206 protein-coding genes, 2 tRNA genes and 2 pseudogenes (1 of these 210 running past the window's edge) are annotated in these 230446 nt (G+C 65.4%); 101 read left to right on the top strand and 109 right to left on the bottom strand.

Going from position 1 to position 230446, the window contains the following annotated elements:
• Window positions 1–26 precede the first annotated feature (26 nt).
• The 3 genes from C7401_RS05230 to C7401_RS05220 all read right to left on the bottom strand — a co-directional run bounded on the left by C7401_RS05230 (window position 27) and on the right by C7401_RS05220 (window position 3752).
• Entirely contained in the window at window positions 27–338 is a 312-nt protein-coding gene (locus C7401_RS05230; RefSeq protein ID WP_258396884.1) for a Fe-Mn family superoxide dismutase, read from the bottom strand.
• Window positions 339–403: 65 nt separating this feature from the next.
• Window positions 404–2692, bottom strand: coding sequence for a S8 family peptidase (locus C7401_RS05225; RefSeq protein WP_112170264.1), 2289 nt, complete (start codon window positions 2690–2692; stop codon window positions 404–406).
• Window positions 2693–2747: 55 nt separating this feature from the next.
• Window positions 2748–3752, bottom strand: a complete 1005-nt coding sequence (locus C7401_RS05220; protein WP_112170263.1) for an AAA family ATPase — start codon at window positions 3750–3752, stop codon at window positions 2748–2750.
• Window positions 3753–4335: 583 nt separating this feature from the next.
• Here C7401_RS05220 and C7401_RS05215 point away from each other — a divergent pair.
• On the top strand, window positions 4336–5109 hold the full coding sequence (locus C7401_RS05215; RefSeq protein ID WP_112170262.1) for a DUF4365 domain-containing protein: 774 nt from the start codon (window positions 4336–4338) through the stop codon (window positions 5107–5109).
• A 146-nt stretch (window positions 5110–5255) separates the two neighbouring features.
• Here the strand turns inward: C7401_RS05215 and C7401_RS05210 are convergent.
• From C7401_RS05210 to C7401_RS05200, 5 genes and pseudogenes are all read right to left on the bottom strand, one after another.
• A pseudogene (locus C7401_RS05210) lies at window positions 5256–6108 on the bottom strand (transposase).
• A gap of 279 nt (window positions 6109–6387) precedes the next feature.
• Window positions 6388–6636 carry a helix-turn-helix domain-containing protein gene (locus C7401_RS44255; RefSeq protein WP_146757882.1) on the bottom strand — a complete coding sequence of 83 codons (249 nt, stop codon included), beginning with the start codon at window positions 6634–6636 and terminating at the stop codon, window positions 6388–6390.
• Entirely contained in the window at window positions 6614–8434 is a 1821-nt protein-coding gene (locus tag C7401_RS05205; protein WP_112170261.1) for a tyrosine-type recombinase/integrase, read from the bottom strand. Before C7401_RS05205 ends, C7401_RS44255 begins: the two co-directional genes overlap by 23 nt.
• Before the next feature lie 8 nt (window positions 8435–8442).
• Complete coding sequence (locus tag C7401_RS44250; protein WP_146757881.1) at window positions 8443–10092, bottom strand: hypothetical protein; 1650 nt, start codon at window positions 10090–10092, stop codon at window positions 8443–8445.
• The gene (locus C7401_RS05200; protein ID WP_112170260.1) at window positions 10089–11339 is read right to left on the bottom strand and encodes a tyrosine-type recombinase/integrase; all 1251 of its coding nucleotides are present in this window, start codon (window positions 11337–11339) and stop codon (window positions 10089–10091) included. Before C7401_RS05200 ends, C7401_RS44250 begins: the two co-directional genes overlap by 4 nt.
• 76 nt (window positions 11340–11415) lie before the next feature.
• On the opposite strand from C7401_RS05200, the pseudogene C7401_RS05195 reads away from it, so the two are divergent.
• Window positions 11416–12015 (top strand): annotated as a pseudogene (locus C7401_RS05195) (ATP-binding protein); the annotation flags it as partial.
• 436 nt (window positions 12016–12451) lie between these two features.
• Here the strand turns inward: C7401_RS05195 and C7401_RS05190 are convergent.
• Entirely contained in the window at window positions 12452–13048 is a 597-nt protein-coding gene (locus C7401_RS05190; protein ID WP_258396883.1) for a hypothetical protein, read from the bottom strand.
• Between the two features lie 148 nt (window positions 13049–13196).
• On the opposite strand from C7401_RS05190, the gene C7401_RS05185 reads away from it, so the two are divergent.
• Window positions 13197–13730 carry a TlpA disulfide reductase family protein gene (locus tag C7401_RS05185; RefSeq protein WP_112170258.1) on the top strand — a complete coding sequence of 178 codons (534 nt, stop codon included), beginning with the start codon at window positions 13197–13199 and terminating at the stop codon, window positions 13728–13730.
• Between the two features lie 103 nt (window positions 13731–13833).
• Here C7401_RS05185 and C7401_RS05180 read toward each other — a convergent pair whose 3' ends face one another.
• The 9 genes from C7401_RS05180 to C7401_RS05140 all read right to left on the bottom strand — a co-directional run bounded on the left by C7401_RS05180 (window position 13834) and on the right by C7401_RS05140 (window position 24307).
• On the bottom strand, window positions 13834–15183 hold the full coding sequence (locus tag C7401_RS05180) for a sigma-54-dependent transcriptional regulator (protein ID WP_112170257.1): 1350 nt from the start codon (window positions 15181–15183) through the stop codon (window positions 13834–13836).
• Window positions 15184–15215: 32 nt separating this feature from the next.
• Window positions 15216–17141, bottom strand: a complete 1926-nt coding sequence (locus C7401_RS05175) for a sensor histidine kinase (RefSeq protein ID WP_112170256.1) — start codon at window positions 17139–17141, stop codon at window positions 15216–15218.
• Between the two features lie 214 nt (window positions 17142–17355).
• Complete coding sequence (locus C7401_RS05170; RefSeq protein ID WP_112170255.1) at window positions 17356–18642, bottom strand: dicarboxylate/amino acid:cation symporter; 1287 nt, start codon at window positions 18640–18642, stop codon at window positions 17356–17358.
• A 299-nt stretch (window positions 18643–18941) separates the two neighbouring features.
• Window positions 18942–19823, bottom strand: coding sequence for an ABC transporter permease subunit (locus C7401_RS05165; protein WP_112170254.1), 882 nt, complete (start codon window positions 19821–19823; stop codon window positions 18942–18944).
• Complete coding sequence (locus tag C7401_RS05160) at window positions 19820–20617, bottom strand: taurine ABC transporter ATP-binding protein (RefSeq protein ID WP_112170253.1); 798 nt, start codon at window positions 20615–20617, stop codon at window positions 19820–19822. Before C7401_RS05160 ends, C7401_RS05165 begins: the two co-directional genes overlap by 4 nt.
• A gap of 16 nt (window positions 20618–20633) precedes the next feature.
• A complete protein-coding gene (tauA, locus tag C7401_RS05155; protein WP_112170252.1) occupies window positions 20634–21686 on the bottom strand; it encodes a taurine ABC transporter substrate-binding protein in 1053 nt (350 codons plus the stop codon).
• A 266-nt stretch (window positions 21687–21952) separates the two neighbouring features.
• A complete protein-coding gene (gene lipA / locus C7401_RS05150) occupies window positions 21953–22966 on the bottom strand; it encodes a lipoyl synthase (protein WP_112170251.1) in 1014 nt (337 codons plus the stop codon).
• A gap of 13 nt (window positions 22967–22979) precedes the next feature.
• On the bottom strand, window positions 22980–23840 hold the full coding sequence (lipB, locus tag C7401_RS05145; protein WP_112170250.1) for a lipoyl(octanoyl) transferase LipB: 861 nt from the start codon (window positions 23838–23840) through the stop codon (window positions 22980–22982).
• Between the two features lie 140 nt (window positions 23841–23980).
• The gene (locus C7401_RS05140; protein WP_112170249.1) at window positions 23981–24307 is read right to left on the bottom strand and encodes a DUF2917 domain-containing protein; all 327 of its coding nucleotides are present in this window, start codon (window positions 24305–24307) and stop codon (window positions 23981–23983) included.
• Window positions 24308–24408: 101 nt separating this feature from the next.
• Between C7401_RS05140 and C7401_RS05135 the strand changes: the two genes are divergently transcribed.
• Window positions 24409–25386 carry a transcriptional regulator GcvA gene (locus tag C7401_RS05135; protein WP_112170248.1) on the top strand — a complete coding sequence of 326 codons (978 nt, stop codon included), beginning with the start codon at window positions 24409–24411 and terminating at the stop codon, window positions 25384–25386.
• A gap of 106 nt (window positions 25387–25492) precedes the next feature.
• On the opposite strand, the gene C7401_RS05130 is transcribed toward C7401_RS05135, so the two are convergent.
• The 10 genes from C7401_RS05130 to C7401_RS05085 all read right to left on the bottom strand — a co-directional run bounded on the left by C7401_RS05130 (window position 25493) and on the right by C7401_RS05085 (window position 34824).
• Window positions 25493–25795, bottom strand: coding sequence for a DUF493 family protein (locus C7401_RS05130; RefSeq protein WP_112170307.1), 303 nt, complete (start codon window positions 25793–25795; stop codon window positions 25493–25495).
• Window positions 25796–25797: 2 nt separating this feature from the next.
• Window positions 25798–26790: a D-amino acid aminotransferase gene (locus C7401_RS05125; RefSeq protein WP_112170247.1), complete on the bottom strand. Its 993-nt coding sequence runs from the start codon at window positions 26788–26790 to the stop codon at window positions 25798–25800.
• Window positions 26790–28094: a D-alanyl-D-alanine carboxypeptidase family protein gene (locus tag C7401_RS05120; RefSeq protein ID WP_181565490.1), complete on the bottom strand. Its 1305-nt coding sequence runs from the start codon at window positions 28092–28094 to the stop codon at window positions 26790–26792. Before C7401_RS05120 ends, C7401_RS05125 begins: the two co-directional genes overlap by 1 nt.
• 316 nt (window positions 28095–28410) lie before the next feature.
• A complete protein-coding gene (locus tag C7401_RS05115; RefSeq protein WP_112170246.1) occupies window positions 28411–29043 on the bottom strand; it encodes an alpha/beta hydrolase in 633 nt (210 codons plus the stop codon).
• 77 nt (window positions 29044–29120) lie between these two features.
• On the bottom strand, window positions 29121–29447 hold the full coding sequence (locus C7401_RS05110) for a (2Fe-2S) ferredoxin domain-containing protein (protein WP_112170245.1): 327 nt from the start codon (window positions 29445–29447) through the stop codon (window positions 29121–29123).
• A gap of 149 nt (window positions 29448–29596) precedes the next feature.
• Window positions 29597–30937, bottom strand: a complete 1341-nt coding sequence (locus tag C7401_RS05105) for a VanZ family protein (protein ID WP_258396881.1) — start codon at window positions 30935–30937, stop codon at window positions 29597–29599.
• A gap of 69 nt (window positions 30938–31006) precedes the next feature.
• Window positions 31007–31675, bottom strand: a complete 669-nt coding sequence (locus C7401_RS05100) for an ABC-type transport auxiliary lipoprotein family protein (RefSeq protein ID WP_258396879.1) — start codon at window positions 31673–31675, stop codon at window positions 31007–31009.
• A 47-nt stretch (window positions 31676–31722) separates the two neighbouring features.
• A complete protein-coding gene (locus C7401_RS05095; protein WP_112170243.1) occupies window positions 31723–32700 on the bottom strand; it encodes an MlaD family protein in 978 nt (325 codons plus the stop codon).
• A 49-nt stretch (window positions 32701–32749) separates the two neighbouring features.
• The gene (locus C7401_RS05090) at window positions 32750–33631 is read right to left on the bottom strand and encodes an ABC transporter ATP-binding protein (RefSeq protein ID WP_372460516.1); all 882 of its coding nucleotides are present in this window, start codon (window positions 33629–33631) and stop codon (window positions 32750–32752) included.
• A 59-nt stretch (window positions 33632–33690) separates the two neighbouring features.
• A complete protein-coding gene (locus C7401_RS05085; RefSeq protein WP_112170242.1) occupies window positions 33691–34824 on the bottom strand; it encodes an MlaE family ABC transporter permease in 1134 nt (377 codons plus the stop codon).
• 352 nt (window positions 34825–35176) lie between these two features.
• Here C7401_RS05085 and C7401_RS05080 point away from each other — a divergent pair, with 352 nt between their 5' ends.
• From C7401_RS05080 to C7401_RS05070, 3 genes are read left to right on the top strand one after another with little or no spacing between them, the layout of a single operon-like run.
• Entirely contained in the window at window positions 35177–36088 is a 912-nt protein-coding gene (locus C7401_RS05080; protein WP_112170241.1) for a biotin--[acetyl-CoA-carboxylase] ligase, read from the top strand.
• On the top strand, window positions 36085–36873 hold the full coding sequence (locus C7401_RS05075) for a type III pantothenate kinase (protein ID WP_112170240.1): 789 nt from the start codon (window positions 36085–36087) through the stop codon (window positions 36871–36873). Before C7401_RS05080 ends, C7401_RS05075 begins: the two co-directional genes overlap by 4 nt.
• Before the next feature lie 52 nt (window positions 36874–36925).
• Window positions 36926–37165 carry a hypothetical protein gene (locus tag C7401_RS05070; RefSeq protein WP_112170239.1) on the top strand — a complete coding sequence of 80 codons (240 nt, stop codon included), beginning with the start codon at window positions 36926–36928 and terminating at the stop codon, window positions 37163–37165.
• A gap of 62 nt (window positions 37166–37227) precedes the next feature.
• On the opposite strand, the gene rfaE2 is transcribed toward C7401_RS05070, so the two are convergent.
• From rfaE2 to C7401_RS05035, 7 genes are all read right to left on the bottom strand, one after another.
• Window positions 37228–37719, bottom strand: coding sequence for a D-glycero-beta-D-manno-heptose 1-phosphate adenylyltransferase (gene rfaE2, locus C7401_RS05065; protein WP_112170238.1), 492 nt, complete (start codon window positions 37717–37719; stop codon window positions 37228–37230).
• A gap of 175 nt (window positions 37720–37894) precedes the next feature.
• Window positions 37895–38764 (bottom strand): ferritin family protein, encoded by an 870-nt coding sequence (locus tag C7401_RS05060; protein WP_112170237.1) that lies wholly within the window; start codon window positions 38762–38764, stop codon window positions 37895–37897.
• A 565-nt stretch (window positions 38765–39329) separates the two neighbouring features.
• Window positions 39330–40535 (bottom strand): patatin-like phospholipase family protein, encoded by a 1206-nt coding sequence (locus tag C7401_RS05055; RefSeq protein ID WP_112170236.1) that lies wholly within the window; start codon window positions 40533–40535, stop codon window positions 39330–39332.
• Window positions 40536–40594: 59 nt separating this feature from the next.
• Window positions 40595–41353: a PhaM family polyhydroxyalkanoate granule multifunctional regulatory protein gene (locus tag C7401_RS05050; RefSeq protein ID WP_112170235.1), complete on the bottom strand. Its 759-nt coding sequence runs from the start codon at window positions 41351–41353 to the stop codon at window positions 40595–40597.
• Between the two features lie 159 nt (window positions 41354–41512).
• On the bottom strand, window positions 41513–42337 hold the full coding sequence (locus tag C7401_RS05045) for an enoyl-CoA hydratase/isomerase family protein (RefSeq protein WP_112170234.1): 825 nt from the start codon (window positions 42335–42337) through the stop codon (window positions 41513–41515).
• A gap of 47 nt (window positions 42338–42384) precedes the next feature.
• Complete coding sequence (locus C7401_RS05040; RefSeq protein ID WP_258396878.1) at window positions 42385–43551, bottom strand: ABC transporter substrate-binding protein; 1167 nt, start codon at window positions 43549–43551, stop codon at window positions 42385–42387.
• A 183-nt stretch (window positions 43552–43734) separates the two neighbouring features.
• A complete protein-coding gene (locus tag C7401_RS05035) occupies window positions 43735–44727 on the bottom strand; it encodes a fumarylacetoacetate hydrolase family protein (RefSeq protein WP_112170232.1) in 993 nt (330 codons plus the stop codon).
• A 106-nt stretch (window positions 44728–44833) separates the two neighbouring features.
• Here C7401_RS05035 and C7401_RS05030 point away from each other — a divergent pair, with 106 nt between their 5' ends.
• From C7401_RS05030 to C7401_RS05000, 7 genes are all read left to right on the top strand, one after another.
• Window positions 44834–45757 carry an IclR family transcriptional regulator gene (locus C7401_RS05030; RefSeq protein WP_112170231.1) on the top strand — a complete coding sequence of 308 codons (924 nt, stop codon included), beginning with the start codon at window positions 44834–44836 and terminating at the stop codon, window positions 45755–45757.
• A gap of 157 nt (window positions 45758–45914) precedes the next feature.
• Window positions 45915–47420 carry a DUF3108 domain-containing protein gene (locus C7401_RS05025; RefSeq protein ID WP_112170230.1) on the top strand — a complete coding sequence of 502 codons (1506 nt, stop codon included), beginning with the start codon at window positions 45915–45917 and terminating at the stop codon, window positions 47418–47420.
• Between the two features lie 421 nt (window positions 47421–47841).
• Window positions 47842–48630 carry a 3-oxoadipate enol-lactonase gene (pcaD, locus tag C7401_RS05020; RefSeq protein ID WP_112170229.1) on the top strand — a complete coding sequence of 263 codons (789 nt, stop codon included), beginning with the start codon at window positions 47842–47844 and terminating at the stop codon, window positions 48628–48630.
• A 173-nt stretch (window positions 48631–48803) separates the two neighbouring features.
• Window positions 48804–49061 (top strand): BTH_I0359 family protein, encoded by a 258-nt coding sequence (locus C7401_RS05015; protein ID WP_112170228.1) that lies wholly within the window; start codon window positions 48804–48806, stop codon window positions 49059–49061.
• A gap of 223 nt (window positions 49062–49284) precedes the next feature.
• Entirely contained in the window at window positions 49285–50364 is a 1080-nt protein-coding gene (locus C7401_RS05010; protein WP_112170227.1) for a homocysteine S-methyltransferase family protein, read from the top strand.
• A gap of 77 nt (window positions 50365–50441) precedes the next feature.
• A complete protein-coding gene (metH, locus tag C7401_RS05005) occupies window positions 50442–53159 on the top strand; it encodes a methionine synthase (RefSeq protein WP_112170226.1) in 2718 nt (905 codons plus the stop codon).
• A 231-nt stretch (window positions 53160–53390) separates the two neighbouring features.
• On the top strand, window positions 53391–53594 hold the full coding sequence (locus C7401_RS05000; RefSeq protein WP_112170225.1) for an acid-shock protein: 204 nt from the start codon (window positions 53391–53393) through the stop codon (window positions 53592–53594).
• A gap of 112 nt (window positions 53595–53706) precedes the next feature.
• On the opposite strand, the gene C7401_RS04995 is transcribed toward C7401_RS05000, so the two are convergent.
• On the bottom strand, window positions 53707–54033 hold the full coding sequence (locus C7401_RS04995; RefSeq protein ID WP_112170224.1) for a DUF1840 domain-containing protein: 327 nt from the start codon (window positions 54031–54033) through the stop codon (window positions 53707–53709).
• 321 nt (window positions 54034–54354) lie between these two features.
• On the opposite strand from C7401_RS04995, the gene argS reads away from it, so the two are divergent.
• From argS to C7401_RS04970, 5 genes are all read left to right on the top strand, one after another.
• The gene (gene argS / locus C7401_RS04990; protein WP_112170223.1) at window positions 54355–56139 is read left to right on the top strand and encodes an arginine--tRNA ligase; all 1785 of its coding nucleotides are present in this window, start codon (window positions 54355–54357) and stop codon (window positions 56137–56139) included.
• A 140-nt stretch (window positions 56140–56279) separates the two neighbouring features.
• Window positions 56280–57143: an SPOR domain-containing protein gene (locus C7401_RS04985; RefSeq protein WP_112170222.1), complete on the top strand. Its 864-nt coding sequence runs from the start codon at window positions 56280–56282 to the stop codon at window positions 57141–57143.
• 160 nt (window positions 57144–57303) lie between these two features.
• Window positions 57304–57957 (top strand): thiol:disulfide interchange protein DsbA/DsbL, encoded by a 654-nt coding sequence (locus tag C7401_RS04980; protein WP_112170221.1) that lies wholly within the window; start codon window positions 57304–57306, stop codon window positions 57955–57957.
• Window positions 57957–58739, top strand: coding sequence for an SDR family oxidoreductase (locus C7401_RS04975; RefSeq protein WP_112170220.1), 783 nt, complete (start codon window positions 57957–57959; stop codon window positions 58737–58739). The genes C7401_RS04980 and C7401_RS04975 overlap by 1 nt, the downstream gene beginning before the upstream one ends.
• A 230-nt stretch (window positions 58740–58969) precedes the next feature.
• Entirely contained in the window at window positions 58970–60598 is a 1629-nt protein-coding gene (locus tag C7401_RS04970) for an ABC transporter substrate-binding protein (protein ID WP_112170219.1), read from the top strand.
• Between the two features lie 112 nt (window positions 60599–60710).
• On the opposite strand, the gene C7401_RS04965 is transcribed toward C7401_RS04970, so the two are convergent.
• Window positions 60711–61736 (bottom strand): WaaZ-like lipopolysaccharide core biosynthesis protein, encoded by a 1026-nt coding sequence (locus tag C7401_RS04965; protein WP_112170218.1) that lies wholly within the window; start codon window positions 61734–61736, stop codon window positions 60711–60713.
• A gap of 388 nt (window positions 61737–62124) precedes the next feature.
• Here C7401_RS04965 and C7401_RS04960 point away from each other — a divergent pair, with 388 nt between their 5' ends.
• Window positions 62125–62430 carry a hypothetical protein gene (locus C7401_RS04960; RefSeq protein WP_112170217.1) on the top strand — a complete coding sequence of 102 codons (306 nt, stop codon included), beginning with the start codon at window positions 62125–62127 and terminating at the stop codon, window positions 62428–62430.
• A gap of 82 nt (window positions 62431–62512) precedes the next feature.
• Here C7401_RS04960 and C7401_RS04955 read toward each other — a convergent pair whose 3' ends face one another.
• The 3 genes from C7401_RS04955 to C7401_RS04945 form a co-directional block, all read right to left on the bottom strand.
• The gene (locus C7401_RS04955) at window positions 62513–63532 is read right to left on the bottom strand and encodes a sulfate ABC transporter substrate-binding protein (protein ID WP_112170216.1); all 1020 of its coding nucleotides are present in this window, start codon (window positions 63530–63532) and stop codon (window positions 62513–62515) included.
• A gap of 171 nt (window positions 63533–63703) precedes the next feature.
• Complete coding sequence (gene fabI / locus C7401_RS04950; RefSeq protein WP_112170215.1) at window positions 63704–64483, bottom strand: enoyl-ACP reductase FabI; 780 nt, start codon at window positions 64481–64483, stop codon at window positions 63704–63706.
• 161 nt (window positions 64484–64644) lie between these two features.
• Window positions 64645–67383 carry a DUF3141 domain-containing protein gene (locus C7401_RS04945; protein WP_309251985.1) on the bottom strand — a complete coding sequence of 913 codons (2739 nt, stop codon included), beginning with the start codon at window positions 67381–67383 and terminating at the stop codon, window positions 64645–64647.
• 465 nt (window positions 67384–67848) lie between these two features.
• Here C7401_RS04945 and C7401_RS04940 point away from each other — a divergent pair, with 465 nt between their 5' ends.
• From C7401_RS04940 to C7401_RS04925, 4 genes are all read left to right on the top strand, one after another.
• A complete protein-coding gene (locus C7401_RS04940) occupies window positions 67849–68790 on the top strand; it encodes a bifunctional enoyl-CoA hydratase/phosphate acetyltransferase (protein ID WP_112170214.1) in 942 nt (313 codons plus the stop codon).
• Window positions 68787–70043 carry an acetate/propionate family kinase gene (locus tag C7401_RS04935; protein WP_258396877.1) on the top strand — a complete coding sequence of 419 codons (1257 nt, stop codon included), beginning with the start codon at window positions 68787–68789 and terminating at the stop codon, window positions 70041–70043. The genes C7401_RS04940 and C7401_RS04935 overlap by 4 nt, the downstream gene beginning before the upstream one ends.
• A gap of 104 nt (window positions 70044–70147) precedes the next feature.
• Window positions 70148–70417 carry a CopG family ribbon-helix-helix protein gene (locus C7401_RS04930; RefSeq protein WP_112170213.1) on the top strand — a complete coding sequence of 90 codons (270 nt, stop codon included), beginning with the start codon at window positions 70148–70150 and terminating at the stop codon, window positions 70415–70417.
• Entirely contained in the window at window positions 70414–70737 is a 324-nt protein-coding gene (locus C7401_RS04925; RefSeq protein ID WP_112170212.1) for a type II toxin-antitoxin system RelE/ParE family toxin, read from the top strand. Before C7401_RS04930 ends, C7401_RS04925 begins: the two co-directional genes overlap by 4 nt.
• 7 nt (window positions 70738–70744) lie before the next feature.
• Here C7401_RS04925 and C7401_RS04920 read toward each other — a convergent pair whose 3' ends face one another.
• A complete protein-coding gene (locus tag C7401_RS04920; protein WP_112170211.1) occupies window positions 70745–71380 on the bottom strand; it encodes an RBBP9/YdeN family alpha/beta hydrolase in 636 nt (211 codons plus the stop codon).
• A gap of 286 nt (window positions 71381–71666) precedes the next feature.
• Between C7401_RS04920 and C7401_RS04915 the strand changes: the two genes are divergently transcribed.
• From C7401_RS04915 to C7401_RS04890, 6 genes are all read left to right on the top strand, one after another.
• Window positions 71667–72614, top strand: coding sequence for a 2-hydroxyacid dehydrogenase (locus tag C7401_RS04915; protein WP_112170301.1), 948 nt, complete (start codon window positions 71667–71669; stop codon window positions 72612–72614).
• A gap of 66 nt (window positions 72615–72680) precedes the next feature.
• Entirely contained in the window at window positions 72681–73604 is a 924-nt protein-coding gene (locus C7401_RS04910; RefSeq protein WP_112170210.1) for a hydroxymethylglutaryl-CoA lyase, read from the top strand.
• Window positions 73605–73644: 40 nt separating this feature from the next.
• On the top strand, window positions 73645–74151 hold the full coding sequence (locus tag C7401_RS04905; protein WP_112170209.1) for a YbaK/EbsC family protein: 507 nt from the start codon (window positions 73645–73647) through the stop codon (window positions 74149–74151).
• A 71-nt stretch (window positions 74152–74222) separates the two neighbouring features.
• Window positions 74223–74402, top strand: coding sequence for a DUF1289 domain-containing protein (locus C7401_RS04900; protein WP_244314732.1), 180 nt, complete (start codon window positions 74223–74225; stop codon window positions 74400–74402).
• Window positions 74399–74860, top strand: a complete 462-nt coding sequence (locus C7401_RS04895; RefSeq protein WP_112170207.1) for a MaoC family dehydratase — start codon at window positions 74399–74401, stop codon at window positions 74858–74860. Before C7401_RS04900 ends, C7401_RS04895 begins: the two co-directional genes overlap by 4 nt.
• On the top strand, window positions 74857–75879 hold the full coding sequence (locus tag C7401_RS04890) for an MBL fold metallo-hydrolase (protein ID WP_112170206.1): 1023 nt from the start codon (window positions 74857–74859) through the stop codon (window positions 75877–75879). Before C7401_RS04895 ends, C7401_RS04890 begins: the two co-directional genes overlap by 4 nt.
• Window positions 75880–76054: 175 nt before the next feature.
• On the opposite strand, the gene C7401_RS04885 is transcribed toward C7401_RS04890, so the two are convergent.
• Window positions 76055–77365, bottom strand: coding sequence for a DUF445 domain-containing protein (locus tag C7401_RS04885; protein WP_112170205.1), 1311 nt, complete (start codon window positions 77363–77365; stop codon window positions 76055–76057).
• Window positions 77366–77479: 114 nt separating this feature from the next.
• On the bottom strand, window positions 77480–78388 hold the full coding sequence (locus tag C7401_RS04880) for a DMT family transporter (RefSeq protein ID WP_112170204.1): 909 nt from the start codon (window positions 78386–78388) through the stop codon (window positions 77480–77482).
• 159 nt (window positions 78389–78547) lie between these two features.
• Here C7401_RS04880 and C7401_RS04875 point away from each other — a divergent pair, with 159 nt between their 5' ends.
• Complete coding sequence (locus C7401_RS04875) at window positions 78548–79027, top strand: Lrp/AsnC family transcriptional regulator (RefSeq protein WP_112170203.1); 480 nt, start codon at window positions 78548–78550, stop codon at window positions 79025–79027.
• Between the two features lie 38 nt (window positions 79028–79065).
• Here C7401_RS04875 and C7401_RS04870 read toward each other — a convergent pair whose 3' ends face one another.
• Window positions 79066–79959, bottom strand: coding sequence for an alpha/beta fold hydrolase (locus tag C7401_RS04870; RefSeq protein ID WP_112170202.1), 894 nt, complete (start codon window positions 79957–79959; stop codon window positions 79066–79068).
• A gap of 287 nt (window positions 79960–80246) precedes the next feature.
• Between C7401_RS04870 and C7401_RS04865 the strand changes: the two genes are divergently transcribed.
• Window positions 80247–81212, top strand: a complete 966-nt coding sequence (locus C7401_RS04865; protein ID WP_112170201.1) for an NAD(P)H-dependent flavin oxidoreductase — start codon at window positions 80247–80249, stop codon at window positions 81210–81212.
• A gap of 27 nt (window positions 81213–81239) precedes the next feature.
• On the opposite strand, the gene C7401_RS04860 is transcribed toward C7401_RS04865, so the two are convergent.
• From C7401_RS04860 to C7401_RS04850, 3 genes are all read right to left on the bottom strand, one after another.
• Window positions 81240–82223: a LysR family transcriptional regulator gene (locus C7401_RS04860; protein ID WP_112170200.1), complete on the bottom strand. Its 984-nt coding sequence runs from the start codon at window positions 82221–82223 to the stop codon at window positions 81240–81242.
• A 182-nt stretch (window positions 82224–82405) separates the two neighbouring features.
• Entirely contained in the window at window positions 82406–83503 is a 1098-nt protein-coding gene (locus C7401_RS04855) for a porin (RefSeq protein ID WP_112170199.1), read from the bottom strand.
• 610 nt (window positions 83504–84113) lie between these two features.
• Window positions 84114–84602, bottom strand: coding sequence for a hypothetical protein (locus C7401_RS04850; RefSeq protein ID WP_244314719.1), 489 nt, complete (start codon window positions 84600–84602; stop codon window positions 84114–84116).
• Window positions 84603–85301: 699 nt separating this feature from the next.
• Here C7401_RS04850 and C7401_RS04845 point away from each other — a divergent pair.
• Together C7401_RS04845 and C7401_RS04840 are read left to right on the top strand one after the other, a co-directional pair.
• Window positions 85302–86348 carry a bile acid:sodium symporter family protein gene (locus tag C7401_RS04845; RefSeq protein ID WP_112170197.1) on the top strand — a complete coding sequence of 349 codons (1047 nt, stop codon included), beginning with the start codon at window positions 85302–85304 and terminating at the stop codon, window positions 86346–86348.
• A gap of 253 nt (window positions 86349–86601) precedes the next feature.
• Window positions 86602–88467, top strand: coding sequence for an EAL domain-containing protein (locus tag C7401_RS04840; RefSeq protein ID WP_112170196.1), 1866 nt, complete (start codon window positions 86602–86604; stop codon window positions 88465–88467).
• 107 nt (window positions 88468–88574) lie between these two features.
• Here C7401_RS04840 and C7401_RS04835 read toward each other — a convergent pair whose 3' ends face one another.
• Window positions 88575–88730, bottom strand: a complete 156-nt coding sequence (locus C7401_RS04835; RefSeq protein ID WP_112170195.1) for a DUF3309 family protein — start codon at window positions 88728–88730, stop codon at window positions 88575–88577.
• Between the two features lie 230 nt (window positions 88731–88960).
• Between C7401_RS04835 and C7401_RS04830 the strand changes: the two genes are divergently transcribed.
• The 7 genes from C7401_RS04830 (at window position 88961) to C7401_RS04800 (ending at window position 98345) form a co-directional block, all read left to right on the top strand.
• Window positions 88961–90061 (top strand): LacI family DNA-binding transcriptional regulator, encoded by a 1101-nt coding sequence (locus C7401_RS04830; protein WP_112170194.1) that lies wholly within the window; start codon window positions 88961–88963, stop codon window positions 90059–90061.
• A gap of 89 nt (window positions 90062–90150) precedes the next feature.
• Window positions 90151–91494, top strand: a complete 1344-nt coding sequence (locus tag C7401_RS04825; RefSeq protein ID WP_373864422.1) for an AGE family epimerase/isomerase — start codon at window positions 90151–90153, stop codon at window positions 91492–91494.
• Window positions 91495–91498: 4 nt separating this feature from the next.
• The gene (locus C7401_RS04820) at window positions 91499–92482 is read left to right on the top strand and encodes a carbohydrate kinase family protein (protein WP_112170193.1); all 984 of its coding nucleotides are present in this window, start codon (window positions 91499–91501) and stop codon (window positions 92480–92482) included.
• Window positions 92483–92702: 220 nt separating this feature from the next.
• The gene (locus C7401_RS04815; RefSeq protein WP_091993821.1) at window positions 92703–92924 is read left to right on the top strand and encodes a hypothetical protein; all 222 of its coding nucleotides are present in this window, start codon (window positions 92703–92705) and stop codon (window positions 92922–92924) included.
• A 51-nt stretch (window positions 92925–92975) separates the two neighbouring features.
• Window positions 92976–93221: a hypothetical protein gene (locus C7401_RS04810; RefSeq protein ID WP_112170192.1), complete on the top strand. Its 246-nt coding sequence runs from the start codon at window positions 92976–92978 to the stop codon at window positions 93219–93221.
• A 357-nt stretch (window positions 93222–93578) separates the two neighbouring features.
• A complete protein-coding gene (locus C7401_RS04805; RefSeq protein ID WP_112170300.1) occupies window positions 93579–94508 on the top strand; it encodes an ion channel in 930 nt (309 codons plus the stop codon).
• 210 nt (window positions 94509–94718) lie between these two features.
• Complete coding sequence (locus C7401_RS04800) at window positions 94719–98345, top strand: indolepyruvate ferredoxin oxidoreductase family protein (protein ID WP_112170191.1); 3627 nt, start codon at window positions 94719–94721, stop codon at window positions 98343–98345.
• Between the two features lie 55 nt (window positions 98346–98400).
• Here C7401_RS04800 and C7401_RS04795 read toward each other — a convergent pair whose 3' ends face one another.
• Together C7401_RS04795 and C7401_RS04790 are read right to left on the bottom strand one after the other, a co-directional pair.
• Window positions 98401–99102, bottom strand: a complete 702-nt coding sequence (locus C7401_RS04795) for a copper homeostasis protein CutC (protein WP_112170190.1) — start codon at window positions 99100–99102, stop codon at window positions 98401–98403.
• 49 nt (window positions 99103–99151) lie between these two features.
• Window positions 99152–100417, bottom strand: coding sequence for an EAL domain-containing protein (locus C7401_RS04790; RefSeq protein ID WP_112170189.1), 1266 nt, complete (start codon window positions 100415–100417; stop codon window positions 99152–99154).
• 589 nt (window positions 100418–101006) lie between these two features.
• On the opposite strand from C7401_RS04790, the gene C7401_RS04780 reads away from it, so the two are divergent.
• Entirely contained in the window at window positions 101007–102671 is a 1665-nt protein-coding gene (locus C7401_RS04780) for a Na+/H+ antiporter (protein WP_112170187.1), read from the top strand.
• Between the two features lie 19 nt (window positions 102672–102690).
• Here the strand turns inward: C7401_RS04780 and C7401_RS04775 are convergent, their stop codons facing one another.
• The 6 genes from C7401_RS04775 to C7401_RS04750 form a co-directional block, all read right to left on the bottom strand.
• Window positions 102691–103995, bottom strand: coding sequence for a solute carrier family 23 protein (locus tag C7401_RS04775; RefSeq protein ID WP_112170186.1), 1305 nt, complete (start codon window positions 103993–103995; stop codon window positions 102691–102693).
• Window positions 103996–104405: 410 nt separating this feature from the next.
• Window positions 104406–105023, bottom strand: coding sequence for a DUF2239 family protein (locus tag C7401_RS04770; protein ID WP_112170185.1), 618 nt, complete (start codon window positions 105021–105023; stop codon window positions 104406–104408).
• A 102-nt stretch (window positions 105024–105125) separates the two neighbouring features.
• The gene (locus C7401_RS04765) at window positions 105126–106628 is read right to left on the bottom strand and encodes a sensor domain-containing diguanylate cyclase (protein ID WP_112170184.1); all 1503 of its coding nucleotides are present in this window, start codon (window positions 106626–106628) and stop codon (window positions 105126–105128) included.
• 282 nt (window positions 106629–106910) lie between these two features.
• Entirely contained in the window at window positions 106911–107690 is a 780-nt protein-coding gene (locus tag C7401_RS04760) for an HvfC/BufC family peptide modification chaperone (protein WP_112170183.1), read from the bottom strand.
• The gene (gene bufB / locus C7401_RS04755; RefSeq protein ID WP_112170182.1) at window positions 107687–108535 is read right to left on the bottom strand and encodes an MNIO family bufferin maturase; all 849 of its coding nucleotides are present in this window, start codon (window positions 108533–108535) and stop codon (window positions 107687–107689) included. The genes C7401_RS04760 and bufB overlap by 4 nt, the downstream gene beginning before the upstream one ends.
• Before the next feature lie 40 nt (window positions 108536–108575).
• The gene (locus tag C7401_RS04750) at window positions 108576–108830 is read right to left on the bottom strand and encodes a BufA1 family periplasmic bufferin-type metallophore (RefSeq protein ID WP_112170181.1); all 255 of its coding nucleotides are present in this window, start codon (window positions 108828–108830) and stop codon (window positions 108576–108578) included.
• Window positions 108831–109084: 254 nt separating this feature from the next.
• Here C7401_RS04750 and C7401_RS04745 point away from each other — a divergent pair, with 254 nt between their 5' ends.
• The gene (locus C7401_RS04745) at window positions 109085–109393 is read left to right on the top strand and encodes a DUF4148 domain-containing protein (RefSeq protein WP_112170180.1); all 309 of its coding nucleotides are present in this window, start codon (window positions 109085–109087) and stop codon (window positions 109391–109393) included.
• A 286-nt stretch (window positions 109394–109679) separates the two neighbouring features.
• Here C7401_RS04745 and C7401_RS04740 read toward each other — a convergent pair whose 3' ends face one another.
• The gene (locus C7401_RS04740) at window positions 109680–109973 is read right to left on the bottom strand and encodes a hypothetical protein (protein ID WP_112170179.1); all 294 of its coding nucleotides are present in this window, start codon (window positions 109971–109973) and stop codon (window positions 109680–109682) included.
• Window positions 109974–110125: 152 nt separating this feature from the next.
• On the opposite strand from C7401_RS04740, the gene C7401_RS04735 reads away from it, so the two are divergent.
• Window positions 110126–110572, top strand: coding sequence for an SRPBCC family protein (locus C7401_RS04735; RefSeq protein WP_112170178.1), 447 nt, complete (start codon window positions 110126–110128; stop codon window positions 110570–110572).
• A gap of 132 nt (window positions 110573–110704) precedes the next feature.
• Here the strand turns inward: C7401_RS04735 and C7401_RS04730 are convergent, their stop codons facing one another.
• On the bottom strand, window positions 110705–110929 hold the full coding sequence (locus C7401_RS04730) for a SymE family type I addiction module toxin (protein WP_112170177.1): 225 nt from the start codon (window positions 110927–110929) through the stop codon (window positions 110705–110707).
• Window positions 110930–111462: 533 nt separating this feature from the next.
• A complete protein-coding gene (locus C7401_RS04725; protein WP_112170176.1) occupies window positions 111463–113901 on the bottom strand; it encodes a BsuBI/PstI family type II restriction endonuclease in 2439 nt (812 codons plus the stop codon).
• A 777-nt stretch (window positions 113902–114678) separates the two neighbouring features.
• On the opposite strand from C7401_RS04725, the gene C7401_RS04720 reads away from it, so the two are divergent.
• Window positions 114679–117165, top strand: coding sequence for a DNA phosphorothioation-associated putative methyltransferase (locus C7401_RS04720; protein WP_220092806.1), 2487 nt, complete (start codon window positions 114679–114681; stop codon window positions 117163–117165).
• 211 nt (window positions 117166–117376) lie between these two features.
• Here C7401_RS04720 and C7401_RS04715 read toward each other — a convergent pair whose 3' ends face one another.
• From C7401_RS04715 to C7401_RS04675, 9 genes are all read right to left on the bottom strand, one after another.
• Window positions 117377–118921 carry an FtsK/SpoIIIE domain-containing protein gene (locus tag C7401_RS04715; protein WP_112170174.1) on the bottom strand — a complete coding sequence of 515 codons (1545 nt, stop codon included), beginning with the start codon at window positions 118919–118921 and terminating at the stop codon, window positions 117377–117379.
• Window positions 118918–120990, bottom strand: coding sequence for a DNA sulfur modification protein DndD (gene dndD, locus C7401_RS04710; RefSeq protein ID WP_112170173.1), 2073 nt, complete (start codon window positions 120988–120990; stop codon window positions 118918–118920). Before dndD ends, C7401_RS04715 begins: the two co-directional genes overlap by 4 nt.
• A 12-nt stretch (window positions 120991–121002) precedes the next feature.
• On the bottom strand, window positions 121003–121215 hold the full coding sequence (locus C7401_RS46070) for a DNA modification system-associated small protein (protein ID WP_112170172.1): 213 nt from the start codon (window positions 121213–121215) through the stop codon (window positions 121003–121005).
• Window positions 121205–122344, bottom strand: coding sequence for a DNA phosphorothioation system sulfurtransferase DndC (gene dndC, locus C7401_RS04700; RefSeq protein ID WP_112170171.1), 1140 nt, complete (start codon window positions 122342–122344; stop codon window positions 121205–121207). Before dndC ends, C7401_RS46070 begins: the two co-directional genes overlap by 11 nt.
• Window positions 122345–122847: 503 nt before the next feature.
• Window positions 122848–122923, bottom strand: a tRNA-Ala gene (locus tag C7401_RS04695).
• A 67-nt stretch (window positions 122924–122990) separates the two neighbouring features.
• Window positions 122991–123341 carry a c-type cytochrome gene (locus tag C7401_RS04690; protein ID WP_112170170.1) on the bottom strand — a complete coding sequence of 117 codons (351 nt, stop codon included), beginning with the start codon at window positions 123339–123341 and terminating at the stop codon, window positions 122991–122993.
• A complete protein-coding gene (locus C7401_RS04685; RefSeq protein WP_112170169.1) occupies window positions 123341–124123 on the bottom strand; it encodes a BON domain-containing protein in 783 nt (260 codons plus the stop codon). The genes C7401_RS04690 and C7401_RS04685 overlap by 1 nt, the downstream gene beginning before the upstream one ends.
• A gap of 28 nt (window positions 124124–124151) precedes the next feature.
• Entirely contained in the window at window positions 124152–124739 is a 588-nt protein-coding gene (locus tag C7401_RS04680; protein WP_112170168.1) for a phosphoheptose isomerase, read from the bottom strand.
• 108 nt (window positions 124740–124847) lie between these two features.
• Window positions 124848–125405 (bottom strand): YraN family protein, encoded by a 558-nt coding sequence (locus C7401_RS04675; RefSeq protein ID WP_112170167.1) that lies wholly within the window; start codon window positions 125403–125405, stop codon window positions 124848–124850.
• Here C7401_RS04675 and rsmI point away from each other — a divergent pair.
• Window positions 125404–126306 (top strand): 16S rRNA (cytidine(1402)-2'-O)-methyltransferase, encoded by a 903-nt coding sequence (rsmI, locus tag C7401_RS04670; protein WP_112170166.1) that lies wholly within the window; start codon window positions 125404–125406, stop codon window positions 126304–126306. The two genes, C7401_RS04675 and rsmI, sit on opposite strands and share 2 nt — an antisense overlap.
• 171 nt (window positions 126307–126477) lie before the next feature.
• Here rsmI and C7401_RS04665 read toward each other — a convergent pair whose 3' ends face one another.
• A complete protein-coding gene (locus C7401_RS04665; protein ID WP_112170165.1) occupies window positions 126478–127074 on the bottom strand; it encodes a septal ring lytic transglycosylase RlpA family protein in 597 nt (198 codons plus the stop codon).
• Window positions 127075–127828: 754 nt separating this feature from the next.
• Here C7401_RS04665 and C7401_RS04660 point away from each other — a divergent pair.
• The 3 genes from C7401_RS04660 (at window position 127829) to C7401_RS04650 (ending at window position 129668) form a co-directional block, all read left to right on the top strand.
• Window positions 127829–128473, top strand: a complete 645-nt coding sequence (locus C7401_RS04660; protein WP_112170164.1) for an MBL fold metallo-hydrolase — start codon at window positions 127829–127831, stop codon at window positions 128471–128473.
• A gap of 14 nt (window positions 128474–128487) precedes the next feature.
• The gene (locus C7401_RS04655) at window positions 128488–129120 is read left to right on the top strand and encodes a 3'-5' exonuclease family protein (RefSeq protein WP_112170163.1); all 633 of its coding nucleotides are present in this window, start codon (window positions 128488–128490) and stop codon (window positions 129118–129120) included.
• Window positions 129121–129197: 77 nt separating this feature from the next.
• Window positions 129198–129668 carry an Lrp/AsnC family transcriptional regulator gene (locus tag C7401_RS04650; RefSeq protein WP_174479506.1) on the top strand — a complete coding sequence of 157 codons (471 nt, stop codon included), beginning with the start codon at window positions 129198–129200 and terminating at the stop codon, window positions 129666–129668.
• A 56-nt stretch (window positions 129669–129724) separates the two neighbouring features.
• Here C7401_RS04650 and C7401_RS04645 read toward each other — a convergent pair whose 3' ends face one another.
• From C7401_RS04645 to C7401_RS04635, 3 genes are all read right to left on the bottom strand, one after another.
• Window positions 129725–130906 (bottom strand): cation diffusion facilitator family transporter, encoded by a 1182-nt coding sequence (locus C7401_RS04645; RefSeq protein ID WP_112170162.1) that lies wholly within the window; start codon window positions 130904–130906, stop codon window positions 129725–129727.
• Between the two features lie 293 nt (window positions 130907–131199).
• Complete coding sequence (locus tag C7401_RS04640; RefSeq protein WP_112170161.1) at window positions 131200–131508, bottom strand: H-NS histone family protein; 309 nt, start codon at window positions 131506–131508, stop codon at window positions 131200–131202.
• A 401-nt stretch (window positions 131509–131909) separates the two neighbouring features.
• Complete coding sequence (locus C7401_RS04635) at window positions 131910–132578, bottom strand: HugZ family pyridoxamine 5'-phosphate oxidase (protein ID WP_112170160.1); 669 nt, start codon at window positions 132576–132578, stop codon at window positions 131910–131912.
• 181 nt (window positions 132579–132759) lie between these two features.
• On the opposite strand from C7401_RS04635, the gene C7401_RS04630 reads away from it, so the two are divergent.
• On the top strand, window positions 132760–133980 hold the full coding sequence (locus C7401_RS04630) for an MFS transporter (RefSeq protein WP_112170159.1): 1221 nt from the start codon (window positions 132760–132762) through the stop codon (window positions 133978–133980).
• Window positions 133981–134074: 94 nt separating this feature from the next.
• On the opposite strand, the gene C7401_RS04625 is transcribed toward C7401_RS04630, so the two are convergent.
• The gene (locus tag C7401_RS04625) at window positions 134075–135220 is read right to left on the bottom strand and encodes a branched-chain amino acid ABC transporter substrate-binding protein (RefSeq protein WP_112170158.1); all 1146 of its coding nucleotides are present in this window, start codon (window positions 135218–135220) and stop codon (window positions 134075–134077) included.
• 839 nt (window positions 135221–136059) lie between these two features.
• Here C7401_RS04625 and C7401_RS04620 point away from each other — a divergent pair.
• Window positions 136060–136758: a dienelactone hydrolase family protein gene (locus C7401_RS04620; protein ID WP_112170299.1), complete on the top strand. Its 699-nt coding sequence runs from the start codon at window positions 136060–136062 to the stop codon at window positions 136756–136758.
• A gap of 145 nt (window positions 136759–136903) precedes the next feature.
• Entirely contained in the window at window positions 136904–138418 is a 1515-nt protein-coding gene (locus C7401_RS04615; protein ID WP_112170157.1) for an amidase, read from the top strand.
• Window positions 138419–138465: 47 nt separating this feature from the next.
• Here the strand turns inward: C7401_RS04615 and C7401_RS04610 are convergent, their stop codons facing one another.
• The 3 genes from C7401_RS04610 to C7401_RS04600 form a co-directional block, all read right to left on the bottom strand.
• Window positions 138466–138777 (bottom strand): high-potential iron-sulfur protein, encoded by a 312-nt coding sequence (locus C7401_RS04610; protein ID WP_112170156.1) that lies wholly within the window; start codon window positions 138775–138777, stop codon window positions 138466–138468.
• Window positions 138778–139003: 226 nt separating this feature from the next.
• On the bottom strand, window positions 139004–140110 hold the full coding sequence (locus tag C7401_RS04605) for an NAD(P)/FAD-dependent oxidoreductase (protein WP_112170155.1): 1107 nt from the start codon (window positions 140108–140110) through the stop codon (window positions 139004–139006).
• A 220-nt stretch (window positions 140111–140330) separates the two neighbouring features.
• Window positions 140331–141110: an FkbM family methyltransferase gene (locus C7401_RS04600; protein ID WP_181565488.1), complete on the bottom strand. Its 780-nt coding sequence runs from the start codon at window positions 141108–141110 to the stop codon at window positions 140331–140333.
• Between the two features lie 546 nt (window positions 141111–141656).
• Between C7401_RS04600 and C7401_RS04595 the strand changes: the two genes are divergently transcribed.
• From C7401_RS04595 to C7401_RS04530, 14 genes are all read left to right on the top strand, one after another.
• Window positions 141657–142145, top strand: coding sequence for a hypothetical protein (locus tag C7401_RS04595; protein WP_258396892.1), 489 nt, complete (start codon window positions 141657–141659; stop codon window positions 142143–142145).
• A gap of 32 nt (window positions 142146–142177) precedes the next feature.
• Complete coding sequence (locus tag C7401_RS04590; protein ID WP_112170153.1) at window positions 142178–142978, top strand: endonuclease/exonuclease/phosphatase family protein; 801 nt, start codon at window positions 142178–142180, stop codon at window positions 142976–142978.
• A 142-nt stretch (window positions 142979–143120) separates the two neighbouring features.
• The gene (locus C7401_RS04585; RefSeq protein WP_112170152.1) at window positions 143121–143765 is read left to right on the top strand and encodes a LysE family translocator; all 645 of its coding nucleotides are present in this window, start codon (window positions 143121–143123) and stop codon (window positions 143763–143765) included.
• A gap of 623 nt (window positions 143766–144388) precedes the next feature.
• Entirely contained in the window at window positions 144389–145159 is a 771-nt protein-coding gene (locus C7401_RS04580) for a ferredoxin--NADP reductase (protein WP_112170151.1), read from the top strand.
• Window positions 145160–145562: 403 nt separating this feature from the next.
• Window positions 145563–146609: a sensor histidine kinase gene (locus tag C7401_RS04575; RefSeq protein ID WP_112170150.1), complete on the top strand. Its 1047-nt coding sequence runs from the start codon at window positions 145563–145565 to the stop codon at window positions 146607–146609.
• Window positions 146606–147262 (top strand): response regulator transcription factor RqpR, encoded by a 657-nt coding sequence (gene rqpR / locus C7401_RS04570; protein ID WP_112170149.1) that lies wholly within the window; start codon window positions 146606–146608, stop codon window positions 147260–147262. The genes C7401_RS04575 and rqpR overlap by 4 nt, the downstream gene beginning before the upstream one ends.
• A 298-nt stretch (window positions 147263–147560) precedes the next feature.
• Window positions 147561–148982 carry a branched-chain amino acid transporter BcaP gene (gene bcaP / locus C7401_RS04565; RefSeq protein WP_112170148.1) on the top strand — a complete coding sequence of 474 codons (1422 nt, stop codon included), beginning with the start codon at window positions 147561–147563 and terminating at the stop codon, window positions 148980–148982.
• A gap of 461 nt (window positions 148983–149443) precedes the next feature.
• Window positions 149444–149932: a (2Fe-2S)-binding protein gene (locus C7401_RS04560; RefSeq protein ID WP_112170147.1), complete on the top strand. Its 489-nt coding sequence runs from the start codon at window positions 149444–149446 to the stop codon at window positions 149930–149932.
• A 14-nt stretch (window positions 149933–149946) separates the two neighbouring features.
• Window positions 149947–152337 (top strand): xanthine dehydrogenase family protein molybdopterin-binding subunit, encoded by a 2391-nt coding sequence (locus C7401_RS04555; protein ID WP_112170146.1) that lies wholly within the window; start codon window positions 149947–149949, stop codon window positions 152335–152337.
• A gap of 13 nt (window positions 152338–152350) precedes the next feature.
• Window positions 152351–153148 (top strand): FAD binding domain-containing protein, encoded by a 798-nt coding sequence (locus C7401_RS04550; protein WP_112170145.1) that lies wholly within the window; start codon window positions 152351–152353, stop codon window positions 153146–153148.
• An 83-nt stretch (window positions 153149–153231) separates the two neighbouring features.
• Entirely contained in the window at window positions 153232–154119 is an 888-nt protein-coding gene (locus tag C7401_RS04545) for an AAA family ATPase (protein ID WP_112170144.1), read from the top strand.
• A gap of 5 nt (window positions 154120–154124) precedes the next feature.
• On the top strand, window positions 154125–155423 hold the full coding sequence (locus C7401_RS04540) for a vWA domain-containing protein (protein WP_112170143.1): 1299 nt from the start codon (window positions 154125–154127) through the stop codon (window positions 155421–155423).
• Complete coding sequence (locus C7401_RS04535; protein ID WP_112170142.1) at window positions 155414–156001, top strand: SRPBCC family protein; 588 nt, start codon at window positions 155414–155416, stop codon at window positions 155999–156001. The genes C7401_RS04540 and C7401_RS04535 overlap by 10 nt, the downstream gene beginning before the upstream one ends.
• A complete protein-coding gene (locus tag C7401_RS04530; protein WP_112170141.1) occupies window positions 155974–156996 on the top strand; it encodes an XdhC family protein in 1023 nt (340 codons plus the stop codon). Before C7401_RS04535 ends, C7401_RS04530 begins: the two co-directional genes overlap by 28 nt.
• A gap of 16 nt (window positions 156997–157012) precedes the next feature.
• Here C7401_RS04530 and C7401_RS04525 read toward each other — a convergent pair whose 3' ends face one another.
• From C7401_RS04525 to C7401_RS04515, 3 genes are all read right to left on the bottom strand, one after another.
• Window positions 157013–158446 (bottom strand): HdeD family acid-resistance protein, encoded by a 1434-nt coding sequence (locus C7401_RS04525; RefSeq protein ID WP_258396871.1) that lies wholly within the window; start codon window positions 158444–158446, stop codon window positions 157013–157015.
• Between the two features lie 157 nt (window positions 158447–158603).
• Window positions 158604–158732 (bottom strand): MFS transporter small subunit, encoded by a 129-nt coding sequence (locus C7401_RS04520; protein WP_112170140.1) that lies wholly within the window; start codon window positions 158730–158732, stop codon window positions 158604–158606.
• A 13-nt stretch (window positions 158733–158745) separates the two neighbouring features.
• A complete protein-coding gene (locus C7401_RS04515; RefSeq protein WP_112170139.1) occupies window positions 158746–160146 on the bottom strand; it encodes an L-lactate MFS transporter in 1401 nt (466 codons plus the stop codon).
• A 471-nt stretch (window positions 160147–160617) separates the two neighbouring features.
• Between C7401_RS04515 and C7401_RS04510 the strand changes: the two genes are divergently transcribed.
• The gene (locus C7401_RS04510; protein ID WP_373864417.1) at window positions 160618–162576 is read left to right on the top strand and encodes a DUF3857 domain-containing transglutaminase family protein; all 1959 of its coding nucleotides are present in this window, start codon (window positions 160618–160620) and stop codon (window positions 162574–162576) included.
• Window positions 162577–162591: 15 nt separating this feature from the next.
• Here C7401_RS04510 and C7401_RS04505 read toward each other — a convergent pair whose 3' ends face one another.
• Window positions 162592–163635 (bottom strand): serine/threonine protein kinase, encoded by a 1044-nt coding sequence (locus C7401_RS04505; RefSeq protein ID WP_112170138.1) that lies wholly within the window; start codon window positions 163633–163635, stop codon window positions 162592–162594.
• A gap of 94 nt (window positions 163636–163729) precedes the next feature.
• On the bottom strand, window positions 163730–163942 hold the full coding sequence (locus C7401_RS04500) for a hypothetical protein (RefSeq protein ID WP_112170137.1): 213 nt from the start codon (window positions 163940–163942) through the stop codon (window positions 163730–163732).
• A 540-nt stretch (window positions 163943–164482) separates the two neighbouring features.
• On the opposite strand from C7401_RS04500, the gene C7401_RS04495 reads away from it, so the two are divergent.
• From C7401_RS04495 to C7401_RS04475, 5 genes are all read left to right on the top strand, one after another.
• A complete protein-coding gene (locus tag C7401_RS04495) occupies window positions 164483–167665 on the top strand; it encodes an efflux RND transporter permease subunit (protein ID WP_112170136.1) in 3183 nt (1060 codons plus the stop codon).
• A gap of 10 nt (window positions 167666–167675) precedes the next feature.
• Complete coding sequence (locus C7401_RS04490; RefSeq protein WP_112170135.1) at window positions 167676–168956, top strand: efflux RND transporter periplasmic adaptor subunit; 1281 nt, start codon at window positions 167676–167678, stop codon at window positions 168954–168956.
• Window positions 168956–170488, top strand: a complete 1533-nt coding sequence (locus C7401_RS04485; RefSeq protein ID WP_373864421.1) for an efflux transporter outer membrane subunit — start codon at window positions 168956–168958, stop codon at window positions 170486–170488. The genes C7401_RS04490 and C7401_RS04485 overlap by 1 nt, the downstream gene beginning before the upstream one ends.
• Window positions 170489–170610: 122 nt before the next feature.
• A complete protein-coding gene (locus tag C7401_RS04480; protein ID WP_224045260.1) occupies window positions 170611–171852 on the top strand; it encodes an MFS transporter in 1242 nt (413 codons plus the stop codon).
• A 356-nt stretch (window positions 171853–172208) separates the two neighbouring features.
• Window positions 172209–172394 carry a hypothetical protein gene (locus C7401_RS04475; RefSeq protein ID WP_028203177.1) on the top strand — a complete coding sequence of 62 codons (186 nt, stop codon included), beginning with the start codon at window positions 172209–172211 and terminating at the stop codon, window positions 172392–172394.
• A 13-nt stretch (window positions 172395–172407) separates the two neighbouring features.
• On the opposite strand, the gene C7401_RS45460 is transcribed toward C7401_RS04475, so the two are convergent.
• The 3 genes from C7401_RS45460 to mgrA all read right to left on the bottom strand — a co-directional run bounded on the left by C7401_RS45460 (window position 172408) and on the right by mgrA (window position 174762).
• Window positions 172408–172533, bottom strand: a complete 126-nt coding sequence (locus C7401_RS45460) for a hypothetical protein (RefSeq protein ID WP_258396869.1) — start codon at window positions 172531–172533, stop codon at window positions 172408–172410.
• A gap of 22 nt (window positions 172534–172555) precedes the next feature.
• The gene (locus C7401_RS04470) at window positions 172556–173566 is read right to left on the bottom strand and encodes a fatty acid desaturase (protein ID WP_258396868.1); all 1011 of its coding nucleotides are present in this window, start codon (window positions 173564–173566) and stop codon (window positions 172556–172558) included.
• Between the two features lie 152 nt (window positions 173567–173718).
• The gene (gene mgrA / locus C7401_RS04465; RefSeq protein ID WP_112170132.1) at window positions 173719–174762 is read right to left on the bottom strand and encodes an L-glyceraldehyde 3-phosphate reductase; all 1044 of its coding nucleotides are present in this window, start codon (window positions 174760–174762) and stop codon (window positions 173719–173721) included.
• Window positions 174763–174995: 233 nt separating this feature from the next.
• Between mgrA and C7401_RS04460 the strand changes: the two genes are divergently transcribed.
• The gene (locus C7401_RS04460; protein ID WP_112170131.1) at window positions 174996–175202 is read left to right on the top strand and encodes a DUF3185 family protein; all 207 of its coding nucleotides are present in this window, start codon (window positions 174996–174998) and stop codon (window positions 175200–175202) included.
• 71 nt (window positions 175203–175273) lie between these two features.
• Here C7401_RS04460 and C7401_RS04455 read toward each other — a convergent pair whose 3' ends face one another.
• Together C7401_RS04455 and C7401_RS44840 are read right to left on the bottom strand one after the other, a co-directional pair.
• On the bottom strand, window positions 175274–176035 hold the full coding sequence (locus C7401_RS04455; protein ID WP_112170130.1) for a phytanoyl-CoA dioxygenase family protein: 762 nt from the start codon (window positions 176033–176035) through the stop codon (window positions 175274–175276).
• Window positions 176036–176198: 163 nt separating this feature from the next.
• A complete protein-coding gene (locus C7401_RS44840) occupies window positions 176199–176564 on the bottom strand; it encodes a hypothetical protein (protein WP_181565497.1) in 366 nt (121 codons plus the stop codon).
• Here C7401_RS44840 and C7401_RS04445 point away from each other — a divergent pair.
• Window positions 176541–176909: a hypothetical protein gene (locus C7401_RS04445; RefSeq protein ID WP_112170128.1), complete on the top strand. Its 369-nt coding sequence runs from the start codon at window positions 176541–176543 to the stop codon at window positions 176907–176909. The two genes, C7401_RS44840 and C7401_RS04445, sit on opposite strands and share 24 nt — an antisense overlap.
• A gap of 161 nt (window positions 176910–177070) precedes the next feature.
• Here the strand turns inward: C7401_RS04445 and metK are convergent, their stop codons facing one another.
• Window positions 177071–178258, bottom strand: coding sequence for a methionine adenosyltransferase (metK, locus tag C7401_RS04440; protein ID WP_112170127.1), 1188 nt, complete (start codon window positions 178256–178258; stop codon window positions 177071–177073).
• Window positions 178259–178529: 271 nt separating this feature from the next.
• Here metK and C7401_RS04435 point away from each other — a divergent pair, with 271 nt between their 5' ends.
• From C7401_RS04435 to hslU, 9 genes are all read left to right on the top strand, one after another.
• Window positions 178530–179417 (top strand): lipid A biosynthesis lauroyl acyltransferase, encoded by an 888-nt coding sequence (locus tag C7401_RS04435; protein WP_112170126.1) that lies wholly within the window; start codon window positions 178530–178532, stop codon window positions 179415–179417.
• 82 nt (window positions 179418–179499) lie between these two features.
• Window positions 179500–180366 (top strand): diaminopimelate epimerase, encoded by an 867-nt coding sequence (gene dapF, locus C7401_RS04430; RefSeq protein WP_112170125.1) that lies wholly within the window; start codon window positions 179500–179502, stop codon window positions 180364–180366.
• A gap of 136 nt (window positions 180367–180502) precedes the next feature.
• Window positions 180503–181186: a DUF484 family protein gene (locus tag C7401_RS04425; protein WP_112170124.1), complete on the top strand. Its 684-nt coding sequence runs from the start codon at window positions 180503–180505 to the stop codon at window positions 181184–181186.
• 63 nt (window positions 181187–181249) lie between these two features.
• Window positions 181250–182152, top strand: coding sequence for a tyrosine recombinase XerC (xerC, locus tag C7401_RS04420; RefSeq protein ID WP_244314731.1), 903 nt, complete (start codon window positions 181250–181252; stop codon window positions 182150–182152).
• Between the two features lie 66 nt (window positions 182153–182218).
• A complete protein-coding gene (locus tag C7401_RS04415; RefSeq protein ID WP_112170122.1) occupies window positions 182219–183433 on the top strand; it encodes a class I SAM-dependent rRNA methyltransferase in 1215 nt (404 codons plus the stop codon).
• A 265-nt stretch (window positions 183434–183698) separates the two neighbouring features.
• Window positions 183699–184796: a CobW family GTP-binding protein gene (locus C7401_RS04410; protein WP_181565496.1), complete on the top strand. Its 1098-nt coding sequence runs from the start codon at window positions 183699–183701 to the stop codon at window positions 184794–184796.
• Window positions 184797–185349: 553 nt separating this feature from the next.
• On the top strand, window positions 185350–185769 hold the full coding sequence (dksA, locus tag C7401_RS04405; RefSeq protein WP_112170121.1) for an RNA polymerase-binding protein DksA: 420 nt from the start codon (window positions 185350–185352) through the stop codon (window positions 185767–185769).
• Between the two features lie 386 nt (window positions 185770–186155).
• On the top strand, window positions 186156–186692 hold the full coding sequence (hslV, locus tag C7401_RS04400) for an ATP-dependent protease subunit HslV (RefSeq protein ID WP_112170120.1): 537 nt from the start codon (window positions 186156–186158) through the stop codon (window positions 186690–186692).
• 28 nt (window positions 186693–186720) lie between these two features.
• A complete protein-coding gene (gene hslU / locus C7401_RS04395; RefSeq protein WP_112170119.1) occupies window positions 186721–188070 on the top strand; it encodes an ATP-dependent protease ATPase subunit HslU in 1350 nt (449 codons plus the stop codon).
• 73 nt (window positions 188071–188143) lie between these two features.
• Here the strand turns inward: hslU and C7401_RS04390 are convergent, their stop codons facing one another.
• Window positions 188144–188686, bottom strand: a complete 543-nt coding sequence (locus tag C7401_RS04390; protein WP_112170118.1) for a response regulator transcription factor — start codon at window positions 188684–188686, stop codon at window positions 188144–188146.
• 18 nt (window positions 188687–188704) lie between these two features.
• A complete protein-coding gene (locus C7401_RS04385) occupies window positions 188705–190120 on the bottom strand; it encodes an ATP-binding protein (RefSeq protein ID WP_112170117.1) in 1416 nt (471 codons plus the stop codon).
• Between the two features lie 210 nt (window positions 190121–190330).
• Between C7401_RS04385 and C7401_RS04380 the strand changes: the two genes are divergently transcribed.
• Entirely contained in the window at window positions 190331–191902 is a 1572-nt protein-coding gene (locus C7401_RS04380) for a hypothetical protein (RefSeq protein WP_309251983.1), read from the top strand.
• Here C7401_RS04380 and C7401_RS04375 read toward each other — a convergent pair.
• Window positions 191892–192128 carry a cysteine-rich CWC family protein gene (locus C7401_RS04375; protein ID WP_112170115.1) on the bottom strand — a complete coding sequence of 79 codons (237 nt, stop codon included), beginning with the start codon at window positions 192126–192128 and terminating at the stop codon, window positions 191892–191894. The two genes, C7401_RS04380 and C7401_RS04375, sit on opposite strands and share 11 nt — an antisense overlap.
• A gap of 322 nt (window positions 192129–192450) precedes the next feature.
• Here C7401_RS04375 and argB point away from each other — a divergent pair, with 322 nt between their 5' ends.
• The 8 genes from argB to C7401_RS04335 all read left to right on the top strand — a co-directional run bounded on the left by argB (window position 192451) and on the right by C7401_RS04335 (window position 200255).
• The gene (gene argB / locus C7401_RS04370; protein ID WP_112170114.1) at window positions 192451–193350 is read left to right on the top strand and encodes an acetylglutamate kinase; all 900 of its coding nucleotides are present in this window, start codon (window positions 192451–192453) and stop codon (window positions 193348–193350) included.
• Between the two features lie 52 nt (window positions 193351–193402).
• A complete protein-coding gene (locus C7401_RS04365) occupies window positions 193403–194128 on the top strand; it encodes a pyrimidine 5'-nucleotidase (RefSeq protein WP_112170113.1) in 726 nt (241 codons plus the stop codon).
• 60 nt (window positions 194129–194188) lie between these two features.
• The gene (gene slmA / locus C7401_RS04360; protein WP_112170112.1) at window positions 194189–194875 is read left to right on the top strand and encodes a nucleoid occlusion factor SlmA; all 687 of its coding nucleotides are present in this window, start codon (window positions 194189–194191) and stop codon (window positions 194873–194875) included.
• 118 nt (window positions 194876–194993) lie between these two features.
• Window positions 194994–195575 (top strand): HdeD family acid-resistance protein, encoded by a 582-nt coding sequence (locus C7401_RS04355; protein WP_112170111.1) that lies wholly within the window; start codon window positions 194994–194996, stop codon window positions 195573–195575.
• A 311-nt stretch (window positions 195576–195886) separates the two neighbouring features.
• The gene (gene metX / locus C7401_RS04350; protein ID WP_112170110.1) at window positions 195887–197032 is read left to right on the top strand and encodes a homoserine O-succinyltransferase MetX; all 1146 of its coding nucleotides are present in this window, start codon (window positions 195887–195889) and stop codon (window positions 197030–197032) included.
• Complete coding sequence (gene metW, locus C7401_RS04345; RefSeq protein ID WP_112170109.1) at window positions 197029–197637, top strand: methionine biosynthesis protein MetW; 609 nt, start codon at window positions 197029–197031, stop codon at window positions 197635–197637. The genes metX and metW overlap by 4 nt, the downstream gene beginning before the upstream one ends.
• 81 nt (window positions 197638–197718) lie before the next feature.
• Window positions 197719–199125 carry an AmpG family muropeptide MFS transporter gene (locus C7401_RS04340; RefSeq protein WP_112170108.1) on the top strand — a complete coding sequence of 469 codons (1407 nt, stop codon included), beginning with the start codon at window positions 197719–197721 and terminating at the stop codon, window positions 199123–199125.
• A 17-nt stretch (window positions 199126–199142) separates the two neighbouring features.
• Window positions 199143–200255, top strand: a complete 1113-nt coding sequence (locus C7401_RS04335; RefSeq protein WP_258396865.1) for a M48 family metallopeptidase — start codon at window positions 199143–199145, stop codon at window positions 200253–200255.
• A 30-nt stretch (window positions 200256–200285) separates the two neighbouring features.
• Here C7401_RS04335 and C7401_RS04330 read toward each other — a convergent pair whose 3' ends face one another.
• The 5 genes from C7401_RS04330 to gatC all read right to left on the bottom strand — a co-directional run bounded on the left by C7401_RS04330 (window position 200286) and on the right by gatC (window position 205593).
• Complete coding sequence (locus C7401_RS04330; protein WP_112170107.1) at window positions 200286–201065, bottom strand: exodeoxyribonuclease III; 780 nt, start codon at window positions 201063–201065, stop codon at window positions 200286–200288.
• A gap of 79 nt (window positions 201066–201144) precedes the next feature.
• Window positions 201145–201981, bottom strand: a complete 837-nt coding sequence (locus C7401_RS04325; RefSeq protein ID WP_112170106.1) for a PPK2 family polyphosphate kinase — start codon at window positions 201979–201981, stop codon at window positions 201145–201147.
• A gap of 151 nt (window positions 201982–202132) precedes the next feature.
• Entirely contained in the window at window positions 202133–203608 is a 1476-nt protein-coding gene (gatB, locus tag C7401_RS04320; protein WP_112170105.1) for an Asp-tRNA(Asn)/Glu-tRNA(Gln) amidotransferase subunit GatB, read from the bottom strand.
• 3 nt (window positions 203609–203611) lie between these two features.
• Entirely contained in the window at window positions 203612–205108 is a 1497-nt protein-coding gene (gatA, locus tag C7401_RS04315; protein ID WP_112170104.1) for an Asp-tRNA(Asn)/Glu-tRNA(Gln) amidotransferase subunit GatA, read from the bottom strand.
• Window positions 205109–205293: 185 nt separating this feature from the next.
• Window positions 205294–205593, bottom strand: a complete 300-nt coding sequence (gatC, locus tag C7401_RS04310) for an Asp-tRNA(Asn)/Glu-tRNA(Gln) amidotransferase subunit GatC (protein WP_112170103.1) — start codon at window positions 205591–205593, stop codon at window positions 205294–205296.
• A gap of 435 nt (window positions 205594–206028) precedes the next feature.
• On the opposite strand from gatC, the gene C7401_RS04305 reads away from it, so the two are divergent.
• The 5 genes from C7401_RS04305 (at window position 206029) to rodA (ending at window position 212604) form a co-directional block, all read left to right on the top strand.
• Window positions 206029–207072 (top strand): rod shape-determining protein, encoded by a 1044-nt coding sequence (locus tag C7401_RS04305; protein ID WP_004189550.1) that lies wholly within the window; start codon window positions 206029–206031, stop codon window positions 207070–207072.
• A 167-nt stretch (window positions 207073–207239) separates the two neighbouring features.
• Window positions 207240–208379 (top strand): rod shape-determining protein MreC, encoded by a 1140-nt coding sequence (mreC, locus tag C7401_RS04300; protein ID WP_112170102.1) that lies wholly within the window; start codon window positions 207240–207242, stop codon window positions 208377–208379.
• Entirely contained in the window at window positions 208379–208891 is a 513-nt protein-coding gene (gene mreD, locus C7401_RS04295; protein WP_112170101.1) for a rod shape-determining protein MreD, read from the top strand. Before mreC ends, mreD begins: the two co-directional genes overlap by 1 nt.
• A 101-nt stretch (window positions 208892–208992) precedes the next feature.
• The gene (gene mrdA, locus C7401_RS04290) at window positions 208993–211428 is read left to right on the top strand and encodes a penicillin-binding protein 2 (protein WP_112170100.1); all 2436 of its coding nucleotides are present in this window, start codon (window positions 208993–208995) and stop codon (window positions 211426–211428) included.
• A 9-nt stretch (window positions 211429–211437) separates the two neighbouring features.
• On the top strand, window positions 211438–212604 hold the full coding sequence (gene rodA, locus C7401_RS04285) for a rod shape-determining protein RodA (protein ID WP_112170099.1): 1167 nt from the start codon (window positions 211438–211440) through the stop codon (window positions 212602–212604).
• 115 nt (window positions 212605–212719) lie between these two features.
• Here rodA and C7401_RS04280 read toward each other — a convergent pair whose 3' ends face one another.
• The 10 genes from C7401_RS04280 to rsmB form a co-directional block, all read right to left on the bottom strand.
• Window positions 212720–213469 carry a tetratricopeptide repeat protein gene (locus C7401_RS04280; RefSeq protein ID WP_112170098.1) on the bottom strand — a complete coding sequence of 250 codons (750 nt, stop codon included), beginning with the start codon at window positions 213467–213469 and terminating at the stop codon, window positions 212720–212722.
• Window positions 213466–214248 (bottom strand): HpcH/HpaI aldolase family protein, encoded by a 783-nt coding sequence (locus tag C7401_RS04275; protein WP_112170097.1) that lies wholly within the window; start codon window positions 214246–214248, stop codon window positions 213466–213468. The genes C7401_RS04280 and C7401_RS04275 overlap by 4 nt, the downstream gene beginning before the upstream one ends.
• A 219-nt stretch (window positions 214249–214467) precedes the next feature.
• Window positions 214468–214911, bottom strand: coding sequence for a 6-carboxytetrahydropterin synthase QueD (gene queD / locus C7401_RS04270; RefSeq protein ID WP_112170294.1), 444 nt, complete (start codon window positions 214909–214911; stop codon window positions 214468–214470).
• A 31-nt stretch (window positions 214912–214942) separates the two neighbouring features.
• On the bottom strand, window positions 214943–215575 hold the full coding sequence (gene queE / locus C7401_RS04265) for a 7-carboxy-7-deazaguanine synthase (RefSeq protein ID WP_112170096.1): 633 nt from the start codon (window positions 215573–215575) through the stop codon (window positions 214943–214945).
• Window positions 215576–215653: 78 nt separating this feature from the next.
• Entirely contained in the window at window positions 215654–216385 is a 732-nt protein-coding gene (gene queC, locus C7401_RS04260) for a 7-cyano-7-deazaguanine synthase QueC (RefSeq protein ID WP_112170095.1), read from the bottom strand.
• A gap of 308 nt (window positions 216386–216693) precedes the next feature.
• Window positions 216694–216769 (bottom strand) — tRNA-Phe (locus C7401_RS04255).
• Between the two features lie 105 nt (window positions 216770–216874).
• Window positions 216875–217579 (bottom strand): response regulator transcription factor EsaR, encoded by a 705-nt coding sequence (gene esaR / locus C7401_RS04250; RefSeq protein ID WP_112170094.1) that lies wholly within the window; start codon window positions 217577–217579, stop codon window positions 216875–216877.
• Window positions 217580–220012, bottom strand: coding sequence for a sensor histidine kinase (locus tag C7401_RS04245; protein WP_112170093.1), 2433 nt, complete (start codon window positions 220010–220012; stop codon window positions 217580–217582).
• Window positions 220002–220595, bottom strand: a complete 594-nt coding sequence (locus tag C7401_RS04240; protein WP_112170092.1) for a DUF4390 domain-containing protein — start codon at window positions 220593–220595, stop codon at window positions 220002–220004. Before C7401_RS04240 ends, C7401_RS04245 begins: the two co-directional genes overlap by 11 nt.
• Window positions 220592–222127: a 16S rRNA (cytosine(967)-C(5))-methyltransferase RsmB gene (gene rsmB / locus C7401_RS04235; protein WP_112170091.1), complete on the bottom strand. Its 1536-nt coding sequence runs from the start codon at window positions 222125–222127 to the stop codon at window positions 220592–220594. The genes C7401_RS04240 and rsmB overlap by 4 nt, the downstream gene beginning before the upstream one ends.
• 239 nt (window positions 222128–222366) lie before the next feature.
• Here rsmB and C7401_RS04230 point away from each other — a divergent pair, with 239 nt between their 5' ends.
• Window positions 222367–223521 carry a hypothetical protein gene (locus tag C7401_RS04230; protein ID WP_146757880.1) on the top strand — a complete coding sequence of 385 codons (1155 nt, stop codon included), beginning with the start codon at window positions 222367–222369 and terminating at the stop codon, window positions 223519–223521.
• Between the two features lie 69 nt (window positions 223522–223590).
• Here the strand turns inward: C7401_RS04230 and htpX are convergent, their stop codons facing one another.
• The 4 genes from htpX to def all read right to left on the bottom strand — a co-directional run bounded on the left by htpX (window position 223591) and on the right by def (window position 226917).
• Complete coding sequence (gene htpX / locus C7401_RS04225) at window positions 223591–224442, bottom strand: zinc metalloprotease HtpX (RefSeq protein WP_112170089.1); 852 nt, start codon at window positions 224440–224442, stop codon at window positions 223591–223593.
• Between the two features lie 130 nt (window positions 224443–224572).
• Window positions 224573–225214: a LysE family translocator gene (locus C7401_RS04220; RefSeq protein WP_112170088.1), complete on the bottom strand. Its 642-nt coding sequence runs from the start codon at window positions 225212–225214 to the stop codon at window positions 224573–224575.
• Window positions 225215–225314: 100 nt separating this feature from the next.
• On the bottom strand, window positions 225315–226307 hold the full coding sequence (fmt, locus tag C7401_RS04215; RefSeq protein WP_112170087.1) for a methionyl-tRNA formyltransferase: 993 nt from the start codon (window positions 226305–226307) through the stop codon (window positions 225315–225317).
• Window positions 226308–226413: 106 nt separating this feature from the next.
• Window positions 226414–226917, bottom strand: a complete 504-nt coding sequence (gene def, locus C7401_RS04210; protein ID WP_112170086.1) for a peptide deformylase — start codon at window positions 226915–226917, stop codon at window positions 226414–226416.
• A gap of 270 nt (window positions 226918–227187) precedes the next feature.
• On the opposite strand from def, the gene dprA reads away from it, so the two are divergent.
• The 3 genes from dprA to C7401_RS04195 form a co-directional block, all read left to right on the top strand.
• Window positions 227188–228417 carry a DNA-processing protein DprA gene (dprA, locus tag C7401_RS04205; RefSeq protein WP_112170085.1) on the top strand — a complete coding sequence of 410 codons (1230 nt, stop codon included), beginning with the start codon at window positions 227188–227190 and terminating at the stop codon, window positions 228415–228417.
• Window positions 228418–228513: 96 nt separating this feature from the next.
• Window positions 228514–228891: a thioredoxin family protein gene (locus tag C7401_RS04200; RefSeq protein WP_112170084.1), complete on the top strand. Its 378-nt coding sequence runs from the start codon at window positions 228514–228516 to the stop codon at window positions 228889–228891.
• A 268-nt stretch (window positions 228892–229159) separates the two neighbouring features.
• A protein-coding gene (locus tag C7401_RS04195) for a DNA topoisomerase III (RefSeq protein ID WP_112170083.1) crosses the window boundary here: on the top strand, window positions 229160–230446 show its 5' portion. 1365 nt of this gene lie beyond the right edge of the window; 1287 of the gene's 2652 nt are visible here — the first part of the coding sequence; it begins with the start codon at window positions 229160–229162; its stop codon lies off the right edge, out of view.

Below are 230446 nucleotides of genomic sequence, written 5' to 3'. Positions count from 1 at the left end.
GAATCGCCTCGGCCGATGGCGAATGTTCAGATCGAGGAACGCCGAAGTGTTCCAATTGACCTTACTGGCTGGCGAGATTCAAAAGCAGGCCCGTCGTTGACATACTCATTGCGGCGGTTCTGATACTTCAGGTCGTAGGCATGCTCAAAGACGTCGACGACCAGGATCGGCTGGATGCCCCATGCCGTGAGCTTCTGGTGGTTCTCGCACTGGAGGATCATGAGCTTTCCGGACGCCGGGAGATAGCCGACGACACCACTTGAGCCTACCTCACGGGCCCGGGCAAGGTCTGCCCGCCCGGGCCGCAGACGATCGTTCCGCGCACCATGCAGATCCATTCGCCATAACTACGTTAGAGCGCGAGCGAGTCCCGTACGCACGAAGTTCGATTCGAGTCGAAGGATTAGCGCACATTTCGCGCACGCTGCTGAGCGCGTTGTCGCAGTCGCTGGCGCACCTGAAGGTATATGTTTGCATCAGGATTCGTCAGATCCCTGAACGTCACTGCCAGAGAGTATGGTTCGGCAAGGTTAGGTTCTGGGTTCCATGGCTCATCTTTTCTGGTGACAACGATGAACAATTTACGCGCAGTGGAGGCTTTGTAAGTCCACGTTGCGCACTGCAAGGTTCCCTTTGATCGACTCGTCGCCGTGATGTTCGCGAATCCGGATTCAGCGAGTTTGCGGGCCGCAGCTACGCGATTTGTGTTGAACCACCCTGTGACCTGCTCAAGGCTTTCTGCCTCGACAACATTGAAGCTGAGTTTCACCGCGCGATATGCAATACGCGTAGTTCTCACCGATGGGCAATACGCCAGGCCGACCGAAATCTCCCTAGGGCGTCTGCGTCCACTCCAGAAATCATCGGGGAGCGCCAGTTCGTAAAAATGGTGGTGATCAAGGGCAATCGCATCACTGCCAAGAAGTGTCACTGCATTGTCTTCGGACTCGAACAAATGGCGGCTTTGCACACTTCCGTAGCCAGCGAGCGCAAGCTTCTTTTCATCATCGTCTACAAGAACATCGGTCTCACCTGGGATGCGCGCATGTGCGCCGAGAAGGGCACGTAACGTGTTGGACGAGGCGTCAGGCGCCACGCGAAGTAGCGACGCCGCAAGATGCGCTACCTGAGGAGCAGCGAAGCTTGTCCCGGAATCGTCGTCGAAGAGCCGCCCATCAGCAAAATGCCGGGAAGTGGAGACCACGCCCAGCCTTTGAGCCGATAGCCGTCCACTGCGATGCTGCCAGGCCATGTTTCCTCCTTCGGCAACGAGGTCAGGCTTGATCGCCCCGTTGACCGAAGGGCCGATGCGCGTGAAGGGGCTTGGCTGATTACGCCGCGCGAGTGGCGTAGTCTCAATTTGCTGCGGGAATCTCTGAGCTTGATGATCCAGCTCGAAATGGGCAAGGCCACCAATGGTGAGGGCATTCAATGATGGCGCCGGATCCAGCAACCTAAACGTTTCATTGTTTAAGTAAGCCGGGAAAGTCTCAAGGGCGTCGTCCGGGATATCTGCCTGGTTGCCTGTCGGTACAACAAAAAGAACGTCGAGTTCACGCGAGAGTCGATCAAGGGTGTAGGCCAACCCTCGCACATGCCTTCCGTCGTAAACCTTATTTGCGTCCCCATAGGAGAGACAAAAGACCTTGCAACCATAGTGATCATGGAAGTAGCCGACAGCGTCTTCCACTGCCTTCTCTACGAACCGGGTTTGATCCTGACCATCATTCGCAAATACTTTGCCGGCAAAGAGCCTAAGTTGAGGCGAAAACTGATCTGGCAGACGGTCGAAAACGCGACCATACAGCGCGAGACCAGCAACTCGTGTGCCGTGTCCATCGAGATCAGCGGCATCCTCGCCGGCCACCATGAAGTTCTGGGTGTCACCTACTGCAGGCGCGATCAGTGGATGGCCAGCAGCAAGCCCTGTATCAAGTACGCATATGCCGGGCGCATCATCGGGTGGCGGATCGATATGCGGAAGTGAATTGATATCGAGACGAAGTCTCTCCAGTCCAAACCCGAAACTCGGAGGCAAATCAACGAGGCGGACATCACGATACCCTAGCAGGATGGGTAAGGTCAGGGCTGAGACCCTGACTTTGAAGAGGATCAAACTCTCCCTATCCAGGGTATCAAGTAGCTCGATACCGCTTCTCTGCAGCAGCGCCTGAAAGGTGGCCATCATTCGTTGCCGCTCATCCCTGCGATCAAGCGGCCACAATTCGACGTCAACGATCGAAGAGTTATCGTCAGGAAGCCCCAATTGGCCCAGTGCTGCGCCGGTACGATCAGCAGGCAACCACGAATCGAAACTGTTAATAGCGAGCAGCAAATTCGCATGAGTGACGTGGCCGTCGCGCGCAAGGCTCGTCAACTTCACGTCGACCTGTCTTAGCGCTTCATCCGTACTGAATAGAAGCGCGATCGAATTACCCTCCTGGCTCACGACCGTGAGGCCAGGGATTGCCTCAAGAGACTCCGGGCGAAAGCCACCAATAACGTTGACCTGCAGAAGTCTACGGTTATCGAAGCCCTCCTGGACCGGCGTCGCAGTTACCGCGGTAAGGCTGCGCTTAAGTTGGACTCCGTGTTGCCTCACGTCGGTTGGTTTCGGGAAACCGGGAAACGATCTCTTTTTTCTGAAATTGATTGGCTCGTCTCGTACTACCCGCAGATGCTCGTACGCCATAGCCCCCTCGCGATATTCTGGTCTTTGGATATGCGCGTAAGGATGCGTAAAAAATCTACTTCGCGCAACGTTTAGATGTAGGTGATTGCCGATTTTCCCGACGCAATGCAGACTCAAGATGAGCCAGTTCAAGGAATTCTCTGCCTTGAAGAATCATTTCCTTGATCGCCCTGCGAAGCACACGTTCGATATCCGCATGCGACATCCCCTTGAACTTCGACACTATTGCGCTTTCCGACGCCTCAAAGTTGCGACGTACTCCACTCAATTTGCTTTGCAAGAGCTTTCCGATCTGCGCCGCATCAGGGTTTGAAAACTTTACGGTTTCGTCAAACCGTCGCCAGATCGCCGAATCGAGCAGGTTCTCATGATTTGTCGCTGCGACGATCAGGCTCTTCCCGCGATAATCGTCGATCATCTGGAGAACCGCATTGACTACTCGCCGCAGTTCACCATGATCACCGTCCCCGCTACGCTCCTTGGCTAACGCATCGAATTCGTCAAATAGCGCCACGAGCGGCTGTGACGAGATGAAGTCGAAGACCTTGCGGAGGTTCGCAGCGGTTTCGCCAAGGTAGGACGAGATAACGGCATCGAGTCGGACGATCGCTAACGGAAGGTTAAGCTCCATCGCGACGACTTCTGCGGCTAGCGTTTTGCCGCATCCCGGTGGACCAAAAAAAAGCAGCTTCCTTGCTGGCTCGAGACCATATCCTTCGAGCGCCGCCTGACGGTTGTGCTCAAGCAGCACCTGCTCAATCGAAGTTTTAACGTCCCGACTGACCACCAGATCTTCAAGCTGACGCGAAGGCTGACGAACCTCAACGAGGTCAATACCGCGCTCTTTGTCCGACGGGACAGCTTTCGTCAGATGCAAGAGAGAAAGCGAGGGGACGGGGGTCGGCCGACCGTACAAAAGCTTCTCGAGGTCATTTGCGAGCAGATGATGTTGCTTGTCACGTTCCTCGGCAATGACGGCTTCGGATGCGCGCCTGAACGCATCCTGATCGCCATCCACGCCGGCGCGCACCAGCTGTCGCAGTAATTTTCCGTTCGCCATATCTGAGGCCAGCCGAGATCGCCTCGCCGGCGATCAAAAATATGTGTATACGTACAGTAGTATAATTGATGGCTCCCTGCCTGCCCAGGAAAAGCATCTATCAACAGTAGAGCGCATGTTGCCAGGAAGCGTAGTCTGTTGTCCACTCCAGCAAATGCGATCAACTCATCATCTCACGCACTAAAAGGGAACAATCGCGGCCACGCACGAAGATGCCTGCATGGAACGACCTGTGAGCGAACAGTGCTCTGACACCGCTTCCGCCGCCCTGCTTTGTTTGCCCCTCGGCTGGCGCGCCAGTTAGCCATCAAACGACGCCTCGCTCGCAAATCCTCGTTTCGATAGGAATTGCGACCGAGTGCTCATTTTGTGCGCGGCCGGCCATTGTTGCCGTGGTCCCCTTTACTACCGGCGCGACCACCAGCGACGCTCGCCCTCGAGGTACTCGCGTCACATCGACCCTTTGCTTCCCGGATAACACATCGCCTGAACCAAACCTACGCGCCCAACCTGCCGGCCCTGTATATCAGTACAATTTAAAAGCAGCATCAAAAACCTGAACTAGAACTACTACCATAAGACCATGTACTACACAACAAAGAATGCCAATGGTGATGCGGGTGAGTATTTTTTTGCATACAAAATAGCGAATGAACTTAAATGGCCGTGCAGATTAACGGGCGTCGATATCGGAATTGATGCCCAGATTGAGGTGATGATCGACAACGACGCCGATCCCATAGGAAAAATTAGCACCGGTCAATTCATCGCATTTCAGATCAAAGCTACGAGTCAAGAAGAAAAAGATTGCATCTACGTCGACCCGAAACATATCAAGTATTGGAAAGATTTGGAAATTCCGGTGTATGTTGTTCTTGTGGACCTATCTAAACCGGAAATGTATGTCCATTACGTCGATCCGGCGAGGACATATCGGCACACAAAAAAACGAGGCCAATCGTGCATTGAATTCAATCTGGACGAAGATGTCTTTTCCAGTCGCACCGTTGTTGATTTTCGTGAAAAAGCTGGTCAATCAGCGACCGCACTCATTGATGAGAAGCTGCAAACCATCCGTGACGGCGTAGAGGGCGCAGAGAAACAAATTAACGATATTCCGGTCGGTAACAATGGAGTCAAGAACCCAACCGGCAAAGACATATGTCATCTCGTCGACACTAAGCTAAATATTCTTGAAGCACTAAACGAAGTCAAATCAATATCCAAGGTATTCTCTATCAAAAAAGACGAAGTAGATGGAGTCGAGATCGTCGCCAGAGAATGCGCATCTGAAATACAAAATATCGTGACATATTACAACTCGATTAATGGTACTTTTTTTAAAATCGAGGAATGATTGAAGAACTTGCGGCGCGAATGAAAATCCGCAGAGCCGATCGCAATCCTGCAACTATTGAAGCCTGCTGGAAACGCCTATAGTGTTCAAAAAGAATGCAGGCCAGATAGTCGGCCCTGAACAATTCGGTTTTCGTGCGACCAGCGCTACGCCGGCACGTCGGCGGTGCAGCAATTGAACAGGGCAGCGAGAATGAAGACACAAAGAAGCCGCAGCTTCCTCAGGATCATCCTGAGGTTGTGACCGGCGCCGCACAGAACCGCGTGCATCGCATCGCCGAGCGCGCCTTTGAGCCAGTTGCGACCAAGTTTTCCGTCTGTCTTCATGTGACCGATGGCGGCCTCGATTGCGCTGCGCCGCCTGATCATCGCTCGTAGTCCGCGTGTGATGCCACGCCGCAACCCCGGGTGATAGATCTTCACGCCATCGACGGCCACACCCTTGTAGCCGCGATCGACGATGGCGACTTCTGGCGTGTCGTCGCACAGGATTGCTGCCTGCTCCAGCGCTTCAGCCAGCGTGTGGGTGTGCGATCGCCTTCTCCATAACGGTCGTATCGACAATCACGCGCTTGACGCTCGAGGCCTTGATCACGCCAGCGCGCTTTGCTGCTTCGATCGTCTCGGCGAGCAATTCTTCAACACCGGCTTCGCCCAGTCGTTTGCGCCAGCGCGTCAGGCTCGACGGATCGATTGGCGGCTCGGTCTGCAGATACGTCTCGCCCGTAAAGACCTGCCAGTAGGGGTTCTCAACCCATTGCCAGACGACCTCTTCGTCGGAGAGATCAAAAGCGCGTTGCAGGTAGAGCAGTCCCGCAATCAGGCGCGGCGAACTCGCCGGTCGGCCTTTGCCCGACACGAAGCTCCCGGTCATTGATGCGCCCAATCGCTCCCAGTCGATCAGGTCGGCCAAACGTATCAACGGATGATTCAGGTTGATCTGTTCGCGCAGCGGTTGGCGGAAGAAATCTCCCTCCGTCACAGGCGTCTTCGGACCCATCCGCACCTCGTCGAAAAATGCAGGATTCTCGCGTTAATGTGCTAGGTTCCTGTAAAACTCACAACACCATTTCGGCCTCAAAGCTCTGCCGAACAAGGAGCTCCGAGTTGTTCAGGGTCGACCAGATAGCCGCGTCGCGTACTAATTCAACCATGAAGGTTGGCGTCCGGTACGTCTATTTTTTTCTTCTAGAGGAATACTGCTGCAATCTCGCGCGAAGGGATCTAACTTCCAGTTGTAGTTCGAGACACAGATAAAGGAGAGCTTTATTTTCTTGCTTCAATTTTCGCAATGTATCGTCTTTTTTTTAGCCCTTAAATTTCCTGAGGACTGGTGTCTAGCGCTATTGATATAGGGAAACAGTTCATCGATCAATGGGCGATGATTGGCATAAAGGTTCGCTCGACTTACATTCGCCTCCCGACACACCTCGCTGATGGATAGTTTTTTCGTCGGATCGGCACTTAACCGAGCGAACACGACGGCACGAACACTTTGCTCAACGCTAAGCTTCGCTGTCTTTTCCATGATCAAATTCCAGTTCCTTGGCCGCAGTTACTGTTTGAGCGTTTAGACCTCGAAGTACCGTGGCAGTATTTCGCAGCCGCTCACCGACAATCTTAATTGTCTGCGGACCCAAATGACGGTTCTTGAGAAAATTCTCATCTCGGGTCATTCGCACTTCCCACCAAGGGCGGTGGCGCTCAGTTGCGGCAAAGTTGCCACATCTGGAGCATATGTCCGCGGATCGATTGACCTCGTTTGGTCCTCTGTCATCACCGCCACAAAGCGAAAGTGCGCGGCTGTAGACACAGTATCCCCAGTTGCAGGGAGCGAGCTGTATCCCTTGAGCAATTAGCTTTTCCACCAGGAATTTAAGTCCTTTCTTCCCCCGGAATTTGGCCTTTTCCTTCAGGGATTTCATCGCGGCACCGGCTTTTCCCGCCACGTTATTGGTCCGTATCAGATCGGTCAATGCCCGCTCAAGATCTTTCCGAGACTCTTCGTTCAATAACGTCCGCAGTTCTATATCGCTACCGCCGTACGAGCCGTCCGTAACTGCTTTATACACGTGTCCGTAGTGGTACGCGAGGGCCTCAAGGCCGCTCTTGTCTCGCGACGTAACAAATCTCGCAAACGTCTTCCGGGCGACGTGCGGATGCACGCGCTCACGGAGATATGTCTTGCGAAACTTCCCGCGCGCAAACGCGACCATACAGTTGGCAACCTCGCCCCGTGCGATTCTGATCCCTCTACTCTTTCCCAGAGCCGCAATGCGGTTCGATCCCGCCAGAATCAGAGCGCGACTCTTGAAGCTTTTTCTCGCGGCGGCATAAGTATCTTCAAAATACTTTACTGCTTTCAAAACGTCATCATTGACGATCCACTTTCTGGACTTCCCCCCTTTTTTTGCAGCGACGCCGTGCAGTCTCGCGACGTCTACTCCATCTTTCGTAGTTTCATGCTTGACACACCCCATATCGAGCCTCGCCAGTTCGGCGACGCGCATCCCCACGAGGAACAAAATAATGATGTAGGAGGCCCCGTCCATCTCCCTGTACGCTTTTTGGAGCACCTTCCAAGTCTGATGCGTTTCAAGTTTTAAATCCCGGCATAACGCCTCAAACTCGGGTTCAGACTGTATAGATTTGTAGAATTGGCCGATCCTGTATTTTTGATGACTGCCAGTAAGACCGCGCAGTGCGAGTTTCCACCTACGCTGAGTGATTGACACAAGATAGTCACCGTGAACATTCAGGAAATTTATCGCGTCGCCAAGCAACGGTTTGGCAACCGTTTCGTCAAGGGCTCGCCACGAAGAAGGGGACCGTAATGGCCTCGCCTGTGCTGCGACATCAAGCGTGGCGGGACTCACGCGCAATGCTCCAAGATAGAGCGTTCGAAGTTCCCACATTTCTTGTAGCACTTTCACACGATTGTAGAGTGTGAACTGCGTCACGGGTCCGTCTCCGCTTTCAAGAACGGCACAGCGCTCGATGTAATCAGCCAGATCTTGACCGGTTAGAGATGAAAACCGCCAGATGCCTCTTTCGGTCATCCACCTGATTAATCGTCGAATTTCGAAGGTCCAATTTATCACCGTGTTATGTGAGATGTGACCACCTCGTACTTGGCGAGGCTGCTCGATCAAGGCGTCGAATAGCCCTTTGACGCTTTGCAGTAAGTAGGTGCGTTGATGCCTCGTGCCTCCATGAGCAGGCAGAAAAGTCCGCCAGGAGATCCGCGCTGTCTCTCCTTCGTATAGTGGAGAGACATCGAGTTCCCAGTAGTGCTGGGTTTTCTTCAAAATCACCGAACTGGACATTGATCAACTTACTCCAAAAAAGGTACGAGTCTTCGCGACACGAGACCTCTCGCGATTCGAACGACTCCTTCACTGATCGACGGAAAAATCTCTGAAACAAGAATCACCCGGGTGGGTTCGTAGAGAAGCTCATATCTTTCCCACCATCCCTCGCTTATTGACCTTATACGGGCATCTTCGAGTGCATCGAGAGATTCGAGAAGATGCGCGACAACGGAGGGATCATCAACCAGAACCAGAGCCCCTGGACACGTCACACATCCCGTAAAGAAGGTGCACACTTCACCCACCTTCGCCCCGGGAGCGAGGCCGCCCAAGATGTCCTTGCAGGCAAATCCAAAAAGGGTTTCGCCCTGAGTTTTGGGGTGCTGCCTCGCTTTCACTGGCGGCTTGCGGTTTGTTGATATCGATTCTTGTGCGACGCGGACGAACTCGCCCTGGAACCGCCTGATAGTCAAGTCGTAGTGGTCACCAAGATGCTCGGGGTCACAATAGATTGTCGTTGTTTCCGAGCTGGCATGGTTCAATCTCCTCCGAGGGACCTCAATGGAGCGTCCTTCCTTGTAGGAGAGAACAGCGCCGGAGCCTCGTAAATTCTTCAGCTGAAACGGCGGGAGATTGTGACGCTTGATGAAATCTGCCAGCGCGTCATTAAGAGTCGATTTGTTGGGGACACGTATTGTTCGGAACTTTGGAGACATACACACGAAAAGACTATTCCTGTCGGACGGAATCGCGTCCGCGACTAACTCTCCGTTCAACTCCATCAGCCTTCTAGCAAGACTCGGAGCACTCCACTTTCGCCCGACCGGAAACTCCGCATGCTGCTCCTTGCGGCTTCGATTTTTCAGCCAAGTAATGCACTCCAGATCCGCGCGAAGCGGATGAGGTACAACGCAATCACGCTGGGCGGAAGGCAGCTCTCCTGCGTTGGCGCTGGTTTGAATCAAAATAGCAAGGTAAAAGGGAAATACCTGCTCCCAATTTACCCAGAGCAATTTCCCCATCGCACCCTCCCCGCCCCACTTATGAATAAACGGTCTAAGATGAGGCAGCGATGCTCTAATCTGCTCCTGACGTGGGAAAAATCCATTCCCTAAATCTAGGAGTATCTTGATGTTGGCGTGAGCCAACTCATCTTCTTCCGCTAGATTCTCGCCTGTGCGCAATGCACGCCCTCGAGCAACGGCTATTTCGGCAATTTCTATGTCATCGTAACAAGCACGCAGAATTTTCTTCAGTGTCTCAGGATCGACAATTTCACGTACGCCATCCCATTGCGCCCGAATTCTCGGGATAACAAGGGAGAGCTTCGGCGAGAGGATCTCCGGCACGTTCCTCTGACACCATTTCAATAATTTAACGACCATAGTCAAATTCTGCTGCGCGCTAGACCCCAAACGCGAATTGTCGAGCCAAACTGAAAAAATATGACCCGATCGAGCAGGAAGCTTTGGTTCGCCCGCATATCCCGATGCAATTAGACTTTCCGCGAAAATCTCCAAAGCGTGAAATACTCTTTGTTGCGTATCGAGCGCGGTATGTCCAAAGCTGGCAATCAATGCCCGTTTTAAGGCATCACAGATTCTTGTGTGGAGATTCAACTTATTAAAATCTCTTTTTAGTGCGCCATCGCCTTGTTCTTTTTTTGCATTCATAACGTAGCTCCGTACAAGAAATCTAGTGCTGCAATCGCATCTCCTCCAGATATCTCATATGCCTGGAGATAAATTTCAGTAGTTACGACGTTTGAATGACTCAGGAGGATTTGAAGCACCTTCAGAGAGTTCAGTTGCACGCCGTCATTGACTCTTCGTTCGAGAAATTTCAAGACATGTACAGCGAACGTATGGCGCAAATGATGAAGCGTGGCTCTGCTGCCGATAATCTTTGCGCTTTTTTTGAAAGCTCTCGTAAAAGTTTGACGCGACATACGCCGACCATGCGCGTTGAGAAAAAGCGCATTTTCATGACCGCTCTGTGCCACCCGCCTCTCTGTGAGAACAAACCAGTTTGTCTCTTCGAGCAACGTCGATGGAACATATACGTTAACTTCCTTGCCACCTTTTCTCAGCATGATCAATTGCATCATGCCCGCAGATTGGCTCTCGATTTGTTCTGGAGTAGGAAGGTCACTGATTCGCAGATCGCAAATTTCAAATCTCCGAAACCCACAAGCGACGCTCCATTTCAGCATCAACTTGTAAGGCATCGGGGTGATTGCGAAGAGCCTGCGAATCTCTTCTTCACCTAGTGAGACAGGGAGTTTCTTGATTACTCGCGGCGTAGCAATTCGCTGTAGGCGCGAAAACCGGTGCCGAGAGTTCCGTGAAAGCGGATGCCAGCGGTTATTTGGGTCAGCTGTGCACAAATATTTCCCGAGACTCGACGGCATTGTGTTTCTGCGTTGACCCCACTCATGAAATATTGCAGGTACAACAACGCGTTGGTTGACCGTCGCACTGGCGTATTTGGAGTCTGATCCAGCTATTTTTTCGTGAGAGACCTTCGCGCGATACACGCCGATTGTCTCCTCGGTCACGTCATGTAGCGTAATGGCGCTGTCATCCACATACTTCAGCCAAGGCAAAAGAGCTTCGGCATAGGTGCGCACTGTGTCTCCCGTGACCGACCTGCTCGCCAAAGCAGTGTCGGCCAAAAATAGGGTAGGTAAAAGGACTATTCTTCCACTGTTGTCGACAATTACAGCGATCAAAGGAAGCTCAAACAGGCGGGGTTGAAAGTCGATGAGCGCGAAATCTTCGTCAGGCAACGATGAATCGGAATCGAGGCGCCGGATATCCTCATAACAATCACTGATGGCCTTAACGGCGCTCTTAACGCCCTCGAAGTCTTTTCTAGGGTGGATGTAGACAATTCGATATTTATTAGGGCCGGGTTTCATTCCGCCTCCAATCGCTCACCGCAATCATAGTTTTTATGAATGGGCGCGAAAACAGACAGACAAAAAGTTACACCTAATGCCCGAGTTCGACCGTCACGTGCTCGAAACGCTGCGCGAGCCGCTCGAAGTGGGCTCGATCACGATTTCGCGAGCCGCCTGGCAAACCGACTTCCCCGCCGCATGCCAGCTCGTCGCCGCGATGAACCCTTGTCCGTGCGGCTGGCGCGGCGACCCGGCCGGGCGCTGCCGCTGCACGCCCGAAAGCGCCGCGCGCTACCTGCGCAAACTCTCGGGGCCCCTGCTGGACCGCATCGACATCCAGATCGAGATTCCCGCCCTGCCGCCCGCCGAACTGGCCGCTCGCGCCAGCGCGAACGCGGAGCCGAGCGCCGTCATCGCCGCTCGCGTGCAGGCGGCGCGCGCACGCCAGCTCGAACGCCAGGGCAAGCCCAATCGCGAATTGAGCGGCCGCGAAACCGACGCGGTCTGCCGCCTCGACGCCGCAGGAGAAACGCTGCTGCGCGAGGCGGGCGAGCGCTTCGGCTGGTCGGCGCGCGCGCACTACCGGGTGCTGAAGGTCGCCCGCACGATTGCCGATCTCGCGGGCGCGCCCATGCCAGGCGCCGCGCATGTGGCCGAGGCCGTGCAGTACCGGCGCGTGCTGGCCGAGCGGTAGGGCCGCTGCGGTCCAGCGAATCAGCCGGCGAAAGTGGGCGGCGCTTGTGTCGCTTGTGCCGCGGCGGAATGTGGATAGCGCCAATAAATCGAAGTCAAGACTTGACTTATGCACATTTGGTCGTATTGAGCCCGGTTTTGTGCATGGTTCGCATTACACGCCGGGCGATTCGCCAAGCCCTTGATTCTTCAGCTTTTCAGGATTCACCGGGAAGCCGCCAAAACTAACAGAAGGCCCACAGGACGGCCTTTTCCGGCCTGCGAGCGGACTTTTTCCACAAAGTTACCCACAGCCGCTGTGGGTAACCGGTAAACCTTCAATCAAATCCGTGAATTAGCGCGTAAACCTTTGGGTAAACTTTCACTCCCGACCGTAACTGCCCGTCGCTGCGTGGGTGGGTTTGTACCGCCGCGCGTGTGCTCCGGAGTCCCGACACTCAGTAGAGCTTGAAAGATCCGAAGAACTGGTCAACCTGCTCGACCGGCGGTTCGGCGCGCCCGACGATCGCCACCTGGTAGGCGCGCGCGCCCTTCACCACGAGGCGCGCGTGGATCGTGCGCGTTTCGCCGTTCGCCCCAGCCTTGCCGGCAACCCGCATCTCCACGCCCTCCACGGCGCCGCCCGTTGCGAGCGGCACCGGCACCGCGTGCGCGTCGGGGGTCACGCCCACGTTGCGCGCAAGCCCGGCGCGCAGGAAATCGAGGGCCTTTTGCTGCGTTGCGGGCTGCGCGTCCGGCAGATCGAGCGTGCCGACCACGAACACGTCGCCCGCGACTTCGGCCGTTTGCATGCGCATGCGCATGGGCGTGCCGTTCACGTCGATGCCGCGCTCGTCCTTGTCCGGCTTCGCGGGCATGTCCACCGTGTAGCCACTCTCGTTGTTGGAGATCGTGCGCCAGTCGTAGGTCGGCGAGCAGGCGGCCAGCGCGCCGGCCACCGCGAGCACGCCCAGCGCAGGCGCGACGGCTGCGTGCGGCACGCGGAGCCGCACGGCGAGCGAAAGGCGGACACGGCGGAGAAGGGCTAAGACCATGGGGCGCGATCGTCACAAAAGTGAAAGGAGCGCGCCATTATCCGCTGAGGCGCGCGCAACGGCGTGCCGCAACCGCTATGTCGGGAAATTCGGCGCTACAATAACCGGGCTCCATTCCCGCGTCCATTTGGCGCACGAGGCAAGGCTCATGACCGCTGCATCCCCGAATTCATCGAACCCGCGTTCCGGCGCGATCCGCCGCATCGGCGCGGCGGTTGTCGTCGTCGCGATCGCCGTGGCCGGCTATTTCGCGTTCTTCGGCAGCCAGCAGCGCGTGCCGGACGCCACCTTCACGCTGCTCTCCGGCCAGAAGGTCTCCACGGCCGACCTCAAGGGCAAGGTCTATCTCATCAACTTCTGGGCCACGAGCTGCACGACCTGCATGCAGGAAATGCCGAAGATGATTCAGACCTATAACCGCTTCAAGGGCGACGGTCTCGAATTCGTGGCCGTGGCGATGAACTACGACGCGCCGATGTACGTGGCCAACTACGCGCAAACGCGCCAGCTGCCTTTCAAGGTGGCGATGGATGACGGCTCGGCGGCGAAGCAGTTCGGCAATGTCCAGCTCACGCCCACCACCTTCGTGATCGGCCGCGACGGCAAGATTCTCAAGCGCTATGTGGGCGAGCCGCAGTTCGCGGAGCTCGACAAGCTGCTGCAAAAGGCGCTTGCGACCTGACTTGCGATACAACGCGCGATCCAGTCGCCCATGAAAAAAGCAGCGGAAACCCGCTGCTTTTTTTACGCCTGCACACCGCGATGCCGATCATGCCGCGGCGCGACTAGCCCTCGCCGCGCGCCACGAGCCCGTAGCGGCGAATCTTCTCGTACAGCGTGGCCTTTGCCATTTGCAGGCGCTCCGCCGCCTGGGCGACGGCGCCGTTGCTCTGTTGCAGCGCGTCGGCGATCAATGCGCGCTCGTACTGCTCCACGCGCTCCTTGAGCGGCTGCGCCTCGTCTGCGCCGCCCGCCGCGTCCGTCGAGAGATCGTCGGGAATCCCAAGCACCCGGCGGTCCGCCGCGTTGCGCAGCTCGCGCACATTGCCCGGCCAGTCGCGCTGCGCGAGCCGCATGCGGTCGCGCTCGGTGAGCAGCGGCGCGGGGCGCTGGTAGCGCACCGCCGCGTCGAGCAGGAAATGCTCGAACAACGGCACGATGTCCTCGCGCCGCTCGGCGAGCGGCGGCAGCGCGATCGTCACGACGTTCAACCTGTACAGCAGGTCGCGCCGGAAGGTCCCCGCCGCCACGTGCTCGTTCATGTCGCCCTTGGCCGCCGCGACCACGCGCAAGTCGGCGCGCACCGGCTGATTCGAACCCAGGCGCTCCAGCACGCCGTCCTGCAACACGCGCAGCAGCTTCACCTGCAACGACAGCGGCATGCTCTCGATCTCGTCGAGAAAGAGCGTGCCGCCGCTCGCGTGTTCGAGCTTGCCGATCCGGCGTTTGGCCGCGCCCGTGAACGCCCCCGCCTCGTAGCCGAACATCTCCGACTCGAACATCGGCTCGGGCAGCGCGCCGCAATTCACAGCCACGAACGGCTTGTCATGGCGCGGCGACAGCTCGTGCAGGCTGCGCGCGATCAGCTCCTTTCCCGCGCCGGTGTCACCGTTGATGATGACCGAGGCATCCGTGGGCGCGACGTTCGCAATGAGCTTGCGCACCTGCTCGATCGCCGGGCTCTTGCCGATGATGCGCGGCGCGAGCGCGTTCTGCCCCGCCAGCTCGCGGCGCAGCGCGTGGTTTTCCAGCATCAGGAGGCGCCGCTCCAGCGCACGCCGTACTGTTTCGATGAGGCGCTCCGAGGCGAACGGCTTCTCGATGAAGTCGTACGCGCCGTCACGCATGGCCTGCACGGCCATCGAGATATCGCCGTGGCCCGTCACGAGGATGATGGGCACATCGGGCGCGCGCTCGTGGCACTGCGCGAGCAGGTCGAGCCCGCTCATGCCGGGCAGGCGGATATCGCTCACCACGATGCCCGCGAAGTCGGCATCGACGAGCGGCAGCGCGGCTTCGGCGTTCGCGAAACCGGCGGCGTCGAAGCCCGCGAGTTGCAGGCTTTGCACGCCCGCGCGGCGCACGAGTTCGTCATCCTCTACGTAGAGCACCCGGCCGGGCGTTGCATTGACCATATTCGTTCGTCATCCTGATTCATTGTCGGGCTTCAAAGTCCCGCCGCCCGCGCGACGCTCGCGGCATCCGCGCGAGCGCGGCGCAGTGTCAGCACGAAGCACGCGCCACCGCCCGTGTCATTGCTCGCGGTGAGCGTGCCGCCGCAGTCGCGTGCGATCGACGAGGAAATCGCGAGCCCGAGGCCGAGCCCCTGCCCCATTTCCTTGGTCGTGAAAAACGGCTCAAAGAGACGCGGCAGCACGTCCTCGGGAATGCCCGGGCCATTGTCGCGCACCGCGATGGCAAGGGTCGCGGCGCTCGCCAGAACGTCGATCGCAATACGTGGCGAGGGCACGCCCGCCACCGCGTCGAGCGCATTGCCGAGCAGATTGATGAGCACCTGTTCGAGCCGCAGGTCGTCGCTCTGCGCGACCAGATCAGGGTACTCCGCGCTCGCGTCGAGCGGCGCGGGCGGCGCGCCGTCCTCGATCAGCGCAAGCTCCACACGCACGCCCTCGAGCCGCTTGCCGAGCAGCGCGAGCGAGTTGCGCAGCGCGCGCGCAACCGGCGCGCGCGCGCTTCTGGGCCGCGCACGCCCGACGAACAGCTTGAGCTGGTTGACGATCTTGCCCATGCGCTCGGTGAGCGAGGCGATCGCCTCCAGGTTTTCGGTGGCGGCCGCGTACTGGCCGCGTTCGAGAAACACGCGCGTGTTGTCGGAAAAGCTGCGCAGCGCGGCGAGCGGCTGGTTCAGCTCGTGCGTGATGCCCGCCGCCATCTGGCCGAGCGCGGCGAGCTTGCTCGCCTGGATCAGTTCGTCCTGGGTCGCGCGCAGCACGCTTTCCGCGCGCGTGCGCTCCGCCACCTCGCGTTGCAGGCGCTCGTTCGCCTGCGAAAGATCGGCGGTGCGCTCGGCCACGCGCTCGTTGAGCATCGCATAGGCCTTCTGCAACATCGCGCGGCTGCGCATCACCTCTTTCACGCGCGCGCGCCGCATGCGCCAGTAAAAGCCGAAGAGGCACAGCGACACATAGCCGAAGCCCGTCATGATGGTCGCGTTGCGCGAGGCGTCCACCACGGGATCGATCGACGACATCGTGACGAGATGCCAGTCGGGCTCGCCGAGCGAGCGGCGCGTTTCCAGGTAGCGTGGCGCGCGCAGCCCTGCGCCCATACGCACGATGTCGGCGTCGCCTTGCAGCACGCGCTCGACGCTCGTGGGCAGCGGCGCGATCGGCTCGCTCGCGTACTGGCGCGTGGCGTCGATCGAGGCGACCACGGCAGGCGGCAGCGGGCGCACTGTGCGGTACTTCCACGCGGGCACCGAGGAGAGAAAGATCACGCCGTGATCGTCGGTGACGAGGAGCGGCTCCGAGGCATCGGTGCCCGGAAACCATTCGAGATTGAGCTTGACCACGGCCACGCCGACGATCTTGCCGTCGCGCCGCACGGGCTGCGACACGTAGTAGCCCGGATCGTGCGAAATCGTGCCGATGCCGAAGAAGCGGCCCACGCCGCCCTGCATCGCGTCGATGAAATACGGGCGGAAGCGGTAATCCACGCCCACGAAGCTGTCCGGGTCGCGCCAGTTGCTCGCCGCGATGCTCATGCCGTCGGCGCGGATGATGTAGGTCGTCGTGGCGCGCGCGTGGCGGTTCACGTCTTCGAGATAGCGGTTCGCCGCGGCGACCCACTCGGGCTTCGGATCGACGAGCACGTCCTGCACGAGCGGATGCTCGCCCACGATATAGGGCAGCGAGTCGTAGCGCTCCAGCGTGCTCTTGAGCGAGGCCGCGGTGCGGTCGCCGCGCACGGCGGCGTTGCGGCGCAGCGCGTCGATGCCGGTCTGCCAGGTGAGCGCCCACGTGAGCGCACAGACCGCGACGAGCCCGGCGGCGAGCGCGAAGAGGATGATGAGGCGGCGCGTCACGTCAACGGCTTCCAGACGGTCGAGGGGATGAGCGGAATTGTGGCACATGCTCGCCGTGCGGCGTCCGGGGAGAACGCGCGATGTGAAGCGGCGCCGGGCCGGCTTGGGTGGAAAGGCAAAAAACGGGCGATGCGCACGCAGGGGAAACGGTGCACCGCCCAACGGCACGTGCCGCATGAAGATGGAACGGTCAGACAAAGCCGGGGACGGCGCGCGGCGGACACGACAGCATCGCCCACGCGCCCGCCCCGCATGGCGTGGCTTACACGCCCGCGCCTTCCTTCACTTCTTCGACATCGCCCGAGAGCACGGCGCGCAGCTTGTTGCGGTCGAGCTCCTTCTCCCATGCCGAGACCACGACGGTCGCCACGCCGTTGCCGACGATGTTGGTGAGCGCGCGGCACTCGCTCATGAAGCGGTCGATGCCGAGAATCAGCACCATGCCCGAGAGCGGAATGGTCGGCACCACGGCGAGCGTCGCCGCGAGCGTGATGAAGCCTGCGCCGGTCACGCCGCTTGCGCCCTTCGAGGTGAGCATCGTCACCGCGAGCAGCGTGAGCTGCTGCGTCCACGTGAGATCGGTGTTGGTCGCCTGGGCGATGAAGAGCACCGCCATCGTCATGTAGATGTTGGTGCCGTCGAGGTTGAACGAGTAACCGGTCGGCACCACGAGGCCCACCACCGAGCGCGAGCAGCCGAGGCGCTCGAGCTTCTGCATGAGTTGCGGCAGCGCCGATTCCGACGAGCTCGTGCCGAGCACGATCAGCAGTTCTTCCTTGATGTAGGAAACGAAGCGGATGATCGAGAAGCCCGTGAAGCGCGCGATCGTGCCGAGCACGACGAGCACGAACACGACCGACGTGAGATAGAACGTGCCGATGAGCTTGAGCATCGGAATGAGCGAGCCCACGCCGTACTTGCCGATGGTGAACGCCATCGCGCCGAACGCGCCGATCGGTGCGAGCTTCGTGACGATCTTCACGACGCCGAACAGCACGCCCGAGACGCTGTCGATGAACTCGGTCACCACGCGGCCACGCTCGCCCAGTTGCGTGAGCACGGCGCCGAACAGCAGCGCGATCAGCAGGATCTGGAGGATCTCGCCCTGCGCGAACGCCGAGGTGATCGTGTCCGGAATGATGTGCATCAGGAAGTCGACGCTGCTCTGGCCATGCGCCTTTTCGGCGAAGCTCGCCACGGCCTTGGCGTCGAGCGAATGGACGTCGACGTTGAAGCCCGCACCGGGCTTGAGCACGTGCGTGGCGATGAGGCCGAGCACCAGCGCGAAGGTCGAGACGATCTCGAAGTAGAGCAGCGCCTTGCCGCCCACGCGGCCCACCTTCTTCATGTCCTCCATGCCGGCGATGCCGGTCACGACGGTACAGAAGATGATCGGCCCGATCACCATCTTGATGAGCTTGATGAAGGCGTCGCCGAGCGGCTTCATGTCGATGCCGATGGCGGGCCAGTAATGGCCCAGGATCACGCCGATGACGATCGCCACGATCACCTGGAAGTAGAGGACTTTGTGGAGAGGTTTCTTCACGATGGTTCCCGCAAATGAGTTAAGCCAATGGCCGAACGAAGCTGGTCGGGCCGCGACAGGACGAAACTGGGGATCAGCGAAACCGGAAGGTGGGATCGGACATCGGCTGTCTCCTTGCTGTTTTTATGTCGCGGCCTTGGGTTGGCCGCGCGTTCTTATTTGCAAGGACAATGCCAGCGTGAACAGACGCTCACACCTTTGATTTATAAGGATTTTTATTCGACGAACAAAGGCGCGAATCTGGTTTTCCAGAAACGCGCCCTGTGGGTGTTTGGATTTCCAGAAACGGCGGGGGTCCCGCCTCAGCCGCGTCCCTTCCACGGCACGAGCCGCTTTTCGAGCGCGCGCATGCCCAGATCGAAGCCCCAGGCAATCAGCCCGATCAGCACGATGCCCATCACCACGACGTCGGTGCGCAGGAAGCTCGACGCATTGAGCACCATTTGACCGAGGCCGGCCGTGGCGGCCACCATCTCGGCGGCCACGAGCGTGGTCCAGCCAAAGCCGATGGCGATGCGCAGCCCCGTGAGGATCTCGGGCAGCGCGGCGGGCAGCACGACGAAGCGCACGATCTGCGCAAAGCCGCCGCCAAGCGACGCCGCCGCGCGGATCTGCTCGACGCTCGCACTCTTCGCGCCCGCGCGCGCCGCCATGGCGATGGGGGCGAAGCACGCAAGATAGATCACGACGATCTTGGCCGTTTCGTCGATGCCGAACCAGATCACCACGAGCGGCAAATAGGCGAGCGGCGGCAGCGGCCGGTAGAACTCCAGCGGCGGATCGAGCAGGCCGCGCGCGATGCGCGACACGCCCATCAGGATGCCGACGGGAACGGCCGTGAGCGCCGCGAGCGCGAACGCGCCGAACACGCGCAGCGCGCTCCAGAACAGATGCTCGGAGAGCGGCAGGCCGCCCTGGATGCGGCCGTGCCAGGCGTCGGTAAACGCTTGCCAGACCGCCTCGGGCGTCGGCAGAAAAAGCGGCGGCAGCCAGTGCAGATGCGTGGCGAGCCACCAGAGCAGCGCGAGCGCCGCCACCGAAGCGGCGCTGAGCGCCGCCGTCGAACCCTCGCCGGGCATGCGCCAGACTTTCGAGCGCCCGGCCTGCGTGCCGGTCGCGGAACGCGCCGGCACCCTGCGCGCCTTCAGCGCGACTTCCCTCAACGATTCTTGGGGCACGCTCATGCTGGCTCCTCGTGCGCGTCCGCGTGCAGCAGTCCCACCAGCCGCTCGCGCCATTCGATGAATTCCGGCGACGACTTGATCGCACGCGCGTCGCGCGTGGCGAGATAGCGGCGCGCGAACGGCACCTCGTATTCGCGCTCGATGCGGCCCGGCCCCGGCGTCATGACGACGATACGCGTCGCGAGAAAGAGCGCCTCCTCCACGCTGTGCGTGATGAAGAACACCGTCTTTTGCGTGCGCGCCCAGACGTCGAGCACGAGCGTTTGCACCTGCTCGCGCGTCATGGCGTCGAGCGCGCCCATCGGCTCGTCCATCAGCAGGATCTGCGGGTCGCTCGCAAGCGCGCGCGCAATGCCCACGCGCTGCTGCATGCCGCCCGAAAGCGCGTACACGCGCTCGCGCGCCTGCGCCTGAAGCCCGACGAGCGCAAGCTGCTCGCGCGCGATGCGCTCGCGTTCGGCCTTCGGCACACGCCGAAAGCGCAAGCCGAGCGCGACGTTGTCGAGCACGTCGAGCCACGGCAGCAGCGCATGCTTCTGGAACACCACGCCGCGCTCGGCGCCAGGCCCCTCCACCCGTTCGCCGTTCACGCGCACCTCGCCCTGCGCGGGCTCGATGAAACCCGCAATGCAGTTGAGCAGCGTGGTCTTGCCGCAGCCCGAAGCGCCGAGCGCCACGACGAACTCGCCGCTCGCCACTTCGAGGTTCACGTTCGCGAGCGCGACGTTGGGCAGCGCACCGCGTTGCGCGCCCTCATAGATGACGGTGAGATCGCGGATCGCGAGCGCGCTCATGTGCGTTTCCTTGCGCTCAGTGCGCAGCGGCGCGCTGCACGTATTGCGGATCGACGCCCACCGAGTAGTCGGGCAACAGGTTCTGGATCGTGCCCTGCTGCTTGAGGAAGGTCGCCGTGGCGAGCAGCGACTGCGCCGCGCCCGACTGCGCGCCACCGCCCAGCCACTGCTTCGAGGCCTGCTCGGCGGGCGTGGGGAAGGCGTAGAGCGCGAGGCTCGCGGGCACTTCGTCCGCATTCGCGCCCGACTCCTTCGCCACCGCCTGCACCTGGGGCGAAGCCGCGTTCCATGCGCTGCGGTGCGCGCTGTAATCGGCGTCGGCGGCGGCCAGCACCTTCACGAACTTCGCGACAAAGTCGCCGTTGTCCTTCGCGAAGCGGCGATCGACCACGAAGCCGTCGAAGGTCGCCTTGCCCGTGGCCTTCGCCACCTGCCCCGAGGTAATCAGCACCTTGCCGTTCTTCTTGACCTGCGCGAGCACGGGGTCCCAGATGTAGGTCGCGTCGATGTTGCCGCGCTGCCAGGCGGCCGCGACTTCAGGCGGACGCAGGTTGACGATCTTCACGTCGGCGGGATTCACACCCGCGTTCTGCAACGCGACGAGCGTATGAAAGTGCGAGGTCGAAACATACGGCACGCCGATCGTCTTACCCTTGAGGCCCGCGACGCTCGTCACGCCCGAGCCGTCGCGCGCGACGAGCGCTTCGGCGTCGTTGATGTTGTCGAGAATCCAGAAAAGCGAGAGGTCCACGCCCTGCGAGAGGCCCGCCGCGATCGGGCTGGAGCCCGCCTCGCCGAGTTGCACCGAGCCCGAGGCGAGCGCGCGGATCACATCGGCGCCGCTCGCGAGCTTGCGGTAAGTGACCTTGTAGCCGGTTTCCTTTTCGACTTCGCCCGTTGCCTGCGCGTAGCGCCACGGCACCACCATGTCCTGATACGCGATCACGACCTCGCGCGTTTCAGCATGCGCGCGCGGCGCGCCGAACGTGGCGGCGAGGCACGCGGCTGCGAATGCAACGGCGGCAAAGCGCGGACGGTGTGCGAAAGCGGAGAGAGCGCGTGGGTTCATCGTGAGACTCCGGCGGAACGACGTTCGAGTGAAAGAAGGTTCCGACTATAGGGAGTCTGGCGACGGGCGGTTCTAATTTATCCGCGATAGCTAATGACGCTGCTGAAGCATTGCTTTTCGCGCGGAAGTGGATGGGCGCGGGACCGATGCGCGACTTCCGCTGTTCGAGTGCGGCGTGGAACGAAGAAGGAAACGAAAAAGGAAACGAAAAAGCCCGCTTTTCAGCGGGCTTTTCGATGCATGCGTGCAAGCAAGCGCGGGTTGGCTTACACCACGCCCGCCCCATGCGCCTGTACGTCGGCGTGATAGCTCGAACGCACCATCGCGCCAACGGCCGCGTGCGTGAAGCCCATCTTGTACGCCTCTTCCTCGTACATCTTGAACGTGTCGGGATGCACGTATTCGCGTACCGGCAGGTGATGCTCGGAAGGCTGGAGGTACTGGCCGATCGTCAGCATGTCGACGTCGTGCGCGCGCAGGTCGCGCATGACCTGAAGAATCTCTTCCGGCGTTTCGCCAAGGCCGACCATCAGGCCCGACTTCGTCGCGACATCGGGATGCAGCGCCTTGAAGTCCTTGAGCAGCTTGAGCGAGTGCGCGTAGTCCGAACCCGGGCGCGCTTCCTTGTACAGGCGCGGCACCGTTTCGAGGTTGTGATTCATCACGTCAGGCGGTGCGGCGTTGAGGATCGAAATCGCGCGGTCCAGACGGCCGCGGAAGTCCGGCGTGAGAATCTCGATGCGCGTTTCGGGCGACTGCTCGCGCACCTGACGGATGCACTCCACGAAGTGGCCGGCGCCGCCGTCACGCAGGTCGTCGCGGTCCACGCTCGTGATCACGACGTACTTGAGCTTGAGCGCGCCGATGGTGCGTGCGAGGTTGGCCGGTTCGTCGGCGTCGAGCGGATCGGGACGGCCGTGGCCGACGTCGCAGAACGGGCAGCGGCGCGTGCACTTGTCGCCCATGATCATGAACGTCGCGGTGCCCTTGCCGAAGCATTCGCCGATGTTCGGGCAGCTCGCTTCCTCGCACACCGTGTGCAGGTTGTGCTCGCGCAGAATGTTCTTGATCTCGTAGAAGCGCGAATTGCCCGTGGCCGCCTTCACGCGGATCCACTCGGGCTTCTTGAGCTTCTCGATGGGAATGACCTTGATCGGAATGCGCGAGGTCTTGGCCTGCGCCTTCTGCTTTGCGGTGGCGTCGTAGGGAACGGCGTCGGCGGCGCTTGCGGCCGGATTCGCTGCGGGATTCGTCGCGGGGTTCGCGGTGATGTCAGTCATGCTTTCGATCCAGTCAGGCCGCCGGTGCAACGCCAGCCTGCGGTTGCGGCGGTTCCCCGCCAGAGGCCGCGCAAACGGCCGGTTCCTCTCCAGCCGCTTCGGCTGAAGGGTCTGTGGCAGCCGCTTCGGCCGCCGAAAGAAGTGTTGCTGCGTGCGCCGCGAGATTCGCCTCGACCCGCGCCGCCAGCGTCGCGGCCACGTCGCGCCAGTTCGCTTCTACGCCGAGCGTCGCCATGTCGACGGTTTCGAGCCCGGCGTATCCGCACGGATTGATGGCGAGAAACGGCGCCAGATCCATCGACACGTTCAGGCTCACGCCGTGATAGCTACAGCCGTTGCGGATCTTCAGGCCGAGGGCGGCGACTTTCGCGCCCGCGTGCAGCGCGCTCGCCCCGCTCGCGTGTTGTGGCACGTAAATGCCGGGCGCGCCGGCCTTGCGCTCACCGGCGAGATTATACGCCGCCAGGGTTTCGATCACGGCGTCCTCGATGAGCGTGACGAGCTCGCGCACCATCAGCTTCCGGCGCCGCAAGTCGAGCAGCAGATACGCCACCACCTGGCCCGGCCCGTGATACGTGATCTGGCCGCCGCGATCGATCTGCACGAGCGGAATGCCGCTGTCGGCCACGAGCAGGTGCTCGGGCTTGCCGGCCTGACCCAGCGTGAACACCGGCGGATGCTCGACGAGCCAGATTTCGTCGGACGTATCGGCGTCACGGTCGGCCGTGAACGCGCGCATGGCGTCGAAGCTCGCTTGATACGCCTCGTTGCCGCGCCAGCGCACGACGACGGGCGAATTTGCCGTTTGCAATGCGGCCGCCGGCAAGCCGGGGTCGGAAGAAGTTTGTGGAGATGAAACCGGGGTGGCGCACATGATTTCGGGAGTTTACCGAATTCGGGACAAGCGCGCCGGGCATGCCGCGAATAACCCTGCATAGCCTTGAATAATCACGAAAAACGGCGGCGGCGGGTTGCCCTCCCGCCGCCGCCGTTATCGAACCACCGCGCGCAAGCTCAAACGGTGCGCCAGCCGTCGCCGATGTGAACGCCCGCCCGCTGTGCGGCGCGCGCGGCCCAATCCACCACGCGCTCGCCCAGACGTGCGGGCGCCGCGAACCCCACCCACGCGGCAGCCCCGCCTTCCGCGCCGATCCACAGGCGCTCGCCGCGCCGCAACCGCAGCGTGTGGCCGGGTTCGAGCCAGTAATCGGCGGTGTCGTCGCTGCGCGTGACCCACACGGTGCCGCACTTCACGGTGAGCCGGGTGCTGCGCGTGACGCGCACCGACGCCATTTGAGCGGCTGCCACTTCAAACGTGATATCCGAAGAAATTTCTCTCATTTTCGACTCCGAATGACCTGCTCCGATGGCTACAATCGTAGATGCCATAAGGGGTCGAGCAAAACGATCAATTTTCACGGCTATGTGAGAAAAAATACGATATGGACCTGCGCCAGCTCCCCGCGCTGAATGCGCTCAAGGCCTTCGAGGCCGCCGCCCGCCACGAAAGCTTCTCGCGCGCCGCCGACGAGCTCTTCGTCACGCACGGCGCCGTAAGCCACCAGATTCGCGCGCTCGAAGCGGAGCTGGGCGTGGCGCTGTTCGCGCGCGACGGCAAGCGCGTGCGCGTGACCGACACCGGCCGCCGCTACGCGGGCCAGGTGCGCGAGGCGCTCAACCAGCTTGCGCACGCCACCCAGGAAATTCGCGCGGGCGACCGCGACCGGCGGCTGGTGGTCTCGATGCTCTCGTCGTTCGCGGCGCGCTGGGTCACGCCGCGCATCGGCCGCTTCATCGAGGCGCATCCGCAATGGGACGTCGAGCTGCAATCCACGAATTCGCTCACCGACTTCGCGCGCGACGATGTCGACGTCGCCATCCGCTTTGGCTACGGCCACTATCCGGGGCTGCACGCCGAGCTGCTGCTCGACGAGATCTTCTTTCCCGCCTGCTCGCCCGACTTCAACGGCGGCAAGCTGCCCACCGACCCGCGCGAACTCGCGAAGCTGCCGCTCCTGCGCTCGGACGACGAGCTCTGGCGCCCCTGGTTCGACGCGGCGGGCCTCCAGGACCTGCCCGAACCGAAGCGCGGCGTGCTCTACCAGGACTCGTCGAACCTGCTGCAAGCGGCCATGGACCGCCAGGGCATCGCGCTCGTGCGCCGTTCGCTCGCCATGCACGAAATCACGCTCGGGCGCCTCGTGCGCCTGTGCAAGGACATCGACGGGCCGAGCCCGTGGCGCTACTACTTCATCTGCCCGCCGCAGCGCATGCAGACGGAGCGCGTGCAGGCATTCCGCGACTGGGTATTCGACGAAGTCGCGCGCTTTCGGCGGCTTTACGAGGACGCCTGCGAGGCCGGCCCGCTGATGACGGCCGCCGCCGCCGCGCAACGCGCCCGCGTGGGCGACGTGCCCTGAAACGCAGGCCGCAATACGAATACCGCAAAGCGAATACTGCAAATGCGACGAGGGCCGCGCATGGCGGCCCTCGTCGTTCCCGTCTCTGCCTGCGAAACGCCGGCGTTTACAGCACGATCTTCACCATCGGATGCCCGGTGAGCGCGCGGTACATGTCGTCGAGATGCACCTGGCTCGTGGCGCGCACCGTCACGGTCAGGCCCGTGTAGTTGCCGCCGCTCGACGGGCGCGACTCGATGGTCGTGGCGTCGAAGCCGCCGTCGAATTCGCGCAGCACCGTCACGATGGTGTCCTGGAACTCGGGGTGCGTCTTGCCCATCACCTTGATGGGGAAATCGCAGGGGAATTCGATCAGCGATTCTTTCGCTTCGGGGTTGCCGGGGGTGCCGGGTTTGCCTGTCTGGGTCATCTTCATTTCTCCACTTCCTGTAGCTCGGCGGCCGGCGCGCACAGCGCCTGCGCCTCGCGTTGCTTCGCGCGCTGGTAAGCGGCGTAGAGCGCGGCATAGACCGGGCCCGGCTTGCCGCCGCCCACCGGCTTGCCGTCGAGCGCGACGACCGCCAGCACTTCCTTCGTTGCCGAGGTCACGAGAATCTCGTCGGCTGCGCGCAGTTCGGCCTCGCTCACTTCACGCGCCGTGAACCGCACGCCGCACGCCTCGGCCAGTTCTTCGATCAGGCCATAGCGAATGCCTTCGAGAATCCGGTTGCTGCGCGGCGGCGCAAAAAGCGCGCCGTCCTTCACGACCCACACGTTCGCCGACGAAGCCTCGGTCACGAAGCCGTCGCGCAACTGGATCGTCTCGAACGCGTCGTGCTCCGCCGCGTGTTGCGCCATCAGCACGTTACCGAGCAGCGAGGTCGACTTGATGTCGCAATTGAGCCAGCGCTTGTCCTCGGCGCTCACGCAGCGCACGCCCGCTTCACGCTGCGCAGCGGTGGGCAGCTTGAGCGGATTGACCATGGCGAACACCGTGGGCGTGGCCGCCGCCGGGAACGCATGGCCGCGCGGCGCGACGCCGCGCGTGACCTGCACGTAGACATTGGCGTGGGCATCGCGCGCGAGCGCACCCGCCGCTTCGTTCGCCTCGATCAGGCGCGCCACCAGCGCGCGCCAGCCCGCCTCGTCGAACGGATTCGCAATGCCGACCTTCTCAAGCGAGCGCTTCAGCCGCGCGAGATGCTGCGCGATGCGAAACGGCACGCGCACCTTGCCCTCATCCACGGCGAGCGCATACACGGGCACGACCTCGTAAATGCCGTCACCGAAGATGAAGCCGCGATCGAGCACGGGAATGCGCGCTTCGGAAAGCGGCGTGAGTTCGCCGTTGAGCCAGACGAGCGGCTCGGCGGTTTCACTCCCCGCCCCCGCCACAGCCGGCGCTGCGCCATGAGCCGCCGTCATCACTTCTTCTTGTTGACCATCAGCATGAGCGAATCCCACACGCGGCCGACGATGCCTGCCTGCGGCACCGCTTCGAGCGCGACCATCGGAACCTGCGCGAGCACCTTGCCGTCCGCGCCCACGAACTTCGCCGTGCCGACCTGCTGGCCGAGCGTGAGCGGCGCGATCAGCGGGCTGGTGAGTTCGACCTGCGGCTTGGCCTTGTCGGCGGCGCCCTTGGGCAGCGTCACGAACTGGTCCTTCTGCACGCCGACCTTCACGGCGTCGAGCGTGCCCTTGTACACGCGCGGCGTGGCCACGGCCTGGTTCGCCTGATAGATGCGCGTGGTGTCGTACGCGCTATAGCCGTAGTTCAGCATCTTCAGGCTGTCCTGCACGCGGTCGTGTTCCTTCTGCTCGCCCATCATCACCGAGACGAGACGGCGCTCGCCCCCGCCCGCGAGCGGCCGCTTGGCCGAAGCGATCAGGCAGTAGCCCGCGGCCTGGGTGTGGCCGGTCTTCAGGCCGTCGACGGTCGGGTCGATCCACAGCAGGCGGTTGCGGTTGGGCTGCTTGATGTTGTTGTACTTGAACTCCTTCACCGAGAAGATGTTGTAGTACTCGGGATAGTCGCGAATCAGACGCGCGGAGAGCCGGGCGAGGTCGCCGGCCGTCGTGTAGTGATTCGGGTCGGGCATGCCGTTCACGTCGGCGAAGTGCGTATGCGCCATGCCGAGCTTCTGCGCTTCGGCGTTCATCATGTTGACGAAGTTCGCCTCGCTGCCGCCCACCAGTTCGGCGAGCGCGATGGCCGCGTCGTTGCCCGACTGGATGATCATGCCGTACACGAGGTCGTGCACCGACACCGGCTTGTTCGCTTCGATGAACATGCGCGACTCGTCGTTCTTCACGCGGCGCACGGCTTCGCTCGGCGTGACGATCTGATCCATCGTGATCTTCTTCGATTGCAGCGCCTCGAACACGAGGTACGCGGTCATGAGCTTCGTGAGCGACGCAGGCTCGACGCGCTCATCGGCATTGCCGGAGGCGAGCACCTGGTTGGCGGTCGCGTCGACGAGCACCCACGAGCGCGCATTCACGCCCGGAGGCGGCAGGCCGCCGAGCACGTTGTCCGCAGGCGTGCCGACCGCCACTTCGGCTTGCGGCTGCGCCTGCACTTTCACGCCCGCAGTGTGGGCGGGCGTGCGGGCGAACGTGCCTGCGCTCGCCAGAAGCGTGGCGGGCAAGAGCGCTGCGAGCGTGACGTTGCGAACGATGGAGGAAGAAACGAGAGAAGACGGTTGGCCGGAGGAGAGAAAACGCATAGGTTCAGGTCGGGCTGAATGGGGACGGGATGAACGTAGCGCGCCATGCGGCGCACGGTCTGTGAGAGCCGGATTGCTCGTGCCGCGCATGCACCGGTTGCGGCGCAGCAAGCACAAAAATGGCGACCATTATACGCGTCGCGTCGCGGCGGATTTTCGCGATGTCACACGTTTGCGCATACCTGTCGTGCATTTTTCACGCATTTCTGCCGCCATACGATGCATGACGAACGGCTTGCATCGGGCCCTTGAAATGCGTGATGCGGCGAGTGTCCAGCGGAGTTTCAAGCGGAGTCAGTCAGATGAAGCGCAAAACTTATCGCCAGGCTTCAACGATGATGCGCTTGAGGATATGCAGCTTGCGGTGCAGGAAGTGTTCCGCCCCTGGAATCACGACGATCGGCAATTCCTGCGGGCGCGCCCATTCGTACACCGAGAGAATCGGCACCGTGTCGTCGAGTTCGCCGTGGATCACGAGCGTGTCTTCGCGCACCGGCGCGACTTCCCAGCGGCTCGCCGCCGTGCCGACGAACACCATGCGCTCGATCGCGCCGCCCCCTTCGACATAGCGCTTCGCGACGTGCGAAAGCACGAAGGTGCCGAACGAAAAGCCCGCGAGCACGAGCGGCACGTCGGCCTGGCCCGGTTGCGCGCGCATGTACGCGAGCAGTTCGAGCAGATCGTCCTGCTCGCCGATGCCGTTGTCGTGCGTGCCCGAGGTTTCGCCCACGCCGCGAAAGTTCGAGCGATAGGTGGTATAGCCAAGCTGCACGAGCGTGCGCGCGAGCGTTTGCGCGACCTTGTTGTCCATCGTGCCGCCAAAGAGCGGATGCGGATGCGCGACGAGCGCAATGCCGCGCGACGGCGTGCCGGCTTCAGGCACGTCGAGCGCGCATTCGATCTTGCCGACGGGACCGTCGATCTGGAATTTTTGTGTCTGGGCGTTCATCGTGCGGCAGTCCTTACGGGTGCTGATGGTTACTGATCGGTACGGGTTGGCGCTTGTTGGCGTTGCTTGTGCGCGGATCAGCGATCGATCTTCAGGCGCTCGACCACCTGGCCGTTCTGCAAATGCGAGACGACGATCTCATCGATGTCGCTCTCGTCGATATACGTGTACCACGTGCCTTCCGGATACACGACGACAACCGGCCCTTCCTCGCAACGGTCGAGGCAGCCCGCCTTGTTGATGCGCACCTGGCCGGGCCCCGCGAGGCCAAGCTGCTTCACGCGCTTTTTCGCGTATTCCTGCATGCCTTGCGCGTTGCAGTTCGCGCAGCTCGGGCGGTCCGCGCCGGGTTCGCGCTGGTTCAGGCAGAAAAAGACGTGGTACTTGTAGAACGAATCGGTCATGGCGTGGGGTACCGGTGAGTGTCTTGCGGTGAGAGCGGGCCAGGCTGAATGCGTGCTGGCCGCCTTGAGGCATGGCGTTGGGTGCGCGGCGATGCGCTCGATTATAACGAGCATGGCGTGAACGCTCAGGCGCGCTCCGCCGCGTGGACTCACCCGCTTTCGCGCGCGCGCCGCGCGAGCCAGGCGCGCTCGACCGAGAACGCGGTCCACGCAAGCGCGGCCCAGGGCCATGTCCACGAGAGCCAGCGTGCGAGGCCGTTGAAGTGCAAGTAGCGGCCCTGGCGCCAGTCCGCGAGCACCACATCGAAATACGGGTTCACGGGCAGCAGGTTCACGAGCACGAGAGCCACCGCGAGTGCGAGCGTCGCCGCCGCCGCGCGCGCGCCGCGCGGCAGGCGCAGCGCGAGGAGCGCCGCGAGCGTGCCCCACACGAGCCCCGCGAGCGCGCCCGGCGTCGCCCAGTCGAAGATGAGCCCGCTTTGCGACTGGAGGAAGGTCGCGCCCACCTTGACGGCGAGCGTGGTCGCGATGAGCGCGACGACCAGCCGCGCGCGCGGCGCGCGCGAGCGCATGGGGAGCGTGGCGAACGCCGCCGCGCCGAACAGGTTGAGCGTCGCGACGAGCGCCTCCCAGCCGCTGTCGGGCAGGCGCGCGACGAGCATGTCCGGCAGCGAGCGCAGATGCCAGGCGGCGGGCGTCCAGGCGATCACGGCGTCCTGCATCGACACGTCCAGGCGCTGCCATAGCGCGCGCGGCCAGTCGCCCATGCCGAACAGGCGCGGTGCGGGGTACATCGTCGCGAACGGCCACAGGGCGCCGAGCACCATCAGCACGGCCGCGTCGCGCTCGAACCAGCGAAAGCGCAGGCGGCGCAGGAAGCCGCGTTCGAGCAGCGCGCCGGTGGCGGGCGCCGCGAGCACGGCGCCGAGCAACGCGCCAAGCGCATTCGAGGCGAGATCGAGATTGGAGGCGACGCGCGTGGGCAGCCAGGTCTGCACGGCTTCCATCACGCTCGAGAGCAGCGTGCCCGCGACCGTGGCGAGCAGCACCGCGACCGGCCCGCGCCAGCGCGGCCATACGGCAAACACGATCAGCGCGCCGAACGGCATGTAGCCGAGAATGTTGGTGATGATGTCGAAGACGGTCCAGTAGCGCGGCCACGGATCGCCGAGATACGCGAAGGGACTGAGGCCGAGCGAGCGCCAGCCGGAGAAGGGATACCACGAGCCGTAGACGATCAGCGCCGTATAGAGCGCGAGCGACTGGCGCGAGAGCGTCGAGGCCTGGCGCGGCAGGGGCTCGCGGGTGCCGGTGTGAGGCGCGCGCGTATGACTTGCATCGCTCACATCGCTCACATTGCCCGCATCGCTCACGTCGCCCGGTTCGCCACCGGCCTCGCGCTCGCCGCCACCGCCCTCGCCGCCATCCATCCCGCGCCGCCCGCCGTGCGGGGCGCGCAGCCGCAGCCACAACCGTCCCGCGTCGATCATGCCGCTATCCCGCCCTTGCCCCCGGTGTCGCGCCGCGCATCGTCGTGCCGTCGCGCAGGTGAGCCGCCATCAAGGCGTCCTGACGAGCGACTGCCCGCCGAGCCAGGCGCCCACCTGGTTCACGAAGTCGTCGCTGGCCGCCTGCAATGCGCGTACGCCGCCCGCCGCATCCGGCGTGCTCGCCGGGGCGCGCGTGGCGAAGGAGCGTTGCGCCAGCACCTTGCCGCCCTGCATGAGCGTCGCGCGCGCGGAGAGCACGCCCGAGCTTTGCGTCGGGCTTTCGAACACCTGCTCGAACTCGTACAGCTCGACCTTGAGCATGGGCGCCTGCACGGCGTCGCCGCCCGAGAGCACCGTGGCCTGTGCGCCGAGCGACGTGCGCAGGCGCTCCGTGAGCAGCCGCGCGGGCGACATCGCCCAGCGGCTCTCCGCGTAGCGCGCCGTGCGCTGCGAGTCGAAGGCCATCCGGTAGACGATGCCGTCGTTGTCGAGCGGCGGCGGCGCGACGACCGCCAGCACCTTCAGCAGCGGCTTCGCGCCGGGCGCGGCGGCGGCGGGCGCCGCCTGCGCGCTTTGCAGCCCGAGGTCGTAGCGAACGTCGTTGATCGAGCCCGCATTGCCCGCGCACGCGGTGAGCAGCACGCCGAGCGCGAACGCCGCCAGCAAGGCCTGGAACCTCGCCCGGAGCACCGGGACGGCGCGTTGCATCGATCGTGGCAGGCGTGGTGTGCGTGACATTGCGTTTCCTTTGGGGATCCTTTGCGGTTCCGGCGCTTGCATGTGGCTCATTTCGTCCCCGCATTCGACCCTGAGGCGGCAGGCCAGACGAAGCCCGGCTCGCCCGGCCCCGGCGCCGGCTGCGGCGCGCCGCCGAACAGCACGCTGCGCGGGCTCTTGCTGAAGGTGCCCGCCGCGCGGTCCACGGAGCGCATGGCCGAGCGCACGTCGTCGGTCAGCGAATCGACGCGCGGCAGCGTGTCGTAGCCCACGCGCGCCGAGAGATCCTGGATCGAGGCGTCGATCGAAGTGAGCGCCTGGCCCGCCTGGGCCGCCGCCGTCCCGGCCTTGTTCAGATTGGTCTGGAACGGGCCGTCGGGGCGATTCATGCTCGTGATGAGCGTGTTGGTCGAGTGCAGCGTGCGCTGCAACTCGCTCACCGCTCCCGGCAACTGCTTTGTGGTGGGCTCGAGCTGCTGGGCGAGCCCGTTCACGCTGCTCGCGGCCTGTTGCAGGCTGTTCACGGCCGCCATCACCTGCTTGCGGTTGTCTTCGGAGAGCATGTCGTCGATGTCGCCCGCAATGCGGTCGAGCTTGCGCAACAGCGCGTCGCCGCGGCGCTGGAGCTGGTCGAGCAGACCCGGCCGCAGCGGCAGTTCGGCCACATGCGCCTCCGAGGAATGCAGCGGCGAGAGGTCGATGCCGTTGTCGTCGAGCTGCACGAAGGCGATGCCCGTCACGCCCTGGAGCGCGAGCGTGCCGTAGGTCGAGCGCGTCATGGGCGCCCGCTTGTCGACGAGGATGCGGATACGGATCGTGCCGGGCCGCTTGGGATCGAAATTGATCGTCTGCACCTTGCCCACGTCGAGACCGCGATAGCGCACCGCCGCGTCCGGCGACAGCCCCGTCACGCTGGAACGCGAGATGAGGTCGTACGGCACGCGCACCGCGCGGTCGGCGCTGAAGAAGATGACCGCCAGCCCGATCACGACCAGCAAGCCTATCGTGAACATGCCCGCCCAGAACGCATGCGGTTTGTTTTCCATCGTCAGATTCCTTCATTGGCGGCCGCGGCGCGCCGGTAAATGGCGTGTCCTAGCACGGTCTCGCTCCCACCGACGCCGAGGCGAGCGCCGCCGGCGGCAGCTTCGCGCGCCGCTCGGGCGGCAGCGCCTGGAGCGCACGGCGCCCGCGCATGCCCAGAAAATATTCGCGAATGAACGGATGATCGACGCACGCCGCCTCCTCCACGGGCGCGGCCACCAGCACCTTGCGCTCGGCCAGCACGGCCACACGGGTGGAAAGCGCGACCATGGCGTCGAGGTCGTGCGTGACCAGCACGACGGTCAGGCCGAGCGCGCGGTGCAGCGTGCTGATGAGCTCCACCACTTCGTCGGAGGAGCGCGGGTCGAGCCCGGCCGTCGGTTCGTCGAGAAAGAGCAGTTCCGGCTCCAGCACGATGGCGCGCGCAAGGCCCACGCGCTTGATCATGCCGCCCGAGAGCGCGGCGGGCATTTTCGAAGCGTGCTTGCACGGCAGCCCGACCATTTCGAGCTTGAGCATCACGATGTCGCGCATCAGCGCGGCCGGCACCTTGCCGAGCTCGCGCACCGGCTGCGCGATATTGTCGAACACCGTGAGCGACGAGAACAGCGCGCCTTGCTGGAACAGCATGCCGGTGCGCGTGCGCATGAGGCGGGCGCGTTCGGCGTCGATGGTCGAGATGTTCTCGCCGAACATCTTGATGGTGCCCGAGGTCGGCCGCTCGAGCCCGAGGATCTGGCGCACGAGCGTGGTCTTGCCCGAACCCGAGCCGCCCACGAGCGTGACGATCTCGCCGCGCCGGACCTCGAGGTTCAGATGCTGGTGGATGATGTTGCGCCCATAGCGCTTCGTGAGGTTTTCCACCTCGATCACCGGCTCGCCGATGGCGGGCAGCGGCAGGTCCTGCGCGACCTCCTTGAGCGGCGTGGTGATCGTGCCGGTGGTTTTCGTCGCGGCAATCGTGCTCATCGTGCCAATCGTGCCGGTCGTGCTCATGACAGCCCCACGTTCTGGAACAGGATCGCGAACACGGCGTCGGCGAGGATCACGATCGTGATCGACGTGACGACCGACGTGGTCGTGCCCTCGCCCAGGCTCTGCGAATTCGCCTTGATGCGAAAGCCGAAATGACAGCCCACGATCGCCACCAGCATGCCGAACGCCACCCCCTTGCCGAGACCGATCCACAGGTTGGCGATCGGCACGACGCTGGGCAGCGAGCGGAAGAACCACGAAATGTCGATGCCCAACACGATCTTCGCCGCGATTGCGCCGCCTAGCAACGCAATGATGTCGGTCCACATCACGAGCAACGGCATGGCGATGCCCAGCGCGATCACGCGCGGCAGGATCAGGCGCAGGCCGTGCGAGATGCCCATCACGCGCATGGCATCGAGTTCCTCGGTCACGCGCATCACGCCGATCTGCGCCGTGATGGCCGAGCCCGAGCGCCCCGCCACGAGAATCGCCGAGAGCACCGGCCCCAGTTCGCGGATCACCGCGAGGCCAAGAATATTGACGATGAACTGGTTCGCGCCGAAGAGGCGCAATTGCTGCGCCGAGAGGTACGACAGCACGATGCCGATCAGGAACGCGACGAGCGCCGTGATCGGCAGCGCGCGGGCGCCCGCGTTGTAAATGTTCGCCGAAATCTCGATCCAGGGCGTGACCTTCGGCTTGCGCAGCACGAGCAGCAGATCGAGGATCACGCGCCCGAACATCGAGATGCCGCCGTACAGGTGGTCGAAGAACGAGAAGATTGCGAGGCCGAGCTGGGTGATCGGATCGATGCGCACAATGCGCTCGGGCGCCTCGCGCACCGAATCGAGCAGCGCGATGCGCTCGAAGATGTCGCGCTGCGTCTGCGAGAGGTCGACGAGATCCGCCGGCAGCTTGTGGCCCCAGATGCGCCAGAGCGCCTGGCCGCCCACGTGATCCATGCGCTCGACGCCCGAGAGATCCCATTCGCCGACGTGCTCGTCGGCGAGCGCGCGCAGACGCGTCGCCGCGCCCCCCTGGTCGCGGTCGCGCGCGAGCGCGAGCGCGGTCCACTGGCCGGACAGGCGCACGGTTTTTCCGCGGGTGCCGGCCGTGACTTCAAGGCCGGGCGGCGTGTCTTGATTCAAGGGTGTGCACTCGACGGATCGGGGTGAGCAAACATTGTAGCGAACGAGCCCCGTTTCGGCGGCCCGAACGCGCATTGCGGGCAAACGAATGGCGAACGGACTGTGGGTAACTCTCTGGATAACGTGTGGATCCCCTGTGGGTACGCTGTGAATTGACTAAGAGTTAAGCAGATTGGGCGCCAATCCGCCTGGGGAGCGAATGGCCGCGACCTGTGGATGATTCCGTGGATAAGCTGTGAGCCAACTGTGGATTGCCTGTGAATTGCTCACTTTTCGGGCACACGGAGCGCGAAATCCGGGGCAAACGAAGCCGGGCGCTGCTGCCCGCGCCCCAGCCACTACAATACGAGACATGAACGCGACGCCCCCCACCCCCGATACCCCGAGCGCCGGCGACTGGCGCATCGACCGCAACCGTGCGATCACGCTGTTCGGCCCGGCCGCGCACGACTGGCCCATCGAGATCGTCGAGGAAACCGGCTCGACCAACGCCGACCTGATGACGCGCCTGAAGGCGCTGCCGCAAAAGCGCGACGCCCTGGCGCGCCCGATCGTGCGCGTGGCTTACCTGCAAACGGCGGGGCGCGGCCGGCGAGGCCGCAGCTGGGTCGCGCAACCCGGCGACGCGCTGCTGTTCTCGATTGGCTGCGTGCTGCCGCGCCCGATCGAAGGGCTCGCGGGCCTGAGCCTCGCCATCGGCTCGGCGCTCGTGGACGGCCTGCGCACGCTGCCTGTGACCGCGCCCGGCCAGATCGCGCTCAAGTGGCCCAACGACGTGCTGCTCGAAGGCGACAAGCTGGTGGGCATACTCGTGGAGACGGCCTGGAGCACGGCGGACGCCACGGCGGTCGTGATCGGCATCGGCACGAACGTGCGCGGCGAAGACACGCTCAACGCCAAAGTCGAGGCGCTCAACGCCGCGGGCGGCAGCGTGGCCGCCGTGCCAGGCACGACGCCCACGGCACTGTCGCGCGCGTGGCCGAACGCCAACCTCACCGACACCCTCGCCGCCGAGCTCAACGCGCTGGAAGACGCGCTGCAACGCTTCGGCGCGGCGGGCTTCGCGCCCTTCCAGGCGCGCTGGAACGCGTGCCATGCGTACGCGGGCCGCGAGGTCGCCCTCTACGAGCAAGGCAAGGAACTGATGCGCGGCAAGGCGGCCGGCGTGGACGAGCGCGGCCAGTTGCTCCTCGATACGCCGAACGGGCGCGAGACCGTCACGACCGGTGACGTGTCGCTGCGGCTCGCGGACGGCGGCGCATGAGCCGCGGCCCATATCTGCTGATCGACGCAGGCAACAGCCGGATCAAATGGGCGCTGGTCGCGCCGGACGGGTCGCGCCTGCATGCGGGCGCGATGGACCACGTGCGCGACGAAGGCGCCGACGCCGCGCAAGCCTGCCCTGAAGCATGGCCGGGACTGCCACGGCCTTCCGGCGCATGGATCTCGAACGTCGCGGGCGCGGCCGTGGGAGAACGGCTCGACGCGCTCGTCGAAGCGCATTGGCCCGGTCTCGCGCGCACCGCCGTGCGCGCCTGCGCGCGCCAGGGCGGCGTGACCAACAGCTACACCACGCCCGACGCGCTCGGCAGCGACCGCTGGGCCGGCATGATCGGCGCGCACGCGGCGTATCCGGGCGAGCCGCTCCTCATCGCAACCTTCGGCACGGCCACCACGCTCGAAGCGCTGCGCGCGGACGGCACCTTTGTTGGCGGCCTGATCGCGCCGGGCTTCACGCTCATGATGCGCTCGCTCGGCGAGCACACGGCGCAACTGCCCGTGGTGGCGGGCGGCATGGCCGATGCGCCGCCCCCCGGCATCGCCTTCGCCACCGACACGCGCAGCTCGATTTCGGCGGGCTGCGCGCTCGCGCAGGCGGCGCTCATCGAGCGCGCCTGGGCGGATTTGCAAGATGCGTGGAAAATGCCGGTACGGCTCGTGGTGAGCGGCGGCGCAGCGGCGGAAGTGACAGCGGCGCTCAAGGTGCCGCATACTCGCCACGACGCGCTGGTCCTCGCCGGGCTGGCGCTCATCGCGGCGCAGTCCTGAGCGCCGCGCCTTGATCTGATCTGAACAAACGAAATCGACGGAGCTTCACACGATGCTGCGCTGGCTGCTCGCCATCCTGATTCTTGCCAACCTGCTGGCTTTCGCGGCAATTGGCGGCATGTTCGGCCCGACGCCCGCGTCGGGCTCGCGCGAAACCCAGCACCTGAACCGGCAGATCCACCCTGAGCGGCTCGTGGTGAAGGCGATCCGGCCCTCCGAATCGGCGGACCTGCCGACCGTGGGCGGCCCGGTGGCGGACCCGGCCGTGCAGGCGTCGAGCCTCGCGCAGTAAGCCGCAGTTGAGAGGTAGTTGAGCCCCAGTTGAGCCGCAGCCGGGCGGCTCGACTTCGAAACTTACTTCGCGCCTTCCTGCGCCCGCACCTTCTGGAGCAGCTTCGTGGTGGAGCGGTCGTGCTCGAACGCAATCGCGAGCGCGCGCCCGCCCCAGCCGCGCACCACGGCCGACTCGGGCAGCGCGTCCATGTCGTAGTCGCCGCCCTTCACGAGAATGTCCGGATGCACGGCCTCGATCAGCTCGATCGGCGTGCGCTCGCCGAACTGCACCACCCAGTCCACGCTTTCCAGCGCCGCCAGCAGCGCCATGCGGTCGTTCTCGTTGTTGATGGGGCGGTCGTCGCCCTTGCCGAGCATCTTCACCGAAGCGTCGCTGTTCACGCCCACGATCAGCGTGGCGCCGAGCGCCTTCGCGTCGGCGAGATAGGTGACGTGCCCGCGGTGCAGGATGTCGAATACGCCGTTGGTGAACACCACCGGGCCGGGCAGCGAGGCGCGCAGTTGCGCGAGCGCTTCGCGGGTCGTGATCTTGCGTTCGAAAGTAGCGGGCATGGAATGAGGCTCGGATAAAAGGCGCCGATCAGGATCAGTCAAGCCACTGACCGGCACGCGAGTGGAAAGCACCAATGAAAACGGCCCGTCACGCGAAAAGCGCTACGGGCCGTCCTGCGCGCACCGCGCCGCCAATGGGGCACGAAGCGGCGCGCACGCGAGTTGTGCTGGCGCGTCAGGCCGGCTGCTGCGTGCCCTGCTCGGCTTGCAGGCGCTGAACCACTTCCTTGCGATAGCGGTTCAGTTCCTGCGCCGTGTTGAACGTGCGTTCGAACAGGATCGAGAGGTTGTGCAGAATGCGCTCGATCACTTTCTTTTCCCAGCCGTCGTCGAAACGGATCTGCTCGTCGAGCCAGCGCTCGAGCCATTCCGGGTCGGGCAGGCGCGACTGCACCGTGTCGCGCGGGAACAGCGCCTGGTTCACGTGCAGGTTCGTGGGGTGCAGCGGCTTCTCGGTGCGGCGCGCCGAGGCCATCAGCACGCCGATCTTCGCGAACGCCGCGCGCGCGACGTCGCCGAAATTGTTGAGCGCCTTCTTCATGTAGCGCAGGTACGCGCCGCCATGGCGCGCTTCATCGCGCGAAATCGTTTCGTAGATCGCCTTGATGACCGGCTCCGTGTGCCATTCGGCAGCGCGGCGATACCAGTGATTCAAGCGGATTTCGCCGCAGAAGTGCAGCATGAGCGTTTCGAGCGGCGGCGCCGGATCGAACTCGAAGCGCACGGCGTGCAGCTCTTCCTCGGTCGGCACCATTTCCGGCTTGAAGCGGCGCAGGTATTCCATGAGCACGAGCGAATGCTTCTGCTCTTCGAAGAACCACACGCTCATGAACGCCGAGAAGTCGCTGTCGTGGTGGTTGTCGCGCAGGAACATTTCCGTCGCGGGCAACGCCGACCACTCGGTGATCGCGTTCATCTTGATGGTCGCGGCCTGCTCGTCGGTAAGGAGCGACGCGTCGAACTTGTCCCAGGGAATGTCCTTTTCCATGTCCCAACGGACCGATTCGAGCGATTTGTAAAGTTCCGGATAAAGCATCGTGTTCATAGTCCCGCCCCTGATCTGCGCAAAACGCGCGCATGACGAATTCGTAGCGTGCCGCGGGATCCGCGTCTCATGACGCGGCGCGCTGGCAAAAAAGCATTTAATTTTACGCGGTATCCGGCCCCCTGGACGCAATCGTACGAACGGGCAACGCATTCGGCGTTGCCCCACGACAATCCAGCCAACCGGAATGAAAGGCGCCGTCGTGGATTCTGGGTAGCTGCTCCGTGCCTCGAACCCGGCTGCCTGAAACTGCTGATCACTGCCGATAACCGCGTGTCTTGCCGGCCGTTCGCCGCGCTTTTGGCACGGCGCGCCCGGCGTTCCCGCAAGGCCTGTGGCGTCTTTGTCGGGCGATGCGACAGAATGCCGCATGCATGCCAAAAGCTGGCCAAATTCCGCCCAACACACTGACTGCCCCGTCCGCCACATCTTGCCGGCGGCTTTTCCGGCGGGCCAGCACTGCGCCCGTGAATGCCGTGGAACCCGCGCTGCGAAGCGCGTGACGCCCCTGACACTCCGTCAAATTGACCAGAAAAACCTTACACAATAATAGCATGCCGGTCTTTCACTTCCGGAGCAGCCCCAAATCCATCGCTGCGCCGTCCGTTGGAGCTTTGAGCCACGTCAAAAGAACTTCGCGTTGCGCTTGCGCATCTCGATAACCCAACTCAATCAACTCGCGCGTGAACTCCCGCTCGAACAGCAAATAGCTCGCGAACGCCGCGCCCGACGCGCGATTGCCGCCCACCGCGCCGAGCAGCATACGCACCGAGCGCGGCAACTGCTGGAGATGGCGCGCGGCGATCAACTCGATGCGCTCGCTCGGCGCGATCGCGAGCACATCCACGTGCCGCCAGCCGCTTTCGGGCGCCACCGTGTGCGGCAGCTGCAACACCATGCGATTGACGTGCTCGATGCGCTCGATGTCCGCGCCAAGCGAATCGAGGAACACGCTCGCGAGCACCTGCTGGCCGATTTGCGCGAGCGTCGGATACACGTCGATGTCGGGGCGCGCGGCGGGCACCTCGGGCGTGGGTGCCGCCGCGCCCAGCACGACAATGCGCCCCGCGCCGAAATGGATGGCGGGCGAAAGCGGCGCGATCTGGCGAATCGAGCCGTCACCGAAGTATTCGTGGCGGCCGTCGAGTTCGAGGCGCACGGCCGGGAACATGAACGGAATGGCCGCCGACGCGAGCAGGTGCTTCGGCGTGAGCGCGACCATGCGCGCCGTGCGCTGCGCGCGCCGCCATGCGCTGATCGGCTCGCAGGCCTGGTAGAACGTGACATGCCGCCCGGACGAGTAGCTCAGCGCCGTGACGGCGAGCGCATACAGCAGGCGCTCGTCGAGCATCTGCTCGATGCGGTGGAAGTTGAGTGTGTGCGGCAGCATCTGCGCGAGCGGCGTGCTGTCGAACAGCGTGCGCGGCGCGGCACGCGCGCCCACGCTGCCGGCGGCCCAGCCGAATGCGAGCGTGGCGAGCCAGCGCGCGCCCGCGGCCGCCACGCCGGGCCAGTCGGTCCGATAGACCTGGTTGGCGCGCATGTTCGACCAGACATCGACGAGGTGCGCCGCGCCGTGCGCGAACTGGTCGGCGTGGCTCGCGATCGAGGTGGCGTTGATCGCGCCCGCCGAGGTGCCGCAGATCACCGTGAAGGGCATGGCGCGGCGCGCGGGCTCGGCCTCGGCGGCCAGCTCGGCAAGCGCGCGCAACGCGCCGGCCTGGTAAGCCGCGCGCGCGCCGCCGCCCATCATCACGAGCGCAAGCCGCATGACGCCGACGCTCCCCGTGTTGTCGTCCCGCGGGACGGTTCTTCGTGACGCCGCGCGCCTTATTCCGGCTGCGCCGGCGCCTTCTTCGCCCCGCGCGGCGCGCTGCTGCGCGTGCCGGTGCCGGTATTGCTACTGCTGCTGCGTTTGGCCGTGCCGCTGCCGCTGCGTTTTGCGGCCGCGGCTGCTGCTGCGGCGGCGGCCTCGCCCTGCGTTTGCGCCTCGCTCACCGCATCGGCGGCCGCCTGCGCAGCCTGCGCCGCGGCGGCGGGCTGCGCCATCGCGAATTGCGCGAGCTGGTTGAACTGCGCCTGCACGAGGTTCCACCACGAGGCCGCGTCGAAGCCCGGCGGCGCGGAGGCCGAGCCGTCGGGGGCGTCGGCCGCGCTCGCGGCTTCGGGCTCGGCGGCCCGCTCGCGCGCGAAGCCCGCTTTCGCCGGTTCGGATTCGGCCGGCGACGGGTTCATCTGCGCCTGCGCAAACGCGCCGAACGCGCGCAGCGTGGAGAGCGTGGCGCGCTGCACTTCGAGCGCCTGGATGGCGGATTGCAGCATGCCGAGGTTGAGCTTGAGCCATTGCTCGACGGCGCGCAGATCGGTGATGCGCTTGTCGAGCTCCTCGATGTTGGTGAGCGGCGTCATCATGTCGGACATCATCGACAGCGACGGGCCGAAGGCTTGCGCCACGCCCGGCTCGCTGCCGGGAAAGGCGCTGCCGAACGGCGTGAGGCGCATCATCCCCCACATGCGGTCGAGCATCTCGGCGGGCGGAAAGCCGGGAAAGCCCGGGAACGGCGGCATGGAGCCTGCTGGGTCGGTCATGCGGATCTCCCTCGCATTGGTAAGTGGTCGGATGCGCGTATGAGCGCCGCGTCATGCCTCGCGCGGCGCCGCGCGCAAACCGCTTCTTCGATGATAGCGCGCGCATGGCGGCGCGGCGTGTGAACATCGTGCGACGCCACGCCCGCCGCGCGCGGGCAATCAGAACGGATCGCCGCCCGGAAACTGCGGCGCGCGCCGCTCGCGCAGCGACTGCACGCCCTCGCGCACGTCGGGCCCGGCGAAGCCCATGAATTCGAGCGCGAGCGACGTGTCGAAGTTCGGCCCCGCCATGCGCAGCCAGTTGTTGAGCGCGTACTTGGTCCAGCGCACGGCGGTTTGCGAACCGTTGGCGAGGCGCTTCGCCACTTCGAACGCCTTCGGCAGCAAGTCGCTCTCGTCCACGGCGAGCGAGACGAGGCCGATACGCTCCGCCTCCTCGCCGCTCACCGGCTCGCACAGCAGCAGGTAGTACTTCGCCTTCGCCATGCCGCACAGGAGCGGCCACACGATGGCCGCGTGGTCGCCCGCCGCGACGCCGAGGCGCGTATGCCCGTCGATGATGCGCGCCGTTTTCGTGGCGATCGAAATGTCGGCGAGCAGGCCCGCCACGAGCCCCGCGCCCACGGCGGGACCGTGCATGGCCGAGACGATGGGCTTGCCGCAGTTGATCACGTTGTAGACGAGGTCACGCGCTTCGCGCCACACGCGTGCGCGCACATCGAAATGCGTAGCCATGTCCTCGACGAGTTGCAGATCGCCGCCCGCCGAAAAGCCCTTGCCCTCGCCGCGAATCACGGCGACGCGCGCATCGGGATCGCGGTCCACGTCGCGCCAGATCTCGGCCAGCTCGCGGTGCATGTGGGCGTCGGCGGTCGCGAGGCCGCTCTTGTTCGCACCCTCGCCGCTCATCACGACCTCGACGATGCCGTGCTCGTGCCGCCGCACGCGCAGGGCGTGGTAATGGGCATAAAAAGGATCGTTCATGGGCTGGCCCTCCTTTGCTTCGGATTACTGATGCTTGGGAAATAACGTCAATGCGGCTGATAGATCCACTTGTCGTCGCGGATCTCGACCATCACGCGCGCCCGCGCGTCGAGGCCGAGGTGATCGGTGGCGCTCATGTTGACCACGCCATTGGTGTCCTGCAACCCGCGCGTGGCTTCCAGCGCGTCGCGCAGCGCGTGGCGAAACGCGGGGGTGCCGGGCGCGGCCGACTTGAGCGCAACAGGAATCGCGTTGCCGAGCAGGAGCCCCGCATCCCACGTGTAGGCGCCGAACGCCGACACCGTGCCCGCGCCGTAACGTCCTTCGTAGCGCGAAATATAGTCGAGCGCGTGACGCCGGCCGGGACGGTCCTCGGGCAGTTGCGCGGCCACGAGCACGGGGCTCGCGGGCAGGAAGGTGCCGTTGCAGTCCGCGCCGCACACGCGCAGGAAGTCGCGGTTGCCCACGCCGTGGTTGTGATAGATGAGGCCCTTGTAGCCGCGCTCCTTGAGCGCCTTGGGCGGCAGCGCGGCGGGCGTGCCGGCCGCGCCCACCACGACGGCGTCGGGGTGCGCCGCGACGATCTTGAGCACCTGGCCCGTCACGCTCGGATCGGTGCGGTTGAAGCGCTCGTTCCCAACGAGCTTGATGTCGCGCTGCTGCGCGGCCTTCGCGATCTCGGCGTAGAAGGTTTCGCCGAGCGCGTCGGCCTGGCCGATATAGGCGAGCGTCTTCACGTTGTGCGCGGCCGCGTGCTCCATGATCGCGCCGGCCATCATCGCGTCGGTTTGCGGCGTCTTGAACATCCAGTGGCGCTTGTCGTCCACCGGTTCGATGATCTTCGCCGACGAAGCGAGCGAGATGGTGGGCGTCTCGCCCTGCGCGATCACGTCGAGCATCGCCAGCGAATTGGGCGTGATGGACGAGCCGATGATCGCGTCGACGTGCTGTTCGTCGATGAGCTTTTTGGTGTCCTGCACGGCCTGGGTCGTGTCGGAGGCGTCGTCGAGCACGATGTACTGGACTTTCTGCCCGGCGATCTCGGTGGGCAGCATCGCGGCGGTGTCGCGCGCGGGAATGCCCAGCGAAGCGGCCGGGCCGGTGAGCGAAAGGACGAGGCCGATCTTGATTTGTGCTAGCGCGAGCGTGGGCGCGCAGAGGCTGAAAAGCAGGGCAATGCGTGCAGCAAGACGGCTGGGGCGAGTGGCGTTCACGGGGTCTCCTCGTGTTGGGGCGAGCGTATTCTGCGTACGGCTTCGGATACTGCGTGCGGCCAGGGCTTGGGGTTGTGCCGGTCTCCTCGATCGCTTTGAAGAAAAAAGGGTGTTCGCCAGTGTAGCCGCACGCGTGGCGCGCGGCATCCGGCGAAACCCTTCAGCGCTGGCTTGTCGCTGGCTTCACGACTCGCCATGAAGCGGCGCCACGGCCTGATCGATCGCGCCGAAGATCGACTTGCCCGCTTCGTCGAGCATCTCGATCTTCACGCTGTCGCCGAACTTCATGAACTCCGTGCTCGCCTGCCCGCTCTCGATCATCTCGATGCACCGCTTCTCGGCGATGCAGCAGTAACCGCGCTTGGCGTCCTTGTTCGAGACCGTGCCCGAGCCGACGACGGCGCCCGCGCGCAGGTTGCGCGTTTTCGCGGCGTGCGCGATCAACTGGCCGAAGTGAAACACCATGTCGGTGCCCGCGTCGGGCTGGCCGACCTTCTTGCCGTTCCAGTGCACGAGCAGCGGCAGATGCACGCGGCCTTCGCGCCAGTGCTCGCCGAGTTCGTCGGGTGTGACGGCAACCGGTGCGAAGGCGCTCGCCGGCTTGCTCTGGAAAAAGCCGAAGCCCTTCGCGAGTTCCGCAGGAATGAGATTGCGCAACGACACGTCGTTGACGAGCGTGACGAGGCGCACGGCCCTGAGCGCTTCGTCGGGGCTCGCGCCCATCGGCACGTCGCCCGTGAACACGGCCACCTCGGCTTCAAAGTCGATGCCGAACGCCTCGGACGCGCACACGATGTCGTCGCACGGCCCGATGAAGTCGTCGCTGCCGCCCTGGTACATGAGCGGGTCGGTCCAGAACTCGGCGGGCATTTCCGCGCCGCGCGCGCGCCGCACCAGCTCCACGTGATTCACGTACGACGAACCGTCCGCCCACTGGTAGGCACGCGGCAGCGGCGCCATGCAGTTGCGCGCGTCGAAGCTGAACGCGTTGCGCGCGCGGCCGTGGTTGAGCGCGTCATAAAGCTCGGCGAGCTGCGGGGCGTAGAAGCGCCAGTCGTCGAGCACGCGCTGGAGCGTGGGCGCGATCGCATCGGCAATGGCGGCGCTGCGCAGGTCGCGGGAAACGACGATCAGTTGCCCGTCGCGGGTGCCGTCCTTCAGCGTGGCAAGTTTCATGGAGTCAGACGTGAGTGACGATAAGGGAAATGTATTCTACGATGGTGAATCGGCGCGGCCCAAGCGGGTGCGCCGCCCGTCGCATTTCCCGAACCCCAACGCCTCCATGCCGACCACCGTCCGATCCGCCTCGCCGCGCGCGAGCACCGCTCGCGCCCCGCACGCCGACGACCTCGCCGAAGCCCTCGACACCGCCGAAGCGGCGGAGTCCGCAGATTCCGCGGAAAGCGCCGAAGGCGGCGAAGAAAAACTGCGCTCCGGCATCCAGTCGATCGAAGTGGGCTTTCGCCTGCTCGAAGTGCTGACCGACGAACCGCGCGCCATGATGCTGCGCGACCTCGCGCAGCGCGCGGGCATGAGCCCGGCGAAGGCGCACCGCTACCTCGTGAGCTTCATGCGCCTCGGCATGGTCGCGCAGGACCCGCTCTCGGGGCGCTACGAACTGGGCGGCTTCGCGTTGCAGCTCGGTCTCGCGCGCCTGGCACGCGTGGATGGCGTGAAGCTCGCGCGCATCGCGCTCGCCGGGTTGCGCGACACGCTCGACATCACCCTGGGCATCGCCGTGTGGGGCAATCAGGGGCCGACCGTCGTGCACTGGATGGAGTCGAGCCACCCCGCGAAGGCGTCGCTGAAACTCGGCGACGTGATGCCGATGCTCAGTTCCGCCACCGGCCTGCTGTTCGCCGCCTACCTGCCGCGCAGCAAGACCGCGCCGATGATCGAGCGCGAGCTCGCGGGCGCGCAGCACTACTCGTACGGCTCGACGCCGCGCACGGCGCAGGCGCTCGAAGTCGCGCTCGCCCAGGTGCGCGAGCACGGCGCGGCGCGCGTGGAAGGCATGCTGCTGCCGACCATCCACGCGTTCTGCACGCCCGTGTTCGACGCGAGCGGCGACCTCGCGCTCGGGCTGATCGCGCTCGGTCACGAGGGCGCGTTCGACATCGAGTGGAACGGCGTGGTCGATACCGCGCTGCGCACCTGCGCCGAAAAAATCTCGTACGAATTGGGGTACAGTCCGACGCCGCGCTGAACGCCGGCATTCGCGATGCCGGTGGGCGACCGGGCCCGCTTCGTGAGCGCGCCGCTTTCTGCGCGGACGCGGCGGGTTGTGTCACATTAGCGTGTGTACCCAAGCCGCCCCGACGCCCAGAAACGTCACGACCGTCACGAACGCCACGACCCGCCCGATGTCCACCTCCGCCGCCTCACGCAAGGCACGCCGCCAGAACCACGACGCACACACGCCGCGGCGCACCCGCCCGTGGCGCTGGATCGGCGTGTTCATCGCGGTGACGGTGCTGCACTGGCTCGCGGCCGAGTGGTTCGAGCGGCATCACGGCGCACCGCCGAGCGCCGCGCATGTGCGCGTGCCGGTGCAGGTGGCGCTGCTCAAGCCCGAGCGCATCGAGCGCGAGGCACGGCCCGCCGGTCCTGCACCCGCGCCGCAGGCGGCCGCGCCGAAACCCGCGCCCAAGCCCGCCGAGCCGCACACGTTGCGGGCGATCACGCCGCCCAAACCGCATCCCAAAACGCCCGCCTCGCCGCCGGCGGCCAAGCCCGACACGCAGGCGGCCTCCGCGCCCGAAGCCGCCGCTTCGGCCCCCGCCGCGGGCGCCGGTGGCAGCGGCACGGCGAGCGCCGCGCCCGGCAACGGCAAGCAACCCTCGGCGCAGGCCACGCAGGCTTCGCACGGCGTGAAATTCTCGGTGCCGCCATCGGGCGAGCTGCAATACGACACGTTCTATAACGGCGTGCGCAATCAGCCCGGCACGATCCACTGGTCGAGCGACGGCCAGCGCTACGAGATGGTCGTGTCCGTGCCCTTGCCCTTCGTCGGCACCTTTACCTGGACGAGCAAGGGCCACGTCGACGCCTTTGGCCTCGCACCCGATCAGTACATCGAAACGCGCGGCCATCGCCCCTCGAACGTGACGGTGTTCAATCGCACGGACAAGCAGATCGTCTTCACGCGCACGCCCAATTCGCTCGCGCTGAGCGATGGCGCGCAAGACCGCTTCAGCATGATCATGCAGCTCGCGAGTCTCGTGCGCGGCGACCCCGACGCGTATAAGCCCGGCGTCACGCGCGAGTTCTATGTGGCCGACAACGACAGCGGCGAGACCTGGCCCATCACCACGATCGGCGACGAAACGGTGGGCACCGATCATGGCTACGTCACGGCGCGCCACTTCATGCGCCTGCCGCGCCGCGAGGGCGACAAGCGACGCATCGACGTGTGGCTTGCGCCCTCGCTCGGCTGGCTGCCGGTGCGGCTCTTGCAGACCGAGCCAAACGGCACGCAGTTCGAGCTGGTGTGGCGCGGCGAGCTCACGGTGCCGGCCGCCGCACAGAACGCGAGCGCGCCAACGCCCGACGCGGCCACGGCCACGGCCACGGCAACGCCAGGCGCAACATCCAACGCCGCGCCAAACGAAGCGCCCGGGGCGGTACCCGCCGTCACGCCAAACGCAACGCCCGACACAACGTCGCCACAATCCGCAATGCCGCCCGCGCAGCCAGGCGAAGCGCAGCCGCCATCGCAGGGACAATCACAGGCACAACCCGCGCCCCAAGCGCCGACGCAACCCGGCGCTCCACCTGCGAATATGCAGACAGAATCCATGCCGCAAACGCCGGTGGATGGCGCAGAACCTTCCACCGCCTCACCCGGCCCCGCGCCCGAGCACCCTTGAGCGCGCAAGCGCACGAACACTGCCATTCGGGCGGCCCGCTTCACGACATGAACGCACGAAATAGCGCATACTGGAATCGTGCCTTGCGGCGATGACTGCAAGGCCTTGTGCGCGGAATGAACCACGGCCCAGGGGCCGAAAAATTAACAGACGATACGCAAGAAGAACGCGACAGCACGGCACCGCGCGCACTCAGGGACCAACACGGCACCAACACAAAATCACGCTGCAAAAAGCGGACAAAAAGCAGCGCCTGCACAACAAACGACGCAGCAAACAGGGACGCGACCAACAAGGTAGGAACATCGCAACGCGCTTCATCCGCGAGCTTTGGGCGCGCGGCTTGCTGCACCTGGCATCGCGTGCACGCAGTACCTCGCAAACGGCTTGACTCCCAGCCTGGAAGGCGAAGGAGGAACCCATGCAAGTGACTGTCAACGGCATCGATACGCACTATGTCTTCGACGACAGGAGCGGCGGGTCCGCGCTGGCGTTCATTCACCAACTGGGCGGCGATCTTTCCGTGTGGGACACGCTCGCCGGACATTTCCGCCATCGCCATAGCGTGCTGCGCCACGACGTGCGCGGCCACGGCGCAAGCGCGGTGGCAAGCGAGCCGTTCGGCTTCGCGCAACTGGCCGCCGACCTCGCCGCGCTCTTCGACGCAACCGGCATCGAGCAGGCGCATCTCGTCGGCATGTCGATGGGCGGCATGATCGCGCAGCAGTTCGCGCTCGACTACCCCGATCGCGTCATCACGCTCACGCTGTGCGACACGGCGAGCCACACGCCCCCCGAAGCACGCGCGACCTGGAACGAGCGCGCGGCCACCGTGCGGCGCGACGGTCTTGCGGCGCTCGCCGACGCGACGATGGCGCGCTGGTTCACCGAAGACTTTCGCCACGCGCACGCGCAAACCGTGCAGCAAATTTGTGACGTTTTATTACGGACCCCTTCGGAAGGCTATGCAATGGCCTGCGAAGCATTGCGCGACTTCGACGCCGCGGCGCGTCTCGCGCAACTGCGCGTGCCCACGCTCGCCGTTGCGGGCCGCTTCGACAACGGCACGCCCGCCACGCTCACGCAGGCGCTGGCGCGCGCCATAGAGGGGTCGCATTTCGTGGTGCTCGATGCAGCGCATCTGGCCCCGGTAGAAGAGTCGCATCGTTTCACGGCGTTGCTGGAAACGTTTCTCAAGCAGTTGGTCTAAGCAGTTCGAACGAAAGGCATTACCGCAGTGGCAGCAGACGCAGTCGAAGTGCAAGCGAAAAGGGAGAGCAGTCCACATAAGAGGTGATGCGGAACCCACCCCTTGAATTCCAGAACGAACGCTCCAAGTATTGACCGAGAAGGTCTGGGAGCACAGGAAAAAGGAGTGTCGCCATGCAAATGATCTACAACAGCCCCAACTATTGCGTCGTCGAGTTTCCTCCGCAGGACGGCCACAGCGCCATGCGCGCGGGCGGCTATGAAATCGTCGACAAAAATGCGCGCCGCGAGATCTTCATTGACGGCGTGATGGCGGCGCGTTTTCGCGAAGACGTGCAAAAGCTGATGAAAGAAGATCAGTCGCTCGACGAAGTCGACGAATTTCTCGGGCAATTCGACAGCCTCATGCAGCAACCCGTCGTGCTTCACTGACGCGCGCGCACCCAGCGGCACTCAACGCGCGGCGTCCTCCGCACGAAACCCCGTCCGGCTTTGGCCGGGCGGGGTTTTCTTTTGGCCCTTCGCCGCACGCGGCCCCCGCTGTCCGCCCGGCCCGCCGGGCATGACGGGCGATCCCCCGGCCAGCGGGCCGCCCCGGCTGCGGCTACAATAATGGGTTTCCCAGTCCAACCGGCGCCACGCCCGCCCGCGACCCATGAACCAGCCAGCAGCCCAAGCCTCGCACGCCTCGCGCCCCGCCGCAGACGCCAAATACACGCGCGGCGCAGCGCTTCCCGCGCAGCTCGCCTCGCGCATCGTGATTCTCGACGGCGCGATGGGCACGATGATCCAGCGCTACAAGCTCGACGAAGCCGCCTACCGCGGCGAGCGCTTCAAGGATTACCCGCGCGACATCAAGGGCAATAACGAACTGCTCTCGCTCACGCAGCCGCAGATCATCAGCGAGATTCACGAGCAATACCTCGCGGCGGGCGCGGACATCATCGAGACCAACACGTTCGGCGCGACCACGGTGGCCCAGGACGATTACGGCATGGGCGAACTGGCCGTGGAGATGAACGTGGAGTCGGCGAAGCTCGCGCGCGCCGCGTGCGACAAGTACTCGACGCCGGACAAGCCGCGCTTCGTCGCGGGCGCGATCGGGCCGACGCCGAAAACGGCGAGCATCTCGCCCGACGTGAACGATCCGGGCGCGCGCAACGTCACGTTCGAGGAACTGCGCCACGCGTACTACGAGCAGGCCAAGGCGCTCATGGACGGCGGCTGCGACCTGTTCCTCGTCGAGACGATCTTCGACACGCTCAACGCCAAGGCGGCGCTGTTCGCGCTCGACCAGCTTTTCGAAGACACCGGCGAGAACCTGCCGATCATGATCTCGGGCACCGTGACCGACGCCTCGGGCCGCATTCTCTCGGGCCAGACCGTCGAGGCGTTCTGGAACTCGCTGCGCCACGCGAAGCCGCTCACGTTCGGCCTGAACTGCGCATTGGGCGCGGCGCTCATGCGCCCGTACATCGCCGAGCTCGCGAAGCTGTGCGACACCTATGTCTCGTGCTACCCGAACGCGGGCTTGCCCAACCCGATGAGCGACACGGGCTTCGACGAATTGCCCGCCGACACGTCCGGACTGCTCAAGGAATTCGCGAGCGCCGGTCTCGTGAACGTGGCGGGCGGCTGCTGCGGCACGACGCCCGAGCACATCGCGGCCATCGCGAAAGCGCTCGCCGAGATCAAGCCGCGCCGCTGGCCCGGCCAGTATCGCGACGCCGCCTGAGCGCCGTTTGATCGCCGCTCCCCTCTCGCTCGAAAGCCCCCGCTCACACACGACAACCTACGATCCGGTCCCACGCCATGACTGACCATACCCTGCGCCTTTCCGGCCTCGAACCCTTCAACGTGACCGAAGGCACGCTGTTCATCAACGTGGGCGAGCGCACCAACGTGACCGGCTCGAAGGCGTTCGCACGGATGATTCTCAACGGCCAGTTCGACGAGGCGCTCGCCGTTGCGCGCCAGCAGGTCGAGAACGGCGCGCAGGTCATCGACGTCAACATGGACGAAGCCATGCTCGACTCGAAGGCGGCGATGGTGCGCTTCATGAACCTCATCGCCTCCGAGCCCGACATTGCGCGCGTGCCGATCATGATCGACTCGTCGAAGTGGGACGTGATCGAAGCGGGTCTGCAATGCGTGCAGGGCAAGGCCATCGTCAACTCGATCTCGCTCAAGGAAGGCCGCGAGCAGTTCGTGCATCACGCGAAGCTGATTCGCCGCTACGGCGCGGCGAGCGTGGTGATGGCGTTCGACGAACAGGGCCAGGCCGACACGTTCGCGCGCAAGACCGAAATCTGCAAGCGCTCCTACGACATCCTCGTGAACGAAGTGGGCTTCCCGCCCGAGGACATCATCTTCGACCCGAACATCTTCGCGGTGGCCACGGGCATCGAGGAGCACAACAACTACGCCGTGGACTTCATCAACGCCACGCGCTGGATCAAGCAGAACCTGCCCTACGCGAAGATCAGCGGCGGCGTGTCGAACGTGTCGTTCTCGTTCCGCGGCAACGACCCCGTGCGCGAGGCGATCCACACCGTGTTCCTCTATCACGCCATCCAGGCGGGCATGGACATGGGCATCGTGAACGCGGGCCAGCTCGGCGTGTATGCCGACCTCGACGCCGAGTTGCGCGAGCGCGTGGAAGACGTGGTGCTCAACCGCCGCGAGGACGCGACCGACCGCCTGCTTGAAATCGCCGACAAGTTCAAGACGGGCGCCGCGAAGAAGGAAGAGAACCTGGAGTGGCGCAACCAGGATGTGGAAAAGCGTCTTGCGCACGCACTCGTGCTCGGCATCACGAACTTCATTGTCGAGGACACCGAAGAAGCGCGCGTGAAGATCATGGGCGCGGGCGGGCGGCCGATCAACGTGATCGAAGGCCCGCTCATGGACGGCATGAACATCGTCGGCGACCTGTTCGGCCAGGGCAAGATGTTCCTGCCGCAGGTGGTGAAGTCGGCGCGCGTGATGAAGCAGGCCGTGGCGCACCTGATTCCATTCATCGAGGAAGAAAAGCGCCTGCTCGCCGAATCGGGCGCCGACGTGCGCGCGAAGGGCAAGATCGTCATCGCGACCGTGAAGGGCGACGTGCACGACATCGGCAAGAACATCGTGTCGGTGGTGCTCCAGTGCAATAACTTCGAAGTGGTCAACATGGGCGTGATGGTCCCGTGCAACGAGATCCTCGCGAAGGCGAAGGTCGAAGGCGCGGATATCGTCGGCCTCTCGGGGCTCATTACGCCGTCGCTCGAGGAAATGGCCTACGTGGCGAGCGAAATGCAGCGCGACGACTACTTCCGCATCAAGAAGATTCCGCTGCTGATCGGCGGCGCGACCACCTCGCGCGTGCATACGGCCGTGAAGATCGCGCCGCACTACGAAGGCCCGGTCGTGTACGTGCCGGACGCGTCGCGTTCGGTGTCGGTCGCGTCGAGCCTGCTTTCGGATGAGGGCGCAACGAAGTTCATCGACGATCTCAAGACCGACTACGACCGCATTCGCGACCAGCACGCGAACAAGAAGGCCACGCCGCTCGTGACGCTCGAAGAAGCGCGCGCGAACAAGACGAAGATCGACTGGGCGAACTTCCAGCCCGTGAAGCCGAAGTTCATCGGCCGCCGCGTGTTCAAGAACTTCGACCTGAACGAGCTCGCGAATTACATCGACTGGGGTCCGTTCTTCCAGACGTGGGATCTCGCCGGTCCGTATCCGCAAATCCTCAACGACGAGATCGTGGGCGAGTCGGCGCGCAAGGTGTTCTCCGACGCGAAGTCGATGCTCTCGCGCCTCATTCAAGGCCGCTGGCTGCAAGCGAACGGCGTGATCGCCCTGCTGCCCGCGAACACGGTCAACGACGACGACATCGAGATCTACACCGACGAATCGCGCAGCGAAGTCGCGCTCACGTGGTGCAACCTGCGCCAGCAGTCGGTGCGTCCCGTGGTGGACGGCGTGATGCGCCCCAACCGCTCGCTTGCCGACTTCATCGCGCCGAAGGACTCGGGCGTGGCCGACTACATCGGCATGTTCGCGGTCACGGCGGGCATTGGCGTGGACGTGAAGGAAGCGCAGTTCGAGAAAGACCACGACGACTACAGCGCGATCATGCTCAAGGCGCTCGCGGACCGCTTCGCGGAAGCGTACGCCGAGGCGATGCATGCACGCGTGCGCCGCGACCTGTGGGGCTACGCCGCGAGCGAAACGCTCGACAACGACGCACTGATCGCCGAGAAGTACGCGGGCATTCGCCCGGCGCCCGGCTACCCGGCCTGCCCGGACCACCTCGTGAAGCGCGACATGTTCGACGTCCTGCAAGCGGGCGAGATCGGCATGAGCGTGACGGAGTCGCTGGCCATGCTGCCGGCGGCCAGCGTCTCGGGCTTCTACCTCGCGCACCCGGACAGCACCTACTTCTCGGTGGGCAAGATCGGCCAGGACCAGCTTGCCGACTACGCCCGCCGCATGTCGCTCTCCGACGAGGACGCGCGCCGCGCGCTCGCGCCGCAACTCTAGGCACCGCCGCGCGCCGCCTCGGGCGGCGCGCTTCTCCCCGCTGCGCGCCCTCTGTTGTCACCGCCCGACATACGCCATCCGGCAAGGTGAAGATTACGCGCGCGCAATTTTTCGGCTTTGTAAGATGGCCCGGCCAGGCATGGTGCCGCACCGGGTGCGCCGCCGCGCCGGCTCGATTATCAGCAAATCCTTAAAACGCAAAATCGCAGCAACCACGACGGAGAAAATCGTATGAAGAAGCTGATGTTGATGTTGACCGCCTTCGGTGTCGCGGCGCTCGCGCAGCCGTCGTTCGCCCAGCCGGCCGCCCCGCAGCAGGCAAGCCCGGTGTCGTCGTACTCGGCGCCCACCGAAAAGCACGTGAAGAAGCCGAAGAAGAAAAAGGAGAAGAAGTCGGCCGCCTCCGCCGCCGAACCCGCGGCCGCCAGCGAGTGATTCGAGGCGACACGCCCCGCATAAAAGCAACGAGCCCGCACATGCGGGCTCGTTGCTTTTGGAATCGCGGAAGTCGCGCGCAGCCGCCGTGGCGCCGCGCAGTTCGGGCGCGTCAGATGCCCCAAACGATATCGTTTTCTTCCTTCTTCGCAGCGCGCAGCATGTCGAGGAACGGGAAGGCGCGTTGTGCGAGGCCGACCGGCAGTTCGTGATGCAAGTGGCCATCCTCGCCTTCGTGATAGTGGCCTTCCTGCTCGTGGCGCTCTTTCTTGTCCGTGGCGATGGCCGCTTCGAGCTTGGCGATAGCGGTGTCGAGTTCGTCATGGGTAATCACGCCGTGCGGGCCGAGCCGCTTGCCGATAATGCCGAGGAGGTATTGTGCGAGGTTCTCCAGCATCGTGACGTCGGGCGCCGCGTGACATTTAAAAGTAACCAGCATGTCTGTTCCCTTTATGATTTTTCGGATCCGCGCCTGACTTCCCGGCCTGCGACGCCAGGCGGGCCAAGGCGGCCCGTGTCGCGCTACCTCATTTCACATATTAGCACCTGCTAAAATCCGTCAGGACGGAATTACCCGCAGGGCGCGGCGCCCGAGTGCGCCGCCACGCCGCCTGCCGCAACGAGGCCGCCAGCCAACGCGGCATCTCGCCGCAAGGCCGGCGCCCGCAGCCGTACCGGCGGCCCGCGCCGGCAAGCCGGGGCCCAGGCCCACGGTACGCCGGCCCCGCATCCCATTACCCGCACAGGACTTGCAACCAGCATGCTGCCCGCACAGAAACACACCCTGGAGACCCTGCTCGCGCAAGCTGTCGCCCAGGTGGCGAAGGCCACCGAAGGCGCGAGCGAAGCCGCATTCGTCGTGCCCGCGATCACGCTCGAGCGCCCGAAGGTCGCCGCGCACGGCGACGTCGCCTGCAACGTCGCGATGCAGCTCGCCAAGCCCATGCGCGCGAACCCGCGCCAGCTCGCCCAGCAGATCGTCGACGCCGCGCTTGCCCAGCCCGAGGCAGCCGGCCTCGTCGAGGCGGCCGAAGTGGCCGGCCCCGGCTTCATCAACCTGCGTCTGACCGCCAACGCGAAGCGCGCCGTGATCGGCGCCGTGTTCGAGCAGGGCGAGGCGTTCGGCCGCTCGCAGCGCGAAGCCGGCAAGCGCGTGCTCGTCGAGTTCGTCTCGGCCAACCCCACGGGGCCGCTGCACGTGGGCCACGGCCGCCAGGCCGCGCTCGGCGACGCCATCTCGAACGTGCTCGCCTCGCAAGGCTTCGACGTGCACCGCGAGTTCTACTACAACGACGCGGGCGTGCAGATCGGCAACCTCGCCGTCTCCACCCAGGCGCGCGCACGCGGCTTCAAGCCCGGCGACGCCGAATGGCCCGAGGCGGCGTACAACGGCGAATACATCGCCGACATCGCGCGCGACTATCTTGCGGGCGAAACCGTCACGGCCAAGGACGGCGAGCCCGTCACGGGCGAGAAAGACCCCGAGAACCTCGAAGCGATCCGCCGCTTCGCCGTGGCCTATCTGCGGCACGAGCAGGATCTCGACTTGCAGGCGTTCGGCGTGAAGTTCGACCGCTACTACCTGGAGTCGTCGCTCTACACCGAAGGCCGCGTGGAAAAGACCGTCGAGGCGCTGGTCGCCTCGGGCGAGACCTACGAGCAGGACGGCGCGCTGTGGCTCAAGACCACCGACTACGGCGACGACAAGGACCGCGTGATGCGCAAGTCCGACGGCACCTACACGTACTTCCTGCCTGACGTGGCCTACCACGTCACCAAGTGGGAGCGCGGCTTCACGAAGGTCATCAACGTGCAGGGCTCCGACCACCACGGCACCATCGCGCGCGTGCGCGCGGGCCTGCAAGCGCTCGGCATCGGCATTCCGAAGGGCTATCCCGACTACGTGCTGCACAAGATGGTCACGGTGATGCGCGACGGCCAGGAAGTGAAAATCTCCAAGCGCGCGGGCAGCTACGTGACGGTGCGCGACCTGATCGAATGGTCGGGCGGCGCGAACCCCGGCAGCGAAGTCTCGCCCGATCTGCTCGACGAAGCGACCATCCGCCGCGGCCGCGACGCCGTGCGCTTTTTCCTCATCTCGCGCAAGGCCGACACCGAATTCGTGTTCGACATCGACCTCGCGCTGAAGGAAAACGACGAAAACCCGGTGTACTACGTGCAGTATGCGCACGCGCGCATCTCGTCGATCCTCGGCGACTGGCAGGGCAAGTTCGGCGGCGATCTGGCCGCGCTGCCCAAGGTCGATCTCGCGCCGCTGTCGAGCGAGCGCGCGCTCGCGCTCATCGCGAAACTCGGCGAATTCACCGACATGCTCACGCACGCGGCCAGCGAACTCGCCCCGCACGCCGTGGCGTTCTACCTGCGCGAACTCGCCGCTGAGTTTCACTCGTTCTACAATGCCGAACGCGTTCTCGTCGACGACGTCGCCGAGCGCGACGCCCGCGTCGCCCTGCTCGCGGCCACGCGCCGCGTGCTCGCGAACGGTCTCGCCGTGATCGGCGTGTCCGCGCCCGAGCGCATGTAAGCGCACAGAAGCGCACGTAACCGCGTGCTGCGGCAGCACGGCGGCGGCGATGTCCTGACATCCCCCGCCGCCCGCAGCGCACGAAGCGACATGTTTGGGGCCGCCGCCTCGCGCGGACGGCCGTTCCAGGATTCTCTTGTTTGCAGGTGATTCAGACGATGGCAAAACCGCGCCGCACTACAAAACAGCAGTCGAAGCAGTCCGGGGGAACCTTTCTCGGCATCGTGCTGGGCCTGATCGTCGGCCTTGCGATCGCGGTGGTGGTGGCGCTCTACATCACGCGCGCACCCACGCCGTTCGTCTCCAAGGTCGCGCCGCCGGCCGCTTCCGACGCAAGCCAGAACAACGAGCAGGTCGACCCGAACCGCGTACTCCAGGGCAAGTCGCCTGGCCAGCCGGTGCCGCAGGCCGCGCAAAGCACGCCGCCCAACACGGCGCCGGGCCAGACCACGAACCAGTCGCAGTCCTCGGGCATGCTCGAAGAACCGCAGATCGTGGAAGTGCCGCCCTCGGGTTCGAACAACAACGCCGCCAACAACAACGGCGTGGCCGTCGCGCCGCAACCGTCCACGGGTGAAACCGTCACGGGCGGCACGTCCATCGCGAAAAAGCCGCAGACGGCCAGCAACTCGGGCAACAACTCGAGCAGCAACCCCGCGCAGATCCTCGCCAACAACGCGCCGCAGAAACCGGCCAACGCCGTGCCCACGCCGCCGGCCGCGAAGCCCGCGCAGGGCAACGCCGCGCCCACGCCGGGCGACGCCAACACCGGCTACTTCCTGCAAGTGGGCGCGTACAAGACCTCGGGCGACGCGGAGCAGCAGCGCGCGCGCCTCGCGTTCCAGGGGTTCGAGTCGAAGGTGACGCAGCGCGACGCCGGCGGCGTCACGTACTATCGGGTTCGCATCGGGCCGTTCACGAAGTTCGACGACATGAACTCGACGCGTCAGCGCCTGTCCGACGCCGGTATCGACACCGCCGTCATCCGTTTCACGAAGCAGTAATCGCCGTCCGCGCCGTGCACGGCGCGGACCCATCCATCAATAAGAAGCCCCCGCACACGCGAGACGACGCGCCCGCGCAGGACACTGCGCAGCGCGGGCGCCTCGCCGGTGCGGCAAACAGCCGGCCGCCGCCGGTCCAAGCCCAACGGATTTGAACGCCATGAAACGAATTCTCGGTACGCTTTTGCTCTCGCTCTCGCTGATCGGCTCGGTGGCTCACGCCTCGCCCGCCGCGCCCGTGGCCGGCAAGGACTACACGATCCTGAAGACGCCGCAGTCGGTCGACGCGCCCGCGGGCAAGATCGAAGTGACCGAGTTCTTCTGGTACGGCTGCCCGCACTGCAACAAGTTCGACCCGTTCCTCGAAAGCTGGATCAAGAAGCAGGGCCCCGATGTCGTGTTCAAGCGCGTGCCGGTGGCATTCCGTGACGATTTCATCCCGCACTCGAAGATGTACTACGCGCTCGACGCGCTCGGCCTCGCGCAAAAGCTCACGCCGGCCGTGTTCCACGAAATCCACGAGAACAAGAACTACCTGCTCACGCCGGAAGACCAGGCCAAGTTCCTGCAAACCCAGGGCGTCGATCCGAAGAAGTACCTGGAAGCGTACAACTCGTTCTCGACCCAGAGCGCGCTCCAGCGCGACAAGGGGCTGCTTGACGCCTACAAGATCGACGGCGTGCCGACCATCGCCATCCAGGGCAAGTACGAGACCGGCCCGGCCATGATCCAGGCACCGGAAGACAAGGCGCTGCCGGGCACGCTCCAGGTGATGGACTTCATCATTTCGCAGATCCGCGCGAAGAAAATGTGATGCAGGCTGCGCCGCTGAAGGTCTTCATCACCGGCGCGTCCAGCGGCATAGGCGCCGCCCTCGCCGCCGAATACGCGCGGCGCGGCGCCGTCCTCGGGCTCGTCGCGCGTCGCGGCGAGGCCCTTGCCGGCTTCCGGCAGGCCCACCCCGCTCACGCCGTCTCCATCTATCCCGCCGACGTGCGCGACGCCGATGCGCTCGCCGCCGCCGCGCGCGACTTCATCGCCCAGCACGGCCTGCCCGACATCGTGATCGCCAACGCGGGCGTGAGCCGCGGCGTGCTCACGGGCGAAGGCGACCTCGCCACGTTCCGCGACGTGATGGACACCAACTACTTCGGCATGGTCGCCACCTTCGAGCCGTTCGCCTCGGCGATGGCGCGCAACAAGCGCGGCACGCTCGTGGGCATTGCGAGCGTGGCCGGCGTGCGCGGGCTGCCGGGTTCGGGCGCGTACAGTGCCTCGAAGGCCGCCGCGCTCGCCTATCTCGAAGCGCTGCGCGTGGAGATGCGCCCGTTCGGCGTGCCCGTGGTCACCATCGCGCCGGGTTATATCCGCACGCCGATGACGGCGAAGAACCCCTACCGCATGCCGTTCCTGATGGACGCGGACCGCTTCGCCGCGAAAACGGCCGACGCCATTGCGCGCGGCACGTCGTTCGCCGTGTTCCCCTGGCCCATGCGCGTGGCCGCCATGCTGCTGCGCGCGCTGCCGCGCTGGGTCTACGACCGCGTGTTCGAAAAGGCGCCGCGCAAGCCGCGCGCTGAAACGGCGGGCCACTGAGTCTCTACCCACACGGCGTCTGCCCGCTGAGCCGCTGAATCGCCGGGGCCCGCTCGCGAAGCGAGCGCGTGCCCGCCCCTCATTCCATATGGGTATGTGGATTAAATTGTTGTCTCGGCAATTTCCCTTCGATAAGCTTGCCACGTCCGGGCGCCCTTACCAGCCTTCCCGCCTCTCCTGACTCAAACAATACGGGGCGCCGCCCGCCACCGAAGAACCACGGAGATCCCATGCGTTTCACCTCGCCCACCGCGCCCAGGCTCGTGCCTCGACTCGTGCTCGCGACCGCGCTCGGCGCCGCTTGCGCGCTCGCGGCCACGTCCGCGTTCGCGAAACCGCTCACGGTCTGCACCGAGTCGAGCCCCGACGGTTTCGACGTCGTGCAGTTCAACTCGCTCGTCACGACCAACGCGTCCGCCGACGTCATCTTCAATTCGCTCGTGACGTATGACGAAGCGCAGAAGAAGGTCGTGCCCGCGCTCGCGGACAAGTGGGACGTGAGCGCCGACGGCCTCACCTACACGTTCCATCTGCGGCCCAACGTGGCGTTCCAGACGACCGAATGGTTCAAGCCCACGCGCACGCTCGACGCCGACGACGTGGTGTTCACCTTCGATCGCATGCTCGACGCGAACAATCCGTGGCACAAGGTAGCGGGCGCGAGCGGCTTCCCGCACGCGCAGTCCATGGGACTCGTCAAGCTCGTGAAGTCGGTCGCGAAGGTCGATGCGAACACGGTGAAGTTCGAGCTCAACGAGCCGAACGCCACCTTCCTGTCGATCCTCACCATGGGCTTCGCGTCGATCTACTCGTCCGAGTACGCCGACCAGTTGCTCAAGGCCGGCAAGCAGATCGACCTCAACGCGAAGCCGGTGGGCACGGGCCCGTTCGTGCTCAAGAGCTACACGAAGGACGCGCTGATCCGCTACGACGTGAACCCGACCTACTGGGGGCCGAAGCCGAAGGTGGACCGCCTGATCTACGCGATCACGCCCGACGCCGCCGTGCGCGCGCAAAAGGTGAAGGCCGGCGAATGCCAGATCGCGCTCTCGCCCAAGCCCCAGGACGTGTCCGCGGCGAAGACGGACACGTCGCTCAAGGTGGTCGAAACGCCCGCGTTCATGACGGCCTTCGTCGCGCTCAACACGCAGAAGAAGCCGCTCGACAACCAGAAGGTGCGCCAGGCGCTGAACATGGCGTTCGACCGCACGACCTATCTCAAGGCGATCTTCGACAACACGGCCACGCCCGCGACGAACCCCTGGCCGCCCATCACCTGGGGCTACGACAAGTCGATCCAGCCCTATCCGTACGACCCGGCGAAGGCAAAGCAACTGCTCGCCGACGCGGGCTACGCCAACGGCTTCTCGACCACGATCTGGGTGCGCCCGAACGGCAGCGTGCTGAACCCGAACCCGCGCGCGGGCGCGGAGTTGCTTCAGGCCGACTTCGCGAAGATCGGCGTGAAGGCCGAGATCAAGGTGATCGAGTGGGGCGAGCTCATCAAGCAGGCCAAGCAAGGCCAGCACGACACGCTCTTCATGGGCTGGGCGGGCGACAACGGCGACCCGGACAACTATCTCTCACCGCTCTTTAGCTGCAATGCGGTGCAGTCGGGCATCAACTTCGCGCGTTTCTGCGACCCGCAGCTCGACAAGCTGATCGCCGAGGGCAAGACCACGTCCGACCAGGCCAAACGAACCAAACTCTATGAAACCGCGCAGCAGATCATCCACGATCAGGCGCTGTGGATTCCGCTCGGCTACCCGACCGCCGCCGCCATCACGCGCACGGCCGTGAGCGGCTATCAGGTGAGCCCGTTCGGACGCCAGAACTTCGCGAGCGTCGCGGTGCAGTAAAGGCACGCCGGGCGTTCGCGTCCGGCATGTGTTGCAGCTTCATGCCGCCCGGCCGCCGTGCCGGGCGCGCGTCACCTTCCCGCACCTCACCCTTGCGCGCTTCACTCGCGCCTCACGCGCAAAGACTCTCGCGCTCCTCCACGTTGACGAGCGCCTGCCAGCGCATTTTCGGCAACACATCCTCGCCCAGTGCGCTGCGCATCGACAGATTCGTCACCTGCACGCCACGGCGGCGCAGGAGCGCCCCCGCATGCCGGAACGACGGCGCGATCACGTCGCGCAGATGCTTGTCGAGCTGGCTCGGCTGCATGGCGCCCTGGCGCTCGTAGAAGCGCGGCGTGCGCGCGGCGTCGACGAGGTCGAGCCCGTGCAGGTAGATGCGGCGAAAGCCGAGCGAGGCGAGCACCTGGAGGCCCGTATAGGCGACCGTGCGGCCTTCGAACACGCCGCGCCGGATGTCGAGGCTAAAGCCCAGCGGTCGCGCCGCGTCGAACCACGCAAGCGACGCCGCACCGTGCGCCGCGCGCAGTTGCGCCACGTCAAGCGCGCCGCCACCGGCGGGAAACTGCATCTCGTCGAGCAGGAACACGCGGCAGCGCATGCGCGAAGGCGCGCAGCGCTGCGCGATGTGCCAGAGCACCGTGGGCGTCGCGAACAGCGTGAGGGGCTCGGCCACGATGAGATCGACGAGCTCGCCATGATTGCGCACGAACCCGGCGTCGACGATGCAGTAGTAGTCGAAGCGCACGTCGTATTTGCGGCGCAGGGCGATGGCGCCGTTCACGCCCATCGCGCGCGGCATGGGCAGCACGTCGTAGTCGATGGCGTTGATCGAAGGCCCCGTCGCGATGAGATGGCACTCCGCCGCGTCGCGCACGGGCAGCGGCATGCCGTTCACGCACGGCAGGTGCTGGCCGTCGATGCTCATGCCCGTCAGGCGCCCCGCCGCGTCGCGCTCGATGCTCACGCCGCGGCCGAGCCGTTCGTTGTGATGGAACGCGCGCGGGTGCGTGTAGCGATAGAGCAGCTTGAAGAACGTATTGCGGATGCGGCGCAGCGGTATGGGCACGCTGCGACCTTGCGCATCCGGCTCGCTGCGCTCACGTGCCGGGCGCATCGCATTGACTTCGGAAACCATCGATTAACCCCGTAGCGAGTCGAAGCCGCTCGCCTCGCGCCTTCGTGATGAAGGGCGAGTTTAATTTTCAGGATCGTTACAAGGGTTACAGAACAGGGCCCGAAGATTACGCCTGTTTACAGGATACGCTTAATAAAGGGATAACACGGTGCGCGTTCGCGCCGGCCGCGCCCGGCGCGTCGATTACAGACACCCGGGTGACGATGACGATTTGCAACGCGCCGACATGGGCCAAACCCTCGCAAAGCCCGCGGCACAAGGCTTTGCGGCAACCGATGCGAGCGCGGCGCGTAAAATTCGCGCGCAGATTGTTGCAATCCGGTAACTCAAGCGGGCGGGCGCTTCGCTACATTGAAGCCATCCAATCTTCAACCGAAGGGGGCTCAAAATGAAAACCAGACTCTTTGCCGCGCTGGGTGCCGGTGCGCTCGTCCTCGCCGCCTCGCAATCCGCCATGGCTGGCGTGGTCGTGGGCCTGAATGTCGGCGTGCCCGCTCCGGTTTATGTCGCGCCCGCACCGGTGTACGTTGCGCCCGCACCGGCTTATGTCGCGCCGCGCCCGGTGTACGTTGCACCGCCCATGCGCGTGGCCTACGCGCCCGCCGTGGTGATCGGCTGGCACGGCGACCGCTACTGGGACGGCCACCGCTGGTATGGCCGCGGCGAGTGGCACGGCCGCCGCGGCTGGTACTAAGATTGCGGCCTGTAAAAGAAAAGCGCCTCGCGCAAAACGCGAGGCGCTTTTTTTTATGCCCTGGCGCATTCGAGCGCCTGCGTCACTTCCGGTCGGAGACGATCTGATCGAACGTGCCGCCATCGGCGAAATGCGCGGCCTGCGCGTTCTGCCAGCTACCGAACACCTGCTCGACCGTGAAGGTCTTGATCGGCTTGAACTCGCTCGCGTGCTTCGCGAGGACGCCTGCGTCGCGCGGACGCAGATGGTGCGCGGCAATGATCTCCTGCGCAGCGGGCGTGTACAGATACTCGAGATACGCCTGCGCCACCTTGCGCGTGCCGCGCTTGTCCACGACCTTGTCGACGATCGTGACCGGCGGCTCGGCCAGCAAGCTCACCGAAGGATAGACGGCCTCGAAGTCCTTCGCGCCCACGCCCGTATCGATGAGCGCCACTTCGTTCTCGAAGGTCACGAGCACGTCGCCGATGTCGCGCTGCGTGAAGGTCGTCGTGGCGCCACGGCCGCCCGCGTCGAGCACCGGCACGTTCTTCAGCAGCGCGCGCTCGAAGTCGAGCGCCTGCGCGTCGCTCGCGCCCTGCTGCTTGCGGTAGCCCCATGCGGCGAGATACGCGTAGCGGCCGTTGCCCGAGGTCTTCGGATTGGCGATCACCACCTGCACGCCGGGCTTCGCGAGATCGTCCCAGTCCTTGATGTGTTTGGGGTTGCCCTTGCGCACGAGGAACACCATCGTCGTCGTGTAGGGTGCGCTCGCATCGGGCAGACGCGTGCGCCAGTTCGCGGGCACGAGATGGCCCTGCTGCGCGAGCAGGTCGATGTCGTTGGGCTGGTTCATCGTCACGACGTCGGCCTGAAGGCCTTGCAGCACCGAAAGCGCCTGCGCGCTCGAAGCGCCGTGCGACTGCTTGATCGAAACGGCCTCTCCGTTCTTCTTCTGATAGTCGGCGATGAAGCTCGCGTTGATGTCCTTGTACAGCTCGCGCGTCACGTCGTACGAGACGTTGAGCAGCGATGTGTCGGCGTGCGCCGCCGCCGCACCCAATGTGTTGATGGCGATGATGCCCGCGCCGAGCCAGCGCGCCGTGCGTCCCAAGCCTGCCATGGTGATCCCCGTCTGTCGTTGAAAGGCATCGGCCTGCGTTTCAGGAATTTGTAAGCAGGCCGAACGCTCGATTCTAGCGAGCCGGGGCGCACGGCTTATACCGATGCGAGCTTTGCTTTTCGGCTTTCGTGCTAAGCGCCGCCTCGATGCCGCTCACGCCATTGACGTCATTCACGCCATGATGTGCGCGCCGCCGTCGATATACACGGTGTTGCCGCTCATGCGGCGCGCGTAGCGTGTGGCGAGAAAGGCGGTCGCATAGCCCACGTCCATGATGTCGACGAGTTCGCCGAGCGGCGCGCGGTCCACGGCGTCGGCCAGCATGCGGTCGAAGTCGGGCAGGCCCGAGGCGGCGCGCGTCTTGAGCGGCCCCGGCGAGATGGCATGCACGCGAATGCCGAGCGGCCCAAGCTCATAGGCGAGATAGCGGCACGACGCCTCCAGCGCCGCCTTCACGGGGCCCATCAGGTTGTAGTTGGGCACGACGCGATTCGCGCCGTCGTAGCTCATGGCGAAGAGCGTGCCGCCATGCGTCATGAGCGGCGCGGCGCGCTTCGCCATGCGGATGAACGAATGGCACGACACGTCCATCGCATACGCGAAGCCTTGCGCCGACGACTCGAGCAGGCCGCCCTGCAAATCGGCTTTCGGCGCATAGGCGATGGAGTGCAACGCGATGTCGAGCGCGCCCCACTCTTTGCGGATCGCCTCGAAAACGGCGTCGAGTTGCGCGTCTTCCTCGACGTTCAGCGGCAGCAGCAATTGCGCGCCGAGTTCATTGGCGAGCGGCTCGACGTAGGGCCTGGCCTTGTCGTTCAGATAGGTGAGTGCGAGCTGCGCGCCAAGGTCGGCGAACGCGCGGGCGCAGCCGTAGGCAATCGATTCGGCGTTCGCCACACCCGTAACGAGCGCGCGCATGCCGGCCAGCGGCCGGTCGGGAGGGGTATGCATGGCTGACCTCGTGGTTGAAGACGCGGTTCAAGAACAGGACGCGGGCGGCCGTTCACGGCCCCGGATGCGTTTGCGGATCGTGCTGCGGTCGGGCAAGGCGCGATGCAAAAAAAGCGCGGAGGGCGACCTCCGCGCTTTCCTGGCGCGCGTGCGGCTTCGGCTTACTCGCCCGCGCCGCGCGTGGCGCGCCGGCGCGTGGCCGTCGTGCCCGCCGCCCGCGTGGGCGTCGGCGCGGCCGCCGCGCGCGGGCGACGCGCCGTTTTCGCGGCAACCGGCGCTTTCTTGACCTCGGGCGCTTCCGCGGCCTTCGTCTTCACGCCCGCGCGCGCGGCGCGCATGGGCTTCGCGCTCGCCGTGGTTTCGCTCGCCACTGCGGCAGTCTTCGCGCTGCGCGCTTTGGCCGGAACCGCAACGGGCTTGGGCGCGGCAGCCGATGCGCCGGCCGGCGTGGCGGAACCGCTGCCGCCAGCACCAGCGGACGCACCACCGGACACCGCGCCACCCGAAGGCGTGCCCTCATCCGGCGACCCGCCGCCATCGAGCGGCGGCAGCCCCGACTTCTCGCTGCCCGGCTCGACGCCCAGCGCGCGCTGCACGTCGCGATAGCGCTCGCGGCGCTCGCCTTCAAGCGGCCCCGACACCGTCGCGATGCGATACACGGCCGCGAGCAGCGCGCGACGCGTCTTCATGTCGGGCACGATCTCGGGCAGGGCCTCGATCGCGGCCTTGGGATCGAGTTGCACGATCGCGCCCTGGCGGCGCGCCGCTTCCTTCAGTTCGGCGATGCTCGGCTGGCGATCGCCGAGATACTCGCGCGCAAGCTCGCGCATGCGCTGGAACGGCCGGTACTGCACCGTGTGCATTTCATCGACGATATACGCGGCAATGCGCATGAACGCGTCGACGAGCGTGCCCTTGTCGAGGTGCGCGCGCGCCGCGCGCAGCCGGTACTGCGCAAGCTCCTTGCGCAGCGCCATGAGCGGCGGCGCGATGGGCTCCAGCGGCCGGTTCGGCGCCACCCCCACCCAGGCCTGCACCCACGGCGCGGTGTAGACGTTGTAGAAGGCGGCTTCGACCCACGCGTCGCGTGCGTCGCGGTACGCATCCCACGAGGCTTCGATGGTCGCCGAGGTCTGTTTTTCGATTTGCGTGAACGGATTGTCGGGCGCAACCGGCTTGCGGTGCCCGCGCACCGCTTCGGCCATGGCGGGCAGTACGCCCAGCGCCGGGTTCGCGTCGCTCATCACGCTGCGCTCCACGCGCGCCGGATGCGACTCGCGCAGCACGTGCGCGCTCAGCGCATTGCTCGACGCGCGCACGAACGGCGAGACCAGGAGGTCATAGAGACGCTGATTGTTCTCGGCGAAGCGGCGCACCACTTCGAACGGCTGCTCGTCGTCGCGGCCGTCGTCGAGCGCGAGGATGTCTTCGATCGTGCGCAGTTCGAAGCGGATCTCATAGCGCCCTTCGAGCGCCTCGAGACGCCCCGCTTCCGGCGTCGAGTCGGTGATCTTCGCCTCGTAGAGTCCCGGCGGCAGCACGTCGATCAGGTCCAGCGCGGAAAACAGTTCGGTGTGCTCCTTATTGGCCACGCTCGCCGAAACGAAGATGCCCAGGTGCCCCACCTTGTCGTGCAGGCAATACACGATCACCTGCTCGTTGGCGACGATCTCGTCCACGCTCGCGTAGAGATCGGGGATCCAGTTGAGCGCCTGCTGCGGCGGCGTGATGTTGTCGCCCCACGAGGCGAGCACGATGATCGGCGTGCGGATGTTGCGCAGGTCCACGGGCGCGCGCGCGTTCTTCGCGTACACCTCGTTGCGCGTGAGGTGATTGCCGACGAAGAGGTTCTGCACGATCCAGTCGATCTCGGCGCGATTCAACTGGAAGTGGCCGCCCCACCAGCGCTCGAATTCGAGGAAGCGCTCGCGCTCGGTATCGACCCGCGAATAAAGGTTGTAGAGCTTGCCCCAGTACGTGTTGGCGGGATTGAGGTTCTCGAAATTCTGCACGAGATGCGCGCCGTCGAAGCGGCCGTCGCCGAGGTCGGCGGCGAGAGACGACATCCACGAGCCGCCCAGCATGCCGCCCGAATAGCGCATGGGGTTCTTGCCGCGCACGCCGGCCCAGTACGAAAGCGGCGAGCCCGCGAGCATGAGCGGGCCGACCAGCGCCGGCGCGGAGGCCGCGAGCAGCGCCGCAGCCCAGCCGCCCTGGCAGTTGCCGATGATGAACGGCAGGCCGTCCGCATCGGGATGCAGCTCGCGCACGCGTTGCACGAACACGCCCTCGGCCTGCGCCACAGACTGGATGGTCTGCGTTTCGCAGGGCACCGGGAAGAACGTCACGAAGTAGCACGGATGGCCCTTGCGCAGGGCGATGCCCACTTCGCTGTCCATCTTGAAGCCGGCGATGCCGGGGCCGTGGCCCGCGCGCGGGTCGATCACGACGAACGGGCGCATGCGCGGGTCGGTGGGCACGTCCGTTTCGGGCTTGATGCGCAGAAGTGCGTAATTGCAGGGGTCGTCGAGCTCACGGCCATCGACGACGACTTCATAGTCGAAAGCCAGCACCGGCGGCATGCCGGCCTGCTCGTGCACATACGTCTGATTGCCGCGCTCGCGCAGCACATCGAGGAAGAGCACGCTGCGTTGCCACGCGTCGTAGAGGTAATCGTAAAACGGTTGCGCGGCCGTGGGCGGCGCCGATTCGATGGCCTGGTTCACCGCCGAGGTCACGGCGGACGACAGTGCCGAAGTCGCTTCGGCAAGCGGCGCGGGGGGCGATGACGTCTCGTCGGAAGCGGCCGCGAGGGGCCAGAAAGAAGCAAAGGGCCAGAAAGACGTGCCCGATGCGAGCGTCGGCAGGAACGAAAAAGGCGACGAGGTGGAAACTGCCACGAGACGAATCTCCTTTAAGGGAGCGCACACCGGCCTGGCGGCAAGCCTGCGCCAGGCCGGCAAAAGGGGGTCGCGACGCTAGCGTGCGCACGTCACACGCTTGCTACATGCTTGTCAGGCGCTGGTTACGCCTCGTGCGCTGCGCGGCCGCGAGATGAAAAGAGCCAGATCATGCTGCACTGCGGCAACTAAAAACTTAGGCCGCAGCCTCCCGAAAGTCAAGGCGCGGCACGGCCCCGGGTGGTTCCCGGATGACCCCGCAAGTTCGCCCCATGATCGCGCCGCCCTGTGAACGAAGCGTGACAGGCGAGGCGGCCGGGCATTGCCGGGCGCCGCCGCTGTGTCACGATGCCGCGCCATACTGGCGCACATCTTTCCGACCGGCTCGTTCGCGCTGGTCTACACTGTTACGGTTTTGCGCGCCGCAGCATGGCCTTTGTGCACGACCAGCATGGAGACTCCGTCATGACGTCATCGCCCGACAAGTATTCGGTTCTGCTCGCCCGTTGCGGCGGCCTCGCGCCCGTGCCCACGGCCGTGGCGCACCCCTGTGACGTCTCCTCGCTCACCGGCGCGCTCGACGCCGCGAACCTCGGCCTCATCGTGCCGATCCTCGTCGGCCCCGAAGCGAAGATCCGCGCCGTGGCCGAGGAAGCCGACCTGCCCCTCACGGGCATCACCATCGTCGACGCGCCGCACAGCCACGCCGCCGCCGAACTCGCGGTGCGCGCCGTGCGCGAGGGCGAAGCCGAGCTGCTCATGAAGGGCAGCCTGCACAGCGACGAGCTGCTCCACGAAGTCGCGCTCGGCGCCAACGGCCTGCGCACCGAGCGCCGCCTCTCGCACGTGTTCGCGATGGACGTGCCTTCGTACCACAAGCCGCTATTCATCACCGACGCGGCCGTCAACATCTTCCCCAAGCTCGCCGACAAGGCCGATATCGTGCGCAACGCGATCGATCTCGTGCAGGCGCTTGGCGTCGGCACGCCCAAGGTCGCGATTCTCGGCGCGGTGGAAACCGTCTCGGAGAAGATGCCGTCCACCATCGACGCCGCCGCGCTCTGCAAGATGGCCGATCGCGGCCAGATCACGGGCGGCCTGCTCGACGGACCGCTCGCCTTCGACAACGCGATCAGCGCCGAGGCCGCGCGCATCAAGGGCATCACCTCGCCCGTGGCCGGCGACCCCGACATCCTGCTCGTGCCCGACCTCGAAGCGGGCAACATGCTCGCCAAGCAACTCACCTTCCTCGCCGGCGCGGAAGCGGCCGGCATCGTCCTCGGCGCGCGCGTGCCGATCATCCTCACGAGCCGCGCCGACAGCGTGCGCTCGCGCATCGGCAGTTGCGCGATCGCCGTGCTGCTCGCCCATGCGCGGCGCGCACGCAAAGCCACGGAGATCCTGTGAGCAGCATCCAAGCCCAGCCGGCCGCGGAAGGCCATGTCGTGCTCGTCGTGAACGCGGGTTCGTCCAGCATCAAGTGTTCGGTGTATCGCGTGATCGAGGACGACCACGTGGAAGGCGGCGCCCGCGCGCTGCACGGCGCGGGCGGGCAGATCGAAGGCATCGGCGTCGCGCCGCGTGTGGTCGCGCATATGGCCGACGGACGCCTGATCGTCGACGAGAAGTTCCCCGTGGCCCAGGTCGCCGATCACGACGCCGCCTTCCGCCTCCTGCGCCTCGTGCTCGCCGTGGGCCTGCGCGACACGCCGCCCGCCGCGATCGGCCACCGCGTGGTGCACGGCGGCGCGCGCTACTCGGACGCCGTGCTCATCAACGACGAAGTGATCGAGGAACTCGACTCGCTCACGCCGCTCGCGCCCTTGCATCAGCCGCACAATCTCGCGGCCATCCGCGCGGTGCGCCAGGCCGCGCCCGAGCTGCCGCAGGTGGCCTGCTTCGACACCGCGTTCCACGCCACCACGGGCTCGATGGCGCAGCTTTTCGCACTGCCGTACAGCTATTACACCGAGGGGATCCGCCGCTACGGCTTTCATGGCCTCTCGTACGAGTACATCGCGAAGCACATGCATCTCGTCGCGCCCGACATCGCGCGCGGGCGGGTCATCGTCGCGCATCTGGGCAACGGCGCGAGCCTGTGCGCAATGAAGGACGGCAAGAGCGTCGAGACGACCATGGGGCTCACCGCGCTCGACGGCCTGCCCATGGGCACGCGCTGCGGCGCGCTCGACGCGGGCGCGGTGCTCTGGATGATGGCGCGCGGCATGGACTACCACGCGATCGAAAAGCTGCTCTACCAGGAGTCGGGACTCAAGGGCCTCTCCGGCGTGAGCAGCGACATGCGCGAGTTGCTGTCGAACGGCAGCGAACAGGCGAAGCTCGCGATCGACTTCTATACGTACCGCATCGCGCAGGAAGTGGGCAAGCTCGCGGTGGGGCTCGGCGGGCTCGACGGGCTCGTGTTCACGGCCGGCATCGGCGAGCATGCCGCGCCGATCCGCGCGCAGGTGTGCGAACGGCTCGCGCCGCTCTTTGGCATTGTGCTCGACGCGCAGGCCAACGAAGCCGGCAGGGAAGCGCGCAAGGAACGCGTGAGCGCGCGGGAGAGCCGCGTGCCGGTGTTCGCCATTCCCACCGACGAGGAAGGGATGATCGCGCTGCACACGGCGCGGTTGTTGCGCGAGGCGTTGAAACGCTAGTGATCCGCACGTTTGCGGCCCTGTCCTGCGTCAATGAATATTGGCGCGAGCGCGTTTACCATTCCATAATAGAGTCTATTGAAATCCAATAGACGAGATTCGACATGGCTGCGGAAATGCGTACGCTGACGGCACAAGTGCCCGTCGAACTGGCGCAGGAGGTAGACGCCTTGGCAGAACTGATTGAACGTCCCAAGCAGTGGATCATCAAGAAGGCGCTGGTCCAGTATCTCGCGCGCGAGGCCGAGAAGCGCCGTCTGATTCAGGAAGGGCTGGACGATGTGACGGCGGGACGGGTTGTCACTATCGAGCAAGTCGAGGCGTGGGCAAACAGCATCGGGACCGACAACGAGCTACCCGCGCCGAAACCGTGAGCATCCAAGTCGTCTTCACGGGCAAGGCGACCGCCGATCTCGACGGGATTGCAAGGCACATCGCGAAATACAACGACACTGTTGTCGCGCGCCACCTGGTCAGCGCACTCGTCGCGCAGGCGCGGCGACTCGGGCAAGACTACTTTCACCGCCTGGGCGAAGAACTGGACGGTTACGACGGACCGCCTGCTCGCGAAGTGCATCGTTGGGTTTGTCTCGCCGGGCGCTATGAATTGCACTACGAAGTTTTGCCGCCTTACTCAGAAGACCCCACCGTCATTGCCATCCTGAGAGCGTGGGACACGCGGCAAGACCGCTGATCCGATCTCACGCCAACGCCCGCCCCCCATCAACCGCCTCGTCGCGCAGCCGCCCGTGCGCTGCGCCATGCACGAGCGTATCGACGAAATACTTCGCGCGCGGCCACGGGCCGAACCCCGCCGCCGTGTTGATGTGACCCGCATCGCCGAGATTCACGAACGTGCTGCCTAGTCGATGCGCGAGCGCATGAGCGCCTTCGAGCGGCATCCAGGGGTCGGTTTCGCTGCCGATCAGGATGGACGGCACGCCAAGGCTGCTCGCTTCGAACGCGCCCGCGAAGCGGAACTTCTCCGGGCTCGCGGGCGCGACGAACAGCACGCCCGCAATATCGGCGCCGCCCGCATCGCCGTCCTCGCTCCCCGCGCCCCCGCCGATCAGGCCCGTTTGCAGCGCATGCGCCGTGACTAGGCAGCCGAAGCTGTGCGCGGCCAGCAGGAACGGCCCGCGCTCGCCGGCCAGCCGCCGGGCGAGCGCCGCGCCCCACACCGCGAGGTCGGGGGCATCCCAGTCGTCCTGCTCGGCGCGCAGCGAGCGCGCGAACTGGCGTTCTAGCCAGCTTTGCCAGTGAGCGCCGTCGCTGCCGTGCAGGCCGGGCACGGTGACGAGGCGGGGCGGCCAACGCGATTGCGCGCACGAAAGCATGATTTTTTCCTCGCTGGAACACGGCGTGAACCGATTGTGGCCTGCGAGCCGCTCCCGCCGAACCAATTTTTTTTGCTTTGCTTTTCGGCGCCGTCCCCGTCGCGCCCTTGCCTGCCATACCGCGCGCGCCGCGCCGCGATTTGCCCGGCGGGCGCGAGCCTGAAAAAGTAGAATGGTGCCGGTGCAGTTGGCCAAACCCGCCGGCCACCCCCGACCCATGCGGCAATGCGCTCGAACTCAAGGCGTTTGCCGGCATCGGCCGCCTTTTCGCAATGTGATGAGCGCCATGAAGATCATTTTCTGGTTTCCGCAAGCCGACGCCTCCGCGTGGCTGCACGGCCTCGCGCGCGCCCTGCCCGACGCCGAACTGCGCGAGTGGCAGCCGGGCGACACCGCTCCCGCTGACTATGCGGTCGTCTGGCACCCGCCGCGCGAGCTGTTCGGCGTGCCCGGCCTGCGCGCGATCTTTAACCTCGGCGCGGGCGTGGACGCGATCCTCGCCCACGAGCGCGCACTGCCCGGCACGTTGCCCGGCAACGCGCTGCTCGTGCGCCTGGAAGACTCGGGCATGGGCCCGCAAATGAGCGAGTACGTGCAGCATGCCGTGCTGCGCTACCTGCGCCGCTTCGACGAATACGCGCTCGCGCAGGCGCGCCGCGAATGGCACGTGCTCGCGCCGCATCCCCGCGAGACCTTCACCGTCGGCGTGCTCGGTCTGGGCGTGCTCGGCGCGCAGGTCGCGCATGCGGTGGCCGCGCTCGGCGTGCCGGTACGCGGCTTTTCGCGCAGCGCGAAGTCGATCGCGGGCATCGAGACATTTTCGGGTGAGCTGCACGGCGCGCAATTCGACGCCTTCCTCGACGGCGTGAAGGTGCTCGTGAACCTGCTGCCCGCCACGCCCGACACCGAGAACGTGCTCAACGCGCGCACCTTCGGCAAGCTTTCGCGCGGCGCGTATCTCGTGAACGTGGCGCGCGGCACGCATCTGGACGAGCAGGATCTGCTCGACGCGCTCGCGAACGGCACGCTCGCCGCCGCGACGCTCGACGTGTTCCGCGAAGAGCCGCTGCCGTCCGATCATCTGTTCTGGCGCGAGCCGCGCGTCACGATCACGCCGCATAGCTCGGCGCTCACGCTGCGCGACGAAGCCGTCTCGCAGGTAGCCGACAAGATCGGCGCGCTCGCGCGCGGCGAGACCGTGAGCGGCATCGTGCATGCCGGGCGCGGTTACTGATCCGGTTACTGATGCGGTTACCAAGCACGCCGAATCATTTCTGAATATAAGTCTGGAGACACAGCAATGGCCTTACCCACCGCAGTCAAGATCGTCGAAGTCGGCCCGCGCGACGGCCTGCAAAACGAGAAAGATTTCGTCCCCACCGCAACGAAAATCGAGCTGATCAACCGGCTCACGGCCGCGGGCTTTCCGAATATCGAGGCCGCCTCGTTCGTCTCGCCCAAATGGGTTCCGCAGATGGCGGACGGCGCCGAGGTCATGGCCGGCATCGAGCGCCGCGAGGGCGCGATCTACTCGGTGCTCACGCCCAACCTGCGCGGCTTCGAAGGCGCGCTCGCCGCGGGCGCGGACGAGATCGTGATCTTCGGCGCGGCGAGCGAAGCGTTCTCGCAGAAGAACATCAACTGCTCGATCGCGGAGAGCATCGAGCGTTTCGCGCCCGTCGCGCAAGCCGCGAAGGACCACGGCGTGCGCATTCGCGGCAGCGTGTCGTGCTCGTTTGGCTGCCCGTACCAGGGCGAGGTGCCCGTGGCTTCGGTCGTCGACGTGGTGGAGCGCTTCGCCGCGCTCGGCTGCGACGAGATCGACATCGCCGACACCATTGGCGTGGGCACCGCGAAGCGCGTGCACGAAGTCTTCCAGGCCGTGACGAAGGTGTTCCCGCGCGAACGCCTCTCGGGCCACTTCCACGACACCTACGGCCAGGCGCTCGCCAACATCTATGCGGCGCTCGAAGAAGGCATCGCCATTTTCCACGCCTCGGTGGCGGGGCTCGGCGGCTGCCCGTATGCGAAGGGCGCCACCGGCAACGTCGCGACCGAGGACGTGCTGTACCTCATGAACGGCCTGGGCATCCACACCGGCGTCGATCTGAACCAGGTCGTCGCGGCGGGCGACTTCATCTCGACCGCCATCGGCCGTCCGAACGTCTCGCGCGCGGGCAAGGCGCTGCTCGCGAAGGCGCGCAACGAAGCCGCATGCGCGTGAAGCGCAAGCTGTTGAATCGTAGTACGAAGGAAATCAACTCATGACGCAATCCCTCGACAACCTCGACGCCCTGCCCGATTCCGCGCGCCGGGTCGCGCTGATGCTGCGCGAGCGCGGTCACGCCAAACCGATCGTGATGCTGCCCGAAACCGGCAAGACCTCGGCCGAAGCGGCAGCAGGCCTTGGCTGCGAAGTCGCGCAGATCGCCAAGTCGATCCTGTTCCGCCGTCGCAATGACGACGCACCCGTGCTCGTGATCGCAAGCGGCGCGAACCGCGTGGACGAAAAGAAGGTGGCCGCGCACGTGGGCGAAATCGGCCGCGCCGACGCGAAGTTCGTGCGCGAGAAGACCGGCTATGCGATTGGCGGCGTTTGCCCGATCGGCCATGCCACGAAGCCCGTGACGCTCATCGACGCCGACCTGTTCGCGCTCGAAAGCCTGTGGGCCGCGGCGGGCCACCCGCACGCCGTGTTCAACCTCTCGCCGCAGGAACTCGAAGCGCTGACGGGCGCACCCGTGGTGGACGTCGCGCTGCGCGACGCGTGAGCCACATGAGCGCGCCCGTGTCACGCCCCACACCCGCCTCGCCGCCTTCGCCTTGCATCAACGTGTGCCGCATGCACGAGCGCAGCGGCCTGTGCGAAGGCTGCCTGCGCACGATCGACGAGATCGCGTCGTGGTCCGGCTTCGACGACGACGCGAAGCGCGCCGTGTGGGACGCGATCGAGGCGCGCCATGCCGAATGGCTCGCGCAGCGGTTCGACACGCCGGCCCCGCAGCAAGGAGAAAAATATTGAATGCACCCGCCCGCGTCGTGACGATCGGCGAGACGTTCCGCTCGACGCTCGCCCTCACGCCCGAGTCGGTGAAGTCGTTCTCGCTGCTCGTGAACGACCTGAACCCGTTGCACCATGACGAAGCCTACGCGGCGCAAAGCCGCTTCGGCGGCCTGATCGCTTCGGGCACGCAGCCTACCGCCCATTTTATGGCGCTGCTCGCCACGCATTTCTCGCAGTACGCGCAACCGCTCGGCCTCGAATTCGACATGAAGCTCAAGCGCGCCGCGCACGCGAGCGACACGCTCACGTTCGAATGGCGCGTGGAGGAAGCATGGTGGAAGCCGAGCCTGAACGGCGATCTCGTGAAGCTCGCGGGCGAAGCCGTGAACCAGGACGGCGCGACGCTCGTGGTGGGGCGCGCGACGATTCTCGTCATGCCGAAGGCCGCACCCGCCACGCGGCACGAGCCAGCATGAGCGCGGCGCCGGCACTGCCTGATTCGATCCGCGTATTCGAGCGCGGCTGGCTTTCGTCGAACAATGTGCTGCTCGTCGATGACGCGCGCACCGCGCTCGTCGATACCGGCTACGCCACGCACGCCGGGCAAACGCTCGCGCTCGTGCAACACGCGTTAGGCAATCGAGCGCTCGATCTGATCGTCAACACCCATCTGCACTCGGACCATTGCGGCGGCAACGCGCGCTTGCAGGCGCACTGGCCCTGCGCCACGCTCATTCCGGCCGCGAGTGCGCCGATCGTGCGCGAGTGGGACGAGGCGCGCCTGAGCTTTCTCGCGACCGGGCAGACCTGCGAGCGCTTCGGCTTCACCGGCGCGCTCGTGGCGGGCGAGCGGCTCGCGCTCGGCGGCTTCGACTGGGAGGTGATCGGCGCGCCTGGGCACGACCCCGACTCCGTGATGCTCTACGCGGCCGGGCCGCGCCTGCTGATCAGCGCCGACGCGCTATGGGAACACGGCTTCGGCGTGATTTTTCCGGAACTCGACGGTGAGAGCGGCTTCGCGGAGCAGCAAGCGGTGCTCGAAGCCATTGCGAAACTCGACGTGCAGACGGTGATTCCCGGCCACGGCAAGCCGTTCTCGAATATCGACGAGGCGCTCGCGCGCGCGTTCTCGCGCCTCGACTGGCTGCGCGCCGAACCCGCGCGCAACGCGAAGAACGCGCTCAAGGTGCTGATCGTCTTCAAGCTGCTCGAAGTGCGCAGCATGACGTTCGACGCGCTCGTGGCGATGCTCGAAAGCGCCTCGTCCATGCGCGCCGCCGCGCAGCAACTCGCGCCGCGCGCCGCGTGGCCCGCGTTGCTGCGCGATCTGGCGGGGGAGCTGGCGAAAAGCGGCGCGCTCGTCGTGAACGGCGAGCGGCTCGAAGCGCCCGCGGCCGCGTTTAAGCGTTTCGCCTTCCGAACGGCCCAGCAGCCGTCCGGTCGCTTCGGGCGAAAAAAAACGCTCGTCCGTTTTCCGGACGAGCGTTGGAATTAGCTCTGACGTGATCAAACTGTCGAAGGCATCATACTCGCGCCAGAATACGCGAAGCATCGGTGATTTCCCTACAGATGACCAACGGCCGCAGGCCCGCTCCACGAGCCATGCCGCCGCGCACATGATTCATCTGGAATGCGAATCAAATGCGCGCGGTGTGGCGTCAAACGTCGGGTCAATAGCCCAGCTTCAGGCGCACCAGCTCGAATAGATGCGAGCACAAATAAAGCCCCAGCCCGATCGCGCCGCCAATCACGGTGCCGTTCACGCGAATCTCCTGCAAGTCCTTGCCAATCTTCAGTTCGATGAGCCGCGCGGTTTCACGCGTGTCCCAGTTCTTCACGGTGTCGCGAATATGGTGCGTGAGATAGCGCGCGAAATCGGGCGCCATCGCACGCGCGGCATCTTCCAGATGGCCGTTGAGCGAGGCGCGCAGCTCGACGTCGGCGGCCAGCGTCTCGCCCAGCCAGCGGCCCGTCGCGGCCACCTTTGCGTGCAGCGCCGAATCCTTGCGATCCAGATCCTCGCGCAGCCAGGTGCGCAGGCTGTCCCACAGTTCGCGCGTGTAGTCGTTGAGCGCACTGCCCTCGCGCAAGCTCGCCTTCAACTCCTCGCCCTTGCGCAGAAACGCCGGATCGCTCTTGAGCTGCACGATCAGCTTTTCCACGACCTCGTCGAACTTCTGGCGCAAATGGTGCTCGCGATCCTCGCCCACCTGTAGCAACAGCCGGTTCACGGCGCTTTCCAGCACGCGCGCGCCGCTCTCGCCTATCCACTCCGAGGGCAGAAACTTCTCGGTCTTCGGAAACTCGCCTTTGAGGCCGTCCACAATGCGCGCCGCGACGAACCCGCGCGTGCCCTCGTCGCGCAGCAGCGCGCCAAGCTGGTCGAGCATCTGGTCGAGCAATTCCTGATGGCGGCCGTCCTTCGTGAGCGTGTCGAGTATCGCGCCGGCCGACTTCGAAAGATCGACGCGCGCGAGCGCCGCGTGCAGTCCGTCGCGGATGAAGTTCTGGATGCGCGCGTCGTCGGTGAGGCCGAGCAGGCCCGACATCATGCGCGCGACGTAGTCGCCCAGACGTTGCGCGTTGTCCGGCGCGGTGAGCCACGCGGAAAGGCGCTCGACCGGATCGTGGCGGCGGATCAGGCCGACGAGCGAGCCCACGTCGAGAAACTTCTCGCGCACGAAGGTGGCGAGTTCGTCGGCAATGCGGTCCTTGTTGCGCGGAATCACGCCCGTACGCGCCGAGACGAACGGAATCGGCACGCGGCGGAACAGCGCGACCACGGCGAACCAGTCGGCGAGCGCGCCGACCATCGCGGCTTCGCTCACGGCCTTGATGCCGTCGATCACCACGCCCGGCGGGGAAAGCGCCGTGCCGACGAACACGAGCGCCGCGCCCAGCAGCAGGAAGAGCGCGCGGCGCTTGGCGCGCGCCAGTTCGATTTCGTCGTGGTTGGCGGGGGCGCCGTGGGTAGAGGTCATGCGCAGGAAAACGTCGGGGGTTCGAACCGCGACATTATGCGGCCGGTGCCGCCGCCCTTGCATGGCAAAGCGCCGCACGGGGCGCGCCCGCGCGGCCCGTGCTCTCGTTGCGCCTTACGCCGAACGCGCGTCGCGCCGCTGCGGCACGATCCGCCAGCCGAGGTTCACGCCCGCCGCCGCAAGCAGGATGAGCGCGGCGCCCGCCACCTGGATCCAGGCGAGGCGCTGGCCGAACGCGAACCAGTCCACGAGTATCGCGACCACGGGATAGATGAACGAAAGCGCGCCCGTCATCGCGGTGGGCAGCTTCTGGATCGCGCCGTACAGCAGCACGTACATGATGCCGGTGTGCACGATGCCGAGCGTGACGAGCTGCGCCCAGTGCAGCGGCGTGGCGGGCAGCGTGCCGTAGTGGATGAACGGCGCGAGCGCGAGCGCGCCGAAGGCGAGCTGCACGAGTGCAAGGAGATGCGGCGGCGTGCCCTTGAGATGGCGCGTGATGATCGACGAAACGGCGTAGAGGAAGGCCGCGCCCGCCGCGCAGGCCACGCCTTGCAGGTACTGGCCGGGCACCGCGAGCACGGCGGGCTGCACCTCGACCACGCACACGAGGCCGACGAAGGCCACGGCGAGCCACGCGACGGTCGAGGCGCTCACACGCTCGCGCAGCACGAGCGCGCCGAGGCCGACGAGCATGAACGGCTGCGTGTTGTAGACGGCCGTGGCCATCGAGATCGACGCGCGCGAATAGGCGGCGAACAGCAGCACCCAGTTCGCGACGATGGCGGCGCCCCCGAGCACGGCGAGCGCGAGCGTGCGCGGCGGCAGCAGCTTGCGGCGCAGGAAACCCAGCGCGGCGCACACGAGCGTGAGCGTCAAGCCGCCCAGCACGCAGCGCAGGAAAGCGATGTTGATCGGGGCCTGCCGCGAGGCGACCACGAGCCAGCCGATGGTGCCGGACATCAGCATCGCGACGATCATCTCGGCCGCGCCGCGGCGAATTTCAGGGGTGGTGGAAGACATGGGCTTGCATCCTCGTTCTGGCGGGCGACGGGCGCGCGGCCCTTCGCATCTGCAAGCCAGTTTATCGGCGTGCGGACGAGGAATATATGGCTAAACTTAGGAGAAGTGCGAAACTCGCCTTCGATTGAAAGGCCAACCCGGCGGAGCACCCGCGAAATCATGAACCGACGCCCCAACCCCGCCTTTTCCGCCGCCGCGGCCACGCTCGACGAGATCGACCGCATGCTGCTCGCCGCGCTCGCCGAAGATGCGCGCGCGAGCGTCGCCGTGCTTGCGAAGCACGTCGGGCTTTCTGCGCCGAGCACGTCCGAGCGGCTGCGCCGGCTCGAAGCGCAGGGGGTGATCGGCGGCTATACGGTGCAGATCGATCCGCGCGCGCTCGGCTACACCTTGCAGGCCATCGTGCGCGTGAAGCCGCTGCCCGGCCAGTTGCATCTGGTGGAAGACGTGCTGCGGCGCATTCCCGAGTTCGTCGAGTGCGACAAGGTCACCGGCGACGACTGCTTCATCGCCCGGCTTTATCTGCATTCGATCGAACAACTCGACGAGATCCTCGCGAAAGTCACCGAGCGCGCGGAGACCAGCACCGCCATCGTCAAGTCCACGCCGGTGCCGCGCCGGTTGCCGCCGCTCGGGTAAAGCGGCGGCGGGCGCGCTAGTGCCTGGCTAGTGCGCGCTCATGGCTCCGTCGTCTCGAAGAACGCCAGCATTTCCTCGACGAGCGCGTCGCTCGCTTCTTCGGGAATGTAATGCCCGCACGGAAGCGAGCGCCCACTCACGTCGCGCGCCACCTTGCGCCATTCGGCGAGCGGGTCGAAGCAGCGCTCGATCACGCCCTCCTGCCCCCACAGCACGCGCAACGGGCACGCCACCTTGTTGCCGCGTTCGAGGTCGGCGCGGTCGTGGTCCAGGTCGATGGTCGCGGAGGCGCGGTAGTCCTCGCACATCGCGCGCACCGCGCCCGGCTGGCGCAGCGCCGCGCGGTAGGCGCCGAGCGCCTTGGGCGCGAAGGGCGCGAGACCCGCGTGGCGGCTGCCCATCACCCGTTCGATATAGACATCGGGATTCGCTTCGATGAGCGTTTCCGGTAGCGGCTCGGGCTGGATCAGGAAGAACCAGTGGAAGTAGAGCGTGGCGAACTCGCGGTCCGTCTGCTCGTACATGGCGAGCGTGGGCGCGATGTCGAGCAGCATCAGCCGCTCGACGGCGTGCGCGTGATCGAGCGCCATGCGGTGCGCGACGCGCGCGCCGCGATCGTGCGCGCACACGAGAAAGCGCTCGTGGCCGAAGTGGCGCATGACCTCCACCTGGTCGGCCGCCATCGCGCGCTTGGAGTAGGCGGCGTGCGTGGCGTCGCTGGCCGGCTTCGATGAGGCGCCATAGCCGCGCAAGTCGGTCGCGATGACGGTGAAATGCTCTGCCAGCGCGGGGGCGCAGCGGTGCCAGATCATGTGGGTCTGCGGATGGCCGTGCAGCAGCAGCAGCGGCGGTCCTTCGCCGCCCTTCACGCCGCAGATGTCAACGTCGCTCCCGGTACGAACGGTGAAAGGCTGGAATCCGTCGAAGGGCATGGGGAAGTCTCTTTTGTTTGTTGGTCTGCGGTCATTGTATGGGGCGAGTGCGACTCGAAAACACGCTTTCGCGTGCGTAACGGTAGAAACCGAACACTCCCTCGAATGCCGCACGACCGGTGCCCGGATCACCCCGAGCCTATAATCGAACGGTCGTTTTCGCAGTCCGTTCACGACTCGATTCCGCCGGCCGCTGCGTTCGGTCAAGACAGCCTTATCCTCATCGAAACCGGCGCCGCGTTCCTGCCCGCCCGGCCATTCGCCCGCGCCACAAGGAGACCTCCGACATGGCCTTGCCCGCCGTTCTGCAAAACCTCTCGCTGCCCGTCGTGGGCTCGCCGATGTTCATCGTCAGTTATCCGGAGCTCGTGCTCGCGCAGTGCAAGGCGGGCATCGTCGGCTCGTTCCCGGCGCTCAACGCGCGCCCCGCCGAACTGCTGGGCGAATGGCTCACGCAGATCAAGGCCGAGCTCGCCACGCACAAGGCCGCCCATCCCGACGCCGTGATCGGGCCGATCGCCGTGAACCAGATCGTGCACCAGTCGAACGCGCGGCTCGAGCACGACGTGCGCGTGTGCATCGAGCATCACGTGCCGATCTTCATCACGAGCCTGCGCGCGCCGCCGAAGGAGTTGCTCGACGCCGTGCACAGCTACGGCGGCATCGTGCTGCACGACGTCATCAACCTGCGCCACGCGGGCAAGGCGCTCGAAGCGGGCGTGGACGGGCTGATTCTCGTGGCGGCCGGCGCGGGCGGCCATGCGGGCACGACCTCGCCGTTCGCGCTGGTGGGTGAAGTGCGGCGCATGTTCGACGGCCCGATCGTGCTCTCGGGCGCGATCGCCAACGGCGGCTCGATCCTCGCGGCGCAGGCCATGGGCGCGGACCTCGCCTACATGGGCACGCGCTTCATCGCGACGAAAGAAGCGCACGCCGCCGACGCCTACAAGCACGCGATTCTCGACGCCAAGGCCGCCGACATCGTCTACACGAACCTGTTCACGGGCGTGCACGGCAACTACATCCGCGAGAGCATCGTGAACGCCGGGCTCGATCCCGATGCGCTGCCCGAGTCGGACAAGTCGAAGATGGACTTCGGCGCGGGCACCTCCAAGGCCAAGGCCTGGAAAGACGTGTGGGGCGCGGGCCAGGGCGTGGGCCTGATGGACGACGTGCCCACCGTGGCCGAGCTCGTGGCGCGTCTGAAGCGCGAGTACGACGAGACCAGGGCGCGGCTCGGCGCGGGGCGCTGAAGCGCCCCGGCTAGAAGCCTTGGCGTTCTATGCCGCGTTGCGCGGTTCCACGCCGCGCAACGCGGCGTCGACATTGGCGGCCGCCGCGCGGATCGCCTCGACGCCGGGCCAAAGGTCGCGCTCCGAAAAACGCGCGGCGAGGAAATCGACGAACGAGCGCACCTTCGCCGAGAGATGGCGGCGGCTCGCGTACACGGCGTAGATCGGCAGCTCGCGCGGCGGCAGCGCGTCGACAAGCAGCGGCACGAGGCGGCCCTCGGCGATATCGTCGCCCACCACCTCGGTGCCGAGCATCGAGAGGCCGCCGCCTTGCAGCACGACCACGCGCAGCGCCTCCAGATGATTGACGATGAGGTTGCCGCCGGGCTTGGGCTTCACGCCGCCGGCCCCTTCGGTGAACGGCGCAAGCTCCTGCGCCGAAGCTCCCGCGTACTGCACGAAGTTGTGCCGGGCGAGATCGGCGACGGTCTTCGGCACACCGTGGCGGCGCAGGTACTCGGGCGAGGCGCACAACACGATGTGCGCGGTGGCGAGCGGCCGCGCGATCAACGAAGACGACTTCAGGCCCGAGGGCGCCGCGCGGATCGCCACGTCGAAACCCTCGTCGATCAGCTCGACCACGCGGTCGGAGAGCGTGATGTCGACGGTGACTTGCGGAAATCCGGCGGCATAGTCGGCGACCGCGCCCATCACGTGACGCAGCCCGAACGCCGTGAGCGACGACACGCGCAGCCGCCCCTGCGGCACGACGCTCGCCGCGCCCACGGCCTGGCCAGCCTCGTCGAGTTCGGTGAGCGCCTGGGCCACGCGCTCGTAATACTCGCGCCCCGCCTCGGTGGGCGCGACGCGGCGCGTGGTGCGGTTCAAGAGGCGCGCGCCGAGTTGCTGCTCCAGATGCATGACGTGCTTGCTCGCCATGGCCGCGGACATGTTCATGCGCTCGGCCGCCGCGACGAAGCTGCCCGCCTCCACCACCTGGCGGAACACTTTCATGCTGACGAGGGTATCCATCGCGCGGCCTTCACCTTCAGTTCGAACGCAAATAAAGAGGAATCAATCGGCAGTATTGTGCTCGCTTTATCAAATGCCGGTATTGAAACGCACAGGCGCCGGGCGCGGCAGAAAGCAAAAACCCCGCGCTGCTCGCAGCGCGGGGTTTTTCCGTTGAACGCCGGCTTTGACGGCCGCGACGCTCAGAACTTCGCGCGCAGGCCCACGCCGTAGGTCTGGCCGCTCGACATGTTGTCGAAGTGGTCGTACATGTAGGCCGCGTAGACGTCGGTGCGCTTCGAAAGCGGATAGTCGTAGCCGATGGCCGCCGTCTGGCGCGTCTGGTTCAGGCCGCCGCCGTCGCGCGAGTACGCGTACGAGGCCATCACCGTGCCCGGACCGACCGGCGCCGTCACGCCGCCTTGGGCCGTGTTGACGTGCCAGCTGCCCACGTCCTGCCAGTTCGCCGTGTACATGTACTGGCCGAAGAACTTCACGTACTTGAGGTCGTACGAGAGGCCGACCTGCGCCACGCCCTGGCTCTTCAGGCCGACGATGGTCGTGTCGCCGCTCACGATGCTGCCGATGTCGCCCGGCGTGTTGTTGAAGTTCACGTACTGATAAACGGCCGTGGCCGCGAACGGGCCGTGGAAGTACAGGCCCTGCACGCTCCACTTCTTCGAGCCGTTCTGGCCCGCCTGGTTGCCGAACGCGTACATCGCCGAGCCCGAGAGGCCGTTGAAGTTGGGCGTCGAATACTGCACGGCGTTGTTCCAGCCCGAGTCGCCCACCACGCCCTGGTCGGTCGTGTAGGTGGGGAACGTCGAGAGGCCGAGGTACACGTGGTACACCATCGGCGAGAAGGTGTACGAATCGATGAACGGGTTGAAGAGAATCGTCGAGACGAAGAGTTGCGTCGTGAGGCGGCCCGCCGTGACCGTGCCATACGGCGATTCGACGCCGACGTACGCATTGCGCGCGAAGAACGTGTCGCCGGTGAAGCGGCCGTACTGGCCGTTTTGCGCGCGGAAGAAGCTTTCCAGGGTGAAGATCGCCTTGTAGCCGCCGCCCAGATCCTCAGAACCCTTCATACCCCAGTACGACGTGGACATGCCGCCGCCGCCCACGTTCCAGGCCGTCTGGCTGCCCGGAAATTTCGTCGCCCCGACCCATTCGTCGACCTGGCCATAGAGTTGGACGCTCGACTGCGCGAACGCCGACGACGACGCGGCGGCAAGGACGGCGGCGAGCGCGCTCGCCTTCAGGGTGGTGCGCAGCGCGTGGCTGACCGTGGTCTTCATGGGTTCTCCTGTCTTTGTCAAAAAAAGGTGTGACTGGCGGCGAAGGTGCTCGCGCAAAGCTTTGTTTTTTCGTGATTCGCAGGCGTGGCCGTTCTGGGCGGATCCATCTTTGCGGACCATTTTTGTGGTCAAAAATATACGGTGTTATTGCCGGTATATCGGGCGGATTAGTTTGCCGCCTCTGAAGCCTGTTTCGAGGTTGCCGATAGCGGTTTGCGCTGCGTTGCACCACGCCGGACCGCTGCCTGCCGGGCCGCGCCCAGCGGGGCGCTGGTGCGGCTCGCGGACCGCGAATGGCGCGCCGCCGTTACAAAAGCGAGATTTTTTGACGAAAGGGTTCTGTATGACGAGAGGTTTCCAAAAAAGTGTGGTATCCACGCGTCAGTTTTCGGGCGACGGACGTGCCGGGAGGATGTTGAAGGCGTGCAAACGACGCTAACGGGCGAAGGCCGGAAGCGAAATCAGGCGGAGGAGGCGGGGAAAAAGCGGGAAAAACGGGAGGACAAAACGGAGGCCGGGAGCGCGACGGCGTCCGCAAGCCAATAGTGCGAAGGATCAGGACCGGCCAAGGAAGGACGGATGGAGGGACGAATGAAGCGGAAAGCCGAGCTCAGTTCCGGTACGGCGAAGGCATGGGCGGGCGCGGAACCTCGCCGCCGTTGCGCTGCAAAGGCCGGAATGCGCCGCGCTCCTCGTTGTAGCGGGCGACGTCTTCGCGAATCGAGCCCGCCCGCACCGGCGAGTCGGCCGGCGGGTGCGGCACCTGGCGCGTTTCCGCGCTGACCGGCGTGATGGGATTGCCGCGATAACCGCCGCCGTAGCCGCCGAAAGGCGTGCCGTACGCGTATTCGCGGCGGGGCGCCTGCGGCTGGACCTGCCCTTGCCACTGGTTCGGCGCGCGCTCGCCGCGCTCGTGCCGGCCACCCTGGTCCGCCACGCGCACGGGCGCGGCGCCATAGCCGCCACGATAGCCAGCGCCGGAGCGACCGGGTGCCCCCTGGCCGCCGTACATGGCGTTGCGGTAGCCGCCGCCCCACGACATGCCGGGATTGCCGCCGCGCGGCGCGGGCGCGGAGTGCATGGCGGGCATGGAAGGCATGTGGGCAAAGCCGCCACCCCCGCCGTGCCCCGCGAATCCGGGCTGAGCATGGGCGAACGCAAAGAAGGCCGCCAATCCGGCCCCCAAGACCCATCGTCCCAGTTTTGACAACCCTGCGTGCATTGTGAAGTTTCACCTGCCCGACGTTTCCGTTTGGAACCGCTGGAACCCGCCATTCGGGCCATGGCGGGCCAGTCCCGGGACTCACTTCACGCAGTACACGACCACAATACGTAACGCTTGCCGCCGCAACGATTCGTGCGTCCCTTTGACGGTAATTTATGGGCGTGCCGAATGGGTGTCGAGCCAAAAGATGTTATGCCGCCCGAAGGGTTGTAACACCATGTTACTGCACGGTTTTCTGGATCCAGGAAGGGGTCCGGAAGGCCGCCTGGCAAGGCGTTGCGGGCAGCACCTGGCGAGGGCGTGCTGGATGCCAGGCGTCGTCTTATCGTCTAAAGAATGGCGGGACTCCTGATGATTTTTGAGATGCAGGAACGCTTGTCGCGGAGTCATGAGGGAGCCGCACGAGCGGCGCATTGATACCGTCAATCCATGCACATCAATCATTAATCGATGCTTCAAATGAATTTGCTTTTTCAATCGGCTTGCGCCGACAATAGAGACCCTGAATCCACCGTTGCGCGCGCATCGATTCGCGCGCGGCCCGGCGCCTTGGCGCGCACTTGAGATTGTCCGATGGCACGTCCGAAATTCCTGCCCGATAACTTCACCCTCTGCCTCGTCGGCACGGTGATTCTTGCGAGCCTGTTCCCGGTGCACGGCCAGGCCGCCACCGGCTTCAACTGGCTCACCAACGTGGCCGTCGGCCTGTTGTTCTTCCTGCACGGCGCCAAGCTTTCGCGCGAGGCGATCATCGCGGGCGCGACTCACTGGCGCCTGCATATCGTCGTGCTGGCGAGCACCTTCATCCTCTTCCCGGTGCTCGGGCTCGTGCTCAAGCCGGTGCTTTCGCCGCTCGTCACCCCGGCGCTCTACGCGGGCGTGCTGTTCCTCTGCACGCTGCCCTCCACGGTGCAGTCGTCCATCGCCTTCACGTCGATCGCGCGCGGCAACGTGCCCGCCGCCGTGTGCAGCGCCTCCGCTTCGAGCCTGATCGGCATTTTCGTCACGCCCGCGCTCGTGAGCCTTATCGTCACGAACCAGGGCGCGAGCGGCGGCTCGGCCTGGCACACCGTGTGGAACATCGTGCTGCAACTGCTCGTGCCGTTCGTGGCGGGCCAGTTGCTGCGCCCCGTGATCGGCCGCTGGATCGAGCGCAACAAGGGCGTGCTCAAGTTCGTCGATCAGGGCTCGATCCTGCTCGTGGTGTTCGGCGCGTTTTCCGAGGCGGTGAACGAAGGGCTCTGGCATCACATCCCGCTCACGGCGCTCGGCGGCCTGCTCGTCGTGAACGCCGTGCTGCTCGCGCTCGCGCTCGGCATCACGATCTTCACGAGCAAGAAGCTCGGCTTCTCGCGCGCCGACCAGATCACCATCATTTTCTGCGGCTCGAAAAAGAGCCTCGCGGCCGGCGTGCCGATGGCAAAGGTGATCTTCGCCGCGAACGCCGTGGGCGCGGTGGTGCTGCCGCTCATGCTGTTCCACCAGATCCAGCTGATGGTGTGCGCGGCGCTCGCCCAGCGCTGGGGCGCACGCGACATGAGCGCCGAACGCGGCGCGAACGCCGGCGACGAGTCGCGCGCCGGCTCGAACGAGCGCGCCGCCACGGCCGCGCGCCGCTGAGCGGCTCCGGGTTCCCGTACCCGGTTTCCCCTGTATTCCTGACGGGGCGGCGAGCCATCGCCGCCCCGCTTCACGGCAAATTGCGGCAAATCGCGCCCGATTCCGCATCGGCTTGTCCGCCGCCGCGCCTCTCCTTGCGCCCCCTGCCCGTCCCTTCCAGACGGCGCGTCTGACGCACTGTCACCAAAATTTCATTCAATTCATCCGATGATATGCCGTTAAGTTCAACGTCTTCGCCCGTTCTGGCTTGTCCATGTCTGCTCGCGCGCCACTCCATCACGCCACGACCGGCGTCGGGGCACTGATCGCCCAGCGCCAGTTGCGCGCCGTCTTCCAGCCCATCGTCGATTTCGAGGACGGCGCGATTCTCGGTTATGAGGGCCTGATTCGCGGGCCGGCCGGCTCGCCGCTCGAAACGCCCGCCGCGCTGTTTGCGCGCGCCGGCGAGGAGCGCTGCACGGCATCGCTCGAACGCGCGGCGGCCCGCACCTGCATCGAGACGTTCGCCGGGCTCGACTGCCCCGGCAAGCTGTTCCTCAATTTCAGCGCCGACGCGCTGCGCCAGCTCACCGCCGCGAGCGACTCGGCGCTCGCGCTCTTCGACGGCCCGATCGACCCCACGCGCTTCGTGATCGAGCTCACCGAGCAGAGCGCCATCGACGACCTGCGCAACCTCGCCCCCGTGGTCGATGCCCTGCGCCATGCGGGCGCGCAGTTCGCGCTCGACGACTACGGCACCGCCAACGCGAGCCTGAACCTCTGGGTGCAGTTGCAGCCCGACGTGGTGAAGATCGACCGCTTCTTTATCCACGAGATCGCCAACGACGCGCTCAAGTTCGAAGCCGTGCGCGCCATGCAGCATTTCGCGCAGGCAAGCGGTGCGCGGCTCGTAGCCGAAGGCATCGAGAACGCCGCCGACCTGATCGTGCTGCGCGACATGGGCATTGCCTGCGGCCAGGGCTTCTTCTTCGGCCGGCCCGCCGTGGAGCCGCTGCGCACCCTTGCACGCGAGGCGCGCGAGGCGATCCGCGCGGACCATATCGCCGTGTTCCCCGAAGCCACGCGCAGCGCCGCCACGCAGCCCGCGGGCGGCGGCTCGCCCGCCGGGAAGATGCTGGTGCGCGCGCCCGCGCTGCCGCGCCACGCGACCAACAACGACGTGCTCGATCTCTTCAACGGCCTGCCCGACCTGCATGCGGTGGCCGTGGTGGAAGGCGAAACGCCGGTGGCGCTCATCAACCGGCGCGCGTTCATGGACCGCTATGCGCTGCCGTATCACCGCGAGCTGTTCGGCAAGAAGGCCTGCCTGCAATTCGCCAACGCGCAGCCCGTGCTGATCGAGCAGTCGATGACCGTCGAGCAGATGGCCACGCTTCTCGCGAGCGACGACCAGCGCTATCTCGCCGACGGCTTCGTCATCACCGACAGCGGCCGCTACGCCGGTCTCGGCACCGGCGAGAGCCTCGTGCGCGCGGTGACGGAGGTGCGCATCCAGGCCGCGCGCTACGCGAATCCGCTCACCTTCCTGCCGGGCAACATCCCGATCAGCTCGCACATCGAGCGCCTGCTCTCGCACGACGCGGGCTTTCATGCGTGCTATGTCGACCTGAACCAGTTCAAGCCATTCAACGACCAGTACGGCTATTGGCAGGGCGACGAGGTGCTGAAGTTCGCGGCGACGGTGCTCGCCGACGCCTGCGATCCCACGCGCGACTTCCTCGGCCACGTGGGCGGCGACGACTTCCTGATCCTGTTCCAGAGCGAGACGTGGCGCGAGCGCGCGCGCCAGGCGATCGAAGCGTTCAACGAAGGCGCGCAGCGCTTCTACGCGCCGGGCGACCGGCTCGCGGGCGGGATTCATGGCGAGGACCGGCACGGCAACCCCACCTTCTTTTCCTTCGTGACGATGGCGATCGGCTGCGTGCACATCGCGCCGGGCCAGGGCGCGCAGCACAGCAGCGACGCGATCGCCTCGCTTGCGGCCATCGCCAAGCGCCGCGCGAAGAAAGAAGCGACGGGGCTCGTCGTCATCGACGGCAGCACGAGCGCCGCGCTCCTCCCCACGCTCGGCGCGAAGCCCGGCGAAGCCGGGGAAACAGGCGAGATCGCGAGCGCCTGACACCCTGCCGCCTTTCCCGCGACCGCCCCAAACAGAACGGGCCGGCCGCGCGGCTCCCGCCGCGCGCCGGCCCGTTGCGCTTTCACCGCGCCTTCGCTACCGCGTCGCTAGATCGACCCCATCAACACCAGCACGACGACGACGACAACGACGATGCCAACCGTGCCCGAAGGCGCATAGCCCCACGAGCGGCTATACGGCCAGGCCGGAAACGCGCCGATGAGCAGCAGGATCAGAATGACCAGAAGCAGGGTGCCTAGCATGATGCCTCCGAGTGTCGAATGTCAGTGTCCGCCTATCCCGCAACCCTCGTTCCCGCGCGTGTTTAGTTAATTTTACTAAACATGTAAATTTACGTTTATCTCTGTATTTACGGGTATTTACCGGGGTTTTTCAGCGTTGATTAAGGTTTCCTGAGCATGTTTTTACTATACAATCGCCGCACACCTGACCACTCCCGGAACGCGCTTCGCGCCACCGCAAGCCAGGAATCATGGGGACAACTATTCGTGACGTCGCGCAGGCGGCCAACGTGTCGATCGGCACGGTGTCGCGCGCACTGAAAAACCAGCCGGGGCTTTCCGAAGCCACGCGCGAGCGCATCGTGGAAGTCGCGCGCGCGCTCGGCTACGACTGCGGGCAACTGCGCCCGCGTATCCGCCGCCTCACGTTCCTGCTGCACCGCCAGCACAACAATTTCGCCGCGAGCCCGTTCTTCTCGCACGTCCTGCACGGCGTGGAAGACGCCTGCCGCGAGCACGCCATCGTGCCCGCGCTCCTCACGGCCGGCCCCGCCGACGACACCGTCCAGCAATTGCGCCTGCACGCGCCCGACGCCATCGCCGTGGCGGGCTTCGTCGAGCCGGAAATGCTCGCCGCGCTCGTCGCGCTGCAACGCCCGCTCGTGCTGATCGACCTGTGGTCGCCGGGGCTGCGCTCGGTGAACATCGACAACGCAGCGGGCGCCGCGCTCGCCATGCAGCACCTCTTCGCGCTCGGGCGCCGCCGCATCGCCTTTATCGGCGGGTCGCTCGCGCACTACAGCATCGCTCAGCGCGCGCTCGGCTACCGGCGCGCGTTCTTCGAGGCGGGCCTCTTGTTCGACCCGTCGCTCGAAACGACGATCGACGGCGGGCTCGACCCCGACACGGGCGCGTCGCTCGCCATGCAGCGCCTGCTCGACGCCGCGCGCGCCACCGGCAGCCCGCCGCCCGACGCCCTGTTCGCCTACAACGACGCCGCCGCGCTCGCGGCCATGCGCGTATGCCTCGCGCGCGGCCTGCGCGTGCCCGAGGACATCGCCATCATCGGCTTCGATGACATTGCGGGCGCGACGCACGCCACGCCGCCGCTCTCGACCATCGCCGTCGACAAGGAAGCGCTCGGGCGGCGCGGCGTCGAGCTGCTGCTGGAGGAAACGCCCGCCGCCGCCGAGATCCGCTTGCCCGTGCAACTCGTCGCGCGCGCGAGCACGTTGGGCGCCGCGCCGCTGCCCGGCGTCGCTCATGCGCCGGGCCACGTCGCCGGCCTGCCGGTCGATGCGCTCGCAACCGAATTGCAAGGCGAGCAAGCCGCCTTGCTGAAAACACGCTGAAAACTCGCTGAACTGACGCCGAACTCAGGCCGAACTCAGGCCGAACTCACGTTGAAGCCACGTCCAAGCCAGAAGAGAACGCCATGACGATGACCGCCGACACCGCCTCCACCGCCAGCGCGCAAGCCGCCGCACCTGTCGCCTCCCTTGCCCCCGCCGCGGCGCCGCCCGTTGCGAGCTTTCGCGACCGCGGCTTCCTGCTCGGCCACGTGCAGGACACGCTGCGCTTCTACGCGCCGAACGTGTTCGACGCCTCGGGCGGCTTTTTCCACTACTTCCGCGACGACGGCTCGATCTACAACGCGCACTCGCGGCATCTCGTGAGCAGCTGCCGGTTCGTCTTCAACTATGCGATGGCGTATCGCGAGTTTGGCGACCCGCAGCACCTGGCGTACGCGCGTCACGGCTTGCAGTTTCTGCGCGACGGCCACTGGGACCCGCAATTGCAGGGCTACGACTGGGAGATCGACTGGCGCGACGGCAAGAAGCGCGTGCTCGACGGCACGCGCCACTGCTATGGCCTCGCGTTCGTGCTGCTCGCGTACGCGCACGCGGCGATGGCCGGCATCGAAGAAGCGCGGCCGATGATCGGCGCGACCTTCGAACTCATGGAGCACCGCTTCTGGGACGGCGCGGCAGGCCTCTACGCCGACGAAGCGAGCGCCGACTGGATCGTCTCCGGCTATCGCGGCCAGAACGCCAACATGCACACGACCGAGGCGCTGCTCGCGGCTTACGAGGCGACGGGCCATCTCGTCTATCTCGATCGCGCCGAGCGTGTCGCGTCGAACATCACGCTGCGCCAGGCGAAGCTCTCGCAAGGACTCGTGTGGGAGCACTTTCACGCCGACTGGTCGGTGGACTGGCATTACAACGAGGAAGACAGCTCGAACATCTTCCGCCCGTGGGGTTTCCAGCCGGGCCATCAAACCGAGTGGGCGAAGCTGCTGTTGCTGCTCGAGCGCCATCGCCCGCTGCCCTGGCTCCTGCCGCGCGCGATCGAACTGTTCGACGCCGCCATGGCGCGCGCCTGGGACAACGATCACGGCGGCCTCTACTACGGCTTCGGCCCGGACGGCACCGTGTGCGATCACGACAAGTACTTCTGGGTCCAGGCCGAAACCTTCGCCACGGCGGCGCTGCTCGGCAACCGCACCGGCAACGAACGCTTCTGGGACTGGTACGACGAAATCTGGCGCTATAGCTGGGCGAATTTCGTCGATCATCGTTACGGTGCGTGGTATCGCATCCTCACGTGCGACAACCGCAAGTACAGTGATGAAAAGAGCCCGGCCGGCAAGACCGACTATCACACCATGGGCGCATGCTACGAAGCGCTGAACGCGCTGCCGGGGCGCGGCATGGCGCCGGTCGTGGGGCGCGAGGAAGCCGCGAGCGGCGGCGCGAGCGGCCAGAACCAAGCTGAGGAATAAGACCATGAGCACGTGCAGCACCGGCCCGGACTTCTCGTCCGGCTTCCCGGCCTTCATCTCGGCCGGTGACATCCTCACCGATCTCGTGCGCACGCCCGCGCCCGAAGGCGCCCCGCACGCTTCGCCGTCGGGCGCACCGGGCATGGACTCGCACTGGCGCGCCCATCCAGGCGGCGCGGGCTGGAACGTCGCGCGCGCGGTCGCGCGGCTCGGACTGCCCACGGCCTGCGCGGGCTCGCTCGGCGTGGACAACTTCTCCGACGAACTCTGGAACGCGAGCGTCGCCGCGGGCCTCGACATGCGCTTCATGCAGCGCGTGGAGCGCTCGCCGCTGCTCGCGATCGTGCATCAGACGCATCCGCCCGCGTACTACTTCATCGGCGAGCAGAGCGCCGACCTCGCCTTCGATCCCGCGAAGCTGCCCGAAGGCTGGCGCACACATGCGAAGTGGGCGCACTTCGGCTGCATCAGCCTCGTGCGCCAGCCGCTTGGCGAAACGCTCGCCACGCTCGCCGCCGATCTGCGCGCGGCCGGCGTGAAGATCAGCTTCGATCCGAACTACCGCAACCTGATGGCGCACGGCTATGAGCCGATCCTGCGCCGCATGGCCGCGCTCGCCGATCTCATCAAGGCTTCCGACGAAGACCTGCGCATGCTGTTCCCCGGCAAGAGCGAGCCCGAGGCCATCGAAGCGCTGCGTGCGCTCAATCCCTCGGCCACGCTGCTCGTCACGCGCGGCGCGCAGGCGGCCACGCTGTATGTGGGCGACGAGGTGATCGAAGCCGCGCCGCCGCGCGTGGAAGTGGCCGACACCGTGGGCGCGGGCGACGCTTCCATCGGCGGGCTGTTGTTCAGCCTGATGAGCACGCCGCAGCGCAACTGGCGTCAGCATCTGGCCTTCGCGCTCGCCGCAGGCGCGGCCGCGTGCCGCCGGCCGGGCGCGCATTCGCCGACGCTCGACGAAGTCGTCGCCCTGCTCGCCGACTGACACGCGGCGCGTTGGCCCCGGTTGAATCCGGTCGGCCCCTTGGCGCGACGCTGACACGAAAGCGCCGCGCCGCCGTCACATGCGTGCCCCGCAGTCGCGCGGGCAACGTGCTAGCATGGAATCTCCCTCCTGTTGCAGGCGGCGCACGAGACTCGTGCGGCCCGGCCTGCATTGCGCGACCCGCGCGGCCCGAGGGATATCCTTCCACGAGGAGCGCGTTATGGAAGACGTCACCTACACCAAGGGGATCTATACGGCCGTCGCCACGGTGCGGCCCATGAATGCCGGCCAGTACCAGGGCCTGGTCTCCCTGGCGCGCGACGACGGCGAAGAACTCGAAAACGCGGTGTATGAAGTCGAGGCCGCCTCGGGCACGCCGGAAGAGGCCCTCGAAGAAGCCAAGGCGCTGGCGCACCGCATCCTTGGCGAGCTCGAACTGTAGATCGCCATTGCCCTGCCCACGGGGGCGGCGGCGGGCTGGCTGGAGGTAATCATGGCCGAACAGCTCTTTCTCTACGGCGTCTACGCCATCCACGTGCATCCGCTCGCGCTGCAAGGCGCTCGCTGGGACGCCGAGTATCAGATCACGCATCGCGACAAGGCCGTGCAGCCGTGGATCACGATCGGCGGCAACGCGGGCTTCGACGCGCTCGCGCAAGCCGTGGACGCCGCCCGCCGCCAGGCGATCGCCGATATCGATCACGGCGCGGGCATTCCGAAGCCGCACGCGTTTCCGTAACGCGCTCGCGCAGACGTTCGGGCCGCCGCTCAGTCGATCGGCCGCCCGGCGAATCGGCTAATCGGCCCACGGCTCAACGCGCGCGCTAGCGCACGGTCTAACGGCACGGCGTCTGCGTCCATGCACGGCGCGTGCGTCGACGATGTGCGTCCCGAGCGATGCGCACAAGCTTACATTCAGCCTGTCCATTGCGCGCTTGACCGCCCGGCTTGTTCTGTCCTTGCGGCATTGCTACGCTCCTCCTCTTGATCCAGACGCGCAGGACACACCATGACGCCCGAAACGCCGGAGCGCTTCGCGAACCAGGAAGCCGCCCAGCAAGCCGATTCGGCGCCCCTGAATTCACCGGGCGTGGACATGGGCGCCTGCAAGGCCGAAACGCCCGCACGCGGCAAGCGCGGCGCGCCGCGCAGGTTAGTGGTCGGCTCGCGCGAGGTGCTCGTCTACGGCATGCCCCTGCGCACGTGGGGCGACTTCTACCATTCGGCGCTCACCATGCGCTGGCCCACCTTCTTCGCCTCGCTCGCCGCGCTGTTCCTGTTCATGAACGCCGTGTTCGCGTGCCTGTATCAGCTCGGCGCCGCGCCCATCGCCAACCAGTACCCGCACGGCTTTCTCGGCGCTTTCTTCTTCAGCGTCGAAACGCTCGCCACCGTCGGCTACGGCGACATGCATCCGCAAACGATCTACGCGCACATCGTCGCCACGTTCGAAATTTTTGTCGGCATGTCGGGCGTCGCGTTGGCCACCGGGCTCGTGTTCGCGCGCTTCTCGCGCCCGCGCGCCATGATCATGTTCGCGCGCGAAGTGGTGGTGCATCCCATCGAAGGCCGCATGACGCTGATGGCGCGCGCCGCCAACGCGCGCCAGAACGTGATTGCCGAAGCGGGCGCGAAGCTGCGCCTCATCCGTATCGAAACGTCCTCGGACGGCTATTCCGCGCGGCGCATTTACGACCTCAAGCTCGTGCGCGACCAGCATCCGCTTTTCACGCTCGGCTGGAATCTCATGCATGTGATCGACGAGTCGAGCCCGCTCTACGGCGTCACGCCCGAGATGCTCGCGAGCCAGCAGGCCACGCTGCACGTCGTGATCGAAGGCTCCGACGAGTCGACCGCGCAAACCATGCAGGCGCGCTATAGCTGGTCGGACCGGCACATCCGCTGGCACTTCCGCTACGTCGACCTGATGAGCGACGTGGACGGTGTGAGCACGATGGACTACACCCACTTCCACGATGTCGTCCCGTTCGACGTGGTGCGGCCGTACGGTCCTCACGTGATCTGACGGGCGCGCCCGAAGGCCGATTCGAACGGGATCGCGCCGGGGCAGGAAAATCTCTCTCCAGATTCGCCCAACGTGGGCAGGCTCTCGCGCGAACAGGCGACAACGCCGGAGAGTTAGCAAAAAATTTCCGTCATTGGCGAGAAAAAATAGAGTCTCTTTCGCCGCTCTCCCTGGAGAGCGTACGACAGCAATATACGGAGACTTCCCACAATGACCGCGCGCCCCGCGTTCGGCGATTCGCCAGCATCGCCGCCTCTCGCCGATTACAAGCTCACCGACAACCTCACCGCCACGCGCGGCCGCATCTTCCTGACCGGCACGCAGGCGATCATCCGCCTCGCGCTCATGCAGCGTGCGCTCGACCGCGCGCACGGGCTGAACACCGCGGGCTTCATCAGCGGCTATCGCGGCTCGCCGCTCGGCATGGTCGACCAGCAGGCGTGGAAGGCGAAGAAACTGCTCGAAGCCGCCGACGTGCGTTTCCTGCCCGCCATCAACGAGGAACTGGGCGGCACGGCCGTGCTCGGCACCCAGCGCGTGGAAGCAGACCCGGAGCGTACGGTCGAAGGCGTGTTCGCGATGTGGTACGGCAAAGGTCCGGGCGTGGATCGCGCGGGCGACGCGCTCAAGCACGGCAACGCCTACGGCTCGTCGCCGCACGGCGGCGTGCTCGTGGTGGCGGGCGACGACCACGGCTGCGTGTCGTCGTCCATGCCGCATCAGAGCGACTTCGCGATGATGGCGTGGCACATGCCGGTCGTGAATCCGTCGAACGTGGCGGACATGCTCGAATTCGGCCTGTATGGCTGGGCGCTCTCGCGCTACTCGGGCGCGTGGGTGGGCTACAAGGCGATTTCGGAAACGGTGGAGTCGGGCTCGACCGTCGATCTCGACGCGTTGAAAACCGACTGGCAAGCGCCGGATATGGCCGCTGCGGGTTTCACGCCGCCGGCGGGCGGCCTGCATAACCGCTGGCCCGATCTGCCGAGTCTCGCGATCGAGCAGCGCCTCGCCGCCAAGCTCGACGCCGTGCGCCACTTCGCGCGCGTGAACAGCATCGACAAGTGGATCGCGCCGAGCCCGCACGCGAACGTGGGCATCGTCACCTGCGGCAAGGCGCACCTGGACCTGATGGAAACGCTGCGCCGCCTCGATCTCACCGTCGAGGATCTGGATCGCGCGGGCGTGCGCATCTACAAGGTAGGCCTCTCGTTCCCGCTGGAGATGTCGCGCATCGACGCGTTCGTCTCGGGTCTCACCGACGTGCTCGTGATCGAAGAGAAAGGCCCCGTGATCGAGCAGCAGATCAAGGACTACCTCTACAACCGCAAGGAAGGCGCGCGCCCGAGCGTCATCGGCAAGCACGCCGAAGACGGCACGCTGCTGCTCTCGGAGCTGGGCGAACTGCGCCCCTCGCGCATCCTGCCCGTGTTCGCCGCGTGGCTCGCGAAGCATCGGCCCGCGCTCGACCGCCGCGAGCGCGTGGTGGATCTCGTCGCGCCGCAGATTCTCTCCAATGCCGCCGACGCCGTGCGCCGCACGCCCTACTTCTGCTCGGGCTGCCCGCACAACACGTCGACCAAGGTGCCCGAAGGCTCGATCGCGCAGGCCGGCATTGGCTGCCACTTCATGGCTTCGTGGATGGAGCGCGACACCACGGGCCTGATCCAGATGGGCGGCGAAGGCGTGGACTGGGCCGCGCACTCGATGTTCACGAAAATGCCGCACGTGTTCCAGAATCTCGGCGACGGCACCTACTTTCATTCAGGCATCCTTGCGATTCGCCAGGCGGTGGCGGCGAAGACCAACATCACCTACAAGATCCTCTATAACGACGCCGTGGCGATGACGGGCGGCCAGCCCGTGGACGGCAGCATTTCCGTGCCGCAGATCGCGCGCCAGGTGGAAGCCGAGGGCGTCTCGCGCTTCGTGGTGGTGAGCGACGAGCCCGAGAAATACGATGGCCATCACGGCCTGTTCCCGAAGGGCACCACGTTCCATCACCGCAGCGAACTCGATACGGTTCAGCGCGAATTGCGCGAAACGCCGGGCGTGACCGTGCTGATCTACGACCAGACCTGCGCCGCCGAAAAGCGCCGCCGCCGCAAGAAAGGTGAATTTCCCGACCCGGACAAGCGCCTCTTCATCAACGAGGAAGTGTGCGAAGGCTGCGGCGATTGCGGCGTGCAGTCGAATTGCCTTTCGGTCGAACCCGTCGAAACGGAACTGGGCCGCAAGCGCCGCATCGACCAGTCGTCGTGCAACAAGGACTATTCGTGCGTGAACGGCTTCTGCCCGAGCTTCGTGACGATCGAAGGCGGCAAGCTCAAGAAGGCCGCGGGCGCGGCGTTCGATCCGCGGGCGCTGGCCGCGCGCGTGAATGCGCTGCCGGTTCCGGCCACGCATCTGGACAACGCGCCGTACGACATTCTCGTAACGGGCGTGGGCGGCACGGGTGTCGTGACGGTAGGCGCACTCATCAGCATGGCCGCGCATCTGGAAGGCAAGAGCGCTTCGGTGCTCGACTTCATGGGCTTCGCGCAAAAGGGCGGCTCGGTGCTTTCGTTCGTGCGCTTCGCCGCAACCGATGCGCTGCTCAACCAGGTCCGCATCGACACGCAGCAGGCCGACCTGCTGCTCGCCTGCGACATGGTGGTGGGCGCGAGCGCCGATGCGCTGCAAACGGTGCGTCACGACCGCACGCGCATCGTCGTGAACACGCATGAGATTCCGAACGCGTCGTTCGTGCAGAACCCCGAAGCGAACCTGCACGCCGACGCGCTGCTCGCGAAGATGCGGCACGCCGCGACCAACGGCGCGCCCGGCGCAGCAGATCCGCTCTCCGCATGCGATGCGCAGGCGCTCGCGCAGCGCTATCTCGGCGACACCATCGGCGCGAACATCCTGATGCTCGGCTTTGCGTGGCAGCTTGGCCTCGTGCCGGTTTCATTCGCGGCGCTCACGCGCGCCATCGAGTTGAACAACGTGGCCGTGCAGGCCAACCTGTTCGCGTTCTCGATCGGCCGCATGGCCGCAGCCGACCCTGCCGCGCTCGAAGCGCTCGACGCGCAACGGGCGGCGGCCGCCAAAGCCACGGCGCGTAAGCTCACGCAAACGCTCGACGAACTGATCGCCGATCGCGAAGCGCGTCTGCTCGCTTATGGCGGCGCGAGCTACGTTAAGCGTTATCGCACGCTGATCGATGCCGCGCGTCATGCGGACAAGACGGCGGACAAGACGCTTGCACGGGGCGTGGCGACCACGTTCTATCGACTGCTCGCCGTGAAAGACGAATACGAAGTCGCGCGCCTGCATACCGATCCGGCGTTCCGCGCCGCGCTCGAAGCGCAGTTCGAAGGCACGGCGGGCAGCGACTTCACCGTGAAGTTCAACCTCGCGCCGCCGCTCATCGCGCGTGAGAAGAACGGCCAGCCGCCGCGCAAGATGCAGTTCGGCCAGTGGCTCTGGAGCGCGTTCGGCCTGCTGAAGAAGGGCCGCAGTGTGCGCGGCACGTGGCTCGATCCGTTCGGCAAGACGCTGGAGCGCCGCATGGAGCGCGCGCTCGCCGGCGACTACGAGGCGACGCTGCGCGGCGCGTTCGCAAGCCTCACCGCCGAAAACGCCGACGACATCGCGAAGCTCGCCAACCTGCATCAGCGTGTGCGCGGCTACGGGCACGTGAAGCTCGCGAACCTCGCGGCAGTCAAGCGCAGCGAACGCGAACTGGCCGCGCGCCTTGGCGTCGACGTGAAGACGAGTGCGGCGGTGGAAGAAGCCCTCGCGTCGTTCAAGGGCGCGGGCGCGCTGCGCGGCATTCCCGTGGTGGTCGCGAAGTGATGTGAAGCTGCGAAGCGCGCGCCGTTCATCTGGACGGCGCGCGCTTTTTCATGAATCAGCCGTCGAGCAAGGTCCGCACGCGGCGCACCTTGTCTTCGTCGACGGGTGCGAGTCCCTTGCCGTCAACGCGCACGCCCGAGCCGAAGTGAACCGCGCGCACCTGCGTCGCACCCACGAACGGGCCGACGCGATCGATCGTGAGCCCCGCGCCAGCGAGCACTGTGCAATGCGTGTTGTGCGCGCGTTGCACCAGCGCTTCGATTTGCGCCTGGGCGTCGAGCACCGAAGGCTTGCCGCCCGAAGTGAGCACATTCGTGACGGCGTCGAAACCGAGCAGCACGTCGAACGCCTCCATCAGATCGCGCGCTTCGTCGAATGCGCGATGAAACGTGAGCGGCATGCCGTCGGCCGCGTCGATCGCGCGTTGCAAGCCTTCGCGATCCACTTCGCGCGACGGCGTGAGCATGCCGATCACCACGGCATGCGCGCCCGTCCGCTTCGCCGCGCGCACGTCGCGCAGCATCACCGCAAAATCGTTCGAATCGTAAGCGAACGAGCGGCTGTGCGGCCGCACGATCACGTTCACGGGAAGGTCCACCGCCTCGACCACGGCTTCGATCAAGCCGATGCTCGGCGTGAGACCGCCCTCGCCCATTGCCGTGACCAGTTCGAGACGGTCCGCGCCGCCGCGCGCGGCGGCCGTCGCGTCGGCAACCGTGGTCGCGATGACTTCCAGCAACACTCTTTCGTGTCTCATGCTTGCGCGCCATGTCGTGGAGAACACGACATGATCGCAGATGCGCGCGCTATTCGAACCAGTCGATATCGCCGCACAGCACGCACAGGCGCTCGCCCACCTGCACCGCCATCGAGAGCGTCAGGCATGGCAACGCCTCGTTGATCGACAGGTAAGGCCCGGTCACGTGCACGCGCCCCGGCGTGACGAGCGCCGCGCGGAAGTACGGCCTGCGCAGCCAGCTCGCGCCCTGGGCGTCCTCCAGCGGCAAAAAGCGCGCGTCGCGCTCCGCGCGATCGACGCGCAGCACCACGTTGCGGCCCGCCTGCCTGCCGTTCGAATCGAGCAGATAGCAGCGCGCCGCATGGTCGAGCGCGAGGAAATTCCAGCACACCTCTTCGAGCGGCTCGCCCGCCGAAAGGCGCTCGACCGCGCGCTCGAACGCGCGTTGATAAGGCGCGAGGCGACTCGTCTCGCCGCGCTCACGTGTTTCGGTCTGCTGACGAAAGCGCTCCGTCGCCTCGGCGATCACGCCCTGCACCTGCGCCGCGTCGGTGAGTCCGGGCGCCGGGCGCGCGAAGAAGAAGCCCTGCACGAAGTCCGCGTTGCAGGCGAGCGCGAGCTGCGCCTCGTGCTCCGTCTCCACGCCCTCGATCAGCACGAGCTTGCCCGCGTCATGCAGCAGCGCCACCAGCGCGGGCAGCGTCGCGGCCATGTCGGCGCGGTGCTGCGCGTGCATGAGCATGATGCGGTCGAGCTTCACGATGTCGGGGTTGAGCTGCCACACGCGACCGATATCGACATTGCCCGCGCCGAAGTCGTCGAGCGCGACGAGAAAGCCGCGCTCGCGGAACGCCGCGACGGCTTGCGCGAGCGCGTCGAGATCGGTGCCTTCGGATTCGAGCACCTCCAGCACCACGCGCCGCGGCGCGATGTTCAGGCGGCGCAGGTTCGCGAGCAGCGCCGCCGCGTGATACGCCTCGATCAGCGTGCCGGGATGCACGTTGAGAAAGAGCCACTCACGCTCCGCACCGAGCAGCGCGAAATTCTCCAGATGCAGCCCCTGGGCCAGCCGGTCCACCAGCAGCGCCTCGCCCACACGCGCGGCGTCGCCGAACACGTCGAGCGGCGAGACCGGGCGGTCGAGCGGATCGTGCGCGCGCAGCAACCCTTCGTAGCCCACCGCGCGCATGTGCGAAAGACTGAACACGGGCTGAAACACGCTCGTGAGCGTGAGGTCGCCATGGTGTGCACTGTAGCGCTGCATCCCCGAGGTCACGCTGAGATCGAAGCCGTGAGGGGTCACGGCCGTCTTGTCCTGTTGCTCTGTGATCATGCCATCCTCTAGCGCGTAGGAACGACGCTGCAATCCGCCCGACCTTCGCACGACCTGCGCGTTCGCCCATATCCTGATTCCGTTGCTTCGTTGGCAACCGATCAAGCAAGGTCCGTGCTCACTGCGTCGCGATCTGGCACGCATCGGCCAATGCACAAATGCCCAGCGCGTGCGCCGTGACGGGGCACGCCGTGCACCGCGCGAGCGATCGCGCAATGCACCGATATCGTGCGCCTTTCCGGCCACGCTTGCTTCGATGGTGGCGCACATCTGCGCACATCAGCGCGCCTAAGCCCACATAAGCGCGCAGTTCGCGCATCCGCTTCGCCGCCGTCGACGCCATCGCCCGAAGCGTTCAAATGCGGGCCAAATCGTCGTGCTTCGCGGTGCTTCCTGCGCGCTTCGCGGCGCAATTCGACCTCATCCGGCTAAACTGTCCCCCGACCGGCGTGCGCCATTCATGCGCGCCAGAACGCACTCCCTCACCGCCTGCGAAGGGAGACTCCGGCTTCCTCGCCCTGCCCGGTTCGCTCCCGCTGGTTTCGTCCAGTCCCGCCCGGTGTCCGTTTGGCCCCCGCTACATTCGTCGATGGAAATCCTTTTTACCGTTCTCATTCTGCTCCTCGCCGTCGCCGTATCGGGCGTCGTCACGCGCATCCTGCCCATCAAGCTGCCGCTGCCGCTCATGCAGATCGGCATTGGCGCGCTGCTCACCTTCCCGCGCGTGAATCCGCACGTCACGTTCGATCCCGATATCTTCATGGCGCTGTTCATCCCGCCGCTGCTGTTCGCCGACGGCTGGCGCATGCCCAAGCGCGAGTTCTTCATGCAGCGCCGCGCGATCCTCATGCTCGCGCTCGGCCTCGTGCTGCTCACCGTGGTGGCCGTGGGCTACTTCGTGCACTGGCTCGTGCCGCAGATCTCGCTGCCCGTGGCCTTCGCGCTCGCGGCCGTGCTCTCGCCCACCGACGCCGTGGCGCTCTCGGCCATCGCGGGCAAGGACCGCATTCCCGCGCAGCTCATGCATATCCTCGAAGGCGAGGCGCTGATGAACGACGCGTCGGGCCTCGTCGCGCTCAAGTTCGCCGTGGCGGCCGCGCTCACGGGCTATTTCTCGCTGCGTGAGGCAACCCTCAGCTTCTTCCTGATCGCGGCGGGCGGCCTCGCGCTCGGCGCCGCGATCGGCTGGATTTTCAGCTTCGTTTCGGCGCGCTTTCTCAACGTGACCGAAGACGGCGACCCCGCGCCCGGCGTCGTGCTGACGCTGCTGATTCCGTTCGCGGCGTATCTCTTCGCCGAGCATCTCGAAGTGTCGGGCGTGCTCGCGGCCGTGGCGGCCGGCATGATGATGAATTACACGAGCGTCGCGCACAAAGGGCCGGTGTCGACACGCGTGCGGGCGTCGAGCACCTGGTCGATGATCGAGTTCGTGTTCAACGGCATGGTGTTCACGCTGCTCGGGCTCCAGTTCCCCGGCATTCTTGGCAAGGCGCTGCTCGACGCGCATCACACGAGCAACGTGCAGATGTTGCGTCTGCTCGGCTACATCGCCGCCGTGCTGGCCGCGCTCTACGCCATGCGCTTCGGCTGGGTGTGGCTGCTGCGCTGGGTGGCGAGCCGCGGCGCCGCGCGTCACGGCGTGGCGAACGCGGTGCCGGGGCTGCGCACCGTGGCGATCACGACGGTGGCGGGCGTGCGCGGCGCGGTCACGCTCGCGGGCGTGCTGTCGCTGCCCGAGGTGCTGCACGACGGCAGCCCGCTGCCGGGCCGCGACAGCGCCATCTTCATCGCGACGGGTGTGATTCTCGCCTCGCTGCTGGTGGCGATCGTGGGGCTGCCGCTCTTGCTGCGCGGCGTGCGGCGCGGCGCACAGGCGCCGCACGCGGCCGAGGAACGCACGGCGCGCATCCAGGCAGCGCAGGCCGCGATTCGCGCCGTCGACGCGGTGCACGAGAAGGTGAGCGAGGATCTCGACGAATCGCAGGCCGCTTACGCCGCCGACACGACCGCGCGCGTGATGGACTCGTACCGCAGGCGCCTCGCCTCGCTCGACGCCGACCGCGACCGCAGCGCGAACGCGCGCCGCGCGGACGCGCTGGAACTGGAGATGCGTCTCGCCGCGATGCGCGCCGAGCGCGCCACGCTGCTGAAGCTGCGCAACGAGATGCAGATCAACGACGAGACGCTGGCGAAGCTGATGCGCGAAGTCGATCTGACGGAAACGGCGATCACGTCGCGCGGGCGCAATCGCTAGCAAGACCTCCGTTACGCGCTCAGAGCGTCGCTTCCTGCGCGGGCTTGCGGCGCAGCAGCGCGTAGAGAATGATCGCGCCGAAGGTGGCGGTGCCGATGCCGCCCAGCCCGAAGCCGCCGAGCTTGAGCGAGAAGTCGCCCGCGCCCAGCACGAGCGTGACGGCCGCGACGATGAGGTTGCGGTTGTCCGAGAAGTCCACCTTGTTGACGACCCAGATGCGCGCGCCCGTCACGGCGATGAGGCCGAACACGACGATCGACACGCCGCCGAGCACCGGCCCCGGAATCGTCGCGATGACGGCGCCGAACTTCGGCGAGAAGCCGAGCACGAGCGCGATGAGCGCGGCGATCACGAACACGAGCGTCGAATAGATCTTCGTCACCGCCATCACGCCGATGTTTTCCGCGTAGGTGGTCACGCCCGTGCCGCCCGCGAAACCCGAGACGATGGTGGCGAGCCCGTCGCCGATAAACGCGCGGCCCACGTAGCGGTCGAGGTTGTAGCCCGTCATCGCCGAAACGGCCTTGATGTGGCCCAGGTTCTCCGCGACGAGAATCACGGCGATGGGCGCAAGCAGCGTCATTGCGTGCGGATCGAACACGGGCGCCATGAACTTCGGCATGCCGAACCACGCGGCGTTGGCGACGATCGAGAAGTCGATCGGCTTGCCGAGGCCCATGCCGTTCGTGACGATCGCGTAGATCGCATAGGCGATCAGCAGGCCGACGAGAATCAGCAGGCGTTGCAGCATGCCGCGCGTGAACACGGCCACGCCGCCCACGCAAAGCACGGTGACGATGGCCATCCACGAGTCGAAGGTCGAGGCGCTCACGCCCTTCACGGCGATGGGCGCGAGATTCAGCCCGATCACGGCCACGATCGAACCCGTCACCACAGGCGGCATGAGCGTTTCGATCCACTTGGTGCCGATGACCGAGACGAGCACGCCGATCAGCGCGTACACCACGCCACACGCGATGATGCCGCCCAGCGCGACGGGAATGTTGGTGTTCGGCCCCTGCCCGCCATAGCCCGTCACCGCGATCACCAGACCGATGAACGCGAAGCTCGAACCAAGATAGCTCGGCACGCGCCCGCCCACCACCACGAAGAACAGCAGCGTGCCGACACCCGACATGAAGATGCAGAGGTTCGGGTCGAAGCCCATGAGCAGCGGTGCGAGCACGGTCGAACCGAACATGGCGACGACGTGCTGCACGCCCATGGCGAACATCTGCGGCCAGGCGAGGCGCTCGTCGGGGGCCACGACGCTGCGGGCCGGGCCGGTCTGCGCGCGCCAGCGGGGGAAATAGGAGTCGGACATGGGTTCCTCTTGTCGGCGGGATTTTGTGGTTTGGTTCTGGTTTTTGGCGCGCACGGAACGAAGCGGCCGACCTTGATGCAGGTCACGCGCGAGTGTACGGAGCCGCAATCGGCGTGGCAAGCCGGATGTCGGGTGTGCGAAACACCGCGCGCGCGGCAGGCTTCATCGCGTGTGAATGCCGCCCGGATGCCTTGTGGGCCGGGCGATCGGATCTTAAGTAAATGCCGAATGGCATTTAAGACTCCTCCTATATTAGGCGCGAGAAGCCAGACCTACACTGACATGGCTGCGTGACCCCATGACAGTTCATGCAGAGGTTGTAAGTTGTAAACTCTCCGACTTATCCGCTCTTGCCTTTCGGCTTGAGCGGTTTTTTTTGCGCGCTCGCCTGGTCGCGTGGTCTTGGCCCGTCACGCGAAGGCCGCTTCGGCAAATCCCGATGCGTAGTCGCGCACGTCCTGCGGCCAGGCCGCGAGCGACGTCTCGAAGCGAGCGCGCTCGCCCGCATAGAGCGCGCGCAGCGCTTCCTCGTAGTCGGGCAGATTGCCCGCCAGCGCCGTCATGAAGCGATGCGCGGCTTCCTGCGCCGCGCGCACGCGCTCGCGCGATTCGCTCGCATGGCGCGCCGAATCCACGAGCCGGCGCAACACCACCGAAGCGCCGCCAGGTTGCGCGCCGAGCCAGTCCCAATGGCGCGGCAACAGCGTCACTTCGCGCGCGACCACGCCGAGCTTCGGGCGGCCACGGCCGCGCGGTGCTTCGTCGGGCGTTTCGTCAGGCGTGGGGACTGCGTCGCTCTCCTCGTCGCCCGCTTGCGCGCCGAGGCGCGCCGCGATGTCGCGCTCCGTGCCGCGCAGGTCGAACTCCACCGGGCGCGCGTCGCGGTCGTCGAAGACCAGCACCGCCGCGCCGTGTTCATTCCCTTCACGCTCGATTTCCGCCTTGACCGCCAGCGCCACCACGAGCGGCGCGCCGCGCGCGATCAGGCGCGTGCCCGCAAACGCCGTGCAACCGTGTTTCGCCACCATGACTCACTCCTTGTTTCGTGCAATGGACGGCGAATTTTATCCGGGTAAATTATGCAATGCAATATCATCCGGGTAAAATTTGATCGAGGTCAGCGGAATGCGTCACGAACCCGAGCGGTCCGCGACGTCGGCGGAGGTGGCGGGCAGCCATGCCGCCACGCGGTTGCGGCCCGAGCGCTTAGCGGTGTAGAGCGCCGCGTCGGCGGCGTCGGTCAGCGCGCGCCAGTTGGCGAACGCGCTCTGCGTCGTGCTGGCCACGCCCACGCTCACGGTCAGCACGCCGTTCGGACTGCCCTCGTGCGGCAGCGCCAGCGCCTCGATCGCCGCGCGTACCTTCTCCGCCAGCACGAGCGCCTGGGCTTCGCCCGTCTCCGGCAGCAGCATCACGAACTCCTCGCCGCCGTAACGCGCCGCGCAGTCGGCCGCGCGCCGGGCATGCGCGCCAATCGCGTGGGCGACCGCCGCGAGCGCGTCGTCGCCCGCGAGGTGGCCATAACGGTCGTTGTAGAGCTTGAAGCGGTCCACATCGAGCAGCGCCAGCGAGAGCGGTGTGCCCGAGCGGCGCGCGCGCGCCCATTCGTGGTCGGCGCGCGTTTCGAAGGCGCGCCGGTTCGCAAGCGACGTGAGCGCGTCGGTGCCCGCCTGCACGCGCAGTTCGGCCTCCACCGCGCCGCGGCGGCGCAACTGGCGCGTGAACATCACCGCGAGCGCGATGAGCGAAGCATCGAGCACCGCCGTGAGCGTGCCGATAATCCAGGCGCGCACGCGCCATTCGCGGTAGATGTCCTCCGCCGCAACGGCCACGGTGAACACCAGCGGATAACCGCCCACGCGGCGTATCGCGAACCAGCGCCGCACGCCGTCCAGCGGGCCGACGGCGAAGAAGCCGCTCGACTGCGTGTGCCCGAATTGCCGGTAGAGCGCGGATTCGGCGACGCTCTGGCCGATCAGCGCGGGATCGTAAGGGCTGCGCATGAGCAGCGTGCCGTCCGCGAGCGTGAGCGCCACCGCGCCGTCCCGGCCGATGTCCACGCCGCTGAAGAGTTGGCGGAAATAGTCGAGCCGCATCGTGCCGACCACCACGCCCGCGAACGAGCCGTCGGGGTTCGAGAGCCGGCGGCTCAGGCCGATGGTCGCATTGGCCGGGCCGTCGCGCGGAATGAACGGCCGGCTCAGATACAGGCCCACGTGCGGTGAATCGCGCTGCGCCGTGAAGTAGTCGCGATCGGCCACGTTGAGTTCGCGCGGCGGCACCGCGCGCGAATCGAAAACGACGGCGCCCGCCGCGTCGGTCACGAAGATCGCGCCGAGATTCTTCGCCGTGGCCGAGCGATCGAACAGCACGTTCTGGCGAATGTCGGGGGGCAGCGCGGCCAGGCGCGGGTCGTTGATGGCATCCACCACGGCTTGTAGCGAAAGCGCGTAGACGTCGAAATTGCGCGCCGTGTCGCGCTCGAACAGCAGCGCCATGTTGTAGGCGGACGCGCGGGCGCTCGCGAGCGCGTCGTGCCGCATCTGCGCCATGACCCACGCGGCGATCAGCGTCAGCGCCCCGGCAAGCGCAATGCCGATGGCGATCACGGCGTAGGGTCGGCGTGTCATCATGTCGGGCCTTCGGGGGCTGGCCTGGCGGGAAATGCCCGGCGCCGCGCACGCCGGTATGCAATCGAGTGTACATCGGCGAACGGACGCTCGCCGAGTGTATGCATTCATCCTCGCGCATCGTCGCATGCGGTAGCGCGCGCCGCCATGCGGGCAAGTCCGGTTGCCATCGACGGGCCCGGTGGGATGACCGGGCCTCGCTCTTGCGCGCTCATTGTCCTGAGCAATTCATCCGGATTCCTCTGTTTTATTTCGGGCCGCGCAAAGGCGGGGCTTTGCGGGCGTTCAGTCGTTGCGGACTCCGACGATTGCGCGCGCCTCGATCCACGCGCGCCACTGCGCGCCGAAGTCGAAAGCAGGATCGATGTCGAAGGCAAGCGCCAGCGCCGCGTCGAGCGTTGCGCCGTCGCGCAGCGCGAGGAATGCGGCGTGTGCGGCGTGCGTGTGCACGAGCACGATCGGACGCCAGTGTGGCCGCACCACGAGCGCCCAGGACGATGCATCCACGCGTTCCGGCCACTCGCCGCCTGGCTCGTGAGCGCGCAGGATCGCCGCCGCATCGAAGTGCAGGGCGAGCGCCGCGCACGCGGGATGCACATGGAGCCGCGACTGCGAGAGGCGCTGCGCGCCGAGCGCCTGCCACTGCTGCGCATCGAGCGGCGTGGCGTTGGCGGCATAGGCGGCGACGTGCAGCGCCCATTCGAGCCGCGCCACATCGGCGAAATACGCGTAGCGCGCTTGCGTTTCGTAGCGCTCGACAAACTCGGGCAACTGCGCGCCGAAGCGATTGAGGTCCGCGTCGCGCGAAGGATGCTCGCGTGAGTAGGCGAGCGCGAGCGCGTCGAAATAGGCGTCGCCGGTCAGGGCCAGGAGCACGGGATAGGCATTGGCCAGCGCAAGACGCCTCGCGGCGCGCGCGTTGCCGCGATAGAGGCCGAGGCGTTCGTGCAGCCGTTCGGCATTGGCGGGCAGCAACCGGCAGGCCAATGCGGTGTCGGCGGCGGGATCGTCGAGTGCGGCGGCAAACGCCTGTTGTGCCGCCTCCAGCGTATCGTGCGATGTCATGCGCGCGGCTCCGCTTCGGGATGCGCGTGCTTCACGAGGCGCTCACGCGCAAGACGCGCCTCGTCGAGCAGCACGTCGAGCGCCGGTAGCGCCGTGTCCCATTCGATGAGCGTGGGCGTGTTGCCAAATCGCACGAGCGCCGCTTCGTACAGCGCCCAGACCGCCGGTGCGACGCGCGAACCATGATCGTCGATCACGGCGGCGGCCGTTGCCGTATGGCCCGCCAGATGGATTTCGCCGACCAACTGCGGCGGCAGCGCGGCCATGGCCGCGAACGCGTCCTCGCCGTGGTTGCACTGGTTGACGTACAGATTGTTCACGTCGAGCAGCACACCGCAACCCGTGCGCCGCGCGAGCGCCGCGAGGAATTCCGCCTCGCCGTATGCGTCGTCGCGAAATCTTACGTAGGTCGAAACATTTTCGATCAGCACGGTGCGGCCCAGCGCGTCCTGCATCTGCGCCACGCGCGCGCAAAGATGATCGAGCGAGGCTTGCGTGAGCGGCATCGGCAGCAAATCGTGCAGCGCCCCTTGCGCGCTCGCGCCCCAACAAAGATGCTCGGAAACGACGGCGGGCTCGATGCGCCCGACGAGCCGCGCGAGCCTCGCAAGATGCGCCGTGTCGAGCGGCGCGGCCGAGCCGAGCCCGAGCCCCACGCCGTGAAGGCTCAGCGGCAGATCGCGGCGCACTGTTTCGAGCACGTGCAGGTCGTAGCCGCCATCGCCGAAATAGTTCTCGCTGTGCACCTCGACCCAGTCGACATGCGGCGGCCCCGCCATGAAGGCCTCGTAGTGCGCGTGACGCAGGCCGATGCCCACGCCTTGCGGGGCGCGCGCCGCATTCATTTCACGCGCTCCGGCGCGCGCGCCACGTTTGCCGCAATGCTCATTTTTCCGGCGTGCCGCCCAGCTTCTGGCAGGTGCCCTTCGGCATGGTCTTGAAGTCGCCCTTGTCGTGATCGACCTTGGCCTGGCCCGCGCAGTCGTGCACGCCGGTTTTGCTGGAGCAGTCGTTCTGGCCCGCCTTGGCGACGCCGTAGCAGTTCACGGTGTCGTCGGCGTGGGCGACGCTCGCGCCGGCCGTCGCAAGCCCCGCCAGCGCGGCGGCAATCAGCGCCTGACGGCCGATTGGGTTCTTCATGGCGATTCTCCTTGAGCTTCGAAATGGGGTTTGCAGCGCGTGGCGTGCTGGCCTGCGCGCGCACTATTTTGCCTCACCGCGCGGGGCACGACCCGATTACATCGCCGCAGAGCGCCGAAATTGTTGCGATTCCAGTAACGATGTTTGCTGGATTACGGTATTTCTCTTTGAAGTGCACTGCAATAAAGTCTCACCAACGACTCGAACAACACGATTGTTACGAATCGAACACATAATTTTTGGAGGTTGTTACCATGAAGAATCTGATCGCTGCCGCACTCGCCGCTACCGTCCTCGCCGCTCCGGCCCTGTCGTTCGCTCAAGCCGACCAGGCGCCCGTGACGCGCGCTCAAGTCAAGGCAGAACTGGTCCAGCTGGAGAAGGCCGGCTACCGCCCGGGCCTGTCGAGCCCGTACTACCCGGCCGACATGCAAGCGGCCCAGGCACGCGTTGCGCAGCAGAACAACGCCGCTGAAGCCACGGCCTACGGCGCATCGACCAACGGCAGCACGCAAGCCGGCAATCGCGCACCGAACATCAAGCCGACCTACTTCGGCCAGTAATCGCGGCTCACGCGTCGTGCGCGCTGACACGCGCACGACGGCACGCGCATCGCGCGCGTGCCGCCCCACGGGCCCGCTCTCCTGATTGAGAGAGAGCGGGCCCGTTGCTATTTTCGCGCCCCGCGTGCAACGCGCGCGGCGCACGCACCGAAACCTCCGCCGCCGGATGTCCGGTGGCTTTGCCCGGACTTCGGTCCGGGCCTTTTTCCCCTTCCCCTCGCACCGCACGCGGCCCGCTGTTTCGAACACGGGTTGCGGCGGCGCGCGCGAAGGCGCCGCGCCGCGCTCAGAAGCCGTGCGTGACGAGCGACAACACGGAAAGATCGGGGTGGGTTCCGTCGATGATGCTGCGGCCCACGTGCACCGCCTCGTCGGTGGCGTCCTGCTCGCTGCGCCAGGTCTCGTCGCCGTCGGCGTGGTAGGTGACCGTGTGGCCCGGCTGCGCGGGATTCGCGCCGGGATGGCAGACGTAGGCGGTGTAGGTGTAGCGGCTCGCGCCCTCTTCGGTTGGCGTGGCGCTGACGTGGATCTCGAAGCCTTCGTAATCGACCTGATGCATCGCAAGCGGTTGAGCACTCATGGTGGCCTCCGGGTGCCGCCGTTGGGCGGCTGCGGGCAATGCCCGGCCGGGGGTGAGCGGCCGGGCCTTCTTCGGTATTGGGAAGTTTAGGCGATGGGTTTGGGCGAGTGGCCTACGATTGCAGGGTGAACCACCACCCTGGGAGTCTGGAGATGGCATCGAACACCGTTCGCCTTCATCGCGTGCTGCGCGCGCCGCCGGAACGTATCTATCGCGCCTTTCTCGACGCCGCCGCGGTCGTGAAATGGCTGCCGCCGAATGGCTTCACCTGCACGGTTCATCAGCTCGATGCGAAGGTGGGCGGCCGGTATCGGATGTCCTTTACGAACTTTACGACCGGTCATGGGCATTCGTTTGGGGGCGAGTATCTGGAACTCGTGCCGAATGAGCGGCTTCGCTACACCGGGGTGTTCGAGGATCAGCATCTGAGCGGCACGATGCAGACGACCGTGGACCTGCGTGCGGTGTTTTTTGGCACGGAAATGACGGTGGTGCAGGAAGGGATACCGGAGATTATTCCGACTGAGGCCTGCTATCTCGGCTGGCAGGAGTCGCTGGCGTTGCTTGCCAAGCTTGTTGAGGCGGAGATCAAGCAGTGAGGGGCAGTCGGGCGGTTGGCGTTGTCCTTTTTTGACGTCTGGTTGAGGTGAGAATTCGAAAGCATGAAGGCCGCGAATCCTGTGGGTTCGCGGCCTTCGTGTTGTTTGGGATTTTTGCGTCTGCCGCTTGGGTCAGTCTGGGGTGATTACCAGCCGCTGGTGCTCCACACTGACTCTTACGCGCTGGCCTGCCTCAAAGCCTGCTTGTTCGAGCCATCGGCCGGCTAGCTTGATCCAAGGGTATAGCGGAGGATCTGTTCTTGTTCGCGCGCTCAAGCGGCGGTACCGCCACGACTGCTGGATGGTTACGCGGCGCTCAGGGTGAGCGTGCGATGCATTAAGATTGGCGTTAGCCATGGTCAACTCCTGTGTTGAGTTGGTTTTGGTTAGCGGGCTGTGAGTGCTGGTAACACTCACAGCCCGCGCTTCGTTTACTGCCTTGATGCTCCTTCTATTTCTGTGCCACGGTGAGCATGGATTCCGATATTTCTGAGACGAGTTGCTGTTTGAGATTGGGTAGTTGTTGTAGTGCTGCGATCTGCTGGTGTAGGTGAGACGTTGAGCTGTGCCTGGTGCGCGGCGGGCCTAGCTGTTTGCCTAATAACTCACTTCCCCAAAGCTTTTAAATTATTATTGGCAATCCTATTTTATAGGAATATTCGTTGCAGTAAATTGCATTGATCTTATCTAATTTTTCTTTTGAAAATTGCTTGATTCAAGACAGATTGGCTATGCTCGCCATGTCGGAGATTCGCGCTTGAACGAAAGAACCCCACTGGAGCGGGGTTCTCGTTACTACACGTTTTTTATCACTCGGGCAATCGAACAGTGACCGCGAGGTTCTGACTATCTTGCAAGCCCGAGTGATACTCGCGCGAGCAGATCAAGGGTTACTTGCTGTGCGGCCCCAAGTAACGATCACCGTTAAAGTGAATCAGATGATCGGGTGCCTCAGCAACCCATACCTCGGTTTCCCATGCAATTTCGGAGAGGTATTTACCCATCGCCTTTCTTCCGAGAAACGCGGTCACATACACCAACCCAGCCGAGCTTTTCACGAATAGCCGGGCCAATTCGTTATGCCGTTTTCCATCTACGGGACCGTGACTCGTAACGGCTTCAATCAGGAGAAGCCAATTCCTCTTGCGGTCGTACAGAATGACATCGGGCATTTTGCCGTGCTGGTCGACAACAACCCCCAAGCCATGCAGCTGCTCTTCGTTGAAGTAGCCCATCTTTTGGCCGGTATCGCCGGCGTAAATCAGATCAGCGCCTGGAGCGAATCGAGGTCCAAATTGCTCGATAATGGCGGCGATCAAAGCGCTGTGGTCTCCTGAGGAGAGTTCCAGTACAGCGCCACCCGGAATCCGGACAGGTATCAGATTCATGTCACGGGCCTGTGCGTATCGTTCCGCCAATCCAACACGATTCTGTTGATAGATTGCGAGCGCAGAAGCCCACTGCGACGAACCGTGCTGACGAAGAAGGGCCAACGCCTCAGGCGCGATCTGGTAAACCGCGGCTGGACTATTAACGGGACGCTCGGGTTTGTCGGGGTTATACAGCGCCAAACCGGAGTCCACAAACTGGTGCATGCTTTGACGACGGAAAGTCTCGCGCGTATTGGGCGCATAGGGCCGGTCATAGTGCTCGCGCACCCAGGTCATGATCGGCGTAATGCCGATCAAGGGATCACCAGCGGTGCTCCACGGTTGATCGCCTTTCAGGTCTAGCAACGCCAACAGGCAAAGCGCCGACCGATCGTTAATCTGTGCCCTCGGGAAGTCCAAAACCTTCAATACGGAAAGCGCTTCTGCTATGCGCTGATCGTTGTCCATCGGGTGTGTGCTTCCTTCCAAAAGTTCGTTCATCTTCAAGTCTACGGCTTCAGGCGTGAGTGCCGCGTGCTCGCGAGCCCAAGCTCCAAGGCGAGACAGATCCTCCCTCGCCGGGTAAGGAATGTTGCGCAGATCCGTTGCATTGACCTGCGTGTGCCCGTTGAAACGCCGGAAATGCTGATCCACGGCTGACGAGTTCAAGTACACGACGAGCCCAAGGGCAAGATCCGGATCGAGGGGCTGCTTGTTGCAGTGAAAGACATTCAAGCTGTTATCGAAACCGAGTGAAGACGGATTCCCCAGGCTGTGCGAATCAACGAGAACGGCGTTGACGCGACGCTTCTCCTCTTTCGAAGACATGCGGCGTACCGCTACGTACATTCCACCGCCGGGGTAAAGCAAACGTGCAGTCTCCGCGTTCGCTTCGATAGCGTTTGGCTTTTTTGGGTTATCAATTGGCCACGACAACCCGAAATCTTTGAAATGCGCCGGATAGATCATTGGCACCGTTCTGGCTGCGGGCCGAGCTCGCAGGTGATCTCGTGTGCGAAAACTCACGACCGGCCCGGTGGAGACCATCAACTCGATGTCCGCGAGCTTCGATTTGATGTTTGGAGCGGTTTCAAGAGCGCCTGCGGCCGAATCCATGGAGACATGGAAAAAGACGTCAGCGTCGTCTGGCTTGACGACTGCGATATAGGGAACGGGACGCTCGCGAACATCGGTAAAAGTGTCGTCGCTGGATGTGCTGATAGTGACGTCGCCTTGGTTTCCGCCGCGTCGAAGGAGGATGATCAGGTTTTCCTGCAAAACGGCGTCGTCCTTGAACGCCTGCGTGCGGCTCTCAAACAAATGGACGCGTTCGATCGCTGCCTTCGCGAGAATCCATTCCCTAAAGCTCTTGTAATACGGCCCGTTGCAAAAGGAGCGCGGAATAATGGCGACGAGCTGTCCGCCTGTTTGGACTTGGGCGAGGGCCAACCCTACGAAGGCGGCGTAGAGGTTCACGACTGTCAGTCCCACTTCCCCCGCGCACAATCGTGCGTCCGAAGCGACGCCGATCTTTTTATAAGGCGGGTTGATGATGGCGTGGGTGTACGGCGCTTCGCCCTTCAAGATGGACGCCGCAGCGGCTCGCAGGTAGTCGCCGTGGCGGACTTCAGCGCCATAGCCTGCGATGGCATGCGTAGACAGCGTTGCCGCCAGGTGCTGGCGCAAATCGTCGTCCAACTCGTGGGCAACCGCTGTCAACCGGCTCCTTTTCGCGCGGACTTGCTGCCAACGATCGACGACGGCACAGGTCAGCGCGCCGAGACCCGCTCCGGGGTCGAGCAATGCGATGTTGGGCTGATCGAGATCCAGTAGCGAAGCCATGAACCCGGCCGTGGCGGCCGGCGTCATGAATTGACCAAAGTTGCTTTTGTGGGTCCGATTCGTTTCACTTGAAACGGTAAGCCGCAAGGCCTCGGAGAGGGAAAGCAACGCGTTCATTTGATCCTTGGTGCATCGGGGGCGTAGCGGTGGGTGATGCGGTTCGCGACAGTCGCTCAAAGGGGGTAATTATTTCATGCGGCGGGGTGGTGCGCTAAGCCTTTGAACTTGAATGAGTTTTCGGAGCCTTGCGGTCCGAGCACGCCCCCAGAGAAGGTGGCCTCGCAAATTCGGACAGTCGCTTAAGTGGGGGGGCCGGGGCGGATCGCGTTCTCGCTTACCCAACTTAGACACTATAGGCCAAGCGGTCTCAAGAAAATCTTACAGGCGCCCTGTGTACAGACCTACCTTCTGGGCTGCCCTCTCAACTGATCCCCACTTTGACTCTTGGTGCTGGCCGGCTTTAATGCTGACAGATTTCTCTAGCACCACAAACCTTTAGCCAACCTAGCCTTTACTGTATCGCACGTCACAGCATCTGGAGGCGGCCTTAAGGCAGCGGCATCCGAGGAATATGCGCACGTCAGTTGACCAAAATATGCTATCAACTACAAACTACGCTTTGCGGCCACCCGAAACTTGTAGCGGCAATTGGTCCGCGGCTGTCGTTTCTTCTAAGATGCTGTTTGCACAAGACGAGTTTGACGCGCGCACGCAATACCGTCTTGCACTGCTATGGAACACAGCGCAGTAGCAGCCCCGCTTACTTCCCGCACAGAGGCCTTCATGCGTTCTCTCGGAAAAAGGGTAGCCGATGAGTTTTACGTTCACCTAGACGTCCTGGCCCACGTTCATGACTCGACAATACGATCAAAGATAGAGGCGGCAATCGGTGCAATGCCGTCAGACGCTCACGATATCCCTAACGTCGCTAAATACAACGTCCGCACAAGCTGTGTAGCACTTCTGCACTATCCAGATTTCTTCGAAGACCCATTTCCTGCGCTCGCGGCATCATGGGTCTTCCCTGAAGGCGCACAGCAACCGGCTTCTGTTCGTCACTATCGCGATTCTCTCAATCCGCCAATTCTGCACCGAAAAGAGCTACTAGTCGGAGAAGGCCATCCGAAGTACGCCGCCTGGGCCGAGTTGACGTCGTCAGCCGAGGCTGTCGGCTTGTTCGACAATACGACGACGATCGGCTTCGCGATGAACTGGCGGCAACTTCTTCAGCAAAAAGGATTAACAATAGTCGGCCACTGCCTTGTGCCGGCTGGAAACGATATTCCCCCCGACGACGCCCTACCCGATTTGCCAGAAAGCGGCACAATTCGCCGGCATCTCACCGCGCTTTCACGCGCAGTGATATCCACGCCAGTCCAGCTTCTCCAAAGGTACGGCTTCCTCGATGCAGAACGAAGCTTTTTCGACTACGGATGCGGACGAGGCGGAGATATCAATGCGTTGGCGTGCATCGGAGTATCGGCGAGAGGATGGGATCCCTATTTTTGTCCTGACGAACCACTGAAGGCAGCGGACACTGTCAATCTTGGCTTTGTGATCAATGTCATCGAGAACCCAGCAGAACGCGTGGAAGCACTCTCCAAAGCTTTCGCGCTTGCAAAAACGGTGCTTTGTGTAAGCGTCATGCTCAACAACGGCAACGCCGCCGGAAAACCCTACAGAGATGGTTTTCTGACTTCGCGCAACACTTTTCAGAAGTATTTTTCCCAAGCCGAGTTACGAGATTACCTCGAACTAGCTCTTGATCGCGAAGCTTTTATGGTCGCTCCTGGGATCGCGTTCGTATTCGCCACGGCCGAGGAGGAACAGCGCTTCGCTTCGACGCGCTTTCGACGCCACGGCCTAGCACGCACGCTGATCCAAGTCCAACGAACTAGATTCAAAGTCGCCCTACCCGCGCGTACGGCCGATCACCGGCCGTCAGGCTCAAAACTCCACCTCGCTCAGGAAAGAGCGAATCTTGCACCACTTTGGGCGACGACATTGGAGCTTGGACGTCACCCAGAGCCAGATGAAGTTCCCGTGCTAAACAGTATCATCGACGAGTTCGGCAGTTTGAATCGAGCGCTGCGGAAGCTTCAACGCCACTTTGATCAGACACTGCTGGCTTCCGCTGCCCTTATACGTGCGGATGACCTCTGCTTGACACTTGCAATGCAGCAATTTAATAGACGACCACCATATCGGAGTCTCGATGAGCGCTTTCAACGCGATATCAAAGCATTCTTTGGAAATTATCGCGTGGCGCAAAATACAGGCCTTCGACTGTTGCAAGAGGCCGCAAACCCCGCTTCAATCCTTGACGCGTGCCGACGCGCGTCTTCAGCGGGTCTCGGATATCTAGATGGCACCCATTCGCTACAGTTGCATATATCCCTTGTAGAACGGTTACCCGTCGTGCTGCGCGTCTACGTGAATTGCGGCCTTCGACTTTGGGATTCGTTGAGTGAAATTCAGCTGATTAAGATTCACATCGAATCCGGCAAACTGAGCCTGATGGAATTTGAAGACTTTGATTCAGCCCCACTCCCTCGGCTACTCCGCCGAATTAAAGTAAACTTACGAAAACTCGATTACGACATATTTGATTACGGAACTGAGCAATATCCAATGCCATTTCTCTATCACAAGAGCCGCTATTTGAATGAGGAGCATCCGGGCTATGCAGAACAGGCTGCCTTTGACGAAGCACTGGAGCGCATAGGGATTCCTGGCGCCAGTGAATTTGGTCCAAGTGCGGAATCACTAGCACGAAAACTAGAAGCACACCGACTTTGCATCAACGGATCAAGAATCGAACCAAGCACCTCGATCCCACACCTCGACACTTTATGTGGGGAACGGCTAACTTATCGGGCACTAATTGAATGTGGCGAAACCCAAAGGCAACTCGGCCTGCGCAACCTTCCCCTCAATGCTGAGACATACAATGCCCTGCATGATCTCGCCGTCAATGTGTTAGACCCAGTGATTGATTACTATGGCCCAATTCGGCTTACCTATGGTTTTGCGTCCTCCACTCTCACAAAACAGATTCGTGGTGGAATCGCTCCGAAGCTCGATCAGCATGCGAGTTGTGAACATTTACCTAATGGCAAACCAATATGTGACCGCAGGGGAGCGGCATGCGATTTCATTGTGGAGGACGAAGCGATGGATGAAGTTGCGCACTGGATCATCAATCACGTCGTCTTCGATAGACTTTACTACTACGGTCGTAATCGTCCGATTCATGTCAGCTTTTCACCGACACCTGCGAGACTAGCATACGCGCTGGTCCCCACCTCAAGCGGAAGCGTGCTACCGCGTCCATTTTCGATGGGACTCAACACTGCATTGAATACGCGTAGGAAGACATAGTAGTGCCTTTTGATTGCTAGATATGCGACGTCACGGAGAAGACTCAACACGCTAACAAAACCACGCTGAGGCCATCGTGCTGCGTCGACCAGTTGCGATGAAACGTCTCTCGTGCAAGACTTCGACGTGAGCTGGCCTACGCATGATGTGATTGGCAAGTTCGTCGCCACAATCGTGCGGCGCTTGCAACGCAAGCGCCGGCGTGTCAACTTCAGGGCCTATCTCGGCGCTCACGAATTATCGATTCAAGGTCCGTACGCCCAACATAAACTCCGTGGACCCGTTCAGGAGCACGGCCTGCTGCTCGAATCAGCATATCTCCTTTCCCCAACAGCGACTCCGCTCCAGTCTCATCCAGAATGATCGTCGACTCGCTTGCCTTTTGCACGGTCAATGCAATCCTCGACGGTATATTGCTTCGGACCAAGCCAGAGAACGTCTTCGCATCGGGTCTTTGCGTCGCGAGAATGAGGTGGATCCCTGCGGCGCGAGCTTTCTGAGCGAGTCGTATGATTGAGTTCTCTACATCGCGACTCTGCAAGATCAAGTCGGCGAGTTCTTCAATGAAGACAGCTACGAACGGCAACGATACTCCCTTCGCTCTAGCTTCCGCGATATTCGCCACGCCAATTTTCGTGAACTGCTCATACCGCACATCCATCTCTTGCACTAGAGCCTGCAGAAGTGAGCGGGCGTCGCTAGGCGTCGAAACGATCTCACCTCCAAAGAGAAACGGACTCCCTTGATAAACGGAAAACTCCACCTGCTTCGGATCGATGAGTGCGAGCTTCAAAGTTGTTGGGCTGTGCTGCAGGACCAACGAGGCAATCAGCGAATGAACGCAAACACTTTTCCCCATACCGGTCGCCCCACCGATAAGCAGGTGCGGTGCCTCAGCAAGATTGAACGAGAACGGGCGGCCCAGCACGTCGACACCCGGAAAGACGAGCAACTGGTTACTGCTGGTGGGGGCCGCTTTTATCCACTCCCTGAGGTCACTAAAGCCGGTGTACGTCCAAGTCTCGACGGCTCGAGGGATATCGAGGTAGATCGTTCGTGCCTCTTCGGCGCCGCACAAGGTCGGAATATGGTTATTCAATCCAAGACCAAGCGCGAGCTGCTCTAACCCACGTTTAAGCTTGGAGAAGTGATTGACGTCCGGTAGGTACAGCTTGTAACGCGTAAGGCGTGGTCCATGAGTCAATCCCCGCGGTTCCGCAGTAATACCCATATCGGCGAGTGCATTGATGAGGACCGACGAGACGTCCTCAGCGCTCTTGGTTGCTGGCTGACTCCCACCTTCGGTAGCAGTCACTCGCGACGCAGTGTCAGGCAACGACGCCCGGCGATTGATTAAGGTTTCAACGAAGCGATCGTAGTCCTCGTCGCAACCAATCCAATCATCCATCAACAACCTCACCCCCCGATGCCAATGCAGCCGAACAGCGGTGCGGAGCGCGTCAACTGACCGGAGTGCCTCTCCCGTATGCAACTTAGTGTGTGCAACAATCAAGCCGACCCAGACTGCGATATCAGAGCTCGAAAACAGGATTTGCGCCGGTATCTCGAAACCTTTAGCGTCCACGCCATCCGGAGGCAATGCACCGAGGCCCAAGGATCGACCAATGGCCAAGCGGGCGACATTCGCTCGTGTGGAGAGCCCCAAATGGTTCATCAGCGAGTTAGTCATGCGGTCAGCTTCGCCGCTAGTCCTATAGCGGGAGCTGAGAACTTGAGATATGGAGATATCGCTCATCGACGGCCTCGGCCAAAATACGCATCTTCTCGGGCAGTAGTCCGCCCAATTCCATCACCCACGTCGACGTGCTCGAGAAGGTATGTCTTACCAACACTATCCTGGATATGCTTGTAGAACGAGTAATCAATTTCCTCGTCCTGCGAAAGCAGAATTACCTGTCGTGCTTTATCGCCAGTCCAAAATGCAAGGATATTTTGTCGGTGCTTGCTATCCAGTCTCCCGAGCGGTGTATCGACGACCATCGGTGCGCGCACCCCCGATACTTTGGCCAGTCCGGCAATTAGAGCTGTGGCAAAAATTTGGTTTTCCCCAGCCGAACGGTCGACAGCAATTTCCTTACCGGTTTTACCCAAAATAACGGTGGTTCCGTCGTTCTTGATGTCAATCTTCGCGACCAAATCCTTGTGCGCGAGCGACTTGTAAACCTGTGTCATTGCTGAAGCCAACTGCTTGACTTTCAAAGGGAAAAGAGCAGGAATTACATCATCGATCACATTTCTTACCCGCTCCGAACGTTGAATCTGCGCACGCGCAGGGCTCGACGCATCGAGCTTTCGGCGCTCCCTCTCATATTCCGAGCGTTGCGACGCAACCGTTGCCTCAAGTGACGTCAACTTCCGATCCGCTGCTCGTCCAGCTTCAGCCAGTTCATCGAGGCGAGATTGAACGCGATCAAGATCGGCCTTCAGTCCCGCCAAAGTTCCATCCCGGTCGATGCCCTCCAACCGCGAAATCTTTCTGCCAAGATCTTCGATCCGCTGGTTAAGTGACGACTGCTCTGTCAGAAGCTCCTGAACTTCCTCCTGCCCAAGAGGAATAGATCGAAGGAAAGACAACGCCTCGGTGCGCGCGGTACCATGCAGGTAATCATGGATAACTTCTCGTGCGCATCCCTCCGGTGGCGGATAGAACAGACTTGCCCAAGCAGATTCAATCCGCGCTTTTACACTGAGCACCTGTGCTTCTGTTAATGCCGGGCTGATTGCCGGACCGTCTCCGTTGAGAAACGCCTCTTCAAATCGCGCCTTTCGGGGTGTGAGGGCATTTTTTTCAGCTTCATGCTCAACAAGCCGAATTTCACTCTCCAACTGCTTCTTGAACACAGACATGAGGTCTCGCGACACCAGATGAAATGGTAGCCGCCCTGCAAGCACCTCTTCTATCTTGCGCAAGCACTCTTTTCGCTTATTTCGCAGTTGCTCCCGCTCCTCCACCAAGTCCTTAACTGTCGCAATATCCCCGCCACCGCCGCCGGCCGACGTAATTCGCTCGATCAGCGCTTCGCGTTGCACGCGCAGCTTGGCCGTTTCCGAATCCGAACTATCGGTAGCCTGACGTAACGTAGCAAGGTTTGCTTCGTTCTCGGTAAGCGCAGTAAGTACCTGTTGAAGCTTCTCTTCGTCGACGTTCGTCACTTCGCCACGTTTAGACTGTTCGAACGCTTTCAACCTATCGGCAAGTTCGCGCAACAGCACAACTCCCAGAAGCCCCTCAAGCCCTTGCTTGACCTGTTCGACCCGAGACTGGTCTGCAAGCTTTTTAACCTCTTCACCATCGAAGAAAAAAAACGGGGCGACGTGTGCGGGGACAAATATCTCGTCGAGGAGATCAGATAGATGGAATCCGCCCTTTCCGTCGCGGCGCGGAGCGTCGGGGATATCACGAACTACATTGCGGACGATGGCCTCTTCGTCAGCGGACCATGAACCATTGCTACGGAAAAACCACTTTCTTGCAATGTCCACCGCTTTCGTACGGGTCCGATGAATAGTGACGCGAACAGTCATTGTGTCGCGACCGTCACGCTTCGCCTCTCCATTGAGCGCGCGCTCTAAGAAAGTCGGATAACCTCGCACTTCATCGGTTTTCAGTCCGGCGCGTGCAAGATGAATGAGCGCGTCCTTACCATAAAGGCACAAATACAGTGCCTCCAAGATAGATGTCTTACCGTAGCCGTTCAGCCCGCCAACCAATACGATATTGCGACCATCGATGGGCTCTGGAAATTCGAACACCTGATGCGCATACGATTTAAAATTCGTTAACTCAATCCGTGAGATCCACATTCTTATGCTCTTTTACTCTAGACGGAGGAGAATTTCTTCGAATCGCTTGTTGATACCATGAGCGCGCTCCTGATGCTGTCGTTCGCGCTGCGTAATAACTAGCTCGGCTAGGACATCAACGCCCACACCATTTTTGCTGCACACTTCCTCCAAGATTGCCTTGGCTTCATCGTCGGACCACAGGGGCAAATCTGCCAAATACCCGTCATCGCTATTAGTTTCCATCTCCCACCCCCGTATCCTGTTGCAATTCCTTGGCCCAAATTTCGTGGATAAGATCGAGCTCCGCCTGCGATATCAGCGGGCTATCGAATTCTGCCTGCGTCGCCAGCAACCTATCCAATATCTCTCGGCGCGCCTGGATTGTGAACGGACCTGGAATGTGACGCCCTGTCGCGTCGAAAGTGAGCCGGCCATTCCGGCGCATCGCTTGGCGCCGCATGGGATCATTTCTAATTGACTTCAGCCAGTCCCTGAAATCCACGAGGGGACGATACTGGTGATTCCCTGCGTCGATGTAGCCTTGCAAACTCCGGTCCTTCTCGACGACGGTACAGGTCCAGCACCCGAATCGGCTATTTGCGGTCCCGCACCCAGGGGCCTCTTCCTTGCTCAAAACGACTGGGCACTCTCCCCCCTCAGCGTCCCGATAGAGTTTGAAGAGCGCACCATGCGTCCCGCCCCACGGGGCATCCATACTCCCAAGCAACTCCCAAACGTCATCCGTTGTCAGGTGCACGATGGGCCGATACACAAGCGCCCCCGAAAGGTCGTTATGCTCGTTGAGACGCGAATTTCGTAGGTTCTGGTAACGTTGAATCGTCTGCTGGCGCTTATTGCTTTCGGCGCTTCGCACGCCTAGCACAACAATGGCCGCCCCGCATTCCGAAACGTACTTCCTTATGTACGAACTCGTGGGTGCGATCTTCAGCCTATCCGTGCACCAGCGCATGTTCGAATTAGGGCTAGGGTAGCCTTTGCCTATCAGTAACGTCCAAAACGTCTTGTCGAGGTCGGGCTGGGTTCTTGCCACGTCGATCGGCAGGTCGAGATTCTCTGCGGCACGCCGAATTTGTTCCGTGACCTCGTTCAGGTGCGCGACAACAAACGGACTTTCGACCTGGGTATCGTTCGATACGATGTGGACGGGGCGGGTACGAGCAGAGGGCGGAATAGACAACAGCGCTTCAAATACTGCATGAGCGACGAGCGTTGAGTCTTTTCCGCCGGAGAAGCCCACAATCCACGGGTAGTGTTGCGATTCCGAGAGGTACTCTTCCCGGACTTCGTGCAGGATTTCGCGCCAGAGCGAATCGACGTTTGGCTCCGCGTACAGCGGCTCTACTGTGCCCATAATTGATTACTTCCTACAGTCTTGACTTTGCCCAGTATTATACCGATGCACACGGCCCCACTTGGGCGCGACCGCCCCCGCATTGCGGCTCAACCTGATCTAACTGGATGAGGGCGGCAGATGGGCGCACAGGGGCGGGATAAACTCAGCTAAATTCGCCACATCTGCCGAAGCGCAATCAGATTTCATGTCACGCCGCAGCGAATTCTGACGACGGGCCTTTGCAGGCATTCAGCTAGTCATCGACTATGAGATAGGCTTGCATGCTAGCCGGGTCGGGCGAAAGCGAATAATGCACTCAGCCGCAGTAGGTTGCGAACGCGTAACAGGTTCTTCGCTTCGGCCGCTTGCATCACGGCACTTTGCGAACGAATTTATGCCACCTCAAGGCCACCGCTTTGCCGCCAACAGCTCGCCACGAGCGGGCATGCAAAAACCTGCTCCAGAATGCAAAACAACGCACTACATCGCAAGACGTAGCGCGTTGTTTTTAAAGCAAATTTTGGTGGAGCGGAGGAGGATCGAACTCCCGACCTTCGCATTGCGAACGCGACGCTCTCCCAGCTGAGCTACCGCCCCAACGAACCACTGATTCTACACACACAAAATCCGTTTTGCCAAGCGTCAAATTTGACCCTAAGCAAACTCACTTCGAAGGCGACCCAGCGAGCACCCACCCCACAACAGAATGGATATCGGCGGCGCTCATCCCCGGGTGCGAAGGCATGGGAATCGCCCCCCAAACCCCGGCCCCGCCGTCACGCACCTTCTTCTCCAGCTTGGCCTGCGCGGCAGCATCGCCCTTGTACTTCGCGGCGATGTCCTTGAACGAAGGCCCAACCAGCTTGCGATCCACCGCATGGCATCCCATGCAAGCATTCGTCTGAGCCACCTTCATCCCATCAGCCACAGCAGCAAAAGCCGGCGAAGCGAACCCGGCAACCGCCACACCCGCCACCAACCCCGCAGCAACAACACGACCAGCAAAACGCCCCATCACATAGCCCCCGTATTCCCCGGCCGCGTAGCCGAAGAATTAGTCACCGGCGCCGGCGCCTGATGCTCGATAGGCTGCGAAGTCACGCCCGAATCCGGCACCGCTCCAACTGTCGGCTCGTCGGCGGCAGGCGTAGCCGCGGGTGCGCTCGGCGCCGCCGCATTCGCCACCGCCGCCTGCTCCGGCTTGATGTACTGATAGCACTTCACCACCTGCGCCACGCCCATCACCCCGGCCGTCGCGTTGGCGGCGATGCTCCCTTCCTGCGTCGTCACGAGCCCCATCAGATAAATCGTGCCGCGCTCGCTCACCACCTTGAAGTTGTTCGCGGAGATGTCCTTATACGCAACCAGCTCCGCCTTCACGCGTCCTTCCAGGTACGAGTCGTTCGCGCGCGAGGAGAACGAGCTCGCCGGCTGCACCGCCAGTTCGTTCACGATCGACTCGACGTTCGTCACGGCGCGCACGATGCTCTCGGCCTTCTGCTTCGAGGCGTCGTCGGGCACTTCGCCCGTGAGCAGCACGCGCTGGTTGAACACCGCCACGTTCACGTGCGCCGTGTCGGGCAGTTGCTTGCCGAGGTCGGCCAGCGCCTTCACCTGGATCTCGCGGTCCTCGGTTTGCGAGCCCACTGTGCGGCGGTCGGTCGCCACCAGTGCCGTGCCGCCCGCCGCGCCTGCCAGCGCCAGGAAGCAGCCCTGCAAGCTTGCGCAGAGCGAGGCTGCGAAGCCGATCGTCAGCGTGGTCCGTGCCAGCGCGCGCGTCATGCCGTATCTGCTCATCAACTTCCCCTCTCTTCGTCCAACGGTGTCAGTCTTCACCCAGCAGCATCGCGTCGATGCCGTCGCACAGGCAGTGAATCGTCAATATATGTACTTCCTGGATGCGCGCCGTCCGCTCGCTCGGCACGCACAGGTGAATGTCGGTATCGGCGAGCACGGCGTTCACGTCGCCGCCGCCCTTGCCGGTCAGCGCGATCACGATCATTTCGCGTTCGTGCGCTTCCTGAATGGCGGCCAGCACGTTCGTCGAGTTGCCCGAGGTCGTGATGGCGAGCAGCACGTCGCCGGGCTGGCCGAGCGCGCGCACCTGCTTCGCGAACACCTGCTCGTACGCGTAGTCGTTGGCAACGGCGGTGAGCACCGAGGCGTCGGTGGTCAGCGCGAGCGCGGGCAAACCGGGGCGTTCACGTTCGAAGCGGCCGATCAGTTCGGCGGCGAAATGCTGGGCGTCGGCGGCTGAGCCGCCATTGCCGCATGCGAGGATCTTGTTGCTGTTCGCGAGCGCGGCGAACATCGTATCGACCGCGGCGGCAATCGGGACCGCCAGGGTTTCCATGGCCGCGAGCTTGAGTGCTGCGCTATCGCGGAAGTGCTGTTGAATGCGTTCGACGGACATCGACTCTCTAATCTGTACTGCGGGTATCGCAAAATTTCCGCATAGTGCGGCGTGCCGCAAGTTTAGCGCACTCAAGGGCGTTCATTTTTACCCTTCTTTCCATCGGCCTCAGTTTTCGCTCTCGCTTGAGTCCGCGTGAAACGCGTCGCGCAGCCACACGAGCCGGCCGCTCTCGAACGCGATCACGTCGAAGCGGCATGCAGGCGGCGTGCGCGCTTCTTCTTTCGTTTCTCTGTTCATTTCCACGTCCGTTGCGCCGTTCGCATCGGCGCTGCGCCAAGTCGCGAGAAAGTGGCGCGCCGCGCGCAGCACGCGCTGCTGTTTGCGCCAGCCCACGCTCGCCGCCGCGCCGCCGAATTCCGGCCGCGCCCGCGCGCGCACTTCCACGAACACCAGGGTGCCGTCGCGCTCGCGCATCACGAGGTCGAGTTCGCCGCCTCGGCAGTGCACGTTGCGCGCGATCAGTTCGAGCCGCTCGCGCCGCAAAAACGTCAGCGCGTGCGCTTCGAAGCGTGCTCCTGTCGCACGGCGTTGGGCATTCGACCGCGCTCGCGCGCAAAAGTTGTCTGCGCGTGCGCGCTCGCTTGCGCCGCTTCCCTCGGGCGCAGCCGCGCCCGCGTGGCACAATGTCGGCCTCTTTTCCTGCATTCGCGCGTTGCGTGTCATGACGTCCCTCTCGTCCCCTTTCGAACTCGCACAGGCCCAGCAGTATCCGGCCGCCACGCTGTACGTCGTGGCGACGCCCATCGGCAATGTCGCCGACATCACCTTGCGCGCGCTGCATGTGCTCGGTCTCGTCGATCGCATCGCCGCCGAAGACACGCGCAACACCGGCCAGCTCCTCGCGCGCTACGGCATTTCAAAGCCGCTTCTCGCCGTGCACGAGCACAACGAGCGCGAGGCGGCGCAGCGCGTGATCGAATTTCTGCGCGCGGGCGAGCGCGTGGCCTGCGTGTCCGACGCGGGTACGCCCGGCATTTCCGATCCCGGCGCCAAGCTCGTGGACGCCGTGCGCGCCGCCGGCCTGAACGTCATGCCGCTGCCCGGCGCGAGCGCGCTCGCCACGGCGCTTTCCGCAGCCGGCGACTGGGTGTCGACCTTCACGTTCCTAGGCTTTCTGCCGCCCAAGGCCAAACAACGCGCGGCCGCGCTTCAGCCGCTCGCCACGCATACGCAAGCGATGGTGTTTTACGAAGCGCCGCATCGCATCGTCGAAACCGTGCAGTCGCTCGCGGACGCGTTCGGCCCCGCGCGGCGCATCCTGATCGCCCGTGAATTGACGAAGCTACACGAGTCGCTCTGGAGCGGCACCCTGGCCGAAGGGCCAACGTGGCTCGCGGCCGACGCCAATCGTCAGCGCGGCGAGTTCGTGCTCGTGGTGGAAGGCGCGAGCGCGCAGCCGGATAGCGATGCCGATCACGACGCGCTCTTGCGCGTGCTGCTTCAGGAAGTGCCCGTGAAGGGCGCGGCGAAGATCGCGGCGGCGCTCACGGGCGCGTCGCGCAATACGCTCTACGCGCGGGCGCTGGAATTGAAGGGGGAAGGCGAGGAAGAGGCGGACGACTGAAGCCGTATCTGTCTGCACCGGCGCATTGCCGCCGGAGCCGGAAAAACCGAAGGGCCGCCCGATTCTCATCGGGCGGCCCTTCGCGTATGCATCCAATGTCACCAGGCGGTTTGGCTTTGGGCGCGTCGCGGCGCACTCAGCGCCACGCCCACGCAAACGCGCTGAGTGAACTTAGTGATCGGTGGAGTTTGCAGCAACCATCTCCGCTTGCGCGACCTTCGCTTCCTGGCGCGAGAGGCCTTCGATGTTCACTTTCGCCGTACCCGCGTGTTGCAGGCCAAGCACCTTGGCTGCGGCGTACGAGAGATCGAGCACGCGGCCACGTGCGAACGGGCCACGGTCGTTGATCTTCACCACCACCCACTTGGACGTGCCGGGCACGCTCACGCGCACATACGAGCCGAGCGGCAGCGTGCGGTGCGCGGCCGTGAGCGCTTCCATGTTGAAGCGCTCGCCGCTTGCGGTGCGGCGGCCGTGGAAGGCGCGGCCGTACCACGAGGCGCGACCGGTCTGGTGGAACGAATGGGCGTCCGGGCCGTTCTCGTCGATCGCCTGGGCGTTCGCGAGCGAGTTGTCCCGGGCGGTGCCCGATGCGGGCATTGCCGCGAGCGCGGAGCCGTAGCCCTGCGGCGCAGCGAATGCGGCGTCCTTGGTGCGAAGCGCGTCGCCCGCGGCCTGGTTCTGGGAACCGGGCGGCATGGCACAACCGGCCAGCACGGACACCGCTGCGAGACTCCCGAGTCGTCGTCGAGTCAGTCTGAATTTCATAAATTTAGCCATCACGTTTCGAAGCCGGCCCCGCGCAACGTGCGCGCTGTCGGATGGCTTCGGCGGTCGCAGGCATGGCTTCGCCATCGCTCGCCTGGAATGAAAAAGGCGAACGCGTGCCAATACCCGGATGCAGCCCCAATAAGCCGCTAACCGCTAGTTATCTTTCACGTCTGGCGCAGCCTGTCCCCGGCAGCCTGACCAGACCCCACATGCCGCCATCGAACGATGAAACACGTTCAGGCACGCCGGATACTCACGGCGCACAGGAACGGCGGCGTAGGCCCCACCCAGCGTCACGGCATGCAGGCCGTTGCAGGCGCGTGGCGCCTGGCTGGGTAAGACGTGCGGCGTCGAACGGATCGACACCTGATTTGCCGTCTTGTAAGGCAGCCTGTTTAGCCAGCCTCCAAACAACGGCACTGCTTGACGGCGATGTATCGCGACCTCTTTTTTACGGGGGTCACATCGCCCAGTGAAAGCACGGATTCCGTGCGTGTTGGGTCGCATTATACCCAAAAGTAATTCCTGTCACGGGCGACGCCCACAAAACTCCATGATTTTTCACTATTGATGTAACAAAGCCGTTCGTCTTGCAGCGCGGCATCCCTTGTCTGACAAGGGATTCAGACGGGCGTGAACGCGGTCGGCGGCCCTGGATGCACCCCGGTACAATCGAGCTTTTGACTGCTTTCGTCCGACGGGGTCGCCGCGCTGCGAGCCGCCCCGCGAGACCCGAACCCCACGAACCCGCATGAAAGTCACGCTGATTCCCGTCACGCCGTTCCAGCAAAACTGCTCGCTGCTCGTCGACGAAACCACGAAGCGCGCCGCCGTGGTCGATCCGGGCGGCGACCTCGATCGCATCGAGGCCGAGATCGAGCGCCAGGGCGTGCAGCTCGAAAAGGTGCTGCTCACGCATGGCCACCTGGACCACTGCGCCGGCGCGAAGGCGCTTGCCACGAAGTTCGGCGTGCCGATCGAAGGGCCGCAGGAGGACGAGCGCTTCTGGATCGACCAGTTGCCGCAGCAGAGCGTGCGCTTCGGCTTCGGCCACGCCGAGGCGTTCGAACCCACGCGCTGGCTGCACGACGGCGACACGGTGCGCTTTGGCAACGAAGAACTCGAGGTCTATCACTGCCCAGGGCACACGCCCGGCCACGTGATCTTCTTCAGCCGCGAGCACCGGCTCGCAACCGTGGGCGACGTCCTGTTCGCGGGCTCGATCGGCCGCACCGACTTTCCGCGCGGCAACCACGCGGACCTGATCCGTTCGATCCGCGAGAAGCTCTGGCCGCTGGGCGACGACGTCACGTTCGTGCCGGGTCATGGCCCGGTTTCGACGTTCGGCGAAGAGCGTCGCTCCAACCCGTATGTAGCAGATGGCGTACCTGGATGAGAGTGAAACGTACGATGAATCAAGCCGCTATTGAGGAGATTTACGTCAGCACCGACGTCGAGGCCGACGGTCCGATTCCCGGCCCGCACTCGATGCTGAGCTTCGCTTCGGCGGCCTACACCGCCGACAAGCGTCTGATCGCCACGTTCTCGGCGAACCTCGCGACGCTCGAGGGCGCGGCGCCGCACCCGGTGCAGGCCGCCTGGTGGGAGACGCAGCCCGAGGCGTGGGCCGCCTGCCGCAAGGACCTCCAGGACCCGGCCGCGGCGCTCGTCGCCTACGTGGAATGGGTGGAGGCGCTGCCCGGCAAGCCCGTGTTCGTGGCGATGCCGGCGGGCTTCGATTTCACCTTCATGTTCTGGTACATGATGCGCTTCGCGGGGCGCTGCCCGTTCTCGTGGTCGGCGCTCGACATCAAGACGCTCGCGTTCGCGATGACGGGCCTGCCGTACCGCAAGTGCATCAAGCCGCGCTTTCCGAAGCACTGGTTCGACGACCATCCGCACACGCACGTCGCGCTCGACGACGCCATCGAACAAGGCGCCCTCTTCTGCAACATGCTGGCCGAGCTGCGCGCCCAGCAGGCGGCGCTTGCCGCTGATGGGGACGCGTCAGGGCAAAATACCGCGAGCACACCGGCAGATTAGGTAATCTCCCTCATCATCGGCGCTTTTCATTGCGTTTCGTTTTCCCGACCTCTAACATTGAGGGATACCGCGACGCAATGGAGGCGCAGTTGACACTCGATACGTTCTCTCAGAAGATCCTGCGCCTTCTGCAACTCGACGCGCGCCGCTCCGTCCAGGAAATCTCCGACCAGGTGGGGCTCTCCAGCACGCCGTGCTGGCGTCGTATCAAGGACATGGAACAGTCGGGCGTGATCCAGCGCTACACGGCGCTGCTCGATCGCGAAAAGCTGGGCCTGCACGTCTGCGCGCTCGCGCATATCCATCTCACGCGGCACACCGAGGGCGGCGTCGAAGCCTTCGAGCGCGAGATCGCCACCTGCCCGGAAGTCACCGAGTGTTACAGCACCACGGGCGAATCGGACTACATCCTCAAGATCGTCGCGCCCGACATCAAGGCCTACGACGCTTTCCTGCACGAGCGCATCTTCCGCATTCCCGCCGTGGCGCAGGTGCGCACGAGCGTCGTGCTGCGCGAAATCAAGTTCGATACGCAGTTGCCGCTTTGAATTGCCGCTTTGATATGGCGAACGGCGCGGTGAAAGCAGCCGCAAAGCCGCGCGGTTCAGTTCGCCTCGCGCGGTTTGCCATGCATGGCCAGCGCGCCATGCTCGTCCAGCGACTGCATCACGTCCAGCTTGCTCGCGCCCAGGCGCTTGCGTAGCGCTTCCAGATTCACCGCGGCCACGCGGCGCGCGTCGTCCGCGGCGGCCAGCACCACCTGAACCTCCAGCCCCGTGCTCAAGTAGTGCAGCGTCACGGCTTCCACGTGCACGTCATGCTCCGCCAGCGCTTCGCGCAGGCGCGCCGCCACCGTGTCGCGCGGCGGCTGGTTGGACACGGAGCGCACGTGCATGTCGTCTTCGGGATCGACGTGGATCAGCGCGTCGAGCACGCGCGAGTCGGTGAGCAGGCGCGAGCGCGCCGTCTCCGCGATGTAGTGCCCTTCCGAAACCGAGATCAGCGGATCGACGAGAATATGCGCGTCCACGAGCGCGAGGTCGCCGGTCTTGCGCGTGCGCATCTCGTGCACGTCGAGCACGCCCGGCGTGCCCATGAGAAGCGCGCGCAGGTCGGCGGCGGCGGCTTCGTCGAGCGCGCGGTCGGAGAGGTCCTGCAACGCGTCCCAGCCGAACACCCAGCCCATGCGCGCGACCATGAAGCCGACGATGGCCGCCGCGATCGGATCGAGCAGCCGCACGCCCACAAGGCTGCCCACAATGCCGAGCGCCACCACGAGCGACGAGGCCGCGTCCGAGCGCGCGTGCCACGCATTGGCGATCAACATGGCCGAGCGCACTCGCTGCGCCTCGCGCAGCATGTAGCGAAAAAGCCCTTCCTTGGAAACGAGCACGAGCAGCGCGACGAACAGCGCGCTCATGTGCAGCGGCGGAATATCGCCGAGATTCATGATGCGCGTGCCCGCGCGCACGAGCATGCCGACGCCCACGGCAATCAATAATGCGCCGAGGAATAACGACGCGACCGTTTCATAACGACTGTGGCCGTAGTTGTGATCGGCGTCCGGTTTTGCGCCGCTATGCCGGTTGGCGAGCAGCACGACGAAATCCGAGACGAGATCGGCCAATGAATGAATGCCGTCGGCGATCAACGCCTGCGAATGCGCAAACACGCCCACGACGATTTGCAGCACCACCAGCACGGAATTGACGGCGACGCTGACCCACGTGGTCCGGCGCGCGACCTCGTGTTTATCTGATAACGGCGCGGTGGCGGAAGAAGTCATGCGCGGCGAATCTACAAATTAGGGAATAACCGCAATTGTAGGGCCTGCATGCGACGATTTTATGGATACCCCTAAAAATCTCTTTTAAATCAGTTGCCTACAATAACACGAAGCATTCGCATTCAACGGACAATACTCTGGCGGCTTCGCAAGGGATCAGAAAAACAAAAAGCCGCGCGTCCCCCGACTGCGCGGCTCCTTGCTTCGCGAATCCGCAGATTCGCCCTTCGACCTTCTGCGCGGCGCCGCCAAACTGATCGACCGATCAAGCTGCACGGCGGGACGGCATTAACTTACTTCTGAATCAGAAAGCGATCGCGGTCCTGGCCGGCAATCCAGCGCGGCGGCTTGCCACGGCCCGACCACGTGCTGCCGCTGTCGGGGTCGCGGTACTTCGGAGCGACGCTCGCACGCGAGCGGCTTGCCGCCTTGGCGATCTTGCCGGCTGCGCGGCCGCCACCCAGTTCTGCGAGCGTAATGCCGTAGTCGGCCATTTTTTGCTTGATTTCGTCGAGGACCTCGGCATATTCGCGTGCCTTCGCCTCTTCAATCTGCTTTTCCAGCTTTTCTCGCTGAGCGAGGAGTTCCTTGTAGGAAGACATAGGTGCCCTTGTGGTTCAAAGATAATGGCTACTGATCTCACGTCAGTATGCCGATTGATCGCTGCGTGCCTCGGAAATCGGTGGCGAGATTAACACAAAATCGAATGCCGGGAAGCGCAACCGCAATAAAAATAATTTAAGACCGATTTGAATCCGACATCCTTCCTGCAAGGTTCTTACTCATTGCCATTTGGTGCAAATCGGTATTTTTACTAAATCTCACTTTCGCCAGATAAATCCACATCTCATAATTGTCAAACGATGAAAATTAAATGCCTTGAAATAGGTCAAACATTTCATCGCATGATAACTTTGGTTTGAACCGGTCGATTGATGCACCGCAGCATGAGTCATCGCTCTAAAACCCCCGGCACCGCCGCACGCATGCGCGGGAAAACAAATCAGGATGCATGGCGCTCGATGCAATCGGCTAGCACTGCATGCAAGGATTGCTGACCGGATTGCGGCGAGTCAAAAACGAAGCGCGTGCGCGCACCGTCGATCACGAGATCGGCGCCGTAGCGATCGACGCCCGCCAGGTTGAGTCCGCCACGCCGCGCCGGGTGCGCTTCGAAGAAGTCGATCAGGGTGGCCTCGTCGGTGGCGGCGAGCGGTTCGAGCGCGTCGAGATCCGCGCCGTCCATCCAGCCCATCGCGCCGAAGCCGCCGATATAGCGCAGCCGCTCGATCTGCATGACATGAAAGGTGAAGTCGCCGAGCGCGAGATAACGCGCGGCGTCCGGGTGATAGCGCACGTAGCGGCGCGCCGTCGCCTCCTGGGCGGCCGCGTCGAGCGGCTCGAAGCGGCCGAGCAGCGTGGCGCGCGGCGCGTTCAGCACGTCCGCGTCGGGTGCGTGGGCAACGAGAAAGCCGGCGCGCGGGTCGTCGAGCAGATTGCGCGTGTGCTCGGCAAGGCGGCTCACGAGGATCACAGGCCGGTGGCGCGCGTCGGGCGCGAACGGCAGCAGCGTGGGATACGGAAAACCGCGCGGCTCGCGCGAGTGCGTGGCGAGCGTGCCGGTGGGCGCCTGGTGCAGCAGATGGAGCGGAGCGTGGGCGGGAATCTTCAAGGTGCGTCCTCGAAAGCAGCTATGGGCGGTGAGCGGGTGAGCGCGGCGCGAACGGCCGCTCCTGGATATTAGAGCAGCATGCGAGACCGGGCAGCCGTCGCGCGCCTTCGCTAGAATCGACTCCTTTCAGGTGGCTTCCGCCGCCTCCCATTGTCCCCGCCGTCCCGTCCCGGAATACCCAGTGTCCGACCGCCCGACCGATCCGGCCCTCGCCGTCGCCAGCCCCGCCACCCATCATCGCGCCCTGCCCGCCGCGCGGCGCCACCGCGCCCGTATCGCGACGATGGCGCTCTTCTTCGTCGCGGGGATGATGTACGCCTCGTGGGGCGTGCACGTGCCCACCGTGCGCGACAAGTTTCATCTGAGCCCGGCGCTGCTCTCCTACGCGCTTTTCGCCGTGGCGGGCGGCTCGATCGCCGCGATGACGACGATCGGCGGCTGGATCGCGCGCGTCGGCTCGCGCCGCGCCTGCTTCGCCGGCGGCATCACGATGAGCGTGTGCGGCGCGCTGATCCTGGTCGTGCCGTACTACTGGATGCTGATTGTCGTCCTCGCATTCTTCGGCGTGGGCATGGCCACGCTCGACGTCGCCATGAACGCGGAGGCGAGCGCCGTCGAGGAAGCCGTGGGCAAGCCCATCATGTCGGGGCTGCACGGCATGTTCAGCCTGGGCGGCATGGCGGGCGCGGCGATTGGCGGCGCGCTGCTCGCGCGCGGCATGGCGCCTGCGCTGCATCTCTTTCTGGCGTCGGCGCTCGCGGCATTCGTGCTGTTCGTCTCATGCCCCGCGGTGCTGCCGCATGTGCCGCACGCCACGCACGGCGAGCACGCGAAAACCGGCAACCGCTGGCGCACACCCGCGCTGTGGGCGCTCGGCGCCATCGCGCTCATTGCGCTGATCGCCGAAGGCGCGATGTATGACTGGGCCACGGTCTATATGCGCGACGTGGTGCTTTCCACGCCCGCGCTCGCGAGCGCGGCCTACGCCGCGTTCTCGGGCGGCATGGCGCTCGCGCGCTTCGCCGGTGACGCCGTGCGCGCGCGCTTCGGCGCGCCGCAGCTTGTGATGGCGAGCGCCTCGCTTGCCTGCGCGGGCATGATCGGCGCGCTGTTACTGCCTTACTCGTTCACGGCGCTCACGGGCTTCACGCTCATGGGCCTCGGCCTCGCCAACATGATGCCCGTGCTGTTCGCGGCCGCCGCGCGCGTGAAAGGCATCCACGCGGCCGAAGGGCTCGCGCATGTGGCGGGCATCGCGTATTTCGGCTTGCTGTTCGGGCCGGTGGTGATCGGCGCCATTACGCAGGTGACCAATCTCACGATCGGGCTCGCCGTCGTGGCGCTGTGCGCGGCGCTCGTGGCGTTCGCGGGGCCGAAGGTGTTGCGGCGGTTGGGGATTTGAGGCGCATCGATTTCCGCCCCCTCAAAACAAAAAGCCCGCGGATCGAAACCCGCGGGCTTTTCCAATCGCGTGAGCGAAAATCGCTAAGCGCGATTTACATCTTCACGACGTCGAGCAGCGACTTCTTGCCCGACTTGTAGTTGTACAGCGAGATCACGCCGTGCTTGAGGTCGCCCTTCGCGTCGAAGGTCGTCTCGCCAATCACGCCCTTGTAGTCCGTGGTCGGCATTTCGGCGAGGATCTTGGCCGGATCCGTCGAGTTCGCACGCTTCATGGCGTCGACGATGATGTACACAGCGTCATACGTGAACGGTGCGTAGATCTGGATCGGCTGGCCGAAGCGCTTCTCGAACTTGGCTTCGAATTCCTTGCCGCCCGGCATCTTTTCGAGCGCCATGCCGGCTTCCGAACACACGATGTTGTCGGTCGCGTCGCCGGCCAGGTCGGCCAGCTTGTCGGTACAGACGCCGTCGCCCGCGAGCACCTTCGCGCGCAGGCCAAGCTGCTTGGCTTGCTTCGCGAACGGGCCGCCGGTGGCGTCCATGCCGCCGTACATGATCGCGTCGGGGTTTTCGCCCTTGATCTTCGTCAGAATTGCGCGGAAGTCCACGGCCTTGTCGTTGGTCGCGTCATGCGACACCACGTTCATGCCGAGCGCCTTGGCGGTCTTCTCGAATTCGTTCGCGAGACCCTGGCCATAAGCCGTCGAGTCGTCGACCACGGCCACCGTCTTGACCTTCAGGTTCTTGGCGGCGTAGTTCGCGAGCGCCGGACCTTGCTGGGCGTCGGTCGCGACGACACGGTAGGTCGTCTTGAAGCCCTGTTGCGTGTAGGCCGGGTTCGTGGCCGACGGCGAGATCTGCACGATGCCTGCATCGCTATAGATCTTCGATGCCGGGATCGACGTGCCCGAGTTCAGGTGGCCGACCACGGCGACGACCTTGTCGTCGACGAGCTTCTGCGCGACCTGCGTGGCCGTACGCGGGTCAGCCGCGTCGTCCTGTGCGTCGAGCACGAGCGTGACCTTCTGGCCGCCGATCACGAGACCCTTCGCGTTGATCTCTTCAACTGCGAGACGTGCCCCGTTTTCGTTGTCTTTACCGAGGTGAGCAATGCCCCCCGTCAGCGGTGCGACGTGGCCGATCTTGATCGTCACGTCAGCGCTCGCCACCGTTGCGAACGACGCGAACAACATGGCCGCCGCGCTGATCGGCAACAGCTTGTGAAGCTTGATATTCATGTAAGTCTCCAGTTTCGAACCCAAAAGCTACGTAATCGCCCAGTGCTCCCGCGCCCCGAACGTGTCGCTCCCCGTGCGGACGACCACGCAGGATGCATCCTTGATGCACCTGGCCAGCATGGCGAGAAAGCCCGTTCATGGCGAGCCGCCCGTCCATACTTGCGCGTAAGTGTAGGTGATCAAATTAATTTGGGGGACTTTTTTCAGATATTGGTGCGAGTACCAATATGCCGTCCGCAAGAACAGTTCGAAACCCTGAACAATCGCTCGCAAGCCTTGTGTAATAAGGGATTCTGACTTTGGATCCAATTAATGGGAAAACCCTGATGCAGACTCGCGAGATTCTTTTTTTAGATTTTTGACGGCAAATATTGGTGTGTTAGCGCCCGCATTCCGGGAATACACCAGGATCAAATCCAGCAGTATGAAATCGCGCTGTGATGGCGATAACGTTTGCGAGTCATGCTGTCATGCAGCACATCGAATTCGTGCGTGACAGTTCAATCAATTGCTCAAGTAAGCATTCGATTAATTTCGGATCCCGATACGTTTGCCGATCCGTTGTGCGCGCTTCGATCTCATGCGTCCACATGCCTCATCACCGGGCGATTCACCGGGCGTTCAAATCCACCACGTGCGTGTGACAGAAATAGCCGTGCCCGACGAAATCATTACACCAGGCTTTCGGCAATGGCAGACAAGCAAGGCGTATACGTCGCGCGCTGCCGAGGTTCCGTGCCTATGGCAAACTGGCTCCCCGATTTCGCGATGCGCCGTGGGCAACGCGCTGGCCGCGCCCCGGCTCATTGCATGACTGATTAATGAAGACGGAGAACAACATGAGCGTTTCGACTCGATGGATCGACATTCCCGCCGGCAAGGACAGCTTCGGCGCCTACCTCGCGCTGCCCAAGGGCGGCAAGGGCCCGGGCATCATCATCTTGCAGGAGATCTTCGGCGTGAACGGCCACATTCGTGACGTCGTCGAGCAGTACGCGCTCGACGGCTACGTCGCGATCGCGCCCGACGTGTTCTGGCGCACGGCCCCGCGCGTCGAACTCGAATACGTGGGCGCGGACCGCGACCGCGGCATCGAGATCATGCAGAAGACGGACGTCAACCTCGTCGTCGAGGACATCGGCGCGACGGCCGCCGCGCTGCGCGCGTTGCCCGAGTGCACGGGCAAGGTCGCGGCGATCGGCTACTGCTTCGGCGGCCGCCTTGCCTACCTCGCGGCGGCATCCGGCTCGCTGGATGCAGCAGTGTCCTACTACGGCGGCGGCATCCAGAACCAGCTCGATCTGGCCGACAAGGTCACCAAGCCGATCCAGTTCCACTACGCCGAACTCGACCACGGCATTCCCCTGTCGGCCGTGGGCCAGGTGAAGGAGCGCTTCACGGGCCGACCGAACGCCGAGTTCCACCTGTACCCGAACGCCGATCACGGCTTCAACTGCTCGGTACGCGCGTCGTACAACCAGCATGCGTCGGCGCTCGCGCACGGCCGCACGTTGACGTTCCTCGCCGAACACCTGTAATTCTGTCGTAGCGTCGTCACGCGGGCGGCGGCGGTCTCGCCGCCGCCCGTTTGCGTTCCTGCCGTACGATCTTCAATACGGCAGCGATACCGCTTCATCTTCGCTTCCACGCCTGCCACCCACCCGACGACGAGGAGTGCGCGACTTGCAGTCCGACTACCTGGAATACGACGCCATTGGCCTCGCCGATCTCGTGCGCCGCCGCGAAGTGAGCGCGCGCGAACTACTCGACACCGCCATCGCCCGCGCGGAGGCCGCCAACCCTGCGATCAACGCCATCGTCCTCAAGGACTACGAGGCCGCCCGCCAGCGCGCGCTGCGCATCGAAGCGGGCGGCAACGGCGTCGACGCGCTGAGCGACGGCCCGCTCGCGGGCGTGCCGTTTCTCGTGAAGGATCTCGGCGCGGCGGTGGCCGGTCTGCGCATGACACTGGGCAGCCGCCATTACCGCCACTACGTGCCCAACGCCGACGCGCCCGTGGTCGAGCGCTTTCGCGCCGCGGGCCTGAACATCTTCGGCAAGACGAGCGCTTCCGAACTCGGGCAGATGCCCTACACCGAGCCCGATCTGTTCGGCCCGTGCCGCAACCCGTGGAACCTAGATCACACGCCGGGTGGATCGAGCGGAGGCGCAGCCGCTTCGGTCGCGGCCGGCATCCTGCCGCTCGCGCACGCCTCCGACGGCGGCGGTTCGATCCGCATTCCGGCGTCGTGCTGCGGACTCTTCGGCCTCAAGCCCTCGCGCGCGTTTCAGCCCGCCTCCAACGTGCCGGCGCCGCCCGGCGCGCTGGGCGTCGATCTCGCGGTGTCGCGCAGCGTGCGTGACAGCGCGCTCATGCTCGACCTGATCGCCGGCGACCCGGCGTTGCCGCCCGGCGCGCCCGGCACCTTTCTCGCGGCCGCGCGCGCGCCGCTCGACGGCTCGAAGCCGCTCTCCATCGCGCTGCTGCGCGAGCCGATGTTCGCGGACACGCTCTCGACCGAAGTGCGCGGCGCGCTCGACGACGCCGCCGAGTTGCTCACCTCGCTCGGCCATCGCGTGGAGCCCTATTCGCTGCCGGTGGATTTCGCGTCGGCGCGCGAAGCGTTTCTGATGCTGTGGTCGGTGGTGGCCGAGCAATACGTGCTGAACGCCGACGACATCACGGGCACGAAGCCGCGCCGCCAGGACTTCGAGATCGCGACATGGGCGATGGCGCACATCGGCCGCAAGCTCGGCGAGCGCGAGTTGCCCGCCGCGCTCGACGTGCAACAGCGCGTCACGGCGCAGCTCGCCGATCTGATGAAGCGCTACGACGTGCTGCTTTGCCCGACGCTCGCCGCGCCGCCGGTGAAGATCGGCGAACTGAAGCCGAGCCAGAGCGAACGCATGCAGATGCGCGCGGTCACTGCCATGCCGGTGGAAGTGCTGATGAGAAAGCTGCTGACCGAAGCCTCGAACAAGGCGTTCGCGTGGGCGGGCTGTACCGAGTTGTTCAATCTGACGGGCCAGCCGTCGATGTCGGTGCCGCTCGCGTGGAATGCGCGCGGGCTGCCGGTGGGCGTGCAGTTCGCCGCACGCGAAGGCAACGACGCGCTGTTGCTGCGCCTCGCCGCGCAACTGGAGGCGGCGCGCCCGTGGTTCGACCGGCGGCCGCCGCTGTTGCAGGCGCGGCTGTAACGCGCGTCCAGCTTCTTGTGGCGCGGGCGGCCGCCCGCGCCGCTTCATCACGCCTTCTTGTTATAGGCGCTGCACCAGCCCTTGCCCGCGACCTGCTTGCCGGCGAACATCGGGCACGGCGCGAACGCGTCGGTGGCCTTGCCCTGGTAGAACGTGCAGTTGCTGCAATCCTGGCCGGCCGCGTACTTCGCGAACTTCGCCTTGTCGACCTTGGTCGCGTCGAGCTTGTAGCCGAGCGCCTGGGAGGTGGGATCGGATTCGGCAGCCTTGGGCGCGTCGGCGAACGCCTGGCGCGAAAGCGCGAGCGTCGATGCGACGCCGATGCTCGTGATCAGAAAGCTGCGGCGGGAAGATTTCATGTGACTCACTCCAGTATTGTGGCGATTCGTTCGCTGGGGTTTTCGCGCGGCGCTTGGGTGTGGCGCGCCGCGCATGCCTCTGAGCCGCTCTGGCGGCGGCGTCGCGAAGAAGCTTAACAACGAAGCCAGCCCCGGTGAGGCTGCAATGCCGGAGATAAGTGAGCGACATGGTGCCGCCCCGCGCAGGAAAGGCGCGTGAAGGACGCAAGAACGGCGCAAGCCCGGATCAGTCGAACGACACCATCTCGCACACCCGCTGGGCAATGGCGAGCGACGCCGTGAGCCCCGGCGACTCGATGCCGAACAGGTTCACGAGCCCGCGCACGCCGTGCGAGGCCGCGCCCTGGATCATGAAGTCGGCGGCGCTCTCGCCCGGACCGGAAAGCTTCGGGCGAATGCCCGCGTAGGCCGGTTGCAGCGAGCCGTCGGGCAGCGCGGGCCAGTAGCTGCGGATCTGCGCGTAGAACGCATCGGCGCGGCGCGGATCGACGTCGTAGTCGATCGCGTCGATCCATTCGACGTCGGGACCGAAGCGCGCCTGGCCGCCCAGGTCGAGCGTGAGGTGCACGCCAAGGCCCGCGTCGTTGGGCATCGGATAGATGAGGCGCGAGAACGGCACGCGCCCGGAAACGCTGAAATAGTTGCCGCGCGCGAGATACAGGGGCGGCACGTGGCGCGCGTCGAGCCCGCGCATGCGCCTTGCGAGCTGCGTGGCGTAAAGGCCCGCGCTGTTGATCACGCAGGTCGCGCGGATGTCGATCGGCGCGTCGCCGCCGGTTCGGATGACGAAGCCCTTGCCAAGCGCATCGATCGACTCGACCGGCGACTTGAGCGCGATCACCGCGCCGTCGCGCTCGGCGTCGCCTTGCAGCGCGAGCATGAGCTGATGGCTGTCGACAATGCCTGTTTGCGGCGAGTAGACGGCCGCGGCGCATTCGAGCGCGGGCTCGAGCGCGAGCGCCTCGCTGCCGCTGATCCGCGTGAGGTCGAACACGCCGTTTTCCTTGCCTCGCGCGAGGATCGCCTCGAGTTGCGGAATCTGGTTCGGCGCGGTGGCGACGAGCAGCTTGCCGCAGCGCGCGTGCGCGACATTGCGCGACGCGCAATAGTCGTAGAGCATCTCGCGCCCGCGCACGCACAGCGTGGCCTTGAGCGAGCCGCGCGGGTAGTAGAGCCCCGCGTGGATGACTTCGCTGTTGCGCGAACTGGTGCTCGTGCCGATGGCTTCGGCGGCTTCGAGCACGATCACCTCGCGCCCGCGCGCGGCGAGCGTGCGCGCCACGGCGAGGCCGACCACGCCCGCGCCGATTACTGCGCATTCGATCTGGTCCATGTCCCTGCGTCCCGCCTTCGCGGCGCGGGCGTCAAGACGGCCGCGTCGCGCTCCTCTCTGCCATGGGATTGGCGGCGCGCGTCGCGCGCCGTCTCATGAGGAAAATTGTACGCCACGCCAACCCGCGTTCACGGTCCTCATGCGAACGAACGCGCGCTGGCGAACAACGCGTGAGGAAAGCAACGTGGATGAAGCGCCTTCGCCCAGTGCATGCGTGCCATCAATCCCATCTGGCGAGGCGTTCCAGCCCATTGATCTGGACTGGCGAGTTCGCTTCGGGAACGGCGACCCAGTCCAGGTGGCTAAAGACGAATATCTGGTAACCGTGGTTCCACAAGGCTTGAGCCAGCGCTTTCGGGTCACTCTTCGCGTGTTCGATATAGATCGGCGGATGAAACTTTTCGATCAATTTTTGCGCCCCGGCGAGCACCTCGCATTCCATGCCTTCCACGTCGATTTTCATGAAATCGACGCGGGGCAGATCGAGACTGTCGAGGCTAACGACAGGCACCGTTTCCTCCGCGCCGTTCCATTCAGGCGCTTGTCCGATGAATTCGCGCTGACGCCCTTCGCCAAGCTCGATGCCGCTGAAACTCGAAGGTATCGAGTAGTCGATCCGGGGCATCTTGACCTTGCCCGGTTTCGCCCCTGCGGCAGCAAGATGGCAATAAACGTTCTGGTAATTGTTGATGGCGACGTTGCCCGCGAGCATCTGATGCAGAATCCGTTGCGGCTCGAACGCGTGGACAACGCCACTCTTGGCCTCGCACGCGCGGGCAAATTCAAGGGTATGAACACCAATATTGGCGCCCACGTCGAGTATCACGCACCCGGGCGGCAGAATCCCGACGATCTCACGCATGAGTCCGATTTCGAGCGGGTCGTAGCCTCCCTCCTCCAGAAGCGCGACGCCCGTCCCGAAGGCGAAAGCCGCTTCGTTCCGATTGACCACCATCAGTCCATGAGGCGTCGGCACGAGCACGTTGTTCAGTTTTTTCACGTCATCTCCGGTTGATCTGGCACTTATCATGACAACCGGCGCGCGCCCCGAAAAAAGGGACGTGCGCACGCCCGGCCATCACCCTCGCTTCGTTCGAACAGCAGACGCCCGAAGGGAGGTCACTGTATTCGAAGCCGACCAGGCCGACTCTGACCGACCGCAGACAACGCTCTGATCAGTCCGGAACCCACGGCTGCCCATGCGGCCGCGCTTCACGACTGCCCCGACACGCGGCAGTTGAAGGGCGCAGTATCGTCTCCATGTCAGAGAAGGTGCGTTGCGGTCCAGAGTTTGCGAACCCGGTATAGGATCGATGGTCAGAACCTACCCGCCGTAGCGTTGCCGACGCCGTCGCCTCGCGCGGCGCCTGTGGACGGAGCCGCCTATATGTCGTTGTGGAAACATTGCCTTGCCGTTGCGCTGTTCACCGCCCTGGCGGTGACAGCCGCGTGCGCGCAGGCGCCGGGCGCGGCGCAGCCGGCTGCTGTGCCCGCATCGGGGCCCGCCGCGACGCAACCCGCGATGGAACCCGTGCCAACGGCACCCATGACGGTGCCGCCGCCGCCGGGCGCAGCCGCATCAACGGCCGCGCCGGCCGCGCCGGTCGCGCAGGCCGCCGTCCACTGGACGCTGGAGGTGCTGCGCGACGGCCAGCAAATCGACTCGTTCGACGGCACGACGACGGTGGGCCAGGCTCGCACCGATACGCACCACAAGGTCGTCTCGCACAACGTGGGCTGCAAGGACCAGCCGGCGGGCAGCATCGACCTGTCGCGCACGATCACCGTGTCGCCGTTGCAGGTGCGGGCGAACCAGATCATCCTCGCGATCGATACCCAGGAAACGCTCGAAAACGACACGGCGCCCGCCACGCCCGAAGGCTGCAAGCTTCCGCCGCAGCCGCGTCAGGTGAACGCCAGCCATCCGGGGCTAGTCGTGCCCGAGGGCGAGTCCGTGAACTGGCAGATCGTCAACAAGGATCCTTCGCTTGCGTACCGGGTGCGCGCAAGCCTCGCGCCGGCGGCGGAGCAATGATCGACTTGTGACCCAATCCGTTAGACAAACGCATGCGAAATCCAGAACAACCGCTCATCGACACGTCATTGAGCAAAGACTTCGTCGCCGTGAGCTGGAACCTGCACAAGGGCCGCTCGCCGCTCGGCTTCGAGGCCTGGCAGGCCATGCGGCGCTGGGTCCAGTCCACCCACGCCGACGCCTGGTTTCTCCAGGAAGCGATGGCGCGCCGCCTGCCGCGGCCGGTGCTCGCCTCCGCCTTCGGCGCGCAGCTGGGCGACCCGCTCGAAGACGTCTGGCACTGCCAGGCCACCGAAATCGCCAACGCGCTCGAACTCCAGATCGCCCTGGGACCCAACGTGTTCAAGCCCTCGTGGCGGCACGGCAATGCGATCCTCTCGCCGCACCCGCTCGATCTGGGCGGACGCTGGGACATCTCCGCGCACCGCTTCGAGCGGCGCGGGCTGCTCGTTGCGCGCGCAAACGTCGCCGGTCAGTCCGTCACGCTGTTATGCGCGCACCTCGCGCTCACGCGCAGCGCGCGGCTGCGGCAGATGAACTGGATCGCGCACTGGATCGTGAAGGAAGCCCCGCAAGGCCCGCTCGTGCTGGCCGGCGACTTCAACGACTGGCGCAACGACTCGGTGCCGCTCTTTGCCGAGCACGGGCTGCAAGAAGTGGCGACGCTGCTCGGCGAGCCCGCGCGCACGTTCCCGGCCTTCTCCCCGGCGCTCGCGCTCGACAAGATGTTCGTGCGGGGTCTCAAGCCCGTCGAGCTGATCCAGCCCGCGCAGGAAACGGCGTGGCTTTCCGACCACCTGCCGTACATGGCGCGCCTGCGACTCGAAGATTGACGCACTGAGCGGCGGCACGCCGCCCGGCCGAAGCATCCGCGCGACACTCCCCTGATCGCCGCGAGCGGCGCGCGCAGGCACGCGCTAATATGTCGCGTCGCGCGCCGCGCCGACCTTCCCCCAATTCGTCAGGTCTCCTCAGATGCATTACCTCGCCACGCTGCTACAGATCGTAGTCGTCTATCTGTTCGCGCTCATCAGCCCCGGCCCCAACTTCTTCATGGTGACGCAGCTCTCGCTCGCGGGGCGGCGCGGGCTGGGCGTGGCTTCGGCGGCGGGCGTGGGCGTCGGCTCCACGCTGTGGGCCGCGCTCGCCATGCTGGGCTTCGCCGCCGTGCTCCAGCACATCGGCTGGCTCTACAACGGCGTGCGCGTGGCGGGTGCGCTCTATCTCGTCTGGTTCGGTCTCAAGCTGCTACGCTCGGGCGTGCGCCGCGAGCTGGCCGCCGCGGCGCAAGCGCTCGCCGCGCCGCCCCTGCCCGCCGACCGCCGCGCGTGGGTGCGCACCTGGCGCGCGGGGCTCATCACGTGCCTGACGAACCCCAAGTCGTGCGTGTTCTGGACCAGCGTGTTCGCCGCCGTGTTTCCCGCGCACCCGCCGCTGTGGTTCTACGGCGTCGCGCTCGCCACGGTCGCCACGATGTCGTTCGGCTGGCATTGCAGCCTCGCCTTCCTGTTCGCCGACGACCGCACCCAGCGCGGCTACCGGCGCCTGCGCCGCCCCATCGACGCGTTCTGCGGCGCCGCGCTGATCGGCCTGGGCGTGAAACTCGCGGCCGACCGCTAGCGGCGGCGGCGCGGCACAGCGCCGCACCTGGCGGTTTTGCGCGATAGGGCGCGATTTCGCACGATTCGGGACGGTTCTTGCCCAACCCGGGCCCCAAAAACACATTCCGAAACTGCCCCGCCACCAGGGTCAATGCTGCGAGCCTTCAGACCTTCGGGTATCATCTAGCCGAAAATTCGCACGCGCGCGTCGTCATTTGGCGCGTGTCGTGTGTGTGGCGCATCTGCGCCTCTGCGTTACGGGACGAATATCCGCTCCTGCGGATCCGGGCCCGAATCCGGACCGGCCCGCCAGGCCGGGTGCGGCTTACCGGCCGCCACCTTGCTGTCAACGCCAGCCATGCCCGTCCCGTGCGGGCGCCAGCACACCGCCGCAGCGAGCCATCCTCTTTTGCAGCGCCGCGTGGCCCAGGCGGGATCTTGGGACGCGAGCGCGGTAAAATAGTGGATTGCGCTTCGTTCGCAGCGGGGCGAACAGGCAACACTGGCACCCCATGGGCTTGCCTGTTCCGGCGTCGCGCCGGGCAGCCGGGTCCGAGCATATCGTCAAAGCTACGCTGTACTGGACAGCAGGCCGACAGGACCGCCGAAGTCAGACGGCCCTTGTTTCGCAATTCAGGAACCATGAGCAAATTCACCGAAGAAACCGTTCTGAGCGTCCATCACTGGACCGACACGCTTTTCAGCTTCACCTGCACGCGCGACCAGGCCCTGCGTTTCGACAACGGCCAGTTCACGATGGTCGGCCTCGAAGTGGACGGCAAGCCGCTGATGCGCGCGTACTCGCTCGCGAGCGCGAACTACGAAGAGCATCTCGAGTTTCTCAGCATCAAGGTGCCGGACGGCCCGCTCACGTCGCGCCTGCAACACCTGAAGATCGGCGACAAGGTTCTGATCGGCAAGAAGCCCGTCGGCACGCTGGTGGCCGACAACCTGCTGCCCGGCAAGGTCCTGTGGCTGCTCTCGACCGGCACGGGCCTCGCGCCCTTCATGTCGATCATCAAGGACCCGGACATTTACGATCGCTTCGACAAGATCGTGCTCACGCACACCTGCCGTTTCGTCGACGAACTCGCGTACAAGGACTTCATCACCCAGGAACTGCGCGAGCATGAGTACCTCGGCGAGATCGTGCGCGAGAAGCTCGTGTACTACCCGACCGTCACGCGCGAAGTGTTCGACAACCGTGGCCGTATCACCGAGCTGATCGACACGAAGAAGCTGTTCGAAGACCTCGACCTGCCGCCGTTCACGCCGGAGCGCGACCGCATCATGCTGTGCGGCAGCACGCACATGCTGCGCGACACCGTCACACTGCTCGAACAAGCCGGCCTCAAGGAAGGCAGCAACAACGAGCCGGGCCACTTCGTGGTGGAAAAGGCGTTCGTCGGCTAACGCGCCGCGGCCTCGCCCGACACGCAAAACCGGAGCTTCATGCTCCGGTTTTTTTTCGTCCATGCAGTCCGCATTGCCCCCATTTTTTCTGACCCGGAGTGGTTACAGTTGTCACACAACGTCGATACCTTTCCTGTCAGTATTTTTCCTACATGACAAAGCCGCGCGACTTCATGCTGCACCTGAAGATTGACCGCTAAGCCTTGTCCACGCTGAAGTTTTTCTTTTTTTAAGATATTATCGCAGCGCAACAATCGATACGCCGGGACGACATCGGGGCCAGAGCCAGGTTGTTACCGGATGTAAAATTCGTTACGCTGCGCCGTGCCGTCAGCCACGACTCCGGAAAGATCCGGTGTCGGTCCGAAGCTGACAGCGAAACCGGTTCCTGAACGGGAGAACGATGGACACGTCGAGATACGCCGCACCGAACGCTTGCACGCCGGGTGCCGCTGCACCGCGCGGCGCCCATGCCGCCGACGGTCTCGCCTACCTCGCTCAGTCCACCGCCGCCGAAGCGGCCACACTGGCCGCGCTGGAAAGCCTCGTGGCGGCGCAACGGCAAATCGCCGCGTCGGCACCCGCGCGCAATGCGGCGCGGCGCGCAAACCGCGCCACACGTGCGCCCGCCGGCGGCCCCGCCTCCGGCTCCGTCCACGCCGACGAAGCCGCGCGCAACCGGCTCGCGCGCGAATTGCACGACAGCGTTGGCGCCGAACTCGCGGCCACGCATTTCGCGCTCGCCAATGTCCACACCTGGCTGCCCGCCAACGCGCCGCCGCAATGCGCCGAGGCGCTCGCGCTCGTCGCCCGTTCGCTCGAAGCGGCCACCGGCGCGATGCGCCACGTGCTCGACGGCCTGCACGCGCCGCATCTCGACGAGGGCCTCGCGCCCGCGCTCGCGAACTGGATTCGCGGCTTCGCGGCGCGCACCGGGCTCGCCGCGCGCTTTACCGGCGCCAGCGACGACGCGCGCCTCGCGCGCCTGCCCGCCGACGCCGCGCTCGCCGTGTTTCGCGTGGCGCAGGAAGCGCTCGCGAACGTGGCGCGCCACGCGCAAGCCACGCGCGCCGAGGTGCGTCTGGAATGCACCGCGCGCCACCTCACGCTCACCGTCGCCGACGACGGCGTCGGCCTCGCGCGCCGCGCCCCTGGCAAAGGCAATGGTGAAGGCGGCAAGCACAACAGCCACGGCGGCCGCTACGGTCTTGCCGGCATGCGCGAGCGCTGCGCCGCCTTCGGCGGCTCGCTGCGCACGGCAAGCGGCGGCGTCGCAAGCCCGCTCGACGCAACGCACACCGAAGCACACGCGCAAGCACACACGCAAGCGCACGACGCAACCGGTCACGCCGCGACACGCGGCACGACGGTGCGCGCGCGCTTCGCCTGGGACGCGCTGCTCGCCGCCCCCGCCTCGCCCATCATCGTGACCAAGGGCGCACGCCCATGACCTATCGCATCCTGCTCGTCGACGACCATGCGGTCGTGCGCCAAGGCGTCCGCCAGTTGCTGCTCGATCGCGGCGTCGCGAGCGAAGTGATCGAGGCGCAAACGGGCGCCGAAGCGCTCGCCGCCATTGCGAAGCATGCTTGCGACGTCGTGCTGCTCGACATCTCGCTGCCCGACATGAACGGCGTGGAAGTGCTCAAGCGAGCGAAGAAAAAAGCGCCACGCGTGCCCGTGCTGATGTTTTCGATGTACCGCGAGGATCAATACGCCGTGCGCGCCTTGAAGGCGGGCGCTGCGGGCTATCTTTCGAAGACGGTGGACGCCGCGCAGATGATCGCCGCGATCCAGCAAGTCGCCGCGGGCCGCAAGTACGTGAGCCCGGCGATGGCCGAAGCCCTCGCGGACTACGTGCTCGTGGACGGCGAGCAGTTGCCGCACGAAAAGCTCTCCGACCGCGAATACCAGACGCTGTGCATGCTCGCCTCGGGCAAGCGCCTGACCGATATCGCGCACGCGCTCTCGCTTTCGGTGAAAACCGTGAGCGTCTACCGCACGCGCCTGCTCGAAAAAATGAAGCTCAGCAACAACGCCGAGCTGACCTTCTACGTGATGAGCAACCGGCTCGTCGACCTCTCGCCCACCGTCAGCGTCTGAACGGCGCGCGCCGCTGCTGCATCGAGGCGGCCTTCTCGCCATAAGCCGTTGATCCGGAAATGAATTTCGCCGTCCGCGCGGGTCCTGGCAAGGATCGCGCGCGCCGCCCCCGGTTTGCGGCGGAATCCCCCGCGCAATCGGCGTCTTTGCGACCCGGCTCAAGCCGGCAAACACGCCATATCCGCTAAAATTTAAGGTTTCCCCCAGACATCCGGCACGCGAAGCCGGCGAAGGCAGGCGTTGGTAATCACCAGGCCGGCTGCCGCTCTCGCGCGTTTTACGTGGAGTTCCCCGCCAAATGTCCCTCTTTCGCAAGAAAAACGTCGAGCACATGTTGCAGGCGAGCGCCCAGGGCGCCGGCCTGAAAAAGGCGCTCGGCGCGCTCGACCTCACCTTTCTCGGGATCGGCGCGATCATCGGCACCGGCATTTTCGTGCTGACCGGCACGGGCGCCGTGCAAGCCGGCCCCGCGCTCATGATCGCGTTCCTGATCGCCGCCGTCGCCTGCTGCTTCGCCGCGCTCGCCTACGCCGAATTCGCCTCGACCATTCCCGTGGCGGGCTCGATCTACACCTACTCGTATGCCACGCTCGGCGAACTCGCCGCGTGGGTGATCGGCTGGGACCTGATGCTCGAATACGGGCTCGCCACCTCGGCGGTGTCGGTGGGCTGGTCGGGCTACCTGCAATCGCTGCTTTCGGGCTTCGGCCTCACGCTGCCCGCCGCGCTTTCCGCCGCGCCCGGCGCCGTGCCCGGCGTGCACACGCTCTTCAACCTGCCCGCCTTCCTCGTGATGATGGCGATCACCGCGCTGCTCTCGGTGGGCGTGCGCGAATCCACCCGCATCAACAACATCATGGTGGCCATCAAGGTGACCGTGGTGCTGCTCGTGATCGCCGTGGGCGCGTTCCACGTCACGCCCGCGAACTGGCACCCGTTCATGCCCAACGGCTGGAACGGCGTGTTCGGCGCGGCGGCCGTGATGTTCTTCGCGTTCATCGGCTTCGATTCGGTTTCCTCGGCGGCCGAGGAAGTGAAGAACCCCAAGCGCGACCTGCCCGTGGGCATCATCGCTTCGCTCGCCGTGTGCGCGGTGCTCTACGTCGCCGTGGCGGCCGTCGTCACCGGCATCGTGCCCTCGCAGCGCTTCGCCCATGTCGGCCACCCGGTCTCGTTCGCGCTTCAGGTGGCGGGCGAAAACTGGGTCGCGGGCTTCATCGATCTGGGCGCCGTGCTCGGCATGCTCACCGTGATCCTCGTGATGAGCTACGGCCAGACCCGCATCATCTACGCGATGTCGCGCGACGGCCTCCTGCCCGCGAAGCTCTCGAAGGTGCACCCGCGTTTCGCCACGCCGTTCTTCACGACCTGGCTCGTGGGCATCTTCTTCGGCCTGATCGGCGCGCTCGTGCCGCTCAACGTGCTCGCCGAACTGATCAACATCGGCACGCTCGCCGCGTTCTCGATGGTGTCGATCGCCGTGCTCGTCCTGCGCAAGACCCACCCGCACCTGCCGCGCGCGTTCCGCTGCCCAGGCGTGCCCGTGGTGCCGATTCTCGCGGTGGCCTCGTGCCTGTTCCTCATGTTCAACCTCCAGGCGCTCACGTGGATCGCGTTCCTCGTCTGGACCGGTTTGGGCCTGATCGTCTACTTCGGCTACTCGCGCCATCGTTCGCGCCTCGCACACGCGCCGCACGAGCACGCGCATCACGATCACTGAGCGATCATCGCGCCACCGTCGGCGTGCGATCGCGCGCTGACAATCGCTGCACTGCAACGCAACGGCCCGCCACGAGTCATCGAGGCGGGCCGTTTTTTTCGCATTTTTATCTCGGAACGCAAGCCTTCCGGAGGGTAAAACCCCGCGCAGCGAAAACCGGCGAATTGTGCTTTACTGTCCGGGCGTCACCCCCAGGCTTCACTGAACAGCAAGGCACCAGCCGGACCCAGATTCCGCTCCACCCGTAGTTGTTCGATCCGCCCCGCCTCGCGTTGTTTGCGTGGCGCCATGCGTTGCGCGCGCAATGAGGCGCAATGCGTTGGACGGGCGAGTTGGATTGCGGGCGGTTATGGCGGTCGATTCAGTGCGATAAGCGGGCCCAGGCAGGTCTCTATCCCATCACGCGGCATGGGACCGGAGTCACACGCAGCGCCGGCTCCGGTCGACATTGGAGACAATCAATGGCGATCAGTATTAGCCTCACGGTCAACGGCTCGCCCGTGACCGCCGAGGTCGAACCTCACACGCTCCTCGTCCAGTTCCTGCGCGAACAGCAGCGTCTCACCGGCACGCACGTCGGCTGCGACACGGCGCAATGCGGGGCCTGCACCGTCCACCTGAACGGCCGCGCGATCAAGTCGTGCAACCAGCTCGTGGTGCAGTGCGACGGCATGGAGGTGACGACGATCGAAGGCCTCGCGAAAAACGGCGCGCTGCATCCCATGCAGGCCGCGTTTCGCGAATGCCACGGCCTGCAATGCGGCTTCTGCACGCCCGGCATGGTGATGTGCGCGACCGCGCTCGCCGCCGCGAAGCCCGACCTCACGGAAAGCGACGTGCGCGAAGGCCTCGACGGCAACTTCTGCCGCTGTACGGGCTATCACAACATCGTCAAGGCGGTGGTCGCGGGCGCGCAGGAAATGCGCGCCGGCACGACCACTGCCGCGTGATCCGGGAGGCCGCCATGAACGCCCCCGAACCCAATCGCATGATCGGCGCACCGGTAAAGCGCAAGGAAGATTTCCGCTTCCTCACCGGCGCGGGCCAGTACACCGACGACGTCGTCCTGCCCGCGCAAACGTACGCCGTGTTCGTGCGCTCGCCGCACGCGCATGCGCGCATCAAAAGCATCGACACGAGCGCCGCGAAGGCCGCACCCGGCGTGGTGGCCGTGTTCACCGGCGCGGATCTCGCCGCCGAAAACGTGGGCGGCCTGCCGTGCGGGTGGCTGATCCACAGCATCGACGGCACGCCCATGCACGAGCCGCCGCATCCCGTGATCGCGCATGAAAAGGCGCTGCACGTGGGCGACCAGGTTGCGCTCGTGATCGCCGATTCGGTCAAGGCCGCAAAGGACGCCGCCGAGCGGGTCGAAGTCGATTACGAGGAACTGCCCGCCGCCGTCGACACGGCGCACGCCGCCGACGCAGGCCAGCCGCTCGTGCACGACAGCGTGCCGGACAACACCTGCTACACGTGGGGCCACGGCGACAAGGCCGCGACCGACGCCGCCTTTGCGCAAGCCGCGCACGTGACGACGCTCGACATCGTCAACAACCGGCTCGTGCCGAACGCCATCGAGCCGCGCGCAGTGAACGCGAGCTACTCGCCGCACGACGACAGCTACACCGTGTACGTGGCGAACCAGAACCCGCACGTCGAGCGCCTGCTCATGGCCGCGTTCGTGCTCGGGCTGCCCGAAACGAAGCTGCGCATCGTCGCACCCGACGTGGGCGGCGGCTTCGGCTCGAAAATCTTTCTGTACGCCGAAGATGTCGCGCTCACGTGGGCCGCGAAGAAAATCCGCCGTCCGGTGAAGTGGACAGCCGAACGTTCGGAGTCCTTCATCTCCGACGCGCACGGCCGCGACCATGTGACGAAAGCCGAACTCGCGCTCGACCAGGACGGCAAGTTCCTCGCCATGCGCGTGCACACCACGGCGAACATGGGGGCGTATCTCTCGACCTTCGCCTCCAGCGTGCCGACCATCCTCTACGCCACGCTGCTCGCGGGCCAGTACACCACGCCCGCGATCTACGCCGAGGTGAAGGCCGTGTTCACGAACACGGTGCCCGTGGACGCGTATCGCGGCGCGGGCCGGCCCGAGGCCACCTACGTGGTCGAACGCCTGGTGGAAACGGCCGCGCGCGAAATGAAGCTCGATCCGGCCGAAATCCGCCGCCGCAACTTCATCACGACCTTTCCGTACGCCACGCCCGTGGGCCTCACCTACGACACCGGCGACTACGAAGCGTGCCTTTCGCGCGCACTCGAACTCGCGGACGTTAAGGGCTTCGCCACGCGGCGCGACGCCTCGAAGGCGCAGGGCAAGCTGCGCGGCCTCGGCTACTCGTGCTACATCGAGGCATGCGGTCTCGCGCCTTCGAACATCGCGGGCGCGCTCGGCGCGCGAGCGGGCCTCTTCGAAGCGGGCGAGGTCCGCGTGAACCCCACGGGCTCCGTCACCGTGTTCACGGGCTCGCACAGCCACGGCCAGGGGCACGAAACAACCTTCGCGCAAGTCGTGGCCGACCGCCTGGGCGTGCCGATCGAGCAGATCGAGATCGTGCACGGCGACACGGGCCGCATTCCGTTCGGCATGGGCACCTATGGCTCGCGCTCGATCTCCGTGGGCGGCTCGGCCATCATGAAGGCGCTCGACAAGATCGAGGCGAAGGCGAAGAAGATCGCCGCGCACATGCTCGAAGCGGGCGTGGAGGACATCGAGTTCGCCGACGGCGTGTTCCGCGTGGCCGGCACCGACCGGACCAAGACCTTCGCGGAAATCTCGCTCGCCGCCTACGTGCCGCACAACTATCCGCTGGAGACGCTCGAACCGGGCCTCGACGAAAGCGCGTTCTACGACCCGACCAACTTCACCTATCCGTCGGGCGCGTATCTCTGCGAAGTCGAAGTCGATCCCGATACCGGAGAAACGCGCATCGAACGCTTCACCGCCGTGGACGACTTCGGCAACGTCATCAATCCGATGATCGTCGAAGGCCAGGTGCACGGCGGCCTGGGTCAGGGCATCGGCCAGGCGATGCTGGAGCGCTGCGTGTACGACAACGAGAGCGGCCAGTTGCTCTCGGGCTCGTATATGGACTACGCCATGCCGCATGCGTCGGATGTGCCTTCGTTCACGGTGGAAACCGCGAAAGGCACGCCGTGCACGCACAATCCGCTCGGCGTGAAGGGCTGCGGCGAAGCGGGCGCGATCGGCTCGCCGCCCGCCGTCATCAACGCGATTCTGGACGCGCTTGCTCCCCTCGGCGTGAAGGACCTGCAAATGCCCGCCACGCCGCACCGCGTGTGGCAGGCCATCCAGGCCGCGCAATCTCCTTCACACCCTTAAGCGGAGGCGCTCCATGTACGCATTCAACTATCAGCGCGCAAGCGACGCGCAAGGCGCCGTGAAGACCCTCGCGGCCGACGCCGACGCCAAGTTCCTGGGCGGCGGCCAGAGCCTGCTCGCGGCGATGAAGCTGCGCCTCGCGCAGCCCTCCACGCTCGTGGACGTCACGCGCATACCCGAGCTGAAGGCGGTCCAGGTCGACGCGAAAGTCGTGAAAGTGGGCGCGGCCGTGTGCCATGCCGACGTCGCCGAAAACGCGCAGATCCGCAACACGCTGCCCGCGCTCGCGGACCTCGCGGGCATGATCGGCGACCGCCAGGTGCGTGCGCTCGGCACGCTGGGCGGCTCGCTCGCCAACGACGATCCCGCCGCCGACTATCCGGCGGCGGTGCTCGCGCTGAACGCGACGGTGGTGACGGACCGGCGGCGCATCGCGGCCGACGACTTCTTTCTCGGCATGTACGAGACGGCGCTGGAACCCGACGAGCTGATCGTGGCCGTCGAATTCCAGGTGCCCGAGCGCGCGGCCTACGAGAAGTTTCGCAATCCGGCCTCGCACTTCGCGCTCACGGGCGTGTTCGTCGCGAAGTTCGCGGGTGAAGTGCGTGTGGCGGTCACGGGCGCCGGGGCTTCGGTGTTCCGCGCGGGCGCGCTGGAAAGCGCGCTCAAGACGAACTTCGCGCCCGAAGCCGCACGCGCGGTGACGATCCCCGCCGACGACCTCAACACCGACCTGCACGCGAGCGCGCAATATCGCGCGCACCTGATCCCGGTGCTCGCGGCGCGCGCGGTGGCGAAGGCCAACGGCTGAGGCCATCCCGAGGGCCGGCACGCCCGCGTTGACGCAAACGCGGGCGTGCCGGCCGCCTTTGATCCGCGCTCGCAAAGAGACTCATGCAATCCGCTTCGATCGACGACACCCTCGCGCAACTGGAAGCGCGCGGCTATTTCGCGAGCCGCGAGCTCGCCACGGCGCTCTTTCTCGCGCTGCGCATGGAACGCCCCTTGTTTCTCGAAGGCGAGCCGGGCGTGGGCAAGACCGAACTCGCGAAAGCCGCCGCCGCGATGCTCGGCACGACGCTGTTGCGCCTGCAATGCTACGAAGGGCTCGACACCGCGAGCGCGCTTTACGAGTGGGACTATCCGCGCCAGATCATGGCGCTGCGTCTTGCCGAGGCCGCCGGAGAAACGCCGCGCAACGACACGCTGTATCGCGACGAATTCCTGCTCAAGCGCCCGCTGCTCCAGGCCTTGCAGCCCGACGCGCAGAATCCGTCCGCGCGCCGCGTGCTGCTGATCGACGAGATCGATCGCGCCGACGAACCGTTCGAAGCCTTCCTGCTCGAACTCCTTTCGGACTTCCAGGTGTCGATACCCGAGTACGGCACCGTGCGCGCGAGTACGCCGCCGCTCGTCGTCATTACTTCGAACCGCACGCGCGAAGTGCACGACGCACTCAAGCGGCGCTGCCTCTATCAATGGCTCGGCTACCCGGACCGCGCGCGCGAACTCGCGATCGTGGCCGCGCGCGCGCCGGAAACCGCCGCGCAATTGCAGCAGCGCGCGGTGGCGTTCGTGCATCAGTTGCGCACGATGGATCTCTTCAAGGCGCCCGGCATTGCCGAGACGATCGACTGGTGCCGCGCGCTTTCCGCGCTCGCGGTGACGGAGCTCGATCCGCAATCGGTTCAGGACACGCTGGGCGTGCTGCTGAAGTACCAGGACGATCTCGCGCAGCTCGACGCGCAACGCATCGCCCAAACGCTCGCGCTCGCGGAGTGAGCACGATGGCCGCCGCCTTGACGCACGCAACATCGGCCACGGGCGTGCCCACGCTCGCACCCACATTCGCGCGCAACATCGTGCACTTCGTGCGCGTGCTGCGCGGCGCGGGCCTGCCGCTGTCGCCCTCGCGCGCCGTCGATGCGATCGAAGCGCTGCGCCATATCGACCTCGGCCGCCGCGACGACGTGCATGCGGCGCTCGCCGCGCTCCTCACGAGCGCGCCCGACGAGCGCGAGATCTTCGACGCGGCCTTCGCCCTCTTCTGGCGTGATCCCGATTTCGAAGGCAAGCTGCGCGCGCTGCTGCTGCCGAAGGTGCAAGGCGGCGTGCCGCCGCCACGCCGCAACAACCGCCTCGCCGATGCACTCGCGGCGCGCCCCGCCACTCGCCCCGGCGCAAAGCCGCCGCCCTCGCACGAAGAACACGAGTTGCGCGCGCACGCCACCTTCAGCGCCGAAGAACGCCTGCGCCAGCGCGACTTCGACACGCTTTCCGCCGACGAATGGCGCGCGCTGCGCCACCTGATCCGCGCGCGCCGCCTGCCGCTCGCCACCGTTCGCACGCGCCGCCTGAAAGCCTCATCGCGCGGCACGCACGCCGACCTGCGCGCAAGCGCCCGCCACGCCGTGCGCGCGGGCGGCGACTGGACCGTGTGGAAATATCGCGCGCCCGTGGAGCGCAAGCTGCCGCTCGTGCTGCTGCTCGACATCTCCGGGTCGATGAGCAGTTATTCGCGCGCGGTGCTCTACTTCTGCCACGCGCTGCTGCAATCGCGCGAGCGCCTGCAAGTGTTCCTGTTCGGCACGCGCCTGACGCACGCCACGCGCGCATTGCGCGAACGCGACCCCGACATCGCGCTCGCGCAGCTCGCCACCCAGGTCGCGGACTGGTCGGGCGGCACGCGCATCGGCGCGACGCTCGCGGAGTTCAACCGGCGCTGGGCGCGCCGCATGCTCGGTGGCCGCGCCACCGTGCTGGTCGTCACCGACGGGCTCGACCACGACGCTTGCGGCGGGCTCGGCGAAGAAATGGCGCGCCTGCACCGCTTCGCGCACCGCGTGGTCTGGCTCAATCCGCTCTTGCGTTACCGCGATTTCGCGCCCAAGGCGCGCGGCGTGCAGGCAATGCTGCCGCACGTCGACGCGCATTACCCCGTCCACAATCTCGACAGCCTGGAAGCGTTCGCGCGCAGCCTGTGCGAAGTCACGCCGATTGCGCATGCGCCCGCGGCGCGGCAAGCATCGCGCGCATTGCACACGCCGCCCGGGCGCCCGGCACAAGGAGCCACACGATGGAGCTGACCGAAAGCCACACGCTGCCGGTGCCGCAGCAACGCGCCTGGGAGGCGCTCAACGACACGGCCATCCTCAAGGCCTGCATACCGGGCTGCGAAAGCATCGAAGCCGACGGCGAGAACGCGTATGCTGTCGCGCTCACTGCCTCCGTAGGCCCGGTGAAGGCGCGCTTCAAGGGCCGCATGCAGCTCGCCGATATCGACGCCCCGAACAGCTACACGATCGTCTTCGAAGGTCAGGGCGGCGCGGCCGGTTTCGGCAAGGGCGACGCGCACGTGAAGCTCGAACCCGCCGGCGACGAATCGACCACGCTCACCTACACGGCCAACGCGCAGGTGGGCGGCAAGCTTGCGCAGATCGGCTCGCGCCTCGTGGACGGCGCGGCGCGCAAGATCGCCGCCGAGTTCTTCAAGCGCTTCGGCGAGCAGTTGGGCGGGGGCGCCGCGCAGGAGCCGGCGCAAGAGGACGCGGGCGAGGCGAACGCCGAGGCGGACGCGCAAGCCGCGAGCGAAGGCGAAGGTGAAGGCGCGGAAGATCAGCAAAAGAGGAAACGATCATGGACAGCGTGGATCTCGAAGTTCTGAAGTCGAGCGTGCGCTGGCTCGCAGCGGGCCACCGCGCGATGCTCGTCACGGTAGTGAAGACATGGGGTTCGTCGCCCCGCCCCGAGGGCGCGATGCTCGTGGTGCGCGACGACGGCCTCGTGGTCGGCTCCGTGTCGGGCGGCTGCATCGAGGACGATCTCATCGACCGCGTGCGCCGCGAAGGCGTGACGATCGCCAAACCGGAGGCCGTGAAATACGGCATCACGGCGGAAGAAGCGCATCGTTTCGGACTGCCATGCGGCGGCACGATCCAGCTCGTGCTAGAACCGCTGAGCGAGGCTTCGAACATCGGCGCGCTGCTCGCGAGCGTCGAGCGCGGCGAACTCGTTGCGCGCACACTCGACATGGCCACGGGCAAGGCCACGCTCGGCCCCGCGAACGCGACCGACGGCGTGGACTTCGACGACGCGCGCCTGCTCACGATCCACGGCCCGCGTTACCGCATGCTGGTGATCGGCGCGGGGCAGCTCTCGCGCTACCTGTGCCAGATCGCGGCGGGGCTCGACTACCAGGTGACCGTGTGCGACCCGCGCGAGGAATACACCGACACGTGGGACGTGCCCGGCACGACGCTCGTGCGCACCATGCCCGACGACACCGTGCTCGACATGAAGCTCGACGAGCGCTGCGCCGTGATCGCGCTCACGCACGACCCCAAGCTCGACGACCTCGCGCTCATGGAAGCGCTCAAAACGCGCGCGTTCTACGTGGGCGCGCTGGGCTCGCGGCGCAACAACGCGGCGCGGCGCGAGCGTCTCAAGGAGTTCGACTTGAGCGAGGCCGAACTCGCGCGGCTGCACGGGCCGGTGGGAATCTATATCGGCAGCCGCACGCCGCCCGAGATCGCGGTGTCGATTCTCGCGGAAGTGACGGCGGCGAAGAACGGCGTGTCGCTGCCCACCATCCTCCAGGTCGAAGGCGCCAAGGCCGCGCGCGAGCAGGCTGCGGGCGCGGGCTCGACCTGCGACGTGTGAGGGCACACCCGGTGCTTCACGCGTGCGGCGAGCCCTCGCCGCGCGCGGCCTCGCCCGCAGCAGGTGCGCGCGCCGAGGGCGCCATGCGGTGGGCGCGCTCGCGTTCGCGCCGCCGCTCGCGTCTTAGCATGCGCACCCGCAGCACGCGCAGCATGCGCGCCCAGCCCGTGGGCCGCGGGTCCGCCAGCATGCTCAGCGCGCGCGCATAGTCGAGCGTGAGCCCCGGCGTCCACGCCATGGTCTGCCCGCGCTTGCGCAGTTGCGCGGCCACCCATAGCTCCGGCGTCGAGAGCATGCGCACGAACGCGAGCCAGCCGTGGCCCCACACGCGCGGCGTCGCGCCTTCGAGCGCCGCCTCCAGCGCGTGCGAAACCGTGCTCGAACAGTTGCGGTGCGTGAGGTTGTAGGTCGTATCCTCGCGATAGCGCTGCCAGAAGCTGTCCAGCCGCAGCGGATCGTAGTTGCGAATGCGCACCTGGCGCGTGGACGCGCACCATGCCTTCGACTCCGTCGCGTAGTCGGGCTGGAACAGGCCGGGCACGTCGTTTTCGCGCGTCGCCCGCAGCGTGCGCGCGAATTCGTCGGGATTCCGATCGATTTCCACCGCCGGATACAGGCTGATGTACACGCGCTCGGGCGATTCGAGCGCGGCGTGGCCCGTGGAGATCACGCCGTCGCGATCCACGGCGGCAATATACCGGTCGATGATCGGCTGGCGCCGCGCCTCGGCCCTCGAACTGCCCACCGGCGTCCACACGTGCACCGTGATCGCGCGCTCGTGCGGCGCGGGCGGTCCGTCGAACACGGTTTGCGCGAGCTTCGCCGCCTTGCCCTGCGCCGCGCCCACCGCACTCGCGATGAGCGCCGCCGCGCCGCCCTGCGTCACCGCCGGATTGACGGCGAGACGGCGCGCGCGATACGCGAGCAGCAGCAGATTCCAGCCCGCGAACATCAGCACGAGCCCAAGGCAATAGGGCACGGTACCCTTGTAGTGCGTGGGATAGGGCTGGTAGAGAAAGATCGCGATGGCGATCTGCAACACGCCGCCCGCCACGGCGAGCCGCCAGGTGCGATAGCGCACGACCCACGCCGAGGCGATCTGCAAGAGGCCGTCGGCGAGAAAGAGCGTGGCGAACACCATCGACAGGATGAACGAGGCGTGACGGAAGCCCGAAAGCACGAGCGCCGCCGTGATGCAAAAACCAACGCCCTTCACATAGCGCAGCGTGCGCTGACCGCCCATGCCCGTCCACGCCACCGCCAGGGTGGCGAGGCCTTCGAGCAGCAGCAGCCAGGCGAACGGCGCAATGGGGAAATACAGCACGCCGTCCAGCGCGTCGATAAATAGCGCCGCGCCCACGAGCACGCTCACCACGCCCGCGACCATTACGCCGCGCCAGCGCGCGCGCAGATACTCCACGCCCAGCAGGATCATCATGAGCCGCACCATCGGCCGTCTCCGGAACATCGTACGAAAAACGCATCGTACTGCGCTGCGGCGAAGCTGTGCCCGGAATTTGTCCGGGCGCTTTGCGAACCCCCAAAAGCGCCGCGGGCCGCGACTCCCGTCGGCGGCCCGCAGCATGAAGCGCATGGTTAAGGCGTCGTCAGCCGAACAGCTTCATGGCCTGCGCGAGCGTATTGGTCACGCCCCATACGAGCGGCACCAGCACGTAGAGCCAGAAGATCGCCAAGAGCGTCTTGTTCGACGATTTCGTCGCTGCCTGGTTAGACATGATGCGTTCCTCCTTATTTACCGGCGGCGAGTTGCGTCTCGCTCATGTGATGCTTTTCGTGCACGCGGCGCACGAGCAGATTGCAGATGAAGCCGACCACGAGCAGCACGGCCATGATGTGCACGGTCATCGTATAGGCGTCGGCCTTCGCCACGCCATGCGCGACCTGATAGGCGCGCACGTAGTTCACGAGCACCGGGCCCGCCACGCCCGCCGCGGCCCACGCCGTGAGCAGGCGGCCATGAATGCCGCCCACGAACGCCGTGCCGAACATGTCCGCGAGATACGCGGGCACGGTCGAGAAGCCGCCGCCGTACATCGAGAGGATCAGGCAGAACGCCAGCACGAAGAGCACGATGTTGCCGCTCTGCGCGAACTGCGGCACCGCGTAGTAGAGCAGCGCGCCGAACACGAAGAAAATGAAGTACGTGTTCTTGCGGCCCACCCAGTCGGAAGCCGAGGCCCACACGAAGCGCCCGCCCATGTTGAAAAGCGAGAGCAGGCCGACGAAGCCCGCCGCGGCGCCTGCGCTCACGGTGTCCTTGAAGCTTTCCTGGATCATCACCGAGGCCTGGCCCAGCACGCCGATGCCGGCCGTCACGTTGAGGAACAGCACGAGCCAGATGAGGTAGAACTGCGGCGTCTTGAGCGCCTGGTCGATGTGCACGTGCTGGTTCGACACGAGCTTCTTCGCGACGACAGGCGGCGTCCAGCCCGCGGGCTTCCAGTCGGGCGCGGGCACGCGAATGGCGATGGCGCCGATCGTCATCGAGATGAAGTAGGCAATGCCGAGCACCACGAAGGTTTGCGCGACGCCCGCGCTCGTCTCGCTCGCGAAATGCTTCATCAGCATGACCGAGAGGGGCGCCGCGATCATCGCGCCGCCGCCGAAGCCCATGATGGCCAGGCCCGTGGCCATGCCGCGGCGGTCGGGAAACCAGCGGATCAGCGTGGAAACCGGCGACACGTAGCCAAGCCCGAGGCCGATGCCGCCAATCACGCCATAGCCGAGATACAGCAGCGCGATCTGGTGCAGATACACACCGAGCGCGGAAACCAGAAAGCCGCCGCCGAAGCAGCACGCGGCCGTGAACATGGTGCGGCGCGGGCCCACGCGTTCGAGCCACTTGCCGCCGAACGCGGCAGAAAGCCCGAGAAATACGATGGCGAGCGAGAAGATCCAGCCGAGCGTGGTGAGCGACCAGTCATCGGGCGCGGACGCCGTAATGCCGATCACCTTCGTGAGCGGCGCGTTGAACACGGAGAACGCATAGGCCTGGCCAATGCACAGGTGCACGGCCAGCGCTGCGGGCGGCACCATCCAGCGTGAAAAGCCTGGCGGCGCGACAGTCGCCTCCTTGGAAAAAAATGGTACGGGCTGCGCACCGCGCGTCGAATCTGCAACGCTGCTCATGGGGTCTCCTGAGTCAACCGGAATGCGAGCGGGGCACTCGCTCCGGTTCCATCCGAAATGGCTGTTGGTAGGCGTGGTTTTTGTGTGTTCTTGTGTGTGCAAACGCACGGAACACGATGTGCCGGTGTGCGGCTGCCCCGAACGTTAGTCCCCAGGCGCGGCCTTGGCAATATGAGACGGAGATGCATATGGGACCGCGCGGCCCGCTCGGGGCAGATTGTTGCGCGCGCAGCAAAGCGGCGGCAGCGCCGTATAACGCCTGGGAGAACGATCCAGGCCCCTGGGACACGTGCCATCGCACGGCAACAGATGAGAACCGTTGCTATTGCACGCCCCCGAATCTAGACTCAATACTCGATACAGGGCCCGCGACGCTCCCTGTGAGCGACATCCGCTTGACAAGCCAATAACATGACTTTTAAGTGACGGAAGTAGCGCTCACCCGAGACCCGACACCTGCCGAGCCCCCTCATGCGCCTCGCTCTCGCTCTTTGCCTCACCGTTCTCGGCCCGGCCACCGGAGCGCTGGCCGCCGACCTGCGCGCAGGGGTGGCGCAACTCACGCCCGTGCCCATGGAAGCGAGCGCGGTGAATCCCGCCGGCAGCGCGGCGCAGGCGCCTTATACCAACGAGTCGGAAACGCAGACGTTTACCGTCAACGCGGACGGCTCCTATACGAAGCTCGACACGCTCACGCTGCGCGTGAACACGGAGGCCGGCATCGCGCGCGCGGGCCAGTATTACGTGTGGTTCAACCGCGAGATGGCGCACGTGGAGGTGCTGGAGGCCTGGACCGAGGACGCCCAGGGCGGCCGCCATGACGTACGGCCCGAGCAGATTCGCGACGTGCAGGAAGTGCGCTCGTTCGACGCCCCGATGTTTCAGGACGTGCAGGACAAGGTCATCGTGTTCCCGGCCGTCGAGCCGGGCGCGCGCGTGCATCTCACGTGGCGCAAGACCCAGCATGTGCCCATCGTGCCCGGCTGGTTCAGCGACTTCACGCCGCCGGACCTCGCGCCCACGCACAATTTTCGCGTGATCTACGACCTGCCCGAGAAGGTGCCGCTTTACGCCGACGCGCGCGGCTTCATCGTGCTGCCGCCCGTCACGCTCAACGGCCGCACGCGCTACGAGTACCGCTACGACAAGTCCAGTTTCGAGCGACTCGAATATGGCTCGATTGCCTACGTGAGCTACGGCGACCGCCTGATGGTGTCCACCTTCCCCGACTATGCGGCGTTCGCGAAGGTCTATCGCGAGGCCTCGGTGGACCCGAGCGCGGGCGACGCGGCAATCGTGCGCCTCGCTCAAACGCTGACCGCGCGCGACGACACGCCGCGCGCGAAGGCGCAAACGCTCTACAACTGGGTGCGCCGCAACATCCGCTACGTGGCGATCAACATCGGGCGCGGCGAGATCGTGCCGCACCGCGCAACCGAAGTGCTGGCCAATCGCTACGGCGACTGCAAGGACCATGTCGCGCTTTTCGGCGCGCTGCTCGACGCCGTGGGCGTGCGCAACACGCCGGCGCTCGTCAACAGCGGCACGGTCTACACGCTGCCGAGCGTGCCCGGCTTCGGCGTGATCAACCACGTCATCACGTGGCTGCCCGACCTCCAGATGTTCGCCGACTCCACGGCGAGCAACATCGAGTTCGGCTATCTGCCCTCGACCGACATGGACCGCGTGGCCGTGCTCGCCGGCGACGGCAGCCAGGTGCGCACGCCCGCCACCGCCACGACCACGCGCGAGAGCGATCTCGACATCACGGTCGCGCCCGACGGCTCCGCGCGCTTCATCTACCGCTTGCAGGCGCAAGGCTGGTCCGCCGAGCAGACGCGCAGCGTGCTGCGCCTGCAAACGCCCGCGCAGCGCGAGGAATCGCTGCAATGGGAGCTGCGCAACGCCAACCTGCGCGGCAACGCCACGCTCGCCTCCAGCTCGCTCGACGCCACCGCCGGGCCGCTCGTGCTCACGCTCACGGGCACCTTCGACGGCTTCGTCGATCCCGAGATGACCACACCCGTGCCCACGCTCACGAGCTTCGTGGGCGGGCTCGATGCGAACCTGCGCTACTGGCTCGGCGAATCGCGCCGCACGCAGCCGTTCGTGTGCCGCAATGTGGTGGTGACCGAGCGCACACGCATTGCCCTGCCGCCGGGCATGCGCGTGCTCGACGTGCCGATGCCGCAGCACGTCGATAACCGTTTTGTGGATTTCAACTCGCAGTACGCGCTCGACACCGCTTCGAACGTGCTGCGCGTCACGCGCACCGGGAGCACGCATTTCGCGAGCGACGTGTGCAGCGCCGACGATTTCACGCAGATGCGCCCCGCCTTCGAGACGATGGCGCGCGACCTGCGCGCGCAGTTGATCGTCAAGCCGTCTGCGCCGGGCTCGGTGCCCGATAGTCCGCCTAGCGCGCAGTGAGTCCGCGCGCGCGGTTCAAACCGGCCAGAGCGGCCCTTCCTGCATTGCGCCGATCTGCTCGCGCAGTTCGAGAATGCGCTCTTCCCAGTAGCGTTGCGTGTTGAACCACGGGAACGCCACGGGAAACGCGGGATCGTGCCAGCGGCGCGCAAGCCACGCCGAGTAGTGGATGAGGCGCAGCGTGCGCAGCGCTTCGACGAGATGCAACTCGCGCGGCTCGAATTCGCAGAAGTCCTCATAACCCGCGAGCAGATCCGCGAGCGCGCGCGACGCGCCCGCGCGGTCGCCGGGCAGCAGCAGCCACAAATCCTGGATAGCGGGACCCATGCGGCTGTCGTCGAAGTCCACGAAATGCGGACCGGCGTCGGTCCAGAGCACGTTGCTCGGATGGCAGTCGCCATGCACGCGCAGCGAACGCAAGTCGCCCGCGCGCTCGAACGCCGCCTCCACGCCTTCCAGCGCGAGCGTGACCGCCGTCTGCCAGGCGGCGCGCACGTCGGCGGGCACGAAGCCGTGTTCGAGCAGATACGTGCGCGGCTCGTAGCCGTAGGTCTCGATGTCGAGCGTGGGACGCGCGCGATACGCTTGGGTTGCGCCCACCGCGTGAATGCGGCCGATGAAGCGGCCGAGCCATTCGAGCGTGTCGCTGCGGTCGAGGTCGGGCGCGCGGCCGCCGCGCCGCTCGAAGAGCGCGAAGCGGTAGCCGTCGAATTCGTGGAGCGTGCGTCCTTCGAAGGTGAGCGCAGGCACGGCCGGAATCTCGCGCGCGGCGAGTTCGGCGACGAACGTGTGCTCTTCGAGTATCGCCTCGTTGCTCCAGCGCCCGGGGCGATAGAACTTGGCGACGAGCGGCGGGCCGTCTTCGACGCCCACCTGGTACACCCGGTTCTCGTAGCTGTTGAGCGCGAGCATGCGGCCATCCGTGCGGCGGTTGGCCGGTATCAGCACGCTGTCCAGCGCGTCGAGCACGCACTCGGGCGTGAGACGCGCGTACGGCGCGGCTAGCGGATCGCCGGGGCTGGACGGCTCACCCGGGATCGGAGAGGGATCGTAATTCATACCCGCATTGTGCCTCTTGCGGGCGGCGCAGGCGAGCCGCCGTGCAAGGCGCGCGCCGCGCGCTACACGCTCGCAGCCGCGCCCTCGTGCCTCCTCAGTGGATCTTGGCGCCGGCGGGCATGACGTGCTCGCCCGTATCGATCAGATCTTCGAGAAAAAAGGGCTCGGTGTTGAGTTGCGCCGACGCGCCAGGCTCCCCGGCATACCAGGTCACCATCGCCATGTCGCCGAGAAGGCGCATCACGATGCCGCGCGCGCCCTGTGGCACGGCGATATGAACGGAACGGACGATAGAACCGATTTGCATGATGTTTCCCCGTTACCTTCGCCGGCTTCCTCGAAGGAAGTCCGGTCGGTAATGCTGACAAAAAACCGATGCGCACCATCGGTTGCGCGCGCATCCAAACCCGCCGCGGGCCACTTGCTTGTTCACCGCGCTTTCGCGGTGCGACCCTTGGCATACCCATTGTTGCCTTTTTGCGCGCACACGCAAAGCGAAAAAATACAGGGGTGCATCAGCAGCCGAACCGGCGCTACGCCATACGCCGCCCCATCTTCGCTCGTGCTGCGCGCACGACTTACGAAACCCTGACTGTAACAGATGGTAAACCCCGCCCCCCGCGCCCTTGCTTGCGCAGCACCCGAAAAAGTACGCTGATGCACGGTGACTGGCGCTATAGTCCTGTCCCATCCGGGCCAGATCCAGTCGCTGTGCGCAGCGGGCAAGAGACCTCGCGCGCACAAGCCGCAACCGGCCACGATACCGATAACCGAGACGCTCGCCACCACGGCCGGACCAGCCCCGCGAGCCAGATATCCCGACACCAGCGAAGGAACCCGCCGTTCCATGTGGATCGTTCGACTCGCGCTCAAGCGCCCGTACACGTTCGTCGTACTCGCGTTGCTGCTGTTGATCGTAGGACCGCTGACGATCCTGCGCACACCCACGGACATCTTCCCGAACATCGACATCCCGGTGCTCTCGGTCATCTGGACCTACACGGGTCTGCCCGCCGACGAAATGGAAAAGCGCATCGTGCTCAATTACGAGCGCGGCCTTTCGGTGGCTGTAAACGATATCGAGCACACCGAATCCACGTCGCTCAACGGCATCGCGGTCGTGAAGATCTTCTTCCAGCCGCACGCCAATATCCAGGAAGCGCTCGCTGAAGTCACCGCGCTGTCGCAGGCGCAACTGCGCTCGCTGCCGCCCGGCATCAATCCGCCGTTCATCCTGCGCTATAACGCCTCGACGGTGCCGATCCTGCGCCTGTCGCTTTCCTCGCCGCAGCTCACCGAACAGGAGTTGTTCGACTACGGCAACAACTTCCTCAAGACGCAGCTCGCCACCGTGCCGGGCGCGTCCGCGCCGCTGCCCTATGGCGGCAAGCAGCGGCAGATCATGGTCGACATCGACCAGCGCGCGCTACAGCAGCACAACCTCTCGCCCATGGACGTGGTGACGGCGATCAGCGCGCAGAACCTCATCCTGCCTTCGGGCACGGCAAAGATCGGCGCGACCGAGTATTCGGTCACGATGAACGCAAGTCCCGACACCTTAGCGGGTCTCAACGACATTCCCGTGAAAACCACGGCGAGCGGCACGATCTACATTCGCGACGTCGCGCACGTGCGCGACGGCTTCGTGCCGCAAACCAACATCGTGCGCGTGGACGGCCAGCGCGCGTCGCTGCTCACCATCAACAAGAGCGGCAACACCTCGACGCTGGAGATCGTCGATCGCATCAAGCAGATGATGCCCACGCTGCGCAATCTCGTGCCGCCTTCGCTGAATATCGATCCGGTCGCGGACCAGTCGCTGTTCGTGCGCGCCTCGGTGCAGGGCGTGCTGCGCGAAGCGCTCATCGCGGCCGCGCTCACGGCGCTCATGATCCTGCTCTTTCTCGGCAACTGGCGCGCCACGCTCATCATCGCGGTGTCGATTCCGCTTTCGATGATCACCTCAGTCATCGTGCTCTCGGCGCTCGGCGAGACCATCAACATCATGACGCTGGGCGGCCTCGCGCTCGCGGTGGGCATTCTCGTTGACGACGCAACGGTCGCGATCGAGAACATCAGCCAGCAACTCGAACAAGGCAAGACGCTGGAGCAGGCGATTCTCGACGGCGCGCACCAGATCGCCATTCCCACGCTCGTCTCCACGCTCTCCATCTGCATCGTGTTCGTGCCGATGTTCCTGCTCACGGGCGTGGCGCACTATCTCTTCATCCCGCTCGCGGAAGCCGTGGTGTTCGCGATGCTGGCGTCGTACTTCTTCTCGCGTACGCTCGTGCCCACGCTCGCGAAGTACCTGATGCGCCATCATCACAAGCCCGCCGACCTGCATCACGTGCATGGCGCGACGCGCAACCCGTTCATGCGCGTTCACCTCGCGTTCGAGCGCGGCTTCGAGCGGCTGCGCGAGCGCTATCGCGTGTTTCTCGCCGCGCGCGTGACGCATCCCGTGTGGTTCGTCGTGGCGTTTCTCGCCTGTTGCGGCGCTTCGCTGCTGCTCATGCCGTTTCTCGGGCGCGACTTCTTTCCGCAGGTCGATGCCGGCACGATTGCGCTGCACGTGCGCGCGAAAACCGGCATGCGCGTGGAAGAAACGGCGGTGCTCGTGGACCGTATCGACAAGCGCATTCGCGAACTGATTCCGCCTCGCGAGCTGCATTCGATCATCGACAACATCGGCCTGCCGGTCTCGGGCATCAACCTCTCGTACAGCAACACCGGCACCATCGGCACCTCGGACGCCGACGTGCTGCTCTCGCTGAACGAGGACCATCATCCCACCGCGGGTTACGTGCGCCTCCTGCGCCGCACGCTCAACGACGAATTCCCCGGCGTGCAGTTCGCCTTCCTGCCCGCTGACATCGTGAGCCAAACGCTGAATTTCGGCATGCCCTCGCCCATCGACATCCAGATCGTGGGCCGCGACGTGGCGGGCAACCGCGCCTTCGCGGCGAAGCTGCTCGCGCGGCTGCGCGGCGTGCCCGGTTTCGCCGACGCGCGCATCCAGCAGCCCGCCGATCTTCCGCGCATCTTCATCGACGTGGACCGCACGCGCGCGCAGCAGGCCGGCTTCACGCAGAAGGACGTGGCAAGCGACCTGCTCATCACGCTTTCGGGCAGCCAGCAGACCACGCCCACGTTCTGGCTCAATCCGGTCAACGGCGTGAGCTACAACGTCGTCACGGAAGCCCCGCAATACACGATCGATTCGCTGCAATCGCTCGCCAACATTCCGCTCACCGCGAACGGCCGCAGCAATATTCTCGGCTCGCTCGCGAGCATGCAGCGTGTGGCGGGCAACGCGGTCGTCACGCACTACAACGCGCAGACCACCATCGACATCTATGGGACCGCGGACGGGCGCGACCTGGGCGCGGTGTCCGACGACATCGCGAAGATCATCGACGACACGCGCGCCGAACTGCCGAAAACGTCGAGCATCAAGCTGCGCGGCCAGGTGCAGACGATGAACGATTCGTTCTCCGGATTATTGGGCGGGCTCATCTTCGCGATCGTGCTCGTGTATCTGCTGATCGTCGTGAACTTCCAGTCGTGGCTCGATCCGTTCATCATCATCACGGCGTTGCCGGGCGCGCTCGCGGGCATCGTCTGGATGCTGTTCCTCACGCACACCACGCTCTCCATTCCCGCGCTCACGGGCGCGATCATGTGTATCGGCATCGCCACGGCGAATTCCATTCTCGTCATCAGCTTCGCGCGTGAGCAACTGCGCCTGCACGGCGACGCCGCGCGCGCCGCGATCGAAGCGGGCTACACGCGTTTTCGGCCGGTGCTCATGACCGCGCTTGCCATGGTGATCGGCATGGTGCCGATGGCCATCGGCCTGGGCGAAGGCGGCGAGCAGAATGCGCCGCTCGGGCGCGCCGTGATCGGCGGCCTCGCGGTGGGCACGCTCGCCACGCTGATCTTCGTCCCCGTGGTGTTCTCGCTCATCTACCGCAAGCTCGGCGAGCGCCGCCAGCGCGCCATCGAAAACGTGGTGCCCAAATCATGAATCTCCTGTCATGACGAATCATTCGCAAACGCCGTCGCCGCAAGATCCGCAATCGCCACACACAGCGCGGCGCTGGCCTGTCGTGCTTGCCGCGCTCGTCGTGCTCGGGCTCGCGGCGCAAGGCATCTGGTCGCGTTATAGCGCACATGCAGCGCTCGAGCGCGAAGCGAAATCGGCCAGCACGCTCTCCGTGCAGGTGGTCACGCCGCAGCGCTCGACCCGCGCGCTCGACCTCGTGCTGCCCGGCAACGTGCAGGCGTTTCTCGACACGCCGATCTACGCGCGCACCAACGGCTACCTGCGCAAGTGGTACTTCGACATCGGCGCGCACGTGAAGGCGGGCCAGTTGCTCGCGGAAATCGACGCGCCCGAGGTGGACGACCAGCTGCGCGCCGCGCGCGCCGATCTCGCCAATGCCGAAGCGAACTACGCGCTCGCGAAAACAACGGCCGACCGCTGGACGCAGATGCTGCAAAACCGCTCGGTCGCGAAGCAGGACACCGACGAAAAGGTCGGCGACATGCTCGCGAAAAAGGCCACGCTCGACGCCGCGCGCTACAACGTCTCGCGGCTCTCGCAACTGCAATCGTACGAGCGCGTGACGGCGCCCTTCGACGGCATCGTCACGGCGCGCAACGTGGACGTGGGCGCGCTGATCGACGCCGGCAACGGCGGCACGGCGCAAAAGGAACTGTTCCACCTCGCGCAGGCGGACCGGCTGCGTGTGTACGCGAACGTGCCGCAAGCCTACGCGCAGCAGATACACGTGCAGGAGCACGCGTATCTCACGCTCAACGAAGCGCAGGGCAAGCGCTTTGCGGGCGTCGTCGCGCGCACGGCGGGCGCGGTCGATGCAACGCAGCGCACGATGCTCGTCGAAGTCGACGTGGACAACCGCAGCGGCGAGTTGCTGCCCGGCGCGTATGCGCAGGTTCACTTCACGCTCGACGGCGCGGCCACGCCGATCACGCTGCCCGGCAATGCGTTCCTGTTCCGCCCCGACGGCGTGAAGGTCGCGACCGTCGATGCGGACAACCGCGTGAAGCTCGTGAAGGTCACGCTCGGCACCGACTTCGGCACGCGCGTGGCGGTGGCTGCCGGGCTCACGGGCGACGAGCGCGTGATCGTCAATCCGCAGGACGCGATCGTCGACGGCACGCCGGTGCGCATCGTGCCCGCGCGCGGCGAGCACAAGACGGGCGCGGCGAATGCCGCGAGCGGCGCGAGTGCTGCAAGTGCTGCCGGTGCCACGCAAAGCGCAAGCGACAGCGCGCAAGCGCAGGGCGAATGATGAAGCCAGCCCACGCGCGACTTGTCGCTTTCACCACGCTAGCTGTGGCATCGGCGCTTTCTGCGCTTGGCGGCTGCACGGTCGGCCCCGACTACGTGCGCCCGGCCATGCCCGTGGCCGCGACGTACAAGGAACTGGCGGGCACGGGCTGGACGCTCGCGCAGCCCGCCGACCAGGCGTCGCGTGGCGCGTGGTGGACGATCTACGGCGACGCCACGCTCGACGCGCTCGAAGCGCAGGTGGAGACCGCGAACCAGAACGTCCAGGCCGCGCAGGCGCACTTTCGCGCGGCGCGCGCGAACGTCGCCCAGCAGCGTTCGAGCTTTTTCCCGCTCGTAACCGCGAGCGGCGACTACTCGCGCTACCGCACCTCTCAGAATCTCCAGTACACGTCGAAGGCCGGTCTCACGATCAACGACTACGCCGTGGGCATCGACGCCACATGGGAGCCCGACATCTGGGGCCGCGTGGCGCGCAATGTCGAGGCCGCGAAGGCCGGCGCGCAGGCAAGCGCCGCCGACATGCAGGCGGTGCTGCTCTCGATGCAGGCCGAACTCGCCACCGATTACTTCGAGCTGCGCGGCGTGGACCGCGAGCGCCAGTTGCTCGACGACACTCTCCAGGCCTACCGCGAATCGCTCGAACTCACGCAGAACCGCTACGCGGGCGGCATCGCCACCGACGCCGACGTGGGCCAGGCGCAAACGCAGCTGCAAACCACCGAGGCGCAGGCCATCGATCTCGGCGTGCAGCGCGCGCAGCTCGAACACGCGATCGCCATCCTCACGGGCCAGTCGCCCTCCACCTTCTCGCTGCCGGCCGCGCCGAAGGCTGCCTACACGGTGCGCGCGATCGCGAGCCCGCCGGGCGTGCCGTCGAAGCTGCTGGAGCGGCGTCCCGACATCGCCGCCGCCGAGCGACGTGTGGCGGCCGCGAACGCGCAGGTGGGCGTGGCGACGGCGGCGTTCTTTCCGAGCCTGATGCTCGCGGTCACGGGCGGGCTGGAGGCGACCAACTTCAGCCAGTGGCTCGTCGCCCCCGCGCGCTTCTGGTCGCTCGGGCCGACGCTCGCGGGCACGCTGCTCGATTTCGGCGGCCGCGAGGCGGTGCGCGAGGCGGCGCGCGCGCAGTACGACGAGAACGTCGCGCAGTACCGCGAGACGGTGCTCGACGCGTTCGGCGAAGTCGAGGACAACCTCGCCACGCTGCGCGTGCTCGAACAGGAAGCGCTCGCGCAGGACCGCGCCGTGGACGCGGCGCGGCGCACGCTGGCGACGATCGAGAGCCGCTACCGCAGCGGCGCGATCACCTATCTCGACGTGGTGGTCGCGCAAACCACGGCGCTCACCAACGAGCGCCAGGCCGTGGCGATCTCGCGCCGGCGCATGGCCGCGAGCGTCGCGCTCGTGAAGGCGCTGGGCGGCGGCTGGAACGCGGCCGACCTGCCCGGCGACGATGCGCTCGTGCATCCGGACAAAGCCGGCGGCGCGCGGCCCGCCAGCGCGCCGGGCTCCTCGCCCGCGCCAGGCTGAGCGACGATCGACTGGCGCTCGACTGACACACATTGGCTGCGCTGCGGCGCTCGCCAACACCAATCGCATAACAGGCGTATCGTTGCGGCTTTGCAATAATCCGCACTTCTGGAGAACCTGTCGTGACTGCTTCACCGGGCGCCACGCGCAATTCCGCGCCCGCCGCCGTTCCGTACATCGAACGCGGCACTCCTGAATTCTGGCGCGCGAGCCTCGCGCTGCTATTCGCCGGCTACGCCACGTTTTCGCTGCTGTACTGCGTGCAGCCGCTACTGCCCGCGTTCTCGCAGACCTTCGGCGTGAGCCCCGCGCAAAGCAGCCTCGCGCTCTCGTTCACCACGGCCGCGCTCGCCATCGCCATCTTCGTCGCGGGCTTCGTCTCCGAAGGCTGGAGCCGCCGCGGCATGATGACCGCCTCGCTGTGCGCCTCGTCGCTGCTCACGCTCGCCACGGCTTTCGCGCCGCACTGGCACCAGTTGCTGGTGCTGCGCACGCTCGAAGGCATCGCGCTCGGCGGCGTGCCCGCCGTCGCCATGGCCTGGCTCGCCGAGGAAATGCACCCCGACGGGCTGGGCCTTTCGATGGGGCTTTACGTGGGCGGCACGGCCATCGGCGGCATGGCGGGGCGCGTGATCACCGGCATCGTCACCGACCTGTTCGGCTGGCGCGCGGCCGTGGCCGTGATCGGTCTGCTCGGCCTCGCCTCGATGTTCGCGTTCCGCGCGCTGCTGCCGCCCTCGCGTCACTTCTCGCCAAAGAGCGGCCTCGGCTTCGCGCATCATCGCGCGGCGCTGCTGCGCCATTTCGCGCGGCCCGGCCTGCCCATGCTGTTCGCCATGGGCTTCGTGCTGATGGGCAGCTTCGTCACGCTGTACAACTACATCGGCTACCGGCTGATCGCCGCGCCCTATCACATGAGCCAGGCGGCCATCGGCGCGATCTTCCTTGTCTACCTCACAGGCGTGGTCGCGTCGCCGTGGTCCGGCCGCATGGCCGACACCTTCGGGCGCGGCCGCGTGCTGATCGCCAGCCTCGCGATGATGCTCGCAGGCGTCGTGCTCACGCTGTTCTCGCCGCTTGCCGCTATCGCCGCGGGCATCGCCTGCCTCACGATCGGCTTCTTCGCCGGGCATGCGGTGGCGAGCAGCTGGGTCGGCCGGCTCGCGCGCGAAGCGAAAGGCCAGGCCGCCGCGCTGTATCTGCTGGCCTATTACCTCGGCTCGAGCGTGATGGGCTCGGTCGGCGGGCACTTCTGGGCGGGCGCGGGCTGGAGCGGCGTGGCGGGGCTCGTGATCGTCCTGCTCGTCGCCGGGCTCGCGCTCGCGGTGACGCTGCGCAAGCGTGAACACGCCGGAGCGGCATGAGGCGGGCATGTAGCGGGCATTCAGCAGGCATGAGGGGCGACCGGGCACGCAGCATGCGCGCTTGTACTTCTGTGCGCCGCACAAGCCCGCAATAGAAAGGCATCCGTAATATTAAGACGACTGACGCTTTGCGGGCCGCGCGAGCCGCTGTGCCACGCCGAAGCGCTTCTGGCGGGCTTTTGCGGCGCGGCGCACGCACCGGAGGACAGCACGGCGGCACGCATGCGTGCCGCCATGTTCGCCACCCTCACCTATACTCGATTGCAGGCCCGAAGCCGCCGCGTCACGCCGCCGGCATGACGATCAGAACAACAAGCATCGCGCGCCTTCGTTGCCAACACGATAAGGAGACGAGCATGGAAGGTTATTTCACGATCGGCGATTTCGTGATGATCATCCCGATGGCCCTCGCCGGCGCCCTTTTTCTCGGCGCGGTGCCGTGCGCAACGGAATTCAGGCACAACACGCTGCGCGTGATCGGTGCGCTGATCGGCGTTCTCGCGGCTGTCGCGCTCGTCGAGACGCTGCCTGCGCTGATGTAACGTACGGGCTCATTTAGCGCATGGTGGCCCACGAGCCGCCTGCGCGATGCGCTGCTTCGAGCGCCGTTCCCGCGTTCGCGGTGGCGTTGCGTGGCGTCGCGCCTTTCGCGCGAAACGCCGTGCGCGACGTCACGCGCATGCATCCTCTCGCGCCCTCTCATTCACTCAGTCCCGACACCCGGCTGCAAGCCCCTGAACTGCCGCAACGCAGCGGCGAGATAGTCCGCGCTCGCCGCTTCCTGATGAGCCTGCACGAGCGCGGGCAGCGCGGTCCAAGGCAGCGTCGGATGCAGATGATGCTGGCGATGCAGATGGTGGTTCATCAGCAACACGCCCAGGACGCGCGGCACGCGAAAGTCACGCGCGCGCCCCGGTTCGTCGAGCGCGACGCCGTAGTGCGGCAGGTTGTCGGCCACCGACAGCCATACGCCACGCAGATACATCGTCGCGAGCAGCACCGGCCACGCCTTGCCGTAAAGCACGAACGACGCCGCGTATAGCGCGACCGAGACGAGCCAGTCGCGCCGCGCGCGGCGGCGGCGCACGGGGTCGGCGGCATGGTTCGCGAAAAGCCGCTGCACCTGCACGCCCTCGCGCCCGTGCGCGCCCACGCCGCGCGCGACGATCGTCCGCGCGAGCCGCACCGGCAAGAACGCCACGAGCGGCAGCAGCAGTTCGGCAACGTAAAGGCCGCCCAGCAGGCGCGCGTAATATGCAATGCGGCGGCGCCAGCGCGCGCCGAACCCTGTGCGAGCGTCATGCCCATCGTGAGTTTCGTGCACATCGGGACGGTCGAAGGGCTCGCGCGTGAAGCGGTGATGCATCAGGTGTCCGAAACGCACCGCATCGAACGGCATGGCCAAACCGATGGCGAGCGCACGGGCAAGCCACTCGTTCGCGCGGCGCTCCCGCGACAGTTGCCCATGAATGCCTTCGTGGATCAGCCCCCAGTGGGCCGGCGTGGCGAGCACCACGGGCACGAGCGTCGCGAGCAGGGCGAGTGTCGGGCCGCCCGTTGCGTCGATGAGGAGCGGCAGTCCGATGAGTTCGTAGCCGAGCGCCGCGAGCACGAAGGCGATCAGCGCCGCGTTCGCGCGGGCGGCCTCAGCGGGCCTGGGCGCTCGCGTGGCGGACGGGGAACGCGCTGCGCGTTCGGCGCTCATGGACTCCATGGTGATTCCTCGCGGCAAAGGCTGCCGCGACGTTAGCAGGGCCACATGACAAAGCGAAGAACGGTGCCCCGCTTGCGCCCGCCCCGCAGGCAAAGCCCCGGACGAAAAAAACCGCCTCGCGAAGGAGGCGGTTGGGTGGCGAAACCGGCCGCTCAGATGTGCTGATCGGTGGACGGCTTCTCCCACAGGTTCACGCCGCCCTCGGTCGCATAGCGGTCGATCTCGGCGAGTTCTTCCGCCGAGAATTCGAGGTTCTTCAGCGCCGCGACGTTCTCGCGCACCTGCTCCGCGCGGCTCGCGCCGATCAGCGCCGAGGTCACGCGGCCGCCGCGCAGCGTCCAGGCAATCGCCATCTGCGCAAGACTCTGGCCGCGGCGCAGCGCGAGGTCGTTGAGCTTGCGCACGTGCCCGATGTTCTCCGGGCTCAGGTGCTCGCCCTTGAGCGAGCCGCCGCCCGGACGGTTCACGCGCGCATCCTCCGGCACACCGTTCAGGTACTTGTTCGTGAGCAGCCCCTGCGCGAGCGGCGTGAACGCGATGCTGCCCGCGCCCACCTCGTCGAGCGTGTCGAGCAGTCCGTGCTCGATCCAGCGGTTCAGCATGTTGTACGACGGCTGGTGAATGAGCAGCGGCACCTTGTATTCGGCGAGCAGCTTCGCCATTTCGCGTGTTTTCGCGGGCGAATACGACGAGATGCCGACATAGAGCGCCTTGCCCTGCTGCACGGCCGTGGCGAGCGCGCCCGCCGTTTCCTCTAGCGGCGTTTCCACGTCGAAGCGGTGCGAATAGAAGATGTCGACGTAGTCGAGGCCCATGCGCTTGAGGCTCTGGTCCAGGCTCGCGAGCACGTACTTGCGCGAGCCGCCGCCCTGGCCGTACGGGCCCGGCCACATATCCCAGCCCGCCTTGGACGAGATCAGCAGTTCGTCGCGGTAAGGCCGGAAGTCGTCCTTGAAGATGCGGCCGAAGTTGGTTTCGGCGCTGCCGTACGGCGGGCCGTAGTTGTTCGCGAGGTCGAAGTGGGTGATGCCGAGATCGAAAGCGGTGCGCAGGATCTCGCGCTGGGTGGAGATCGGCGTGGTGTCGCCGAAGTTGTGCCACAGACCGAGTGAAAGCGCGGGCAGCTTGAGCCCCGACTTGCCGCAAAAGCGGTACTGCATGTCCGAATAGCGTTCAGATGCTGCTTCGTAGGCCATGGTCTGGATCCTCGGCAAAAACGGGTAGTGGGCGTAGGAGGTGCGCAACGCGCCGTGCGGCGCGCCGCGCTCGTGAGGCAGCTATGTTAGCCAATCCGCCCCGGTTGCGCAGATGCCCACTATGCGGGAAATGCGCGGGAAGGGCGTGGGAACGGTGCCTGAAAAGCCGCCCCCTGGACGCGCCGCAGCCACTCGCCTACACTGCGGCGTCCATCCTTTGCGAGGGGTTGTTCATGGTTAAAGTGGTTTCGATCGCGCTCATCGCCTGCGGCGTCGTCCTGCTGTACTTCGGCGGCCAGTCCCTTCATTCGTTCGCGAACGACATGTCGCGCCTCTTTACCGGCGCGCCCACCAATCGCACGATCATCCTGATCGGCGGCGGCATCGCCGCCACGCTCGCGGGCGTCACCGGGCTCACGATGTCGGGGCGGCGGCGTTGATCCACCTTTAGTTGATCCACCGCTGTTGATCCAACGTTAATCAGGCGTCGTTCGGACAACGCAGCGTCGCCTCAAAGCTTCACTTCAGGCTTCGCTGCCGAGCGCGTGCCCGGCAGCGGCACGTTGCTCGCGCCGTGATAGGTGAAGACGAGCGAGAACTTCACCTGGTCGCTCTGGTTCTGCCCCGCCGAATGCAGCGTGTTGCAGTGGAAGAACACGACGTCGCCCGCGTTGAGCGTCGGCGCAATCGCCTGGTCGATCCACGCGCGGTTCTCGGGCAGGTCCGCGCGGAAGAATTTCGCGGCGTCGAACCGCTCCGAGGTGAACGGCGCATCGTGCGAGCCCGGCACGAACCACAGGCCGCCGTTTTCCATTTTCTCCGGCCCGAGCGCGAGCCACACCGAAACGAGGTCGTCGCGCTCGAACGACCAGTAGCGCACGTCGCGGTGCCAGCCCGTCAGGCTGCCGTAGTGCGGGTGCTTCGTCATCATGCAGTTGTGATGCGCGCGCGAAAGAAAGGGCTCCTCGCCGAAATACAGCTCCATCCAGCCCGCGATCTCAGGCGAGGTGGCCCACTCGCGATACAGCGCGTGGCGCGAGTACGCGTCGAGCAGGCGGCGCACCGTATGGCCGCCGGGCGCGTCCTTCGATTCGGGCGCGCCGGGGTAGCGCAAGTCGGCTTCGAATTCGAGCGGCGCGGCGGCCGCCTCCAACTGCTCCTGCGCGACCCGCTTGATCGCCTCGCAGCGCTCAGGTGAGACGAGCCCCGGCACCACCACGAAACCGCGTTCGCGCAGCGCCTGCACCTGTTCTTTCTTTGAATGGACTGACATGGGACTTCCGTTATGCGATGCCTGCGGGGGCCGCGGCTTTCGTGCGTCGTTTTCTCCGACCATACCGCCACGGCGTCGGCGCGCGCCGACGTTCCGATTGTAAAGCGTGCAGGCACGCCGGGAAGCGCCACCGGGTCGCGCCGCGTGGCCCTGGCCGCGCACGTCAATGGCGCGCGCGCACCGCCATGAGGACAAAGGGCGCGATCGCCTGCATCAAAGCGGCGCGGGGGCGGGTATTAACCGACTTTCTGCCGTCATCAATCGCGTGTAGTCTGTCGCGCATGTTGTTTCCAATCGCTGAACCCTCATCGCACGTGCGGATCGCCGTGAACGCCTTGCCGCACAAGGCGCTCCAACAGAAGAATCCGTCCCGTCGCGTCTTACGCCGCGCCCTGCGGCCCGTCTGCCGTCCGCCCATATCGTGACGACCTCGAAGACAGGCACGTTTGCTGCTCGATGCGAAGCGTCGCGCAAGGCGCACCTCGAACCCGATTCCGCAACCGCCATGCATACCCTTTTCGATACCCATCGCATGACCCACGCCGCCCACACTGCCCTGAAGGCCGCCCGCCCCGCCCGCCGTCACGTGGTGCGCGCGCTGCGCCACCACGCTGCCCGCACGCGCGCGCTCGCGCAACAGGTGCGAGAAGTGAAGCCCGTCGACAACATGCGGACGTGGTTCCACTCGTTCTTCGCCGTGCTGCGCCTGCGCTCGGGCTCGCGCCACTTCTCGCTGCGCACGCTGCTGTATCGTCCGAATGCCACGCTGCGCTCGCTCGCCGCGCCTTCCACGGTTCATACCGCGCGCAATCCGCGCCGGCCGCGCCGCATGACGTCCGGCAGCGCGGGCTGGTTCGGCTTCGCGATGCGCTAAAGCCCACTAAGGCCCGCTAGAGCCCGATAAAGCCCGCTAAAACCAGCAGGGCCGGGCGCAGCCCCAAAACAAAAAACCCCGCACGGGCTTGCGCCCTGCGGGTTTTTTCTTCGCGACGACCGGCGTGGCCGCCGGTCATCGCGATGCGTGCTTGCGCAGGCTCAGGCCAGCGCGCCCACCGGCTCCGTGCCGGCGGCTTCGGCCAGTGCGAGCGCGCGGTCCGTGGCTTCCCACGAGAATTCCGGCTCTTCGCGGCCGAAGTGGCCGTAAGCGGCGGTCTTTTCGTAGATCGGGCGCAGCAGGTCGAGCATCTGGATGATGCCCTTCGGACGCAGATCGAAGTGTTCGCGCACGAGCTTCGTGATGGTCGCGTCCGAGACCTTGCCGGTGCCGAACGTGTTGACCATGACCGAGGTCGGCTCGGCCACGCCGATCGCGTACGACACCTGGATCAGGCAGCGCGACGCGAGGCCGGCGGCCACGATGTTCTTCGCGACGTAACGGCCGGCGTAGGCAGCCGAACGGTCCACCTTCGACGGGTCCTTGCCCGAGAACGCACCGCCGCCGTGCGGGGCTGCGCCGCCGTACGTGTCGACGATGATCTTGCGGCCCGTGAGACCGCAATCGCCCTGCGGGCCGCCGATCACGAAGCGACCGGTCGGGTTCACGAGGAACTTGATGTCGCCCTTGATGAGTTCGGACGGAAGAACCGGCTTGATGACTTCCTCGATCACCGCTTCGCGCAGCGTGGCCAGATCGATGTCCGGCGAGTGCTGCGTGGAGAGCACGACCGTGTCGATGGCGTGCGGCTTGCCGTCGACGTAGCGCACGGTGACCTGCGACTTCGCGTCCGGGCGCAGCCAGGGCAGACGGCCGTCACGGCGCAGGTTCGACTGGCGCTCGACCAGGCGGTGCGAAAGGTGGATCGGCAGCGGCATCAGCTCGGGCGTTTCGTCGCACGCATAGCCGAACATCAGGCCCTGGTCGCCTGCACCTTGATCGAGGTTGTTATCGTGCGCGCGGTCCACGCCTTGAGCGATGTCCGGCGACTGCTTGTCGTAAGCGACGAGCACCGCGCAGCCGCGGTAGTCGATGCCGTAGTCGGTGTTGTCGTAGCCGATGCGCTTGATCGTGTCGCGCGCGACCTGGATGTAGTCGACGTTTGCCGTGGTGGTGATTTCACCGGCGAGCACGACGAGACCCGTGTTGCACAGCGTTTCCGCTGCCACGCGCGAGTACTTGTCTTGCGTCAGGATGGCGTCGAGGATCGCGTCCGAGATCTGGTCAGCGACCTTGTCCGGGTGGCCTTCGGAAACGGATTCGGAAGTGAAGAAATAGTCGTTTGCCACGTGTCAGGCTCCTGTAGCTGGTGACGGTTGATGTTCACGTAGCCAGCTTCGGGAGCTTTGAAGCGGCGACGCTTTAGCGGATTTGCTGCCCGGTTGTCAGTCTGCGTCTGTCTATAAGACCCAGTGACCGACCTCCGGCTTCGCCCCGCAAGTTGTCTATTAACTCGGCGAAGCCCTTATTATAGCGACTTCCTTAAATTGTCGCAGAGTCCCCCCGCGTGCCGTCCGTCGCCTTCCCCACAGTTCGCAAGCCTTGCCGCGGAGTCGCCGCATGCTAGGCAAGCTCGGCTCCCGCTTCGCCATCGGCTTGCTCAAGCTGTTCGCGATCCTGCCCTATGGTTTCGTCGCCCGCCTGGGCGACGGGCTCGGCTGGCTCCTCTACAAGATCCCGAGCAGCCGCAAGCGCGTCGTGCATACCAACCTGCGCCTGTGCTTTCCCGAATGGAGCGACGAAAAGCGCGAGGAAGTGGCGGGGCTGCACTTCCGTCACGCCATTCGCAGCTACATGGAGCGCAGCGTGCAGTGGTTCGGCTCTGCGAAGAAGCTCGAAAAGATCGTGGAGCTCGACAGCGAGATCGATCTCACCGATCCGAACCTGCCGCCCACCCTCTTCCTCGGCCTGCATTTCGTGGGCATCGAAGCCGGCTCCATGTTTCTCAACTACTCGCTGCACCGCCCGTGCGGCTCGCTCTACCAGCCGTTTTCGAACCCCGAGTTCGAAGCGGCCGCGAAGGCCGGCCGCAGCCGCTTCGGCGCCGAGATGGTGAGCCGCGCGGACAGCGCGCGCGCCGTGCTGCGCTGGCTGCGCGACAAGAAGCCCGTGATGCTCGGCGCGGACATGGATTACGGCATGCGCAATTCCGCGTTCGTGCCCTTCTTCGGCGTGCCCGCGTGCACGCTCACGGCCGTCGGGCGTCTTGCGAAAGTGGGACATGCGCAGGTCGTGCCGTTCATCGGCGAGGTGCTGCCCAATTACAAGGGTTATCGGCTGAAAGTGTTCAAACCTTGGGAAAATTATCCGACCGGCGACGACGAGCTCGACGCGCGCCGGATGAACGCCTTCCTCGAAGAACAGATTCCGCGCATTCCCGAGCAGTACTACTGGGTCCACAAGCGCTTCAAGACGCGGCCGCCGGGCGAACCGAGCGTGTATCGCTGAAAGATGCGCTGAAAGATGCGCCCACGAATGCACCCACAAGCGAGGCCCGGGTTTTCGCCCGGGCCTCGCTTACAATAACGGCATGAAACTCAAATTCACCAAGATGCACGGCGCGGGCAACGACTTCGTCGTGCTCGACGGCTACAGCCAGGACCTCGCGCTCACGCCCGAGCGCGTGCGCGCGCTCGCCGACCGCCACTTCGGCATTGGCGCGGACCAGTTGCTGATCGTCGAGAAGCCGACCGTGGATGGCGTCGACTTCCGCTATCGCATCTTCAATTGCGACGGCGGCGAGGTCGAGCACTGCGGCAACGGCGCGCGCTGCTTCGTGAAATTCGTGCGCGAACGCAAGCTCACCGACTCGAACCGCGTGCGCGTGCAGGTGCAGAAGGGCACGATCACGCTCGTCGTGCAGGAAAACGGTGAAGTCGTGGTCGACATGGACCGCCCCGAGTTCGAACCCGCGCGCGTGCCGTTCGACGCCCAGGGCCTCGAAGGCCGCCGCGAGGGCAACGACACGCTCTGGCCGCTCGACGTGAATGGCGCGACGCGCTGGATTTCGGTCGTCTCGATGGGCAACCCGCACGCGGTGCAGGTGGTGGACGACGTCGAGGCCTACCCGGTGAAGGCCGAAGGCGCGATCATCGAAACGCACGCGCGCTTCCCGAACAAGGTGAACGCCGGTTTCATGCAGATCGTCTCGCGCAGCGAAGTGAAGCTGCGCGTGTTCGAGCGCGGCGCGGGCGAAACGCTCGCGTGCGGCACGGGCGCGTGCGCGGCCGTGGCGGCCGGTATCCGCCGCGGGCTGCTCGACTCGCCCGTGAAGGTCCATACGCACGGCGGCGTGCTGACCATCGCCTGGGACGGCGCGCGCGACGAGTCCGCCGCGCTCACGATGGCAGGCCCGGCCACGACCGTGTTCGAAGGCGAGATCGAGCTGGCCGACTGAGTCCTGTATAGACAGGCGGCCTTCGCCGGCGCGACCGATGCAGCAGCCGTCGCGCCGCACGCATACTGAATCGCATGACAGACTGCGCGTTTCTCATTGCATTGCGCGCGCCTCACAACTACAACGCGTCCACAACATGAACGATCGCGAAGTTGCCGACTATCTGCTCGCCCATCCCGACTTTTTCGTTGAGCATGCCGAACTGCTTGCGACGATCAAGCTCGGCAATCCGCACGGCAAGGCCGCCGTGTCGCTCCAGGAGCGCCAGATGGAGATGCTGCGCGAGAAGAACAAGCATCTCGAACGGCGTCTTTCGGAGCTGCTGCGCTACGGGCACGAGAACGACTCGATCGCCGCGAAGTTCAACCGCTGGACCACGCGCATGATCGCCGAGCGCGACCCGTACGCCCTGCCGCGCTCGATCACGCAGAATCTGCGCGACGTGTTCGACATGCCGCAGGCCGCGCTGCGCGTGTGGGACGTGGCCGAAGCCTACGCCCAGGCGGATTTCGCGCGCCACACGGGCGAGGAAGTACGCATTTTCGCGAGCAGCCTCGACACGCCCTATTGCGGCGCGAACACGGGCTTCGAGGCCGCGCAATGGCTCGACGCCAGCGACGGCGCGGCGCAGTCGGTCGCGATCATCGCGCTGCGCGCCCCTGTCGAAGCCTCGAACGATGCGCCGCAAAGCGACGCCTTCGGCCTGCTGGTGATGGGCTCGCCCGACTCGCGCCGCTTCCACGACGGCATGGCCACCGATTTCCTCACGCAGATCGGCGCGCTCGCGAGCGCGGCGCTCTCGCGCCTGCTGCCGCACTGACCGAAGCCGAAACCGAAGCCGCCCAACGTGAACCTGACCGATCCGATCGCCACCTATCTCGCGATGCTCGAACACGAGCGGCGGCTCTCGGTGCACACGTTGCGCGGCTATACGTACGAGCTCGACGAGCTCAAGAAGCTCGCCAACGGCAAGCCGCTCGAAACGGTCACGGCCGCGCAGGTGCGCGGCGCCGTGGCGCGCGCGCACGCGGGCGGCCTCTCGGCGCGCTCGATCGCGCACCGGCTCTCGGCGTGGCGCGCGTTTTATCGCTGGCTCGCGGGCCACATCGAACTCGATGCAAACCCGGTGGCCGCCGTGCGCGCGCCCAAGCGCGCGAAAACGCTGCCCAAGGCGCTTTCCGTCGACGACGCCGCGCAACTCATGGAAGCCCCCGCCATCGCCGGCGCGCAGGAAGGCGGCCCCGAAGCGCTGCGCGATCGCGCCATGCTCGAACTGTTCTACTCATCGGGGCTGCGCCTCGCCGAACTCGTCGGCCTGGACGTGCGCTACGTGAAGCGCGACGGCTACGAATCGGCGGGCTGGCTCAAGCGCGACGCCGCCGAAGTCGAAGTGCACGGCAAGGGCAACCGCCACCGCGCCGTGCCGGTCGGGCGCAAGGCGCTCGATGCGCTCGACGCGTGGCTCGCCGCGCGCGGCGCCTTCGTGAAGCACGACGACGCGCCGCTCTTTCTCTCCGTGCGCGGCAACCGCATGGCGCCGGGCGTGGTGCGCGAGCGCGTGAAGCGCGCCGCCATCGCGGCGGGCATTCCGGCGAACGTGCACCCGCACGTGCTGCGGCACTCGTTCGCCACGCACCTGCTGCAATCGAGCGGCGACCTGCGCGCCGTGCAGGAATTGCTCGGCCACGCGAGCATTTCGGCCACCCAGGTCTATACGTCGCTCGACTTCCAGCATCTCGCGAAGGTCTACGACACCGCGCATCCGCGCGCGAAAAAGCGCGACTGAAACGCCACGGCGCACGCGGCATGCAACGTCATGCGGCGCGCGCCGTCACCCTGTATCGAAGTCATCATGAATATCGTCACCCTCAAGCCGTCGAAAGAAAAATCCCTGCTGCGCCGCCATCCGTGGGTCTATGCCAACGCGATCGACCACGTGGAGGGCAAGCCCGCGCCCGGCGCGACCGTCATCGTGCGCTCGGCCGACGGCCGCTTTCTCGGGCGCGCCGCCTACAGCCCGCACTCGCAGATCCGCGCGCGCGTATGGAGCTTCGACGAAAACGAGCCGATCGACCACGCGTTCTTCAAGCGCCGCGTGCAGCGCGCCGTGGCCGACCGCCGCGCGATGGTGAGCGGCACGGGCGCGGTGCGCCTGATCTTCGGCGAGGCCGACGGCCTGCCGGGCCTGATCGTCGACTACTACATCGAAGACGGCGGTGATGTTGAGAAAGGCGGCCGCGGCCAGCTCGTGTGCCAGTTCATGGCCGCGGGCGTCGAGGCATGGAAAGCAGCGATCGTCGCCGCGCTCACGCAGGCAACGGGCTGCCCGAACGTGTACGAGCGCTCGGACGTGTCGATCCGCGAGAAGGAAGGGCTCGAACAGACCACCGGCCTGCTCGCCGGCGACGAGCCGCCCGCAACGATCATCACGAACGAAAACGGCGTGCGCTATCACGTGGACGTGCGCAACGGCCACAAGACCGGCTTCTACGTCGACCAGCGCGACAACCGCGCGCTCGTGCAGACGTATGCGCGCGAGCGCGACGTGCTCAACTGCTTCTGCTACACGGGCGGCTTCTCGCTCGCGGCCATGAAGGGCGGCGCGAAACGCGTGGTGTCGATCGACTCGTCGGGCGAGGCGCTCGCCACGGCGCAGAAGAACGTCGAGGCGAACGGCTTCGACGCCGCGCGCGCCACCTGGCTCGACGCCGACGCCTTCAAGACGCTGCGACGCCTCCACGACGAAGGCGAGCGCTTCGACCTGGTGGTGCTCGATCCGCCCAAGTTCGCGGCCTCGCGCGAGCACGTGGATCGCGCCGCACGCGCCTACAAGGACATCAACCTCACCGGTTTCAAACTGCTGCGCCCGGGCGGCCTCCTCTTCACGTACTCGTGCTCGGGGGCGATCGATTCGGCGCTGTTCCAGAAGATCGTGGCGGGCGCCGCTTCCGACGCCAGGGTGGACGCGCGCATCCTCAAGCGCCTTGGCGCGGGCGTCGATCACCCGCTGCTCACGGCGTTCCCCGAAGGCGAGTACCTGAAGGGCCTGCTGTTGCAAATCGCCTGAGCCGGCCTTATCTAGCCGGTTTCGGCGGCACGCAGCCGCGCATTTCGGGCCGCATGGTCGGTCCCCGAATCCGGCCGCGCCCGGCCATCTCATGCGTGCGCCGCGCAGATATGTTTCAATAGGAAGTTATGTTGTAACACTCGATGGCTGCGGGCGGGGCGCCCGGCAGCCGCCCGGCCCGAATACCTCGGCGCGCCAGCGTCCAACGCGGCGCGCCGGAATGGACACCTCGAACACCTACCAGGCAGACAGCATGGCAACCAGCATGATTCCCGTCACCATCCTGACCGGCTTTCTCGGCAGCGGCAAAACCACGCTGCTCAAGCGCATCCTGAACGAAAAGCACGGCATGAAGATCGCCGTGATCGAGAACGAGTTCGGCGAAGAGAACATCGACAACGAAATCCTCGTGCAGGACAGCACCGAGCAGATCATCCAGATGAGCAACGGCTGCATCTGCTGCACGATTCGCGGCGACCTCGCGCGCGTGCTCGGCGACCTCGCGCAGCAAAAGCGCGACGGCAAGCTGGACTTCGACCGCGTGGTGATCGAAACCACGGGCCTCGCCAATCCGGGCCCGGTCGCGCAGACCTTCTTCATGGATAACGAGATCGCCGACGAATTCCTGCTCGACGCGATCATCACGCTCGTGGACGCCAAGCACGGCAACCATCAGCTCGACGAGCACGAAGTGGTGCAGCGCCAGGTGGGTTTCGCCGACCGCATCTTCATCACGAAGGCCGACCTCGTCGACGAAAAGGAACTCGCCGACCTGCGCCACCGCGTGCTGCACATGAACCCGAAGGCTCAGATCCGCCAGGTGAATTTCGGCGAGGCCGACATCAAGGAAGTGTTCGACCTGCGCGGCTTCAACCTGAACGCCAAGCTCGAGATCGACCCGGACTTCCTCGCCGAAGACGATCACGCGCATCACGATCACGACCATGATCATGACCACGCGCATGATCACGCTCATGATGAGGATCACGCCGACTGCGACCACGATCACGGCAAGTGCACCCATGAAGGCCACGACCACGGCCACCACCATCACGCGCACCACGACGACAAGATCAAGTCGTTCGTGTACCGCAGCGACCGCCCGTTCGATCCGAATCGCCTGGAAGACTTCCTCGGCGGCATTCTTCAGATCTACGGCGAGCGCCTGTTGCGCTACAAGGGCGTGCTCTACATGAAGGGCGTGGACCGCAAGGTGGTGTTCCAGGGCGTGCACCAGATGATGGGCAGCGACCTGGCCGCCAAGTGGCTGCCGATCGAGAAGAAGAACAGCAAGATGGTGTTCATCGGCATCGAGTTGCCGCAGGATCTCATCACCGACGGCCTCGACGCCTGTCTCGCCTGACCAGATTCCGAGATTATTCTGATACGCCCGGCCCGCCGCCGGGCGTTTTCGTTTGGGCGCCCATGCCGTCTTTGCGCACAGCGCAACGGCCTCTTTCGGGTGTGCGCGTCAAATAACGTACCCGACCATCGCTTTTTCACGATTGGCGCGTTATATTTTCTGGATATCGCCGGGTACGCAAACGGGTCAGTCAATGGCGACGCCGCCGCAGGGATTTCCCGCTTGCGGTCTAAGTTTGCGGTTCGGTTACAATACGGCCCCACTGGAAGAGAGGCGCCCCGGAATTCGCCGAGGGTTCGCCCCGCCGGCAGCGCAACGGTCGCAGCGCGCAGTCGGTACGAAATATGCCTCAGGAGCATCTGAAGACCGGTTTCCAGAGGAGTTCGGCCCCGCAGCGGCGCTTCGGCGTCACGACAGATCATCGTCCGTGCCCGTCAGCGCGCACATCGGCGCGGTAAGTGCGCCTGGCAAGGTGGTAAAGGCCACTGCGGGCAACACAAAAGTGCAGGCAAGATGTGCCTGTTTTGCCTCACTCATTGAAGAAGCAAGCCAGATGACGACGACACGACTCTTGACCGAAGCCGAAATCCTGAAGATGAGCGACAAGGATTACATGAACGAGGATCAGCTCGCCTTCTTCAAGAACCGGCTCGAACAGCTGCAAGCGGAAATTCTCCGCAATGCGGGCCAGACCACTGAGAATCTGCGCGAAACCGTGATCGTTCCCGATCCGGCCGACCGCGCGACGATCGAAGAAGAGCACGCGCTCGAACTGCGCACGCGCGACCGCGAGCGCAAGCTGCTCAAGAAGGTGCAGCAATCGCTCGCGCGCATCGACTCCGGCGACTACGGCTGGTGCGAGGAAACGGGCGAGCCGATCGGCATTCCGCGTCTGCTCGCGCGCCCGACCGCCACGCTCTCGCTCGAAGCGCAGGAGCGCCGCGAGCTGCGCCAGAAGCTGTTCGGCGATTGAGCTTTTTCCCGGCTGCGAAAGCCTGCTTTCGCGGCTAGCGACTTGCCTTCCCTGTCGAAGCGCACGGAGCCCCGTGCGCTTTTTTCTTTTGCGCGCCGCCCCGCCGACGCGCCTTCCTTGCCGGGCGCGAACGCCCATTCCTGCACGCTTTCCTGCGCGCTTGCGGTCAGGCCGCCGCGAGCTTTTCTGCTCGTGCGGGCCTTGATATGCCTCACGCCGCCCTAAACTCATACCGACACGCGCTCGCTGCGCGCCGTGCAGGCGCGCGCAACGCACCCGGATTCAGGGCGGCGGCGACCGGAAACCACGGGCGCCGCGCCCACCCGAAAGCGGCAGGCATTCCACCTTCGCATCCAACCCGGCATCAACGGTAAAAAGGAACGCACATGGAGCAATTTCACGGCACGACGATCGTTTCCGTGCGGCGCGGCGACAAGGTCGCGCTCGGCGGCGACGGCCAGGTCACGCTCGGCAACATCGTCATGAAGGGTGGCGCGAAGAAGGTCCGGCGCATTTACGGCGGCAAGGTCATGGTCGGCTTCGCCGGCGGCACCGCCGACGCCTTCTCGCTGCTCGACCGCTTCGAAGCCAAGCTCGAAAAACATCAGGGCAATCTCACGCGCGCGGCCGTCGAGCTCGCGAAAGACTGGCGCACCGACCGCATGCTGCGCCGCCTCGAAGCCATGCTGATCGCCGCCGACGCCAGCACCACGCTCGTCATCACCGGCAACGGCGACGTGCTCGACCCCGAAGGCGGGATCTGCGCGATCGGTTCGGGCGGCGCGTATGCGCAAGCCGCAGCAAAGGCGCTCGTCGACAACACCGACCTCTCGCCGCGCGAGATCGTCGAAAAGTCGCTCGAAATCGCGGGCGACATGTGCATCTACACGAATCACAACCGCGTGATCGAAACCATCGAGTAACCCGCCGGACAGACGAGAAGGAATCAGGATGAGCACCATGACCCCCGCCGAGATCGTCTCGGAACTCGACAAGCACATCATCGGCCAGGCGAACGCAAAGAAGGCCGTGGCCGTCGCGCTGCGCAACCGCTGGCGCCGCCAGCAGGTCGCCGACCCGCTGCGCCAGGAAATCACGCCGAAAAACATCCTCATGATCGGGCCGACGGGCGTCGGCAAGACCGAAATCGCACGCCGCCTCGCCAAGCTCGCCGATGCGCCGTTCATCAAGATCGAAGCGACCAAGTTCACCGAAGTGGGCTACGTTGGCCGCGACGTGGACAGCATCGTGCGCGACCTCATCGAGATTTCGGTGAAGCAGACGCGCGAAACGGAAATGCGCAAGGTGCGCAGCAAGGCCACCGACCAGGCCGAGGACCGCATCCTCGACGTCTTGCTGCCCAGCGCGCGCCCCGTGGGCTTCGGTTCGTCGGACGCCACGAGCCACGCCGAAGGCAGTGACAACGCCACGCGCCAGACCTTCCGCAAGCGCCTGCGCGAAGGCGCGCTCGACGACAAGGAAATCGAGCTCGACGTCGAGCAGCCGCAGGTGGGCATGGACATCATGGGGCCGCCGGGCATGGAAGACATGACCGAGCAGATCCGCTCGATGTTCGCGAACCTCGGCGGCGGCAAGAAAACGCGCCGCAAGGTGAAGGTCAAGGAAGCTCTCAAGCTCCTCACCGACGAAGAAGCCGGCAAGATGCTCAACGACGAAGAGGTCAAGCAGAAGGCCGTGCAGAACGTCGAGCAGAACGGCATCGTGTTCCTCGACGAAATCGACAAGATCGCCTCGCGCAACAACGAAGGCAGCGGCGGCGAAGTTTCGCGCCAGGGCGTGCAGCGCGATCTGCTGCCGCTCGTGGAGGGCACAACCATCAATACGAAGTACGGGATGGTCAAGACCGACCACATCCTGTTCATCGCGAGCGGCGCGTTCCATCTCGCGAAGCCGAGCGACCTGATTCCCGAACTGCAAGGCCGCTTCCCGATTCGCGTGGAACTCGATTCGCTCTCCGTGAAGGACTTCGAAGCGATTCTCGTCGCCACCGACGCGAGCCTCGTGAAGCAGTATCAGGCGCTGCTCGCCACCGAAGACGTGCAGCTCGATTTCGCCGAAGACGGCATTCGCCGCCTCGCGGAAATCGCCTTCTCGGTCAACGAGAAGACCGAGAACATCGGCGCGCGGCGTCTCTATACGGTTATCGAGAAGCTGCTGGAAGACGTGTCGTTCGCGGCCGGCAATCACGCGGGCCAGAGCGTGACGATCGACGCGGCCTACGTGGACAAGGCGCTCGGCGAAGTGGCCCAGGACGAAGACCTGTCGCGTTACGTGCTCTAAGCGCGCCGTATCAGCCATTGGCCATTGGCCATGAAAAAGGGACCCCGCGGGGTCCCTTTTTCGTTGGTGCGCTTCACTGGCGCACGGGGCGCTTCGCGAGCTTGCGCTGTAGCGTGCGCCGGTGCATGTTGAGCGCGCGCGCCGTGGCCGAAATATTGCCGTTGTGCTCGGCCAGCACGCGCTGGATGTGCTCCCATTCGAGGCGCGCGACCGACAGCGGCGCCGGGTGCTCGATGGCCTCCTCGGCTTGCATCGCGCTCGCGTCGCTTTGCAGTGCAGAGAGAATCATCTCGACGTTCGCGGGCTTGGCCAGATAGTTGTCCGCGCCGTCTTTCACGGCCTGCACGGCCGTTGCGATGCTGGCGTAGCCGGTCAGCACGAGCATGCGTGCGTCGGGCTGCAACTCGCGCAGCGGCGCGATGAGCGACAAGCCCGAATCGTTGCCGAGATGCAGGTCCACGGTGATCTGCGCGAACTTCTGCTGGTTGGCGAAGCGAATCGCCTCTTCCGCGTTGTGTGCCTGCTTCACCTCGAAACCGCGCCGCGTGAGACCGCGCGCGAGAATGTCGGAGAACACTTCGTCGTCGTCGATGACCAGAAAACTCATATCGCTCATGCCTATTTCTCCGTGTTGTTAGGCGGCGTCGGGCCGGGCCGGCCCCTCGCCTGATCCAATCTTCGAGGCCGTGGACGCTGCGCCTTCGCGCGCCGCCGCATTCGCCTCGCCCGCCTTGACCTGCTTCGCCGGCAAGCGCAACACCGCACGGGTGCCGCGCGGCTTGCGCGCGCGAGCGCCGCCGGCGTGCCCGGCCGTTGCACCGCCGCCCGCCTCGCCCGACTGGCTGCCGGGCGGCGTGACGTCGTCGAGCACGATCGAGCCGCCGAGCCGGGCCGCCGACGAAAACGCCAGATACAGCCCGACGCCGTGGCCGCCCTGGGTGCTGTCCACCGGCGCGGCGCCGAGCGAGGTGCGCAGCGATGCCGGAATGCCGGGCCCGGCGTCGCAGACTTCGAAATCGATGTAACCGGCGCGCGCAGTGGACGAGGCCCGCAAGGTCACGAAATCCCGGCTCGCGCGCGCCGCGTTGTCGAGCAGGATGGTGAGAATCTGGCCGACCGCCACGGTGTCGTCGAGGCTCAGGTCGCTCGGGCCGTTGTCGAGGAGTTCGAACTTCACATGCGGATGACGCAGGCGCCACTGCTCGACGAACGGCCCGAGCCATTCGCTCACGACCTGGGGGCTGCCCGTGGCGGACGCGCGGCTCCTCAGCCGGGCGAGCGCCGAGGTGCACAGCGAGATCTGCTTGTCGAGCAGTTCGAGGTCGGCCGAGTAAGGCGCGAGCCCCTTGTCCGTGTGCGCCACGTCGCGCAGTTCCTCCGTGAGCATGGCGATGGTCGAGAGCGGCGTGCCGATCTCGTGCGCGACGGTGGCGGCCTGCACGCCGAGCGCGACGGCGCGCTCGTCGCGCAGGAGGCGCTGCTGCGCGTCGCCGAGCGCGGTGTCGCGCTGGCGCAGCGCGCGCGACATGCGCGCGACGAACCACACGATCAGGCACACGCTCACCATGAAGTTCACCCACATGCCCGCGCGATAGTAATCGAACAGGTTGGCGGGATTGTCGAGGTTGAGCGGGACGTTGTCGAAGCCAAGCAGTACGTAACAGGCCACGGCGAAGGTCGCGAGCCACGCGGTGAGATACCACGGCAGCACGGCGGCCGCGATGGCGAGCGACGGCAGGTAGAGCGAGACGAACGGATTGGTCGTGCCGCCCGACAGAAAGAGCAGTGCGGAAAGCGCGCCGAGATCGACCCAGAGCTGGCCGAACAGTTCGAGATCGGACTCGGGACGATCCTGCGTGACGCGCAGCCAGGTGACGCCGTTGAACGCCACTTCCATGGCGATCACGAACAGCATGGCAGGCAGCTGCAATTGCACGCCGATGAAGAGTTGCACGAACGCAATCGTGCAGAGCTGGCCGATGATGGCGAGGCTGCGCAGCCAGAACAGATGGCTGAGGTTGACACGAGCACTGACGGTTATGCGATGCATGGCGTCAGTTTACCTGTTAGGAGTTGTCTGATTCATCATCTTGAAAAGGTCTGCTTCAATCTAGGTCATCCGCCGACTACATTCATAACGGCGCCCTCCGACAAAACAGCAAGACAGATGCACACCTCTCTTCCTGGTTCGCTGAAGCCCGTCCACGATCTTTTTCTTGATTTCGTCGATGCCGCCAGCGACGGCCAAAACGAAACCTCAGTGGCGCAAGCGTTGCTGGCCAGGGCTCGCGCCACGCTGCGCGACGTCGACGACGACACGCTCATGATCACGGCGGCGCGCGCCCAGGACCCGGCGCTGGCCAACGAGGCCGTGCGCCTGTGCGCCGTGATGGCAAGACTCGCGCCGGAGCGGGCCGCCGCCTGGTTCGCCGCCGGGCTTGCGCTTCAGTTCGCAAACCGGCACGCCGACGCGGTGGAACCTTACCGCCGCGCGCTCGCCATCGCGCGAACGTTTCCAAATCTGCGCAACAATCTCGCATCAGCTTTGATCCAGATCAAATCTGATCACGATCAAATCATCGCGCTACTCAACGAAACCGTCGCGGCCGAACCCGGCAATGCGAACGCCTGGATCAACCTCGCTCACCTGTTCCCAACCGATACCGACGTGGCGCGCCCGCTCACGGCAAGCCGCCGCGCGCTGGCGCTCGTGCCGCACAGTCCGCTCGCCCTGAACAACTACGCGATGGCATGCAAGGAAGCGCAACAGTGGGACGAGGCCGAGCGTGCCGCGCGCGGCGCCTGCCAGTATGCGCCCAACGACGCTTCGGCACGCCTGAACCTGTCGATGATCCAGCTGCTGCGCGGCAACTATGCCGAAGGCTGGCCCGGACACGAGCTGCGCTGGCAAGGGGCGAGCGAGCTGGCCTCGGGCCGCCCGGTGTTCCCGAAACCCGAATGGCGCGGCGAGCCGCTCGCGGGCCGCACGTTGCTGGTGTGGGGCGAACAGGGCATGGGCGACCTGCTCCAGTTCTGCCGCTACGTGCCGATGCTCGCCGAGCGCGTGCATCGCGAGGGCGGCCGGCTCGTCTGGAATTCGTTCCCGCAGATGGGCAAGCTGCTCGTGCGCAGTCTCGGCGCCCAGTGCGATCTCTATTGCGCGGGCGGGCCGGTCGAATCCTTGCCGCCCTACGACTGCGAAGTCTCGCTCCTGAGCCTGCCGCTCCTCTTCGGCACCGATGAAGCGACGATCCCGGGCCCGGTGGGCTATCTGAAGCCCGATCTCGCAGCGGCCGCGCACTGGCGCGAGCGCCTCGCGGGCGAGAAGCGCCTGAAGGTCGGGCTTGCCTGGACCGGCAGCCTCACGCACAAGCGCAATCCGTTTCGCCGCGTCGAACTCGAGCGCTACCGCGAGCGTTTCAGCGGCATCGAGGGCGTGGCGTTCTACTCGTTGCAGCCTGGCGCCGAGCCCGACGTGGCGGCCGCGCGCGCCGCGGGCTTCGAGGTGAGCGACTTCACCGCCCAGTGGCAGACCTTCGACGACACGGCAGCGTTCATCGACTCACTCGATCTCGTGATTTCGGTGTGCACGTCGAGCGCGCATCTTGCCGGCGCGCTAGGCAAGCGCACGTGGGCGCTGCTGGACGTGAATCCGCATTGGGTCTGGCAACTGGAGCGGCGTGACAGCCCGTGGTATCCCAATACGACGCTGTATCGGCAGAAGGCGTTCAGGCAGTGGGAGCCGGTGCTCGACGAGGTGAGCGCCGATCTCGCGGCGCTCGCGCTGGGTACACAGTCCGGTGCGCGGTCCGGCACACCATTCAGCGCTTGAGTCCCCCGCCGGTCGGTGCCCCGCCGGCTGCCGGGGCCGCCGCCGCGGCGAGGCATTCGGGGCACAGGCATCGCCCGCGCGGGTCGAGCGCGTTCGCGGGCAAGGCAGGCAGCGACTTGCACCAGCAGTCGAAGGGTTCGGTGTTGCGGCCGCAGTCGAAGCTGTTGCCGCAACGCGGGCAACGGGCGCTTTTCATGCCGGTGCCGGGCATGGCGGAGGCGGTCATGGCGCGCACTCCTCTCGAAGCCGGGAACCGGCGACAGCGAAATGATGCCACATCCCGGCCGCGGCCCGGTTTCGGCCCTGGTTGCGGCCCCGCTGTGGCCTCGTTGTAGCGTCGTCGCCGGCCCGTCCCCGGAGCGCGCCCGCCCCCTTCCTGCCCCGTCCCGCCTGCGTGTTGCACATGCGCGCCGGTACTCGTCGTTTTCCCTGTTGCACCGCGCCAGTCCTGTACAATCCGGCCTGTTTCGACCGTTTTGCGGCCGCGCTTTTCGTCCGCGGATCTTCGTCCGCGCGTTTCGTCTGTTTTTCGTCCTGTCTCCGCCGCCATGTCCGAGCCCATCGACCTTTCGCAGATCGCACCCACCCTGAAAGCCGAAATTCTGGCCGAGGCGCTGCCTTATATCCGCCAGTACCACGGCAAGACCGTCGTCATCAAGTACGGCGGCAACGCCATGACCGAAGAGCGCCTGAAGCAGGGCTTCGCGCGCGACGTCATCCTGCTCAAGCTCGTGGGCATCAACCCGGTCATCGTGCACGGCGGCGGCCCGCAGATCGACACGGCGCTCAAGAAGATCGGCAAGCAAGGCACCTTCATCCAGGGCATGCGTGTCACCGACGAGGAAACCATGGAAGTCGTCGAGTGGGTGCTCGGCGGCGAGGTGCAGCAGGACATCGTCACGCTCATCAACCACTTCGGCGGCCATGCGGTCGGCCTGACCGGCAAGGACGGCGGCCTGATCCACGCGCGCAAGCTGATGATGCCGGACCGCGACAACCCCGGTCAGTACGTCGACATCGGCCAGGTGGGCGAGGTCGATGCGATCAACCCGGCGGTCGTGAAGGCGCTCCAGGACGACGCGTTCATTCCCGTGATCTCGCCGATCGGCTTCGGTGAGGACGGCCTCTCGTACAACATCAACGCCGACCTCGTGGCGGGCAAGCTCGCCGTGGTGCTCAACGCCGAGAAGCTCGTCATGATGACGAACATCCCCGGCGTGATGGACAAGGCGGGCAACCTGCTCACCGACCTCTCGGCCCGCGAGATCGACGCGCTTTTCGAAGACGGCACGATCTCGGGCGGCATGCTGCCGAAGATCTCGTCGGCGCTCGACGCCGCCAAGAGCGGCGTGCGTTCGGTGCACATCATCGACGGCCGCATCGAGCACTCGGTGCTGCTCGAAATCCTGACCGAACAGCCGTTCGGCACGATGATCCGCTCGCACTGAGCGGCCGCCCACCGGCGGCGGCCGTGCGCCGCCGCCGCGCCTCACATCCCCGATGACCGACTCCAGCACCCACGCCAGGCACGCCCGGCGCCGGCCGCGACGCGTCGCCCACGCACCGGGCACGCCGGTCTGGCTGTTCGACCTCGACAACACGCTGCACAACGCGTCGCGCGCGATCTTCCCGGCCATCAACGCCGGCATGACGCAGTACATCATCGACGCGCTCGGCGTGAGCCGTGACGAAGCCAATCACCTGCGCACGAGCTACACGCATCGTTACGGCGCGACGCTGCTCGGCCTCGCGCGCCATCATCCGGTCGATCCGCACGACTTCCTCAAGGTCGTGCACACCTTCGACGACCTGCACGCCATGCTGCACGCCGAGCGCGGGCTCGGCCGCCTGCTTGCCGCGCTGCCGGGCCGCAAGATCGTGCTGACGAACGCGCCCGAGACCTACGCGCGCGCCGTCCTCGCGGCGCTCGGCATCGAGCGGCTGTTCGAGCGCGTGATCGCGATCGAAAACATGCGCTCGCGCACCCACTGGCGCGCCAAGCCCGACCGCGCGATGCTGCGCGGCACGCTGCGCCGGGCGGGCGTGGCGCTCGCCGACTCGATCCTCATCGAAGACACGCGCGGCCACCTCAAGCGCTACCGGCGCCTCGGCATCCGCACCGTGTGGATCACCGGGCATTTGCCGGCGCACTTGCCGGGCACCGGGCGGCCTCACTATGTCGATCGTCGCATTCGTTCGCTAAAATCCCTGAAACCAGGCCTGTAGTCGGGACGCTCGAAGTCGCAACGGGGGAGCCTCTCAGGGCCTAAGCCAGGGACGATATCCATGCAGCCGACACAAACGCGTGAAGCAGTCGAAGCAGCAGAATCGCCGGGCGCGGCCCGCCGCGCCCCCCGCCCGAAGCCGGGCGAACGCCGTATCCACATTCTCCAGACGCTCGCCTCCATGCTCGAGGCGCCGCGCGGCGAGAAAATCACCACCGCCGCGCTGGCCGCCCGCCTGGGCGTTTCCGAGGCGGCGCTCTACCGTCATTTCGCGAGCAAGGCCCAGATGTACGAGGGCCTGATCGACTTCATCGAGCAGACGCTGTTCGGGCTCATCAACCAGATCGTCGAGAAAGAGCCGAGCGGCGTCCTCCAGGCGCGCGCCATCGCGCTGATGCTCGTCAACTTTTCCGCGCGCAACGCGGGCATGACCCGCGTTTTGACCTGCGAAGCCCTTGTGGGCGAGCATGAGCGGCTCGCCGAGCGCGTGAACCAGATGCTCGATCGCGTCGAGGCGTCGCTGCGCCAATGCCTGCGCGTTGATCTCGCTCAGGAAGCCGAGCGCAAAGCGCTTTCAGGGTCGAACCGCGTCGACGCGAAGGCCGCGCCCAAGGGGTACGATCCAACGGTCCGTGCGAATCTGGTCGTGCGCTACGTGATTGGCTGCTGGCATCGTTATGCGCAAAGCGGCTTCACGCGCTCGCCGGGCGAGCACGCCGACGAGCAGATCCGCATCATCCTCCAGTAGCGCGGCCGCGCGGCGTTCTTCTGCGGGCGGCGAGCCGGCGTCGCTACGACATCGTCCTGCATGGCGCCGGAGCAAGGGCTGAAACCCCGGCTCCGGTTCGACAAAGGAGAACCGTCGCATGAACCGTCCCGTTCCTCCCATCGGCCTGCCTCCCATTCTCGCGAGCCTCTCCGCCCATTGGGGCTGGCTCATCGCGCGCGGCGTCGCCGCCATTCTGTTCGCCATCCTCGCCGTGATGATGCCCGGCCTCACGGTGCTCACGCTCGCCATCATCTGGGGCGCGTACGCCATCGTCGACGGCGCGTTCGCGCTGATCTACGGCGCGCGCGGCGGCGGCACGCGACGCTGGACCTACGTGATCATCGGTCTGATCGGCGTGATCGCCGGACTCGTGGCGTTCTTCTGGCCGGGCGAGACGGCCATCGTCCTCGTGATGATCATCGGCGTGTGGGCGTTCTTCACGGGCATCTTCGAGATCGTCTACGCGATCCAGTACCGGCATGCCATCGCGCATCCGTGGGCCGTGGGGATTTCGGGGCTGCTCTCGGCCACGGTGGGCTTCTTCTTCGCGATGTTCCCGGGCGCGGGCGCGCTCTCGCTGATCTGGGTGATCGCCGCCTATGCGGTGCTTTATGGCGTCTTGATGATCATCGCGGCCTTCCAGTTGCGGCGCTGGCGCAACGAACATCCGGTCAAGTGATAGGCTTCGCGGCCTCGCGCGGTGCGCGGGCGCATGCAAGACAGACGGGCGACGCCGCCGCGCCGCCCGCAGCGCTTTTCCCGCGCGCCGCATCGCTTTGCACGTTTTCCGATATACTCTGCATTCCTTTTGCAATACCCACGCGCCGATTTGCTGACTCGATTGCGGGCGCGTGAACTCCCCGGACTGCTTTGGCAACCCGTCGGGAGTTCGATATAAATGCGGCTAAAGAGGTCGTCAGCCGCGCCAATCCTTTCGCACTCCGCGCCAGCCGACACCGTTTAGCCGCCCGAAAAATCAAGGCGGAACGAATGGAATCGATCGGCATCGTCGCTCCTCAAACACTGCATTTCGACGAGCCCCTGCAACTGCAAAACGGCACGGCGCTGGCCGGGTACGACCTCGTGGTCGAAACCTACGGCACGCTCAACGCCGCGCGCAGCAATGCAGTGCTCGTCTGTCACGCGCTCAACGCCTCGCACCACGTGGCGGGCGTGTACGCGGACAACCCGAAAGACGTCGGCTGGTGGGACAACATGGTCGGGCCGGGCAAGCCGCTCGACACCAACCGCTTCTTCGTGGTCGGCGTGAACAATCTCGGCTCGTGCTTCGGCTCGACCGGGCCGATGAGCATCGACCCGGCCACGGGCCAGCCCTACGGCGCGAAGTTTCCGGTCGTGACCGTGGAAGACTGGGTGGACGCCCAGGCGCGCGTGGCCGATCGCTTCGGCATCGAGAAGTTCGCCGCCGTGATGGGCGGCAGCCTGGGCGGCATGCAGGCGCTCGCATGGAGCCTGCGCTACCCCGACCGGCTCGGCCACTGCATCGTGGTCGCCTCCACGCCCAAGCTCTCGGCGCAGAACATCGCGTTCAACGAGGTGGCGCGCTCGGCCATCCTCTCGGACCCCGACTTCCACGGCGGCGACTACTACGCGCACAACGTGAAGCCGCGTCGCGGCCTGCGCGTGGCGCGCATGATCGGCCACATCACCTATCTGTCCGATGACGACATGGCCGAGAAGTTCGGCCGGGCGCTGCGCCGCGCGGAAGGCGCCGTCGACGAATACAACTTCAACTTCGACGTGGAATTCGAGGTGGAGTCGTACCTGCGCTACCAGGGCGACAAGTTCGCCGACTATTTCGACGCCAACACGTACTTGCTGATCACGCGCGCGCTCGACTACTTCGACCCCGCCAAGGCGTTCGACGGCGACCTCACGCGCGCGCTCGCGCACACGAAGGCGAAGTACCTCGTGGCGAGCTTCGCGACCGACTGGCGCTTCGCGCCCGCACGCTCGCGCGAACTCGTGAAGGCGCTGCTCGATCACAAACGCCAGGTGAGCTACGCGGAGATCGACGCGCCGCACGGCCACGACGCCTTCCTGCTCGACGACGCGCGCTATCACAATGTCGTGCGCGCCTACTACGAACGTATTGCTGCTGAGGTGGGCGCATGAACCAGAGCGCTTTCGACAGTCTTTCCGCCCGTCCCGACTTCCGCACCATCGCGCGCTGGATCGAACCGCGCGCCAAGGTGCTCGACCTCGGCTGCGGCGACGGCTCGCTGCTCTCGCTTCTGACCGAGGAGCTGGAATGCACGGGCTACGGCATCGAGATCAACGACGCGGGCGTGCTCGCGTCGGTGAAGAACGGCATCAACGTGATCCAGCAGAATCTCGAAGACGGCCTGCGCCTCTTCGAAGACGCGAGCTTCGACTTCGCGATCCTCTCGCAGACCTTGCAGACGATTCACCAGACCGCCGCGATCCTGCGCGAGACGGCGCGCGTGGGCAAGGAGTGCATCGTCTCGTTTCCGAACTTCGGCTACTGGCCGCACCGGCTTTCGGTGCTGCGCGGGCGCATGCCGGTGTCGAAGTCGCTGCCCTACCAGTGGCACAACACGCCGAACGTGCGTGTGCTCACGGTGAAGGATTTCGAGGCGCTCGCGCCCGAGGTCGGCATCGAAATTCTCGACCGCGCCGTGCTGCACGGGGGTCAGACCGTTCGATGGGGTGTGAACTGGCGTGGTAGTCTTGCGGTCTATCGCGTGAGAAAAAAATGACGCCGTGCGCGGCGTCGCGTGTTTTTTCGCCCGACCGGTTCGCAAGGAACCGCGCCCAACACCGCCGCCGCTAACGACGACATGCCGAATCCGCCCCACGAGGCACCTGCCCGCAACGATCACCTCGCCGCTCACGAATCCCACCCCGGCTGGCGTGCGTACCTGAATACGCACATGCTGATCTGCGTGTTCCTTGGCTTCACCTCGGGGCTGCCGCTCTTTACGCTCGTCTATCTCGTGCAGGCGTGGCTGCGCTCCGAGGGCGTCAATCTCAAGGAAATCGGCCTCTTCGCGCTGATCCAGTTTCCCTATACGTGGAAGTTCGTCTGGGCACCGCTCATGGACCGCTACGTGCCGCGCCTGCCGGGCTGGAAGCCCGGGCGGCGGCGCGGCTGGATGCTCGTCACGCAAATCCTGGTGGCGCTCGCCATCGGCACGCTCGGCTACGTTTCGCCGAAGGATTCGATCTGGACCGTGGCCGCGCTCACCGCGCTCGTGGCGTTTTTCGGCGCAAGCCAGGACATCGCCATCGACGCCTACCGGCGCGAACTCCTCACCGACACGCAGCAGGGCCTCGGCAACGCCGTGCACGTCAATGCGTACAAGATCGCGGCGCTCGTGCCCGGCTCGCTCGCGCTGATCCTCTCCGACCATCTGCCGTGGAGCACCGTGTTCGTCGTGACGGCGGTGTTCATGATTCCCGGCATGATCATGTCGCTCGTGGTGAGCGAGCCCGAAGTGCATGGCGCACCGCCGAAGAACCTGCGCGAGGCGATCGTGCAGCCGTTCGCCGAATTCGTGCACCGCGACGGCCTCGCCGCCGCCCTGTTCGTGCTCGCGTTCATCTTCCTCTACAAGCTCGGCGACACGATGGCGACCACGCTTTCGACGTCGTTCTTTCTCGACATCGGCTACTCGCGCACCGAGATCGGCGTGATCGCCAAGATGACGGCCTTTGGCGCGAGCCTCGCGGGCGGCATCGGCGGCGGCGTGGCGCTCGTGAAGATCGGCATCGGGCGCGGGCTGTGGATTTTCGGTTTCCTCCAGATGGTCTCGACGCTCGGCTTCGCGTGGCTCGCGCAGCTCGGCGCGGATTCGCCCTCGCTCGCCGCGATCTACGACACGGTGCTCGCCGTGAGCCACGGGGTGTCGTCCGTGGCCGGGCTGTTCGGCGCGCACGTGCAGCTCACGCTCGATCCGCGCGCCGTGGCGCTCGCGCTCGTCTACGGCTTCGAGACCTTCGCGACGGGCCTCACGCTCGCCGCATTCACCGCCTATATTGCAAGCACGACCGACCCGCGCTACACCGCCACGCAGTTCGCGCTCTTCACGAGCCTCGCCTCGGTGCCGCGCACGCTGGCCTCGGCCGCGAGCGGTTATGTCGTCGCGCAGATCGGTTGGTTCGACTATTTCATCGTCTGCACGGTGCTCGCGGTACCGGGTATGCTCCTGCTCATTCGTATTGCCCCGTGGAGAGTCCGGTTGTGAGCCCGCATGAGAACGCCGTGCAAAGCCCGCGATCGAGCGAGCGCCTTGCGCGCCGCTGCGGCATGCGCTCGCGCACGCTCGTGCTGGCGATTGCCGCCTGTCTGCCTGCCCTTTCTTCCTGGAACGCCTGGGGCGCCGACAACCCGGCCGCCACGAGCGCGCCTGCGGGCGCGCCGGGCAACGCCGCTGCGGCGGCGGCCGGCGCTGCGAACAACGCGGCAACGGGTGCCGGCAACAACGGCGCGCCCGCGACCGTCGCGCCCGCCAACCTGTCTGGCGCAAGCGGCGCGAACGGCACCACCGGCACCCCAAACACGGGCCGCGTGGTGCGTTTCGGCAACGCCGCCGTCTACCGCAACCTGATTCCCTCGCCGATGCTCGAAGCGCAGGCCACGGCCGAGTTCAACGAAATCGTGCGCGGCGCGGCCCACTCGAACCGCCTCTACGCCGAAAGCGATCCGCACGTGCAGCGCGTGCGCGCGTTCGTCGACCGGCTCGCGCCTTACTCGCTGAAGTGGAGCGATCGCGTCAAGAACTGGAAGTGGGAAATCGCGGTCATCCGCTCGAACGACATCCGCATGTACGCGCTGCCGGGCGGCAAGATCGTCGTGTACGGCGGCCTGCTCGACCGCGTGAAGCTCAATGACAATGAGTTCGGCATGCTGCTCGGCCACGAGATCGCGCATGCGGTGCGCGAGCACGTGCGCGAGCGCCTGGGCGAGCAGCAGGCCGCGCAGATCGAATCGGGCAGCGTGCCACAACTGTTCGGGCTCGCGGATCTCGGCGTGTTTCCGCTCGGTATCGGCTCGCAGCTCGTGGAGATGCACTACGGCCGCGCCGACGAAACCGAAGCCGACGTGATCGGCAGCGATATCGCCTCGCGCGCGGGCTTCGATCCGCGCGCGGCGCTCACGTTGTGGGACAAGCTCGCGCAAGCCACGCGCGCCGACCGCGATCAGGGCTTCATCTACGTGCATCCGTACACGCCGGCGCGCCGCGCCGATATCGCCAAGCGCCTCGCCGACATGATGCCGCTCTACGCCAAGGCCATCGGCAAGCCACTTGCCGAGTTGCCCGACTACGAAGGCATCCCGGCCGTGCAGAAGCGCAAGGTGGTGTCGGCGCCCTGAAGGCGGTTTCTCAGCGCGCCGGGGTGAGCGTCAGCTCTTGACCTTGTAGTCGTAGTCGATCGTCAGCGGCGCGTGGTCGCTGAACTTGATGTCCCTGAAGATCGACGTTTTCTTCGCCTTGTGCGCGACGCCGGGCGTGGCGATCTGATAGTCGATGCGCCACCCCACGTTCTTCGCATACGCCTGGCCGCGATTGCTCCACCAGGTGTACTGCTCGGGACGCGGGTCGAGCGTGCGGAACACGTCCACGTAACCCACGTCGTCGAAGAGCTTCGTGAGCCATGCGCGCTCTTCAGGCAGGCAGCCGGAATTCTTCTGGTTGCCCTTCCAGTTCTTGATGTCGATTTCCTTGTGGACGATGTTCACGTCGCCGCACACGATCACCTCGCGCTCGCGCTTGAGCGCCTCGAGGTGCGGCATGAATTCGTCCATGAAGCGGTACTTCGCCGCCTGGCGCTCGTCGCCGCTCGAACCCGAAGGCACGTACACCGAAATCACCGAAAGATTGCCGTAGCGCGTTTCCACATAGCGGCCTTCCGGATCGAATTCCTCGCTGCCAAAGCCGATGATGACCTCGTCCGGCTCGTGGCGCGAGTAGACGCCCGCGCCGCTATAGCCCTTCTTCACCGCATGCTGGAAGTAGCCTGTGAAGTTGTGCGGCGCAAGGAACTCGGGCGTCATGTCGTCCTGCGAGCACTTGATTTCCTGCACGCAGAGCACGTCGGCCTTCTGTTCGCCGAACCACTCGAAAAAGCCCTTCTTCGCCGCCGAGCGGATGCCGTTGAGATTCGCGGTGATCACACGCAACATGTCTTCTTTCCTCTTCGTTTGCGTTGCCTCGCGCCGCCGGGCCGGGCCGTATGGCGCGAGACGATAGATACATTCGGTCTTATTCGATCTTGAGACCCTTGAGCTCGGGCTTCGCCGGCGGAAACTCGAGCTTCAGGCTTTCCATCAGGCGCAGCAGCAACTCGGCCACCATCACGTTGCGGTGCGTCTTCGAATTGGCGGGAATCACGTACCACGGCGCGTATTCCGTGGAGGTGGCCGCGAGCGCGTCATGGTATGAAGCCTGATAGGCGTCCCACTGCTTGCGCGCCTCCAGGTCGGAGACATCGAACTTCCAGTGCTTGGTGGGATCGTCGATGCGCGCCTGGATGCGGCTTTTTTGCTCGTCCTTCGAGATGTGCAGCATGCACTTGATGATCGACGTGCCGTTCTCGGCGAGCATCGCCTCGAATTCGCGAATCTGCCGGTAGCGCCGCTCGCATTCGGCCGAGTCGATCTGGCCGATCACGCGCGGCACGAGCACGTCTTCGTAATGGCTGCGATTGAAGATGGCAAGCTCGCCCGCCGCCGGCACCTGCATGTGCACGCGCCAGAGAAAGTCGCGCGCGGCCTCGATGGGCGTGGGCGCGCGAAACGCCACGATGCGCAGGCCGAGCGGATCGACCTCGTGAAACACGCCGCGAATCGTGCCGTCCTTGCCGCTCGTGTCCATGCCCTGGAGCACGAGCAGCACGCGCTGGTGGCGCTGCGCGTGCAGGCGCTCCTGGAGCACGTCGAGCTGGTTGCCGATCTGCGCGAGGCGGTCGCGGTCGCCGTCCTTGCTGCCGGTCGAGAATGGCTTCGCGGCCGGATCGAGCGCTTCGAGCAAGAACTTATCGGCCTTCTTCTCGCTGAAATACGGCACGCGGTAGTCGTCGAGACTCGGGGACTTGGTCATGCGTTGCTCTCCTCTCATGGATACGACGGCTGCAATGGGCAAACCGTGGTGCGGCAAACGCCCGGCGGCGTTCGCGGCGCCTGAAGCGACAAGGCGGCGCCGCACTCCCACGCACGACGCCGCCCTGCAAGCATGCCCGAACAGCGCGGGATCAGCCCAACTTCTTCTTCAACAGTTCATTGACCTGCTGCGGGTTCGCCTTGCCCTTCGTGGCCTTCATCGCCTGGCCGATCAGCGCGTTGAACGCCTTCTCCTTGCCCGCGCGGAATTCCTCGACCGACTTCTGGTTCGCGGCGAGCACCTCGTCGATGATCGCTTCGAGCGCGCCGGTGTCCGAAATCTGCTTGAGGCCCTTCGCTTCGATGATGCGGTCCGCTGCGGCTTCATCGGCGGCCTTCTCGTCCCACATCGCCTGGAACACTTCCTTGGCGATCTTGTTCGAGATCGTGCCGTCGGCAATGCGTTGCAGCAGCACGGCGAGCTGCGCGGCCGAGACCGGCGAGGCGTCGATGTCGAGGCCTTCGCGATTGAGCTGCGAGGAGACTTCGCCCATCAGCCAGTTCGCGACGGCCTTCGCCTGCGCGGCGCCGGCCTTCGCGACGACGGCTTCGAAGTACGCCGCCATCGCCTTGCCCGACGTGAGCCCGTTCGCGTCGTACGCCGTCACGCCGTACTGCTCGACGAAGCGCGCTTGCATCGTCGCGGGCAGTTCGGGCATCTCGCCCTTCACGCGCTCGACCCACGCGGCGTCGATCACGAGCGGCATGAGGTCGGGATCGGGGAAATAGCGGTAATCGTGCGCGTCTTCCTTGCTGCGCATCGAACGCGTTTCGCGCTTGTCCGGATCGTAGAGACGCGTTTCCTGCACCACCGTGCCGCCGTCCTCGATCAGCTCGATCTGGCGGCGCACTTCGTACTGGATCGCTTCTTCGAGAAAGCGGAACGAGTTCAGGTTCTTGATCTCGGCGCGCGTGCCGAATTCCTTCTGGCCAACCGGACGCACGGAGACGTTCGCGTCGCAGCGGAACGAGCCTTCCTGCATGTTGCCGTCGCAAATGCCAAGCCACACGACCAGCGTGTGCAGCGACTTCGCGTAAGCCACGGCTTCCGCCGCGCTGCGCATTTCAGGTTCCGTGACAATTTCGAGCAGCGGCGTGCCCGCGCGGTTCAGGTCGATGCCCGTCATGCCCGCGAAGTCTTCGTGCAGCGACTTGCCCGCGTCTTCTTCAAGGTGCGCGCGCGTGAGATTCACGGTTTTCTCGTACGCTTCCTTGCCGGTCTTTTCGTTGGCCGGCACCTGAATGGTGATCTGACCGCCCTGCACGACCGGAATCTCGTACTGGCTGATCTGATAGCCCTTCGGCAGGTCCGGGTAGAAGTAGTTCTTGCGCGCGAAGATGCTGCGCGGCGCGATCGTCGAGCCGATCGCGAGACCGAACTGGATCGCGCGCTCCACGGCGCCGCGGTTCATCACCGGCAGCACGCCGGGCAGCGCGAGATCGACGGGACAGGCCTGCGTGTTGGGCGCCGCGCCGAACTGCGTCGATGCGCCCGAGAAGATCTTGGAGACCGTCGAAAGCTGCGCGTGCGTCTCGAGACCGATGACGACTTCCCATTGCGTAGTCATGCTTTACACCCCTGCCGGCGCCTTGCGATGCCACTCGGTCGCGCGCTGGAACGCGTCGGCGACCTGGAGCATGCGGGCCTCGTTGAAATAGTTGCCGACGATCTGGAGACCGACCGGACGTTGCGCGTTCGCACCCGCGCCGAAGCCGCACGGCACGCTCATGCCGGGCAAGCCCGCGAGGCTGGTGGACAGCGTGTAGATGTCGGCGAGATACATTTGCAGCGGATCGTCGCCCTTCGCGCCCAGATCCCACGCCACGCTCGGCGCCACCGGCCCCATGATGACGTCGCACTGCTTGAACGCTTCCTGGAAGTCCTGCGCGATGATGCGTCGGATCTTCTGCGCTTGCAGGTAGTACGCGTCGTAGTAGCCGTGCGAAAGCACGTAGGTGCCCACCAGAATGCGGCGCTTCACTTCGGGGCCGAAGCCCTCGGCGCGCGACTTCTTGTACATGTCGAGCAGGTCGCGATATTCGGCCGCGCGATGGCCGAAGCGCACGCCGTCGAAACGCGAGAGGTTCGACGAGGCTTCCGCCGGTGCGATCACGTAATAAACGGGGATCGAAAGCTCCGTTTTCGGCAGCGTGACTTCCACGAGCGTCGCGCCCAGCGACTCGTACACCTTCAGGGCGGCGTCGATGGAAGCGCGCACGTCGTCGGCGAGACCCGCGCCGAAGTATTCCTTCGGCAGGCCGATGCGCAGGCCCGCGAGCGGCTTGTCCGCGCCGGCGCCGGCGCTCCCGCTCCACTGCTGGCCGAGGTGACGCGTGTAATCCTCGTGCTCGTGCGTGAGGCTCGTCGAGTCGCGCTCGTCGAAGCCGCCCATGGCGTTCAGGAGCAGTGCGCAGTCGGCGGCACTCTGCGCGAACGGGCCGCCCTGGTCGAGCGACGACGCGAACGCGATCATGCCGTAGCGCGACACCCGGCCGTACGTGGGCTTGATGCCCGTCACGCCGGTAAACGACGCCGGCTGACGGATCGAGCCGCCCGTGTCGGTGCCGGTGGCGGCGGGCGCGAGGCGCGCGGCAACGGCCGCGGCGGAACCGCCCGACGAGCCGCCCGGCACGGCCTTCTTGTCCCACGGGTTTTTCACCGCGCCGAAATGCGAGTTCTCGTTGGACGAGCCCATCGCGAATTCGTCCATGTTGGTCTTGCCGAGGCAGACCATGCCCGCGCGCTCGAGGCGCTCGACGACGGTGGCGTCGAACGGGCTCACGTAGTTGGCGAGCATCTTCGAGCCTGCGGTCGAGCGCCAGCCGCGCGTGACGAACACGTCCTTGTGCGCAAGCGGAATGCCCGCGAGCGGGCCCGCGTGACCCGAGTGCAGGAGCGCGTCGGCGGCCTTCGCCTGGGCGAGCGTCAATTCGGGATTGACGTCGACGAACGCGTTCAGATCTTGATGTACCTCAATCCGACCCAAAAAATGCTGGGCCAGCTCGACTGCGGAGCACTCCTTCGCAGCCAGCGCGGCGCGCAGTTCGGTCAAGCTTTTGTCATGCATTGCGTGATTCCTGGAAGAACGTCACGGCGTGGTCAAAATCGATTCGCCGTCCGGAGCATGCGGCCCGTCGTTCGCAAACGTGCGGACCGTGTCCGGAAAACCCGCGAAAACTCGGGAGTCCGTGCCTTTTCGAACTGTTCCGACGACTCGAAGGACTTCGAAAATGGCGAAAAAATGCTGCGTGTTTACTCAATCACGCGCGGCACAAGGTAAAGTCCGTCCTGCACCGCGGGTGCGGGACGCTGGAACGCCTCGCGGTCGACGATTTCGGTTACGGCGTCCTCGCGCAGGCGCAGCGCGACGTCCTCGATCTGCTCGATCGGGTGCGCGAGCGGCGCGATGCCAGTCGTGTCCACGGCCTGCATCTGCTCGACGAGGCCAAAGAAGTCGTTCAGGCGTTCGAGCGTGTTGCCGGCTTCGGCGTCGGCCAGTTCGAGGCGCGCAAGATGCGCGATGCGCTTCACATCGTTCAGGGTCAGGGCCATGCGGTCACCGGAAAAAGAGGCTGTGGCAGTGCGGAAATGCGGTGCTGCAACAGCGGTTTATCGCGCCGGATCCGGTTGTGGAGGAAAGCTTCGACGAGGTCAAAAACTGCCTTCTGGATCCTGCAAAACAGGCAAAATTATAAGGTATCATTACGCGTTCGACCCAAACCCGGACCGCCTTGCGCCCGCCTTTCAGTTCTGTCCGCTGCACGATGCGGCCAGATGTAACGAAACGGGCAGCGCAGCGAGGCTGCCTCCGGTAACCATCCCCGCAGTCTCAGGCCCCTCGTGGCGCCCCCTTGCGACGCCTCCGCAGTGCTTTCGGGGCGCTCTCGCGGCCGGCGCCCGGTGCCCATCCTGAGGCTGTTTATTTTTCCGCTGCCGCCCTCGCCCATCAAGCTGGAAGGACGGCCACAAGCGAGACAGGATTTTTGAATGTTCGGTTTTCTTCGTAGCTACTTCTCCAACGACCTGGCGATCGACCTCGGCACCGCCAACACCCTGATTTACATGCGCGGCAAGGGCATCGTCCTCGACGAACCGTCGGTGGTGTCCATTCGCCAGGAAGGCGGCCCGAACGGCAAGAAGACGATTCAGGCCGTCGGCAAGGAAGCCAAGCAGATGCTCGGCAAGGTTCCGGGCAACATCGAAGCCATCCGCCCGATGAAGGACGGCGTGATCGCCGACTTCACCGTCACCGAGCAGATGATCAAGCAGTTCATCAAGACGGCGCACGAGTCGCGCATGTTCTCGCCGTCGCCGCGCATCATCATCTGCGTGCCGTGCGGCTCGACCCAGGTCGAGCGCCGCGCGATCAAGGAAGCGGCACACGGCGCGGGCGCCTCGCAGGTCTACCTCATCGAAGAACCGATGGCCGCCGCAATCGGCGCAGGCCTGCCGGTTTCGGAAGCCACGGGCTCGATGGTCGTCGACATCGGCGGCGGCACGACCGAAGTGGGCGTGATCTCGCTCGGCGGCATCGTCTACAAGGGCTCGGTGCGCGTGGGCGGCGACAAGTTCGACGAAGCGATCGTCAACTATATCCGCCGCAACTACGGCATGCTGATCGGCGAGCAAACCGCCGAAGCCATCAAGAAGGAAATCGGCTCGGCGTTCCCGGGTTCCGAGGTCAAGGAAATGGAAGTGAAGGGCCGCAACCTGTCGGAAGGCATTCCGCGCAGCTTCACCATTTCGAGCAACGAAATTCTCGAAGCGCTCACCGACCCGCTGAACCAGATCGTCTCGTCGGTGAAGATCGCCCTCGAACAAACGCCGCCGGAACTGGGCGCCGACATCGCCGAACGCGGCATGATGCTCACGGGCGGCGGCGCGCTGCTGCGCGACCTGGACCGCCTGCTCGCCGAAGAAACCGGTCTGCCGGTGCTCGTGGCCGAAGATCCGCTCACCTGCGTGGTGCGCGGCTCGGGCATGGCGCTCGAGCGCATGGACAAGCTTGGCAGCATCTTCTCGTACGAGTAAGCGCACAGCGCACCGCTGCGCTCGCACGCGGCGCGGTTTCGGCGCCAGCGTGCCGTTGATGGCCACGCGGCGCGCGCGCCGCTGCACCGCCCGCATCGGGGCGTCCTTCGGGGCGCCGCAGTTTCACCCTCCGTTTCACCGAACCGCACACGCCCCCGGCGCCGACCATGGAATACAGTCCGCCGCCCCTCTTTAAGCAGGGCCCCTCGGCACTCGCACGGCTGATGTTCTTCGTCGTGCTGTCGCTCGCGCTCCTGATCTCCGACGCGCGCTTCAAGACGCTCGAGGTCGTGCGCGGCGTACTCGGCGCGGGCCTCTACCCGCTGCAACGCGCGGCCCTCGTGCCGCGCGACTTCTTTATGGGCGCTGCCGACCTGGCGGTGACGAGCTCCGCGCTGCGCACCGAAAACACGCAACTGCACACGCGCAATCTCCAGCTTTCGCAGCAGGCCAACGACGCCGCTTCGCTCGCGGCCGAGAACGCGCATCTGCGCGCGCTCTTGCAACTGTCGCAGCGCATCGGCGCGCAAACCACGCCCGCAGAGATCCAGTACGACACACGCGACCCGTTCACGCAGAAGGTCGTGATTGGCGGCGGCTCGCAGCAAGGCATTCAGAACGGCTCGCCGGTGCTGAGCGAAGACGGCGTGATCGGCCAGATCACGCGCGTCTTCCCCTTGCAGTCCGAAGTCACGCTCGTCACCGACAAGGACCAGGCCGTGCCGGTCGAAGTCGTGCGCACGGGCCTGCGCAGCGTGATCTACGGCACCGCGAAAGGCGACCTGCTCGATCTGCGCTTCGTGCCGATCAGCGCCGACGTGCAGGCCGGCGACGAACTCGTGACGAGCGGACTCGACGGCGTGTATCCGCAAGGGCTGCCGGTCGCGAAGGTGCTGCGCGTGGACAAGCAGGCCGACACGGCCTTCGCGCGCGTGGTCTGCTTGCCGCTCGCGGCCGTGCGCGGCGCGCGCCAGGTGCTCGTGCTGCACTATGTCGCACAGGTGCCGCCCAACCCGATCGCCGCCGAAGAGGCCGCCGCCGCCGAGGCCAAGGACGCGAAGAAGAAGCCCGCCAAGGGCGCGGACAAGAAGGGCGAGAAGAAAGCCGACGATGCGAAGGCGAAACCCGCCGCCGCCGCGTCCGGCGCCACGCCGGCCCCCGCTCCCGCTCAGGCAAAACCGGGCACCGGCACTGCCGCGAACGCGGCCGCCGACAAAAAGCCGGCGGAGCAAAAGCAGCCCGCGAGAAAGCCCAAGGAGAGCCTGCGCGAAGAGGCGGCGAAGGCCGTCGAGCAAGGGGGCCACTGATGACGCGTCCGCAATACATCCTCCAGCCGGTCAACCCGTACTTCATCGTCTTCAGCCTCGCGGCGGCGTTCCTGCTGAACCTGCTGCCCTGGGGCAAGTTGCCGGGCGTGCCCGATTTCGTCGCGCTCGTGCTGCTGTTCTGGAACATCCACCAGCCGCGCAAGGTCGGCATGGGCGTCGCGTTTTTCCTCGGGCTCCTCATGGACGTCCACAACGCGAACCTGCTCGGCGAACACGCGCTCGCGTACACGCTGCTTTCGTACGGCGCGATCACCATTCACCGCCGCGTGCTGTGGATGTCGATCGGACTGCAAATGTTCGCCGTCACGCCCATGCTGGTCGGCGCGCAGGTCGTGCCGTTCGTGATCCGCCTGCTGATGGGCGCTTCGTTTCCCGGCTGGGGTTATCTCATCAGCGGCTTCGTCGAGGCCATCCTCTGGCCGATCGCGAGCGTGCTGTTGCTCCTGCCGCAGCGGCGTCCCGTCGATCCCGACGATACCCGGCCCATTTGAGCGGCGCGCCGCTCGCCGCTGGAAGACTCGCTTGACTACCTCTTACGCACCCCGGCCCGCCGTTCCTTGCGACTGGAACAGCGGGGCCTGGGTCTGACAGCATGACCGAATTCAAGGACACCCAGCAGCAGCTCTCGAAGTTCCGCCTGCGCGTTGCGGCGGCGGGGCTGTTCGTGTTCGTCTGCTTCGGGCTGATCGCGTTCCGCTTCCTCTACTTGCAAGTCTGGAACCACAGCAAGTACTCGCTGCAAGCGGACGAAAACCGCATTTCCGTTGCGCCGATCGTGCCGAACCGCGGCATCATCACCGACCGCAACGGCGTCGTGCTCGCGAAGAACTACTCGGCGTACACGCTCGAAATCACGCCCTCGAAGCTCACCGACACGCTCGACAACACGATCGACGAGCTGTCGACCGTGATCCCGATCGACGCACGCGACCGCCGCCGCTTCAAGAAGCTGCTCGAAGACTCGAAGAACTTCGAGAGCCTGCCGATCCGCACGCGCCTGACCGACGACGAAGTCGCGCGCTTCACCGCCCAGCGCTTCCGCTTCCCCGGCGTGGAAGTGCGCGCGCGCCTGTTCCGCCAGTACCCGCTCGGCCCCACAGCCGCGCACGTGATCGGCTATATCGGCCGCATTTCGCAGCGCGACCAGGAGCGTATCGACGATCTCTCCGACAAGAACGACAGCGATCCCGAGCACTACGATCCGCGTCTCGACGCGAACAACTACAACGGCACCGACTACATCGGCAAGATCGGCGTCGAGCAGAGCTACGAAACCGAACTGCATGGCCTGACGGGCTTCGAGGAAGTGGAAGTGACGGCGGGCGGGCGTCCCGTGCGCACGCTCTCGCGCAGCCAGGCCACGCCCGGCAACAACCTCGTGCTGTCGATCGATATCGGCCTGCAACAGGTGGCCGAGCAGGCGTTCGCGGGCAAACGCGGCGCGCTCGTCGCGATCGAGCCTGCAACGGGCGACATTCTCGCGTTCGTCTCCGCGCCGAGCTTCGACCCGAACTCGTTCGTGGACGGCATCGACCAGCAAACGTGGGATGAGCTCAACAACTCGCCCGATCACCCGCTCCTGAACCGTCCGCTGCACGGCACCTATCCGCCGGGCTCGACCTACAAGCCGTTCATGGCGCTCGCCGCGCTCACGCTGCACAAGCGCACGCCGCAATGGGGTTTCTCGGACCCCGGCTACTACATGTTCGGCGGCCACCGCTTCAACAACGACGTGCGCTCCGGCCAGGGCTGGGTCGACATGAACCGCGCGATCATGGTGTCGAACGACACCTACTTCTTCATGCTCGCGCACGACCTGGGCGTGGATAACATCGCGAACTTCATGAAGCCGCTCGGCTTCGGACAGATCACCGGCATCGACATCTCGGGCGAGGCGCGCGGCATCCTGCCTTCGACCGAATGGAAGCGCAAGGCGTACCGCAAGCCCGAGCAGCAGAAGTGGTACGAGGGCGAAACGGTCAGCCTGGGCATTGGCCAGGGCTACAACTCGTTCACGATCCTTCAGCTCGCGCACGCCACGGCCACGCTCGCCGACAACGGCGTGCTCATGAAGCCCCACCTCGTGAAGGAGATCGAGAATCCCATCACGAAGCAGGAGCGCCTCACGGTGCCGAGCCAAAGCGGCCGCCTGAACGTGACCCAGGCCGATATCGACGTCGTGAAGCGCGGCATGGAAAACGTGACGATGAATCCGTCGGGCACCGCGTACCAGGTGTTCCGCAACGCGCCCTACACGTCGGCGGGCAAGACCGGCACGGCGCAGGTGTTCTCGCTGCAAGGCGGCAAGTACCAGGCGCACGCGCTCGCCGAGCATCTGCGCGACCACGCGCTGTTCATCGCGTTCGCGCCGGCCGAGAAGCCGCAGATCGCCGTTGCGCTGATCGTCGAAAACGGCGGCTGGGGTGCGCAGTCCGCCGGCCCGATCGCGCGCCGCGTGCTCGACTACTATCTCGTCGACCGTCTGAAGCCGGGCGTCGAGCAGGCGGCCGTGAGCGCCGCGGCTTCGGCCACTGAAGACGCCTCCGCGCCCGTGATCGGCACGCCCACGCCGGCCTCCGGCCCGGTCGTCGCACAACCGGTGCGGATCGCCGCGGGCTTCACGCCGCTGCCGGTTCCCGGTGCCGCTTCGGCCGCTTCGGCGGCTGCCGCGGCTTCGGGCGCGTCGGATGCGGCCGCACCGGCGGCGGCTTCCGCCGCAGCACCCACAGCACCCTTGACGCCGGCTTCCGGCGCCGACGCGCGCGTCGCGCACGCCAAGGCCGGCGAAAGCAGCAAGAGCAGCAAGCCGATCGCACCGGACGCACCCAGCGGCACCGACGCCGTGAACGGCGGCACCGCGAGCGCCAACGGCGCACCCGACACCGCTGTCGCGCGCCCCGCGCCCGCCTCCATGCCCCGCCACTTCGGGCCGGGCCCGCATCGTCCGCGCCGGCCCGCCAGCGCGCCCGATGCGACCACGCTCGCGCCGCCGCCGCCCAAGCCTGCGACCGGCGGCATCGACGAGTAAGGAATCACCATGCCTTTCTTCCAGTTCGACAAGATCGACAAGCGCGCGGTGCTCGACACCTTGCGCAAGATGTTCCTCGGCTTCGACCGCCCGCTCGCGCTCACGGTGTTCCTGCTGCTGTGCGTGGGCATCGTCACGCTGTACAGTGCGAGCCTCGACGTCCCCGGCCGCGTGGAAGACCAGCTGCGCAACATCATGCTCACCTTCGTGCTGATGTGGGCGCTCGCCAATGTGCCGCCCAACACGCTCATGCGGTTCGCCGTGCCGGTCTACACCTTCGGGATCGCCTTGCTGATTGCCGTGGCGCTATTCGGCCTCACGCGCAAGGGCGCGAAGCGCTGGATCAATGTGGGCGTCGTGATCCAGCCTTCGGAGATTCTCAAGATCGCCACGCCGCTCATGCTCGCGTGGTATTACCAGCGCCGCGAAGGCGTGACGCGCTGGTACGACTTCGTCGTGGGCTTCATCATCCTGTTCCTGCCGGTCGGCCTGATTGCCAAGCAGCCCGACCTCGGCACCGCCGTGCTCGTGTTCGCCTCGGGTCTGTTCGTCATCTACTTCGCGGGCCTTTCGTTCAAGCTGATCGTGCCGGTGCTGATCGCGGGCGTGATCGCGGTGGCCTCGATCGCGGCGTTCCAGGACAAGATCTGCCAGCCGCAGGTGAACTGGCCGCTGATGCACGACTACCAGAAGCACCGCATCTGCACGCTGCTCGACCCCACCTCCGACCCGCTCGGCAAGGGCTTCCACACCATTCAGGCGGTGATCGCGATCGGCTCGGGCGGCCCGCTCGGCAAGGGCTGGCTGAAGGGCACGCAGTCGCACCTGGAGTTCATCCCCGAGAAGCACACCGACTTCATTTTCGCCGTGTTCTCCGAGGAGTTCGGCATGGCGGGCGGCCTCGTGCTGCTCACGCTCTACATGTGTCTGATCGCGCGCGGGCTTTATATCGCCGCGAACGGCGCGACACTCTTCGGGCGATTATTGGCGGGCTCGCTCACGATGGCGTTCTTCACCTACGCGTTCGTCAATATCGGCATGGTGAGCGGCATTCTGCCCGTGGTGGGCGTGCCGCTGCCGTTCATGAGCTATGGCGGCACGGCGCTCACCACGCTCGGCGTGGCGATCGGGCTCATCATGAGCGTGGGACGCCAGAAGCGGTTGATGCAGAGTTGAAGGCGCGGCGGGCAACGGCAACGCCCGCCCGCTCGATCGATGCAGCAAAAAAAACGCGCCGGCATTGTCCGGCGCGTTGTCGTTTCAGCGGGTGCTCGCTGGCACTTACCGGCACTTACTGCGTGGGCGCCGATTTCATCAACTGCGCGCTCAACTGCTGATACTTCAGGCGCGCCACGGGATCGCCCTGCGCCGCCGCCGCCGCGTAGTACGCGCGCGCGACGTTCAGGTTCTTCGGCACGCCGTCGCCGCCGCGCTCGTAGAACGAGCCGGTCACGTATTGCGCGGTCATGTCGCCGCCCTCGGCGGCCTTCTTGTACCAGTAGAACGCCTGCTTGTTGTCGCGCGTGGTGCCGCGCCCGTCGAGGTACTGGTTCGCGAGCGCAAGCTCCGCCTGCACGTGCCCCTGCTTCGCCGCCTTGAGGAACCACTGGTGTGCCTGCACCGGATCGCGCTCGACGAAATCGCCGTCGTCGTACATCTTGCCGTACACGTATTGCGCATGCGACATGTTGGCGTCGGCGGCCTTGCGCAGCCACTTGCGGCCCTCGCCCACGTCGGCGGCACCGCCTTCGCCGTTCACGAGCATCATCGCGTAGTTGAACTCGGCCAGCCGGTTGCCGCGCTCGGCCGCCGCCTGGAATTCCGTGCGCGCGGCGGAAAGATTGCCGGCGTTGTAGTCGGCAACTGCGTTGGCCGTTTGTGGATCGGACTCGGCGCCCGTCGCGGCGCTGGCCGCGTCGGCCGCGGCGGCCTCATCGGCGATTGCGCTCGCGCCGAGCACCGCGCCCGCAAGGCAACCGATGGCGACCGCACGTGTCGTCCGTGCAAAAAGACGCTCGAAAAGCGCTTTCGGGCGCCTCATGATCTCGCCTCCTGGAGCGCCTGGCGTGTCGCGCGCACGAGCCAGATCACGTCGGCGGCGAGCGCGATGAAGCTGAAGCCCATCTCCCGATACTGCTTCGCGCCGGCTGCATCCATGGCGAAGATGCCCGACGCCACGCCCGCGTCGCGCGCGGCCGCAACGATGCGCTGCATGGCGGCGAGCACGTCCGGATGCTTCGAGTCGCCGAGATGGCCGAGGCTCGCCGCGAGGTCGGCCGGCCCGACGAACAGGCAATCCACCCCCGGCACCGCCGCGATTTTTTCGACTTCGGCCAGCGCCGCCGCCGATTCGATCTGCACGATCGTCGCGATCTGCGCGTTCGCGCCGTGCAGATAGTCGCGCCGCATGCCGTAGGCCGCCGCGCGCACCACGCCCGCCACGCCGCGCTGGCCGTCCGGCGTGTTCGCATCGGGATATTGCGTGAGGCTCACGGCGCGCGCGGCTTCCTGGGCCGAGGACACGTTGGGAAACATCACGGTGCGCGCGCCCGCGTCGAGCACGCGTTTGACGAGCCAGGGCTCGCAGTCGGGCAGGCGCACCACGGGCTCGGTGGGCAGATGCGCGGCGGCGATCGCGCGTAGTTGCGCGACGGTGTCGGCGCTGTCGTTGGGCGTGTGCTCCATGTCGATCAGCAGCCAGTCGAAGCCGGCGTGCGCGAGCGCCTCGGCGGCGGTCTCGCTGCCCATGGAAAGCCACAGGCCGAACAGCGGCTCCGCCTCCTTGAGGCGTTCCTTGAGGGGATTGGTGAAGGTGCTCATCGCCGTGCTCCCGGCGAGGCTGCGGGGGCGCGCACGGGGCGCGCGGGCGCTTGCGCCCGGCGACGCGGCAGCCGGCAGGTCTCGCTCCGTTATGTGTTGTCGGGCCGCGCGCAGGGATGCGCAGGCCTTGCCGGAACGATCATACCGCGACAAAAATTTGCAGGACGGCGCGGAAAACCCGGCCTTGCCCGCAGCGGGAAAGCGGTGAGCGCAGGCGCGTCAGTCGCGCGTGACTTCGGCCCAGCAATTCGGCGTTTCGTACAGACGCAGCTTGTGCAGGCGCAGGTTCACGCCGTAGTGCGCGTCGTACACGTTCGCGAGGATGTCGAACGCGATGGCCGCGAGATTTTCCACGGTCGGGATGCGGTCGATCACGACCGTCTTGTGGCCCGGCAGCGTTTCGAGAAAGCCGCGCACCTGCGTGTCGCCCTCGAACACGAGGAACGCGTGGTCCCACAGATCGACGAGATGCTGGTTCGCGAGCGACTTCACGTCGGCGAAGTCCATCACCATGCCGCGATCGGGCGCGCCCTCGGTTTCGACGAGGTCGCCTTGCAGCGTGATTTCGAGCACATAGCGATGGCCGTGCAGGTTACGGCACTGGCTGCGGTGGTCGGGGATGCGGTGGCCCGCGTCGAATTCGAGTTTTCGGGTGATCGTCAGCACGGCACTTGTTCAGATAAATTCGCGGAAATCAGGGAATATTCAGGTACTTGTGGGTCTGCATCGACAGGCGCCACTGCGGATGGCGCTTGCACCAGTCGATCGCGAGCTTCGTGTTCAGGTCGCGCGACGGGCCGTCCATGGGCTGTACGAGAAAATACTCGAAATCGAGCTTCGCGTAGTCGGCAAGGCGCTGGTTGTCCTGCGGCACCACCACCTTCAGCTCGTTGCCCTTCGTGACCACGAGCGGCGCGTCGGCCTTCGGGCTCACGCAGATCCAGTCGATGGTTTCCAGCACCGGCAGCGAACCGTTCGTTTCGATGGCGATCTCGAAGCCGGCCGCGTGCAGCGCGTCGACGAACGGCGCGTCGATCTGCAACATCGGCTCGCCGCCCGTGCAGACCACGAAGCGGTTGCCCTCGCCTTCGGGCCACAGCGAAGCGATCTTCGCGACGAGTTCTTCAGGCGTGCGGAATTTTCCGCCATTCTCGCCATCGGTGCCCACGAAGTCGGTGTCGCAGAAGCGGCACACGGCTTCGGCGCGGTCTTCCTCGCGGCCCGACCAGAGATTGCAGCCGGCGAACCGGCAGAACACGGCCGGACGCCCGGCGTTCGCGCCCTCGCCCTGCAACGTGTAGAAAATTTCCTTTACCGCGTAAGTCATGCTGCTGCCTGGTTCTGGCTCATGGGGCGGCCTCGACGGCCATGCTCATGAAAACCGGTTGGTGTCGGGCGCCCTCGCTCAGACCGGCGCTTCCGTGACGTTCTCGCCCGCGAGATACGCTTCGTAGCCACGCTTGCGCAACTTGCAGGCCGGGCACTCGCCGCAGCCGAAGCCCCACGCGTGAAGCTCGGCGCGCTCGCCCACGTAGCAGGTGTGCGTCTCGACGCGCACCATGTCCACCAGCGCCTCGCCGCCGAGCTGTTCGGCCAGGCGCCACGTGTCGGCCTTGTCGAGCCACATGAGCGGCGTTTCCAGCACGAAGCGCGTGTCCATGCCGAGATTGAGCGCGACTTGCAGCGCCTTCATGGTGTCGTCGCGGCAGTCCGGGTAGCCCGAGAAGTCGGTCTCGCACATGCCGCCCACGAGCACCTTGAGCCCGCGACGATAAGCGATCGCGGCGGCGATCTGCATGAACATCAGGTTGCGGCCCGGCACGAAGGTGTTCGGCAGGCCGCTCGCGGCCGTTTCGATCTCGATCTCGCGCGTCATGGCCGTGTCGCTGATCGAGCCGAGCACCGAGAGATCGATCATGTGATCTTCGCCGAGGCGCTCGCCCCATGCGGGGAACGTGCTCGCAATCGCGGCGCGAAAGCCCTCGCGGCATTCCAGTTCGACGCGATGACGCTGGCCATAATCGAAGCCGAGCGTCTCGACGGTCTCGTAGCGCTCGAGCGCCCATGCGAGGCACGTGGCCGAGTCCTGGCCGCCGGAAAACAGGACGAGCGCGCCCTTGGCTTCTGTTCGAGTCACCGTGAAACTCCGTGTATGAGGTTTCCGCGCGAATGCGTTCGTTGCCTGGTTTTTGCTGGCTGGCTTGTGCTACCAGGCTCTTGCTACCAGACTTTGCCACCAGACCTTGCCATCTGAAGCACCCGGGCGGACCGCCGCGGACAAGGCGCGCCGGCTCAAGCAGTATAGGCCGGGGCCCTCGCACGGGCATCGGCGCACCCTTATACCCTGGATACCGTCGATGCCGGTCTTCGAACTTCTTCGAAGCTCCGGAGATCGAGCACAACGAAAAAGCCCCAGGAATCGAATGATCTCCTGGGGCTGCATTCTGGTGGCCTGGGACGGAATCGAACCATCGACACGCGGATTTTCAATCCGCTGCTCTACCAACTGAGCTACCGGGCCAACGAAGAAAGAAGAGTATAGCGACCTAAGCTGGGTTGCGCAAGTGCCTTCGCCAAATTAATTCTGTCAGCGCCTGGTCCTCGCGCCACTCCGCACCATTGCGCGTCATTCGCCCTTGCTCTTGCCGAGGTCCACGCCGAGTTGCTTGAGCTTGCGATACAGGTGGGTGCGCTCAAGCCCCGTTTTTTCGGCCACGCGCGTCATGCTGCCGTTTTCGCGCGCGAGGTGGTACTCGAAGTACGCGCGCTCGAACGCGTCGCGCGCGTCGCGCAACGGAATGTCGAACGAGATCGAAGCCGTTTGCGTGGCCGTGGCGCCCGCCTGCATGCCGTGCACGCCGTCAGCGCCGAGCACCGGCAAGGCCGCCGCCGAAGCGACGACCGCGGGACCGCCGACCGCCGACTTTCCGGCCGCCCCCGCGCTCGCCGACGTGACCGGCGCGGCCGTGCCGCGCGCGAGGCCCTGCTCGACCGCCTTCAGCAGCTTTTGCAGCGCGATGGGCTTTTCGAGGAAGTTGAGCGCGCCGATCTTGGTTGCCTCGACGGCGGTGTCGATGGTCGCGTGGCCCGACATCATGATGACCGGCATCGTGAGCTGGCCTTGTGCAGCCCACTCCTTGAGCAGCGTCACGCCGTCGGTGTCCGGCATCCAGATATCGAGCAGCACGAGGTCCGGCACCGCGCGCTGCCGGAAGTCGCGCGCCTGCTGCGCATCTTCAGCCAGCTCCACGACGTGTCCTTCGTCGCTGAGGATCTCCGAGAGCAATTCCCGGATGCCCATTTCATCATCTACCACCAGGATGGTTGCCATTTACGCTGCCCTTGTCTGCACTGTTGCTTTTGATCCCTGCTCCGCTTCGGCGCGCCCATGCGCCACCCCGGATCGGCCGGGTCCGGGCGTCGCGGCATCCGGTGGGATGTCATCGGCCAGCTGGAGAAAGAGAATCGAGATCTGCGCGCCTTCTATCACATCGCCTGCCTTGAGTCGATTGCGGATGTCGATGCGAGCGCCGTGCTCGTCAACGATCTTCTTCACCATCGCAAGCCCGAGGCCTGTTCCTTTGGCTTTGGTCGTCACATATGGTTCGAACGCCCGCGTGAGGATGCGTGCAGGAAAACCCGGACCGTTGTCCGACACCGTGAGGCGCACCGCAACGCGCGTGCGGCCCTGCGCGTCGGGGTCTCCGTATTCTACGGCGCGTGTCTCGAGCGTCACGCGAGGATTCGCGGTATCGGCCACGGCGTCCTGCGCGTTTTGCAGCAGGTTGTGGATCACCTGGCGCAATTGCGTGGCGTCGCCGCGGATCACCGGCAAGTCCGAGAGCTCGACCTTGATCGCGCTCTTGCCTTCTTCGGCGCCATACAGCGTGAGCACTTCGCTCACGAGGTCGTTCAACTGGAGATGCGCGAGCACCGCGGGCGGCGTGCGCGCATAGTCGCGGAAGTTGTCGACCATCTGCTTCATCGCGGCGACCTGGTTGACGATCGTCGTCGCGCCGCGCTTGAGCACTTCGGCGTCCGACGGCGCGAGCTTGTCGGAGAGCTTCATTTGCAGGCGCTCGGCCGAGAGCTGAATCGGCGTGAGCGGATTCTTGATCTCGTGCGCAAGACGTCGCGCGACTTCGCCCCACGCCACCGAACGTTGCGCCGAGATCACGTCGGAGATGTCGTCGAACACCACCACGTAGCCCGAGGTTTGCATGTCGCCCGCGTCGCGGCCCGTGTCGGAAACCAGGCGCGCGCCGCGCACGAGCAGCGTGAGCGGATCGGTTTCGCCGGGAATGGGCACCGAGAACTGCTGCTGCCAATGGCCACGCGTGCTGTCGCCGTCGCCGCGCGAAGCTTCCTGGTCGGCGAAGGCCTTGCGCACCATCGCGCCGAATTCCGTGAGCGCGCCGATGTGATCGAGCGCGACGCCAAGCTGCGTCTCGAACGGCTGACGGAAGATGCGCTCCGCGCCGGGGTTCGCCGTCGTGAGGCGGAACTGCCGGTCGAACACGAACACGCCCGCCGTGAGGTTCGCGAGAATGCTCTCCAGATACGCCTTCGAATGCTCGAGCGCGACGCGGTTCTTCTCCACGGCCTGGCGCGCTTCGGAAAGCTGGCGCGTCATCGCGTTGAACGACTGCGTGAGGAAGCCCAGTTCGTCGCGCGACTTGATTTCGCGCTTCGGCGTGTAGTCGCCCTCGGTCACTTCCTTCGTACCCTGCGCGAGAAGGAAAAGCGGCCGCGCAAGCTGGTTGCCGAGCGCGAGCGCCAGCATCATCGCCACGAAGGTCGCGAGAAAAAGCGCGAGCGTGAGCGTGCCGATATACATCTTGCGCAAGCCCGTGCGGCCGAGCGCCTTTTCCTGATACTCGCGATAGGCGCGCTGCACGGCGTCGGCGTTGCGCGCGAGCGCGGCGGGCACCGGCTGCTCCAGTTGCAGGAAGCGCTCCGCCGGTTGCAGATCCGTTGTGTTCGCATCGGGAATGCGCGTGACCACGCGCAGGCGCAACGCGCCCTTCGGCCCATGCAGATGCGGGTCGCCGTCCACCTCGCCTTCGATCGCCGCATAACCGCGCCCGCGCGCCTGGTCGAGCATGAGCGGCGTGGGCAGATCGCTCGGCATCAGCGACGAGAAGTTGCTCGACGCCTGCGCCACCACGTGCATGTCCGGCGCCGCGCCCGACATGCTGCGCACCGGCTCGAAGATGGTGGCGTCCTGCACGCCGAACTGGTCGCGCGCGCGCAGGAGCGTGAGCGTGGTGCCCGCCGCTTCGCCGCTCGCGATCTGATCGGCCATCAGGCGCGCCTTGGTTTGCAGGTCGGAGAGCGAGGCGTCGAGCATGCCGCGCCCGAGGTTCAGGCCCGCCGTGAGCGCGGTTTCCACGTTCACGTCGAACCACGACTCGATCGAGCGCGAGACGAACTGGTACGAGACGATATAGATGATGCCGCCCGGCACCACACCCACGAGCGCGAAGAAGAACGCGAGCTTGGCCAGCAGCCGCGTGCCGAACTTGCCGCGCCTCAGGCGCACGACGATCACGATCACGAGCGCCGTGACCACCGACATGAAGATCAGCGCGACGACGATGTTGGCCGCGTAGAGCCAGCCATAGTAGCGGTCGAAGAACTCGGTGTTCGCGCTCGCGGCGGCGAGCAGGACGAGCAGCAGCGTCGCGGTGAACGCGACGGTGGAAACGAGCAGCTTGACGACGACGCTGCTGAAGCTGGTGGCGCGGCGTACTTTATTTAGCACGTTCGGTCACCGTGAAGTTAAAGCGCTTCCAGTCGGAAGCCAGGTTCCAGTCGCGGTTGTTCACGGCGTCGATCTGGAAGGGCTTGGGCATCAGCGCGACGTCGAGCTGCATGCGTACCGAAGCGGTATACGTCTCCCCCGGATGCACGTCGTTGCGCTCGATCACGTGCCACGACGTGACGTGCTTGATGACCGCGAGCGCGTCGGCAAGCGTCGCGAAGCCGAGTTGCAGGCCGCCGCTCGATACGCGGTACTCGCGCGTGAGCGGCTGGAACGACAGGCGAATGCTTTGCGAAACGCTCACCGGTTGTTCGTCGAACCAGTACCAGCGCGCCCGCGTCAGTTCGAAGTCGGTGGTGAAGTAGAGCGGAATGCCCTTGTTGACCGCGTCTTCCAGGCTGCTGTTGAGGTCGAAATCGAAGCGGGCGTCGAGGCTCCAGCCGTTGCCGTCGGCCTGTAGCGACGCGCGCTGCACCGAGATCGAATCGGCGCGCGCCGGCGCCGCGGCCACGAGGCCGACGACGGCCAGCACCAGCCAGATCAGGGCCGCGAGCCGCAGCGGGAAGATGCGTTTGATGGTCACCGTTTCTGAAAGCGCGCGTAGAAGAATCCGTCGTGATCTGCGGTGCGATCGGGAACAGGGCCGGCGTTTGCCGCGACTGCGGCCTGAACATCGGCATCATGCCGAGCCTCGTGGGCTGCGCCGCATGCTGGCCCCCCGGCCGGCGCGCCGTCCGCCGTGGGCAGCAGTTGCCCCGGCGCGTCCAATCGTACCGCATCCGCGTGGGTGCTTTCAAACCAGCGCGCCTGCGCCTCGCCTTCCTCGGGGAAGATCGAGCAGGTCACGTAGAGCAGTTCGCCGCCCGGCTTGACGAGCGGCCACAGCGCGTCGGCGATGCGGCGCTGCTCGGCGGCAAGCGCCGCGATGTCGCTCTCGCGGCGCAGCCAGCGGATGTCCGGATGGCGGCGCACGATGCCCGAGGCCGAGCACGGCACGTCGGCGAGGATGCGGTCGAACTGCTCGCCGTCGTGCCACGCGGCGGGATTGCCCGCGTCGCCCACCACGATCTTCGCGCGGCGCAGCGGGTGCACGGAATCGTCCTCGGCAAAACCGAGACGCGCGAAGTTCTCGCCGATGCGCGCCGCGCGCGCGGCATCGCTCTCCAGCGCGACCAGGTCGATGTCGGCCAGCTCAAGCAGATGCCCGCTCTTGCCGCCTGGCGCCGCGCACGCGTCGAGCACGCGCATGCCGTCGCGCACGCCGAGGATTTGCGCGGCCACTTGCGCACCGGCGTCCTGCACGGACACGTCACCGGCCGTGAAGCCCGGAATGCGATCGACGGGCAACGCGGCGGCAAGGCGCACGGCGTGCTCGCCGATCTGGCTTGCGGCGATGTTTTCGGCGGCGAGCCGCTGTACGTAGTCGGCGGCGCTCGAGCGGCGCGCGTTCACGCGCAGCGTGAGCGGACCCTGTGTGTTGCCGGCGGCGAGTATCGCCTGCCACTGCGCGGGCCACGCGGCGCGCACCGCGTCGATCCACCAGCGCGGGTAGTTCCAGTGCGCGGTCTCGTCGGTCTGGGCGGCGGCGAGCGCCGTGTCGCGCTCGCGCAGGAATCCGCGCAGCACCGCGTTGACGAGTCCCTTGGCGAAGGCGATCTCGCGGCGCGCCCCCACGGTGCGCACGGCTTGATCGACGACCGTAAATGGCGTGTAGGCGGCGCTCGCCTCGTCTTCCACGAGCAGCGCGAACGCGCAGGCAAGCAGGTTCTGGACGTGCGGCGGCGGCGCCTTGCTCACGCGTTGCCGGATCAGCCAGTCCGCGGTGCCGAGCCGCCGCATGGTGCGATACGCGATGTCCTGCACCGCGCCACGCGCGACCGGCGCGAACTCGCCCGGCAAGGCGGCGAAGGTGCTCGCGAGCGCGGCGGGCAGCGCCGCCCCGGCGCGCACGCTGCCAACGGCATGGGCGGCCAGATCGAGGGCGAAACCGAGCGACTCCGGGGCCAGATGCACGGGCTGATGGGCCGGTGCCGCGCCTGGCCGGCGTGCTGGCGTTGCGGAACCCTTTTTGCCGCGGTTCGGTGCGGCTGGTCGCCGCGATGAGCTGGATGTCATGAGAAACCGGATGCGGGCCGCAACGAGGCGGCATCAATGAAGCACAAGCGAGCCATTGTAGCGTGGCGAGCGCGCAACACTGTTTAGTCGCGAGATCCCGTTGACCATGGCGCGGTTGCCGGCAGGCCGGCGGCGAAGCCGTGGCAGACGAGCGGGATACATATTGGCGGATATCGACGGATGGCTCGCCGCATCATGATCAGCGAAGGCGCTTTGCGCGCCGCCCCGTCATGGCCATCATGAAACCACTCGGGAAACGACACGACATCGCGTTCCTCGCCTTCCTTGCGCTCTTTTCCGTCTACCAGCAGGGACGGGGGAAGGTGTTCTCGCCCTTCTGGGACTACAAGGTCTACGCCTATGCGCTGGACCAGTTCAGGCGCGGCGCGAATCCGTACAACCCGCACGGCTTTCCGTTCGTCTATCCGCCGGCCTTCCTGAATCTGTTCTCCCATGTTCCGTTTCATGGGTTCTATCTCGCCTTCGTGTGCGCGTCGCTCGCGTGCCTCGCGTACAGCCTCAGGCATGCGGACTTCGTGGTGGCCGGCGCGCTCGGTTTTTTCACTGGCGGCGCGGGCGTGGGCGGCATCCTCACGGGAAACTTCGCCATCTTCGCGCACCTGCTCATCATTGCGCTGTTCTATGCGGCATCGACAGGAAAAAGCAGCGCGACGGCGAAGCACTGGCTGCTGGCTTTTTTCATCGCCCTTTTCGCCGCCATCAAGATCTACTTCCTGACCTACGCCCTCGTGTTTTTTTTCATTCCCAAGGGCATGCGCTATCTGCTGGCCGTGCCCGTGTGCGTTGCGCTCGCAACCATCGCGCAACTCGTGCTCGAACCGCGCCTGTGGACCGACTTCGAGACCCTCCTGCGCTGGCAGATGCTCACCCAGAACGATTCCGGGCTCGTGCTGTTCGGCATGCTCGAGCAGCACGTTCGCGCCCTGAGCGCCATCGAGGACGTGCTGATCTACGAGCTCGTCGTCGTCGCGCTATTCATCGGCGCGGTCAATCCGTTTCGCGCGCCGCGCCTCATCGCCGCCGAAAAGGTGCCCGGCAGACTGTTCTATCTCCTCGCGTTCGCCCTCGCGCTCAATCCGCGCATGAAGGAATACGACATCGCGCCGTTTTTTGCGTGCTGCTATGTCTCGCTGTTCCAGAGCAGCACCCGCGATAACCGGCTCGATCGCGCGTTCTTCTATGCCGTGCCGCTGGCGTTCGTCGCCGCGTGGGTCATCGTCAAGTTCGGGCACGTGTACTACGCGCTCGACGTGGCCTGGTTCATCGGCGTCTATTTCGTGTTCGTCGTGGTGTCCCTGCGGCAGCGGGCGCTGCGGCTTGCCGGGCACGCACACGCGCGGCATGCGGACCGCGATGCCCACGCCACCGGCTAACCGGGCGGACGGTCGCGCATAAAAAAACGCCTCCGAAGAGGCGTTTTTCGTGCAATGCCGTGCGCAGCCCTAGCGGCGGCCGGCGGCCATTTCCATCAAGCGGCGGATGCGCTCTTCCGTGGCCGGGTGCGTGCTGAACAGGTTCGCGATACCACCGCCCGAGAGCGGATTCATGATCATCATCTGCGCCGTGGCCGGATGCGCTTCCGCAGTCTGGAACGGAATGCCCTGCGCGTAGCGATGGATCTTGTCGAGCGCCGAGGCGAGCGCCTGCGGGTCGCCCGAAATCTCCGCGCCGCCGCGGTCGGCCTCGAACTCGCGCGCACGCGAAATCGCCATCTGGATCAGCGCGCCCGCGATCGGCGCGAGCAGCGCCACGGCAATGCTCGCGATCGGGTTGGCCGGACGGCCGTTCTCGTCGCGGCCGCCGAAGATCATCGCGAAGTTGGCGAGCGCCGAGATCGCGCCGGCCATGGTCGCCGAAATCGTCGAGATGAGAATGTCGCGGTGCTTCACGTGCGCGAGTTCGTGCGCCATCACCCCGCGCATCTCGCGCTCGGACAGCACCCGCAGGATGCCCGTGGTCGCCGCGACCGCCGCGTGCTCGGGGTTGCGGCCCGTGGCGAAAGCGTTGGGCGCGTCCTCGTTGATGAGGTAGACGCGCGGCATGGGCAGGCCCGCGCGCGTGGCCAGATCGCGCACCATGCGGTAGAACTGCGGCGCCGTGGTTTCGTCGACTTCCTGCGCGTTGTACATGCGCAGGACCATCTTGTCCGAATACCAGTACGAGAAGAAGTTCATGGCGAGCGCGAAGAACAGCGCCAGCATCATGCCCCGATGCCCGCCGATCAGCCCGCCAATCGCGATGAAAAGGGCCGTAATCGCGGCCATCAACATCGCGGTCTTGACCCAGTTGAACATGTGCTCTGCTCCTTCACCCACGAGGGGATCAAATCGATCGTTGAACGCCCGCCGCCAGCCGGTCAGCCACACGCGGGCGAGCGCATTGTAAGCGATCTGTTAGATAAGGGCGGGTGCGAAAAATTCAATCTCAGCGCGAGGCGGCGGCCAGCCTCAGCCCGAGGCCGACGAACGCCGAGCCGACCGTCCGGTCGAGCCACTTCTTCACGCCCGGTTTGCCTGCGAAGCGGCGCGTGACGCTGCCCGCCACCCATGCGACAAGACTGTTCCACATCATGCTCATCACCACGAACACGGCACCGAGCGTAAGGAACGCGAGCGCCTTGTGCGCGCTTTCGGCGCTCACGAACTGCGGGAAGAACGAAACGAAGAACAGCACGACCTTCGGGTTGAGCACGTTGGTCCAGAAACCCGAGAGGAAGAGCTGACGCAGCGGGCGCGCCGCACCGGCGGCCGGCGCTTCGCCCGCGGCCGGGCTGGCTTCCTGCTTCGTGAGGACGAGGCGCACGCCGAGATACACGAGATAGATCGCGCCGACGATCTTGATGACCGTGAACGCCGTGGCGGACGCCGCGAGCAGCGCCGTCAGGCCGAACGCGCAGGCGAGCGAGTGCACGCAGCAGCCCGCCGAGATGCCGAGCGCGGAGACGAGGCCCGCGCCGCGGCCCTGCGCGACGCTGCGCCCGACGATGTAGGCGGTATCGGGGCCCGGCGTCACGTTCAGAAGAAAGACGGCCACGAGGAAGAAACCGAAATGGGTGATGCCGAGCATGCCAACCTCAAGATTGCTCAAATTGCGAACGGCGCTGAAGCGCCTTTGATTCTAACGCGCCGGTCGCCGCACGGCGTGCCGCCCGTCGCGGCGCGCGGGCTCAGGCTGCCGAGGCCTCGGGCAACTGGAAGCGCTGGCCCGCCGCCAGCGGCATGCCCGCCAGGAATTCGCGCGCGGGCAGGCGCTTGCCACCCGGCTTTTGCAGTTGCGTGAGGCGCAGCGCCCCCTCGCCACAGGCCACCACCACGCCCGCCGCGCTCACCTCGAGAATCTCGCCGGGCTGCGCCGCCACCGTCGAACGCTCGACCGGCTCGGCCGCCCACAGCTTGAGCTGCGCGCCGTCCAGCGTGGCCGCGCCACCCGGGAACGGGTCGAACGCGCGAATCTGCCGCGCGAGCGCCACAGCCGGGCGCCGCCAGTCGAGCGCGGCCTCGTGCTTGCCGATTTTTTCGGCGTAGGTCGTGCCCTCCGAGGGCTGCGGGGTGGCGGGCAGCGCGCAGTCGCGTTCGAGCGCGACGAGCCCGTCCACGATCAGCTTCGCGCCGAGTTGCGCGAGGCGGTCATGCAGCGTCGCCGTGGTGTCGCCCGGCGCAATGGCGGTGCGCACTTCGGAGATCATCGGCCCGGTGTCGAGGCCCACGTCCATCTGCATGAGCGTGATGCCGGTTTCGGCGTCGCCCGCTTCGATCGCGCGGTGAATGGGCGCGGCGCCGCGCCAGCGCGGCAGGATCGAAGCGTGAATGTTGATGCAGCCGTGCGGCGGAATGTCGAGCACTTCCTGCGGCAGAAGGAGGCCGTATGCGGCGACCACCATCACGTCGTGCGGCGTGGCGCGCAACAGGTCCAGCGCGGCGGCCGCTTCTTCCGGATACTTGCCGGTGCGGCGCAGCGAGGGCGGCTGGGCCACGGCCATGCCGTGCTCCTGCGCATAGCGTTTGACCGGGCTCGCCTGAAGTTTCATGCCGCGGCCCGCCGGACGGTCAGGCTGGGTCAGCACGAGCGGCACGGTAAAGCCCGCCTCGTGAATCGCGGCAAGCGCCGCAGCAGCGAATTCCGGCGTGCCGGCGAAGATGACGCGAAGACTATGGCTCATGAGCGCTCGGTGCGTGGCGGGTTGACGAAGGGAAAAACGGCGCGGCGCAACAAAACGAAGGCGAAACAGCGAGAAAGAACGCGCGCAAATCGTGCCTGTATCGCGCTTACATCGCGCGTTCGAGCTTCTTCATCTTGCTGCGGATACGCGTTTGCTTGAGCGACGACAGGTACTCGACGAACACCTTGCCCATCAGGTGATCCATTTCGTGCTGGATGCACACCGCGAGCAGCCCTTCACAGTCCACTTCGTAGGTCTCGCCCTTCTCGTTGAGCGCGCGCACGCGCACCTTTTCCGCGCGCTCGACTTCGTCGTAGATGCCGGGCACGGAGAGGCAGCCTTCTTCGTGCACTTCGCGCTCGGCGCTCGACCAGATGATTTCCGGGTTGATGAACACGCGCAGTTCGTCGTGCGCGTCGGAAACGTCGATCACCACCACGCGCTCGTGCACGTCGACCTGGGTCGCGGCGAGGCCGACGCCGGGCGCGGCGTACATGGTTTCGGCCATGTCGGCGACGAGCCTGCGGATACGGTCGTTGACCACCTCGACCGGCTTCGCGACCTTGTGCAGGCGCTTGTCCGGGTAATGAAGAATATTCAGTAGAGCCATGATTTGACGGGTTTCTCGTTAGGCGCCGGGTGCTTCGCGGCGATGCGCTCACTGGCCGTTCGGCCAGCTTGCGAGCCCCGTGCCGGACACGGAGGATATGCGGACAGATACGGACGAACGGGCCGCAATTCAACGTTGGACGCGCGGGTGTCCGCGCGAGCACGCTGAGCATCGGGCGTGCGCAACGCCATGTGAAGGCGCGACGGTGTATTTCGGATGGTGAAAATTTTATCACGACGTGCGGCAATACGCCCGCCGCCGGAGAACGCGATGCACACGACCTTACCGCTCACGCCCGAGGAGCAGGCCGCCTGGCTGCGGCTCGCGCTCGCGCGTGGTCTCAAGCCCGCCGCGCTGCGCGCCCTGCTAGGCGCGTTCGGCCTGCCGCAAAACGTGCTGGCGCAGCCCTTCGCCTCGCTCGCCGCCGTGGCGGGCGCGCAAGCCGCCCACGCCGCGCTGGCCGAGCCGGGCGCGGACTTCGCACAGCGGCTCGAAGCTTTGCAGGCATGGTGCGCGGCGAGCGGCAACGCGCTAGTCACATTGGCCGACCCGGCCTATCCGCCGCGCCTGCTCGCCATGCCCGACCCGCCGCCGCTGCTCTACGTGAAGGGCCGGCTCGATCTGCTCCATGCGCGGGCGGTGGCCGTGGTGGGCAGCCGCAACGCCACGCCGCAGGCCCTCGAAGACGCCGCCCGCTTCGCACGCACGCTCGCCGCGTCGGGTCTCACGGTCGTCTCGGGACTGGCGCTCGGCGTGGACGGCGCCGCGCATCGCGGCGCGCTCGACGAACGCGGCGGCACCGTCGCGGTCATCGGCACGGGCGCGGACCTCGTCTATCCGCCCGCGCACCACGCGCTCGCCACGCAGATCGCCGCGCTTGGCACGCTCGTCTCCGAATGGCCGCTCGGCACGCCCGCGCGGTCTGCCAACTTTCCGCAGCGCAACCGCGTGATCGCCGCGCTCGTGGAGGGCGTGGTCGTCGTGGAGGCCGCGCAACGCTCCGGCTCGCTCATCACGGCGCGCCTCGCCAACGAAATGGGGCGCGACGTTTTTGCGCTGCCCGGCTCGATCCACGCGCCGCTCACGCGCGGCTGCCATGGGCTCATCAAGCAGGGCGCGCAATTGGTCGAATCGCCAGAAGAGGTGCTCGAAGCGCTGAACGTCGGGCAAGCGCCTGGCGGCCAGGCGCGCGCTACGCGGCGAGGCACACGCGGCCCGAAAGTCTCGGTGCCGTTCGATGGCGTGCAGCGGCCAACGGATACGACGCAACCGCTGACGACGCAACCGCTGACGTTCGAACCCGCACTGCCCGCCAGCCTCGGCGAGGACGCACGGCGCCTGCTCGAAGCGCTCGGCCACGCACCGGCCACGCTTGAAATCCTCGCGCAGCGCACCGACATGGCCGAAGCGGTGCTGCAAGGCACGCTGCTGCAACTCGAACTGGCTGGCCGTCTCGACGTGCTGCCCGGCGGCTGGTTCGTCCGGGCCACGCGCGCTTAGCGCGGCGCCCGGTGCGAGGGCCACCGCCGGTGCGCCGCCGTGATACATTCGCGCCAAACGCCCCGCACTATATAGAAGAGAACGCAAGGAACGACCATGCCCGCGCTTGACCTCGACACCGACGCCGACCTGATCGCAGAGCGCGTCAGCGACCACGACACGCTGTTCGTGGCGTGCCTGTGCGCGCAGTGGTGCGGCACCTGTCGCGACTATCGGGCCACCTTCGACCGTATTGCCGAAGCACACCCCGAGATCTGCTTCGCTTATATCGACATCGAAACGCACGCCGACCGCTTCGACGACCTCGACGTGGAAAACTTCCCGACCATCCTGATCGAGGACGGGCACGCCACGCGCTTCTTCGGCACGGTCCTGCCGCACGGCGCCGTGGTCGAACGGATGCTCTCGGACCTCACGGCGCTGCCAGGCGTGGCCGATGCGCCGAAGCTGCGACCCGCGCTGACCGCGGCCTGAGGCCCGTCCGGGGTCAATCAACATCTGACCCCGATCAGACGCACCGCTTGCCGCACCGTCTGGCGCACCCTTATGATTGGGCGCCTTGGGCGTTGCGCGAATGCCGCCGTAAGCGAACACAAAAATCGACGCCGGCGCGCCATGTGCTATAAAGCGGTCGAGAAAGGCCCCCCAAAGCGGGGCGGCCAAGCCGGGCATCGAGCCCAAGCGCCCATTCACTAGGCATCGGCCCGGGGCGCCAACCGGATTCACCCACTAGCAACCAGTCATGTCCAAAGCTCTGATCATCGCCGAGAAGCCATCCGTCGCGAACGACATCGCGCGCGCTCTGGGCGGTTTTACCAAGCATGACGAATACTACGAGAGCGACGACTACGTGCTCTCGTCGGCGGTCGGCCATCTGCTGGAAATCGCCGCGCCCGAGGAATACGAGGTCAAGCGAGGCAAATGGAGCTTCGCCCATCTGCCCGTGATCCCGCCGCACTTCGACCTGAACCCGATCGCCAAGAGCGAGTCGCGGCTCAAGGTGCTCACGAAGCTGCTCAAGCGCAAAGACGTCACGCGACTCATCAACGCCTGCGACGCGGGGCGCGAGGGCGAGCTGATCTTCCGCCTGATCGCGCAGCACGCGAAGGCGAAGCAGCCGGTCCAGCGCCTGTGGCTCCAGTCGATGACGCCGCAGGCGATCCGCGACGGCTTCGCGAACCTGCGCAGCGACGACGACATGCTCCCGCTCGCCGACGCCGCCCGCTGCCGCTCCGAAGCCGACTGGCTCGTGGGCATCAACGGCACGCGCGCGATGACCGCGTTCAACAGCAAGGGCGGCGGCTTCTTCCTCACGACCGTCGGCCGTGTTCAGACGCCAACGCTCTCGATCGTCGTCGAACGTGAAGAGAAAATTCGCCGCTTTATCCCGCGCGACTACTGGGAAGTGCGCGCGGAGTTCGTCTGCGCGAAGGGCTTCTACGAAGGCCGCTGGTACGACCCGAAATTCAAGAAGGACGAGTTCGATCCGGAAAAGCGCGACTCTCGCCTCTGGAGCCTGCCGGCCGCCGAAACGATCGTGGCCGCGTGCCATGGCCGCGAAGGCACGGTCACCGAGGAATCGAAGCCGTCCACGCAGCTCTCGCCCGCGCTCTTCGACCTGACGAGCCTGCAACGCGAAGCCAACGGCCGCTTCGGCTTTTCGGCCAAGAACACGCTGGGCCTCGCCCAGGCGCTGTACGAAAAGCACAAGGTGCTCACCTACCCGCGTACCGATTCGCGCGCGCTGCCCGAGGATTACATGGGCACCGTGAAAGAGACGCTCGAGATGCTCAAGGAGAGCAACAACTACCTGCCGCACGCCAAGCAGGTGCTCGACAAGGGGTGGGTGAAGCCGAACAAGCGCATTTTCGACAACTCGAAGATCAGCGACCACTTCGCCATCATCCCCACGTTGCAGGCGCCGAAGTCGCTTTCCGAGCCTGAGCAGAAGCTCTACGACCTCGTCGTGAAGCGCTTCCTCGCCGTGTTCTTCCCGGCGGCGGAATATCGCGTCACCACGCGGATCACC

The organism is Paraburkholderia unamae (assembly GCF_003268775.1).
GTDB classification, from domain to species: domain Bacteria; phylum Pseudomonadota; class Gammaproteobacteria; order Burkholderiales; family Burkholderiaceae; genus Paraburkholderia; species Paraburkholderia unamae.
The sequence above is the reverse complement of the archived record's forward strand: the minus strand, read 5'-3'. Positions and strand labels throughout refer to the sequence as shown.

Bases quoted from the DNA above. Each gene is read 5' to 3' on its own strand.
- C7401_RS05230 (WP_258396884.1), bottom strand. From the start codon at position 338: ATGGATCTGCATGGTGCGCGGAACGATCGTCTGCGGCCCGGGCGGGCA.
- C7401_RS05225 (WP_112170264.1), bottom strand. From the start codon at position 2,692: ATGGCGTACGAGCATCTGCGGGTAGTACGAGACGAGCCAATCAATTTC.
- C7401_RS05220 (WP_112170263.1), bottom strand. From the start codon at position 3,752: ATGGCGAACGGAAAATTACTGCGACAGCTGGTGCGCGCCGGCGTGGAT.
- C7401_RS05215 (WP_112170262.1), top strand. From the start codon at position 4,336: ATGTACTACACAACAAAGAATGCCAATGGTGATGCGGGTGAGTATTTT.
- C7401_RS44255 (WP_146757882.1), bottom strand. From the start codon at position 6,636: ATGGAAAAGACAGCGAAGCTTAGCGTTGAGCAAAGTGTTCGTGCCGTC.
- C7401_RS05205 (WP_112170261.1), bottom strand. From the start codon at position 8,434: ATGTCCAGTTCGGTGATTTTGAAGAAAACCCAGCACTACTGGGAACTC.
- C7401_RS44250 (WP_146757881.1), bottom strand. From the start codon at position 10,092: ATGAATGCAAAAAAAGAACAAGGCGATGGCGCACTAAAAAGAGATTTT.
- C7401_RS05200 (WP_112170260.1), bottom strand. From the start codon at position 11,339: ATGAAACCCGGCCCTAATAAATATCGAATTGTCTACATCCACCCTAGA.
- C7401_RS05190 (WP_258396883.1), bottom strand. From the start codon at position 13,048: ATGGTCTTAGCCCTTCTCCGCCGTGTCCGCCTTTCGCTCGCCGTGCGG.
- C7401_RS05185 (WP_112170258.1), top strand. From the start codon at position 13,197: ATGACCGCTGCATCCCCGAATTCATCGAACCCGCGTTCCGGCGCGATC.
- C7401_RS05180 (WP_112170257.1), bottom strand. From the start codon at position 15,183: ATGGTCAATGCAACGCCCGGCCGGGTGCTCTACGTAGAGGATGACGAA.
- C7401_RS05175 (WP_112170256.1), bottom strand. From the start codon at position 17,141: ATGTGCCACAATTCCGCTCATCCCCTCGACCGTCTGGAAGCCGTTGAC.
- C7401_RS05165 (WP_112170254.1), bottom strand. From the start codon at position 19,823: ATGAGCGTGCCCCAAGAATCGTTGAGGGAAGTCGCGCTGAAGGCGCGC.
- C7401_RS05160 (WP_112170253.1), bottom strand. From the start codon at position 20,617: ATGAGCGCGCTCGCGATCCGCGATCTCACCGTCATCTATGAGGGCGCG.
- tauA (WP_112170252.1), bottom strand. From the start codon at position 21,686: ATGAACCCACGCGCTCTCTCCGCTTTCGCACACCGTCCGCGCTTTGCC.
- lipA (WP_112170251.1), bottom strand. From the start codon at position 22,966: ATGACTGACATCACCGCGAACCCCGCGACGAATCCCGCAGCGAATCCG.
- lipB (WP_112170250.1), bottom strand. From the start codon at position 23,840: ATGTGCGCCACCCCGGTTTCATCTCCACAAACTTCTTCCGACCCCGGC.
- C7401_RS05140 (WP_112170249.1), bottom strand. From the start codon at position 24,307: ATGAGAGAAATTTCTTCGGATATCACGTTTGAAGTGGCAGCCGCTCAA.
- C7401_RS05135 (WP_112170248.1), top strand. From the start codon at position 24,409: ATGGACCTGCGCCAGCTCCCCGCGCTGAATGCGCTCAAGGCCTTCGAG.
- C7401_RS05130 (WP_112170307.1), bottom strand. From the start codon at position 25,795: ATGACCCAGACAGGCAAACCCGGCACCCCCGGCAACCCCGAAGCGAAA.
- C7401_RS05125 (WP_112170247.1), bottom strand. From the start codon at position 26,790: ATGACGGCGGCTCATGGCGCAGCGCCGGCTGTGGCGGGGGCGGGGAGT.
- C7401_RS05120 (WP_181565490.1), bottom strand. From the start codon at position 28,094: ATGCGTTTTCTCTCCTCCGGCCAACCGTCTTCTCTCGTTTCTTCCTCC.
- C7401_RS05115 (WP_112170246.1), bottom strand. From the start codon at position 29,043: ATGAACGCCCAGACACAAAAATTCCAGATCGACGGTCCCGTCGGCAAG.
- C7401_RS05110 (WP_112170245.1), bottom strand. From the start codon at position 29,447: ATGACCGATTCGTTCTACAAGTACCACGTCTTTTTCTGCCTGAACCAG.
- C7401_RS05105 (WP_258396881.1), bottom strand. From the start codon at position 30,937: ATGATCGACGCGGGACGGTTGTGGCTGCGGCTGCGCGCCCCGCACGGC.
- C7401_RS05100 (WP_258396879.1), bottom strand. From the start codon at position 31,675: ATGTCACGCACACCACGCCTGCCACGATCGATGCAACGCGCCGTCCCG.
- C7401_RS05095 (WP_112170243.1), bottom strand. From the start codon at position 32,700: ATGGAAAACAAACCGCATGCGTTCTGGGCGGGCATGTTCACGATAGGC.
- C7401_RS05080 (WP_112170241.1), top strand. From the start codon at position 35,177: ATGAACGCGACGCCCCCCACCCCCGATACCCCGAGCGCCGGCGACTGG.
- C7401_RS05075 (WP_112170240.1), top strand. From the start codon at position 36,085: ATGAGCCGCGGCCCATATCTGCTGATCGACGCAGGCAACAGCCGGATC.
- C7401_RS05070 (WP_112170239.1), top strand. From the start codon at position 36,926: ATGCTGCGCTGGCTGCTCGCCATCCTGATTCTTGCCAACCTGCTGGCT.
- rfaE2 (WP_112170238.1), bottom strand. From the start codon at position 37,719: ATGCCCGCTACTTTCGAACGCAAGATCACGACCCGCGAAGCGCTCGCG.
- C7401_RS05060 (WP_112170237.1), bottom strand. From the start codon at position 38,764: ATGAACACGATGCTTTATCCGGAACTTTACAAATCGCTCGAATCGGTC.
- C7401_RS05055 (WP_112170236.1), bottom strand. From the start codon at position 40,535: ATGCGGCTTGCGCTCGTGATGATGGGCGGCGGCGCGCGCGCGGCTTAC.
- C7401_RS05050 (WP_112170235.1), bottom strand. From the start codon at position 41,353: ATGACCGACCCAGCAGGCTCCATGCCGCCGTTCCCGGGCTTTCCCGGC.
- C7401_RS05045 (WP_112170234.1), bottom strand. From the start codon at position 42,337: ATGAACGATCCTTTTTATGCCCATTACCACGCCCTGCGCGTGCGGCGG.
- C7401_RS05035 (WP_112170232.1), bottom strand. From the start codon at position 44,727: ATGAAACTTGCCACGCTGAAGGACGGCACCCGCGACGGGCAACTGATC.
- C7401_RS05030 (WP_112170231.1), top strand. From the start codon at position 44,834: ATGCCGACCACCGTCCGATCCGCCTCGCCGCGCGCGAGCACCGCTCGC.
- C7401_RS05025 (WP_112170230.1), top strand. From the start codon at position 45,915: ATGTCCACCTCCGCCGCCTCACGCAAGGCACGCCGCCAGAACCACGAC.
- pcaD (WP_112170229.1), top strand. From the start codon at position 47,842: ATGCAAGTGACTGTCAACGGCATCGATACGCACTATGTCTTCGACGAC.
- C7401_RS05015 (WP_112170228.1), top strand. From the start codon at position 48,804: ATGCAAATGATCTACAACAGCCCCAACTATTGCGTCGTCGAGTTTCCT.
- C7401_RS05010 (WP_112170227.1), top strand. From the start codon at position 49,285: ATGAACCAGCCAGCAGCCCAAGCCTCGCACGCCTCGCGCCCCGCCGCA.
- metH (WP_112170226.1), top strand. From the start codon at position 50,442: ATGACTGACCATACCCTGCGCCTTTCCGGCCTCGAACCCTTCAACGTG.
- C7401_RS05000 (WP_112170225.1), top strand. From the start codon at position 53,391: ATGAAGAAGCTGATGTTGATGTTGACCGCCTTCGGTGTCGCGGCGCTC.
- C7401_RS04995 (WP_112170224.1), bottom strand. From the start codon at position 54,033: ATGCTGGTTACTTTTAAATGTCACGCGGCGCCCGACGTCACGATGCTG.
- argS (WP_112170223.1), top strand. From the start codon at position 54,355: ATGCTGCCCGCACAGAAACACACCCTGGAGACCCTGCTCGCGCAAGCT.
- C7401_RS04980 (WP_112170221.1), top strand. From the start codon at position 57,304: ATGAAACGAATTCTCGGTACGCTTTTGCTCTCGCTCTCGCTGATCGGC.
- C7401_RS04975 (WP_112170220.1), top strand. From the start codon at position 57,957: ATGCAGGCTGCGCCGCTGAAGGTCTTCATCACCGGCGCGTCCAGCGGC.
- C7401_RS04970 (WP_112170219.1), top strand. From the start codon at position 58,970: ATGCGTTTCACCTCGCCCACCGCGCCCAGGCTCGTGCCTCGACTCGTG.
- C7401_RS04965 (WP_112170218.1), bottom strand. From the start codon at position 61,736: ATGGTTTCCGAAGTCAATGCGATGCGCCCGGCACGTGAGCGCAGCGAG.
- C7401_RS04960 (WP_112170217.1), top strand. From the start codon at position 62,125: ATGAAAACCAGACTCTTTGCCGCGCTGGGTGCCGGTGCGCTCGTCCTC.
- C7401_RS04955 (WP_112170216.1), bottom strand. From the start codon at position 63,532: ATGGCAGGCTTGGGACGCACGGCGCGCTGGCTCGGCGCGGGCATCATC.
- fabI (WP_112170215.1), bottom strand. From the start codon at position 64,483: ATGCATACCCCTCCCGACCGGCCGCTGGCCGGCATGCGCGCGCTCGTT.
- C7401_RS04940 (WP_112170214.1), top strand. From the start codon at position 67,849: ATGACGTCATCGCCCGACAAGTATTCGGTTCTGCTCGCCCGTTGCGGC.
- C7401_RS04930 (WP_112170213.1), top strand. From the start codon at position 70,148: ATGGCTGCGGAAATGCGTACGCTGACGGCACAAGTGCCCGTCGAACTG.
- C7401_RS04920 (WP_112170211.1), bottom strand. From the start codon at position 71,380: ATGCTTTCGTGCGCGCAATCGCGTTGGCCGCCCCGCCTCGTCACCGTG.
- C7401_RS04915 (WP_112170301.1), top strand. From the start codon at position 71,667: ATGAAGATCATTTTCTGGTTTCCGCAAGCCGACGCCTCCGCGTGGCTG.
- C7401_RS04910 (WP_112170210.1), top strand. From the start codon at position 72,681: ATGGCCTTACCCACCGCAGTCAAGATCGTCGAAGTCGGCCCGCGCGAC.
- C7401_RS04905 (WP_112170209.1), top strand. From the start codon at position 73,645: ATGACGCAATCCCTCGACAACCTCGACGCCCTGCCCGATTCCGCGCGC.
- C7401_RS04900 (WP_244314732.1), top strand. From the start codon at position 74,223: ATGCACGAGCGCAGCGGCCTGTGCGAAGGCTGCCTGCGCACGATCGAC.
- C7401_RS04890 (WP_112170206.1), top strand. From the start codon at position 74,857: ATGAGCGCGGCGCCGGCACTGCCTGATTCGATCCGCGTATTCGAGCGC.
- C7401_RS04885 (WP_112170205.1), bottom strand. From the start codon at position 77,365: ATGACCTCTACCCACGGCGCCCCCGCCAACCACGACGAAATCGAACTG.
- C7401_RS04880 (WP_112170204.1), bottom strand. From the start codon at position 78,388: ATGTCTTCCACCACCCCTGAAATTCGCCGCGGCGCGGCCGAGATGATC.
- C7401_RS04875 (WP_112170203.1), top strand. From the start codon at position 78,548: ATGAACCGACGCCCCAACCCCGCCTTTTCCGCCGCCGCGGCCACGCTC.
- C7401_RS04870 (WP_112170202.1), bottom strand. From the start codon at position 79,959: ATGCCCTTCGACGGATTCCAGCCTTTCACCGTTCGTACCGGGAGCGAC.
- C7401_RS04865 (WP_112170201.1), top strand. From the start codon at position 80,247: ATGGCCTTGCCCGCCGTTCTGCAAAACCTCTCGCTGCCCGTCGTGGGC.
- C7401_RS04860 (WP_112170200.1), bottom strand. From the start codon at position 82,223: ATGGATACCCTCGTCAGCATGAAAGTGTTCCGCCAGGTGGTGGAGGCG.
- C7401_RS04855 (WP_112170199.1), bottom strand. From the start codon at position 83,503: ATGAAGACCACGGTCAGCCACGCGCTGCGCACCACCCTGAAGGCGAGC.
- C7401_RS04850 (WP_244314719.1), bottom strand. From the start codon at position 84,602: ATGCCTTCCATGCCCGCCATGCACTCCGCGCCCGCGCCGCGCGGCGGC.
- C7401_RS04845 (WP_112170197.1), top strand. From the start codon at position 85,302: ATGGCACGTCCGAAATTCCTGCCCGATAACTTCACCCTCTGCCTCGTC.
- C7401_RS04840 (WP_112170196.1), top strand. From the start codon at position 86,602: ATGTCTGCTCGCGCGCCACTCCATCACGCCACGACCGGCGTCGGGGCA.
- C7401_RS04835 (WP_112170195.1), bottom strand. From the start codon at position 88,730: ATGCTAGGCACCCTGCTTCTGGTCATTCTGATCCTGCTGCTCATCGGC.
- C7401_RS04830 (WP_112170194.1), top strand. From the start codon at position 88,961: ATGGGGACAACTATTCGTGACGTCGCGCAGGCGGCCAACGTGTCGATC.
- C7401_RS04825 (WP_373864422.1), top strand. From the start codon at position 90,151: ATGACCGCCGACACCGCCTCCACCGCCAGCGCGCAAGCCGCCGCACCT.
- C7401_RS04820 (WP_112170193.1), top strand. From the start codon at position 91,499: ATGAGCACGTGCAGCACCGGCCCGGACTTCTCGTCCGGCTTCCCGGCC.
- C7401_RS04815 (WP_091993821.1), top strand. From the start codon at position 92,703: ATGGAAGACGTCACCTACACCAAGGGGATCTATACGGCCGTCGCCACG.
- C7401_RS04810 (WP_112170192.1), top strand. From the start codon at position 92,976: ATGGCCGAACAGCTCTTTCTCTACGGCGTCTACGCCATCCACGTGCAT.
- C7401_RS04805 (WP_112170300.1), top strand. From the start codon at position 93,579: ATGGGCGCCTGCAAGGCCGAAACGCCCGCACGCGGCAAGCGCGGCGCG.
- C7401_RS04800 (WP_112170191.1), top strand. From the start codon at position 94,719: ATGACCGCGCGCCCCGCGTTCGGCGATTCGCCAGCATCGCCGCCTCTC.
- C7401_RS04795 (WP_112170190.1), bottom strand. From the start codon at position 99,102: ATGAGACACGAAAGAGTGTTGCTGGAAGTCATCGCGACCACGGTTGCC.
- C7401_RS04790 (WP_112170189.1), bottom strand. From the start codon at position 100,417: ATGATCACAGAGCAACAGGACAAGACGGCCGTGACCCCTCACGGCTTC.
- C7401_RS04780 (WP_112170187.1), top strand. From the start codon at position 101,007: ATGGAAATCCTTTTTACCGTTCTCATTCTGCTCCTCGCCGTCGCCGTA.
- C7401_RS04775 (WP_112170186.1), bottom strand. From the start codon at position 103,995: ATGTCCGACTCCTATTTCCCCCGCTGGCGCGCGCAGACCGGCCCGGCC.
- C7401_RS04770 (WP_112170185.1), bottom strand. From the start codon at position 105,023: ATGGTGGCGAAACACGGTTGCACGGCGTTTGCGGGCACGCGCCTGATC.
- C7401_RS04765 (WP_112170184.1), bottom strand. From the start codon at position 106,628: ATGATGACACGCCGACCCTACGCCGTGATCGCCATCGGCATTGCGCTT.
- C7401_RS04760 (WP_112170183.1), bottom strand. From the start codon at position 107,690: ATGACATCGCACGATACGCTGGAGGCGGCACAACAGGCGTTTGCCGCC.
- bufB (WP_112170182.1), bottom strand. From the start codon at position 108,535: ATGAATGCGGCGCGCGCCCCGCAAGGCGTGGGCATCGGCCTGCGTCAC.
- C7401_RS04750 (WP_112170181.1), bottom strand. From the start codon at position 108,830: ATGAAGAACCCAATCGGCCGTCAGGCGCTGATTGCCGCCGCGCTGGCG.
- C7401_RS04745 (WP_112170180.1), top strand. From the start codon at position 109,085: ATGAAGAATCTGATCGCTGCCGCACTCGCCGCTACCGTCCTCGCCGCT.
- C7401_RS04740 (WP_112170179.1), bottom strand. From the start codon at position 109,973: ATGAGTGCTCAACCGCTTGCGATGCATCAGGTCGATTACGAAGGCTTC.
- C7401_RS04735 (WP_112170178.1), top strand. From the start codon at position 110,126: ATGGCATCGAACACCGTTCGCCTTCATCGCGTGCTGCGCGCGCCGCCG.
- C7401_RS04730 (WP_112170177.1), bottom strand. From the start codon at position 110,929: ATGGCTAACGCCAATCTTAATGCATCGCACGCTCACCCTGAGCGCCGC.
- C7401_RS04725 (WP_112170176.1), bottom strand. From the start codon at position 113,901: ATGAACGCGTTGCTTTCCCTCTCCGAGGCCTTGCGGCTTACCGTTTCA.
- C7401_RS04720 (WP_220092806.1), top strand. From the start codon at position 114,679: ATGCCGTCAGACGCTCACGATATCCCTAACGTCGCTAAATACAACGTC.
- C7401_RS04715 (WP_112170174.1), bottom strand. From the start codon at position 118,921: ATGAGCGATATCTCCATATCTCAAGTTCTCAGCTCCCGCTATAGGACT.
- dndD (WP_112170173.1), bottom strand. From the start codon at position 120,990: ATGTGGATCTCACGGATTGAGTTAACGAATTTTAAATCGTATGCGCAT.
- C7401_RS46070 (WP_112170172.1), bottom strand. From the start codon at position 121,215: ATGGAAACTAATAGCGATGACGGGTATTTGGCAGATTTGCCCCTGTGG.
- dndC (WP_112170171.1), bottom strand. From the start codon at position 122,344: ATGGGCACAGTAGAGCCGCTGTACGCGGAGCCAAACGTCGATTCGCTC.
- C7401_RS04690 (WP_112170170.1), bottom strand. From the start codon at position 123,341: ATGGGGCGTTTTGCTGGTCGTGTTGTTGCTGCGGGGTTGGTGGCGGGT.
- C7401_RS04685 (WP_112170169.1), bottom strand. From the start codon at position 124,123: ATGAGCAGATACGGCATGACGCGCGCGCTGGCACGGACCACGCTGACG.
- C7401_RS04680 (WP_112170168.1), bottom strand. From the start codon at position 124,739: ATGTCCGTCGAACGCATTCAACAGCACTTCCGCGATAGCGCAGCACTC.
- rsmI (WP_112170166.1), top strand. From the start codon at position 125,404: ATGACGTCCCTCTCGTCCCCTTTCGAACTCGCACAGGCCCAGCAGTAT.
- C7401_RS04675 (WP_112170167.1), bottom strand. From the start codon at position 125,405: ATGACACGCAACGCGCGAATGCAGGAAAAGAGGCCGACATTGTGCCAC.
- C7401_RS04665 (WP_112170165.1), bottom strand. From the start codon at position 127,074: ATGAAATTCAGACTGACTCGACGACGACTCGGGAGTCTCGCAGCGGTG.
- C7401_RS04660 (WP_112170164.1), top strand. From the start codon at position 127,829: ATGAAAGTCACGCTGATTCCCGTCACGCCGTTCCAGCAAAACTGCTCG.
- C7401_RS04655 (WP_112170163.1), top strand. From the start codon at position 128,488: ATGAATCAAGCCGCTATTGAGGAGATTTACGTCAGCACCGACGTCGAG.
- C7401_RS04650 (WP_174479506.1), top strand. From the start codon at position 129,198: ATGGAGGCGCAGTTGACACTCGATACGTTCTCTCAGAAGATCCTGCGC.
- C7401_RS04645 (WP_112170162.1), bottom strand. From the start codon at position 130,906: ATGACTTCTTCCGCCACCGCGCCGTTATCAGATAAACACGAGGTCGCG.
- C7401_RS04640 (WP_112170161.1), bottom strand. From the start codon at position 131,508: ATGTCTTCCTACAAGGAACTCCTCGCTCAGCGAGAAAAGCTGGAAAAG.
- C7401_RS04625 (WP_112170158.1), bottom strand. From the start codon at position 135,220: ATGAATATCAAGCTTCACAAGCTGTTGCCGATCAGCGCGGCGGCCATG.
- C7401_RS04620 (WP_112170299.1), top strand. From the start codon at position 136,060: ATGAGCGTTTCGACTCGATGGATCGACATTCCCGCCGGCAAGGACAGC.
- C7401_RS04610 (WP_112170156.1), bottom strand. From the start codon at position 138,777: ATGAAATCTTCCCGCCGCAGCTTTCTGATCACGAGCATCGGCGTCGCA.
- C7401_RS04605 (WP_112170155.1), bottom strand. From the start codon at position 140,110: ATGGACCAGATCGAATGCGCAGTAATCGGCGCGGGCGTGGTCGGCCTC.
- C7401_RS04595 (WP_258396892.1), top strand. From the start codon at position 141,657: ATGACGGTGCCGCCGCCGCCGGGCGCAGCCGCATCAACGGCCGCGCCG.
- C7401_RS04590 (WP_112170153.1), top strand. From the start codon at position 142,178: ATGCGAAATCCAGAACAACCGCTCATCGACACGTCATTGAGCAAAGAC.
- C7401_RS04585 (WP_112170152.1), top strand. From the start codon at position 143,121: ATGCATTACCTCGCCACGCTGCTACAGATCGTAGTCGTCTATCTGTTC.
- C7401_RS04580 (WP_112170151.1), top strand. From the start codon at position 144,389: ATGAGCAAATTCACCGAAGAAACCGTTCTGAGCGTCCATCACTGGACC.
- C7401_RS04575 (WP_112170150.1), top strand. From the start codon at position 145,563: ATGGACACGTCGAGATACGCCGCACCGAACGCTTGCACGCCGGGTGCC.
- rqpR (WP_112170149.1), top strand. From the start codon at position 146,606: ATGACCTATCGCATCCTGCTCGTCGACGACCATGCGGTCGTGCGCCAA.
- bcaP (WP_112170148.1), top strand. From the start codon at position 147,561: ATGTCCCTCTTTCGCAAGAAAAACGTCGAGCACATGTTGCAGGCGAGC.
- C7401_RS04560 (WP_112170147.1), top strand. From the start codon at position 149,444: ATGGCGATCAGTATTAGCCTCACGGTCAACGGCTCGCCCGTGACCGCC.
- C7401_RS04555 (WP_112170146.1), top strand. From the start codon at position 149,947: ATGAACGCCCCCGAACCCAATCGCATGATCGGCGCACCGGTAAAGCGC.
- C7401_RS04550 (WP_112170145.1), top strand. From the start codon at position 152,351: ATGTACGCATTCAACTATCAGCGCGCAAGCGACGCGCAAGGCGCCGTG.
- C7401_RS04545 (WP_112170144.1), top strand. From the start codon at position 153,232: ATGCAATCCGCTTCGATCGACGACACCCTCGCGCAACTGGAAGCGCGC.
- C7401_RS04540 (WP_112170143.1), top strand. From the start codon at position 154,125: ATGGCCGCCGCCTTGACGCACGCAACATCGGCCACGGGCGTGCCCACG.
- C7401_RS04535 (WP_112170142.1), top strand. From the start codon at position 155,414: ATGGAGCTGACCGAAAGCCACACGCTGCCGGTGCCGCAGCAACGCGCC.
- C7401_RS04530 (WP_112170141.1), top strand. From the start codon at position 155,974: ATGGACAGCGTGGATCTCGAAGTTCTGAAGTCGAGCGTGCGCTGGCTC.
- C7401_RS04525 (WP_258396871.1), bottom strand. From the start codon at position 158,446: ATGGTGCGGCTCATGATGATCCTGCTGGGCGTGGAGTATCTGCGCGCG.
- C7401_RS04520 (WP_112170140.1), bottom strand. From the start codon at position 158,732: ATGTCTAACCAGGCAGCGACGAAATCGTCGAACAAGACGCTCTTGGCG.
- C7401_RS04515 (WP_112170139.1), bottom strand. From the start codon at position 160,146: ATGAGCAGCGTTGCAGATTCGACGCGCGGTGCGCAGCCCGTACCATTT.
- C7401_RS04510 (WP_373864417.1), top strand. From the start codon at position 160,618: ATGCGCCTCGCTCTCGCTCTTTGCCTCACCGTTCTCGGCCCGGCCACC.
- C7401_RS04505 (WP_112170138.1), bottom strand. From the start codon at position 163,635: ATGAATTACGATCCCTCTCCGATCCCGGGTGAGCCGTCCAGCCCCGGC.
- C7401_RS04500 (WP_112170137.1), bottom strand. From the start codon at position 163,942: ATGCAAATCGGTTCTATCGTCCGTTCCGTTCATATCGCCGTGCCACAG.
- C7401_RS04495 (WP_112170136.1), top strand. From the start codon at position 164,483: ATGTGGATCGTTCGACTCGCGCTCAAGCGCCCGTACACGTTCGTCGTA.
- C7401_RS04490 (WP_112170135.1), top strand. From the start codon at position 167,676: ATGACGAATCATTCGCAAACGCCGTCGCCGCAAGATCCGCAATCGCCA.
- C7401_RS04485 (WP_373864421.1), top strand. From the start codon at position 168,956: ATGAAGCCAGCCCACGCGCGACTTGTCGCTTTCACCACGCTAGCTGTG.
- C7401_RS04475 (WP_028203177.1), top strand. From the start codon at position 172,209: ATGGAAGGTTATTTCACGATCGGCGATTTCGTGATGATCATCCCGATG.
- C7401_RS45460 (WP_258396869.1), bottom strand. From the start codon at position 172,533: ATGCGCGTGACGTCGCGCACGGCGTTTCGCGCGAAAGGCGCGACGCCA.
- C7401_RS04470 (WP_258396868.1), bottom strand. From the start codon at position 173,566: ATGGAGTCCATGAGCGCCGAACGCGCAGCGCGTTCCCCGTCCGCCACG.
- mgrA (WP_112170132.1), bottom strand. From the start codon at position 174,762: ATGGCCTACGAAGCAGCATCTGAACGCTATTCGGACATGCAGTACCGC.
- C7401_RS04460 (WP_112170131.1), top strand. From the start codon at position 174,996: ATGGTTAAAGTGGTTTCGATCGCGCTCATCGCCTGCGGCGTCGTCCTG.
- C7401_RS04455 (WP_112170130.1), bottom strand. From the start codon at position 176,035: ATGTCAGTCCATTCAAAGAAAGAACAGGTGCAGGCGCTGCGCGAACGC.
- C7401_RS04445 (WP_112170128.1), top strand. From the start codon at position 176,541: ATGCATACCCTTTTCGATACCCATCGCATGACCCACGCCGCCCACACT.
- C7401_RS44840 (WP_181565497.1), bottom strand. From the start codon at position 176,564: ATGGGTATCGAAAAGGGTATGCATGGCGGTTGCGGAATCGGGTTCGAG.
- C7401_RS04435 (WP_112170126.1), top strand. From the start codon at position 178,530: ATGCTAGGCAAGCTCGGCTCCCGCTTCGCCATCGGCTTGCTCAAGCTG.
- dapF (WP_112170125.1), top strand. From the start codon at position 179,500: ATGAAACTCAAATTCACCAAGATGCACGGCGCGGGCAACGACTTCGTC.
- C7401_RS04425 (WP_112170124.1), top strand. From the start codon at position 180,503: ATGAACGATCGCGAAGTTGCCGACTATCTGCTCGCCCATCCCGACTTT.
- xerC (WP_244314731.1), top strand. From the start codon at position 181,250: ATGCTCGAACACGAGCGGCGGCTCTCGGTGCACACGTTGCGCGGCTAT.
- C7401_RS04415 (WP_112170122.1), top strand. From the start codon at position 182,219: ATGAATATCGTCACCCTCAAGCCGTCGAAAGAAAAATCCCTGCTGCGC.
- C7401_RS04410 (WP_181565496.1), top strand. From the start codon at position 183,699: ATGATTCCCGTCACCATCCTGACCGGCTTTCTCGGCAGCGGCAAAACC.
- dksA (WP_112170121.1), top strand. From the start codon at position 185,350: ATGACGACGACACGACTCTTGACCGAAGCCGAAATCCTGAAGATGAGC.
- hslV (WP_112170120.1), top strand. From the start codon at position 186,156: ATGGAGCAATTTCACGGCACGACGATCGTTTCCGTGCGGCGCGGCGAC.
- hslU (WP_112170119.1), top strand. From the start codon at position 186,721: ATGAGCACCATGACCCCCGCCGAGATCGTCTCGGAACTCGACAAGCAC.
- C7401_RS04390 (WP_112170118.1), bottom strand. From the start codon at position 188,686: ATGAGCGATATGAGTTTTCTGGTCATCGACGACGACGAAGTGTTCTCC.
- C7401_RS04385 (WP_112170117.1), bottom strand. From the start codon at position 190,120: ATGCATCGCATAACCGTCAGTGCTCGTGTCAACCTCAGCCATCTGTTC.
- C7401_RS04375 (WP_112170115.1), bottom strand. From the start codon at position 192,128: ATGACCGCCTCCGCCATGCCCGGCACCGGCATGAAAAGCGCCCGTTGC.
- argB (WP_112170114.1), top strand. From the start codon at position 192,451: ATGTCCGAGCCCATCGACCTTTCGCAGATCGCACCCACCCTGAAAGCC.
- C7401_RS04365 (WP_112170113.1), top strand. From the start codon at position 193,403: ATGACCGACTCCAGCACCCACGCCAGGCACGCCCGGCGCCGGCCGCGA.
- slmA (WP_112170112.1), top strand. From the start codon at position 194,189: ATGCAGCCGACACAAACGCGTGAAGCAGTCGAAGCAGCAGAATCGCCG.
- C7401_RS04355 (WP_112170111.1), top strand. From the start codon at position 194,994: ATGAACCGTCCCGTTCCTCCCATCGGCCTGCCTCCCATTCTCGCGAGC.
- metX (WP_112170110.1), top strand. From the start codon at position 195,887: ATGGAATCGATCGGCATCGTCGCTCCTCAAACACTGCATTTCGACGAG.
- metW (WP_112170109.1), top strand. From the start codon at position 197,029: ATGAACCAGAGCGCTTTCGACAGTCTTTCCGCCCGTCCCGACTTCCGC.
- C7401_RS04340 (WP_112170108.1), top strand. From the start codon at position 197,719: ATGCCGAATCCGCCCCACGAGGCACCTGCCCGCAACGATCACCTCGCC.
- C7401_RS04330 (WP_112170107.1), bottom strand. From the start codon at position 201,065: ATGTTGCGTGTGATCACCGCGAATCTCAACGGCATCCGCTCGGCGGCG.
- C7401_RS04325 (WP_112170106.1), bottom strand. From the start codon at position 201,981: ATGACCAAGTCCCCGAGTCTCGACGACTACCGCGTGCCGTATTTCAGC.
- gatB (WP_112170105.1), bottom strand. From the start codon at position 203,608: ATGACTACGCAATGGGAAGTCGTCATCGGTCTCGAGACGCACGCGCAG.
- gatA (WP_112170104.1), bottom strand. From the start codon at position 205,108: ATGCATGACAAAAGCTTGACCGAACTGCGCGCCGCGCTGGCTGCGAAG.
- gatC (WP_112170103.1), bottom strand. From the start codon at position 205,593: ATGGCCCTGACCCTGAACGATGTGAAGCGCATCGCGCATCTTGCGCGC.
- C7401_RS04305 (WP_004189550.1), top strand. From the start codon at position 206,029: ATGTTCGGTTTTCTTCGTAGCTACTTCTCCAACGACCTGGCGATCGAC.
- mreC (WP_112170102.1), top strand. From the start codon at position 207,240: ATGGAATACAGTCCGCCGCCCCTCTTTAAGCAGGGCCCCTCGGCACTC.
- mreD (WP_112170101.1), top strand. From the start codon at position 208,379: ATGACGCGTCCGCAATACATCCTCCAGCCGGTCAACCCGTACTTCATC.
- mrdA (WP_112170100.1), top strand. From the start codon at position 208,993: ATGACCGAATTCAAGGACACCCAGCAGCAGCTCTCGAAGTTCCGCCTG.
- rodA (WP_112170099.1), top strand. From the start codon at position 211,438: ATGCCTTTCTTCCAGTTCGACAAGATCGACAAGCGCGCGGTGCTCGAC.
- C7401_RS04280 (WP_112170098.1), bottom strand. From the start codon at position 213,469: ATGAGGCGCCCGAAAGCGCTTTTCGAGCGTCTTTTTGCACGGACGACA.
- C7401_RS04275 (WP_112170097.1), bottom strand. From the start codon at position 214,248: ATGAGCACCTTCACCAATCCCCTCAAGGAACGCCTCAAGGAGGCGGAG.
- queE (WP_112170096.1), bottom strand. From the start codon at position 215,575: ATGACTTACGCGGTAAAGGAAATTTTCTACACGTTGCAGGGCGAGGGC.
- esaR (WP_112170094.1), bottom strand. From the start codon at position 217,579: ATGGCAACCATCCTGGTGGTAGATGATGAAATGGGCATCCGGGAATTG.
- rsmB (WP_112170091.1), bottom strand. From the start codon at position 222,127: ATGACATCCAGCTCATCGCGGCGACCAGCCGCACCGAACCGCGGCAAA.
- C7401_RS04230 (WP_146757880.1), top strand. From the start codon at position 222,367: ATGAAACCACTCGGGAAACGACACGACATCGCGTTCCTCGCCTTCCTT.
- htpX (WP_112170089.1), bottom strand. From the start codon at position 224,442: ATGTTCAACTGGGTCAAGACCGCGATGTTGATGGCCGCGATTACGGCC.
- C7401_RS04220 (WP_112170088.1), bottom strand. From the start codon at position 225,214: ATGCTCGGCATCACCCATTTCGGTTTCTTCCTCGTGGCCGTCTTTCTT.
- fmt (WP_112170087.1), bottom strand. From the start codon at position 226,307: ATGAGCCATAGTCTTCGCGTCATCTTCGCCGGCACGCCGGAATTCGCT.
- def (WP_112170086.1), bottom strand. From the start codon at position 226,917: ATGGCTCTACTGAATATTCTTCATTACCCGGACAAGCGCCTGCACAAG.
- dprA (WP_112170085.1), top strand. From the start codon at position 227,188: ATGCACACGACCTTACCGCTCACGCCCGAGGAGCAGGCCGCCTGGCTG.
- C7401_RS04200 (WP_112170084.1), top strand. From the start codon at position 228,514: ATGCCCGCGCTTGACCTCGACACCGACGCCGACCTGATCGCAGAGCGC.